A 230,686-nucleotide genomic window follows, 5' to 3' on the forward strand; every position below is an offset into this window, starting at 1 on the left:
AACATAGAAGCACTTCTATTTGCGCCAGAAGGCCTGATTAATCAAAAAATTCAATCACTGCGTATTGAAGGGCGCACCCGAGGTAGAGATAATTTAGTTAGAAATTTGATTGCTGACGCTTCCAGTAACTTGCAATATCAAGCGTATGTAGTCAACAAAACGAGTATTGAGGACGCACGAAAATCTACACTATTAACCCAAGAATATTCAATGCTTACTATTGCAGCTGGCGTTCTCGCAGTGTTGCTCGCATTGGGCATCATTTACTTTTTATATAAGCGCATTATCACACGCTTATTGGCTCTATCTAGCCAAGTTAGGAAGGCAGCTAATTCTCCCGATGCAAAAATCACGGTGGATGGTAATGATGAAATCGCAGCGCTTGCCAAGATGTTTTCGATTTATCAAGAGCGCGTAAAGGAGCAAGAAAGTAGATTGTTGAATATGACATTGACAGATCCCCTTACTGGCATTCCAAATCGACGGGCGTTTGAAAGTAAACTCATCGAAACCATCGATTTAGCACTGCGAAGTAAAAGCGATGTCAGTTTGCTTATGATCGATATTGATTACTTTAAACCCTACAATGACCATTATGGGCATACTGCCGGTGATGCATGCTTACGCCTAGTGGCAAACGAATTGAACAAAACTTTATCAAGGCAAACTGATTTTTGTGGGCGGTTTGGCGGAGAAGAGTTTGCCTGTATCTTAACAAACACTGACCTATCTGGTGCTAAAGCAGTGGCAGAGTCTTTACGAAAAGCAATTGAGGGTCTTGAAATACCGCATGAAAAAGCAAGCAATAATTCATTCGTAACAGTAAGTATTGGTGCTGCCACATCAGTCTTCAATAAAAACACTCACTTGACCAAAGAACTTTTGGTTATACAAGCCGACAAAGCACTGTATAAAGCGAAAGAGAAAGGTCGAAATACTTGTTGCTTCTTTGAATAGACTTAATTGATTTTGACCGGTATATACCCATCAGCCTTTTGAACCGACACAACTTAGAAAAAATCAAATAGCATCATCTGGGGATTTGTTACTCTTTAACTGAGCAATAAACGATTCGGGTTCTCCTGGTTTGCCCAGTAAAAAACCCTGTCCGTAAACACACTGCTTTTCGAGCAGAAAGTCAATCTGTTCCTTCTTTTCAATGCCCTCTGCAACAACACTTTTATTTAATGCCTGTGATACTGCAAGTATTGCTGTCGTTATTTCAACATCGCCTAAATCATCCGGTATATCTTGAATAAAGCTACGATCGATTTTTATGCTATTAATCGGTAATTGCTTTAGGTAACTTAGAGAAGAATAGCCCGTTCCAAAGTCATCGAGAGAAACATGAGTGCCCATTTTTAACTTTAGTTTCTCGATGACTTTACGAGTCATGGTGATATCTTTTAACAAAGTGCTTTCAGTAATCTCAAGCCGAAGTGCATGCGATGGTAGGCCGGTCTCCATAAGTACATTTGAAATCATATCTACAAGCCCTGAATCCTGCACTTGGCTGGCAGAAAGATTGAAAGCGACATAGTAGTCTCTGTTGAGTGCCTTGCGTAACTTCATTATTTCTTTTGCTGTCTGAAGTAATAATGATTTACCCAAAGCAACAATGATCCCGCAATTCTCGGCCAATGGAATAAACTGGTCTGGAGAAATAAAGCCTTTTTCAGGATGCTGCCATCTAGCCAGCGCTTCAAAACCAACAACCTGCATATCTATTAGGCGAAATATAGGCTGGAAATGCGGTTTGAGTTGATTTTGTTTAAGAGCCTGATGTAATTCAACTTCCATACTGAGTCGTGCTGAGGCGTCTATATTCATCTGCCCCTCAAAGTACTCATACTTATTTCGACCCTTAGCCTTGGCTCGATACATGGCAAGATCGGCATTACGCAATAATGTTCCAGCATGCATGGAATCCAGCGGGGCAGACGTGATACCTATACTCCCGGTAATTATCAGTTCACGTCCGTCTAAATAAATAGGTTTATTTATATTATTTAATATCATGGCCGCTACCTTACCGGCATTGATATCGTTATTTATCGACTGCAATAATATAACAAACTCATCTCCACCCAACCTAGCAACAGTATCCTCTTCTCGCACAGAGTGTAGTAAGCGCTGGCCAATTTCTATCAGTAGTTTATCGCCAACATCATGCCCCAGTGAGTCATTGATTTTTTTAAAATCATCAAGGTCTAGATACAACACGGCAAGCTCATTCGAATGGCGTTTAAGCATAGAAAGAGAATGGGTCAAGCGCTCGCGCAGCAATCGACGATTTGGAAGGTTGGTAAGAGAGTCGTAGGAGGCCAGGTGTTCAAGTTCATTATGCGTATTCCTCAATAACGTAATATCCATACCTGAACCTATTGCATACAGTAATTTCCCTTCACTATTCCGTATAGTGGTGTTGGACCAAGAGATAAGAACTTTATCACCCGATTTGCTTAACCAGAAATTCTCGAAACTACTTACAGTATCGTTATTGTTGAGCTTCAGGTTTTCAAATACCTGCTCAACACTGTGCCGATCTTCGGGCAACAAAAGTTTATCCCAAATATGAGACCCAATGATTTCATCTGCCGTATAACCGGTTACTTGCTCACATGCGGAATTGAAACGGACTACATGGCCAGAGTCGTCAAGCACCACAACCAGTGCACCAACGGTATCCATTATTGCGGTAGCAAAGTCTCGCTCTGTCTGCAGGGCCTGTGATGCTGCTACCATGTCTGATACATCTAGTAGAAACCCATTAAAATGCGTTATTTTTCCGTTATTATCTCTCACCGGGTTTGAGACAGCTCTTATTGATCGCCAGTCATCCAGTTGTGGATGAAACATCCGTATCACCAGATCGAGGGTTGAACCTTGCTTAGCTGCAAGAACATTCTGGCGCTCAAGTTCAGGTAAATCGTCTGGATGAACGTGAACAAACCAGTTGTTAAATTCTGTATCAGGGTCAACTCCGACAATTTTACTAAGGGAATCACTGACAAACTCTACATGCGCTAGGTGCTCAACTTTAGGGTCCAGAACAAGGCGGTAAAACACGAAGTGCTCGGCACTTCGCATGATGGAGTCTAATTGATGCGCATTACGCTTTAACTTGTCCTTATCTTTTTGCCGTTGTGTCGCCAAACCTATTTGTTCAGCCACAATTTCAAGCAGATTTTGTTTGTTTTTCCCCCAAGGTTCTGCCGCCTCCACATTGTCAAAGCCTATAAATCCCAGCAAGCCATCGCTTGAAGACACAGGAACCATAATCACCGATTTTATACCTTGAGCGGAAAAAATAGTTTTTTCATTTCTGGCTTTTTCGGGTAGTGCCGTAATATCAGATATTGATAACGTCTGTCCATGTTTAATCTGTGACATAGACCATTCGAAAGTCTCAATTTGCAAATTTTGCAATAGCTGGATCTGTGGTTCAACACTTGAAGCACACCATTCATGGGTATTATCCATGGTGTTATTGTCAGAATTAATTTGAAAGACATAAGCACGGCTGGCTTTGCTGAACTCGCCTATTTTCTGTAAAGTAAAATCGATTGAACGGTCCAGTGATCCACTATTTGCGAGTTCACGGACGATATCCGCAAGTAATCTTTCAAACTGCAATAACTCCCGAATTTCAGTATCAAGGTCAACACGGGCTGTAACGTCATACGCAATTACCAGTTCAGCGGGTTTACTTAAAAACGTCACAGGGTGGGAAGTGATTTCTACAAATATAAGCGAACCATCTTTTTTTATGTGGCGCCAGATACCTGCTCGATCGAGTTGATCTTGTACTTGTTCGATATTTTTCAACAACGAAGGCAAATCTTCTGCTGGTCGAATATCGGCTAAGGTCATGGCCTGAAAATCATCCAGAGAATAACCGTAGTGCTGAATAGCTGAATCATTAACCGCTAGGAACTGCAGGGAATGTAGATCATAAATCCACATTGGTAATGGATTATTATTGAACAACGCGTTTATCAGAGAGTCTTCGCTTTGCTGTAATGAAAGCATACTTGAACTAGTTTTATTTAATGTATTCATATAAGCGATAACTCTAAACCTTGGAGAATAACTTAGTCGACAATATTAGTTAATATTCAATGCTTTATAACCAGATATAGAATTAACATTACTTCTTATATGGATAATAACTAATCGAAAAAAATGGATGTTTGATAAATAACTCGGTAAACGCTTGCATTTACGCTACGTTGTCTACAACACCGTAATTGATAAGGAAGTCGTTGATGACTAAAGTAAATAAAGTAGTCGAACTGTTACTTAAGCATTTTTTCAAACCACTGGAAAAATCAAAAATTCAGCATCAGTAATTGATTTTGATGATAGCTTGTATCAATCTCAAATTATTACACCAACATTAATTACCTTCACTGGAGTATAAGTGGAATTAAAGCTATTTGCTACTCTTCGTCACGGCCGGTTTTGATACAAACCTTGCGGTTGCGATTTGCTATCCCTACGACTCAAAGATTTAGCGCTTTGAGCTTTGAATCTCTACTTTAGGAGCCCCTAGGTGTTGCCCTAAAAAGGCATCAAGCTCTTGGAAAAATTGTATGCGATTTTGCTGAATCGACAAGTAGTGATCACCATATTCAAACTCAATATATGTAAACTGTTTATTTTCGTCTTCTAATTCATCTACTAAATCGCGTGATTGCTCAACATGTACTGAACGGTCTTCTTCACCATGCATAATCAATAATGGCGTTTTGATTTTTTCCACAAAAGAAATGGGTGAACGGGCGCGGAGATCTTTAGTTTCGTCACCAATTTGCTTATCGGCGATTAAATCACCGCCTGCAAAGCGAGACTTCTTATCAGATAGCAACTTTAAGTCGCTTATCCCCGCAAAGCTGACTGCGCAAGAGTACAAGTCTGGTGTTTTTACTGTCGCCATTTGAGCCGCATAGCCACCATAGGAAGCACCAAATATGCATACTCTGTCTTTGTCAGTAATGCCTTCATCAATTAGAAATTGCGTAGCGTCAGCTATATCATCTTGCATCTCTAGCCCCCAGCTACTCATTTGGGCTTGGGCAAATTCATAACCATAGCCTGTTGACCCTCTAAAGTTAGGACGAACAACCGCATAGCCTCGGCTAGACATATATGATACCCAAGGATCGAAACCGTCGTAGTCTCTAGCACCGGGGCCGCCGTGGGGGTGCACAACCGTTGGGTAAGGCTTTTGTCCAAACAAAGGTAGAGTAAGCAAGGCTTCAATTTTTAAACCGTCGCGCGTGGTATAGCTTATTTTTTCATGCTTTGGAAAAATCGACTTGTCGAGTTTAGGATAGGTAGAGAATAAAAAATCTAGACTACCTTTTTGTCGATTACCATAAAAATATTGCCCCGGTTTATTGTCTGACTCTCTATATAAAATATAGATATTTTGGTCTTCACTAAAGCTTCGAATCCAGTTTTGAGTGTCGGGAAATACCTTACTGAGCATTTTATGAAAGGCATAGTGCTTATCATCAAAATAATACCGCCCAAAAGGTGAATGCACATCATAAACACCAATGGCTTCTTTATTGACTGAAGAATATATAATTCCACCGTCTACATCATAATCTTCATGAGCAAGAATTAACTCACTTTCTTGTGTTTTGAGATCCATTTTATATAGGGCTTTTTTATCGCCTTTATATTTGCTGTAGAACAAAATATTAGGCTCCAAACCAAAACCTCTGATTGAAATAGGTTTGTTTTCAAAGGTCGTGTAGTTAAATAAAACTTCAAATGAATCGTCTTCATCTTTGCGATGCCAAAATTTCACTTCACCGGAATCAAAGTCGTAACTACGCCCTATTCTCACCACACTTTGCTGATCAGTATACCAATCCCTGATTAACAATTTCTCGCGTTGCACGCGCTTTAGGCGCCCCGTGTAAATATTGACTTTGTATACACTAGGTTGGAGAGCTTTGTCTAAATCAACGGCCACCAATATATGATCTGGGTCTGTGGGTAGAAGGTCTATAACGTTGTCTTGAAATTGGCTTGCGCGAGAATTAGAAGACCGTGAATTGAAATTTGGACGAATGAGCTGCGTTGGTTTAGCGTTTTCTTTTGTAAGATCTAGACTATACAAGCGAGTCTCGTAGTAAAGTGAGCCACGACCTCTTGATTCATAGGCCGCGCTTACAATTAAGACATCTTCATTTACCCATCTAAACCAATTGATTTTTACTTTCTTGTTGTCGGAGCTTATAAGCACTTTACGTTCAAGTTTTGCGAGGTCCAGGCTTACGAGCATGGCTAGATTATCTGGCACAGGCGCATTTTCGACATAGGCTATTTTTGTCCCTGATGGCGATAAATCGAGTCCTTTGTAAGAAGGCAATTGACCAAACGCCTCAACAGCTGGCTTATAATTTATAGCGTTGAAAGGTGGTTTTTGCTTGGCTTGATCTGCGACATTTAGGGCAAAATTGAAGGTGCTAAACCCACTTAGAAAAAGTAAAATTAATAGTCTTTGTAACTGCATCAAATAATCCCTTTTTAGCAATTCATTTTTTAGCGTGTAATACATTCCTTAAGTGCAGTCTACCAACTGTTTCATTAGAGTTAAATAGACTAATCGCAAAAAGCTAGGTAACTCATCACTATCCCATAAGGTGATTTATAGCCGTGTTAGCTATTGCTCAACTCTCTCATCTCTTTCAAAATTCCCGTCGTAAAGTAATTTCCCTGCGCCATCATACTCTTTTCCCGGACCGTGTTTTTCTCCAGAATCATACTGCCCAATATACTTATATCCATCAGGCATAATTAAGGTCCCAAATCCGTGCCGTTCGCCGTCGCGAAAACCGCCTTGATAACTCGTACCGTTCGCTAACTTAATAACACCGTCACCATGCCAATCGTTATCTTGTAGCTGGCCCACATAAGACATCCCATTTTCAATCATTGTGATGTAGCCATAGCCTGCGCGCTTGCCGTCAACCCACATGCCTTCATATTTTTCAGCATATAGCGCATCTGGATTCATTATGTTGTCGTAATTATTTTTCTCCTTTATCAGAATACCAAAACCGTTTACACAGTTTCCAAATATACAAGCTTCTCGTTCGTGTAATTTTACTGGCGACGATCCATTAATGTACGCAGCGTCCTTAAAAGTTCCCTCTGCAGCAAGTTGTCCGTCGCCACTATAAAAGCGACCATAGCCATTTGGGTTGCCTTTTGCGAAAAAGCCGACGTATTTACTCTTGTCGCTCCAGGTGTTCTTACCTTCCCCTTGTTGTAGACCATTTTCAAACTCACCAACAAATTCATTGCCATTTTCCCATTTGTAATGCCCAAAACCATTTTCGCAATCACCTAATACACAGCCAAGCTCGGCTCCATTTTTGTTCATTAGAGATTTTTCGTTCACTGCATCTCCTGAATAAACGAGTTCGGTGTCGCTATATTTGCGAGTAGGCCCACTTTTCTTACCGTTTGACCAAGTATCCAGAGAGTATGTTTTGGCATCTATACTATAGGTAATCCCTTGGCCATTTTTTTGTCTATCTTGGAATTGGCCAATGTAAGTACTGCCGCTTGAATTAATATAAACGCCGTAACCTGTTTCGCAATTGCCAGTCACGCAGCCTTGAGTATAATGCCGGATATTGTCTTTAAATTCACCTTCATATAGCAGAGTGTTTGACGCGCTATACTCCTTGCCTTTGCCATTCTTTTTACCCTTCCGCCATTGGCCATCGTACTTGTATACCATCTTTTGGTTTTTATATTGTATAAGGACACCCTGTCCGTGCCTGCGGTTGTCTTGCCAATCGCCTTCATATTTTTCTGTATCTGAAGACAAAGCACTTTTTATAAATTCTGTACCTTTGCCGCTTCGTTGATTATTTTTGAACGAACCTGTATAGGTCGTCTGGCTAGCAAGACCAGTAGTGACTAACTCGCCCTTGCCATTAGAGCAATTTCCAGCCACACAGTTGTCTAGCTTGTTTGTGTTTTGTGAGAGGACTGTTGTCGAATACAATAGAAAGAAAAAAAGGGCAAAAGTTCTAAACATAATATTCATCAGATTCCTTTCAATATTGTTAGTTAAAAAAGTGTGGTAATAGGCATTAATTCTGTGTAGATGTTGCCTAAAGCTAGATACTTATATGTCAATATAAGATAGGTAATGAAAGCTTAGTTGTCAATTCACAGGTACTTGACAGCGACCTCAGCTGTTTTATTTGGGTAGGCGTAATGCTTTTTGGTTAACATAAAATCCAAACATATCCGTCATTCTCGCGGAGGCGGGAATCTACCAATATATCCTCTAACCATGTGATTTTACTGCGTTCCAAGGAGGTTCCCGCCTCCGCGGGAACGACGTTATGATGTTTTTTTGCTTAACCAATTGGGGGAAACTCTTAAAGTTCGTTCAAGCCATTGATAAAGGCATCACAAGTTTTGTTTAGTGCTTCTTCGCCGGCTTTTGATTCAACTTTACATGTTGCTAAATAGCCAACACCTTCCTTACCTTTTACAAGCCCTAGCGGCGTTTTTCCAAGCTCGCCAAGGTTAACCTTTTTAGACAGTAGTTCGCCCTCGTTAACAACCGAAAAGTCATAAGGGGATGTTTTGGTGGTAAACTTAGTCCAAAAATCGGTGTAGTTGTCAGAGCCATCTTCTTTTAAATCATAGAACTTAGATACCGAGTAGAAAGTATCGTCGTTTAATTTCGGTGTTAAACTAAAATAGGTGACTACCAGTTTCTCAATGTTGTCAGGGTCAATTTGTACAGAAGCATACACAGAACTATCTTTACTTAGTTCCATATCGTCAAAACTACCGCTAAATTCGCCCAGTTTTAAACTTACTTTGCTATCTTCAATACTGACCTTAGCATCATGTAAAAACGAGGGGATTATCGCCTCGGGTAAGCTTAAAAATTGCATCCATTCATCTATATCAGCGCTATACGACAGCATGATTCGGTGCAAATTATCGGTGTATGAGCCTTTTTGAACATGAATCCATGCCGACGGTGTTACCATCAAGTCACACACTACTCCGCGTGGGTTTGGTAGGCAGTAGGTCATTAGGCTTTGGTCGCCATAAGTGTCGTTCCATAGGGCTGTTTGCCATACACGACCATAAATATCAGTGTGTTGTTCTGTAAATACAGGTTCGCCGTATGAGGCAATATTTACCTGCGTATCTGCAATCGTTAAATTCCATTTCACAGAGACTAAAAATGTATCTAAAACCTCCTTTGGATTTTTGACAAAATCACCTAAAGGCATTGATTCTGGTTTTTCTAAGAAAAACTGATAATTCCCTGGCATTTTTTCATTACTTGAAAACCACAAAGACTGATTATTGGTTATTTTTACACGCCGGCTATTGCTGGCTTTATAAAGCTCCCAATTGTCATTGCCATTTGCATCAATTATCGACAAAGAACTACTGCTACCTTGGTTCTTTAAATACTTAGGCACATTTTCGTGTTTCGGAAAAATATCATTGCCATATTTTGCCTCAAACTCTTTTCGACCTGTACGAAAACGCTTATAAAACTCAGTCTCAGCCTCTGCACGCAAGGCTAAAATAGCCTTAGGTAAAGGCGTCTTAAAATCCCATGTGTAAAGCAAGCGCTTGTTGGATTCAAATTCGCCCATTTGTTTGTCATAAAATTCGGCTTCTTTGTCACTAAAAGTCATAAACTCTTTAATAGGAAATGCGTAGTTTAGATTTTCATTGTCTGACTTTTTAGTCACAATACCAACAACTTCACCCTGTAGGTTAAGTAGTGGACCACCACTGTTGCCTGGCGACGCGGCAGCTGAAAAACGGATATCTTTCCAAGCACCATTTAAGGGTTCATAGGTAAATGAAGTCAAAGTTCCTTTTCTAAAGATAACCCCTTCACCAAGTGCATTGCCAGCAGCATAAATGGTGTCACCGGCCTCATATTCACTTGCAATATCGAAGGTGAAATAATCGCTAGTACTTTGTTTAACTGAAAATTGGATAAAGTCGCGATAGTTAGAATACTTTTGCACTTGTTCTATGTCAAAAATATTGCCGTCACTGTCACGCAACGCATAGTTATTCGCCGTTAAAGATTTAAGCCCAATATCAAATACATGGGCGGCCGAAACAAAGGTTCTATCATCAACAAGAAATGCCGTGCCTACACTGTAGTATTTGTCGTTTCTTATATGAAAAGGAATGAGATCATGAGGAAAGTCATCTTTGTATACGGTGTTATCTTCAAGTTTGAGTGTAATAACCTCAAATATCCCATTTTTAAATTCTTTGATTTGAGTAGAGCTAAACTCTTCTTGCGCAAATAATTGACTTGAAAAGAAGAAGAGGCAGGCGGCAAGACTAAACAGTTTAAGAGACTTAGTTTCCATACGATTAATATTATTTCCAAAGTTATTTGCGTTTGAGTGTAACCAAGCAGTCTTGCTTATTCAACAATAATAGCCGCTATGTTCATTTTGACGTGGCCACACAAATGTACAGAATTTAGCTAGGGCTAGGCCAACATGACAAACTAAAGGAAAAGTGATAGTTTCACGCATGCGAAATTCACCCAAGCGATGGAAAAATACAACACCTTTATGGATATAAACGCTCGCCCTAGTTGGCCAACTTTCACCTTGGGGATTATCTTTCCTCTTGTCGTAATTATGCTAGAACTAGTATTTAGCATTAGTTCAGATTTTTACTTCATTCCTATGCCGAGCATTTTTCATGTGCTACTCGTGGCCGGCGTGCCCCTGAGTAACTTCTTGATTTGGCGAGCTTTGGGCAATCCAAATAATTTAGCGAAGCCTGTAATTCTATCTTGGCTCAGCACCTTAAGCATTGCCGTTGCCTTGTATTACACCTTGGTCTATTTACCTGTGTTACCAATGGCGATCATTGGTATTATTATATTTGGAATGGGGCTGCTTCCCTACGGGCCGCTATCTGCATTGTATGGGGCTTGGTCATATAGAAAGGTTTTAATTACCCACAAAGCTATGCCTGCCTTACCTCGATACCAACTGCTCAAAAGTATCGCAATCATATTTATACTATTAACGATCATAGATATCCCCAAAAGTGCAACACTCATTGGTATGAAATTGGCGGCAAGTGAGCATGCCCAAACTCAAGAACAAGGCATTACACTTATTTCCAGTATTGGTAGTTTAGGCCCCTTGATTGATTTGAGTTATGAACAAAACATCGTTCCTAGTGCTGCGCTAGGATTTATTATCGGTGAGTTTATGAACGCTAATGAGCGTAATAGCAATCATGCCCGCACCGTATTATTTAAGGTCACCGGTAAAAGCTATTTAGACTTTCAAGACCGAAAGACCGAACCAAGCGGATTTGACTTTAATTTTAGAGACACCAATCAGGCCAGTGACAATGTAGGGCAAATATTGCCTTATCTTCAACTAGTCTCTTCTAATATTGACGGTGATATTAATGTTGAAGATGGCTATAGCTACGTTGAATGGACGATGGAAGTCAAAAACGATGACGTACAGCAACGAGAAGCACGTTTCGCGTTGCAATTACCGCCTGAAGCTGTGGTCTCAAGAGTCACATTATGGGTAAACGGCGAGCCACAAGAGGCCGCGTTTGCAAAAACGTCGCAGGTCAAACAAGCCTACACGAGTATCGTACGAAGGCGCTTAGATCCATTTTTGGTCACCAGTAATGGCCCTCAGCGTATAATGCTGCAAGCGTTTCCGGTACCGCGTAAGGGTGGTAAAATGAAGTTTAAGATAGGCATTACTAGCGCTTTTGATTTTGCCACTCAAAAACAAGCTAGTGTGAATCTGCCGCGCTTAATTCAGCGAAATTTCACCCTCGCACCGCAGCTTAATCATTCACTTTGGCTAGAAAGTAAAACGCCCTTTACTATGGGAGAAGGTGGCAAAGCAAAACCTATCGACGATGGTAGCTACAGGCTCACGCAACAGCTTGATTATTCATTAGTTGAATCTGGCTTTATCAATATGCAAGCGAAGCGAGCAAAAGGCGCTAAAAATAAGGCTTTCAGCACGATTGATGGCATGGAAGTAAACCAAGAGTTAAGGCTTGTATCCAACAAACCCAAAGACAGGATATTACTGGTACTAGATGCTTCAGCAAGCATGGCATCGCACTTACCAAGTATCAATAAAGCTTTAAATTACATTCCAGATGGTATGCGAGTCGACATTATTAGAGCGGATGAAAACACGACGAGCATGACTATTGAGCAGTGGTCTAATAGTGACGCTGAACAAGTCAAAGCGTTTATTCTTGCGGCAAATCGTGACAGAGGCTTTGACAATATGCCCGCACTGATAAAAGCCCTTAAGCAGCTAGAAGGTACCAATAATGCACAACTCCTTTGGATTCACGGACCACAGCCAATCGTGTTTAGCGCAACCTCCAACATGCTTGAACAAACCCTAACGCGAATCAAGAGTATCCCGCCGGTTGCTGTATATAGCATCGATGCCAGTGTAAATAAGGCCTTCAATAATTTAAATTGGTTGTCTACTGCGCAGCAGGTTAATCAATCAAATGAAGTAGAAAAAGAGTTGGGAGACTTTTTTAAAAACCGCTTACATCCTCAAAAACAATGGAAAATGCATAGAACGCTACAACAAACATTGACCACGCAAAAGCAACAGAACAGTCATGTGGCTCGCTTGTGGGCATTTGATGAAATAAGGCGTTTAATTGATGCAAAAGACTATGAACAAGCGGGGTTGCTAGGTGAAAAATACCAACTAGTCACGCCGGTAACCGGCGCAGTTGTGCTTGAAACGAAAGCCCAATATGATGAAAACGACCTACAACAAGTTGACCAAGAAATTGTTCCGCAAGTACCCACGCCTGCGCCAATATATCTGCTTTTACCAAGTATTTTTGCCATGCTCTGGTTTACGCGAAAGAAACATTCTAAGTGACTTCAAAATTATTACATAAAATAAGTCGTTTAAGATAAAGGACAGGCGGCCGTTAACTCTTTACAGAATAAGTTAACTAGTTGACTTTGCTCTAATGGCGAAGTTAGCAGCTTGAGGTGTGCGTTTAACAATGAAATTTACGATAAAAACTAAAATCTACTTTGTCGTTGTCGCCTTTTTGATCATCCTTTTTACACAAGGATATTCTCAGTATCATCACAATAACAACATACTTAAACAAGCTATCTATTTATCAGAGACTCAACGTCAAATCACCCAAAATCTGCATAAAGTAAAAGTTTCGGTAATTCAAATTCAACAATGGTTAAATGATATCAGCGCGACAAGAGCGCTAGATGGTCTAAATGATGGGTTCGTTGAAGCAGCTAAAAGCGCTAATAGTTTTAGGGAGTCTATTAAAGCCCTTCAACAATTAGATACAAAGTCAGATTATGACTATAGAGCTTTACTACCGATTATGGAAAACTACTATATCAGTGGCCAAAAAATGGCGGAAGCATATATTGCTGATGGACCTTCTGCAGCTAATAAACTAATTGCAGAGTTTGATGGAACTGCCAGCGCAATATATGACGAAATTGAAGCCTTAACAATAAAGTTACAGCAAATAGAAGCAGAACAATTACAGCTTGAAATTGAAGCAACTAAATCCTCACAGCTAATTAATTTTTCGTTTTCTGCTTTATTAATCATTTTTTTAATAGTCTCTTTGTATGGCGTACACCGCTATATACTGAATCCTATCCATAAAATAATTGCAATGGCCGAAAATTTGGCTAGTGGCGAAGGAGATTTAACTCAAAGAATTGAATTAGTTGGTAATGATGAACTTACTCGCCTTAGTAAGGCGTTTAACCAGTTCATTGAACAAACTGATGTATTAGTATCACAAGTGACAAAGTCAGTTATGCGACTTGTACCCATGGCCAATGAACTTGCTGATACCAATACAAACATTGAAGCAGCCGCTAACCAACAACGCAGTCGCAGCCAGGAGGTTGCCGAGTCAATGGGGCATACAACTTGCTCAGTTGAAGAAGTAAATAATCGTATTTTGCAGATATCAAATTCTGTAAAGGAAAGTTTAGAAGCTCTCGAGCATGGTCAGCAGGTCGCACTAAAAACGACCGAAGAGATGGACCATTTGACGCAAGAGATAGCTTCGATGTCTGCAGCTATCGATCAGTTACACAATGATAGTGCACAGATTGAAACAATCATTGATGTGATAAATAGTATATCTGAACAAACAAACCTATTAGCGCTTAACGCTGCAATTGAAGCAGCAAGGGCGGGAGATGCCGGACGAGGTTTTGCCGTTGTTGCTAGTGAAGTTCGCACTTTAGCGACCCGTACCAAAGATTCAACTGTAGAAGTTCAAAAAATGATTCAGTCAATTCAACTTGGCACTCAAAAAGCATCTGACACCATGAATAAAGGGGTACACAGCACGCAAGTAAGCGTAGAGCAAGTTAATAAGAGTAGCCAAGTATTAAGTGGTTTAGCGCGCGTTTTTACCCATATTGACCAGCAAGCGCACGAAATTAATCAAGAAACAGAGCATCAAAACAAACTGTTTAAAAATGTATCCTCCAACATCACAGAGATGGATCTAGAATTTAAGAAAACCCTTGAACACTTAAATCATAGCTTAGTGTTTGGTGATGATTTGAACAAGCTAAGCAGCAAAGTTCGAAAAATGATAGGAATGCTTAAAGTAACTGACACTAATTATAGTGAAGCGCCAAGAGCAATAAAACGTGCAGAAAAATAATACTATTTTTTTCTAGCACGTTTTTGCATTTCGCGCTTGTTCGTACGTATTTCTTTGCGGTCCTTTTTATCAGGGGTAAGCGAACCATCTTTAAATTTTTGTTTGCGTTTTGCTTTGTCTGCTATTTTCTTTTCAGCAGCGGCAAGCATTTCAAGTTCTTCTTGGGCAAGCATTTGTGGCGTTTCTAAGGTTATCCGGCCTAGTTTTCCTGAGCGGTATTCACCAATTAGCAGTTCACAAATTTTATGTAGATTTACCCGGCCGCCTGCCATCAGAGCGCCACGTTTAGAGGCCGCTAGTTCTAAAAACTCGATTTCGGTAGATGGAACTTCTTCTATTTTAAATCGGCTTTTTAAATGCTCAGGATAGGCTTTGATCAAATAGTCAGCTGCGTAAAAACCAATGTCGTCATATTCAATCGCGGTATCTTTCACTGCCCCTGAAATCGCCAAGCGATAACCGGTATTTGGATTTTCGAGTTTTGGCCATAAAACCCCTGGGGTATCGAGTAAAACAATGCCATTGCCTAAATTAATCCGCTGCTGATTTTTTGTCACCGCAGGCTCATTACCGGTTTTCGCGATAATGCGTTCAGCCAATATATTAATAAGAGTAGATTTGCCGACATTTGGAATGCCAATAATCATGGCATTGATGGTTTTGACTGAGGCATCTTTTTGCGCACAGGTTTTGCGAACAAGCTCTAAGATTTGTTTTGTTTTAGCAAGGTTGTCGATAGACGTAGTAAAGGTTTTTACCGCTCTATCTGTTTCTAAATGCTCTTGCCACGCAGCAGTAGTTTCAGGATCGGCTAAATCTGACTTATTCAGTATTTTGATACAAGGCTTGTCACCTCTGATTTTGGCTATTTCGGGGTTTTCACTTGAATAGGGAATACGCGCATCAAGGACCTCTATTAAAATGTCTACCTGACTCAAAGCATCTTTCATTTCAGTAAGTGCTTTGTGCATATGTCCTGGGAACCAATGAACGGCCAAATTAACTTCCTTTAAAATCTATTGTAGAAACTAGTAATCACTTAAACGCATAGGGTAATCAAATGTGTAGTATCCTGCTATTCAATTAGCTCATAGCGCAAACGTTTCGCCAGTTCATCATCTATCGTTATTTGATGATTAGCTAAGGCTTCTTTTTTTAATATCTCGATGTAGGCACTGAACTCACGTTCAACAGGCCCTTCTTTTAGCGCAGTTAACAAATGATTAGACGATGCAAAGCCCATGGCACTAGCGTGGCGCTCTTTGGCCCGCGTAAATTTTATATTTAGCAAAGACTTTATAGTATGCGCTGCTACGCTAAGGTCGCTTATATCGCTGTGCGTTATCATTGTTGTGCTTTCCTCTTGTATATAGCCTTAGTTTAGCACTTCATTGCGCTGGGAACAGCCTATATTGGCCACAAATAGCTTGCAAATTAAGGCCAGCCCCAATACTTTAGCTTATAAACCTGCACAATAAAGCGACGGTAAAATGTCATCTCAAAGTAAATTAGCAAAGCAACACAAGCAAGGCCTAGCACAACATAGGCACGACGCTGAATTTATCGCCGACATATTTCGCAATGGTAAGTATCCATATAAAAGCAAAATGCCACAAAAAGCCTATGAATCTCGCAAAGAAGAGTTTCAAATAGAATTATTGAAGTTGCAAAAGTGGGTCAAAGATAGCGGTCAGAAAATTGTGATTATTTTTGAGGGACGTGATGCTGCTGGCAAAGGTGGCGCGATAAGACGCTTTATGGAACACTTAAACCCACGAGGTTGTAGAGTCGTTGCACTTGAAAAACCCAACGAAACCGAACGTGGGCAATGGTATTATCAGCGCTATATTAGCCACCTTCCTACCACCGGCGAAATCGTGCTGTTTGATAGGTCATGGTACAACCGAGCAGGCGTAGAAAAAGTGATGGGTTTTTGTGAGCCACACGAATATCAAGAGTTTATGCGCCAAACACCCGACTTTGAAAGGTTATTGGTTCGCAGTGGTATTCGTTTGTTTAAGTACTGGTTTTCGGTCACCGCTAAAGAGCAAAAAGCGCGCTTCGAAAAGCGTAAAAAAGATCCATTAAAACAATGGAAGCTAAGTCCAATCGACAAACTCGCTATGCAAAAATGGGATGACTACACCCAAGCAAAAGAAGCCATGTTCTTTAACACCAACACCGCAGATGCTCCTTGGGTAGTGATTAAATCTGACGACAAAAAACGAGCGAGGCTAAACTGCATGCATCACCTATTAGCAAGCCTCCCCTATCCAGATAAAAATCATAAAGTCGAAAAAGAAGCTGACCCACTTATCGTAGCAAACGCATCGGCGGTAATTGAGGGTAAACCTTAAGTGACTTATGTCAGTTAACCCCCCGAAGTTTTTCTTGCCCGCAAACGTCATTCTTGCCCGCCCCACGTCATTCTTGCCCGCCCCACGTCATTCTTGCGAAGGCAAGAATCTTCTAAATCATCCGCATAAATCGCAACTTTTTATGGGGTTTACTATGCTTCTTGGGAGATCTTCGCCTTCGCGAAGATGACGATTGAGGTAAAACGGCGGGCTGTGTTGCGATTGCAAAAACAAACGTCAACTGCTAGTGTCGCTTTGCACTTGGAACGACAAATCCGCGATACGAACACAAAACAAATAATACTAGAGAAACCACAAGCATGAATTATATTTGCAAGTCTTTTGCCGAACTTAGTCCTAATGAAGTTTATGCGATTTTGCGGCTTCGCAGTGAAGTGTTTGTGGTTGAACAACAATGTATTTATCAAGACATAGATGATAAAGATACAAAAGAGGGTGTACAGCATCTAATGCTTGCAGATGAGCACAATATTCTTGCCTACGCGCGTTTATTGCCGAAAGGCTTGAGTTACAAGACGCCTAGCATTGGTCGAATTTTGGTTGCCGAAAACGCTAGAAAACAAGGGCTAGGTCGTCAAATCATCCGCGAGTCAATAAAACGCAGCCTAATGCTTTGGCCGAATATAGGCATCACTATTGGTGCGCAAAGTCATTTGAGCGAGCTATATCAAAGTTTTGGATTTCAGGAAGTGTCAGAGCACTATTTAGAGGACGGCATTTTGCATGTAGATATGCATTTGCCTGATACGAAAAAATAAAACAGGCGATGGCTATCTAGGGTAATAACAATCGCCTGCAACACACACAAAATAGTAAGTGCTAACTATCCAAATAATACTCTATTTACTTTATTTTCAAGCAACTCTTGCTGACCACTTACATGTTTAGGACTTAAGTTGTTATCAGCAGTCATCGCGGCTAACGACTCAAGGCTATGCTTACCTGCAAGGATGTCTTTACCTAAGGGTGTAGACCAGCTCGCATAGCGTTTATTTGTGTTTTGACTTATAAAATCATCTTCAATCATTGCAGCAGCTTTTTTAAGCGCGAGCGCCATATGATCCATGCCACCAATATGACCATGGAAAAGGTCGGCCGCATCTGAGCTTTGACGGCGCAATTTACAGTCAAAGTTTAAGCCACCTGTTGTAAATCCACCCGATTTCAAGATTTCATACATCACTAGCGTCAGCTCAGCCACATCATTTGGAAATTGGTCTGTATCCCAGCCATTTTGCGCATCACCGCGGTTAGCGTCGATGCTCCCAAAGATGCCCATAGAAACCGCCGTGGCAATTTCATGGTGGAATGAATGACCCGCCAAGGTTGCATGGTTGGCTTCAATATTTACTTTAAATTCATCCTCTAAGCCAAACTGTTTTAAGAAGCCATAAACCGTTGCAGTGTCATAATCATATTGATGTTTCGTTGGCTCTTGCGGTTTTGGCTCAATCAACAAGGTGCCGCTAAAGCCGATTTTAGCTTTGTGTTCAGCAACCATCGTGAAGAAGCGACCTAGCTGCTCACGTTCTTGGCGAAGGTTGGTATTTAGCAAGCTTTCATAGCCTTCACGTCCGCCCCATAACACATAGTTTTCACCACCTAAGCGCTTGGTTGCATTCATAGCGTGAAAAACCTGCGTTGCACCATAGCTAAAGACTTCTGAATTAGGGTTTGACGCACCACCGGCAGCAAAGCGTGGGTTACTGAATAAATTTGCCGTCCCCCAAAGTAACTTCAAACCTGTATCGGCTTGCTTTTGCTCCAATACATCAACCATTTCAGAAAAGTTACGAATGTAATCTTTTACGCTATCGCCTTCTGGCGCAACATCAATGTCGTGAAAACAGTAGTAAGGGATATTAAGTTTAGTGAAAAAATCAAACGCGGCGTCTGCTTTTTGCTTTGCAGCCTGCATTGCATCCATTGGTTTTAACCAAGGTCTATTGAAGGTGCCTTGTCCAAATACATCAGCCCCATCCCAGCAGAAGTTATGCCAATAACATGCGGCAAAACGTAAATGTTCTTTCATGGTTTTACCCAAAATAACTTGTTCTGCATCGTAGTGATGAAAGGCCAATGGGTTAGTCGAATCTGTGCCTTCAAATTTGATGGCTGGAATGTGGTCAAAGTAACTAGACATAATGAATATCCTTGGTAAGTATTGCTATTTTTGGTTCTTTAAATGATAAATAAAGCATAACAAGGGCCTACATCAAGCCCTTCGTCGCGGTATAAAGTTTTTGAAATGTTTGGCGTCGCGCGTTGAAAAAAGCATGTTTGCTCTGTTCTGGCAAATAGGTTTTCACTAAACGCGGCTGAGTACATATGTCCTCTAAACTACGGCCCTTCTCGATGGCGATTTGGGCAAGACGAGCTGCGCCAAGGGCCGGGCCAACATCCCCGCCTTCACGGTAGTCTAATTTTACGTTTAAAACATCAGCCAACATTTGGCGCCAGTACTCACTCTTAGTGCCACCGCCGATCAGGCTAATATCGCTTGCTTTTGTGCCTGAACAATGAAGTGCATCCATACCGTCAGCAAAAGCGAAACTCACGCCCTCAAGTACTGCATGTAACATTGTCAGTTTGTTAGTGCTGTGGGTTAAACCAAAAAATGCGCCTTTGGCATGTGGGTTATTGTGTGGTGTACGTTCACCGCTTAAATAAGGCAAAAAGTATGGACTATCGCTTGGCACTTCATAGTTAGCAAGATCAGCCATTAACCGGCTTAAGTCCTGCTCTACAATAGTACTAGCGAACCATTCTAAACAACTTGCCGCACTTAACATTACTGACATCAAATGCCACTTGTTAGGCAGTGCATGGCAAAAACTGTGCACGGCTTTGTCTGCTTGCGCCGAATAGGCGTCTGACACCACAAAATAGACTCCCGACGTGCCTAGAGACAACATCCCTTGCCCAGCGTTGATAAGGCCTACGCCTACCGCTCCAGCTGCATTGTCACCCCCACCGGCAATAACAGGGACGGTCGGGTTTAGGCCCCATTTGTGGGTCAATTCAGCTAATACGTATCCGGTAATTTCACTGCCTTCAAACAAGGTGGGCATATGCGTTAAATCTAAACCGCAAGCTTTCAACAGGCTCTCATCCCAGGTTCTAGATGAAGTATTTAGCCACAATGTACCTGCAGAATCCGACATGTCAGAAGCGTAGTCACCCGTTAGTAGCAATCGTAAGTAGTCTTTAGGTAACAGTACTTTTTTGACTTTGGCGAAAACATCGGCTTTGTGCTGAGCAAGCCATTTTAACTTAGGCGCAGTGAAACCTGGCATCATAATATTTCCGGTAATATCACGGCTATTTTCTACCAGCGCTTCAAGCTCTTCGCATTGTGCTTGACTGCGGCCATCATTCCATAATATTGCAGGGTGCAAAACGTCGTCGTTTTCACCTAACAAGACAGCACCGTGCATTTGACCAGATAAACCAATAGCAGCTACCTTTGATAAATCAAATTGCGCTTTTAACTCATCCATCGCAATGGAAAATGCTTGCCACCACTGCGCTGGGTCTTGTTCTGAAAAAAGGTGCTGGGGGCGCTCGACGGTCAAAGATGATGTTGCTGAGCCTGCAAGTGAGCCGTCAGCATTCATAAGAATAACTTTTATACCAGATGTGCCTAAATCGATACCTAGATACATTTTGTATCCCTTAAAATTTACTCGCGCTTAAAAATGAAACTACGTTGAGATGAAAGAATATTCACGCCACAACACCAATATGTACATAGTGGCTGAAGGCTCTTATTCAAGCAATTACGAAATTCCATAAATAAATTCCGTAATTTTGTTATTTTTATGTTATTTTGTTTGACGTATAGTGTTAGCTGAAGATTGAAAGCAGTCAGTATTAACCAAGAGTGTATGCAATGCCGTTACAAAACCAACATCACATTAGTCTGTTGTTTAATGCCAACAAAGTATACGACCGTCAAGTTATCGAGGGTATTGGTCACTATTTACAATCCTCTAAAGTAAGTTGGGATGTATATTTAGAGGAGGATTGTTTAGCCCGTTTAAATGACCTCGAAAGCTGGGAAACAGACGGTATTATTGCTGACTTTGATGATCCTGACATTCAATCGGCCCTTGAACACATGGACATACCTATTGTAGGCGTAGGGGGCTCTTATCAAGACGAATCACTCTATCCAAATGTGCCTTATGTTGCCACCGACAACATGGCTGTTGTGCGCACCGCCTTTGACCATCTAAAACAAAAAGGGCTTGAAAACTTCGCCTTTTATGGCCTGCCATTTGACGAAGCCAAAAAACGCAATTTATGGGCAAAAGAACGCCAACAAGCAATCATCGATGTGTGCCAAAAAGAAGGCTTTGACTGCGCTGTATACACAGGGTTGCCCACTAGTGCCCATGCTTGGCAAGAGAATATGAGCCAACTAGCCAAATGGATTGAAACACTCCCAACCCCAGTCGGGATTGTTGCGGTGACCGACGCACGTGCACGTCACCTAGTGCAAGTATGCGATCACATTGGCCGCATCGTACCCGATCAAATCTCAATTATTGGCATAGATGACGATGATATCGCGCGTAATTTAAGTAGGGTGAGTCTAAGTTCGGTAAGCCAAGGCTGTTTTGAAATGGGTTTTCAAGCAGCAAAATTACTGCATCGGCGCTTGCTCCGTTTACAGACTAATAACCTAAAACCCGTAAATCCGAAACCAACCCGCGTGCTTGTGCCGCCAATTGGCGTTATTCAGCGCCAGTCTACTGATTTTCAAGCACTACAAGACCCCTACGTTATACAAGCAATGCATTACATTCGCCAGCATGCTTGCCGCGGTATAAAAGTGGAGCAGGTGCTCGATTTTGTAGGGATTTCACGTTCTAATCTAGAGCATCGCTTTATTGAAGAATGCGGCCATAGCGTGCATACACAAATACATAACGAGAAACTGGAAACCGCATGTAAAAAACTCAAAGAAAGCAATGACAGTCTAGCCGCCGTAGCTAGTATTTGCGGCTACCCTTCTTTGCAATATATGTATGCTATCTTCAAAAAACACTTTGGCATAACCCCTAACCAGTACCGACAACAAAGTTGATTCAAGCCCTCACAGGACTATTTAAAAACAACGCTTTATTGTTAAAAAAGCCGCTTTACTTATGCGAACTTTCTGGGCCATAGCATTCTAAAATAGTCATGCCTTTAGCAGATTCATAGGCAAAATCTTCAAGCCCAGCTGGACAAAAGAAACGGTCCCATTGTTTTAGCTCAGTACTTTTATCGCCCGCTTTAAACACGCCTTCGCCTTGTATCACCACACCATAGAAAAAAGCCGATTCGCTGCGGCTATAGCGCCCATTGGTAAATGCTCGTTTTACAACAAAACAGGATGTTTTATCTGCGCCGATGAGTTCTTCAAGATAGTTGCCTTGCTCATCACTACTTAGCACTTTTGGCTGGCAACGAAGTGTTTCGCTAACCTGCTTAGGAGGAATGGGTGTAAAGTCAAATACGTCTAATGCCGTTTCGATATTGGTCCCCATGAATCTAGCCTGCTCGGGGATGACATAGCCACAACGTTCAAATTCAAATCTTACCGCTAAATCAGAAGGCTCCATAATTTCTAGCATTAATATACCCTCGCCTAAGGCATGAGGGATGCCGCCGGGTATCAAAAATACGTCGCCCGGTTTAACGGCTATGCGGTCAAAGCAACTTTCAATCGCAGCAATATTTTGGCTTTCTATCCATTCTTTTAATGAATCACGACTTGGAGGCCTTTGAAAGCCTGCGTATATATAAGCATCATCAACGCTTTCACGAGTTTCAAGGATGACGTAAGCTTCGGTTTTACCGCGTGGCATACCCAAACGCTCTTGAGCGAAGGCTCTTGTCGGATGCGCCTGAAAATGCAATCGAGTTGCACTGTCTAGATATTTCACTAATGGAATGTCATCAAAAGACGGATTCTCAGTATCTTGGCCTAAGTAATAAGCAGGGTCTTGCTTAAGCAAGTCACGAAATGCGACTTCCTCGCCATTAGCATTTGTCGCCATCGCTAAGCCTTCAGAGATATGCTCACGCCCAACATTCCGTGCTTCAACAGTAGAGCCTATCCAATCTTCAGGAAAGCTTGAATCTTCGGGGCTTCGCTTCCCTTCAATCGTATCGAGCAGCTTACCTCCCTGATAGGTTCGCCATACTCGGTTGGATGAGAACTTGATTATTTGTGTCATCGTTATTTTCCTATTATTTAGCCGTTCTCTTCTACAATGATTGTAAGGTTGACACTATGCCGTTATAGCTCATGTAACTCATAATTAATGCAAATACGAGGATCAAAGTTAAGAGTATATTCGTTAGGGCTGAAAACTTGTGCTCACCCATTAATTTGCTTTTGTTACCAACATAAAATATGCAAGCAACGGTGGCTGGCAATAACAATGCGCCAAAAGCCTGAGAACTGACCATGATAGCAATAGGCTTAGCATTAAAAATAGGCACAATAAGACCCAACAATGAAATTACCAAAGCAATAACACGGTAACTCGGGCGCTTTAAATTTGGCTTGCGTTCGTTGTAGTCATCAAGCAACCACGGTAATAGCGCAACGTTTGGGAACTGAGATGACACACCCGCAGCTATAAGACCAATAGTAAATATTGTCACGGCTGCTGCGCCCGCCAAAGGCTCAAGTAAACCAATCATTTGCGTAACATGGGTAAGCGTAATGCCTTGTACAAATAACGAGCCTGCCGCTGCCGCCATAATCGATGTACTAACAATAAACATTAAAAACGCCGAGAAAAGTGCATCTCTATTTTGTGTTTTTAGATCTTTCATTGTCCAACCGGCCTCTTTTACCAGTATGGTTCGTAAAATGAATAAGCCAGAAAAAACCGTTGTTCCGACCATAGACGCAATCACTAAAAATGAATTTTTGCCAGGGCCGGTATCAGGCACATTTGGCACCATACCTTTAAGGATCTCGATAGCAGGCGGCATTAAAATTATAAAATTAATAAGGAAACACACCGACATTATTGCAACAAATATCGCGAGTACTTTTTCGAACACCTCGGTTTTACCAATCAAAAAGATAATATACACAAATGCGATAAAGAAAATAGCAAAGTAGATGGGGGAAATACCACCCTCTATAAAGTTTTTAGACCATTCAAAACATACATCTGCGATTATCCCCATCACCCCAATTACGCTGCCACTGACTTGGGTAGTTAGCGATACAATAAAAAATAGGCTGACCAAAGGATGAACGTGTTTGCGAAATGCTTGCAGGGCAGTAAGTCCGGTTACCAAGGTAAATTTGCCAAACAAATGAATAAGAAAGTAGGTAATAGCGCATGAAATGAATATTGTCCATAACAACGACATACCATAATCGGCACCTGCTTTGGCCATAGAGGTAACGCTGCCGGTACCCACCGTAAAGCCAAATAAAAATATGCCTGGCAGTAAGGACTTAAAAAATGTTTTTATATTATTTATTGTAAACGCGCAGTAAAAATTAGAAGTCTATGTATCCTAAGCTAAGTTGCTGATTAAGCCAACGAGCAAATTCCTCTAAGTTATTTATTCATGCAAAGTTAATGGGTGGCCGATAACACGGACTAGCATCCAATATTTTCCTAGCGTTTGATTACATAAGACTAAAGATACATGACAAACATTCTGAACTTTTTAAGCGACAAAATGAATGTCGGCGACGCCAGCCCACAAGTTGTATTTGCTCAATTTAACGAATTACTAAAAAAAATCCCGCTTTTGTATTTTATCTTAATGGTGAATTCTATTGCTCTGGCATATACGCATTACGGCGTTGCGCCAGATTATTTGACGATTTATACCGTGCTCATATTATGCATTGGTTGTATAAGCCGAGTCTCAATATGGTACCACTTTAGATTTAAAACTTTTTCGTACAAAGAAGCGAAAAAGCAAATAACCCTGACGATTATAACTGCTGCTTTAATGAGTGTCGGTTTTTCGCTTTGGTGCTTTTTATTATATAGCTACGGCGATTTCTCATTGCGTGCTCATATTATTTACTATATGTCGATAACCGTCATCGGCATTATTGTGTGCCTGATTCATCTTCCTGGCGCTGCTTGGGCAATATCCTTGGTAGTTGGGCTACCCTTTGTTGTCTTTTTCCTGTTTTCTGGAGAGGCAATATTTGTAGCGATTGCAACTAATTTTGTGCTCGTCATGATTGCGGTAGTTATGGTGACCTTAAGCCATTACCGCGCTTTTTCAGAAGTAGTGAATGCAAAAGTAGAACTCGAACTACAGCACAGAAAAACCCAAAAACTCAACATTCAAAACGAAATACTTGCGAATCAAGATGGCTTAACAAAACTGGCTAATCGGCGTAGTTTTGCCAATCACTTGGATGAAAAATTATCTAAGGGCTGCGTGACCAAGCCCTTCCTAGTCGCCTTAATTGACTTAGATGGTTTTAAACCTGTCAATGATATCCATGGCCATGCAGCTGGTGATCGCGTATTGGCAGATGTTAGCGTACGATTGCAGAGTATGTTAGGAAAAAACGTCTTTTTAGCGCGAGTGGGCGGCGATGAATTCGCCTTGGTAAAAGACTGCGAGGGTTGCCAAGATGAAATCACAACACTTGGGCAGCGCATTACCAAAGAATTAGAAAAACCATTCACAATGCGTTCGGGTATTGTCCACATATCAGGCTCATGTGGTTTTGCACTTTACCCTGAATCAGGCACTGAAGCACAAGCCTTAATGGATAGAGCCGACTTTGCTTTGTACGAAGCAAAAGCGCAATCACGAGGTTCATCTATTATTTTCTCTAAAAAGCACGAATCACTACTTAGAGAAAAGTCGAAAGTTGAATTAGCGCTAACCAATAATTTACTTGAAAATGGCATGACCCTGTATTATCAGCCTATCGTCGATGGTGAAAGCGAAGAAATACTAGGGTTTGAAGCTCTCGCAAGATGGTTTCATGACGAGCTTGGTGAAGTACCGCCAGATAAATTTATTGTTATTGCTGAAAAAATTGGCGCTATCACCAACATCACACTAACCCTATTTGAAAAAGCGATACAAGATCTTAAAGATTGGCCTGAACAGCTTTTCCTTTCGTTTAATTTGTCGGTACATGACATAAATAATCCCGAAGCAGTAAAGGCGCTGACCGAGATTGTGCATCGCCATGGTATCGAAACTAGTCGCATACAATTGGAGATTACCGAAACAAGTATGATGAACGACTTTAATCAGTCTTCAGCAACAATAAGGCAACTTCAGGACCAAGGCTTTAAGATTGCCCTTGACGACTTTGGTTCAGGCTATTCTAGTTTGAGCTACATCCATAACTTAGCCTTTGATACGCTAAAGATTGACCGTAGTTTTGTACACAACCTTAAACAAAATAAACGCAGCCAAGGGATTATTAAAACCATATTGGCTTTGTGTAGCGGCTTTAATGTTGGAAGCACCGTTGAAGGGGTCGAAAGTAAAGAGCAAAAGGATCAGTTGTTGTCGATGGGTTGTAGGAAAATGCAAGGCTATTACTTTGCTCGGCCAGCACCTATTGAAAGTTTTACCTTGCCAAGCGCCAAAAAATCTTCAACTTGATATAAGCAAACTAATATCTACCGCACTGTAAACGGCTTAAGTACTTTTACTTATTAGCTTTATTGCTGCTAATGTAAGTTATTTGTTAAAAACACTACAAAGTAACTGTCTTGTTAGTGTATTCTTTTGCATCTTTGCTTCCCCGCCCCTTTGGCAAGCATATAGAATAGATAAACAAGGAACTTGAAACCATGCGTAATCTTTTTACATTTTCTGTGCTAAGCACATTAGTCTGCGCCGGGTTTAGCGCGAACGCAACAGACCTTCAAAATATAAACGACTACCCCAAGTGGTTTAAAGATGCAATGGCAAACGAAGCCAAACTAGACACAACAAGCTCAATAGAAATAAAAGCGCTTGGTGTGAAGGGCGAGGTCGCAGGCAAGTTTACGCTGGCTGAACAAGACGGTACATTTTGGTATTACACCGTTGATATTGGTAGCACTACACCAATCGAGTGCTACGCATTTACAAGTTTTGATGGCCCGGCTAATAGTTTGCACAACATAATGGGACTTAGTATAGATAACACGGCTGCTGCCCACGAAATGAAACTTAGCTCTACCGTAAATTACGCAGTTGATGCGGGCGTGATAGACGATACCCCTTATATTTCTGCCGATACGCTTTACAATATTAGTGATTCTGAGGCATCTTTGTCGGGCATAGTAAAAGGCAAATCAGCAAGAACGAGCCAAAGTCTACAGCTGTGTGTGCATAACGAAATAGGTTATAGAGACTCATTTAGCAAGGTATTTACCTCCTTTGTGGAAGCATTTACCAAATCAGAAGCTGACCCTGAATTTTTTGAAGTGGTTTATCAAATGTCACTCAATGGTATAAATATTGGTTTTGTTGAGGAAAGATATACGTTTGACGCTGAAGGTGATGTAAGCATTGCCAACAACTCAGCAATGTTAATGCCGGTAGACGCAAGTAATTTTGCACGCATTGATAGTGTATCTGATTCTTGGAGCGCCAGTGATGGTTCAATAATTAACGCCAATGAATACGCCGTGCAAAATGGCGTATTAGCGTCAAACTTTACATTGTCATATGCAGATGATGCATGGCAAGTTGCAGGCGAAATGCAAGGTAAAGAAGTCAACAAAACCCTTGAGCACGATGGCTGGTTTTTGTCGGGCTATGGCAGTTATTTAGAGCTTGAGAAATTAAGAAAGTCTGACGCTAGTGTTGGTGAATATTCGATGTGGTCATCGAGCGTTGATCCAAGTTCAGCTTTGACAGTCAAGCTTAAGCAATTAAGCGACAACCCCGACGCTAACTTTGAGGTAGACATGGGGCCATTGGTGATGCAATTTCTGGCTGATGAAGAAGGTATTTTCCAGCGTGGAACAATAAACCAAGGGCCTATAAAAATAGGAATGACGCTTATGCATTCTCGTGGATTACCAACGGCAAAACCGACGACAGTTGAGTCAGAGTGAAAGCGCAATTAGTCTTAATATTGCTCGCATTCTCATGCTGTGCGAGCGCCCAGGTAGCCCCTTCTATTGCCGAATTTTCGGCATCCTTAGCGCCATCGCAAACACTCCCCTTGTCAGAAAGGATAGGTTTAAAATTAAGCTCTAGCCATGCAGAAACGCTCTATAAAACACTTAGCCAATATCACCATATAGAGGCTGAAATTATAGATAGCAATACCCTTGAAGTAAGCATGGGAAAACGTCCGCAGTATGCCGCAAAGATTGGTAATAATAATCGTAAGTACCTGCAAGACAGTTTTGTTATCGACTTTTCTGAGCCCAGTAGTAAGGATTTTATTGCTGCCTTTAGGGCTTCTGCGCTTTCGTATTCCCCTTCTAATGCATCAAGTATCAAGCTCGGTGAACTTGAGGCCTTTGTTGCAGAATATATTGATAAGCCTAGCTATGTGAACGGTTTCAATATTGCTTCGGTGGTGGCGACACAACGCAGTGGCGATTGTACCGAATACGCTGTATTGCTGGCCGCTTTAGTGCGCGCCCATGATGTACCGGCTAGAGTCATGCTTGGAACCGTTTTAATTGACGACAGCACTTCGCTTCGAGCCGTTGGTCATGCTTGGGTTGAAGCGTACAAAGACCAGCAATGGCATATTCTTGATTCAGCGCTTTATCGTTTAATTGGTGCTAGTCGTTACTATTTACCAGCGCAAGCACTAAACAACGAAGGTTTAGGTTTTGCAATGTCGGTGGCCCAATCAGTAAACTTAATTCCCCAAAAAATTGAAAATGTGAGAAGCCTAAAAGAGTAGCGTTTTAGGTCGCTTCATAGCCAGCCGTTGTATTTATGATGTTAGTTTGAAAATAAATTTCGCTAAGCCCTTTTTTTGCTTTGTGTTTAGCGCAATTAAACGATAGGCTAAGAAAAAACGTAAACCGCTGCTCGCAGTTGTGAAAACAATAATACAAAAAGAGAAAAGTATGCCATTTACCCAAGAGCTCACTGACGAGCTAAACCTCATTTTAAAGTTCCCACACAAAAGCCTTATGCAAGGTCTAAAGATTCATCATGATGCTGATCCTGCACTGGTTTCTGCTGCACAACGTTTATTCGACAAAGGTGTGGTAGACCAACCTGACGGCGGCTATCTAACCAACCTAGGCCATGATTTGGCTGAACACGCGTTAGTGATACAAACTGCGCTCACTAGTAAGTAGATACCGAAGTTAGCATTATGACACAAGAAACCAGAGGCCGAATCACTACTCGTACTATTGCTATGCCCGGTGACACCAATCCTTCAGGAGATATTTTTGGAGGATGGGTTTTATCACAAATGGATATTGCGGCAGGTATTTGTGCAGGGCAACGCGCTCAAAGCCGTGTAGTAACGGTATCGGTAGATAGGATGAGTTTTATCCAACCTGTCAGAGTAGGTGATATCTTAGGCATATATACTGAAGTAGACCGCGTAGGACGAACGTCGATAGATGTACATATTGAAGCGTGGGTGCGCCGTGACCGTATTGGCCTACGTGAAAAAGTTACCGAAGCCACTTTTAAATTTGTGGCGATAGGCGACGATGGCAGGCCAAAAGCCGTTCCTGCAAAGGAAGATTTACCTGCTTACGTGCTCAACCTTGACCAAGGCAACATCGATCATTTTAGGTAAAAAGCCACTATATAGATGTTAATGCCAAGCGCAGCAGGCAAATACTGTCTGCCCCGCTGCTAGTCTTGCCGATGATATAAGTAAGTACTAACCCTGCGTTTCTTCTGAATTACCCTTGATTGCAGACGTTGTCATATCTAAATAAGCGACAAACATTTTCGCCCAATCATTAGTCAATCTGCTGAACCAAGAAAAGTTTAACTAGCGCACCTTGAATATTACGTTTTTTTGCTGACATCTTGCAACTTTGTCTCACAATAGCCCTAAGGCATTTATTTAATAGGCCGTTAACGCTTTATTGTTATAGATAAAAACTATAAATCGTTAAAGGGTGCGCTTTTGAGTCGGTATTTTTTAAAAGTCTTTGTATGTCTGCTCATACTGTCATGTGGTGGTGGCAACCGCAATACAACTAACACAGTCATTGCACCTCCTGCATCTGATTATCCTGTAGATGTAGCACCTGAGGCTTCACCTACAGCATCTAAAATTCCACGTATAGCCTCAACTTGGCATATTCAATTAAACACAGGCAGCAATGCTCTGAATGAAAGCTACAACGTGACAATGTATGAGATTGATTTATTTGATTCAACTGTAGAATTGATCGCACGACTAAAAGCAAATGGTGCAATTGTCATTTGTTATATGAACGGTGGTGCGTACGAAAATTGGCGAGAAGATGCCTTGCTATTCCCCGCAGCTGTTCTTGGAAACGATTTAGCCGGTTGGGAAGGAGAAAAGTGGCTTGATATCAGAAGTGCAGAACTCAAACCAATAATTCAAGCAAGGCTAGACTTGGCCGTATCTAAAGGTTGTGATGGCGTGGATGCCGACAACGTAGATGGATATAGCAATGACACGGGCTTTGATATTAGCTTTGATGATCAACTAGCTTACAATAGATATATTGCTAACGAAGCTCGGAAAAAAGACTTAAGCGTTGGTCTAAAAAATGATGTTGGCCAAATCGCTGATTTAGTCAATTATTTTGACTTTACGGTGAATGAACAATGCTATCAATACAACGAATGTAATACCTTAACCCCTTTTATAAATGCAGGGAAGGCCGTATTTAATATCGAATACGATGATAGATACATAAATAACACGTCAAACGCGCGCGATGACCTATGCGCAGACTCAAATGCAAAAGCATTCTCAACCTTGGTTTTGTCAATTCAATTAAACGGCGATTTCAGAATCGCGTGCAGGTAAGCTTTAGCCACAATCCCTCGCCCCTTACAGCTATATATGCACCTAGTAAATAATGCAGAAACCTTGGGGTTTAAAAGCTCGGGCTGTTGCATAATAGGGGCTTATAGTTTATTTTCATTCACATATAGTTTATTTTAATTCACATATAGTTTAGTTTAATTCACTTGAAGCTTAATTTAATTCTTACACGTCAATCGTCAGAGTCAGCTTACTATTTTGCAGTAGGACAGTCGGCAGGCAGGTAGCAATGGCACAACTAAGATAAACGTATCGCCTAAAATAGTGATAGTCATTATCTGGTCGCTCTCGCAGAGTAGCCAACACTAAGGATTCAAACACAGTATTTTCCTATGAAAATCAAGAATTTGAAACAAAGGGCAAAGCATGATTGCTACGCTTTAAAAATAATAGAAGCATCAACATAAAAGCCTCGTAAAGGACACGTATACATGAAAATGAAGAACTTGAGATGGTGGGTTATATCCCTCGTAGCACTCGCCACTATTATTAACTATATAGATAGACAAACTCTTAGTGTGCTTTGGCCTTTTATGGGTAAAGAAATCTACCCTGAAAAATCAGATGCTGAACTTAAAGAAGTATATGGCATTATCAGTATCGTATTTTTGTTTTCATATGCCTTTGGGCAAGCCTTATTTGGTAAGATATTTGACTGGGTAGGTACACGCTTAGGTTTCGTTTTGTCTATCGGTATTTGGTCGATAGCAACGGTTTTACATGCCTTCGCTCAAGGCATTTTGACTTTTAGTATTTTCCGCTCAATTTTAGGTGTGTCTGAAGCGGGCAACTGGCCGGGCGCTGCTAAAGCAAATGCCGAATGGTTTCCCACAAGAGAGCGGGCGCTAGCTCAAGGTATATTTAACTCAGGTGCAGCAATTGGTGGCATTATCTCTATCCCGTTAATTGCATACCTAGCGCTTTTCTTTAGCTGGAAAGCTATCTTCGTTATTGTTGGTATAACCGGTTTATTATGGCTTATCCCTTGGTTGATTGTTGTTAAGTCACCACCAGGTACTCACCCGTGGATCACTGAAGAAGAGCGCGAATATATTCTTACCGGTCAGAAAAACGAAAGTTTAGATGAAGAAGGTAATATCGCCGTAGAGTATGCCCCTAATACTGGACAGCTTTTATCTCATAAACAAAGCTGGGGCGTGATTATCGCGACGGCGGCTATTGACCCTATTTGGTGGTTATTCATCGTTTGGATCCCCACTTACTTAGTTGAAGTTTATCAAATGGATGTTAAGGGATTAGCAATATACGGCTGGGTTCCTTACTTAGGCGCGATGTTTGGTGCATGGTTTGGTGGTTTACTAGCCCAAAATAGACTGAAAGCTGGCTGGACAGTAAACAAAACTAGAAAGTTAGTTATCTGCCTTGGCTGCCTTATTATGCTACCAGCATTGTTAATGCTTTCTAATCCTGGCGGTGAAGTAGCAGCAGTGTTAATTATGGCGACCATACTGTTTGGCTTCCAAACCTCAATCGGTAATGTACAAACTTTACCTAGTGATTTATTTGGTGGCAAGACCGTAGGTACTTTATCCGGTTTTGCAGGCATGTGCGCAAAACTGGCTGCTGGCGCATTGATATACGCGGTTCCAGCCCTAACTGCTGATGGAAACTATACCATTGTATTTGGTATAGGGGCCGCGTTAGCATTACTTGCTATGCTAAGTATATTAGTGCTTTGTCCTAAGATTGAGCCTATTAAAGCTAAAAGCTAAATCTTCCTAAAAGAAAGCCGCTACACTACCAAATGTAGCGGCTTTTTTACTTTTTTAACACTGACTTAAACAAATCAACACCTAATGCTAGTTCGATCGCTATTGAACAATCCACCCGTTAGTTAAGCATATTTCAATTTGGCCGATTACTAAATATTGCCCGTTATAAATTGAATTTGTATGCCATATTTTTCCTTAGTTTTTATACTCATCTTTTGTGTTTCCAACCTCTTTGTATCAAATAGTAATGCCAGTGTTGTCTATCCCGCGCTCAAAAAAGCTTCTCCGATAATAGCGAAACGTCTTGCGTCGAAAGAAATTAGCGAGATTATTGAAATCGTGTTGAAGCTACAGGTGGAATGTCAGCAAGAAGGCAGTGAAGATGTATGTGATGGAGTGCTTGATGTCATTGCTGTTTTGCAAGAACGTGTCACCAGTATTGAAGACAATATTGATACCGAAACGCTTGCTTTTATAGATGGACTAATTAGTGGTATTTATGAGGACAATCAGACTAGCACAATGTCTCAATCCAAATAGCATTGTCACCTCAGTGGCATAAAAAGGGGTTGAGCTAAACGCCCAACCCCTTTTCGATTATTCCATTAAGCTAATCTAAAATAACTTAACAGCAGCGTCGTTTATGACGTTTTCTTTTTCATTACTTTGATCTTGTCGTTCACTGATTTAACATCGGTGGCGTTTTTAGCAATCGATATCGCTAGATCACGTTCTGCGTCAGTTTCAACTTGGCCCTCTAAAGTAACCACACCGTCAGAAACATCCACATTGATGTCTGTGCCAGACACTTCTGAGTTAAACAAGAATCTGCTCTTCACGACCGTGCTAATTTTTGCATCTGTGAGTGCAGAATATTTTTCGTCAGAATCCATTTCATCCATTTCGTCCATTTCGCCTGACTTTGCGTATTCTTTTTCGTTGTAAATAGATAAACGGTTATCAACAGACTTAACACCTTCAATACCCATGATTAACTCTTCAGCTAACTCTTTGTCGATTTCATTGTCTACTTTACCAGTTAAGGTTACTTTACCATTTACAACATCGGTGTCGATATCGAACGAATCCAAATTACCGTTAAATAATAATGTGGCTTCGGCTTTACCATCTAACCAAGCGTCCATGGCCTCTTTTTCCCATTTGTTATCAGCAGCGAGTACTGGTGAAGAAAGGGCAGCGATTAAAGCAACAGATAATAGAGTGCGTTTCATAATAATTCTCCTTAGGTTTATTTTAAACTACGATAATACTGAAGCCATTATCATGCCACCATGTAAATCATTGTTTTTAAAGGAATGTTTAATAAGTGGGAAAATGTCTTTGTAATTTCTACAAGATGTTTAACTAATTATTTCACGCACGCCATAATAAAAGTTATGGACAACAATCATTTAAATTTCAAACCCACAACAAAATCTGGGTAAAGAGATTAAATAATATTCATAGCCGAAATCAGTGACTCGACTAAGGAGCCTGCGGCCCATGACAAGGGTATACTTGCTCCTAACAATATCCCTTTGAGCCCTTGCGGCAAATCAATGGGCCACTCTGAAGCAGCATGAATTTCTTTTTTTGTACTAATAAGTGAAGCCATTTCACGTAATACCTCGGAGTCATTTAAAATGGCTTCGTGGGAGCCCATATTATTTTTCTTCATCAAAGCATTAATGCTTTGATTAAGACGAGCAATAGCGAGGGTTTTCTTGTTTGATACTATTCTTTGTACTTTAAACACTGGCAAGAAAAGATATAAACCAAGGCTGATAAATACGCAAAATACAATGACAATATCAAGTACAGGCACAGACTTATTTAACCAAAACACGGGGATAATCGCTATTGAGCTTGCACATAAGGCAGTGTTATAAACCACGAGATCTGAAATAGGTTTGAGTTCTTTTAAACTAAACAGGTCTAAACTCTCACTATCCAAAAAGTTAGCGGTGACATACTTAGTGCTATATAAACAGGTAAGAATAAAATAGATAGCCGCCGCCCAAAACGGGATCGCCGATACATTCATAAATAGCTCTAGCTGACTCCATTCTTCTGCTAACAAATCCTCAACATATAAGTAGACAAAAGTTATACAACTCCCCAAGATTATACTCAGCCATTTAAGCTTTTTCACTTTTAAGAAAAAAGCCATGAGCAATAAATGTGTGTATTTCTGCGCAAGCGAATTTTTGACAGCTTGCTCCAAGGCCTTAAAGCAACAATGCATAAGAAAACGGGTACTGATAAAGGTAAAGACCGTGATAAGCGGCATGCCTAGTGCTGCATTTCGTATTCGAATAGCTGAATCAGAATCAAGCTCATCAAAGGCACCAAGCATACTAGCAAGGGCATATAATACGAATAGGTAAACGAGTCCAAAAATAAATTCTTTTTTAAAGTTAAATCCACTAATACGATTAATATTCATAGCTCACATTAGTACCTTGAGTAATTGACTTACTACACCCGCACCAACCCATGAGAAAAAGGGAATCATTAGTATAAACAAGAGTTTCATCATAGTGGGAACAGTAACGGGTAAAGTAGAAATCGTTTTTATTTCTTGGCGAACAAGTAATAAATCAGAGGTGTGCTCTAAACGATTGCTGTCATCTACTAAACGTCTATGAGGGGCATTATCGTTTATGCTTTGATCCCTCTGTTGTTGTGTTAATTGTTCGCTCAACAATTTATTTATAGCATTGATTGTGCATTCTTTTTGGACCCTGATTGTTGTTTGCATCATATTAAGGGGCGCTATTTGCACCAAAAATGTAATGCCCGAGATAATCCCAAGAATAACGATATCGAGCCATAATAAATCAACAAACAAGGTAACCAATAAGTACAAAAGCATATGAAAACAATAAGCAAAAAATGACGCAAACAAAAAATCGCTGATTGGCTTTAGTTTCTCAGATTCAAACAAGGATATACGGGCAAACTTTGCCAACAATAAACGCAAACTTAATTGCACTTTGTAGATGGTTAGCACCAACATAACGAGCATAATCCAAAACGGAAATATTTGCGCAAGCAATACCCATCTATATTCTTGTTCCGGATTTGCAATCCAAAAGCCCGAAAAATGCAAATATAGCGCAGCAATACAAAACGAAATGAAAAGCGTTAGCCCGAAACTGAGCAATTGGAAGCGAAGTAAAAACTGAGTAAAGCGGCGTTGCGCTTTAATGTAATCACGTTCAGTATTAATAATTGAAATAAGCGCTAGTGATTGGCTTCCCAAGCGGATAAAGAGCACATTGCTATAAATTAATGCGGCGCTTATTAAAGGACAGACTAAGGCTGCACTCGCGTCTCTTAACACATAGTCAGGTTGTGTTCTATCAAGTGTAAAAAAGCCTAACTGATAATTGAGCATCCAAAAGCACACTAAGTAGAGCAAGGCTACAATCATAACAATGTTGATGTGTTTGCTTTTTATCATAGCCTTGCGCATTATTTGGTTGATATGCTGTTAATTTACCCATCGCTACTTGTGCCAATAGCTTAGTTAGCGCCCATCCATGTGTTTCATTAATTCGTCATAATTTGCTTTTACGATTGCTATGTCGGCAGCGGGTACCTTCTCAACGGCTTTAAGCATACGCATAGCACCTTCCATTTGTTTGCGCATCGATTCTGGTACCATTGCCATCATCTCAGGTGTAATATCAGTCATATCAACAGGCTCTTTTTCCATCTCTATCGCCATCATTGCGGCTGAGACCTTGTCACCGATTGCGGCCCATTCTTTTACCGAATCAAAGCCTGCATCGTCTGCTAGTTCGGTCAATGCATCAACTTGTGATGCGTCTAATTGTCCGAGCATTTGGGTCATTATGCTAATATTGCCATTGGCGTCTGTATCAAAATTAATGCCTTGAGTGTTATTGAAAGAGTCTTCTATGGCTTTAATCTCTGGGTTATCAGTATTCATTAGCATATCGATAGATTTGATGTACTTGTCAATTGATGATTGAGTTAAGCTTTGGCTTTGGGCGCTAGCAGCACCTAAGAGCAAGAACAGAGCGATAAATATAGCGCTAATTGCTGTGTGTTTCATGTTAAATCCTTTTTGTTGAGGTCGTTAAAATACTACCCATTTTTATATTTTTGTTCAAATAATATCCATAATACAGAGTAGACTGTTGGCTAAGTTTTCACACCCAGCCAAGAGTTTATTTTCAGTGTTCACAAACCGTAAAAATCAGTGCCTATCAACCCCCAATGAAAAAGTAGAAAAACGGCGAATATAGTAAAACCAGCATAAAGCGTAAAATGCATTCGCTGCCAAGTAGTCCAACCTGACTTAGTCCAAGCCGGCCACACACAGACCAAATGAATTATGCTTTGAATGCACAGCACAATCGTAAGGGTTAAGGCTATCTTCAAGGAGATGGGTGGAAAAGGTGATTCGTCAATAGTAGAGATATCGAGATCCATAATTGATAGCATCCCAATTCCCAGCGTGACAAAAAATGCAAGCCACAATAAAACTGAAAAAACGTTTACCCACCGCAGTATTTGTCCAGCAAGACTAGCATCAGATTCTCGCCTAAAGCGATAATACATTCCCAAGATAGCGCTAAGCGTGAATAATGCCGTCCCACCAAAGCCTACCAACAAAGCGTTGGAACTAGAAAGAAAACCTATTTTCTCTAATGTACTAGAGCCAAAGCCACTCTGTAGACGCACAACATCGCCGTTTCTATCTTTTATGAGGCCCAGTCTTACACCGTTTTGATTGACCCAAAGATTTTCAGCCATAGGAGCATAGCGCGTAGGAGTAGAACCAAATACAAGATAGCCGTCTTCGGTTGCGGATATCTGTGTATCAGAGCCTAGGTTAAACAAATTTGCTCCGCCTCTAAACGGTCTACGATTGTTTAAATAAGTCCCAGCAATGGCATTGGCTTCTTCAACATTCCCTTTTAAGGCAAGGAAGTCTGCCAAGGTGCCAGAGCCAGTAACTTGCCTTACAATCGACCATGCTAGTTTTTCTCCCCTCGATCCGGCGGTATCCATATTGGATGATACAAACACGCCCATGTCGAGTGCTGGAACAATAAACATCCAACTTAAAAATCGTGTGGCCCCGCCATGACCAATAGTGGCTAGGCCATCAACCTCGTTGAGCATAAAGCCCCAGCCCATGTCATCACCAATGGCATTCTCGAATGCAGGTCTTTGTATTTTTTGCCAAGTCTGGGCCGTTAATAGTCTACCGCCATCATATTGGGTTTGATTTAACAGCATGCGCATAAAGGTTGCCGCATCTACTGCGTCCATTGCTACAGCGCCTACCGGCTCTTGAGGGCGAATAGCCATGAACTTAATCACTTTCGCCACGCCAGATTCCATTTTATGTGGTTGCGCCATTCTAGCTTCAAGCTCCTCAGGATTGCGTTCTAGACCCGGGTCTTGCAGGGTAGTGGATACCAAGCCCACCGGCTCTAAAATACGAGATTGAACAAAGTCGTAATAACCCATTCCACTGACTTGCTCTATCACGTAGGCGGCTATATTGGAGCCAGTATTAGAATAACTAGTACGCTCACCTGGGGGAGCGATACGGGCCGGTTTGCGTGTTGTCACGGCTTCTTCTAAAGAAATATTTCGATTTGGGTCAACAAAGTCTTGCAGATGATCCTCAAAGCCTGGCCGGTGTGACATCAAATCACGCATAGTGATTTGTCTATCGAATGCTTCTTCTATTTTAAGTGCAGGCGCAATTTCATTCAACGGCTGGTCTAAATCTAGCTTACCTTCTTCTGCGAGCATATGGGCCGACAACCAAACAAATAGCTTAGAGATAGACCCAATTCTAAACAGCGTATTCTTATCATTGGGGATGCTCTTATCTGCATTGGCTAAACCGTAGCCTTTGGTGATGCTTTCATCGCCCAACACAACGGCAACTGTCATTCCGGGTGGCTCAAAATCATTTATTTTGCTGGTGACATAGCCATCGATAAAACTTTCAAGTTTTATCATTTCTTGTGTTTTAGCGCTGTTGACATCAGGCTGAATTGAGTCGGGTAATTGCGCAACAAGGTCCTTAGTTAACGATTGTTCATCTGAATCTTGCGCGACCGATACCTTAGCAAAAATAAAGCATAAAAATAGACTGCTAAGGCAAATCCATCTTGTACGACATAGTAAAGTGTCCATAACCTTCCTTAGAAAAGTGCGAGTAAGCGTCGTAATAAGTTATCATGGGATCAACTTTTTTAGAACAATATTTGAGCAATGAAGTTTCTACGCAATAATCTGGGCTAAAGCTTTTTGTGTATCGTATTTTAAAGTTGTATTAAAAAAAGATAGAAAGACAAGACGTAGGTGCTTGTATTTTTGCCTCTCCATACCAAGTACATAAACAATAATGTTCGTTAACGATGACTAGGACTACGCAATTTATGCAGACAAACAATCAAGCCTTAGGTTTTCAACAAGAATTTTATAGCACCCTACCTGACTGTTATGTCGAGGCCGAGTCCGCCTTGTTTGCCTCCCCATCGTTGATATTCTTTAATCAAGATTTAGCAGATACACTTAAAGCCAGTTTTCCAAAAACTGATGAAGCGCTTGCAGAGCTGTTGAGCGGACAAGTGTTAAGCAGTGATGCCAAGCCCATTGCTCAAGCCTATGCTGGCCACCAATTTGGTCACTTTAACCCACAGTTAGGTGACGGGCGCGCCATGATATTAGGTGAATTGCTTGATGAAAACGGGGCAATTCATGAACTCGATTTGAAAGGTTCTGGGGCTACGCCATTTTCACGTGGGGGAGATGGTAAAGCAGCGCTTGGTCCAATGTTACGTGAGGTTCTTATTAGCGAGGCCATGCATGCTTTAGGCGTAGCAACTACCCGCTCTTTGGCAGTGGTTGCTACCGGTGAGCAAGTATATCGAAGTCCACCGCAACCTGGGGCGGTATTATGCAGAACTGCGAGCAGCCATATTCGAATTGGTACCTTTCAATTTTTCGCCGCGCGCGACCAATATGACGTGGTCGAAAAACTCGTGCAGTTTTGCATTAAACGACATTATCCTGAATTGAGCAGCAGCCAAAACCCAGCTCTCTCTTTGCTTAAAGCCACCATAAAAACCCAAGCAGAGCTAATTGCAAAATGGATGGGATTAGGTTTTATTCATGGCGTTATGAACACCGACAACATGCTTATAGGCGGAGAAACGATTGACTATGGCCCCTGTGCATTTATGGATATTTATGACGAGAATACGGTGTTTAGTTCAATCGACCAAAAAAGTCGTTATGCGTATATCAATCAAGCGCCTGTTGCGCAATGGAATTTATCTCGCTTTGCTGAAACTTTATTGCCACTGATAGATGACGACAAAGAAAGCGCCATTGAACTAGCGACCGAGGCGGTTAGAGCCTTCAATCCTCAATACAGCCAAGCCTACCGGGCTCTTATGTGTAAGAAACTCGCATTATTGCTTAAACCCGATGCCGAAGAGGGTGAACAAAAAGAAGCGCATCTCGACACACTTGATAGCATTATTTACGAATGGACTAGTTTATTAAAAAGCATCAAGCTAGATTGGACCCAATCCCATTACTTTTTGACGCAATATTTACTCTCTCATCAAGCTGATAAAACATTATTATGCATGAGTGGAAATTCACCTGAGTTACTAACATGGCTAAATAAACGCAGCTTGCATAGTGTCCCTAACGAAGAGCTCGAGCATGTATTGAATAAGCAAAACCCTGCGGTTATTCCTCGTAATCACTTAGTTGAAGAGGCGCTTGATGCGGCTAGTTACGACAATGACTTTGGCCCCTTTCAAGCATTGCTGGGTCAAATATTAAAGCCTTATGACTACCCTAGCGATGAACGTTACGCCAAGGAAGCCCCTATCGCATTTACTGAGGGATTTGCTACCTATTGTGGCACTTAAAACCAATGCATCGTTTAACATAGCTACCTGACAGTCTAAACAGGTAGCTTTATGCTATTTACCGGTATAGAGCCAACATGAGAAAACGGCTTGTGCTTGCAATAACTCCCCATGTCTCCTAATCTAGGCTCACAACATTGGCGACTGTATTTAACTATGCTAAAAATAATCATCATCATTCTAACGTCAGTATTGATTACTAGTTGCAGTCAAGAAAGGTCAGACCAATCATTTAGCATTACTTTGCGCCTAAGCCATGTGTTTAATCAAAACGAAGAGCTAGCTAAGTCGATAGAAACCGTCGCGAATCAAATCAATAGCAAAAGCAAAGGCGCAATCAAAATACTCACCTACCCCAATGCCCAAATAGCCGCATATAAAGATGGGGTCGAAATGGTTGTGCGCGGCGCTTATTTTATTTCGGTAGAAGACCCATCTTACATTGGTGACTACGTGCCTGAATTTACCGCACTTGTTGGGCCTATGTTGTACAACAACTACGACGAGTATATGGAAATCATCAAAACGCCAATGGTGCAAGGCTGGAAAAACGAGCTAGAAGAAAAAGGCATTAAAGTACTTTCGCTGCAATACATTTTTGGCTTTCGTAACTTAATTACCAATAAAGTGATTACAACCCCAAGCGACTTAGAAGGTGTAAAACTTAGAACGCCCGGCAGCAAACTATTTATTGAAACTCTAAATGCGATGGGTGCAAACGCGACCCCTTTGCCTTGGGGAGAAACCTTTAGTGCGCTACAGCAAGGTGTGGTCGACGGCCTTGAAGGCTCAGAATTTACCAATTTAGGGGCAAAAGTATATGAAACCGGCAAAAAGAATGTGGCATTTACAAATCACTTTTTAGGTACCTGCGGGGTCTATATATCCACTGAAGTTTGGGCCAGTATTCCAGTAAAGTATCAGCAGCTCATAGAGCAAGAATTTACGAACGAAGCCCAGCAAATGATTGCAAGACTCAAAGCACAACACGCGCAAGTTATCGCTGAGTTAGAATCTCATGGTGTTGAATTCAACCAAATCGACAGAGCAGCCTTTGAAGCCAAAACCATTGCTTTGTACGACGGGAAATTACCAGGGGTAACGGTTGAAATGTATGAGCAAATTCAGTCTGAGTTAGTCAAAATTAGAGCTAAGGCAGCGCAGAAATGAAGAAGATAAAATATTTTCTCAAACATTTTGAAGAAATACTGTGTGGCGCTTTGTTAGTCATAATGATCACCCTTGTGATTATTAATGTGCTACTGCGTTACGTATTCAATATCTCTATTTCGTGGTCAGAAGAAGTTGCCACTATTTGCTTTGTTTGGTGCGTGTTTGTGGGCGCTAGCGCTACTTACAAACACAAATTAGATATGGGAATCGACCTGCTTGTTAGCAAAACACCCGAGCATATTGCGTGTTGGTTGCGCCTGTTTACTAACCTCATTTTATTGAGCATTAATGCTTACGTTTTTTACATGGCCATTGTGTTTACCAACATTGCATGGGCAAAGCCAACCGCTGTGCTTGGCATCAGTTCGGCTATTTTCAACTTAGCACTAGTATTTGGGTTTGGCTTAATTACTTTGTACACCTTAAGGTTTTTGTACAAAGATGTGAGCAATATAAAACACAAGGTCACCCAAGCATGATTTATTTACCCATCGTAGTCTTGTTCGTTTTATATTTTTTAGGTGTGCCGGTCGCCTATGCTCTAATTGGTTCAGCGGTGTTTTACTTCACCTTTTTTGATGCCGGTATGCCACCTGACTTAGTGCTACAAAAATTTATAACGTCAGCGGCGTCCTTCCCATTATTAGCTATCCCATTTTTTGTAATGGCTGGCTCGATTATGAATTATTCAGGCATTAGTAAAAGGCTAATGCAAATGGCTGAAGCCCTCACCGGACATTTAGTCGGCGGTTTAGCACAAGTGAACGTGGTGCTTAGTACCTTCATGGGCGGTATATCTGGTTCGGCGAATGCCGATGCTGCAATGCAAAGTAAAATTTTAGTCCCGCAAATGGAAAAAAACGGCTACAGCCGCGCGTTTTCTGCCGCGATTACGGCGTCATCATCTGCCATATCACCGGTTATCCCCCCGGGCATTGTTATGATTATTTATGCCTTAATTGCGCAAGTATCGGTAGCCGATTTATTTCTCGCAGGCTATGTACCTGGCTTGTTAATGGCCGCTGCACTTATGATCACAGTGTCGTTGATTGCACGCAAACGTAAATACGCCCCCTCAAGAGAAAAGCGCGCGGGATGGCGTGAAATTGCTAGGCAGTTTAGGCTGTCAATTTGGTCACTATTGCTCCCCTTAGGCATTATTTTAGGCCTACGATTTGGCTTATTTACGCCCACAGAAGCAGGCGCTATGGCGGTGTTAGCGACCATTATTCTTGGCGCTTTTGTGTATAAAGAACTCAAGCTTAGCCATATAAAGGCCATTTTATTAGATACTATTTATGGAACAGGCACCGTTGTTCTTATCATTGTGGCCGCCTCGGTCTTTGGCTACTACCTCACTTGGGAGCGTATTCCCCAAGACTTAACCGCCTTACTCCTCGAATTCACCTCTGACAAATACCTCATGCTTGGGCTAATTAACATATTTTTGCTCCTTATTGGCATGGTACTCGAAGGCGGCGCAGCGCTTATTATAGTGGCTCCATTACTCGTACCCGTCGCCGTCGCACTGGGGGTTGATCCTATTCATTTTGGTATGATCATGATTGTCAATATTATGATTGGTGGCATTACCCCACCTTTCGGCTCCCTCATGTTCACGACCTGTTCAGTGACTCGCGTGCCTGTTACACATTTTATAAAAGAGATTTGGCCATTTATTATTGCACTGCTAGTAACGCTTATTGTGGTGACTTATGTCCCTGCCCTCATCATGTTTTTGCCCAACCTTTAAGCTCAATTGATAATGTAAGCCCCAACGCAAAATCTTGCTTTGGGCAATTGTGCCCTTACTTAGCTTCTCTAACAATGTTTTACATATCGAATTAGTAACACTATAATGTTACTTATAACGCAAAAACATGAATAAGTAACACAAATATGTCAATTATTTCAGCTGCAAAAGCTCAACAGAAACTAGCCCAAAATGCAAAAGAGAAGCGTCTGCAACTGAATCTTACGCAAGAAGGCCTAGCCAATCGCTCTGGCGTAGCAGTTCGTACCTTGCGTAAATTTGAGCAAGAAGGAGTGATATCGCTAGCATCATTCCTTAAACTTTACATGGTCCTTGGGGGTCTAGATGATATCGTTAAAGCGAGTGCGCCCAAAAAAACCGCGTTTACATCGATTGACGAAGTACTTGATACAACAAATACCAAGACACGCAAGCGAGGGACACGCACATGAGCGCAATACAAACAGTAAATGAAATAAAAGTAGGTTTAGATTTTGGCACAAAACCAATCCCGCTGGGCCGTCTTGCTTATAGAGAGCGAAAAATCTACTTTGAATATGAACGGAGTTTTATAGAACAAAACCTAGAAATATCCCCAATCAGACTTCCATTGCAGCCAGGCTTGCAGAGTTTTGAAAACACCCTATTTGAAGGCTTACCTGGCGTATTTAATGACAACTTGCCTGACGGTTGGGGCCGATTATTATTTGACCGCTACGCACGTACTCAGGGCGTCCACCCTTCTAGCCTAACGCCCTTAGATAGATTAGCACATATTGGCAAAAACGGACTTGGCGCACTTATTTATAAGCCTGATTATGGCCTAGTGGAAGGTAATGAAAACATAAATTTAGATAGTTTATCTGCACAAACACAAGAAATTCTCGAAGGGGAAAGCAGTGACGTGCTAAAAAGCCTCATCGGGCTAAATGGCTCTTCTGCTGGTGCGCGACCTAAAGCCCTAATTGCGGTAAATGAACAGTTCAATAACATCATTCATGGCGTAAACAAACTTCCAGAGAATTATGAGCCATGGATGGTAAAGTTTTCTAACACACAAGACGGCCTTGACGCTGGCGCAATAGAATATGTTTATGCTTTATTAGCAAAAGATGCAGGTATCGAAATGCCAAACGTTCACCTATTTGAGGCTGAAAAAGGGCCAGGATACTTCGCTATAAAACGCTTTGACCGTGCAGGTTCTAAACGCTATCACATGCATACTGCTTGTGGCTTGCTGCACTCCGATTTCAGGACGCCTTCTTTAGACTACGAAGACCTCTTAAACCTAACAGCCATGTTAACCCGCGATATACGCGAAGTCGAAAAGGCTTTTAGATTGGCAGTGTATAACGTGCTCACACATAACCGCGATGATCACTCTAAAAACTTTAGTTTCTTGATGGATGAAGACGGGCACTGGAAGATTTCTCCAGCCTACGATTTGACATTCTCTTTTGGGCCAGGAGGAGAGCAAAGTACTACCGTTATGGGTGAAGGCAAAAACCCTAACATTGAACACCTACTAAAGCTGGCTAAAGACACAAATATTAAAAAGCAACAGGCAGAAGACATCATTGAACAAGTTCGACTTTGCTTGGCGCAATGGCCAGCGCTGGCGAACGAATACGGTGTAAGCAAAGCCAACATTAAGCTGATCCAATCGAAACTTAAAAATTAGTAGAAAGACCTATTTTTTAAGGACGCTATCACTAAGATATTTATGAATCACTTAGCAGGAAATTGCCTTTTTTCTGGTTCAAGGCTGTGTCGTTTTCGGTTTGTGTAGATAAATCTTTTAGTGCTACGCCAGAAAGCTTTTTAGTAAAGGATTGTTTTAACAACCACATTAATTTTTCACACGCAGCATCAATGCTTAAGCCGTCGGGGCGAATATTCGAGATACAGTTGCGCCGGTCATCTTTTAAACCAAGCTTAGGGGCGAAGGTGTAGTAAATACCTAGACTATCCGGGCTGCTAAGGCCTGGTCTTTCTCCAATGATAACAATAACGGCTCGCGCGCTCAGGATGTCACCAATTTCATCACCAATGGCAACCCTTCCTTGTTCAACCAGCATAAATGACGTTGTACTCAAGCCTTCTGCTTGGATTGTCGTATTTAGACTTTCTAGTAAATCTGCACCATGGTGTTGCACTGCAATCGATGATAAGCCATCTACTAAGGCAATCGCCACATCGCATTTAGATGCATTTTTCTGCGCTAGCTCGTTAAGTGTTTGCCTGCTGTTGTCATTTAATTGTCTTCCAAAGTCTGGCCGCTGCAGGTATTCTTCGCGGGTTTGGGCTTGGGAATGCAAGGCTTGGCACATGTGCCCTTTATTGCCAATATCGCGCATAAGCTTTTTCATGTCGATAGGGGTTTTAACCGCATCTCGCGCTAGGGCATGATCCAAATTAAATTTTAGCTGTGCATGACTTGGCAAGCTTGAACCCGCGCGCCCTAAACCTATTCTCGCTTGCGTAAAACCAGAAAGTACAGACCAGGCGTCTTTACTTAGTGTTTGTTTTTTGTTTATGGATTTTTTCATATTAAGGCTACCTAAATAAGCTTTTGCAACTGCTTTGCAAAAGGCCCTAAATTACTGCTTTGGTTTAAACGTCCATTGGCATCAAAAATTTGATGTTTTACGAGCCACTTTTCAAACTCGGGTGCCGCTCTTTTGCCGAGTACCTCGCGCACATACAATGCATCATGAAAGGACGTGGTTTGATAGTTAAGCATAATGTCATCTGAACCAGGGATGCCCATAATAAAATTAACCCCAGCCACACCTAATTGCGTGAGCAACATATCCATATCATCTTGGTCAGCTTCGGCGTGATTGGTATAGCAAACATCAACGCCCATGGGCAAGCCAAGTAATTTTCCGCAAAAATGGTCTTCTAGCCCAGCGCGGCAAATTTGTTTGCCATCAAACAAGTACTCGGGGCCAATAAAACCTACCACGCTATTGACCAATAGTGGTTTGTAGCCTCTGGCCAGCGCATACGCTCTTGCCTCACAAGTTTGCTGATCAACTCCATGATGCGCATCAGCCGACAAGGCGCTGCCTTGACCCGTTTCAAAATACATTACATTGTTGCCTATCGTCCCGCGTTTTAGCGATAGCGCCGCTTCATATGCTTCATCTAATATTGCTAGCGTGACCCCAAAACTGTCGTTAGTTTTTTGGGTGCCTCCAATTGATTGAAAGACAATATCAACAGGTACACCATTGTTCATCGCATCTATTTGTGTCGTAACGTGAGTGAGCACGCAGGCTTGAGTAGGAATGTCATAGTGCTGAATAACATCATCCAACATTTTCATCAATGTCGTCACTGATTGATAGTTGTCAGTCGCAGGATTAATGCCAATAAGCGCATCACCGTTACCATATAGTAAACCGTCAACGATACTTGCGGCTATCCCAGCTTGATCATCGGTAGGATGATTAGGTTGTAAGCGCGTAGACAACTGACCTGCTAAGCCCAAGGTATTGCGAAATTTTGTCACCACTTCACACTTTTTTGCTACCAGTATAAGGTCTTGCACGCGCATGATTTTGCTTACCGCCGCGACCATTTCGGGCGTTAAGCCTTGGCTAATTGCAGCTAAACTAGTTAAATTCGCTTCATCCGATAACAACCAATTTCGAAAATCCCCTACCGTTAAATGCGACACCGCAGAAAACGCGTTGGCGCAATGCTTATCTATAATTAGCCGGCTGATGTCATCTTCTTCATAAGGAACGACAAGTTCATTTAGAAAATGTTTTAAAGGAAGCTCTGCCAAACACATTTGTGCAGCGCTGCGCTCTATCATACTTGACGCTGCTACACCGGCCAAACAATCACCCGAACGAAGTGGCGTGGCTTTTGCCATCAAGCTTTTCAAATCTTGAAAGGTAAAACGTTGATTGGCCAAATCAATGTGAAACGACATTGCTGATTCCTTTTATAGCTATTGAGCGCCTTGCAAAGTATGGCACAAGCGTTACATTCTTGCTTGTTTAACTCTTTATAGGCTTTGCTATAGGCTTGAGTGTTTGGTGAGGATTAAATGACATAAGCTTTTTGTAGAAATAGTTACTTTTGCGCTTTAAAGGCTAAGGCCTTTCCTAGCAGGAGAAAATACTCGCTCAAAGCTTGGCTTAAATTGCGTAAAGCGCTACCACTAGGATAGAGTCCAATTTGCGCCTCTTTACTTTGCATCGTACCGGCCGCTAAAAAACTATTTTTGATGCTGCTTTCTTGCACCATGCGCTCAAACGCTCGAGCGCCTACTTCTTGTGGGCGAGCGTAGTAGAATATTTTATGTTGACTGTCTACGGCGATGCTTTTACTCATTAGTTCACTGGGCGATACGCCATCATTACTCAAGAACATAGCACTGAATGCCTTTGACATAAGCGTATTTAGTGGATGATCTACAAGTGCGGTGCTTTCATTCAACCAAATTTCGGTAGCAAAGGTATGCGCTTTATCAAGCTGGTACATTTTACGACAAATATAATGATCAAAAGCATGAAACCACTCATGTGCTAAGGCTCCACCACCGGCATTTTTAGCAAGCGCCAAGGTCCGTGTCGCACTATTATAATGTGCAAATGCCCCCTTTCTCCCACCTTTACCAAAGTTAATTGCTAAACTGCCATTTAGGGAAATAACTTGATTTGGTACGGCTAAAATATCGGACAAATCACACAAGGCATCAAAGAATAGGTTAGCGGCAATTTGTTGTTCTTCTTTTGTTACCCAGCGGCCTATTTCAACCCCTCTAAAGCCGAATATCTTCACAATATCACCAAAGCTAACATCAGCGCCGCCGCGATGATTCTCACCGTTTCGGTAGTAGCCTTTGTGTAAGCGTCCTTTATTTTCTTCGGTCAATTTATCTTGAGTATATTGCTTTGCTGAAGTCATATGGCTTTTTGAATGAGATTATACTATTGTTTGGTCTGGCATATCGTTGAGGCACAAATGTTAAGTCCTATTGCCCAACTATGCTAGCTACTTCTGCGCTGCGCAGGGATTATAAAAAGTGACACCCATTTAAGCTTTCAGCGCATCATTCATATCAATGATTTGATCAAAATATTCCTCGCGTTCAACCGATTCTTCAACACCATTTGCGTGAATGAGTACCGGGCAGATCGTCAGCCCAGCGCCTACTTTTAGGCGTGCAGTTTTGCTCTTAACCTCAGAGATAATACTCTTTGATACCAAATCGCTTAGCAGTTTGCATTCGCAAACATAAACGCGATGTTTGGTTTGGATAAGAATGTCGATCTGACATCCTTCTTGTCTAGTCGTTTTAGTTTGGAAAAAACCACCTACGTAAATAGGGTTCTTTACGCCAAGTTCTTCAAGAATAAATTTAGCGTTGTGTTCAACCAAGTTCTCAAACTGTAACCCAAGGATACTTGCCAAGTTATTTGGCAATGATTCAATATTTGTTTGCGAGCGCTTTTGATTTTGTTTATTGATAGAACGAAAGAAAAACGCAGTATAGTTGTCAGCAATCTTGTATTGGTGCTTCTCAATTGATTTACCGTCTTTTATGCTCCATGCAGTCTGCTTTTTGATGAAACCAACTTCCGTCAAATCTTTCAAGGCGTTATTTAGGCGGCCCGTGTAATGCCCCGCAATTTTTTCGGCAATGTCTTTTACTGCTAGTGCCTTTGGACTCAACCCAATTTGCTCTAGAATATTGCGGTATAGTTTATTGTCGTCAGAAAACAACTCACTGAACATCTGATTGAATTCGTCGTTTAGTGGTCCAGTTTCTTTGAATGCTAAGTTCATGAGGTTGTCTTCTGCAGGAAGCGTTGGATTAATATATTCCAAATATAAAGGTACACCGCCAAAGGCACAAAGCAACTTCATCAAATCGCGATTTGGAATTTTATCAATCTTTGCACCAAAAAACTCACGAATTGTGCTCAACTCTAGCTCTTTCAGGAGAATATTGTGTTTAATACGACCTACAAAACCTTCGCTGGCAATAATGTGCTTTTGCATCCATGATGCCAGCGAACCTGCCAGTATCATTATGAAGTTCTGCTTATCGACACAATTACGTTCCCAGACCTCCCATAGAATTTGCTCCAGAGGAATGTCAGACTTCCGTGCAAGCCAGTTAACTTCATCTATAGCCAAAATAATATGTGGGTCACGGCATAGGTCCACAATAAAGTAGACTAAGTCTTGCCATGTTTGACTAGGCGGCGCATAAGGTAAATCGAATTCTCGTTTTACTTGGGCAGCGTAAGCTTTCCTTTCTGCCTCATCTGTTACCTCTGGCTTTGGGGGCGCTGATGTTAAATACCTTAGTGTAATTTTCTTGTCTCGGTTCTTTAGCTCTTTGATTAAAGTGCTTTTGCCAATTCGTCGACGGCCTTTAAGCGTAATTAGCGTTCCCTTTTTATCATTGAAAGAACTTAAAATGGTCTTTATCTCTTCTTTTCGCCCAACAAATTTGCTCATATCACGCCTCAACAATGCCGATAATGTTCGTAAATATAACACAATGTATTTTCTACGAACATAGAAATCCTAAATATTATGTTCGCAATAAATACAAGATGTAGATTTCACGAACAAATAATAGCATCGACTTATGTTCGTAAAAACGACATAATACAGAATCCACGAGCAATAGCGGCAATTAGCACCGCAGATTAGTCACTTGTGACATTTCACTGCAACCAAAACAAAGCAGCCAAAACCAATACGGACTACCATTTTTCGTTTAGCTATTGGGCTTAAATCCCTAATTGTTCATCTTTCAGGCAATCATAGGTTTAATGACTATGCCTTTTAGGGTATAGTGCGCGCGCAATTTCTGCTACAACCCTTCATGCCTGCTTTATTGTATTTGCGCATGCTATATCGTCAAAGGAAACACCAGTTTGATCACTACCGCTAACATCACTATGCAATTTGGCGCCAAGCCATTATTTGAGAACATTTCAGCCAAGTTCGGCAATGGCAACCGTTACGGCTTAATTGGTGCAAACGGCTGTGGTAAATCTACCTTGATGAAAATTTTGAGTGGGGAGCTTGCGCCTACCTCAGGCAATGTTTCGGTTACTCCTGGCGAACGCATAGGTACACTAAATCAAAACCAGTTTGCTTTTGAAGAGCACTCAGTCGTCGATGCCGTTATTATGGGTGACGCCCAGCTTTGGGAAATAAAGCAAGAACGTGATCGCATATACTCTTTGGCAGAAATGTCAGAAGAAGACGGCATGAAAGTGGCTGATTTAGAATCTGAATTTGCAGAGCTTGATGGCTATACCGCAGAAACACGTGCAATTGAGCTTTTGATAGAAGCGGGCATTGATGAATCCTACCATTTTGGCTTGATGTCAGAAGTTGCGCCTGGTCTTAAGCTGCGCGTATTGATTGCCCAAGCCTTATTTTCACAGCCTGATATTTTGCTACTCGATGAGCCTACCAACAACCTTGATATTTTTACCATCAAATGGCTTGAAGATGTACTCAATCAGCGAAAATGCACCATGATCATCGTATCGCACGACCGTCATTTCTTAAATGCGGTATGTACGCACATGGCCGATATTGACTACGGTGAGTTACGTATTTACGTAGGTAACTACGAATCGTACATGGCAGCTGCGAGCTTGGTTCAAGAGCAACTGCATAGTGAAAATGCGAAAAAATCTACTGAAATAGCTGAATTACAAAGCTTTGTGGCACGCTTTTCAGCAAACGCGTCTAAAGCCAAACAAGCGACTTCGCGCGCTAAACGACTCGATAAAATTCAACTTGAAGAAGTCGTCGCTTCTAGTCGCCAATCCCCATACATTACCTATAAACAACACAAAAAACTGCACCGCCTAGCGCTTGAGTTACACGACCTATCTCATGGTTTTGATGGTGAAACCTTATTTACAGGTAAAGATATTCTTCTTGAAGCCGGCGCAAAGCTTGCCGTAATAGGTGAAAATGGCGCGGGTAAAACTACCTTCTTGCGCTGCTTGGTGAATGAGTTAAAGGCCAATAAAGGCATTGTTAAATGGTCAGAGAATGCGTCAATTGGTTATTTAGCACAAGACGTTTCAAACGACTTTAACAAACCCATGAATTTGTTTGATTGGATGTCGCAGTGGCGCACGCCAAAACACGACGACCTAGCGGTTCGTGCTATTTTGGGCCGTTTGTTATTTACCGCTGACGATATCGAAAAAGACACACGCGTATGTTCTGGTGGTGAGAAAAACCGTTTGTTGTTTGGTAAATTAATGATGCAAGAAATAAACGTCATTATTATGGATGAACCTACCAACCACATGGATATGGAAGCGATTGAAGCCCTTAACACGGCGCTGCAAAAGTTTGACGGCACGCTTATTTTTGTAAGCCATGACCGTGAGTTTGTTTCAACTCTAGCAAGTTCTATTATTGAAATAAAAGATCAAAAACTACATTACTTCCAAGGCACTTACGACGAATACGTGAGTAATCGCGACTAGTTAAAACAAAGCAGTCTCTCTTAGATTGACTGCTTTGCTTGATGCTCAGTCAAATACCTTATTGCGCATTTCGTTGCCAGTGACCCGTTTTTCCACCTTGTTTCTCAAGCACGCGTATTGAATGAATGGTCATAGCGGGGTCTACGGCTTTACACATATCAAACAGAGTTAGCGCAGCGACCGACACGCCAGTCAAGGCTTCCATTTCTACGCCAGTATTCCCATTTAGCTTGCACATGCACAGCACCCTAATTTGCCTGTTTGGCTCATCAATCTCAAAATCAATTTGGATTTTGCTCAACATTAAGGGGTGACACAAAGGGATTAAGTTTGCACAGTTTTTACTTGCTTGAATTCCGGCGACGCGAGCGACGCTAAACACATCCCCTTTTGCAATTTGGTTTTCTTTTATTTTCTCAATCACTTGCGCCTGCATTGAGATAAAACCTTCTGCCCATGCGGTGCGCTGAGTAATTTGCTTATCCGAGACATCAACCATATTTGCTTGGCCATTTTCATCCACATGGCTAAATTTGTCGGGCGTTTCTGCTTGTTGAGTTTGCTTATTAGTTGGCTTCATTTTTGACTGCTTATTGATTACTTAAAAAGGATTAACGGTATAACCTTGCTGTTGCAATAGGGCATGAGCCGTCATCGCTGATAGTTCGATATGGCTGCCTTTGACGAGTTGTGGCTGTGTTAGTTGATATACCGCTGCAGTTTGACCACACAATATCACCTTTACATTATTCGCGAGTAAGGCCTCAATTAATGGTGCATTGGCATTGTTGGCATTATTAATTTTTTGATAAGCGTCATTATTAAGCAAATCAAAACTGGCTTTTCCATGCACTACCAAGGCAAGTTCGATATTAGCGATGGGCACACCCGACGCAACATGCATGTTGATGAAACGCGCTAAGCTATCGAATTTGCGGTTTACTTCACCCACTTCAGCGGGCGCTGCCACATCAAAGGCTACTTTAAGTACGGTGTCAGCATTTACTGTATGGCTGCTAATCGGCATATATTTACCGAAACCAACAATGGCTGTGCCGTCTTTAAAAGCTGACATTTGCGCAGCAAGTGAGAAGCTAAAAACATTGAGAATGATAAAGAGCGATATTGTCGATTTCATGTATTGGATCCATTAAAAAAATGATTAAGCATATTGCTTAAGTATACACGTATAATTTGTAGAAATTAGCTCGCTTAATGGTGCTGCATTAAAATAAACTCTCGTTTACGTGAACTTTCTTGACTAGGAAAGTCTTCTGGTATCGCTTGGGTTACCTGCCCCGTGGCTGCCCACTGAGCCCCGCGTAGAAAGGTCGTAATAAATCCAACACTTTCTACAGAGTAATCCTCATGCCCCAATATAGTATGAAAAACCCGCCCTTTCCCATATTCAATCGTCATTAATGCGGGTTCATGCTTACCCGTCCCATTTTGATCTTTTGGACAAAAAGCAGTCGCAAGTACGGTGAGATTTTTGGCTGGGCCACGCAGTTTACCATAGCACTCATCTTTGGTATGCATCCAAACTTCTGGCAAACCGTCTAAGATTGGATGCTCACTTCTTTGTGTAATTTGCAATTCGTGGATTTTGCCGTGAGTGCCAGCTTTGCCTGGCGAAGTATCTTTAATCAACTTCCCATCTTCATCATAGTAAATAAAAGGACCATCTTTTTCACTGCGACCACCCCAGCCACCAAGGCCAATCATTTCATTAAACGCAGGCCACTCACCAAAGGCATTATTTGCAGCATGAACAGTGACAAAGCCACCTCCATTTTGCATATATTCTTCAAATGCTAATTGCGTATCACGAGGCCATAAAGCTGCTTTCCATCCAAAGTTTGAAACAATAAGTTGATAGTCAGTAAAGTTTGGGGAAAAGTCAGGGTCTTGTACTGGCCTTCTGACACTGAAATTTTGTTTATCTGCAAATAAGGCATAATAATCAGGATGCTGCTCTGCTTTCCAAGTTGGCTTGGTTCGATAAACGTCAACCTCAAACAAGCCACTTTGTTCTAGGTATTGTTTCAACATTACAGTGCTTTTTGGCCAGACTTTATGGTTGTTTTGACCATCAACAATCAATACTTTTAGCTTCCTTTCGTTAAGTTCATTTGTCCCTTGAACTCCTTGATCATCAACTAACGTAGACTCAATTGCCGTGCAAGATACACATAATATTGTCAGCGCGAATAAAACATAATTTTTCATAACTTTTCCATTAGTGGAAGACGTATCACTATCTAAGAAAATACCTAACAAGATAGCTATCAATTAAACAACACAGGCTAAAGGTAGCTACCCAATAAATTTATCTCGTGTATGCGCCATGGCCGGCGAGTAGTTCCAAGTTTATTGGTGATACGAATATACTTGGCTTTATGACCTAAGGTCTCATCTATATTAACCTCTACCGCAACAGGGTTATTAATGATGGTGCGCCAATTACTTCCATCATCAGAAAATTCTATAGTGTAGTGCCTAGAATAATCCTTAGATAATAGTGAAGAATTAATCACTACTTGCGAAATTGCCGCTACCCCCGGTAATTCTATGGTAATCGCTTGGCCTGCCTCTCGCTTTGCTGCCGCACTAAAAAACGGACGTTCAATTTTATTGTCAGTTAACTTTTCGATTGTAAATACACGATGTACAGGGAAATTTGTGGTGATTTTCCATTGTTTCTTTTTGCCCAACTCTTTGTTGAACTTATTATCTAAAGCGGCTTGAGTCCACATCTTATCTGAGGCGTAGTTCATTGCTTTAATTGCCGCGACATCTTGTGGGCTTATCATACTAGCTTGATTGCCAAAGTCGTTTCTAATGTAGGTAAGTACGTTGGCGACATACTCGTCACCATTAGACGCGATAGAAGGCATCATGCCACCTACATAGCTCTGCCCATCAATTTCGCCTTCCATTCCGTGTAAGACCAAGTTGACTAATGATGCAACATTACCAACCACCCTTGGATTATTGTGCAAAGAAGGCGCAATTAAACCGTCGCCAGCAGGCGTCCCTCGCCCATCGCTACCGTGACAGGTATAACATAAGCCTTTATAAGATTTTTCACCGGCTATAGCGGCAGCCGCTAACACCTCGCCTGCTTGTGCTAGCTTGCGTCTTTTTTCAGCATGCAGGGCCAATGTTTGCATTGATTTTTCAATGGCTAACAAGCCTTTTTTATTTGGATGAGTCTGTTTTGCTGTGCTCAGTACAAGCTCATGATTTTGGCTTCCCACATAATAAGCCGACAAAACAGCCTGTTGGCTTACTTCAATATCTTTATCACTCGCTAATGTTAACCACATATCAGCAATACTTTTATCACCTGCACTAGCTAAATGTTCTGAAATGCGTATAGCGCTTACACGTACATCACTATTTGGGCTATTAAACAGACGAGTCAACAAGGCCTTGTCAACAACGCCTAAGCCTTCGAGTGTCCATAACGCGTGTATTTGCGCTAAAGGCTGGCTTTTATTCAAAGCCACTTGTTTAAGCGCAGGCACTAAGCTTTGATCAGCACTTAACACCATTAATTTTTGTGCTTCAAGACGCCACCAATGGTTTTCATGACTTAAATATTTAATCAACTGCTGCGGCGAATCAGCAAACATCTTTGGCGCTTTAATTAATGGGACATCAGGTTTTTTGACACGATATAAACGCCCTCGACCTATTATTTTGTCGAAACCATACTCGTTGATAACACCCCGCAAATAGGAGCCTTCTTTTGTCCAGTTCGATTCTTGAATGATCCCGCGGTACATGTCCAATATCATTAACGAGCCATCAGGGGCCGATGTTGTCCATACCGGCCGAAAGTTAGGATCGGTAGAAGCAATAAACTCTTTTTGTTGTGCTTGATAGGGGTGACTTAACACCGTGTAACCATCTTCACGCGTTATTTTAGCACGCCTAATTAAGTTGCCGACCGGCTCGGCAATAATGTAATCACCTTGCATGTCATCGTAAATCCCGCCCATGTAGACCGATTGCCCACCACCACCAGTAAAATGATTAAGGGTTTTGTCTTTTCGCAGACGCTTTAGACCACCTTGCACATCGGGCGTAGTGTCTAAGGGGAATACTTCTCTAAAACCGTCGGCCTGCTCGCCTTCCACCGAAATCTGGCTGTAAACACTCGGCGCTTGGAAAGTAAAAACGGGATTTTCACCGCCCGCCGTTGAATAATATAAACGCCCAAGGTGATCTTGGGTTAGTCCCCATTGACCGCCACCATACGGAATGGTTTGTGCAATAATGTTGCCATCAACAAATTTGTAACGTTTATCTGTATAGGTCACGTATAGCCAGTTGTCTAATCCATAAATTAGGCCACTGGGCTGGTGTTCTAAATTCCCGCCGCGGTCACCGCCCTCGTAAACAGTTTCTCGCAAATCAGCAACACCATCGCCGTTTGTGTCAGTTAGCAGCAACAAATCAAGAGTATTGGTTTCACGGACAATAATACGGCCATCATCAAGAGGTAAAATCATCCTAGGAATGAGCAAGTTGTCAGCAAAGATACTAAAACTCTCAAAAATACCATCACCGTCTTTATCTTCTAAGCGTTTGATTCGGCTAATTGGATTAAAGGTACCGCTACCGTCAGCATCAAGCATGTAGGTAAGCATTTCGGCAACGTAAATTCGCCCGTTACCATCAAAGGCCATGGTTGCAGGTTCTTCTATCAATGGCTCAGCGGCGACAATTTCCATGCTGTAACCGTCTTGCAAAACCATCGTTCGCAAGCTTTCTTCAGGCGAGAGGGCTTGTATTTTATCAATTGACGTCACTTTGCCTTCGCTGGCTGAAACGGAGAAACATTGTAAGGTAGTAGACAATAACAATGTGCAGAAAAGCGCCGAGGCACGGCATATATCATTGCGTCGAAGTGTTAACATAAGGTAGTATCTCATCACAAACATTTAAATGTATTTTTACATATAATGTTCACTGCAACAAGTAGGGGAATAGTCCGATTTTTTGTTTTGCCTTAACTATTTTTAGTCGTCATGCTTTGACCAAGGTAAATTACGTTAATATTCGCGTCTCAATTAGCACCCGCTTTATTTTTATTTAGTAGTAAACGCATTAAAGGAACACAAATGAAGTTGAAGTCATCGTTAATAACTTTCAGTATCATCTTAACATTGTCGACAACGACAGCAAATGCAGCATTATCGACGGCAACTAGCTCAGCACAATCCCCCTCAATCGAAATTATTCAAATTAGCGGCTCACGCTTAGGTGATAGCCCAATCGGCTCACTCAGCGTAATGTCCCGTGATCAAATTGAGCAAATCAATCCCGCTTCGACTATCGACCTAGTGGCTAGATTGCCTCACGTTGATGTGGCTCAAAATGGTAGCGCAGGCGGTTTTTCTTACATTAGCATCCGTGGCGGGGAGGCTAACTTTACCTTAGTCACTATTGACTCAATTCCGGTAAACGATAGTACCAACAGTCGTGGAGGTGGCTTCGATTTTAATCAAATAAATCCGGCAGCGATTGAACGCATAGAAGTATATCGAGGGGGCATTAATACTATTTATGGTGGCGACGCGATTAGCGGCGTCATTAACATCGTTACAAGAGACATTAGTGCACCGGTTGCGACGATAGAAGTGGGTACAAATAAGCAGTTCAATACCAGCTTAACGACAAGTCATAAATTTAATGAAGAGATTGCCATTTTAGGAACAATTTCTTCTCAAAATAAGAAAATATCATCCTTTGAGGAAGTTCAATCCACGCAATTTTTAGCTAAAGGACATTACCAACAAACTCGGGTAGATTTAGCTGGCATGCTAAGCTACAACCAAACCGATGCCAAGGGCTTTACTGAAGACTCTGGTGGACAATTATATGCCTCACCACGCGTTGCCGAGCAACGACAAAGTGAGCAAAGCCTAATGGCGATTAGCGCTGACTATGCACTTGCTGATAACACCAATATCAAAACACATATTTCATGGTTAAAGCGCCAAGAAGACATTGATAATCCGGGCATTGAAGAAGGCGTACTATCTGGTATTCCTGCCAGTTTAATTAGCTCAGATTATGAACGATTAGAATTTGATTTTTACTCTACAATTGCACTTAATGACAACAGCCAACTCATTGTGGGCGGTAATTATCGCAAGCAAGACGGAAGTAACCGTGGAACCTTAGATTTTGGTTTTGCTGTGCCGGTTGACTACGACTTTTCACAACGCATTAGTTCGGCCTACATTGAAGCCCAGCATGAACTGAATGATTGGACATTAGAGGCCAGTGCAAGGTATGACGTACCAAAAGCTTTTGATAATGAGACTAGCATTCGAATTGGGGCTGGCTTTCAATTAAGCGAAAGCGCTTCGCTTTTTGCAGTGTTCAACCAAGGTTATAAACTGCCTAGTTTTTTTGCCTTAGCCCATCCGCTGGTAGGTAATCGTGAGCTACAACCTGAGCGAAGTGATAACCTTGAGTTAGGCTTTACAAATAAAATGAGTCAAGATCTAGAATATAGTATTGTCTATTTTGAAAACAAATTTGAAGATCTCATCGACTTTGATGCCGCTTTATTTACCAATGTAAACCGCAACAGTGTAAACACATCGGGTGTAGAGTTTGATGTAAACGCGAAAATTAATGATCAAATAAATATCGTCGCTAATCTGCGTTATTTAGATATAAAAGCGGAAGAAAACGTACGCTTACGTAAACGCCCTAACGTGAGTGGTAAGCTCTACCTTAATATCAGCTACAAAAACACGATAAATTCAGTATTTATAGACTTCAGAGATGATTTTTTGGACAGTTCTATCGCCACAGGGTTTAGGCGCCTACCAGGCTATGCAGTGCTTGGTGCAAGCACTACCTTAACACTAAATCAGCAGCTAAAAATGAGCTTTTCTATCGAAAACGCGTTAAGTAAAAACATCGAGGACTCAGTCGGCTTTGTTCACGACGACCGAGAAATAAGAGTGGGTCTTATCTACACATTTTAACGCTACCCTATATTTGAGCAATTATTGGCGCGATAGATGATGTCTGTTCTCTAAAACTCACAAATAATAGAGGCTAAGGCTAAACAAGACAGCAGCAACAAAGAGTAGTGTATGGTGTTAATCCGTCTTATACTCCCCAAACCGAGCTAAGGCTGTTAAACTTTAGTATAACTTTATGTCATTCATGACTTTAGAAAAGTGAGTCTTACGTGTTCCTTATTGACCAAATTATTCTCGTTGCTGCGGTATTGATCTTATTCGGTATTGTGTCGAGTAAGCTCTCGGCCCGTTTAGGATTGCCGGTGCTGGTCCTATTTTTGATGGTAGGTATGCTAGCCGGCGAGGATGGCCCAGGCGGAATATTTTTCGACAATGCCGAAGCCGCGCACTCTTTGGGCACCTTAGCACTTGCTATGATTTTGTTTGATGGCGGCCTACAAACGCCCTTTAAAGCAATAAAACTAGTCTGGAAACCAGCGGCCACTTTAGCGAGTTTTGGCGTATTAATCACAGGTGTCGTAACGGGTTACGCAGCAGCATATATTTTGCAAATCCCTCTCCTGCAAGGCATGTTACTTGGTGCGATTGTTGGGTCTACCGATGCTGCTGCGGTATTTGCACTGCTACGAAATGCTGGCATCCATCTTAATCAAAAGCTCAAAGCCACTTTAGAAATTGAAAGTGCCTCTAACGACCCTATGGCTATTTTTCTAACGGTAGGCCTACTCGAAATATTGATGAATGACATCGAGCCGGGGCGAGACCTACTCATGTTGTTCTTCTCACAAATGGGTTTAGGTACCGCCGTTGGTTTAGCCGTTGGCTGGCTATCGGTACGACTTATTAACAAAATTCAATTAACGACTGCAGGGCTGTATCCGGTGCTAGTAGCAGCATGCGGACTATTGTCATTTGGCGTGACCGCCAATATTGGTGGTAGTGGCTTTTTAGCTGTATTTATCACAGGCGTTGTAATAGGAAACAGCAATTTCGTATTTCAGCGTTCCACCTTTTGTTTCACGATGGATTGGCGTGGCTAAGTCAAATAACCATGTTTGTCGTTTTAGGACTACTTGTTACGCCCACCTCACTTTTGGATGTGTGGTTTGAAGGGCTGCTGATTGCTTTGGTGCTAATTTTTATAGCAAGACCGTTAGCTGTGGCACCATTTTTAGCACTTTTTGGTTTTAATATTCGTGAAATCTCATTGATATCTTGGGTCGGACTAAGAGGCTCTGTGCCGATTATTTTAGCCATATTTCCTTTGATATTTGGCTTGCCCGGTGCTCCACTGATTTTTAACGTCGTCTTTTTCGTCGTGTTAATTTCAGCAACCGTTCAGGGTTCTACCCTCGCTTGGATGGCAAAAAAGCTAAAGCTAACGCTACCGCCGCCAGCCAGCCCAGCTGCAACTTTAGAAATCACCTCATTGAGCAATGTTGAAGCTGATCTTGTTGAATTTACTTTGAGTGAAGATTCGCGGGCGATAGGTAGAAGGTTGTCGCAGTTGGCTTTACCTGAAAATACCGTGATTGCGATGATTACGCGCAACAATTCGGTGCTGGCCCCAAGAGGGTCCACGTTGTTAATGAGCAATGACCATTTATTTATCGTATTAAAGCCGTTAAATCGTAGCTACGTAAATTGTGTGTTTTCACAAGTAGAAAAGAATCGTAAAACGGAACTACCAAAGCAAGAACTGCGCGTAAAAGGCATCACGCGACATGACGATTTAAAGGCATCATACGGAATATCCCTAAGAATGAATGCTAATGACACCTTAGAACAGATAATCAAAACCCAGTTGAGCGGTGAGCCTGAAGTCGGCAGTGTGCTTGTCTTGGGCAAAGCTCGTCTCATCATAAGAGAAATGATGGACGAGCGAATTATTACAGTGGGCATCTTAATCAACGTGTAATACAAGACAAACAGGCCCTGATTGAAAGAAAGCTTTGTCTGTTAGCCGCCTAACAAGTCTTTAAGCTTATCACCCACTTTTTCTTTGAGTTTGTCTTTTTCTTTGTCGACTTTCTCTTTTAACTTTCTTTTAGCCTCTTCCTCTAGGCGTTTTTTTGCTTCTGCTTTTGCTTGAGCAATAATGTTATCAAGCATCGCATTTGCGATGGCAACGCCTACTTGGTCTGCAGGAATGCCGTTGGGCTTGCCGATAGCACCCGCACTAAATGTGGGCAGGGTAAGGTCATAGACCTTTTTCTCAATATTTAAGTCGCCGGTAGGTAACTGTTCAAAATTAAGCGTGAGGCGCACTTTACTTACTGTTACATCTTCAACAATTACAAGCGGGTTAAGACCTTCTTCGTCGGTTTCAGGCGGTGTTTCGCCTTGGGGTAAATTAGCCATCAAGTTGTTTTTTAATACAATCAAATTCCCCTGCCCGTTTGCATCGACTTCATAAAGTACTTCGGGGGCATTCAAAGTAATAGTTTGTACAGTGTAGGGCTCGTTTAATACTTCACCTAAATCAAGTGTGATGGAGTCGAGGCTAAAAGCGTCTGACTTACTAAAGCCTTCTGGATTTTCAACGTCCAAGTCGCTAATCGTCATACGACCTTCGGAGAAAGCGATGTCAACGGCAAATACTGATACTGGAGTACCTAAAAACTTGCTTCCCTGCTTCTCAATTTGCGCTTTTATTAAACCGCCTGCATTACCTAAAAAATAGGTAGCCGCGCCGGCAATAACTAAGACAACTACTATGATTACAATTAAGAACTTCTTCATAAACTACTCCTTTGATGAGATAAGCCAGCGTTGTTTTGCGTGATAAAAGGCTTATATTGGTTTGTTTTCTTAAACGTTTGCGTAAAAGAATGTTTTTAAGCGCTTAGCTAAGAATGAATTAGCTCTAGAATACATCATCATTATAAGACTTGCCATGAAGAATATCGTTCAGTTTCAGTCTTTCTTTTCAGATACTTATGTTCAACTAAACAAGCTATCCCACTTTTTATCAAGCGCTGTTTGTGCCTCTGCTATAGGGATTGCGGAATAAATATTATCTGAGTATTTAACCATAGAGAAACGCATTAATTTGGCTAGGGCATCTTCAATTTCAAAATCGATCTCAAAATCAAAATTTTGTACAAACCAGTTTTCAATAGTGCTATCAAGTTGCGCTTTACTAAGTCCAGCAGGATTGGCCAGTAAAAAGTAGTAGGCCAAAATGACTTCTTTACATTCTTCTTCCTCAGCGGCATCTATTAAATGGTGAAAAACACCGGCGTTATTATCAAGGTTTTTAAAGTACAAGTTATCAGCAAGTGCCTTCATAAATTTTAACTTTCTATTTTTAAATTTACTCCACTCCTTAAAAATAAAACCGCCTAGCACACCTGCACCAACGCCTAAGGCAATAAGTTCTTGCGAGCCTATGGTCACTTCTTTTTCAGATAACCCTAGCCAGTATGAGAATAATCCGCCCAAAAGTAATAATGAAGCACCAAGCTTAGTCACCAATACGATTGTACCTCCTACAACGGCCGAGCCACCAATAATCGCTTTATCTAGGGTACGCATGCGCACTTCACTGTTTGGGAATAGCATTTCAAGATCTGCTTTAGGTACGTTCTGAAATAATTTTATAATTGTTGCGCCTGGTTCAAAATGCGCTGTATTGCGATTTTTGTGCTTAAAATACGCGGCGTCTTTAAATTTGATGTATACGGCAACTTTATCGTAATTGGTAAATACAATACTTTGCTTTTTAAGCCCCCAAAATTTGGCAAGGGTTTCTGTTTTTTGATGCTCACCGCGGCGATAAAATACCACTTGCTCAAAATCTTCAAACTCTACAGCTAATCTGACCTTAAACAGCGATTCCTCTTCTAGCGCATCTTGTAAATCCTCTTCGGTGACTTTTTCAAAATTAGCAGCGTTTAAGACTTGAGAAAAAGCCTCAGAAAACGCTTTTTGTTTGCTAGCAAGTGCTGACTCGCTTACGTCACCCAGCACTAAAGTGTCGGTATTAGGATCAAAGGGCGCGTAATTATCTTTTAGGCGTTCTAATGTTTGATGATATTCGAAATGCAGTGTTGCCATGACTAAATCACAAAGCGTACGAAACGCCTCTTTGTTTTGTGGATATAAAGCCGCTTGGGTGTTGTCCTCCCACGCACTTTCTTGCAAACAAAGCTCAATGACATCGGCTTTTCGAAGTGGGATAAACCTTTCTTTGTTACTACTTTGGCGCATGAATATTCTTATTCCTAGCTTTTTTCAACCAAACCTATTTGGCACTATTAACAGAGCATAAGCCATCTACCTTCGTCAGTCTAATTTCCTTGATTCAAAGTCTGTAATGCAAAAAAAAGGTAAGCCCCCTATTAAGCTTACTCTTTTTGCTTGTGTGTGACCTATGCTAAAGCATAGGCTTTTCCCTGTCGTTTTGCTTTAATATGAAAGCAGGTCTCTTAAATTACTTACGAGAACTGATTCATAGTATTGTCTTTGCCTGAAGCCTTAAGTGCCTGGCTACCAGAGAAGTATTCTTTATGGTCATCACCAATATTTGAACCAGACATATCTTGATGCTTAACACAGGCAAGACCCTGTCTAATTTCTTTACGCTGTACTTCTTGTACATAAGCCAACATGCCTTGCTCGCCAAAGTACTCTTTGGCTAAGTTGTCGGTAGACAGCGCCGCAGTATGGTAGGTTGGCAAGGTAATAAGGTGGTGGAATATCCCTGCTTGAGCAGCCGCTTCTTTTTGGAAGCAACGTATTTTTTCGTCTGCAACCAAGGCTAACTCAGAAGTGTCATAGTTTGCGCCCATTAGGTGCTCACGCTGATACCCGGTCATATCACGGCCTTCTTCTTGCCATATATCAAAAACTTGCTGGCGGAAGTTAAGTGTCCAGTTAAACGATGGGCTGTTGTTATAAACCAACTTCGCATTTGGGATCACTTCACGTATACGATTTACCATACCTGCAATTTGACCAATATGCGGTTTTTCGGTTTCTATCCACAATAAATCAGCACCGTTTTGCAATGAAGTAATGCAATCTAATACGCAGCGGTCTTCACCCGTATTTGGCTTAAACTTAACTAAACCATTAGCAAGACGCGTAGGCTTAAGTATTTTGTCGCCTTGCTTGATAACCATATCGCCACTTACTAACTCATCTATAGAAGTGATCTCTTGGCCATCAATGTAAGCATTGTATTGCTCTGCTAGGTCACCTTCACTTTGTGACACTGGTATTTTTTGAGTCAACCCAGCACCCAATGAATCGGTGCGTGCAACTATAACGCCCTCTTCTATGCCAAGTTCTAAAAAGGCGTAACGTACAGCGTTGATTTTCGCTAAAAAGTCTTCATGAGGTACGGTAACTTTGCCGTCTTGGTGGCCGCACTGTTTGGCATCCGACACCTGGTTTTCTATTTGAATACAACAAGCGCCTGCTTCAATCATCTTTTTAGCTAATAAATAGGTCGCTTCTTCATTTCCAAAACCAGCATCAATATCAGCAACAATAGGCACAACGTGGGTTTCAAAGTTTTCTATTTGTTTTTCAATGTTGCGTATTTTGATGTCATCGCCGCTTTCACGTGCGCTGTCTAAATCTTTGAAAAGGTGGTTAAGTTCGCGCGCATCAGCCTGCTTAAGGAAAGTATAAAGCTCTTCAATTAGCATAGGTACTGAGGTTTTTTCATGCATTGATTGATCAGGTAGTGGACCAAACTCTGAACGCATAGCGGCAACCATCCAGCCCGACAAATATAAGTAGCGACCTTTAGTTGTGCCAAAGTGCTTCTTTAATTGAAATCATTTTTTGTTGACCAATAAAGCCATGCCAGCAGCCTAGTGATTGAGTATATGCACTTGGGTCATTGTCGTACGCTTCCATGTCGGCGCGCATAATTTTAGCAGTGTGCTTAGCGATATCTAAGCCAGTTTTAAAGCGATTTTGTAAACGCATGCGCGTTACGCTTTCTGGATTAATCGCATTCCAAGGTGTGCCTTGTTGCTCAATGGTGTTGGTTGTTTCAATGGTTTGCTCTATGTATGTTTTCATGATGTTTCCTTAACAATAACTAAAATATAAAATGATTAAAATTGGGTTGTTTGTTTTAGTGCGCTTGCTTTTTAGCTAAGCGACGATAATGATGCAATAAGGGTTCGGTATAGCCGTTTGGCTGTTCTCTGCCATCAAAAATAAGCCTACGGGCAGCGTTAAAGGCCAAGTCAATGGTCAGATTTTGCGTCATTGGCACATAACCAGGTGTGCTTTGGTTTTGCTCGTCTACCACTTTTGCCATACGCTCAAGAATGCGGTCTACTTGCGACTCACTGCATATTTGATGGTGCAACCAATTGGCAATGTGTTGACTTGAGATACGCAAGGTCGCGCGGTCTTCCATCATGCCTATGTTGTTGATGTCTGGCACCGTTGAGCAACCAATACCCAACTGAACCCAACGACTTACGTAGCCCAAAATACCTTGTATGTTGTTTTCTAGCTCTTGCTCAATTTCAACATCGCTCAAACGTGTCTGTGCAGGTAATAGTGGGATAGTTAACAGGTCGTTTATGAGATTGCGATCTTGCTCTTGCGCCTCTTGCTGATGCGCAAGTTGGCTGAGCATTTTCGCTTGAATCATTGACACCTTGTTTTGATGATAATGCATAGCATGCAAGGTGGCCGCCGTTGGTGAAGGTACCCAAGCTGTTGAAGCGCCTGATTGAGCATGTTCTGTCTTTTGCTCCATCATCTGCTTCATTTCATTGGGCATTGCCCACATGCCTTTGCCAATTTGCGCTTTGTTTAACAAGCCGCATTTAAGGCCGGTATTGACGTTGCCACGCTCATAGGCTTTTATCCAAGGCTGCTGCTTAATTTGTCCTTTGGGTAAAAAAGCCCCCGCATTCATGCTGGTATGAATTTCATCACCTGTGCGGTCTAAAAAGCCGGTATTGATAAATACCAAACGCTCTTTGGCTTCGCTAATACAGGCAGCTAAGTTTGCACTGGTGCGGCGCTCTTCATCCATAATGCCAATTTTGATTGTATTGCTTGGTAAGCCCAGCAACGATTCAACCGCTGCGAATAAATCTCGTGTGAAAGCAACTTCTTCAGGCCCATGCATCTTAGGCTTAACAATATAAATACTGCCTTTGCGAGAGTTTTGAATGCCACTGGTTTTTTGTAAATCGAGCATGCCTATCATAGATGTAACAACGGCGTCTATAATGCCCTCGGGCGAGCAATTACCTTGTGCATCTAGCATTAACTCGGTATCCATCAAGTGGCCAACATTGCGCACCAACATGAGTGAACGCCCTGGTAAGATATAGTCCTCGCCGTTTTTGTCGGTAAAGTCTAGGTCTGCGTTTAAGCTACGCGTTTGTTCAACACCATCTTTGTTGAATGTGGCTTGTAGGGTACCTTGCATTAATCCGAGCCAGTTGCGATACGCGTTAATTTTGTCTTGCGCGTCTACGGTGGCTACTGAATCTTCGAAATCGATAATGCTGGTTAAGGCTGATTCAAGGCGGATATCTTGAATTGACGCTTTATCCTTTGAGCCTATCGAGCCATTTGAATCAATCACCAACTCAACATGCAAACGGTTGTGTTTAAACAAAATCGAATCTGGTTGGCTTTTGGCTCCGCAGATAGCAACAAATTGACTAGGCACTTCTAGGCCTGTTTGGCGACCGTCTTCAAGAAAAGCGAGCAAATGACGGTAGTAAACAATGTAACTTGTTACATCTTTGTGTGAGCCCTCAGCTAAAGGGAAATGTTCATCCAAGAAGCTTTTTGCATGCGCAATGACCTTATCGCCACGAGCATCATCATATCCGCCGCTTTTTTCAGATTCATTTTTTTCAATGACGTCAGTACCATATAGGGCATCATATAAACTTCCCCAGCGAGCGTTTGCTGCGTTGAGGGCAAAGCGAGCGTTAGTCACAGGAACCACCAATTGAGGACCTGCCATATTGGCAATCTCGTTATCTACATTTGTAGTTTCAATCTGTGTTGGCGTATCTGATTGCGGTACCAAGTAACCAATATCACTCAAAAATGCTTTGTACTTATCTGCATCGACTACATCGTTTGTTTCATGCCACTTATCGATTTGCGTCTGTAATTGATGACGTTTAGCCAGTAAAGCTTGATTGCGCGGCGTAAATTCACTAACGAGGTTTTCAAACTGATCCCAAAAAGTGTCTTTATTCAGAGACTTATTAAACACGGTACTTGCTGCACCACTGTTGTTGATAAGAGGCAATACTTCTTCGTTGATGAAGTTATAGAATGCCTGATGTATTTGGCTGGTTTTCAATGCTGGCATATTCATCTTTTAATCCTCTATGCTTGTTGACGAATGAGTGAGACAAAACGAATAAAATACCTTTTTTGCTCGCAAGCTTTTTTATTTGGCTTGTAGCAATGTTCGCTTTGCTTGATTAAAAGCATAGTGTAAATTAAACTATAATTTCACTAATTAAAATTTCACAGTGTAAATTTTACAAAATTCACACTTGTGAAAAAGGTGAAGAACACACCGCTTTGTTTAAAAATGACAACGTGAGTTAATCGCTTTTATGGCGCAAAAAACGCAGGAATCGGCTATGAAAAACAACAAAAGTTTAGGCAGAAAATCGCATTTACTTGGTACAAAAATTAGGGGATTGCGTAAACGAAATAATCTCACGATGGAAGACCTATCGGCCCGCTGCGTTAGAGTAGATGCTGAATTAGCGCCCTCTGTAAGCTATTTATCAATGATTGAACGAGGCAAGCGAGTACCCAGTTTTGACATGCTGAGCGTCATTGCAGCGGTATTTCAAAAAGAAGTCGATTGGTTTTTAGATGACGTACCTGAAGAGCAAGCCATTACCCCGGTTAAAGGAAGTCGCGGTGGCATAAATGGCATGGCACTTGAGCCTAGTTTTTTATTTTCAAATGAAATTTTACAAATTGCGATCCCAGAAATGTTGTCACAAACAGGAATAAGCGGACGTCAATTTGCACACCTTTTGATACGAGCGCACCAAGAGCATCATCAAAATCACTTCCCTGATTTAGAAAGAGCAGCCGAAGAAGTGGGTCTAAAACGCATGCCTTTGAGTGTAGAAGACCTAGTTGAAATTGCCAAAAAACTTGGGTTGAGGATTAAATGGTTTAACCGCATGCCTGAATCTATGAAAGATGAATTAGGTGTGAGTACCCGTAGCGTGGTGACCTCATTTTACGATCCACCCAATGCGATTCACCTAAATACCCTACTCAAAAACTTTCCTAAACGCTTAAAATATGATTTAGCGGTGCATATTGGTCATACCGTTTTGCACAACCGCGATGGTATTAAAAGCGTATTGGTAACCGGCACAACAGCAAACCAAAATGTCGCCAATGGTGGAGTGCTTGGTCAAGCCCAAGAAAGCTCTACAGTGAATGCGCAAGATATTTTACACGCATGGCGAGACTTCGAATCAAGCTTTTTTGCCGGCGCACTGCTTTGTCCTAAAGTGCCATTTAGGCAATTACTCGACCGCCAAGGCTACGAGATTAGCGTGCATGAGCCGCTTGGTGTTTCAGCCTCTGTTGCTATGCGCCGAATGACAGCGGTGTCTCCCTATCGTCACTGGCATTATTTTGATGCTTACGCTCCAGGTAAACTTAAAGCCGTTTATCGCGGCAATGGTATCCCACTGCCTTGGGGCAACATGCGTTTGGTTGAAGACCCTTGCCAACATTGGGCGGTATTTAGAATGATCAACGTCCCATCTACCGGTACATCAGCACAAATATCGATTTTGAATGTAGAAGACAAGCCGCGCATTTATTGTTGTGAATCCACTAATGTAAAAGACTTGGCTGATAATAATCATGTTCTTTGCACGGGTATTGATTTAAATCCCGCCATTGAGGCGCAAGGTGGCGATGCTTCACAAATGGCCGCTGATCTGAAAAAGCTTGCACCGGAAACGGCGGACAAAGTGCAATTCCAAAGGCAATCAAAGATCAACTCTCTAGCGTATCGCGCATTCTAAATATCAATTGGGTAGAACGAGGCATAGAAACAGACGCCAGACTGATATGTTCTCGTGGAGCAGTGTGTCCGCGTCAGCCTAGTTGTTATGGCAAAAAGGACTGCGCATAATAGATAATCACAACACAATCAGAAATAGCCGTGGCTCGATTGTTAGCCGCCATGGCGAAGGCTCAGATATTAGTAATAACTTCATTTCTTATTTGCTACTCTTCTAATAAAAACTCGGTTTTTGGTGTGGAGAGTAGCCTATTTACCAGAGTCGTTGCTGATTCTTTTGCATAGTGCTTAATTAACGTTCTATCTGTATTGTCACCTACTTCATAAGTTACCGCATGAACGCCATATTCATCGGCAACAAATTGTTTGAAAACGCCTCTCCCAGGGCTGCTACCTGGGCGTTCTCTAACGGTGAACGATCTAACGGTGTTCATTTTTAAGTCATTTAGCCATTGCTCAGCAAACAAGGATGGCACTACTCCTTTTTCTATATTTTGTCGTTTATTGACCATTGGAATATAGTCCGTAGGTATAGTGTAGAAAATATCTTGTTGAGTTGAATGGAAGTCTAAAGCAAATATTAAATGGTGATCCTCATTCATGAGCTCACCAAATTTTTTATGCACTGCAAGGGTTTCAGGCTGAGTGAATTTCCCCCAGTCTCGGTTGAGATCTACGCCATTTGTATTGTGTCGCCAATTCCCTTTAGCAACACCATCAGGGTTAACTAATGGAACCAATAAAATATTAAAGCGCTCAAATAGACGCTGATTAGTTTCTAAATCATCTATTAGTGCTTCCACAAAGCTGACAAGCGCCAGAGCCCCAGTAATTTCCGGAGGATGTTGTCTTCCTATGATTAGCAACCATTCTTTGTTACTTTTCCGTTTATGGATAAGTGCTTCAATGGATCTCCCTTCAACAGACTTGCCTATAGTTTCAAGCTCAAATTTAGAGCTCTGTGCTATTTTTCGATTCCAGTTACTGTAATACGACACATCTATAATTTCTTGTCCACTCACGTATTGCAAAGGTATATCCGAGCCAACCTCAAGACTAAGAACAAGATCATCATTAACCACATTAAACGCCAGAGGCGTCCAACTCATTTTGTCTTGGCTTATTTTAGGCAAATAGCGTGGGCGGCTTTTTTCTGCTCGCACAATGACTTCAATAGCTTGGATATTCTCAAATGAGGACTCTATAGAAAACCCATACCATGGACTAGGGTTAATAGGTCGATTTTCGGCTAAAGTTAAGATTAAAAATTTAGCAGGACCTAGCTGCTCACATGCAGAAATTCGTCCGGTATCATAATCACTGTTAAAAACGACATTATCATATTCACAACTCAACTTATGCTGCTTGTTGACGTCGAAATTAACCTTAGGGTGTTGTGAGTTGGCATGGGAACTAACGCTAATTAAAACGACTATTAGCCCAAAAAATCGTATAAATTTTTTCATTGTGGCTCTTATTTTGTATTTATCTATAAATGTAATATTAAGTTGCTCAAAGACTAAATTAGCCAAATCTTATTTAAATGCTTGAACAACTTCCCAACTTAGTTTTTGTAACGAAAGCGCGTCTTGTTTAGATAAGTTACTCGTAAATAAATTTCCCTCAGGGCTCTTATCGAATAATAGAGAATAAAATACGCAAGCGGCTAAATAGGTGCCCGCAACACTAGGGTGTTTTAAGTCCTTTCTGTAAGTTATCTCAGTTCCATCTTTACCTAGCACATCTGGCACATAAAGTTTGATATGTGGAAGTGTTTGACTAGCTTGTTGAAAAGCTAGACCTACAGGTGCCACTCGTACACCTAATTGTTTGCCTTGTTCTGAATATGCATTGGCGATATCCATTGCCATTTTATCATCGCCTGCATATCCCCAAGTCATAAACAAAATAGGCTCCAACTCTTGTTGGCGAATAAGTTCAACCGCTCTTGCTAATGCCTTTTCGAAGTTTTGCTTTTTCTTTGGAGCAATTGATTCAGTGCTATGACCTTGCAGTATCACAGCTTCAAACCCTCTATTATCGACTTTCAATATGCCTGCGATACTAATGATTTGTTCAAAAATATGACCGCCAGAATAGGTCAGTAACTTATGCCTATTTTCAGTTCTTTCCCATTCGCCATTTGCACGAATGAGGCTACCTAAATGATTGTGAATACCATTGTTGTAAAAACTAAAGCTATTGCCAACAAATAACAACTTCTTGGGGACGCTTTGTACTTTTTTATTTTTGTCATGTGACTCAACTGCATAGGCATTAGGCAAAAATATAGAGAGTCTTCCTATCATTAACAAGCACAGACTGATTTTGAGAAAATTCATAATATAGCTCATAAATTTGTGATTAGCGTAAATCGCATCTCACCCTATTGTTACCAACAAAAATCATAGGAAGCATCATTGCAACTAAGTGACCTTTCTTTAGTTCTCACGTCTTGTGCTTTATGCGTTAAAGCAAAACCCAAGGTGCTAACCAGACTGAAACTATTGACAGCAACACCATGCCTATAATATTTAAGATCATGCCCGCTTTAACCATTTGCGGAATTTTGAGTACGCCCGATGCAAAAACTATAGCATTTGGGGGTGTCGCCACTGGAAGCATAAAAGCACAACTGGCAGCTAATGTGATAGGAACGCAAAGTAGTACTGGTGAAACACCTAATTCGATAGCCACAGCAGCTAAAACTGGCAAAAATGTCGCTGCTGTGGCAACGTTACTTGTCAATTCAGTTAAAAATATCACTAGGCCAGTGGCGGCTATAATAAGTACGAAAATTCCTAAACCGCCAAGTGGTGTTAAACTTTGACCTAAAAAGGCGGCTAATCCAGTTGAAGACACAGCAGAAGCTAGACTTAAGCCCCCACCAAACAAAATGAGTACCCCCAAGGAAGTCTACTTACATTTTCCCAAACCATTAATTGTGACTGTTCTTTATTGCCGCTTGGTAAAAGGAATAAAAGAAGCGCGGCTGCCATAGCGATACCAGCATCGCTGATTCCTGTACCGCCAAACCATACGTTTATTGGACGCCGTAATATCCATAGAATAATGACCCCTATAAACACTATGGCCACACGCTTTTCAGCAACTGAAATTTCACCTAATTCTTCTCGTAGATATGTCAAATAATCATGTACTTTATCATTGGCTGGGATATCTATTTTAAAACTCCAATGCGTAAGAGAGTACCAAGCTAAAGGCAACATAATAAGAGTGACAGGTACACCAACCATCATCCAACTAGCGAAGGTAATTTTGATACCATAGTTTTCAGTTAGAAACGCGGCAAGCAAGGCGTTGGGAGGCGTCCCTACAAGTGTAGCTAAGCCTCCAATAGTGGCTGCATAGGCTAAACCAAGTAACATAGCTGCTTGAAACGCACTATTTTGTTTTGGCGTAAGGTAGTCGTTGTTGTTAGCAATGACGCTCGCTACTGACAAAGCGATTGGCATTAACATCATAGTGGTAGATGTGTTTGTCATCCACATGGAAAGCAATGCCGCCACTAGCATGAAACCACCAATTAGCCGTTTTCCGTCTGTACCTGTTAAGGTTAAAATAAAAAGCGCAATGCGTTTATGCAGCATCCACCGCTCTACCGCAAGCGCAAGTATAAACGCACCTAAGAATAAATAAATAATTGGATTGGCATAGGCGCTTGTTGCATCAGCTATGCTGGCAATACCCAAGAACGGAAACGTCACTATAGGTAAAAAAGCAGTGACGGGAACGGGGATTGCTTCGGTTGCCCACCAAGTTGCCATCCATAATCCGACGCCCGCTACTCGCCATGCTTCTTTAAGCATAACCGTTTGTGATGAATCAAACATCATCATGAACACAAAAATGACAGGGCCCAAAACTAAGCCAATATTTTGATAGCGTGCTCGTTGATTGATTTCAGATGCAACTACATTCATGCATTTACCTCAGTGTAGAAGTGGTATTTAGCTATGATACTCCCAACGGAGCACTAGCCTAGAAAAGAGGTGAAGTGCTCTGCTAAATTCATACAAGCAGAGCACTATGCTTGAGCCTTATCTAGAAACTCGCTCTTACATCTAGATAATAGCTGCGTCCGTAGTCACGATGTGCGTCAGCGAAAAAGCCAAAGTAACGGTCCGCGAGTGGCGCTCGCTCATTTGTTAGGTTTCTCACACCTAATCGAAGACGCGTATCGACATCTTTGACATCAAACTTATAATCAAACGTAGCATTATAAGTTGCCATTGAAGGGATCTCGTAAATTGTGCCATCATCTAGTGTTAAGGAGCTTTGATAAAAATCGCCAATATAGTTGCCACTTAGCGATGCTCCGTAGGCATCTTTACGCCACGATAATCTCACGGTTTGACGCACTTCTTGGTTACCATCTCTACCAATTAAATCTGCAAATCCGTCAACCGGAAAACTTGCTGGTATGAGCCCTGCGTTAGCCGCTGCCACTAAACGCGCCGCATCTCCCCCTGCAACTTGCTCAAATTCATCTATAAACGAGCCGTTATAGCTAAATCTGAAACGCCCAAAGTCGGTTGTCACGTTGTAGTACACACCAAGATCGTAACCTGCGAGGTTACGCTGATCTAAGTTTGCATAGTTATCTGTAATTTGGTCTATATCGCCTGCCGGGCATATACCTGCAGCTAAATACACCGCCGATTGGTCATCACTAGGCGTATCTCGCGTCACAGCAGGGTTAAACGACGAACTTGCACAGTTAGATACACCTGCTTCTAGGCGCAATAGTAGATCAAGGAGCGTATGGTTTTCTTCACCAAACAAACCAATAGTATTTTCTTTTTCTATTGACCAGTAATCTAAAGTGACAGTTAGCTCATCAGTAGGTGTGAATACTAGCCCTAAATTAGTATTGGTAGATTCTTCAGGGAATAAATCTTCACTACCCTGTGCGACACGCTGTATCGAGTTTCTACAATCGATGATATCTTGGTCTGGATCGCCTCCATTTTCTGCCGCATATATACAAGCATAATCATTACGCGTGTTGTTTCTTGCGACTATTTCTTCATTTATGGTAATGAGGTTCGGTGCTCTAAATGCTTCTGACCATGAGCCTCTTAATAACAAAGATTCTATTGGTCTATAGCCAAAGGCAAGCTTACCAACAGTGGTATTGCCCACATCGCTAAAATCTTCATAACGAATAGCGGCTTGAACATCTAAGTTTTCCAAAATAGGTAATTGTAATTCGGCAAAAATTGAAAGCACATCACGCTCACCTGAACTATCTGGGGTTGGACTTGAGTTAACAACATCAGATACAAATGGATAGGTATCGCCATCGTAGTCAGTAAATGTAATAGTGCCGTCTAAGCGGTCGTCTCTATCATCAACAAATGATTCTTCACGATATTCAAAACCCGCTACAAATCCAACAGGACCGCCGGGAAGTTCAAATATCTCTGGAGTGAAGGCCTTAAAGTCGATTGACTTAAGCTCAGTTTCATTGTCACGTCTTACATCTATTAGCGCCCGCTCTATATTGCTATCTACGCCACCACTAAATGGATTGTAGGCTGCGGCGGTATCGTCAAATAACGCTTCTGCTATTAAATTATTCGATACTCGGTTGTGTGTAATATCTGTTTTCTCAGCTTTAGACCAGATTAATGCACCTTCCCAATCCCAGTCGCCCATTACCCCTCTAAAACCTTGAACAAAGCGGAAAGTATCTCCGTCATTATCAATGATTCTAGGTAGTTCGGCAAATCGATAGTTGTCAATAAATAGCTCAGCACCGGAACATGGTACATCTGGTATGCGCTCAGCTGACAATCGATTTGGAGAGCCACAAGGACCAAATGGGTTATAATAATTTTGGGCACCAACTCTCAGTTTAACTGCGGTAAAAGGCGCAGATGGGTGGCGACGTAAGTTTGTTTTTGATTGATACATAGAAAACTCAGTGAAGCTTTCAAGATTGTCATTTATTTCATGATTAACAAATACAAACAAGTTGGCACGTTCTAGTTCAGAACTTACATCTCTATCAGCATTTAAGTTATATCTAAACGTACCTTGCCCATCTTTTCCACCACAAATAAATTCGTTTATCGCATATTGACAACGCTCATCGCCAATGGGGTATGTTTCAAATTCACCAGAACTGTCCGTAAACTCATCTCGTACACCAAGCCCCGATGCACTGCTAACAAAATCAAACTGACCATACAACGAATTAGCGGAATTATTTCTAAAGCGGGTATCTCCTTCCCATAATGAACCTTCTGGGACCCGGTCTCTAAAATCAGAATTTGCCCAACGGGGATCGTCTTGTGAATTAACGCGGTCGCGCTGATAATAATTAGCAAAAACACTGACGTTAGTTTTGCCATTGTTAAAATCTTGACCCCACTTGACAGTCAGGTTTTGTGTATCTCGCGGTATTTCATCGTATTGTGAGTGCCTGGCTGATATCGTAAAACCAACAAAATCCGTTTCTAATACATGGTTAACAACACCCGCTACGGCATCGGCACCGTAAATTGCAGAAGCACCGTCTCGCAGTACTTCCACTCGGTCTAAGCCATGCACGGGGATTGTATTTACGTTTACAGAGTTTACGGGCACAAAGCTACCGCCTACTTCCTCGGTCTGGTACGATGCTGAATTGACCATGCGTCTACCATTTAATAGAACAAGCGTATTACCGGTCCCAAGGTTTCTTAAATTGTAAGTACCCACATCGCCTCGAGCGGCATTCACACCACCCCCAATATTTTCAGCCTCACTAAAGAAATTTTGACCATTTTCGGGAATGAGTTGCAAAAGGTCATCTAATGATTCAAGGCCTAAGTTGCCTATATCTTCGCTATTGATCACCGATACGGCCAACGATTCTGCAACGGCCCCACCTTTGATGTTTGAACCAACAACCGTTATTTTTTCTACCTCTTCTTCGCCGTCGTCTTGAGTTTGAGCATTGGCCAAAGGTATGTGCGTGCCAAGCGCAATGCTGACAGCTAGAAAAACTGCCTTATATGAATTCCTATCTTTGTTGGAACGGTTGAGTTTCATAAGAGTTACCCTTTTTTATAATTTTAAATGTGTGTTATTGCCTACTGTTTATTATCAAGTTATGAAAATTGCGTTAGTCCCCAAAGAGACGTATTTAAAATTCATGAAAATTTTGCTGCATAATAAGTTAACGAGGGAAGCGCTAATTTCCCCTATTCGTAATTAGGATATTTTTGAACTTCTTGTTTGGAACATTACTTATGTAAGTATTTTAAAGAGACGTTTGAGAGAATATTGGAGTTGAATTTTTACACAGGCGCTGCCCGAAGGGTTCGTTCTATGCTTCCACCGCGCTTTATTATAGCAAGTTGCTAATACTCGGCAGGCTCAGCCCAACTAAAATTAAGCCTATCACTAGGTTATAAGCCCAAACGGGGGCATGTTGCGCAGTCGTATATGACTCGCCCATTAAATAGGAATTGTGAAAGACTGTCGTTTTTTGATTTCTAACTGGCAGAAACAGAACATTTGATTTGTTCAATGACGATTTTAAAGAATTCAAACATGATGTTTTTGCCCACATCTCACAACAGTCTGCAAAAATATACTGATGTGTTGGGTCGCTTCCTAACCATTCATAAAATTCGAGGCGTTTACTGTAGTTAAGTTTATGCACGCTTTGTTCTAGAATTTCAGAGGTAGAGTCTTCGCCCTTAAGGGACTTGGTATCCACAAAACTATCCAAGTAGCCAAGCCAACTAACTGCTTGCTCGACTATTTCTGCTGGATATTCTGTACCTGTCCATTCGTTGACGTTCATACTATGCGCTCTTCTTGCTCGTCGTGTTATTAGCCTTAGTATTTTCAATACTTTTGCGATTTTTGCCTTGAATAAATTCGCGGCAAAGCCTTAATCCCTTAGTTATATGGTTCTCAACAGTTTTTTTCGAAATACCATACTGGTGTGCTATTTCTAGATGACTTTTGCCTTGAATTTTACGCTCGATAAACACTTTTTGACAAATTGGGGGTAAACTCTCAATGGCGCACTTTAATAATGCTTGGTCTTGCTCTTTGGCAACTTCAATTTCTAAAGATTCAATTGTTTTGTCTGCATTATTCAATTCTTCTCGGTGTAAATACTTCTCTCTAACTTGCTTATGTCTTACTCTACTTATGGCTAAATTTTTAGCTATCGTAAATAATAAAGGCTCGAATTTTTGCAGTTTAGTAGAAATTGAACATTCTGTGGGATCTTGTTTAGCTAATAAGTACACCTTTAATAATGCTTCTTGGAATACTTCTTGTGATTCTGCTTCACCTAATATATTACCAAGCATATTCATTAGTGTAGACTTACATCTGTATTGTAACTGTTGTAATACCAACTCTTGCTCTACTGGAGTTTGATTAATGTTGACCGTTTTTTTTAAATTTTGTTTTTTAGAAAATTGCAATATTACGTTCCCCTAATATTGCTCACTTTGTTTTAGTTTATTAAAGCGTGAGCGTCTAAGTGGCCATTTATTATATTGTTTCGCTGTTTAGACTACCTTAGCATCTCGATAATTACAAAATATTTACAAATTTGCATCACAAAAACAACAAACCGCTATGTCATACTCACTAGCTTACGCAAACTCTTTAACAGCATTTACATGCATCCACCACAACTACCGCAACGCCAATCACTTTTGTTAACCGCTTCGTAAAACCATTGCACATTTTGCTCATCAACAGGAATGTCATGTTGCTCAAATAGGGTGATTAGCCACTGGGCATTCTCGTCAAGCCAATCGGCTAGCTCGAGGCCTTCAGCATAGTCTTCGTCGTCAGGAAAAAGCCAACTGAAAATACCAAAGGTATCCATGTGGTTTTCTGCTTTTGTTGGAGGCAGCACAAGCAAGCTATTGTTATAGCGAATAATCCAATGACCTAAACATAAGGTATGGCCTTTAGCAGACCAGCTAGCATGAAATGGATTGCTATTAGTGTCGCTTGAGTTTGTGTGCATAGAGGAGACACTCAAATATTGGCGTGCGGGCGATTTCCCCTGCTGGTTTGATGCAAATGATAAATTTCATCAACATTAGCGCGGCTTGAAGCGGTCACGTTTAAATCTTTAATGAGACCATCGTGGATGCTATATACCCAGCCGTGGATGCCTAGGACTTGTCCACGATCCCAGGCATACTGAACCGCTTTTGTACGAGCAAGATTTTGTACTTGGCTAAGCACATTTAATTCACACAGCCTATCTACCTTTTGCTGCTCGGATAACTTGGCAAGCTCTTCTTTGTGCGCAAAACTAATGTCTTTAATATGTCGAAGCCAATTGTCGACAACGCCATATTCATCGTGACCGAGCGAGGCATTTATGCCGCCACAGCCATAATGACCACATACAATAATATGTTTTACGCGCAAAACCTCAACCGCATACTGCACTACAGCTAAGCAATTAAAATCAGTATGTACAACTTGATTAGCAATATTGCGGTGAACGAAAAGTTCGCCCGGTGCAAGATCAACAATTTGATTGGCTGGCACCCGGCTGTCAGAACAGCCAATCCATAAATAGTCAGGTTTTTGAATCGCCTCTAAACGCGCAAAAAACTGCGGATCGTCTTCTTTGACCCTAGCAGCCCATTGTTTGTTCTTCGTGAGTAAAGGACTTAAATCTGGCATAAACTTCTCTTATATCAATCAATACTTTAAATAGAGCGTTCTGATAATGCGAACGCTGATTGCGCTATCTTTACTGCATTATGGTTGATTCATCGGTATTGAACGCAAACCCTTTGATGTCAGCTTCATTTACTAGTCGATGCAAGTATTGCGAAATTGCCTTTCTGTGAACCCGATCATTCAAATATTTTTGAATTTTCTCTTCCACCAAATCGTAGCTAAGGGGCTTGCCTTCGATTTTACGAACAACTTCAACAATGTGATAACCAAAACGGGATTCCACAGGTGTACTCATTAAACCAATATCTGCCGCAAACACTTGACGTTCAAACTCGCTGACAGTTTGCCCATTCGATAGTTGACCTAAATTACCGCCTTGCTCTTTTGAAGGACACACTGAATATTTTCGAGCGGCGTCAGCAAATTTAATTTCGTTATTGTTCAGTTGAGACAAAATAAGTTCAGCAGCAGCCAGCATTTCAGCTCTATGCTCTAGATCTTTAGGATCTGCGGCCAATAAAATATGATTCGTTTCTACCAACGGAGAAGACGTAAAGTGATCTGGATTGGCTTCAAAATAACGTTTACATTCTTCGCTACTTGCCTCAGGAATGTCCACTTCACTGGCAAATAACGCGTCTATAAGTGTCGGATCTTTTTCAAGCGCTTCTCTATCTATCTTGTCAGTTAAGCCTTTTTCATGCGCTTTTTGCGCGATAAGCTCAGCAATGATAAGTGATTGCGCAGCTTCAACCATGGCTTGTCTTCTAGATTCTGCCGGATGGTATTGTACTTCTGTGTCAATGGCCGACGCGGGTATTGCTGTACCGTTGACCAAAATGTCGGGGGTATTGGTAAGTGCCATGATAATTCCTATTCTAAATTAGCTAAGATGTAAATGCGGCTTCCCTGCCGTGCAAGTAAACTATGTCTTTTAATGTGTACGTAAGGCCCTAACCTTTATGACGCACAACTTGGTAGCTTCTGCGCACATATTGTACTGGTACGCTCCAAATATGAACCAAGCGACTAAAGGGAAACAATACAAATAAGGTAATGCCTAGGGTTACATGCATTTTGTACAACCAATGAACGCTAGATATATATTCGACAGCTTCGGTTGGACGAAAAGTCAAAATATAACGTGACCAGCTCATCAAGTTGTACATTACCGACCCATCCATATGGCCTGAGGAGATAAAGATAGTGCCCATACCAATGATTAGTTGAAGGTAAATAAGCAACAAAATCCCAGTATCCATTAGGCTACTATTCGCCTTAATTCTTGGGTCGAATAAACGTCTGCGTACAAGCATTGTTAAGCCTATAAAACACAACACGCCAAAGAAACCACCAACGCCCATAGCAATCACTTGCTTAACAGCCATGGTAATGCCCAGCGCATGCCATATTTCCCAAGGTAGCACCAAACCAGCAAAGTGACCCAACAGGATCATAATGATGCCAACATGAAATAAAATACTGGCGATTCTAAAGTTTTTACTGCTCAGCATTTGGCTTGAGCCCGTTTTCCATGAGTATTGCTCACGGTCATATCTGACTAAACTACCCAGTACGAAAACGCCGGTGGCGACATAAGGATAAATGCCAAAAAATAATGTATTTAAGAAGTCCATAACTAGCTCCTTGCACTTTCGTTGTTCAGCTTGTTGGCTGCATCTATAAATTGAATGGGCACATCTTGGTCTCGACGTTGAGATTCAGATGGCTTGCCTGTATCACTGCTTGGACAGCCGCCGTTAATGGCATCACCACCAAAGGTCACAGCTTCTTCTTCCCATACTTTGTCGAGGGCTTTTTTGGTGTCGTCGCGTTTTTCATCTTTGACTTGCTCGCGCAGCGCGTCCAAATCGATGTCCATTTCACTTAAGGTCACCAAGGCCTGAAACAAGGCGCTGTAGTTGCACTGGCGCTTCTCTAACCTAACTGTTAACAAGGCCAAAATAGGTGCGATGTCTTGCAGCCAACCTTTGGCGTTCTCATCACCTTGGGTACTTACAAACTCTAAGAAAAGCGGGATATAGTCAGGTAATTCTCTTACCCCAATATCAAGTCCTGCTGCTTTGTACTGCTTAAGTAAGTCGACCATGGCTTGGCCGCGGTCACGCGACTCACCATGAATGTGTTCATAAATCAGCAATGAAAGTGAACGCCCGCGCTCAAATAAACCATCGTAGTCTGACTGCCAATCAAGCAAACTATCGCCAAAGCGCTGCTCAACAAAGTCCATCAAAGCACTTTTATCTGTCTCGCTTAAATGTTCGTTCGCGCGGATATAGTCAGCAACGTCTTCACCATGCTGGTAAAGCTCCTCACTGGGATAATCTATAAGGCGCGATATAAGGCTTAGTATTTTCATTAGTCTTGTACCTCAACTGGAATGATTTGGCGAACCACTTGCTTTTTGCTGCCAAATAAATCGGCGTCACTATCACCGCCGCTACAGCCATTGCCAAAGGTGAAACCACAACCTGATTTCATGTCATAAGCATCTTCTGCGTAAGCGGTATGGCTTGTTGGAATAACGAATCGGTCTTCGTAGTTTGCTAGCGCCATATAGCGGTACATTTCTTCTACTTGCTCAACACTTAAACCTGCTTGCTCTAACGCTTCAAGATTCTCTATGCCTTCAACTTGCTGTGAACGTTTGAATATGCGCATCGCCATCATGCGTTCAAGCGCGCGTTCAACAGGGGCTTCGTCACCTGCGGTAAGCATATTGGCAAGATACTTCATTGGAATACGTAATGATTTCAAATCAGGAAATACGCCGTGCATAGGTACTTTATTAGCTTCAACTGCGGTTTGAATCGGGCTCAAAGGCGGCACATACCAGACCATTGGCAAGGTTCTATATTCAGGATGCAGCGGCAAGGCTACCTGCCAATCCATGACCATTTTATACACCGGTGACTGCTGCGCAGATTTAATCCACGCATCAGGAATACCTTCTTTGCGAGCCGCTTCTTGGACTTTTTCGTCAAAGGGGTCTAAAAAGATATCGCACTGTGCTTGATATAAATCTTTATCATTTGCAACGGATGCCGCTTCTTCAATGCGATCAGCATCGTAAAACATAACGCCTAAATAGCGAATGCGTCCAACGCAGGTTTCAGAGCATACTGTTGGTTGACCCGCTTCAATACGCGGATAACAGAAGATACATTTTTCTGACTTGCCTGTTTTCCAGTTGTAGTAAATCTTTTTGTAAGGGCAACCACTTACGCACATTCTCCAGCCCCGGCATTTGTCTTGGTCAATCAACACAATACCGTCTTCTTCACGCTTATAAATTGCGCCTGAAGGACACGAGGCCACGCACGCTGGATTAATACAGTGTTCGCACAACCGTGGTAAATACATCATGAAGGTTTTCTCAAACTCTCCGTACATATCCGCTTGCATTTGGTTGAAATTGGCATCTTTACGGCGTTTAGAAAACTCCGTACCCAAGATTTCCTCCCAGTTTGGACCCCATTCGATTTTTTCCATACGTTGACCCGTTATGAGTGAACGTGGTCTGGCGACGGGTTGATGCTTACTTTCACCGGCTTTGTGTAAATGCTGGTAGTCAAAATCAAAGGGCTCATAGTAATCATCAATACCAGGCAGGTCTGGGTTGGCAAAAATATTCGCCAAAATACGCAACTTGCCACCTTGTTTTGGGGTTAATTTGCCGTTTTGATGACGCTTCCATCCACCATTCCACTTTTCTTGATTTTCCCATTCTTTTGGATAACCAATACCAGGTTTTGTTTCTACGTTATTGAACCACGCGTATTCAACCCCCTCACGAGAGGTCCATACATTTTTGCAGGTCACTGAACATGTGTGGCAACCGATACATTTATCGAGGTTTAGCACCATGCCTATTTGCGCTCTTACTTTCATGATTGACTCCCCGCGGTATTTTTACTCTCATTGAGTGAGCTGTTAAATTCTTCATTGCTTTGATCAACACTATCGTCATCAAGCCAGTCGACTTTCGCCATTTTGCGTACCACCACAAATTCATCGCGGTTACAGCCTACTGTGCCGTAGTAGTTAAACCCGTACGATTGCTGCGCATAACCGCCTATCATGTGGGTTGGCTTCATTACGCAGCGAGTCACTGAATTATGTATGCCGCCACGTGTTTTGGTCATTTGCGAACCCGGTACATTGACGATGCGCTCTTGAGCGTGATACATCATGCTTACCCCTTCTGGGACACGTTGCGAGACAATGGCACGCGCTGCAATAGCACCATTGACATTGAATACTTCTATCCAATCATTATCTTCAATACCTGCTCGCTCAGCGTCTACTTCCGACATCCATACCACCGGACCACCGCGCGAAAGCGTTAGCATTAATAGGTTGTCAGAATACGTGCTGTGAATACCCCATTTTTGGTGTGGTGTTAAAAAGTTAAGGGCAATCTCTTTATTCCCATTAGGTTCTTTGTTCATAATGGGCTGAACCGTTTTTAAGTTAATCGGTGGTTTATACACACACATGGTTTCGCCAAAGTCGCGCATCCATTCGTGATCTTGATAAAACTGTTGACGCCCGGTCACGGTTCTCCAAGGAATCATTTCGTGGACGTTGGTATAGCCTGCATTGTAGGACACATGCTCATCTTCAAGTCCCGACCAAGTTGGTGAGCTGATGATTTTTCGTGGCTGCGCCTGCACATCTCTAAAGCGTATTTTTTCCTCTTCTTTGGGTTTTGCTAAATGAGTATGGTCTAAACCGGTAAACTCACCCAACGCCGCCCATGCTTTTACAGCCACTTGACCATTGGTTTCAGGCGCAAGTGATAAAATCATCTCACATGCATCAATAGCCGATTCAAGCTTAGGTCTGCCTTGGTTAGCACCTTCTTTCACATGTTTGCGGTTAAGTTCACCTAAAAAGGCCACTTCTTTGTCAGTATTCCAACTGATGCCTTTACCGCCATTTCCTAATTTCTCAAGGAGTGGTCCTATGGATGAAAAGCGAGCATAGGTATTTGGATAGTCACGAATCACTTCCACCATATTTGGCGCGGTTTGTCCTGGTATGAGGTCGCACTCTCCTTTCCACCATGCTTTTACACCAAAGGGCTGGGCAATTTCGGCAGGTGTGTCATGTAAAATAGGCACGGTCACTAAATCTTTTTCAATGCCTAAATGACCCTCCGTCATTTTCGAGAATGCTTTAGCTATCCCAGCAAAAATTTCCCAGTCAGAACGCGATTCCCAAACTGGGTCTACAGCGGCACTTAAAGGGTGAATAAAAGGATGCATATCCGAAGTATTCAAATCGTCTTTTTCATACCATGTTGCTGTAGGTAACACGATGTCAGAATACAAACAGGTCGTTGACATTCTAAAATCGAGGGTGACGAGTAAATCGACTTTGCCTTCGGCGGCGTCGTCAACCCACTTAACATCTTCAGGCATTTTACCGCCCTGCTCTCCAAGATCTTTACCCAGTAAGCCATGCTTGGTGCCTAGCAAGTGACGAAGCATGTATTCGTGCCCCTTACCAGATGAACCAAGTAAATTGGAGCGCCAAATAAACATATTGCGAGGGAAGTTTTGTGGATTTTCAGGCTCTAAACAAGCAAAGTTTAGGTCTCCTGATGTGAGCTTCTCGACCGCATAATCTTTTGGACTTTGCCCCGCCGCTTCAGCATCTCTACAAAGTTGTAGCGGATTTACGCTAAATGCAGGAGCTGAAGGTAACCAACCCATACGTTCTGCGCGGGTGTTAAAGTCAATAATCGAACCCGACCATTTGTTCGGATCAGCTAAAGGAGATATCACTTCTGTCATTTCTAATTTTTCATAGCGCCACTGGCTAGAGTGGTTGTAGAAAAATGAAGTGCCGTTCATATGACGAGGCGGGCGCTGCCAATCTAGGCCAAAGGCTAATGGCTGCCAACCAGTTTGCGGACGCAATTTTTCTTGTCCAACATAATGCGCCCAACCGCCGCCGCTTTGCCCAACGCAACCACACATCATCAACATATTGATAAGGCCACGATAATTCATGTCCATGTGATACCAGTGGTTCATACCGGCACCAACAATAATCATTGAACGGCCGCGGGTTTTGTTTGCGTTGTCGGCGAATTCGCGTGCAATCTTGACCACATCATCGCGTTTCACACCAGTTATTTGTTCTTGCCATGCTGGCGTATAAGGGATGTCTTGATCGTAGCTAGAAGCAACGTTTGGATCATCATACCCGTTGTCAACACCGTAGTTAGCAATGGTTAAGTCAAAGACGGTACAAACGTAAGCAGTGCTGCCGTCGGCTAGGGTAATTTTCTTAGCCGGCACTTTGCGTGGCAATACATCATCGTGTTCAGTATTTTGGAAGTAGCCAAATTCGTGTTCAGCGCCACCAAAATAGGGGAAGCTAACATCAACGAGTTCATCGTGTTCTGCTTTTAAGCTCAAACGTAAGTCTAGTTTATCGCCTGTTTTACCGTTAGTTTGGGTAATATTCCACTTGCCTTTTTCACCCCAGCGATAACCAACTGAACCGGTGGGTGAAACAAGTTGCCCGTTTGGATCATCAATCGCGATGGTTTTCCATTCTGGGTTATTGTCTTGGCCAAGATTTTCTTGTAGGTCAGAAGCACGCAAAAAACGTCCTTGATACAAACTACCATCGGGGGCTTTGTCTAGTAGAACCAAGTTGGGGAAGTCAGTATAGCGCTTCACATAATCAGTGAAATATTCAGATGGGTTCTCAAGATGAAACTCTTTGAGAATGACATGACCAAATGCCATCGCTAGCGCAGCATCGGTGCCTTGCTTAGGCGCAAGCCATTGGTCCGTTAGTTTGGCAACTTCAGAATAGTCTGGCGTAATACCAATGACTTTGGTGCCCTTGTAACGAACTTCAGTTAAAAAGTGAGCATCTGGCGTTCTTGTTTGCGGAACATTAGAGCCCCAGCAAATAATATAGTTTGAGTTATACCAATCAGCTGATTCTGGTACGTCAGTTTGTTCACCCCATACCTGCGGAGATGCGGGAGGTAAGTCACAATACCAATCGTAAAAGCTTAGACAATTACCACCAATTAGGGACAAATACCGAGCGCCTGCAGCGTAGCTTACCATCGACATAGCCGGAATAGGACTAAAGCCAGTGATACGATCTGGCCCATAGGTTTTTGCCGTATATACGTTTGCCGCAGCAATAATCTCGTTAACTTCCTTCCAGTTAGCGCGAACAAAGCCGCCTAAACCACGCTGCTGTTTGTACTCTTTGGCCTTAGCTGGGTCTTCAACTATCGATTCCCAGGCAAGAACCGGGTCTTTATGTTGCATTTTAGCCGCACGCCAAAGCTTGACTAAGCGTTTGCGAATTTTAGGATGCTTTAGACGGTTAGCGCTGTAGATATACCAAGAATAGCTAGCGCCACGAGGACAGCCTCTTGGCTCATGATTTGGGAGATCTGGGCGCGTGCGTGGGTAATCAGTTTGCTGGGTTTCCCAGGTGACTAATCCATCTTTTACATAAATCTTCCAACTGCACGAACCTGTGCAATTTACGCCATGGGTTGAACGCACAATTTTGTCGTGCTGCCACCGGCGACGGTAACCATCTTCCCAATCTCTATTTTCTTCGGTCGTTACACCGTGACCATCCGAAAATGATTCTTCTTTGCGTTTAAAAAACTGCAATCTGTCTAAAAAGTGACTCATGCCAGACTCCTTGGTTAATAAGAATGCAACAATGTTTTAATGAGTAAATTGTTGCAAATTCAAGCTATAAGCTGATTAAAGGCGATATTAGGAGAGTAAACAAGAGGGCAAAAAGTCGATTAAAAACAGTGGCTACCACCTAATAGGTAGGTCCAAATTTTGGCTTTTCCTTTGGTTTAAAGGTGTATAGACTGGTGTTCAGTAAATAATTGTCGTAAAACGAAAGCTATTATTCTTTGTAGGTATCACCTTAGAGTCAGGCATATCTGTATAAATCTCAGAAAATAGCACTATGGTGCAAGTAATGATAACTAACTTCATTCATTCAACGGTCTTTAAAATTGCAGGGCTAATGTTCTTAATTAGCTTCTTGGCAATTGCCAGCATGTTTAGTTCGGTGTTTATAAGTGACGGGGCCCAAACCGATGCGGCCTCGGTAAATGTAGCAGGCTCGCTTAGAATGCAAAGCTATCGCTTAGCCAGTTACGCTCAAATATCCGATAAGTCTCCACAGCAGCAGCAAGAATTTGAACGTTTCCTAGCGGACTTTGAAAAAAAACTTACTACCGGCGTACTTATCAATAAACAAACGCTGATTGAAACCGATAATGCCGACGAATTGCTAAGGCAAATTACAAGACAGTGGTTTGAAGATATCAAACCATACTTTCTACTTACCCAAGAAGAACGTTTTGACGCATACAAACTCAACCAATCCGTACAAGTATTTGTTGATAGCATAGACACATTAGTAGCCAGTTATCAGCGCCACGCCGAATCTAATATCGCGACCATACGACTAATTCAAAGCGTTGCGCTATTTGGCACCTTGCTACTCATTGCATTTGCAATGCTGATTGTTAATAGACACATAGAAAAGCCTTTATCGCAACTTACCCAAGTAGCCAAGCAAATTGGCCGGGGGGATTTTACTGCACGTGCAGATGAGAGCGGTAAGGGTGAGCTAGCGCTTCTCGCAAAAACGCTAAATAAAATGAGTGATTCTATATATCGCTCGCAAAGCCAACTAGAAGGCCAAGTGAAACGCAAAACCCTTAAACTATCGCGGTCTAACGAATCACTTGATTTGCTTTATAAGATGTCACGCAAACTAAACAATGTAGACCCAAACTCCGTCGATTTTCAGCCTTTGCTAAAACAACTCGCTACCATTACGGGCATTGCAGACCTCGACCTGTGTATTATGACAGCACAAGGTAGTGGCCCGTATGAGCACTTGGTAAGTTCAAACAAAGACTTGCCCGAAAAGTGTATTAAACATCAATGTGGCGACTGTACCGAGCACAATGATATTTTTCCTAGCAGTAAAAATAAAATTCGCTACCAGTTGACTCAGGGTGACGAAAATTATGGCGTATTTAGTGTCAACCCGCAGCAAGGTTCGCAACTTGCTGATTGGCAGCATCAATTATTTGAATCGGTGGCAGAACAAATATCTAACGGCCTAAGTATGAAGCATAAACACGAGCAAGGCCGGCGTATGGCGCTGATGAATGAAAGAACCGTTATTGCCCGTGAACTGCATGATTCATTGGCCCAAGCTTTGTCGTATTTACGCATACAAGTTACCCGCTTACAAAGGCTGCAACAGCAACAAGACGCACAAGAACAAATAGACCAAGTTATTGCAGAATTAAAGGGTGGCCTAAGTGCTGCTTATAGTGAGTTAAGAGAATTACTTACCACCTTCAGATTGAAGTTAGATGGTCGTGGTATCAAAGCGGCGCTAGAACAAACCATATCGCAACTTAAAACTCGTTCAGAGGCCTTTGAATTTAGTTTGCATTATGATGTGTCAAATATCCCTTTTTCTCCTCAGGAAGAGATTCACTTGCTACAAATTGCACGTGAGGCAACACAAAATGCATTTTACCATTCTCAAGGTAGTCAGATTTCTATTGAGCTTACCAGTAACAATCGCTCTGAAGTAAGTTTATCGATAAAAGATAACGGCGTTGGCATTCCAACCGATCCGAGTAAATTAAATCACTATGGCTTGGCAATTATGAAAGAAAGAAGTCGTAATTTGCACGGTACGCTCGCAATTACGCAAATAGAAAGTGGTGGAACCCAAGTCATTTTTCGTTTTGTGCCTGAATACGCCAAGCAAATTGATTTGAAAATGCAGCGGGCATAATAGAGAAAAGCACCTGTTTCAGGTGCTTTCTTACTATTGCTTTTGCAAGCTTAGGGATTATAAAACTCACCGTCTTTACGAAGGTAGAACCAATAGTTGATAAATACACACACTCCGTAGAATACTGCAAATCCGATAAGTGCAACTTCAGGTGTGGTTGCTTTAATTTGCTCACCCAATACCTTAGGGATGTAAAACGCGCCATAGGCTGCTACCGCTGATGTCCAACCTAATACAGGACCCGCTTGCTCTTTAGGAAACACCATAGCAACTGTTCTAAAGGTCGAGCCATTGCCAATGCCAGTCGCCGCAAACAATAACAAGAATAAGACAAAGAAGGCGATGAAGTACTCTTCAGGTGTTGCCGATTGATATGCTTGTTTCATGTAATAAGCAACACCAAGGGCACTTGCAATCATTACAAAGGAGCATATTTGCGTAACAAAAGCGCCGCCTAGCTTGTCGGCCAACCAACCACCAACAGGTCTAATTAGTGCGCCAATAAAAGGCCCCATCCACGCATACATAAGCGCACTTGGGCCGTTCTCGTTTATTGTATTATGGGTCATGGTGCCATCAACCATGATATGGCTATAGCCAAAAATCACCTTTATCGCCAGTGGAAAGGACGCCGCAAACCCAATGAATGAACCAAAAGTCATGGTGTAGATGATACTCATCGCCCAAGTGTGTTTGTTGTTGAAAATTTGATATTGGCGAGAAAGGCTAGTGCCTATTGCGCCTGGCAACATCTTCAGTATCACAACGGTAGCAACTACCACTAACACGAGCACAACTTCTTTCGGTACGCCAAAACCTGAGCCATTTGCAGATTCGGGCAACATCAGCCACAAACCAAAAGCTGCGATAATTAAACCAATAAATAACATCACGGTAATAAGTGCAAAAGAAGTCAATGGATTGCCAATATTAGGCGATACTTCTGGCGTTCGAATATTGTTCATACCAAACCAAGTGAGGAAGAAAAGCGGCACCAATAAAATCAACCAAACAAAGCCTGCGTTTGGAATATAGCTTTCGGTCCCTGCTGGAATTTTGCCAATCAAAGTACCCGAGGCATTTACCAGCACCATCGGATCTCCACTTAGCACACCAAAAGCAGCAAAAGTCATAAACAATGGCACTACAATTTGCATCGTGGTGACGCCAAAATTACCAAGCCCAGCATTCAAGCCTAAAGCCAAGCCTTGTTGCTTTTTAGGAAAAAAGAAGCTTATGTTTGACATAGATGACGCGAAATTACCGCCGCCAAAACCTGAAAGAAGCGCTAGCAACTGGAATTGCCATAAGGGGGTTTCGGGGTTTTGCAAGGCAAAGCCCGCACCAACAGCAGGTATCATAAGAAGCGCTGTGGTAAAGAATATCGTATTTCTTCCGCCACACAAGCGAATAAAGAAACTACTCGGTATACGCAGCGTTGCACCTGTTAGACCCGAAATAGCCATTAAGGTAAACAATTCCGCTTTTTCAAATGGGAAGCCCAAATTAAGCATTTGAACCGTAATAATTCCCCAATATAACCAAACCGCGAAACCGGCAAGCAAACTAGGAATCGAAATCCATAAATTCCGATTGGCTATTTTTTTGCCTTCTTTATCCCAAAAGTTTTTGTCCTCGGGGTCCCACTTATGTAAGTCAGACATATGCCTTCTCCAATTATTGTAATTTGTCTACACTGGAGTCACTATGGGCTAGAAACGAAACGCTAACAATCTGCATCAGTGGGTATAAAGTAAAAACATTGTAGGCACCTGTTGGCAACAAAAATACGCAAATTTACTCTACTTTATATATACATATATCCGTGTACACTATACGAATAGCGGTTTATTAACCTTTACAGCAACTACTCCTAAAGAGGTAATTTGCTTACCCCTAAGTAACTTATTTTTCTGCAAGCTCATGCTGTATAGTAAGATTTATAGAGTGAGAAGCATTAACTAGGCTTCTAACAGTACTAATGGAGAATTTCTGATGTTTAAAGACCAAGCGGCTACCATTATGATGGTAGATGATCATCCTTTGCTAAGAAAAGGCTTGAATCAATTGCTGGCGTACGAAGATGATTTAACTGTCGTTGGAGAAGCGAGTTCAGGCGCAGAGGGTATTGAACTTGCATTAAAACTCGAACCCGATCTGATCACTCTTGACTTGAATATGCAAGGTATGGATGGGCTAGAAACCTTAAAGAATATGCGTGATAAAGGTATTGATGCTCGCATTATCATGCTTACCGTTTCGGACAACGACGAGGATGTTGTTGAAGCTATCCGCTCTGGCGCTGATGGCTACTTGCTAAAAGATATGGACCCTGAAGACATTATCGAGAAACTTCGTGAAGCTGCGCTAGGAAAAATGGTAATGAGCGCCAAACTAACCGAAATATTAGCCACCGCTTTAAGAAAACCTGAACGCGCAGGCAGCAGAGCTTTGGCTAGTCTAACCAGCCGAGAACTTGAAATTCTCAAGCTCATTGCCAAAGGCATGAGCAATAAATTAATCGCTCGTGAACTCGATATTTCCGATGGTACAGTCAAAGTCCATGTAAAACATTTTCTTAAAAAACTAAACCTACGCTCACGCGTTGAAGCGGCAGTGTGGATGGTTAATCATCAAAACGGAGCATAATATGGGATGTTGTGATACGCCTGGCTTAATGCCCATCGAACAAGCCATGCAACTGATAATGGCATCAATAACACCTATTTGTGAAATACAAAACTGTGCACTAAGTGAGGCCCTAGATAGGGTCATTGCCAAGGATATTGTTTCGCCCATAAATGTACCTGCCTACGACAATTCGGCTATGGACGGATATGCGTTTAATTTCGACGATTATGAAGAATCAAATAAGCTTACTCAAATTGGCAAAAGCTTTGCCGGAAACGCGTTTAAAGGCGAAATAAAAAAAGGACAGTGCGTACGCATAATGACCGGAGCTGAAATTCCCGAAGGTGCAAATACCGTTGTCATGCAAGAAAATACAAGCGCAGATGACAATATCATTACTATTCATAAAGCCACAAAGGGAGATGCTATTCGCCCCGCTGGTGACGATATTAAAAGCGGTAGCGTTGTTCTTCAAGCTGGCGCGCGTATTAGTCCTATCGATGTTGGTCTGCTGGCCTCTTTAGGCTTTGCTGATGTCCCGGTGATTCGCCGCTTAAAAGTAGCCGTATTTTCAACTGGTGACGAACTCCTTGCTGTAGGTAGCCAAGCCCGTAGTGACCGAATATTTGATACCAACAGACCAATGCTTGTGGCGATGCTATCTAGACTCGGCGCAGATGTGTTTGATATGGGTATTATTGCCGATAGCAAAGATAAAATTCGCCGCGCTTTTGAGCAAGCCAATGAAGTGGCTGATTGCGTAATTACCAGCGGCGGTGTTTCGGTAGGTGAAGCCGATTATACGCGCGAAATTCTAGACGAATATGGCACTATCGACTTTTGGAAACTGGCCATCAAACCCGGTAAACCTCTTGCGTTCGGTCGCCTAAGCGACAGTATATTCTTTGGCTTACCGGGCAATCCCGTGTCAGCCGCGGTCACCTTTGATCAAATAGCAGTGCCCGCGCTAGCCTATCTAGCCGGTTGTACAAGCTCAAAAACCACGCTACTTCCCGCAACCGCTAACAGCACATTTAAAAAGCGCCCCGGCAGAACAGACTATCAACGAGCCCATTACTTTGTTAACGAACACGGTGAATTATGCGTAGAGAGCACTGGCTCACAAAGCTCGGGGGTGCTTTCTTGCTTTAGACAGTCTAATTGCTACGCGGTGCTTGAAAACCCCAGAGGCAAGGTCGAAAGTGGAGAAAAGGTCAACATATTGCCTTTTGCCAACACCATCGCCTAATAAACGTATCGTCTTTCCTGCGAAGCGCATCGTCTTTCCTGCGAAGGCAGGAATCTGCTTGATACTACCTCTTTCGTCCCATAAATAGAGGATGCTTTTAGGAGATTTCAGCCTTCGCTGAAATGACGGGCGGGGGGCAACAATGACGGGCGGGGGGCAACAATGACGGGCGGGGGGCGTCAATGACGGACGGGCGACAGCGCTAAGTGGGTTTATCTGCTAGGATGCTTATCGCTCGGTTGCGCCCTTCAGCTTTGGCTTGATATAGGGCGTCGTCTGCTCTTCTTAGCAAGGTATCTGCGGTATCAAAACTTGCCCATGTAGTGAGGCCGATACTGATTGTAATTTGTCGATTTTGAAAACGCTCACGGCTAAAAAGCTCACACACATTTTGTGCGAATGTTAGCGCCTTTGCAGAGTCAGGTTCAGACATAATAATAACAAATTCTTCACCGCCCCATCTTGCAACAACATCGTGTTGTTGAATATGGGACTTTAAGTAAGTAGCGATCCTCTTCAGTATCTCATCACCCATTAAATGCCCAAGCTCATCATTAATCAGTTTGAAGTGGTCCACATCAACAATGAGTAGGGTAAAAGGTCGATTGTGGGTTTTGGCATCTTTTAGCATTCGAGTAAGACTGAAATCTAGTTTTGTCCTGTTATACAAGCCTGTTAATTTATCGGTCTCGGCTAACATTTGTGTCTTTTGATGGCTAATACTCAATTCTTCGTAGGCATCGGACCGTGTGCTCTCATAAAATCTGAACAATAGAATATGAGCTAGACTGACTTCTACCATGTTAAGCACCGAACCAAAACTATAGGTCGCCACTAGCTGGTTATGATATTGCTCGTAGGCAATGAAACAACAAAAAAGAAACATAAGCGCGGTGATGATACTACCCCAGCGTTTGCCCAATAAGAAAAATGCAATAGGCGGCGTGAGTGTTGCCCAAATAAATGAATTTGCCATGCCGTCAACAGAATAGATAAAAAACATTATCAAGGTGCTTAGCATCACTGTTATTAACCAAGCAGCAAGGTTAACGTTACCCGTTGTTCGAAACCAGAAGTGAATACTCACCACCAGTACAGCACCAACAACATCGATTGTAGTAAGGAATAAATCTTGGAATACGAAAAAGTTTAGAGCGGCAATAACAGTAAAGAAAACTGTCATAATGAGGGTCATATGACAAATAAGGCGGACGCGCCAAAATTCTATATGGCTTTTAGGATATTGAGGAAATGCGTCATACCAAAAGGCTAACATTGGACACTACTTAACTGCGAAATACCAAGCCCCTATTAAATTAAGGATGATTCGTATTTAAATGTAATCGAATTGATAAAAAGAGGCAAATGCTTATTTAACAATCAACCCACTAACAAACCTAACCTGCTTGATTCTTTGTAAACCAGCGTTCTGTCGCTTTTTCATCAGACTCTTTTGATTTGACCCACTTCATGCCAGCAGCGGTGCCCTCTTGTTTCCATAAAGGTGCGCTGGTTTTTAAATAATCCATAATGAACTCAGTGGCCTCAAAAGCATTCTTTCGATGCTTTGAAGTTACGCCAACAAACACAATTTGTTCTGACGATTCTATTACGCCGACTCTATGAATAATGCGAACATAACCCAATTCCCAGCGTTTTCTTGCTTGACTACAAATATCCATCAAGGATTTTTCAGTCATGCCTGGGTAGTGCTCAATCAATATGTTAGACACCGAACCATCGCTGTTAAAATCTCTGACTAAGCCAGTAAAAGTAACGATCGCACCGTCACTTTCTGCATGTTCACGCAGGCGATTGTACTCTGTCGCGTGATCGAAATCCTCAGTTTGTACGCTAATCATACTACCCCCTGTTACTGGCGGGAAAAACGCAACTTCGTCGCCATCATTAATGCGCGCACCTTTAGCACACAGCGTTTGATTGACTGCAATTAACACATCTTGGTCTTTCAGTATCTGCCACTTATCGCTTTTTTTGTACAATTTTGCCATTAGATCACTCACGGTTTGTTCACCGGAGTATTCAAAGTTAATCGAAGAAAAACCCAGTTGCTCTCGTATACTTGCAAAAAATCTTATGTTTATCATATGCGTACTCCAAGCTACTTATTAATTTCCACAACTATCACAAAGACTTTGCGAAGACATTTTTAAATGAGGAACAAAATTACACGGCCCTTGCGCCCCGTCTAACTGAGGTTTTATGATCCCTTGCCATGCGGTTTTGCATGCGCCTGTTGAACCCGGCACACAAAAGATAACGGTATTGTTGGCGAGGCCAGCAATGGCGCGTGATTGAATTGTGGATGTACCAATCTCTTGAAAACTTAAATGTCTAAATAACTCACCAAAGCCCTCAACTTCTTTATCAAATAGTGGCGCTACGGCTTCGGGCGTTGAATCTCGACTGGTAAACCCTGTACCACCAGTAATGAGTATCGCTTGTATTTGTGGATCCGCTATATAGTTAGAAACCTTTGCCCGAATTAAATAAATATCATCAATAACGATGTCGCGTTGAGCAACAACATGTCCTTGGTCGCTTGCACTTACCGCCAAGTACTCACCCGACGTATCACTTGCGCGGTCTCGCGTGTCAGATACCGTCAAAACAGCGATATTTAAGGGAACAAATTTTTTATTTGAATGGCTCATGTACGTCTCCACATGGGTTTGATGATGTTGTGTTATCAAAATGCTGTAATGCGAAGCGCCACTGCTGAGGTGTATTGGCATTAAACATCGTTGAACGAATAGGATTATTTAGCTTCGCCAGCGAAAAGTGAGAACATAAGCCTCCTACAGAAAAGTTATTGGTTAAGCGCAAGGTATAGTCTAAAACTTGCCGAAAAGATGCACTATTAACAATGAAAAGGGGTAAATTATCATTTGCAAAGCAAGTGTTTTTTGCCTCTTCTTGGCCACAACTAATAAGCGTTTGCAAGCATTCACTAGTAAGTAGCGGCAAGTCCACGGGTACCACCATAAGGTTGTAGTGAGGGAAGCGAGTGGCAATACTGTGAATACCCGACAGTGGCCCTTTATCAGGAATAATATCACTGAAGTGTTTATGCTTGTCATCATTACGGCTCACTACCACCTTTTCAACAGAGGTTTTAGCTAGCAGCGCTGATGTTCTATCGATCATAGATTGAGCTTCAATACAAAGGAGTGCTTTATCTTCGCCCATGCGAGATGAGCGGCCTCCTGCAAGTACTACACCCAGTGTTTTCTTGTGCATAATTTTCAGTTTCCTTTTACAAGCTCATGGTGCAATATCACTGCGTAAATAATACATCCCTTGCAGACTAACCGCCTAACATTGCAAGCTGTTTTGTCGCACCGGTAAAGCCTTGTTGCAGACTATGCGTTGCTTTTTTACCCTTTACATGGCAAATAACCGCTTCCATTGTTGCGTTTACATCGCCGCTGTCAAGGTAAGATAATATATCTTGCCCTTCTTCGGCGAACAAACACAAATGTAACTTACCTTGTGAAGAAACGCGTAAGCGATTACATGTATCACAAAAATCCTTGCTATAAGGCATGATCAAGCCAATGTTGCCTGTATAATCCCTATGTGTAAACTCTTGTGCAGGACCCGCATCTTTGCTGCGAATAATACGTTCCCAGCCTTTTTCCAACAATAGCTTTTTGATGTGATCACCGGCAACATGATTTTGTGCAAAAAACTGTTTGTTATCACCCGTTTGCATAAGCTCTATAAAACGCCAAGTAACTGGGTGTTGCTTCAAATAATCAAAAAAACTATTAAGCTCTTTGTAATTAAATTGCTTAAGCATAACCGTATTAAACTTAACTGTCTTAATACCTGCGGTGATTGCGGCATCTACGCCGGCCAAAATATCATCCAATTTTTGCTTTCCAGTAATGGCAGCAAACATTCTAGGGTCAAGACTATCAGCACTAACATTTAATGCATCTAAACCAGCATCTTTATAGCGCTGTGCATCTTTGTTCAAACGAAAAGCATTGGTGGTCATGGCTACCGTTTCGATTCCGTCGGTCTGCTTGCAAAGCGCAATAATATCGTTTAAGTCTTTGCGCAAGGCAGGTTCGCCACCCGTAATGCGCACCTTAGTTGTGCCTAAGCGCGCAAATGCCTGCACCAAGGTATCAATTTGTTTGATGCTCATGCCTGTGGTGGGCGTATCGCAACTATTGCCATCAGGTAAACAATAATTACATCTAAAATTACATATTTCAGTAATTGATAAACGCAAATACTTAAATCTGCGGCCAAAATTATCTTGTAGTTCCATGTAAACACCTTTCCAAGTTTCGAGATTACACTCGTCGGGAGGCCAATTGATTTATCGTGTTGACCCGGCAATTAAGTCGCTATGTCGCGATTCATTAACATAGTGCTTATTGCGGCTCATCTTCCATAGCACCATTGCCTTAGGAAGCTAAGCTCGGAGTTTTGCTATGAGTCAAGTGTGAACTAAAATTTAGCTTTATGTAATAGCGCTGAAGAGATACTCCCTAAGGGGTACACGCTAAGTAGTTGAAAATAACAAACGAAAAATCTCAACTGACGCACAATGTCGCTCAGTCGAGATTATGTCAATTGCGTATTGTTTTAGAATGTAAAGGTGAGCATTCCCCAGAGTTTACTGGTATCGACTGAATAGTCATCAGCACTATATTTAGCGTATTTGACGAGCAAACCTACTTTGTCGGCAAGCGGATATTTAGCGACTAGGTTTACTTCATTTCCGTAGTCTAAAGACCCTGCGTCAGAAGACAGTTTGTGATAAATCGCGGTTAAGGCAAGCTTGCCTAGTTTACCAGAGGCTTTCACGTAGAGATCATTTACGCCGGCATCAGGAGTAGCCAAAAATTTATCGGTAAAACCTTGAAACTTGTGCAAAGTAGCTAATGGCGTGCTAAAGCCTTTTCCATTGTCGCTGCCTAACGATTCATAACCAAGTCCAAGATTGAGTTTTGCTATATTGCCTGAAAGGTCAAGTGCAAAATATTTTGCGTCAAAGCTAGTCGGGTTATTGCCCGCATCTGATTGAGACGCTAATGCACCATGAATTTTTATACCCGCAAGTGTCGCGTCATAACTAAAACCTAAAGTACGAGTAGAGATTGCATGAGCAGTATCAAAATCTAACTCGTAAGCATAGGCCGCTAATGTTTGTCCTTTGTCGATTTTATAGTTGAGGTTTAGCAAATGGATATTGCCTTTTAAATCTCCATTTGAACTGTCAGGCCCAAAAATACGATTTACATTGTAGACGTAGCTATAGTCAATATTTAAGCCCTCTTGTGAGCCGTATTGCAAACGATATGCATCAAAAGTCTGTTCATTTTGACGCCACGCAACACCGCCTACGAAGCGCTGATTATTGTGATTGATACGCTGGCGACCAAATGTCAGGTTCAATTCGCCACTTTTGTAGCCGAGGTAAGCTTGGTTTACTTCTGTTAAACTAGGATCAGCAACCACGGGATAATGGCTATTACCATTCACGGTGCTGTTGTAATTTTCATTGCCCAAAGCCGTTATATTGTCGACCTCAAGCACGGTATAAAATCCGCCTGCGCTAGCGCTTTTATAACTTAAGCGCGTGAGCAAAGTAGAGGCATTGGCTTTTTTATCAATGTTGTCTTGTTCAACTCTTTCGAGTCGATATCGCATACTTATGTCAGTACTTCCGTTGCTGATTGCATCTTGCACAGTCTTGATGCCATTTTCTTGAGCCAGAGCTGCAGTGGGTGCCAGTGTTACTGCGCCTAGTGCGCCAAGAACAAATAGTGCTATAGGTGTTTTCATATCATTTTCCCTGCTGTAATTAGATTGCTAGATTATAGCGCTGAAAATAAATTTATTCGTTATAAAACAACAGGATACCAACATTAACCCAATACCAACCAAGGGAGTTATAAATTTCTACTCACTTAGAGGCATTGTTATCATAAGGCCCAAGTGGTACAAAGATTATGAGCCTAGCCTTATAGAGCTTGTCACCCCACAAAAACAACGAAAAAAACAAAGATATGAAGAATAAAAAAACCTTAGCACGCCCCAAGCAATGCGCTATTCTCGCCAGATATTACTGTCGGGCTTTGACTTAGAGAAGCAAGAGATTCTGCTAAATAGCAGTGTACTTATTATAGGTGTAGGTGGCTTAGGTTGTGCAGCGTCGCAATACATAGTGGCCAGCGGCGTAGGCAAAGTCACCATAGTAGATGACGACACGGTCGAAAGTACGAATTTACAGCGCCAAGTGCTGCATTTTGAAAGTAGTATTGGCGAGAAAAAGGTTGATTCGGCTGCGCGCACACTAGGCAATATAAATCACTTCGTTGATATTCATAGCGTTGATAAACGGCTCGATGAAGCCGAACTAACGCAGATAATAGATGAACATGATTTAGTACTCGATTGCAGTGACAACTTGGCTAGCAGAAACCTATTAAATAAAGTGTGTTATGGGCAAGGCAAACCCTTAGTGTCGGGGGCTGCCATACGCATGGAAGGCCAAGTTTTTTGCGTCATCCCCAAGCAAAAAAGCGCATGCTACGAATGCATTAGCCAGTTCTTTGGTGAACAAAACTTAAGTTGCGTTGAATCGGGAGTAATGTCGCCGGTAGTGGGCATTGTAGGTGCAAGTCAGGCAAACGAAGCAATTAAAATACTCTGTGATTATGGCAGCCCAGCAGTGAACACCTTGCAACTATTTGATGCAATGAAATCGCGCTGGGAATACTTCAGCGTAAAACCGCTTAGCAGTTGTAAAACCTGTTCTTAATTAGCTCATACTAACCTGGCCGGCCATCAAGCCTTGGCGTACTTAATATGGGTAAATAAACCCAAACAAAACATGCGAAAGCGAGCGTCCAACATGCTCCCGACACTATCCACAATAACACTGCGGATTGGGGTATAAACGCCATCAGCAGACTACGTAGCAAAGCACTCACAATAATTAATATGAAGGCAAGCACCATAGGCCATGAAACGGCTAAGGTTCTGCCAGTATGGCCTAATGAGACTCTCGACATCATTGCTAATATCATACCGCCAATCACCCCAACAGTAAGGCTATGTAGCGCCGTGCTAACGGTGATAAGCGCAAACAAAAAGTGGATAGACAGCAGCATTAATCCGAGCGGCATAAAAATAATCGTGAAATGCAATACCCATACTAGCGGCACACTCAAGGTCACCCAAAAACGCCATCGCAATATTCTAACTAGGTGCAAAGCCGCACTCAACAAACAAGCAAGTCCTAAAATCGTTCTAAATAATTCGTTTTGAGAACTACTCACCCCGCCTAAAAACAAACCAACGACAAAAATTAAGCTACCAAGCGCTGTGGTTTCTAACCATGGCAATGGCGAAACCTTTTGGGTTTTCGTTCCATTGGCGCTAAACATTGGAATAACGCGACCACCAAGCACTGCAACCAATAAAGTAGTCAGCAGGATCATAGAATGTAAGCCACGTGTGTTGAGCTCGGGCGCAAACCCCAAAGAAGGCAAGTAGGTAAAAATGTTGGCGGCTGTCATAAGCGCAATCACCGGCAAAAATATCATATTGCGATGTTGTTTTACGCGTATTAGTGGCTGAGCTAAGAAAAAGGCAACCAGTGGTAAAAAAGAAATATCAACTAGCATTACAAACACAATATTTACATTGGGATTAATAAAAATAAGTAGTCGAGCGCTCAGCCAAAGCAAAAATAAGACCAAGAGTTTTACACCTTTTACGCTTGGCACGCCCGTCCATGTCTGTACTGCAGTCAACAAAAAACCTGCAATAATTGCGGGTACAAAGCCAAAGAGCATTTCATGGCCATGCCACCAAAGCGCGCCATTTAGAGGTGAAAAACTAATATGGCCACCCAGGGAAAGGGTCCAAGCAGCAATCGCTAGCAATGAAAAAATGCCACCAAATAAAAAGAAAGGTCGAAATGCTAGTCTGAGCAATGGTGTTCTTTTTTGCTCTTCTTTTAAATCGCTAATGTTAGTCATGGTAATACACTCTAATACTTAATCCATATTCAAAAAATTATGTTGTTGGGCTTGCATGACTCTTTTCATGTATCGTTCACGCTTAATCGCAAAATGCATTAGCAACATGCATACCGCTAACACCCCGTATAAAATCATAAAGCAAGCGCTGTATACGCCTGCAAAATCGACCGCTAAACCAAAAACAATAGGTAGCGTGCAGCCGCCTAGCGCACCTAACATGGCAACTAAACCACCCACGCTGCCCATTTGTTCGGGATAATAATCATTGATAAGTTTGTAAACACTGGCGCGGCCAAAACCTTGTGCCAAACCAATGACAAGCAGTAAAAAAGTAAATATCCATACATTTAATTCAATCGCTATTTCTACATCTTTACTGACGCCGTGTATGGTCATGGTGGTTGGCGGATAACTTAAGAAAAACAAACACACCAAGCAAATCCAAAACACACTCCAATTCACGCTTCGCGCACCAAACCTATCAGAAAACCAACCTCCAGCAGCTCTTGCCATACTTGAGCTGATCACAAAGAGTAAGGTTAAGATCATGGCCTGATTAAAGCCGAGTTCATAAGCGTTTACATAGTATTGTGGCAACCACAAAATGAGGGCTAAAAAGCTGCCAAAAACAAAATAATAGTACAAGCCAAATCGCCACACTTTAGCGTGCTTAAACGGCTTAAGATAAAACGAAAGTGACTTCGCTTCTTTGTTTTTTAAATACACCGGTGTATCAGGTGCCAGTAACCAAAAAGCAATCGTGGCAATAAGTATCATCAGGCTGTAAAACAAACCTATGAGCTCCCAGCCCCACACATCTCTTATGTAAGGAACCAATATTAGGCTTAAAGCTGCGCCTGCGTTACCAGCCCCAAAAACCCCCATAGCCGAGCCTTGTTCACTAGAGTCAAACCAGTCGCTTAAATAACGAATACCAATGGTGAAGGACACGCCCGAAATACCAATTAAAAAACCGATCACAAGGTAGCCAGTAAAACTAGTAATCGACGACAAAAAATAAAGCGGAGGGATGAGCACTAACATCTGTAAGATAAATATTAATTTAGGTGAATACTTCTCGCACAGTAGACCCACCGGCACTCTGAGTATCGCACCACTGAGAATTGGTGCAGACAACAACACGCCTAACTGAGTGCTTGACAATGACAGCACCGATTTTAATTCAATGCCCAAAACAGAATACAAAGTCCACACCGAAAAATTAATAGCAAACACGATTGTGGCTAATATTAGTGCGATTGTTGACTTGTTCTGTTGTTGAGATGTGTCCAAATTGAATCGCCATCATTGCTTGACATAGCACTACTATAAAGGCATCACTAAATTTTCGCTATAACACCAACTAGTCACAATATCGATTAGTGCTTAGAGGGCCTACCTAATAAGTGGTAGTTGGTCTATATAGCACGCCATTTGTAGCCTAAAAGGTGCATACCACCAAAGAGCTATGCATTTTTTTAGGCTATTCAAAACACGATCTAGATCACTAAAATTAAGCTAAAAAGCGTGCCATTATGCTTGCATTAATAAAACATATGAGTGTAGTGACACACTTTAGGAGCATGAAATGTCAACTGACAGCCACCTCAATCTTTTTAGGCTTAGCGACCCTAAAATTAAAACCTTGCACATTACTTGGTTTGCTTTTTTCTTAACCTTTGTAGTGTGGTTTAGCCACGCACCTTTAATGGTATTTATCAAAGAAGCCTTTGATTTGACAACACCACAGGTAAAGGCGCTGTTAATTTTAAACGTAGCCTTAACCATACCCGCGCGCATCGCCATCGGTATATTGGTAGACCGCTTTGGACCTAGGCATGTGTTTAGTGGCTTGCTGATTAGTTCATCCTTTATCTGTTTTGGTTTCGCCATGGCTGATAGTTATGCTCAACTGGCTTTGTTTAGATTTCTACTCGGGTTTGTGGGAGCTGGTTTCGTTATAGGCATTCGTATGGTAGGTGAATGGTTTCCCGCTAAACATGTTGGCATTGCAGAAGGTATTTACGGCGGTTGGGGTAACTTTGGTTCGGCTGCCGGTGCAATGGTATTGCCTTCGCTCGCGCTCTTTTATGGCGGTGATGACGGCTGGCGCTATGCAATTGCCACCACCGGTGTATTAACCCTACTTTACGGTGTATTTTATTACTTCCAAGCCCGCAACACACCAAAAGGCTCTACTTACTTTAAGCCTAAAAAATCGGGTGGCCTTGAAGTCACCAGTAAAAAAGACTTCTATTTTTACCTAGTTACCAACCTACCTATGTATGGTGCCCTTGGAGTATTGGCGTGGAAACTCTCTCCTGCTGGCGTGAATTTATTTGGTGACACCACGATGTATAGTTTGTGGGCGGCGCTTGCGCTACTGTTTGCTTTCCAAACCCAGCAAATACACAAAGTGAACAAAGAAAACCTAGCAGGTCACGTGCCCGAATTGGAAAAATATAAATTTAAGCAAGTCGCGATATTGAGCGTTGCCTATTTCGTTACCTTTGGCTCAGAGCTTGCTGTTGTATCTATGCTTCCACTATTCTTTTTAGATACTTTTGAAGGCTTAAGTGCGGTCTCAGCTGGTTTGTTGGCCTCGGGCTTCGCCTTTATGAACTTGGTCGCAAGACCATCAGGCGGATGGTTTTCAGACAAGTTTGGGCGCCGTAAAAGCTTGATGATATTGATTGGCGGCTTGTCTATTGGCTACTTTACCTTGGGCCAGATAGACGGAACATGGATGATTGCAGTAGCGGTGATTTCGACCATGTGCTGTTCTTTCTTTGTACAAGCGGGTGAAGGCGCAGTATTTGCAATAGTACCACTGGTTAAACGCAGAATGACCGGGCAAATAGCCGGTATGGCCGGCGCCTATGGCAACGTAGGTGCTGTGACCTACTTAACCGTATTATCATTTGTAGATTACAGCACCTTCTTTTTAGTTATTGCCGCCTCTGCTCTGCTTATATTTTGCGCATGTTGGTTCTTAGACGAACCTAAAGGTCAAATCGCAGAAATAGCTGCTGATGGAAGCGTTCATATGATTGATGTGAGTTAGGTCACAGTAGCGATACCTCATTGATGTAGCGTAGCAATGTAGTATGCTACATCAATTACTGGCTTGTTGTCCTTCATTTACTCATAAGGACAATAAGCCATTTTTGCATTAAACCTGGGTGTTTAGATAAGGAGCTACAGGTGCCTAATGATTTAGAGACGCCAACAACGACTGCGTCGACTCCGCTGGTAATGAGTATTGCCAAGCAATCTATCGCAGGCGTAAAAGCGGTCAACGAAGACGCAGTCAACACCCACGTACCAAGCCACTCACACGCTTTGGTCAACAAAGGCATTGGCTTAGTAATTGCCGATGGCGTTAGCAGCGCAGAGGCCGGAAAAGAAGCCAGTGAATACGCCGTAAGCAAATTTTTAGAAGAGTATTTTAATACTCCCGACACTTGGTCAGTAAAACAAGCCGGACAAAAAACGCTCTCTACAATCAATCTCAATTTGTTTAAAAAAAGTCATGAATTTTTACAACAAGAAAAAGGTTACTTATGTACCTTCAGCGGCCTAATTGTAAAATCACGTACAGCCTATTTCTTTCATGCTGGCGACTCACGTATTTATCATATTAGCCAAACTGAAGATGAAAATCAGCACATTATCCGGCACATCAAGCAAGTCACTCGCGACCATTGTGTGAATATTGGGGGCGGTAAAAATATATTATCCAGAGCTGCTGGTATGGATAATGTATTGCAAATAGATTACGGAAAAATCGATTTAGCCAACGGCGATATGTTGATATTAAGTACCGATGGTATTCACGATTTCATGGGCCAAGACGACATTTTTGAATTAGCCACAAAGGACGAACCCGTACAAAGTATTTGTGATAACTTGGTGGCCTTAGCGCAACAAAATAAAAGTGACGACAATATAAGCTGTATTGTCGCCAAAATAGACAGCCTCCCCTCACAAAGCCTTGATGACTTCAATAATAAACTCACGCGTTTACCATTTCCGCCAGAATTAGACATTGGCATGAAAGTAGATGGTTATGAAGTTATAAAGCAGATGTTTGCTAGTAGTCGCAGCCAAGTCTACTTGGTGGTAGATACTGAAACCGGCAAACAAATGGTGATGAAAACACCTTCGCTTACCTTTCAAGATGACACCCACTACATAGACCGTTTTGTACAAGAAGAGTGGATTGGAAAACGCATTAAAAGCCCGCGTACCGTTAGTATTATCGACCAAAACAGGCCACGCACATTTTTATATTATTTAATGGAATTTGTACCCGGTATTTCGCTAGACAAATGGATGCTGGCCAATCCATTACCTTCCCCTAAAAAAGCCATAGGTATAGTCAAACAAATCGCCCAAGCCCTAGAAGCATTTCATGCCACCGAGACTATCCATCAGGATTTAAAGCCCGCAAATATCATGATTGATGATGAGCTAAATATTACGGTCATTGACTTCGGTTCAGTCTTTGTGGCCGGCATAGCCGAAATTTTCATCCCCATAGAGCATATTGGCGCACTAGGCACAGCAACTTACTCTGACCCTTATTACCTGCAGGGTAAAAATACCGGTATTCAGGGCGATATTTATGCACTGGCAACCATAACCTACGAACTGTTTACGGGTGAACTCCCCTATTCTGAAAAAATAGAGGAATGCTTTAGCGCGAGCGATTTTGATAAACTACGTTACATCAAAGCAAATACCTACAATCCGGTAATTCCAATTTGGTTTGATCGCGCACTCGAAAAAGGTGTTTCGTTGCAAGAGTCTGTGCGTTATCAATCATTGGCCGCTTTCGTGCAAGATATATCGGCGCCAAACCCACTATTTTTACAAGACGACCCGAGCTTTCAAAACAGTAAGGGTTTAATGTTCTGGCAAGTGATGTCTGCTTTTTGGGTGTTTATGTTGCTACTTGTGGTGGTATTATTTTCGAGTACTACGTAAACTCAAGAGAAGCACCTTGTTCGCTTTTTTCTCGCCTCCCTAGATCTATGCTAGTATTAAAATACTAAGCATTAATGGAATAGGTTGGCTTATTGAAATGTTGAAAAAAAGCCTTATTTTTTTTGTAGTGGCTATTCTTTGCTATGCAATATACTCGATTTATTATTCAAACATAAATGAACTAGCATCTTCTGCTAAGCAAAGTTCTCATAACACCTCTCTCGTTATAGACAACACCCTTGTTGACAACGTCGCGATAGCGGATAAATCAAAAAGCTACGAGGGATTAACGTGTGATTCCTTGCAATCTGTACTGCAAGTACATTTTAAGAATAGCGAGTATTTTCTACAATCACATCAGGCTATTTTCAATCAATTATTATTCAATAATACGGCCTTGGATGATGCCGTCAGAGACAAAATAGCCACAACTGTTGGCCTTCAATATAGCTATCAAAAGCAAGTGTTTGATAAACATCTACGCAAAGCGGTAGATATTTATTATCACGAGAACTTACCTGCGCTCACCCCCAAATTAGAAGCATTCATAGCCCCCTCTCTAGCCTTGGAAAAAGATGATTATAAAACCTTTACAGAATTATTGAGCCCATTAATTGCGAGCAGTATAGACAATAGAATAGGCTTAAAAATCCCAAATAGCATAGCAACTGGGAGAACGCTTTTTGGTTTGATTGCTTTTGAGGAAGACAAGCAAAAACAAAAACGAATTATCGATGCCATTTTAGAAACAGGGTATCAATTAGCACCTAGCGATATTATAGATGTTATGAATGGGCGTGTGCATAGCGAAAATACCCAATACGTGATTGATGCTTTTAATGGCGATTTGAATTTTGTATTTTCCTATTCACGCTCGAGTAATCCTAGTAATTTAGTGTTAGCTAGTGTGCAAGCAGGAAAGTTTCAAGTTGCAGAATACCTAATAGCCCAAGGCGTAGATACGCTTGTCGATATTGAAGAGCAATGGCTTCTTGCAGATAATAGGTTTTGGTTTATTGACAGAGACAACTCTAGGAAAAAACTTGAACCTTTGTTCGATGAGGGTGTGTTTTTGTTCCCTCCTGATTTTATAGCATTGACGACGGCTCAAACTGAAATGAGCAAAGCCTTTGACCCGCTAACTATGACAATACCTGCGGGAGTTGCTAGATCGATATATAGGAGCGTGCTTGGGCTTTTTGGTGAACGCAAGACCCAACTCCTCATAGAGTCGCATACGCGCGCCGATTTACTTTTATCATCACAGCGCGAAATTTTCACGCTACAACTAGCCAAGCTCGTTACTGCCAGCAAACAAATACTTCCTTTGTCACTTCAAGACGCAATTAAAAACTGTGATACCAACTATGCATCAGCATTGTCTAGCTTACAAGCTCATTATGTAAGCAGTAAGGTGACCCTACTTTACAAGCCTCTTGAAGAAAATAACCCTACCGTATCTGAAATTAATAATAAACAAAATGGCTCTTATTTAAACCAAGAACAAATAGACGAACTGAAAACCATGACGAGTTTTGCAGCTAAAGCAATGTTAGACCGCGACGTATTTTTAAAGCTTCAAAAGCACTCGTACAAAAGTGCGATACGAGGAGGTGATGAACGCCCGTATAACCAATTCCACCAAGGCATGTTAGATACCTTAGTAAATGATGGCGTTGATCAGATTACCCTATATGCCTACAACTCAGATTTGCTCAGCGCAGCTATTCGCCAAGAACTCCTTTTTGATTTATTGATCAAGATTGACGCAGAAGCATCTTTGTTTACAAGTCTTGTCTCGAATAACCCCGAGACAAATTACGACAGAATGCGCCAATTCACATCACAAAACAGGGTCGAATTATTAGAAGAGTTTGTGAATAACAACGCCGATATTAATTTTGAAGACAAAGCCGGAAGAAGATTATTGTGGTATGCAATAAACTATTCATCCAAAGAAAGCTTTGATTATTTACTAAGTAAATCAGCACAAATTCAATCACCAAACATCATCGGTTTTGATGCGCTTGACCTTGCCCTTAATAACGTCAGAATAAATAATAATGACTTTTATTTCGTTCATAAACTACTTGCTCAGGGCCACACTATTAAACCCAGTCACGTAGAATTATTAAGAGACTTAGCTAAAGAACATTACGATACTGTTGTTGCCATCATTGAGCAATATGACGTAGTAATAGACTAAACATACTTATCGCACTTGTCGAAACTTTCCGAGAAAACCGATTAATCGACACGCAGCGGCGTCGATGGGGAGTTCACTTATGCATGATGCTTGTTTTGTAATTCGCTAAACAAATATATATCGCTAAGTATTTCAATCTTTTCTTTTTTGGTCATCCACGCCATGCCCTCAATCGAGGTGACAGCCTGTTTGATTTTATAAGAGGCTGTTAACTTGTCGGTAGGCGCTTGTCCTCTTTGTGGTGGGCGCACAGCTTGCACAAAGTTAAAGTGTGCCCTTGCGACTTTGTCATCGGCAAACAAAGACGCAATATTGCTTTGCTCAACCACCTCGCGAAGCTCTGCAGCAAAATGGTCTCGCTCTTCAATCACATCTTGTTTAACGACTTCTTCTGGTATATTCAAAATACCTAGCTTACGCAATATTCGGGCTAATGTTTTGCTGCCGCTTAATGCTGACAAAGGAATGGCTAGCACCAAACCCACTACGGTAGGTGATAACCAAATCAACAAACTAGGAGAATAATAATATAGGAGCACCGTCATCCCAACACCAATCAAGGTATGCCAAATATGCTGCTTGCATAAGGACCACCATGGAATCCCGCTGATTTGACGCTGCTGAGTCGCCCAGCCTGAGTCACGCCCACGAAAAATATCAATTATGTGTTTGCTATGAATTAGCATAAAGATTGGTGCATAAAGCACCGAAAAGAAAATTTCGACCAACGCGCCCAAAGTCATTCGAATAATCCCCAAAGACTGACGTAAAGGCTTGTTAAAGAAGGCCCTAATTAATCCCAGCACCTTGGGCACAAGCAATATGCCCATGGTGAAAACAAACAAAGCTATCATGCGCTCAGAGTCAAACACCGGCCAGTTAGGTAATAAGGAGATTTCATCTGAAAAGTAATCAATGTCAATATAATGGGTTTGTATCGCCATAACGATACCAATTAGTATCAATGCAAACCAAAATGGTGATGCCATATAGCCCATTACACCGGTAAGCATATGAAAGCGATTTGGCCAACGTAAGCCACGTGCTTTAAGCACCGCTAAATGCTGAATATTTCCTTGTGCCCAGCGCCGGTCTCGCACAGCCACATCAGACAAACTTGGCGGGCTTTCTTCCCATGAGCCCTTAAGCTCAGGCAACATATACACTTTCCATCCATCACGCCTCATTAATGCTGCTTCAACAAAATCGTGAGAAAGGATGTCACCTTTAAAGGGTTTTACACCCTCTATTTTAGGTAGTCCAGCTGATTGGGCAAAAGCAGATACCCTAATAATGGCATTGTGTCCCCAATAATTACCGTCAAAGCCCTGCCACGCAGTGATGCCGCGCGCTACAATTGGACCATAAATACTGCCCGCAAACTGCTGCATTCGGGCAAATAAAGTATCGCCTCTATATAGACATGGTAAGGTTTGAATAATGCCACTTTGCTCGTCGCTGGCCATCTCCAGCATAAGCTGTTTGAGGGTAGCAGATGTTAACAGGCTGTCGGCATCAAGCACTAACATATAGTCGTAGCGCGCTCCCCAGCGGCTCACGAAGTCATGCACATTGCCGGCCTTTTTAGCCGAATTGAAATAGCGCCGGCGATACCATACATTAATGTTATGAGGCTCTAAGCTTTCTTTGAGTTTATTGACTGCGGCTGTTTCTTTCACCCATACATCGGGGTCATTAGAATCTGAAATAATAAATATCTCAAATTGCTCACTTAAGCAGTCATTGGCAAGTGCCTTGCCCATGCTATAAAGAGCTGCGCAGGTTTCACTGGGGTCTTCGTTATATACAGGCATTAATAGAGCGGTTTTTTTATTGCTAATATCCCCAGCCTCTTTTAATCGTGACTTGCCTGAAAACAAAAAACCGGCAACCGCAGCACAAGCAGCTATAGCAATCCAAACAAAGGTCATACAAAACAATACAACCATTGCCCATTGCAGTGCAGTAACGTCGGCTTGCGAAACAATTAATACCATTTGATAGGTAGCGTAAACGGTAAGTGCTAGCGCACCGCCAAAGGTGATCAGACGTGCTACAAATGCTCGCCAGCTAATCCATTGATGCTTGGCCTTAGGTTTTCTCGAAAAATCTTGAGGCGGCATATGCAGCGGCGTTTCTGGCGGCAATGCTTGCTCACCATAATTTACTGCATCCAGCGATAAAGCCATGTTTCACCCCATTGTTTATCATTTTTTGAAAGTGAAACTCTTAGCTCTGACATAACCGCATTGCCGGGCTCGAATTTTACCACTACGCGTAAGTTACCCGTTTGCTCAATATACTTTGTGAGCGTCCCCACGATTTTCCCTTTACTAGCGCTCGCGTTTACGCTTAAGTTTTCAGGTATTTGATCCGCTTCATAATCAAGTACAAATTCGCGCACAGAATTCGAGCCTAATGCTTGTCCTGAGGCGCTTTTGACTATACGGCCTTGTTTATAGTCGATTGGTGCATTTTTGCCAAAGAATAAGCTGTAATTGAAACTTGCCTCTTGACCGGTTTTTAGAGCGTTTTTGGGCTGCCAAAACGCGACGATGTTATCGTGAATTTCTGCGTCAGTAGGAATTTCAACCAGCTCAACATGACCTTCACCCCAGTCATTATTGGGCTTTACCCAAGCTGAGGGACGCTGATGATAACGCGCTTCCATATCTTCAAATTGAGAGAATTTACGCGCACGTTGCATTAAACCAAAGCCTTGCAGCTTGTTGTCTCCAAACACAGACACTTGCAAACGTTCTGGGTTAGCAAGCGACCGCCATATATGTTCGTCGTTGCCTTTGAGCATCAGTAAACCGTCTGAGTCATGTACTGCTGGCCTGAAATCGTCGAAGCCAGTTCGGTCCATGGCGTTAAATAAAAACATGGAAGTAAGCGGCGCTATGCCAAAATGCGCAATGTCTTCACGTGGATATAAGGTGCTTTTAACCTCAATCTTAGTATGTTCTCCAGGCGTTGCGATAAAAGTAAAGGCGCCAGTTATTGAAGGGCTATCCATTAATGCATGCACCACTAGGCTATTAGCACTGCTTGACGGACGTTCTATCCAAAACTCTTTAAATACAGGAAATTCTTCACCACTGGGTTTTGCAGTATTTATGGCAAGGCCTCTGGCCGATAAGCCATACCAGTTATCTTGGCCAACTGCACGAAAATAAGTCCCCCCTGAAACACCATTAACTCATCCCATTTATCGTCTCGATTGATGGGGTTTGTTACGCTAAAACCAGAATAACCTTGAGCTTGAGAAGCTTTAAGCTTTTCTTGTTCTTTGTCGTAGTTAAAAATCTCGCTAGTATAAAAGATGCGTCGTGACACACCGCCCACGACTAAATTTAGCTTTACAGGAATTTTGAAGAGAAAGCCTGGATGTAAGGGATTCATCCTAAAATTGCGCTCCTCTTTCGACCAGATTGTCGCACCACGTTGAAACTGTATCTTTTTGTAGTCATCGTAGCTTAGTTGGTTTAAGGGATCATCTTCAGGAATGAGATCAGGCACGTAGGCCTGTTCAGAGAGCGACTTTGCTTTTGCCTCAAGCCATGTTCGATCAAAGCGGTGTGTAGGCCGCTCTTGCTCCTCATTGCGCTGTTGATTTTGCTGTGTCGTTTTGCTGTCTACGCTTTGCGATTTTAATGCCTTCGGTTGCTGAACTGCGTTAGCAACAAGCAAAACCGATATGCTTAGTGTGAAGGAAAGTATGGCGAAATAGGTAAATCGTCTCAAAGTATGTTCCTTTTGTACTGTAGAGATTTGAATCTTTAGCTGAGTCCGCTATCGCTTTGTCCAAATGATATAAACAATTGATAACGTGGCATCATCTAAAGGCTTACTGAGTTACAGAAGGCATAGCACATTTAGTGCCATTTAGTAGCTAACTAAAAGGTGGCGCATGAAAAATGCGGAATCTAAGCGAATTTAAGCTAAATAAATGATTTTAATAACTAAATTAACAAGGCTGGCAGATGTTTTAGTGCAGATTGGTGTCGCAAAAAGCAGACAGCAAAAGCTAAAAATAAATGTTTGCTCGGCAAAATATACAGTTTGATGGAAATTATTACAGGATTATGGTTAGCAAAGTATTGAATGTCCTGCTTCTACCCGCTTTACTTTAACACTGATACCTTGAAGGGTACCTTAATAGCTTTGAAGCGCGCATTTTAACTCTGCATATCTAGCTTACATTGGTGCTACTTTTTCTTTTTCGTCTTATCATTCTTTTCAATTAAGATTTGTTGCTTGTTTGCCCAACTCGCATGACGAGAAAACAGTTGCCCATATTCAGCATATCCGTTGTATTGAACACTTTCCTTTACCCAGTGTTCAACCTGCTTGTCGTATAAATTCCGCATTTTTTGTAAAGTCTTAGCAAATTGAATATCACCTGCAATATTTTTCATTTCGTAGGGGTCGTTCACCAAATCATAAAGCTCTTCGGTGGGTACTAAATTTTGCTGTTCGTCTTGGTAGTACCAATAAATATATTTAAATTGCTCATCTAACACCGTTAGGTTGCGAGTTTCTTCAGGTCCCCAAACTTGAATGTGCGCCATGCTGGTTCTAACTTGGCGATTTTTATCCTGTAAAATCGGCAATAAACTTACACCGTCCCATGACGATGGAATATTGACTTTCGCCAAATCTAAAATAGTCGCGCTTATATCTACTCCAGCGGTCAAAGATTGTGTTCTCTGCATTTGACTGCTTTTTAGATTGCCACTTTTAAGATTGCGAGGGTCATAAATGATGAGTGGCACTCTTGCGCCCTCTTCATACGGTAATACTTTACTACCCAGGCCATGAGAACCATTAAAATAGCCATTGTCAGACGCAAAAATAATGACCGTGTTATCTGCAATGCCTTGTTTTTCTAGCTCTTCTAAAATCATACCAATGGATTGGTCAACACCATAAATAAGTTGATTGTATTTTCTGAGCGCTTCTTGGTAACTCTCATCTTCTGAATAGCCCCATTGCTTAAATCTGGGGTACTGTCGCCCAAGCTGCGAATGTTTTGAAAAGTGTTTACCTGCTTCACGACCATAGTTGGGAAGTTTTCGAAATGATGTGTCTTTATAAATGTGATCAAACTTTGGATCTGGATCGACAGGCCTATGCGGCGCTTTATAAAAAACACTCATCATAAAAGCTTGCTCGCTTTTTACAGAATCACGGATGAAATCGATGCTTGCAGCACCATACGCTAAAGTACTATGAGGATATTCTTTAGCATACTTTTTCATCGATTTGTTTTTGCTTGTAGTATAAGAGGTTTGTCCTGGACTCCCTGCCCAAAAATCGAAATCATGCTGAGCTATTTTGCCTTCTACGTCGTTTGGATTTTTCGCATCAGATACCGCAAAGCCAAATTTGCCAGCAAACCCAACCCTATAACCCGATTGTTTTAATAATACCGGATAGGATTGCTGCCAAATTGATTCATCCATTGGACCATGGCTAAAGTTCGTCCCGTTTTTATATTCGTACATACCAGACATAACGCTAGCTCGGCTTGCCATGCAAATCGAGGTGGTGTTGTAGTGGCGGTCAAATACCAAACCCTTGCTAGCTAACTTGTCTATGTTAGGGGTCAAGACATCAGGGTTACCATACGCACCTATGGTGTCGTAGGACTGATCGTCAGTAAAAAGGAAAACAATATTGGGCTTAGTTTGACCCTCTTGTTCATGAGCAAGCAGCTTTAATGCATTGCTTTGATCAGCCGCATTGCTAGCTAGCACTATGCTACTAGACATATATAACACGGTGCATAACAAGGTTTTTAATAACTGTATGGGTCGATTAAATATTTGCTGCATTATTTATTCCTATATGCACGCAGTGCTTCGGACATTTGCTTGACAACTTCAGGGTACTGCTTATAAAGGTTTGTAGTTTGATTTACATCTGCCTCTAAGTCATATAATTGAGCTGGAGATGCATCATCCTTAATTTTCCCGTTTTCAATATCACTGTTAGGTGTATTAACTAATGGCGTAACAGCAGCTCCTCCCCATGCATGATGATTAGGTTTTGAGCCTCGAAACCCACCATCGCTTTGTGCAGGAATGAACATCCATTTACCTTTACGTAATGACATATGTGATGGTTTATGTGGGCTAATAATCATTTCTGTACGTAAGGGTGAATCAGCATCTCCCAGCAATGCGGGCAGCATATTAATACTGTCTTTTTGCTCTTCTATACTTAGCTCTTGTTTAGTGAGTGCTGCAAACGTTGCTAACATATCTACATTATTGAGTAATTGATTCGATACGCTACCTGCTTTTATTTTTTCTGGCCACCAAGCAATGAATGGTACACGGTGCCCGCCTTCCCAAGCGCCAAATTTTGATCCTAAAAGGTCACCATTAATTTTATGCCCTTTTTCAGCTGCCACACGCCCACCAAGGTTAAACATACCACCGTTATCACTGGTGAATATCACTAAGGTATTGTCAGCAACTCCTGCTGACTCTAAACTTTCCATAACTTGAGCAACAATCCAATCTAGCTCTTGGACAAAATCACCATAGACTCCGCTTTCGCTTTTACCTTGAAATTGTTCAGCTGGCGTAAATGGATGATGAACGTTAGTTGTGGCTAAATATAAAAAGAAAGGGGTTTCATCTCTACTCTTAATCCAGTCAGTTGCTTTGTTCGTTATGGTTGTGCCAACACTGTAGTCATCATACAACTTATGTGCTGCAACACCGCCTTTAAACTGATTCGATGTACGTTGTGAAACTTCAGGGGAAGAGGATTGATAGGTGTCACGTCTTTAGCATTTCTCCCCATATAAATCATCGGGTCGGTCGAATCCCAACCTACAATAGTGTCATTCTCAACATAAACATAGGGCGGTGCGCTATTCACTAAAGGAACCCCAAAATAATAATCAAAGCCCAGCTCTTGTGGACCGGGGCTTAAAGGGGGTTGCCAATCATTTTTTCCTTCACCAAATCCTAAGTGCCATTTACCTATTGCAGCAGTATCGTAACCACTTTGCTTAAATACATCAGCGATAGTCAATGCTTTCGTGTCAACAGCTAAAGGAGCTTGCGCGAATAACGGCCCCCATAATCCTTTTCCTTTCATTGCGCGAAAAGGATATTCTCCTGTTAATAGGCCGTAGCGAGAGGGCGAGCATACCGCTGAGGCTGAATGCGCATCAGTAAATTTAATCCCTTCAAAAGCGAGTTTATCAATATTAGGTGTTTTGAGTTTTGTTGCACCATAACTACTTAAATCACCATATCCTAGGTCATCAGCAAATATGAGCACGACATTAGGTTGCTTAAGATGAGTCGTGTTTACTTTTGCAGTAACATTGCTGTTCAGTGCATGTTCACTTATCTCATTTGGTGATTGTTGGCTACAGCCTAACAAAGAACTCATCGCGGTGAGGATGAGTAGATAAAGACTGGGGATTGTTCGAATTACCAACATATTAGCTGTCTCTCTTATTTAGATTTAGTTTGTTTTTCCTAGCCATTCAACGTCAACAAAGTAAGCGCCGCCAACTTTGCCGTCTTTGGTATGAAGATAGGTGAGCAGTTTAGTGGGGCCAGCGGGTAAATCTACATTGAACTCAACGCCTAGGCTTCCAGCTTTAACAGGGCTCGATTTTTCCTGTCCCGCGATTTTCAAAATAGCACGCTCTGCTTTAATAGCTTTACCCGCTTCAAGCGGCCATTGGCGCAACGTCAGTTTATATTTGCCAGCTTGTTTTACGTCAACATACCAAGGTCCGGTTACTTTTGGTAATCTCTTAATTGTCCCAAAGTTCCATGGTGGGTTTCCGGTTTCCATATACCAATCTTGCGAGCTCAGCACAGTTTTCAACTCATCAGGATTCCCTAGGTCGATACGAACAGGGTCAGCCATTCGGGGTGAAACCCTTTCCCAAAAAGGTTTGTAAAGAGCGCTTAGTTCCTTTACTACTTCAGGGTGTTTTGCCAACACGTTGTTGCGTTGTGCTGGGTCCTTTTGAATATCATATAGCTCCTCTTCTTTGGCATTAACCCAGCGCCAACGCTCAGTAAGCACCACTGAGTTTTCTAGCGGCTGTGGTGGAAGTGCTGTAGCGCGAGCGCCTCCATGAAACTGGACAACGAGATGGTCGCGAGGCCAAGGCTTGTCACTTTGTTCCAATAAGGGGCGAAGCGATAGTCCATCAACGTCAAACGAGTCGGGAACATCGATACCGGCAAGCTCAGCCAAAGTCGGAAGCACATCAATATGCGCCGCCAAGGTGTCTATATCGCGCCCGCCTTGTAAGCCTCCTTTTGGCCAGTGGATGAAAAATGGCACTCTATGCCCGCCATCGTATATCGACGACTTTTTCCCGCGCATCCCAGCGTTATGTCCAATGACCGCTTCAGAGTCTAAGCCCTTAAATTTGCCGCCACCCGCTGTGCCATTGTCAGTCATGAATATCAAAATAGTATTTTCGGCCAGAGCAAGCTTTGTTAAGTGCTCACGCAAGATAGCCATATTGTGATCGATATTGGCGATCATCCCAAAGAAATTTGCATTAGATACAGCCGGGTTATCGCGGTAGGGTTCTGCCCATTCGTCGGGGACAAAGTAAGGGCCGTGCGGAGCATTAAGTGCTAGGTAAAGAAAGAAGGGTTTATCCTTATTTTGCTCAATAAATCGAATGCTTTCGCGAAACCAAATGTCGGTTACATAGCCTTCAAACTTCTCATATTCGCCGTTGCGCTCGTATACATCGTCAAAATAATCGTTTCCCCAGTAATCGGGAGCCTGCCCCACGGCACCTGCGCGATGCCAAACAACATCCTGAAAGCCTCGGTCTTGTGGCCTGTGCGGGGCATTGTCACCTAAGTGCCATTTGCCAACCATTCCCGTTGTGTAACCTGAATCAGCAAACAAGTTGGCTATGGTTTTCTCATCAGGATGCATCATTGTGCGCCCCGAGGATGTTCTATATGCGCCTGTATAACCCGGATAATTTCCAGTCATGAGTGCGGCTCGTGTTGGCGTACAAAATGGGCTAACGTGAAAGTCGCTAAAACGCACTGATTCTGAAGCCAGTTGATCCAAGTTTGGCGTTTTAAGGATGGGGTTGCCGTGCGCCGAAAGATCGCCATAACCTTGATCGTCAGTCATTATAATAATAACGTTAGGGCGCTTATTGTCACCTGATTCCACGGCGGGCTTTGCCCAAGCACAGAGCATTGTTAGACTTAGGCTCAATATAATAAGCTTAAATGTGCATTGTAATTTCAATTGATTGTCCTTAAGTTGACGCAAAATTTAACTATACCCTTGGCAGCTAAACGACCGAAGTATGGTGTTTTCACCTCGTTGTTTAAACGTCTGAGCAGACAATAAATGTATTGCTGGCTGACGAATGCCCTCTGAAATCAAGCTTGTTAATTATTTTATTTACAATACCCTAACAAAATATTGATGTTTAGTTTAATATAAATATACACCATTCGCCATGTAAATCTCAAAACGCTTATTGACAACTGGAGCATTGCTCATCAATTTGGGGTTTTAAAGGTCGGCATCATTGTGTTGAAGAAGTGCGCTGGTCACTAAGTTTAATAATTATCAGCTTTAATTAAACTAAGGCCCATATCGAAAGGATTTTTGTAAAGTCTGAAGCGCTAATTAGCAGTTCTTATGAGCGGAAAAAGAGCAAACGGTGAGGATTTTCAACAGCCTTACTATGCATTTATGGCCGTGTTAACCTAAATTTAAAGAAATTTTTATATATAGAAGAATCTAATGAAAATTAACATATCGGTAATTACTGCGGCTTTAGCCATGATTGCTTTCAACGCTGTCGCACTAAGCCAAGAAACAGAATATTGGATAATCGATAGTCAAGACGACTGGCAATCATCTGAATCTGTCCAAACTAATCTCAAATTTGAAAATGGCCTAGCGGTGCCGATTGCAAAAACCGCTTCTTTTCGAAGTAATCTTAAATCATTTTCAAAGAAACGAAGTGCCAAGTCCATCACATTAAGCCAATCTCCTGTATGGCATAATTGGCAGCCAGTCGACAACATTGGTCCAGCGAATTTAAGAGACGCTCCTGTTTTTTTGAGCATGGGGCCAAACAATCATTGGATATTTGGACGTTACGGTGTTTCAAAAAATAAAAACTTTGTTGCTACCCCTACAAAACTAGAAGGGTTTGACGCTGAGCTTATGACAACCCAGTTTCCAAATCAATATAACGCTCCTGGTGGCTTGCAAAAAAGCGCTGGTGGCTACCATGCGTGGCAAAGCCGAGATATGGTAAATTGGGTACATCATGGTTCTGTTACAGAAAGTTTTTCAACCTGGGTAACATCGGCCGAATACGCCGACGGAAAAGTCTATATCTACTATGATTTTCCAAATGATCAAGACCCTCATCTTTATATAGATGAAGATCTTATGGACGGGCTCCCAGGTAAAAATATGGGGATGGTGTTCAAGGACCCATCTCATGGCTCAGATACAGCCCTCATTCGTGATCTCTCTGGGAATTTCCATATTATTTATGAGGACTGGAGTCCAATCGATGCCAGCACTCACGCTTGGGATTCACCGCTTGCTGGGCATGCTGTTAGCAAAGACGGCATCGAAAACTTCACAATATTAGAACCTGCCGTAGATGAAAGAACAAATCCTACGGGGGAGTTTGCTGAATATGTACATCCTCATTGGAATAGGGATGACCCTACAAACTACCCGGGAAAACCTGCACCCGTTGATGTGCCAGAGCACAGGGTAAAAGCGGGAGATATCCGGGCATTTGCCAAATACGAAATACACGAACCAGAGCAAAATGCCTATGGCGACTGGGCATCCATTGCAATTGGCGGGCAGTACTACCTTTTTGGTGATTTCGACCCAGCTGGGAAACATGGAAAGCAAAACATGAAAGTGGCTTGGTTCACGTCAGCTAGTATCGACGAGCCCTTTACTTTCAGCGGCAGTATTGGGCAAGGGCATCCTGATCCGGATATTATGTTTGCACAGGGGCAATTTTATTTAGTCACTCAAATGGCCACCGACTACGTAAGCCCTGGCCCTTGGGTTGATGGCGTTGATGTACGAGTTGGTGTAGATACAGACAACGATGGTGAAGTCGACAATTGGACCAAGTGGGAAACAGTTACAGAAAGTTACGATTATATACCTGGCTTTTCCAAGCAAATCGCAAAAACACCGGCTCAGCTTGATCTTAGTCATTTGCCAGAGGGGTACGGATTCCAGTTCGAAGTACGCCTGACAGACACTACAGAAAATGACGCCAAACCAATATTAGATAAAATAGCCTTGCACTTTAGTTTATAGGACATTGATAATGTTTAAGAAAATAATAATAGTGATTACAGTATCAGCATTGCTTTTTGTCTGCACTTATATTGAGGCGGTCGATAAACCCTATGACGGTAGTTGGGAATCGTTACAGAAAGTGCCGGTGCCCCAAGACGCGATGCCAGAGTAAGTTGGGAAATGACCTCTAAAGGTTTGCGCATAACACCGCCCACAGATTATGGGCAAAGCAAGTACGCATGGTCATTTGAGATTCAAACGAACACCGAACAACATCATCCCAATGTAATAGTGACTGACGCTGAGCACGCTTTAAAGGGCACCAAAAAGGTTGATTTAGACGGAGAGTATTAATTCAAATAGTGAATAATGAAACAGGCTTATTTAAGCCCGTTCCAACTAGAAACTATAGGCAACCGACAACCTAACGCTGCGCGGTTCTAATACATGGTAATGCAAATCTTCTATCTCTGCACCGGCAGGATCGTTGGCTAAACGACTGGCATAAAAGTAGTCAATATCATGGTCGTCACTATCAAGTGCATTCAAAATATCGAGTTTAAGAATGATACCTGAATCAAATCGATAGCCTGCATTTGCGTTCACTATATTGGTACTGTCAGATGTTACGCTTGAGTCTTCAACCAAAGGTCTTTCACCAAAAAAGCGATAGCGTACAGAGCCAAACCAACCTTCTTGTTGCCATGTTAGACCGGTTTGAATAACATGTTCGACTGCGCCTGGAATAGCGTTCTCGTCGCTAGCTACACCATTAAATTTCGCATCGGTGTATGCATATTCAAGATCAAAGGTTAATTCGTCTGTAAAACGATAGTAGGCTGTTACTTCAAAGCCCTTTCGCTCAGACTCAAAACTTGGTTCAGTATTACCAGCATCGCCTACAAACAGTAATTCACTGTCGAGAGTTAAGGCCCATAAGGAAAAGGACGCATTGAGTTTATCGCCAAGTGTTGTGCGCAGCCCAAGCTCATATCCCAAAGAATCAACCAATGGGTCTACAGGCGCTATGAGCTCACCTGAATTAGGATCTATTTGAGAAATTGTGCCTCGGGCATCGTTCGAATGAAAACCTTGCCCAACTGACACATAGCCTTCCAGTTCGTTGCTAAAGGTATAAATGACGCTGCCTTTTAAACTAATATTATCTTCGTTTTCGCTTCCTTTGTTGCCGCTTAGGTCAACGTCATTAACGTTAACAGATACTAGGCTATCAACATCAAATGTATAATAGTCATATCTTAGGCCAAAGCTGGTACGCAATTTTTCAGTCCATGCAATCTTGTTTTCCCAAAACAAGCCAACGCTTCCTTCTTCTACCACATCGCTTCGAATAGCCCCAAGGCGCTGCCTAGCTTGCGTTCGAAACAAAGCAACGTTATCAATATCGTCTATCCTAAATTCAAGCCCGACGGTATTGGCAACATCTAAATCTGCCCATTTTGAAAGTTGAAGGTGCTCAATATGACCGCCGAAAATTTGTCTCTCATCGACTTGTTCAAACTGATCACCGCTAACAGGATTATCTAAAAAATAAGTGAAGTTTGACCATAGGTTTAGGTCATAATCAATCGCATATACGGCCGCTGAAATTGCATCATTTTGCCACTGTGCATTCACACTATAGCGACTACTTTGACCACCGAGTGTGGTGTCAAGTGAACCAAGCTCATCAATAATACCTTGAGTGACAGCACGTTGCGGTATTTGGTCAGCACTATTCCATTCGTTGTCATATGCCATAAAGCTTAAGCTGAATTGACCATCAAATAGCTTGCGATTATATTTTGCAAATATATTTAATTTGCGTAAATCCTCTTTAATATCAGACCATGGACCGTCGTAGCGATTGACTTCTACGGCATAATTGAATGACCCATCCTCTATCGCAACACCATTCATCACTAAGTAACGCTGATAATCATAACTGCCAAGTGTGGCACTAAGTTGAGCTGGCTGATGGCCTTTCAAGGTATTAAATTCGGCACTACCGGCACCACTGAAATCACCGACATCAGCGTAATATGCCCCTTTTTTGTATTTAATCGTTTGTATCGTTTCTGGAATGATAAAATTTAAATCGGTATAGCCTTGGCCATGGCCATGCGTGCGCATATTAATAGGCATACCATCAATGGAGGTGGCAAAATCAGTACCGTGGTCGAGATTAAAGCCCCTCAGAAAGTACTGGTTCGCCTTACCCGTGCCACTGTGCTGGGTAACCACCATTCCGGGCACTAGTTCAAGTACCTCGCCGGTACGCAGCATTGGCCGATTGGCGAGTTCAGATTGTCCCACTACTCCTTCTGAGGCCGATATCGCTTCACCAATTAAATTTTGTGAACGTCCTTCAACTTCAATATTTTCAATTTCAGTTGATGTCGCTTCACTGTCTTGTTGTAGTTGATTCGACATGGCTACAACGGGGAAGGTCATGAGTAAAACAAGACTTATCTTCGACAATTTACCGGCAAATTTTTGCTTTGATTCAGTTAAATGGTACATTCTGTAAACCTTTTTTAGTAAACTTGCATCTAGTTTGTGCGTTAGTGCGTTTATTAAATAACACTTAACTAAAACCGATAAGACATCGGTGCAAAATAAAAATAAACAAGGACGCTGCTTATGAAGAACAGCAAACATGCACAAAAGTTAGAAGCGCCTATGCTTGGGAAACGCGAAATTCAGACCTTGGATTTTTTCTGGCGCAACGAAGAGTCAAGTTTAAGCGCCGTCGATATTTTAAATTTGTTAGAAGAAGAACACAGCAGTCAAGCAAAAGTAATTAGTCTTCATACCATCCAAAGCACAATAGAAAGGCTATGGCGCAAGAAATTACTTGAACGTAAAAAAGTGGGAAAGGCATATATTTATTCCGTTCTCTACTCTAAACAAGAAGTCATTGGAAGCTTGCTCGGCGAAATAAAAGAGGAAATGGGCCAAGGCGATGATTGGGTCATGCTCACAGGGATTATGGCCTATTTGCAATCTTGGGATTCTGATTTAAGTAAGCAAATATTAAAGGTATGTAATCGCCACATTGACCAGACCCAGCAGGAAGCATTGTGATACACATCAACTCCACATTATCTATCACGATAATGTTGATGCTGATGGTCATTGTTTTTTTTGTGATAGTGTCTTACCTGTATTCTGGCCTCTACCTACTGATGCGGCCTTTGCTAAAAAAGTCATCAGCTAATCTTAGATCTATTGTACTTTTATTGACGGCATTAGGTGCCCCCTTAATTAGCTTAGTAAGCGTGTTTGCATTTGTTTTACCTAGCTCACTTCCTAGTCTTTACAAGCATTGTCATGTGAGTCTCTGTGAGCCTCATGTCCCTGCGTTTTTTCAATCCACACATTATTTATTGTCTTTGGCGCTGGTGCTCATCGTACTAACACTACTGATCATTTTTCTAAACCTTAAACAGCAAAAAAGTTTGAATATTAAAATTCAGAACTTGTTTGAACTCGTCTCAGACAGTGAGAATATCGTTCAAAAAAATTACCTCACTATTGTGGATTCATCCGTCCCATTAATCATGAATATTGGTTTGTTAAAGCCAAAAATTGTCATCTCTAGCCACACGAGTTCAAGTCTAACTAAAAGTAGTTTAAAGCTAGTTTTGATGTATGAACTTATGCGCTGCAAGCACTATGACAATTTGCGTGCAAGGCTTGCAAAAATAAGCACATGGCTTTGGCCAAAGAGTATAAAAAATGGCTTACTAGCTGATTTAAACAACGCTAGCCATGAAGCCATTTGCTCGCAAATCAAAGAGGCGCAGCCTAATCAAGATGTTGAAGACCAAGAACATATTCGCCATTTACCTAAATACATTCAACAACTTTTTGGCAACTTAGCTAAGAGAGATAAGGGTCAAGCAATTAGCGCGGCGTCAGAGTCAACGATTGCTAATCCCATTAGCCTTGCGCTAGTAGCGTTGCAGTATTTTTTCGTAATGGTCAGTTTAACGAGCCTAACGCACTACCTGTCTGATCAATTTTTATAAATACTCTGCCTAACAGTTTAGCTTGCCAGCAGTTCGATAGGGTTTTCTTCTCGGTCAAACACAACGTAACGATTAATGTTTTTGCCAGTCTCAACATCGCTAGTCATTTGGTCAAGGTAAGGCTGTGCTTCTTCGCTACTTGGCGGCATCTTTTTGTTGCCACTTAAGCTCGCTATAAAAACAAAGTCCCAAGATTTATTTATACCATCAGCTTCGCTAACAAGTTCGCTAAAGGTCGACAGCTCTTCTGGCAGTTTATCGACAACCATAGTGGGTTCGATTGTGCCTTTTTTCTCATCACGCTTAGCACTCTTGTTGGTCGCATCGGTGGCTGCAAATAAAAAAAGGAGTCGCTGTGGGTCAGGCTGTTCGTTAGCCAGTTCGAGTAAATCGCTGAACATTGAAATCATAGTAAGTTAACTTATATACAAAGTAGAATGGCACATAAGGTACGGTATGTAGGCAGCGTTGTGAATATCAAAGAGTAGGTAATTAACTACTCAATTATAGGTATAGACGAATAAAGCCCTAAGCCCAGCTAGGGCTACTGGCCTTGAAAAACGATACCTTCAGTACCCTCTTCCCAAATATCGTTTGGCGCCATCACTTTGTTAAACATGGCACTTTGTAGATAAGCATTAAGCCACCGTTTGAGGTTTTTATAAGGTGATTGAACGTACCACTGCCTTTCTACCTTAGCAAACTGGCGTATAAAAGGAAAAATGGCAATATCAGCTAGGCTTTCTTGCTTGCCAAACACAAACTCATGCTTGGCTAGGCGCGTTTCTAAGTCTTGAATATAGACTTCACACGCTTCTCGTAACTCAATTAAGTTACTCTCGTGGTAACGCTTGGCGCATTTGTAGCGCTCTATACAGCCTTTAAATTCACTGTCATACACTTTGATAAAAGCAAGTATTTCGCTAAGGCGCTGTTGTGCAGTTAAGCCATGCAAAGGCGTGTCATTGTTGTCGCTTTTTTGCTGCAGAAGTAAATCGTGGGGGTCGCTTTGGCCTAAACTCCACAACATCACATCTAGGCTTTCGTCAATAATTAAATCCGCTGATACCACTAAAATAGGTACGGTGCCTTTTGGCGACGCACGCAACATTGATGCAGGCTTATTAGTGAGCACCACATCACGAAGCTCAATGGCTTGGCCTGACCTAAAAATAGCAAGGCGCGCACGCATGGCAAAAGGACAATGTCGTAGCGAATATAAAATAGGTAAGGCCATTAAAAGAAAAGTCCACGGTTGATTATTTTTAGTCTACATCAGACATTTACCCGTTTATTCTAGCATTAAGTCACTTTAACGCTATAAACACCTGCAATATACAGGTAAAATCCGCGCTAATTTGATTTGCCCAATGTAAATAGAAGTGACAACCATGTCTTCAAAAATAGAACTCCTTGCCCCAGGTGGCGATATAGACGCAATTAAAGCGGCGATAATAGCAGGCGCTGATGCTGTTTATTGTGGTCTTGACAGCTTTAATGCCCGCAATCGAGCCTCTAACATATCGTTTGAAGAATTAGTTGGCGTGATTCGTTTGGCCCATCAATACGAATGCGAAATCTTTTTAACCTTAAATATCGTTATTTTAGAGCGTGAATTTAAGGCCATGGCAAAACTCCTGAGTAAGCTTGTAAATACCACCCTAGATGGTGTCATTGTGCAAGACATCGGCATGTTTTACTTAATCAAAAAGTACTTCCCTACTTTGGATATCCATGCTTCAACCCAAATGACCACGCACAATGTTGGCCAAATTCCTTTCCTTAAGAAACTAGGGGCATCGCGACTTAATTTGTCGCGCGAATTAAACCTGCGCGAAATTACCCAAATGGCGGCTGTTGGCAAACAACACGACATACTTACTGAAGTCTTTGTGCATGGCTCATTGTGTGTCGCGTTCTCAGGGCTGTGTTATTCAAGCTCGGCAAGTGTCGGCAACTCAGGGAACCGTGGTCGCTGCAGCCAAGCTTGCCGAGAAGAATATGAAACCACAGCATCAGGTAACAATTTTCCTTTAAACATTAAAGACAATTCTGCCTTTTTTGATCTCCCGGCCTTAATTGAGGCGGGCGTACATTCATTTAAAATAGAAGGCCGAATAAAAGGTGCAAGCTACGTGCACACAGTGGTTGACAGTTTTCGTAAACAAATAGATGGCTATTTAGCCACCGGCGAGCTTAGCGAAGACGGTGAACGCCTTTATAAAGTATTTAACCGTGATTTAACCAACGCCTTTTTGCGCGGAGATTTAAATCAGTCGATGTTTATTGAAAATCCGCGCGATAATTCGACCAAGCGCGCACTAGCTGCCAACAACGCTATTTCGGTAGTGCAAATTCAAGAGGTTAAACAGTCGCTTCAGTCAGAGCGCGACCAAACTAACGCTTTGGTGTTTGATAAAGTTAAGCACCTAAGTATCGAAAAAATTGATCTAAGCTTGGTAATAAAAGGCGAACAAGGAAGCTTCTTAACGATTGAGGCAACTTTAGAAGAAGCCCAAGGCTTACCGGGTCAAAAAAAGCAAAGTCGTTGCATCAAGCTTCAGTCCAATACGCCTTTGATTGCAAGTGAGCAATCAAACCTTACGCCTGATTTAGTAGACAAGCGTTTTCGTACCTTCAATAATGCGCAATATCAACTTCTCAGCATTGATACACAAAATCTTGCACCAGGTTTAAGCTTGCCCTTTAAATCCCTTAGTGCGCTTAAAAATGAGTTGGCCACTGTTTTAAATAATGGTAAAGCCGTATTGCCCGAAGTGCTATTACCTAAATTAGAAAGCCATGCGAAAAACGATACTAGCCCTCCTGCACTTTCAATCTTAATATGTGATGAAAATGATGTGCACTTAGCTGATATTACCAGCGCCGATGTTTATTTTAAATTACCCGACGCTTACAAACGTGGCTGCACCAAGTACATCGAGTTTTTGCGTGCGCACCCGCGCTTAATACCTTGGTTCCCACCGGTATTAATTGGTAAAGACTACGATGTTGCGCTTAATATATTAGAACAAGTCAAACCAAAAATTATCGTCACGAATAATACTGGCATTGCTAACCGCGCGTGTGAACTATCTATTGAGTGGATTGCCGGGCCTTTTTTGAATACCACAAACTCATACGCCTTGTTGGCTCTGCAGGAAGGATTTAATTGTAGTGGTGCCTTTATTTCAAATGAAATAAACCGTCAGCAAATGCAAAACATCGCTCGGCCTAAAAACTTCAAATTGATGTATAGTATTTATCATCCTATTTTGTTGATGACTAGCCGTCAGTGCTTTTTCCAGCAAAGTGTGGGCTGCGAAAAACCCCGTATCGATAACGGTTGTATGCTCTCTTGTGACAAATCTACCAGCATCACTAATCTGAAAGGTGAATCTTTCGCTATCGATAAACAAAAAGCAGGCTATCCCAGTATTTTCAATCAAGATCAGTTTATGAATATGGAAATTATAGAAGATTTAAGTACTTTGTTTGACGGCTTTATGATTGATTTAACCAACATCGGTGCAGGCGACAAACCCTCGCCCGATAAAGCCCAACTGATATATGAGTTTGAGAAACTGCTCAAGGGCGATAAACAAATAGCCTCAAATCTAAACGAACTTGTTCCCCAAGCAACCAACGTGCAATATCACAATGGATTGTGATATTGCCAATCAACACTTTAGGCACTTAACCCAAAATGGCTAATGTTGGGCGGGTGCGCCTGGTATATTGGCGTTGATGTTTTTCTTTTGGAATGATGATTCCGCCTTCAGGGATTGTCTTTTTAGATAAAAGAATATCCGTTGCGGCGTCTTTGTTCAATGGTTTCGCCATATAATAGCCTTGCGCATAGTCACAACCACATTCTATTAAAGCATTGAGCTGCGTACGTGTTTCGATACCTTCAGCCACGGTGCGCTTGCGCAAACTCTTACTCAATGAAATGATGCCTTTTACTATTTCCAAAGCATCTGCATTAATGTCTGCATCTTTATTTTGGTCAATAGCTTCAACAAAACACTTGTCAATCTTCAAATACTCAACAGGTATTTCGTTTAAATAGGCTAAAGATGAATATCCAGTACCAAAATCATCAATTGCTAAATCAATATTTCTGTCGCCTAGAGCCTCATATAAGCTATTCATCGCATGATTATTTTCGATTAACACCGATTCTGTGAGTTCGAGCTTAATATATGAAGGGTCGATACCAGTGGCAGCAATTATGTCGTCTACCATATCTAAAAAGCAATTATTGCGAATTTGATTGGTGGACAAATTAACCGAAATTGTAGGCTTGAGATGAAGGCCCATGTCATGCCATGCCTTCGCCTGTTTACAGGCTTCATGCAACACCCACTTCCCAATGTCCCAAATAAGCCCAGTTTCTTCAGCAATAGGAATAAAAGTTAATGGTGATATAAATCCTCGTTTTGGGTGATTCCACCGAATGAGCGCTTCAAAGCCGGCAATACACCCCGTTTCTATATCAACAATCGGTTGATAAACCAAGTTAAATTGCTCGTCTTCAACAGCTATGCGCAAGCCAACTTCTAGGGCTGCCGTTTCAAGAGTCTTACGCTGCATCTGTTCATCAAATAGCTGATAAGTGCCCCTTCCCATTTCTTTGGCACTGTACATAGCAATATCTGCATTACGCAATACTTCAGGGACTTGCGAATAGTGTCGATCGCACTTAACAATGCCAATACTGACATTAAAATACAAGATATGCTCTTCGATTTTAAAAGGCTGTTTAAACGCATCAATAATAACTTGAGCAAGTTCGATAAGTTGCTTTTCAGAATACGATTCTGCAATCACAGTAAACTCATCGCCCCCGAGCCGACCAACATTCAGGCCATCACTGAGTATGCTATTTAATCGTTGTGATGACAGCTTCAATAGTTCATCACCGGTTATGTGACCCAAGGTATCATTTATGTGTTTAAAGCGGTCGCCATCTAAAAACATGATACCAAAGCTAAACGCTGCTTCATTTTGACAACGTACTAATAGCTTTTCTATTTGTTGAGTGATCCACACACGATTAGGCAAATTAGTGAGAGAATCGTGGAATGCCATGTGAAATAGCTTCTGCTCAACTAGCTTTCTTTCATTTATTTCTTCTTGAAGCTCAATGGTTCTTTGTTCTACACGATTTTCTAATTCACTATTGAGCTCAGACAGAGAATCACTACTTTGTTTTAACCTAGCTGCATAGGTCGCCAGTTGCTTAGTCTTTTCTTTCACCCTGCCCTGTAAAATTTTTTCACGGTTAGCTTTCAGTGCAAAGCGCCATTTATCAATAACCTGTATGCTGAGAATAATACCAATGATGAAAAGCAAATAGGCCCACCAAGCCTGCCACCAGGGAGGTAGAATGGTAAATGAAAAGCTAGCGCCTTGCTCATCCCACATGCCGTTATTATTAGTGCTATAGACTTCAAACTTATAGTCGCCTGCAGGTAAATTATTGTACTTAGCACTGCGTTCATTTGGGTTGACTTGCACAAACTCTTTTTGCCAACCTGTTAACCTATATTTGAATAAATTGTTCTCGGGGAAAATAAACCCCATAGAACTAAAGTTAAATTCTAAGCTATTTGCATCTTTTGGAAGATAAGTAGACTCAAGAGTATTCTGCTTTAGCAGATACGGTGTATCGTTTATAACGCTAATACTGCTTAAAACCGTTGGGGGACGATAGTGGTTTTGTGGCAAATCATTTGGATCGATAATCGTGATACCCGACTTACTTGGCGCATACAATAGGTCATCTACCTCCACGAATAAGCCATGTGAACTCATTCTTTTGCCTACGATTCCATCTTGCTCGGTGTATTTCACAAAACCTTCTTCGTTAGGTTTTAGCAAAGATACACCGTCGCCTGTTGCTACCCACAAGCTGTTCGCATTGTCTTTTGTGATATAAGAAATATTATTGTCAGACAAGCCATCTTCGGTAGTATAAATTTGTTTGTCACCTGTTAAAGGGTTAAAGCGAATTAAACCGTTGTGTGAGCCTATCCAAACTTCTGAGTCACTTTCAACTAACACATAGGTAAATCCGTATTCATCAGCCTCCAGCAACAAGCGAGAAGTCGCAGTATTAGTATCCATCACTTCAAGGCCCGCATAGCCCGTCATCCACAAACTTTCATCGATGATTTGCATGCTGGTAATGTCCGAATTAGCAACGCTTTTATGACCTCCCCTTAAGGTCTGAGGGAACGTGCTGAACACTTCATTTTTAATATCAAAATACTGTAGGCCGACTCCCCAAACAGCCAGCCAAAGCCCGCCTTTCATATCTGCTCTTACGACAAAAACATTGTTAGCGGCAATCGTACTTGAAGGAGAGTCGTTTGGTACATTGATATACTGTGTCGCAATACCATTATTTGGATTAATTTTAGAGATACCACCGGCCCAAGTGCCCGCCCATATAAAGCCATTTTCATCTTCGCTAAGCGATATAACCGAGTTTGAAGAAAGTGATTTGGGGTTTTGTGGGTCGTTGGTCAAAGTGCTTAACACACCGGTTTTATGATTAAAGATATTGATGCCGCCGCCGTCAGTTGCCATCCAAATATCGTTGTTTTTCCTAACAAGCCCGCCAAAAGTATTCGGGAAATAAGCCTTGTCATCATTTGTGATTTTGTCACGCAAGTTAACGAACTTTTCAAGATCTGGAGTGATCCTGAACAAGCCATATTGATTCATCGACAACCATAGCGAACCGGCATTGTCTTCACTTATATCTTCGACAGTAGCGGCAGGCAATTTGTATTGCCCCTCTACCGACGAACGCAGGCATATAAAGGTTTGCGTACTGTGTTTAAAAGCACACAAACCTTCCTTTTCCAAACCAAGCCAAGTATTTCCAGCGGAATCGACAAAGGTAACACTGACATCAGAAATAGGTAAGCTACCGTCTTTCCCATCGGCGCTAAAAAGACGGCTTTGTTGAGTGTCTGTTTTTATTTGCAGCAGGCCTTTTGGAGTGCCTACCCACAATAGATTACGCTTTGCATCCAGTGCAATATCTCTAACGAAAAAACCGCCAAAATAGGTATCTATAGCGGTCTTTATTTTGAATAAAGTTTGTGTCTCAATTTCAAAACCAAACACGCCTTTATTGGATGCAAACCAGATTGTATTTAAAGAAGGATCATAAATACTGCTATGCACAACGTCGGGGGCTGGCACGTATTCATTGTTTGCGATATGCGCTTTACTTTTATATATTTTGCTTACTTGTTGCGTCTTTGTATCAAATCTGAAGAAGCCGGGCTCTGAACCTAACATCCATAAATGACCTTCACTGTCTTCAACAATCGATGTAATGCGCTGTGAATTGCCTAATTTAAAATGGCTAAATGTTTGGGTCTTTTGATGATATCGATGCAAGCCAGTGCTTGCTGCCCATAAACGCTCTTGACTATCCTTAAATAAGTACGGGTCAGTTTTAACTGTCGATGCCAGCGTAGAGGGCAAGTCAAAGTGTTCTGCTTGATAACTGTCATGACGAGTTAAACCAATTCCAGAAGACCAAATATAACCTTGGCTATCTTGCACCGAATGCCGTGTTTGCGCACTTGTAGTATCGTTAACCTGTATAGGGATTGCTCGAAAATGAGCAATCGAGGAAGCCTCTTCGGCTTGAAACTGAATGTTTGAGGATGCCGAAAAAGAGCAAAGTATGTTTGACCCTAACAACAATATCAGTGCTGTGGGCATTTTCAGTTTTACTTGTTTACAGAACCAAGTCTGTATCCTTTTTATTGAATTAATTTTTCATAGTCCAGTTTAGAAAAAAAGTAACACTAAGGTATCGGCTGTGATTGCTAATTAGTTACAACACGGAATGACTTATACGAAACATGCTCTATTGTTTGTCTACAGATACTAGGAGCAATGACCAAACCGCGTGAGAAGTTAAACATTTGTGTCGACTGGAAAGGTATCGCTATAAATACGGAAGAAGTGAATTCAATAATCTTTCCTCAGCTAAAAAGGCTATAAATAGAAATCGTTTGAGGAATTGAAGGAATCGAAACTTGTTAGCTAATTTTGCTTTTGTAGTGTTGCTCACCATTTTAGCGCTATGTGTCATAGTGTGGGTGCGTAGCGACAATGCGGAAAAAGTAGCAACGAACAGCCTAATAAAGCATAGGGAAAAAAGAGAAGTGCATGGCGAACTTTTTCATGATTTGCCGGACGCATCAAGTGCCCATGCCCATGAAAAAAAGCTCAAGCTAACAGAAGTGCCAAAAGCATCACCAGATTTTCTGAAGTTTAGCTTAATTACGTCAATCGAAGCCGACCATCCATATCATCATCTGCCCGCAAACGAAAGCATGCGCAAACCTCATCCTTTATTAAGCGCGTTAACCGGCAAGATTAGCGATGCAAAATTCCTTTACGACACCGTAAAAACCGATCCGGAGTTGGTAGCTAAAATACTTAATGTATCAAATTCGCCCTTATTTGGTTTATCTAGGCCCATCGTTAACGTGCATCATGCGATTGTGTATTTAGGCGTGATACAAGTAAAAAACATTGCCACCCATTTTGCACTTCAAAAAAGCGTAAGCTTTAGTGATCCCAGACAAAAAGAAACCTACCAAAAAATTTGGGCAGCAAGTTTCTTAGCAAGCTCTATTGCTTTAATCATTACAAAGGCGATGCACTTAGAAAATGCTGCTGAGTTATCGACGCGCTGTCAGTTATCGTACTTAGGAGATATCTCTACCCTGTTTTCTTGCCCTGAGACCGCCCAATTGTATTCAAAAAGCAGCTCCTATTTCGAACGACTTGAATACACGCAAGAATTAACGAAAGCGAATAGTGCTATTTTAACGGGCATTTTAGTAAAAAAATGGAATTTACCTGCAGAGATTTTTGATTCACTTCATAACAGCGCACTCCCATTTAGCAACCAGCTCAGCGATTCAAGTTTAAATAACACACTGATTCAAGAGATTTTGGTTTGTTACTGTTGTTGCCGTATTGCAGAGTCGATAATTTACGAAGACAGTAATGATATTATCTCTGCACCGGCTTTGACATTTGAAGCAACCAATAAGGAAGAATTTTATTATTTACCAAAGCTTTTAGTGCAATATGAGCTTGGATTATTCAATCGCGTATTTGCAGATGCGAGCATAAAAATTAAACTGCTAGAAGCAGCAAATTTAACCACACAAAAAATAGCATTCTAAGCGCTCATTGCAGGCGCTAATAGGCATTTGGATTAAAAGTAAGTCTTGAAACCAAGTTCTACAATATTTTCTTCAACAATACCAAAGGGTAAACGCCCCGACGAATATGATACGACTAAACCGTTAGGAGCGTTTAAACTATATGTGCGTAATCGGTAATCTGCTAAATTCGCATTTTTGACAGTTTCAGAAGCACCTAGCTCTTTAAAGGCACGATAGTTAAACCCGAGGGTATAAGGGGTATCAAAAAGCTTCAGAAGCGGTAGGGTTAGCGAAAATTCTCCTGAAAGTCGTTCATAACTTGCATCATCACCGGCTAAGCTACGTGGAGTGTCACTGCTAGGCTCTACCGTATCTAGAGACAATAACAAAGCTGGTTTTATCGCATATTTCCCCATAAAACTGGTGCGGTCAAAATCTTCATAGGCGGCAAATATAAAGGCACTTATGGTTCTGTTAGTCGCTTCAAACCGTTGATCCGTTTCATAGGTAAAATCGACTCCGTAATCGGTGAACAACGTGCCTGCATAATCGCTAAATGCATTTACATAATTACTTCTGTCAAGCTGGGCACAATATACATCATCAATCATTTCAGCACTGTTACAAGTTTCATTAACCACAACATCACGTAATTCTTTTGCAGAAAAAGAAGGTTTAATTGACCATCGCGCAGAAACGCTAAGCTCAATAAAATTACGCGGATTTTCTTCTGCGTTTTTGGTAAGTGTGCCACCTAAATCAAAATCAACGCTAAAATCTGTAAGATTGTCGCCATCGTGATTTACATTCCAACGCTTTATTTGCTTTGAGTAAATAAATTCAAGCCCTATTACAGACTCTGCTATTTCAGAATCAATAAATTTAAATGTCATGGTGAGCGGAATAGTGTCGAGTCTGCTTTTAATGGATTCTGAATCTAGCAAGCTATTGAGAAACTCAGGTTGCTTGGCAATATTCTTAAATGACTGATTAAAACGCTCAGCAAAGGCTTGATCGTCTAAGGTGTCAAACGCTTCATCAGCGACACTTTCAAAAATAGCTTTTTTTAAGGCTTTGCAGACTTTCTCGGTCATATCACTGGAGCAAATCGCTTGATTTGGCGTTATTTGTGCTGCACTAGGAAAGCAAAGTACCAATAGCAAAGCCGCTATATAGCACTTCATAAATCTTCTCCAATACAATCATAAATCTTATCAACCGCATCAGCACAAGATGCCAATCTAGATTGTGGCGACGCAAACAAAGGCGCTAATTCAGAGATGGCTTTTGATAAATCGTAGCCAGGCTCGTAAGAATTTTGATGAACATCAATCATTAAGCGATTAAGGATAAGGATGAATTTTTCTGCCTTCAGCCTTATCATTTCTGGGCTATCGCCTGGCATTGCATCAATAATGAAAGCGTTTTGCCACTGACCGCCTTCTTCAAAGCTGGTCATGCTCCCACCAGAGGTAGCAAAATCCCATTTATGACTTCGTACGCTGCGCCATAAAAAGCGATGAGCTGGCTCGTTTACATTCCAAGACATGGTAAGTTCCTTCAAATGATCAATGCTTGTTGGCGTTTCTTGCTTTTTGTTCAATTACATATTGGCGTAATCCAATGCCCAATTTACATACAACTCAGTGCCTGTTTTCAAGGCTTTTTCATCAGCATAGAAAAATGGAGAGTGATTACTGGGTGCGCTTATAGGGTCTTGGCCTTCGGGTGTAACGCCTAAAAAAACAAACAATCCGGGGACTTCTAAGGCGTAGAACGAAAAGTCTTCAGCCCCTGTAACGAGGTCGCTTATGTGAACATTTTCTGCACCCGCAACGCGTTCAATCGTTGGCAGCATTTGCTGAGTTAATTTAGGGTTATTAATCGTTACCGGATAGCCTTCATCGATATGTACATGAGCTTCGGCACCCGTTGCCTTAGCTGTCATTTCAGCTGTCGTTTTCAAGTTTTCAAAAATTTGCGCACGGTTATCCATATCAAAGTTTCGAATTGTTCCTTCAAGGTAGACTTCATCCGGAATAATGTTGTTCCTGACGCCACCTTCTACAATCCCAAAACTCACCACCGCAGGTGCTTTAGTGATATTCACCTGACGGCTTACAATTGTTTGCGTATTCCCTATAATTTGCCCTGCAGCAACAATAGGATCTACGCCACCCCAAGGTCGTGAGCCATGGGTTTGTCTACCCTTTACCGTTATTTCAAAACGATCTGATGACGCCATAAGGGGGCCTTCACGGTAGGCAATATGACCTGTATTACCCGCTGACCACACATGTATACCAAACACCACTTCTGGATTGTATTTTTCGAACATGCCTTGCTTTAACATCAACTCTGCTCCGCCTTCCTCATCACCAGGAGCACCTTCTTCAGCGGGTTGAAAAATAAAGACGACCGTGCCTTGAATATCATCTTTCATTGAAGCAAGCTTTTCAGCGGCTCCCATAAGCATGGCCATGTGGAGGTCGTGTCCGCATGCATGCATCACCCCAACTTCTTTGCCCCTGTATTGAGAGGTTGCCGTTGATTTAAAAGCTATATCTGTTTTCTCGACTACTGGAAGCGCATCCATATCAGCGCGCATTGCAATAACAGGGCCGGGTTTACCACCTTTAAGTACGCCTACCACACCTGTAAATGCGATACCGCTCTCTACTTCTAAGCCTAAGTCCTCTAAATGTTTCGCCACCACTTTTGCGGTGCGAAATTCACGATTACTTAGTTCGGGGTTTTGATGTAGGTCGCGGCGCCATTCAATCACCTTTTGTTCCAGTTGATCAGAAATAAGCACTTTGGATTGTTGCGCGTGAGTGTTAACAGAGGAAAAGGCAGACAGGCCAACTAAAACAGCGAGAGTGGATAGACGTAGTTTCATAATTATCTTTATAGTTATTTTATACTTAGGTTTAATGTAAGCTTATTTTCTTAAATTTTCAATTATTGTGGATCGTCGCAAACAATCGGAATCGTCCTTGCGACGGCATAATACTATTCGTTTAAACGAATCGTCTTTCCTGCGAAGGCAGGAACCCGCTTGAGACTGCCTCGGTCATCCCATAAATAAAGGATGTATTTTGGAGATCTCAGCCTTCGCTTAATGCTGTTTGGTTAACATAAAATTCAAGCATATCCGTCATTCTCGCGGAGGCGGGAATCTGCCAATACATCCTTTAACTATCTGATTTTGCCGTGTTCCAAGGAGGTTCCCGCCTCCGCGAGAATGACGTTTCTAATGTTTTTTGCTTAACCGAACGACATTAAGCCTTCGCTGAGATGACGGCTAGTCGGGTTCTTTTACAAAATAAAACAGGCAGTCGGAACTGGCAATATCAGCGCGAGTAGTCACCATAATCAGGGTTAAAGTGCACGTAGTTTTGAACTCATAAACTCCCGAGTTTACTAGCTCTGCAGTAAAGTAGTCGTTTACATCAAAGGCCGTTTTATCTAATTGAAATGCGTCAAGACTTGGGCTAGGTAGCCATCCAAGATGCTCGCCTTTTCCGACTTTCATAAAATTGAGTCTTTCAATGTCTTGGCGCATGGTTACGCTCATGCCTGCGATAGGAGATTGGTCATAGGCAATAGTAGAATTCGTCTTTAGTTCGAGGCGGCGCGGATTAATTAACTGCTGAATATACTGCTGGCGTTCAAATACATTGCTTGCATTCAAAAATGATTTAATCCCATTAAGCGCCGTAACGTCGGCTTCATCGTCTTGCGCTCCCCCTGCTTCAACGGTAATGATAGGTGCATTGAAATCCTGTTCCATTATCGAACCTAAGCGAAGATTGGTAGATACCACCCTGTGGGTAAAATGAGATGCTATTGCTAGATGTTGGTCCGAATTGTCAATTGATACGCAAAATGCGGGGCCACTGCCTGAGGTATTGTGCACATCGATAATGGCCTCAGCGTGAAATTCAGCGACGGTTTCTTTAATTGCACTCGCTAAAAGACTTTGCAAGTCCAAACTATCACTGTTAAAACAACGGTTTAAATCATGCTGACCAGGCAGCATACGATAATGAAAAACAGGCTCGGTGCGCGCAGCAACAACAGATGCGATAACAAACTTGGTGTTTACTGAAGGAACAAACTGGGTTAGCAACAGTTGATGAATGGCTTTTAAGCCCGATGGTTCATTACCGTGCAGTAATGTTACAACAACGCGGCATCTACTCGTATCTTTTCCTTTTACATGTATAACCGTGGGCCCGCTCAAACCATTTAGAAACTGGTATAACGTAGCCCCTACTTCAGCAGGATTTGGGGAATACAAATGGCTCAGCTTTAAACGACTCATCAATTACTCCACTTATTCAGTATTGCCAAATATAAACCTTACACTGGCCATTGCGACACCGGCACGCCCGATTCACTTAACACCATATAATCTTTAACTAATTGTTGCAAAGCGGCCGGTTTATCTAAGCTTGCTTCTAGCTTATCTAAATGTGCTAACTGCCATACTGAGCCCGTTTGCTTCGTTGATAAACGATCTTCAATTACTTGCATAAGCCTTGCGATTTCGGATGCATCAACGCCTAGCTCTTGCAAACCAGCACCAGCCATTGGTAGCACTTTTTCAATGACATCTTCAATGTGATAGTGCTTCAAAGAATGCTGGCCCTCGGTAGGCCACAATATTTTGGCGTTTAAACCTTCTTGAGCAGCGCGATAAAAATTATAGTGGGCGTATTCAAAAGGTATTTTTGGCAAAAGCGTTGACATTTGATGCGAAAATGCTTGAGTCAAACCAATACTAAGTGCAGCGTTTGCCATCATATCGATCATTGTAGGCCCAGCGGGCATTGAACGATACTCAATACGCAAGTGTCCACCATGCTTAGGTTCAAATACAGCCCTATTCCATGACCATATAGTGCCATGGTGCAAATTTAACTCATCATAGCTATTTTCATTAGTCGACAAGTAGGGTGTAATCGGCCGGTAAAGAGCCACATTTTCTGCGAATAGCTCCCATGCGCCCTTCCTCACCCAGCCATGTCCAAAACACACTCTTGCCGGTTGCCGCCAACTTGTTAACCCTTGAATACGACTATCAATCGACTGTTTGAATAAAGCGACACGGGTTTCATGCCACAATCTATGCCCTAAAAATGTGGGCGAGTTCCCTGCTAAGGCTAATACTAGTGGCGTAGTTAATTGGGTCGCATTATATAAGTCGGCAAAACGGTTGGCCGGCACTTTAAGGTGAACTTGAAATGAGGTGTTTGCACCTTCTAATGTAAGCTCGTCACTTTTCATCTTAAGGGCATCTTTGCCATTAATATCGACCACGAACGCATCACCTTTTAGTGCGCTGAGTTCTTTGGTAAGTGCCCGGTAGCGCGGCAAATCGGTCATAAAGCGTCTATGTAAATGCGCTTCTTTCAAGGTTGGCAATATACCTATAATAGCGATTTGGGAGTCGATACCGCTCGCCGCCACCCTCAACTCATCTAGAAAAGGCGACAGCTCATTGCTCATCTTTGTAAAAGGTGTGCCTTTCGCTGCCACCGGCGACAAGTTAAATTCGAGGTTATATTTGTTTAGTTCGGGCGTAAGCAAAGGATGCGACATTTTACTCAGAAGTTCGGTATTACATGGCGCAGGAAGAAAATTATTGTCGACTAAATAAATTTCGGCTTCAGCCCCTATTGAAGGCTCTCCTTGGGAAAATTCTGATCGTTCGAGCAAGGGTTTTAAACGCTCGATTTGCTCGTTTAGGCGAATTCGAAACTGATCATGATCGCTAGTAGAAAAGCTATCTTTGTCAAAAAATTGTCCCATGTTTCACGCCTTTTAAGTACCTTAAACGGTTACAGAATAAGAATTAGTATAGGGGTTTTAGTGTGCCTGAAACTTGCGATAGGTCAAGTTCTGTGCGATTGCTGTTGCTTTGTAAAGCTGCTATGAGGTCAGGTGCGACACTGCGGCTTCGCGCTGGCCCTCCTTATCAACTAAAAGCCTCGCTTTTTCCAGAATCTGCGCTGGGCAGCGAGTTCTTCACAATCAATACTCACGTCAAAGGTTTTGGATGCTATCACTTGATTGTTATGCTCAATGTACATATGCCATTCACCGACTTTATCTTCTTCGGGTAACCAAATACTGTCACCCAAATAGAATTGCCAGTTATTGTTTCTTATGTATTCATCGCCGCAAAATGGCGGCATCACTTGGCCTTTGTTATTGCATATGTTGGGATGTTCAATAGTCCATTTAATCTTTTCGCCTTTTCCTTTTTGTACGCGAATGATTAGACCAAATTCAGTATCAACTTGTGCAGGTATAAAACATGTACAAGTTTTTAGTTGAGGTAAGGTCTTACCATTGTCTTGCCAACCTTTATAGATACCGAAATTTTCGATTGTAAATTGGATGCTTGCCTTTGCCATGTGTTTAAGACTCGCCAGTTTTTTCGTTAGTTTGCTTTGCTAGCATGCATTAGCTTCCTCTAATCGAATTCATTAAGGCCAAAAGTGTGGATACTTTGGATTCGTCGAGATTGCTTAGCAGCTTTTTGCAACGCTCATTTACCGTGGTAGCCGCGTCGTTTACAACTTGTTTGCCAGCCTTCGTGATTTTAACCAAACTCACTCTGGCATCTCTTTCGCTACTTGCTTTTTCTACCAATCCTATCTTTTCCATTGGGATCAACAAGCGTGTTATTCCTGAGGCCGTCCTTCCTAGCTCATCAGCAATATCCACTCTGCGCATCATTTGATTAGGTGATTTTGTTAAGTTAGCCAACACCATATACTCACTAAATCCAATACCGTGGATAGACCCCAAACTTTTATCTAACTCGTTTGTGAACGCGATGGAATTGACCAACAACTTTTGTATTACATTTGCATAATTGTTATCTGGCATAATTTTAACCTTGATATATACTTGATTAGTCAAGTATATATCAAGCAAATAAAATAGCCACTTTTTTTATGGAAAATTATGTTCTACCGCTACTTCACTCGCAGAAAAGTCATTCTTGCGAAGGCAAGAACCTGTTCGGTTAACATAAAATCCAAACATATCCGACTTTCCCGCGGAGGAGGGAATCTGCCAATACATCCTTTAACTATCTGATTTTACTGTGTTCCAAGAAGGTTCCCGCCTCCGCAGGAATGACATTTTGATGTTTTTTGCTTGTCCGAACAGGATTACGCACTCGCAAGAAAAACCTGAGACTAACGTGAAGTTTCATAATTTATCAACTAGACTTTATTCCTGAGATTCACAGCTATTAGCTATTAAAAGAAATACACGAATCCAACAACCTTTAGTAACTTGATTGGTACGTAGAAAATTATGAAACCTAGTATTTTAGGCAGTAAGTATGACAATATCGCCCAGTGGTGGCACGAGCAGCATAAACAATCTGAATATGGCCTTGCTCAAATGCAAAGGGCACTGCAGTTTGTACACTCTGGAGGTCAAGCGCTTGACATAGGCTGCGGTTCAGGCGGTCGCTTTGTACGTTTACTTGATAGCCATGGCTTCTCGGTTACAGGTATTGATGTGTCTGGCGAAATGATTGGCATCGCAAAAGTAAATCACCTTGATCATATTTTTACTCAAGCTGATATTTGTGAATTTGAGGTGTCGCATAATTATGAGTTCATCTTAGCTTGGGATAGTATTTTCCATTTGCCCTTAACCCAACAACAACCGGTTCTCGAGAAAATATGCAATATGTTAGCGCCCAATGGCGTACTAATTTATACCTTCGGTGATGCTAAAGGTGAACACGAGTCAAGTTGGCGCGAAGATATTTTTTACTATAGCTCTATTGGTATTGAGGCCAATTTACAAATTTTACTGCAAAACGGTGTAAAACCCCTGCACCTAGAGCTCGACCAATATCCTGAGCGTCACGTTTGCATAATTGCCCAGCGACAAGCTGATTTGTAAATTTAGGCTGTTGACGGGCATGCTGGCATAGTAAAGAATGAAGCAAGATGGGGCTGCGGAGTTGAGGGCTCATAGCGCTATTGGGACAAGCGCTAATATTTCGGTTTACATAAGTATTTGCTAATCACGCAAAATACTCATAATACGAGAATAAACAATCTGCGTAAGTAGTACCCTATCATCACCCGTTGTATTGGTGAATTGAATAACTACGGTATCAATATCTTTGTGATAACGCGCAATACTAGAGTAACCTAAAACCCATCCAGTGTGATTGTACTCGTAAATACTACGATAAATTTGCTCTTCATGCGGCGTGAATAAAGACCCGTCGTTTAACGCACGCAAAAATACCCCTACGTTTTGAGCACTGGCAACATAGCCTTGGTCAAGATGTTTGAAGTCATGTTCATTCCCAACATAGTAGCCACTCATAATTTCATCCATTGGCGCTTCGTTCACAGAAAAATAAGTATCATGCAAGCCCAGTGGTAACAAAATTTCATTTCTGATGTAGTCTGTGTAGTCGTAGCCTAATGCCTTGCTCATGATTTTTTGGAGCAAGAGGTAATTTGTATTTGAATATGCGTAGTCTTCACCAGGCAGAAAATCAGCGGGTTTATCTAAGGCTAAACTAAGCACATCCAATGAATTTGATCCCCAATCAAAACCTTCTTGATCGGTAAAGTTTACAATGCCGCTTCGATGCTCTACTAGCATCCGCAAAGTTATTTTATCTGCATGGGCTATACGTGACTCCAGTTCAGGTAAATAGCTTACAAGCGTATTGTCCAAGTTAAGAACTTTCGCCGCTGCAAGCTTAGCAACCGCGCTTGCCTCATATAGCTTGGCAATACTGGCTATTTTGAATAATGCGCTTGGGTATGCGGGTAGTTTTCGCTTCTTATCATGCCAGCCACTTGCATACAATTGCGCCTCCTTGTTACCAGCATCAACATACACAATGATGCCATCGATACCGTGCTTACTGACCTGCTGTACTTCTTTTTCTATGGTGTTAGGAATAGGCTTTAAATAATAAAGCCCATACTCCCACGGTGCAAAAAGGTAAATACTAGCAGTCGTCAGAGACAAGCCTACAAAGACTTTGAGCGCAATTTTTTTCCATTTTGACATAGGGTTTCATCTACCTATTTTATGAATCATTATAGTAAATCTAATATTTATAAGAATTGCTATGATAGCACTCGATTGCTCGAGTGCTTGGTGTGGTGCAAAGTAAATATGTCTTAATAAATATAGTTCACTATAAGGAAAATCCACAATAAAGGTAAAAGGTTTTATGCTTAACTTTACTATAACTTCAATTAAAGTGATTTTTTACTAAAATACCAATCAACGTAGTTATAACCCATCCCCTCACGGCTAGCTGCATCTTCTACAGTGTGCGGAGGAGGCACGATAACCTCTTCACCTTCTTTCCAATTTTCTGGCGTTGCAACAGAGTTAGCATCACTTGTTTGTAAAGCTTTCACCAAACGCACAAACTCATCTACCGAACGGCCATTACTCATTGGGTAGTATACCATCGCTCTGAGGATACCCTCTGGATCAATAATAAAAGTTGCTCTTACCGCAGACGTATCGCTAGCGCCAGGTTGAATCATCCCGTAAGCGTGCGCTACTTCCATTGACAAATCAGCAATGATTGGGAAAGGAATTTTCACGTCAAAGTTTTCTTCAATATTACGTACCCACGCAATGTGAGAATGAATACTATCAATAGAAAGTCCAAGTAACTGCGTATTCATTTCACCAAAGGTACCGGCAGCGCGTGCAAAGGCCATAAACTCAGTAGTACAGACCGGCGTGAAATCAGCAGGATGAGAGAAAAGTACTAACCATTGTCCTTTGTAATCCGCTAGTGTCTTTTGACCATGCGTTGTTTTTGCATTGAAATCAGGCGCTGGTTTATTAAGTTGTGGTAACTGTTGTACTGGTGCTTGTGTATTTAATTCATTCATAATAATTCTCCAAAAAAGCCAATGTCCAATCGACATATGCATATTAGCTATATCTTATTCCATTTGGTAATAAATTAAACAAATCAACTTAATCGGAATAATCGATTAACACTCGATTTGGCTAAAGTTAGTAATTCAGCAAAGTGTGTTCGATTCTTGCATACGGCCATATTATCTCAGGTTTACAAAAGAATTAGGACATGAAAAATTGGCTTCAAGGCATATTTTATTCAACCGTGATTGGCGTATTCGCGACAGCGTTTTTAGACCTTTGGAATTTGTTGAAACATTATTTGTTGGATACTCCACTTACAAAATATGAATTCATTGGTAGGTGGATGCTGTATATGCTTGATGGTAAATTTTACCACGCTTCTATAAAACAAAGTCCATCTATTAATGGTGAACTTTTGGTTGGCTGGTTAGGACATTATGCGATTGGTATTGGTTTCGCAGCCATACTGCTAGCTATATGGGGCTTGAAATGGCTTCAAAAGCCAACACTAAAAGCAGCCATGCTAGTGAGCATGGCAACAGTGCTTATACCCTACTTTATTATGCAGCCTGGAATGGGATTGGGTATTGCTGGTAGTGCAAGTCCAGATCAAGTTGCAGCAATAATGAAGGTGATTATGTCCCATGTTGTATTTGGCTTTGGGCTTTATATTGGTGGCATGGTTTTTAAGCGTTTCGTAAATCGAAATACGCCTTCGCTTATCAATTAAAATAGCGACTACGACATTGCCAATAATGGCAATGTAGTGTCAAATGTGGCTGATTATATAAGTACACAGATGATTTACTGCAGCCTTGGAAGAGTTAGCTTTATGAGAATCAGGAAGCAACTTAAAAATTAGCGTAAATTGGGAGTTTTAAAAAGTAAAAAATGAATTATAAAATAGCAGCTTTAGAAAAATTATTATTACCTTTTCTCTTATCAGTTTTAATGACTAGCATTATTTCATTGGTAAGCACATTAAATGCATTGGGGATGGGTGATTTTCGCATTAATGACTGGTTAAACGCGTGGCTTTGGTCATGGCTAGTGGCATTTCCAACCTTTCTCGTTGTTTTGCCATTAGTAAAAGGATTTGTCCAATCTCTTATACGAAGAGAACAAGACCGATTGAAATCTTGATTAAGTTATATTGATAGCCCTATTAGGCGCTATCTCGTGCTGTTTACATGTCGGTATCAACTATACATTAAAAAGAAAAACATGAGAAGAAATGTGGAACGAACGCTATAGTTCACAAGAATATGCTTACGGTAAGTTACCTAACGAATTTTTTCAGCAAACCTTGCAAGAACATCGCCCAAGCGGAAAGATTTTGCTGCCTTGTGAAGGTGAAGGACGCAATGCAGTCTATGCCGCAAAAAAGGGCTTAAACGTATTCGCATCCGATATTAGCGAAGAAGGCAAAAAGAAGGCCATTGCGCTTGCAGAAAAAGAAAATGTGTCTATTCAATATGAGATCGCCAACTTTCTTGATGCAAAACTAAAGAACAATGACTACGATGTTGCCGCCTTAATATTTGCTCATTTTCCAGCAGAACTATTACATTCATTTCATCGCAAGGTTGCGCAAGCAATTAAACCTGGAGGTCTTATCATAATCGAAGGCTTTCATGCAGAGCATCAGATATTCCAGCGTAATAATCCAATGGCCGGCGGCCCTAAAGATGAGAAAATGTTATTCACTAAACATACTATAAAACGGGATTTCCCAGACTTTTCTACCGTTATGCTTAGCGAATGTGAAGTAGATTTGCGCGAGGGCAAATTTCACGATGGTCGCGCAAAAGTACTTCGTTACATAGGAATAAAAGTTTAATGGCAAGTATTCTCTACTTGAGCTGTTTATATTTTTTGTAGTGCATAAATGCCAATACAAATAAAATAAAAGAAGTTGAAAACAAGACATATTGAACAGACTCAGAAATATTCTCTAACACATGGGTTATTGCATTATTGTTCATGGCTGCCTCTGGATTGACGAGCAATAAAGGGTCTGTCATGGCTAGAATTAAACTAGCGAAAGCGAAAAGCAAAAGATCACACAAATACGCCAAAGAGCTAAGCTTGTCCCAATGTGTTTTGCTAAAGCGATATAAAGCTTGAATAAGAGACTGCGCGCACAATAGCGTAAGAATTATTCTCCAGTATTCCGCGGATGGCGCTAAAGATAACACTTGTTTGACATAGGTAGCCTCGTTCATCCACAAAGGTGTCCATAAAATCAATAACAAGAAACTGTTTGTAATAAGGTCGGTGATGGTGTCAGAGCTTTTGATTTTGAGCAATGGCCCTTTGGGCAAGGAGTTAGTGCTCCAATTACCATATTGCCATTGGTTTAAATTAAATGATTTACCTAAATAATAGAATGCCACTGTTAACGCTAAAAATAACCAAGCAAGGCCATCAATAAATATTGCAAAACTTTGGAACATTAGCCTAAATGGATTTATCGATTCTTCTTGTAGCATAATTACGGTGGTTTTTAATAAAGCATACACAAACAAAGCTGCCGCCCCATGAGATAGCACTCGTTTATACAAGGGCATATCAATACTCGACACTAATGCCGGCTCTTTATAAAAGCGCTGGGCGGTTAACTTTGGATGACCATATTTTTGTAAAACCTGTTCAACACCATGTTCGTAAGACACATCACCTTCTGAATCTTCGATAAAAGCATCAATCTCATCTTGCAGGTTTGCTTTAAGCTCGCGCCCTATTTCGGCTTGTTTATCTGTAGGTAAAGCTTGTTTTACGGCCAATATATATCTGTCTAATAGCTTCATTATACTGTCTCCAATAATGCTGTAATGCTTTTATTTAAGCGCTGCCAGTCTTGCGTTAACTGTTCTAAAACGTCTTCACCTTTTGCGCTTAATTGGTAATATCGACGTTCACGACCATCGGTGTTTTTCCATTCGCTGTCTAGTAACTCTTGCTCTGCTAGTCTTCTGATCAAAGGGTATAGTGTGCCCTCATCAATTTCGATCCCGGCGTCACTTAGTTTTTTCGCAATGAATAGCCATACTGCGGCTCTTTACTTGATGCTAAGACACTGAGAATTAAGACGCCTCGGCGCAGTTCTAGCCTTAGTTTGTTGATCCGCTGTTCACTCATAATGCCTTTCCTAATTGACTGATAATTTGCACCTTACATGCTCATTCTAGATACTGTGTCTCACATACTGTTTACCACACAGTATTTATACTATGCGATACATAGTAACAAAGTCAAGTATAAATTTTAAACAATGGAAACAAGGTGACTTGGATTTGGGGTTAGTCTGCAAGATGATGGGAAATTTGAGATTAGCTTACGCTGTTATTTGTCGCTTCGTTATTACTTAAGTTGCAACAAAAAAACGCCGGTACTTTATACCAGCGTCTTTGAGCGTTTATAAACGTATTGCAAACAAATAGTAGTAAGCGTTGGAAACTTATAAAGAAACAACTACCCGACCACGAACTTGCCCATTAAGTAAATCTTCTGCGGTCTTTATCACATCATCTAGGCTTATATTCGTTGCAATATCATCTAGCGTTTCAGGTTTGAGTATTTCACTCAAACGTTGCCAAGCTTCTAAGCGGTCTTGTAGTGGACGCATCACACTATCAATACCAGCCAAAGTGATACCGCGTAAAATAAACGGTGCTACTGAAGCAGGAAAATCCATTCCTTGGGCCAATCCGCACGCAGCAACAGTGCCGCCGTATTTAACACTTGCACAAACATTCGCAAGAGTATGGCTACCAACCGAATCAATAGCACCTGCCCACTTCTCTTTAGCAAGAGGACGACCAGGTTCTGATAAACTCTTGCGGTCAATAATCTCTGTTGCACCTAATTTTTTTAAATACTCTGCTTGCTCAGGTCGACCGGTTGACGCCGCTACTTGATATCCCAGTTTAGACAAAAGCGTAATTGCAAAACTACCTACGCCACCATTTGCACCCGTCACCAAAACAGGGCCTTTATCTGGCGTTACTCCGTTTTTTTCTAGGGCAATTACACTTAGCATTGCGGTATATCCTGCCGTACCGATTGCCATGGCTTGACTAGCTGTAAACGCACTTGGGATTGGAATTAACCAGTCACTTTTCAAACGTGCTTTTTGTGCCAAACCTCCACAATGTACCTCACCAACGCCAAATCCGTTGAGCAATACACTATCGCCAACTTTAAATTTATCGGAATCACTTTGCTCTACCGTGCCCGCTAAATCAATGCCTGGGATCATAGGGAATGTTCTTACCACTGGGCTTTTTCCAGTGATCGCCAAGCCGTCTTTGTAGTTTAAAGTGCTATGGCTGACCTTAACGGTAACATCACCTTCAGGTAAAATGCTGTCATCCAACTCTGTTAGCTCAACCTTGTATCCATTGTCGTCTTTGTTAATTAATATACCTTGAAACATATAGCCTCCTAATTTAGACCGGTCGTCTATAATGAAATAAAAAAATATTGCTAGTAAGCTTACGCTGGCAAACCTGCAATATATTGCTTTAAAAATTGACTCAAAGGTTGAGTATCTTCAACCAATCTAGCGCGACTTACAGCGCCTTCCCAACCTACCCAAAAATACATCGCCAGTTGCTTGCAATCTGCATTGGCAGCAATCATTTTGTAACTCTGTGCTTCACGCAAGCATGCTTCTAACCTGTTCTGCCAATCCACAAATATCTCTATTAGTAATGGGCGATAACTTTCAGGTAGCATATGCACTTCTTGCCCTAGGTTTCCAACTAAACAGCCACGTTTGTAATGATGCTTTTGCATGCCAGATTTAGCATCTTCAACAAAACACGTAATTCGCTGAAGGGGATCATTTTCGGTATTTAGTAAATGGCTATCTAATTTATGCGCAAAGTAACTGGCGTAACTTTCTATAACCGCTCTACCAAAGGCTTCTTTACTTGCGAAGTAATGATAAAAAGAACCTTTGGGGACGCCGATTTTCTTTAGAATTTTATCGATACCCGACGCCACAAAGCCTTGCTCAGTTAATAGCTCAACACCGCTGCGAATTAATTCACCGCGGGTGTCGTGGTTTTCACGGGCTACCTTTGGCGGTCTTCCACGTTTGGTAATTTTTGGGTTAGTGCTCATCATGAAATGATAATAGACCGATCGTCTAGTAAATGCAAATTAGTCGGTAAGTTTCCACATTTTTCCCGCTTTTCGCTTCTGATTGTGGAGGTCAGCAGCTGCTACCCTATCCCAAAATCGACCGCCAACTTTTTGTTCAGCGTCGTAGGTTACAACAAGGTAGTCCTCGAGTTTGCCCGACAATTCTTTATTTTCCATCTCAAACGTCCAAAGTTTGAGGCGACCACGATTATCTTCGGCTAATACACTTTTCACAAAAGCGTGGGGAATTGGCACATCAATGCCGTACTTATCCGTCTTATCTCCGATAGTCTCCACTTTTTGGTCAAAGTAGAACACTGGCGCTGTTAAAACATATGTCTCAAGAATATTTTTTTTGTCGTTTAATTTACGCACAGCAATTTCGAGCTCACGCCAGATGCGCCGATTAAAGTTTGGCTTTTGTGGTGACATGTTTGAAAGCAAAAAGGTTTCGCTATTTTGAATTTCTAAGGCATCTTGATTGGCGCTGCCAACGAGATGCCCGCGGTCATACCCACTTCCTTTGTAAGCTTTGAGGCCTGCGCGGAATCTTCTGGGGATCCTAATATCTGCGCGAAAATTGTTAAGTCGCTTGTCTATCTCCCATTCAAATCGAGCGTTTGGATTGACCATTTCCAAAACCCACTTAGGCTGCCTAAAATACCACGAATAACCAATAGTAAAGTATCGTCCTGCTAAAATTTCATCACAAACTGGTGCACCATAACGCATTTCACTTTGTATCTGAGATGATTCGTTCATCATATTCTCCTGAGTCGAAAACATCTTATTTTAAATAAGAGCGACCCTGCGACGTTTTTAACAAGACTAATTTATTAAAGCCAGTGCGTAAAGGTATTGCTTGGGTTTAGTCCCTGCGTAATTGCTGTTGAATATTTAGGGTTAATTCAGAAGGGATACACAATTGATTCGCCAAAGCATCTAAGTAAGCTTGCGAGTCTTGTCGCTGTAACCCAATGGTCTCTACGACCAATTGTCGACAATAATTATTGACTTTTACTTGATTATTTCATTTAAAGCATTATTATACTTTCCGAAAACATAAATTGTCGACAATAACCAAGCGCTAAATTTTTAGGTTTAAAGGTAAATGTACACTCATTATGAAAACAAATAATCCCACTCAACGTGCCGCCGTCACTACCTCCGACAAGGTGTTCGAGCAAATGCAACATGCCATTGTTGAGGGTGATATTCCGGCGGGCAGTAAAATTAGCGAGCCTGAACTTGCGAAACGTTATCAAATAAGTCGCTCTACCCTGCGCGAAGCCTTAAACCGATTAGAGAAATGCCACCTTATAGAAAGAAAAGCAAATGTAGGTTCGAGAGTCGTTCAATGCTCAATTGAGGGCTTATTAGAGCTCTACATCACGCGTGAAGCATTAGAAGGCATGGCTTGCAGACAAGCTGCAAAAAATATGTCTAACGATGAAATAGCACATATGCAAGACATGCTAAAAATTCATGCACAAACCCAAGACCTAAAAGATGGGGTTGCTTACTATCAAGAAGAGGGAAACCTTGATTTTCACTATAAAGTTATTTTAGGCAGCCACAACAAACAGTTAATTGAACTAATTTGTGGCCAGCTATACCACTTAGTGCGCATGTACCGTTGTCAGTTTGGTATGCACAGCCCCAGAGCGAGCCAAGCCTTTCAAGAGCACGCCAGTATTATACAAGCAATTGCCGACCGCGACGGTGAATTAGCAGAAATGCTAATGCGTCACCATATAGCATCATCGCGTAAAAATATTGAAAAGAAAATAGCACTTGAAAATGCTAAGAAAGAACAAGCAAACATTCAACTTATTAAGCCTTAAAAGGAAAAATATTATGACAAGTTCACTATCAGCAGGTGCCAAATTTCGCCAAGCCCTAGCCAATAATAAACCACTGCAAGTTGTGGGTACCATTAATGCCTACGCCGCGATGATGGCTGAGCAAATAGGTCACCAAGCAATTTATTTATCGGGAGGCGGTGTTGCTAATGCTTCTTATGGTCTTCCCGACCTTGGCATGACGTCGTTAAACGACGTAATAGCCGACGTACAACGTATTACTAGTGCATCTAGCCTTCCATTATTAGTGGATATTGATACAGGCTGGGGCGGCGCCTTTAACATAGCGAAAACCATTCGCGATATGGAAAAAGCAGGTGCAGCTGCTGTGCATATTGAAGACCAAGTCGCGCAAAAACGTTGCGGCCATCGCCCTAATAAAGAGATTGTTTCAACAGAAGAAATGGTTGACCGTATTCGCGCAGCGGTTGATGCTCGTATAGACCCTGACTTTTTCATCATGGCGCGCACCGACTCTTTTGCACAAGAAGGCTTAGATGCCGCCATTGAACGAGCCAAAGCTTATGTTGCTGCAGGTGCTGACGGCATTTTCGCAGAAGCCATTAAAACCGAAGAGCATTACCGCGCTTTCACACAAGCCTTAGATGTACCGGTACTAGCAAACATTACCGAATTTGGTCAAACCGAATTATGGAATAAGAAACAATTAGGTGAATGGGGCTGCGCCATGGTGCTTTACCCACTGTCGGCTTTTCGTGCCATGAACAAAGCCGCCGAGTCGGTTTATAAAACCCTCTTAAATGACGGCGACCAAAAAGCTGAAATTGAAAACATGCAAACGCGTATGGATTTGTATGACTATCTTGGTTATCACGACTATGAGCAAAAATTAGATTCATTATTTGCAGATGGCAAGAATAAATAAGTTAACGTTTAAAGTAAGGAATTAATTATGTCAGAGAAAAAAATTGGTGGTGCAGGATTACGCGGTCAAAGTGCTGGTGAAACCGCGCTTTGTACAGTAGGAAAATCAGGTAGTGGCTTAACTTACTGCGGTTACGATGTGTCAGATTTAGCTGAAAATGCCACGTTTGAAGAAGTCGCTTATTTACTATTTAACGGCGAATTACCTAACTCAGATGAGTTGGCTGAATATAAATCAGAACTATTTACCATGCGCGACATTCCACAATCGTTAAAAGATGTTCTAAAACTGATTCCAAAAGACGCACACCCCATGGATGTTATGCGTACCGGCTGTTCATTTTTAGGTAATGTTGAACCAGAAGTAGACTTTTCACAGCAAAGACAAGCAGCAAATCGCTTGTTAGCCGCCTTCCCTGCCATTATGTGCTATTGGTACAAGTATTCGCACGACGGTGTTGAAATTGAATGCACTAGTGATGAAGCTTCAATTGGCGGACACTTTTTACGCTTGCTTAACGGCGAAAGCCCTTCTGCGCAGCATGAGCGAGTCATGGATGTGTCGCTAATTTTATATGCAGAGCATGAGTTTAACGCGTCAACATTTACCGCACGCGTGTGTGCATCAACCTTGTCAGATATGTATTCGTGTATCACCGGCGCAATTGGTACTTTGCGTGGTCCATTGCATGGCGGTGCAAATGAAGCCGCAATGGATATGATTGAAAAATTCGATTCACCAGCAGATGCCAAAGAGAAAATGGCAGGCATGCTAGAGCGCAAAGAAAAAATTATGGGATTTGGCCATGCGATTTACCGTACGTCAGACCCGCGCAACGTTATTATTAAAGCGTGGTCAGAAAAACTCGCTAAACAAAACGGCGATACCTCACTTTATGATATTTCAGTAGCCTGTGAAGAATTTATGTGGGATACCAAAAAGTTATTCTGTAACGCTGATTTTTTCCATGCATCTACGTATAACTACATGGGTATTCCAACTAAGTTATTTACACCAATATTTGTATGTTCACGCGTAACAGGTTGGGCCGCACATGTAATGGAGCAACGCGATAATAACCGTATAATCCGCCCTAGTGCCGATTATGTTGGCGCAGAACCCAGAAAAGTAACACCTATCGAGCAACGATAAATCACCAAAGTAGGCTAAGGCGCAAACCTAGCCTACTTTAACGCTTTAACCTCACTTTGAGGATGACATTATGAATTATGAATATCGTAAACCCCTTCCGGGCGCTAATATCGATTTTTTCGATACACGAGCCGCCATTGAAGACATTACTCCGGGTGCGTATGCAAAACTTCCTTACACTGCAAGAGTATTAGCTGAACAGTTAGTGCGTCGTTGCGACCCTGCAGACTTAAACGAAGCTTTAAAACAAATTATTGGCAATAAAAAAGATCTCGATTTTCCTTGGTATCCTGCCAGAGTTGTTTGTCATGACATATTAGGTCAAACCGCTTTAGTCGATTTAGCCGGCCTTCGTGACGCCATTGCAGAGCAAGGCGGCGACCCAGCTAAAGTTAACCCTGTTGTCCCTACGCAACTGATTGTGGATCATTCACTTGCCGTTGAAGCGCCAGGCTTTGACCCAGACGCGTTTGAGAAAAACAGAAGCGTTGAAGATCATCGAAATGCGCAGCGTTTCCACTTTATAGAATGGACAAAGACCGCGTTTAAAAACGTTGATGTAATTCCTGCCGGCAACGGTATTATGCATCAAATCAACTTAGAGAAAATGTCACCGGTTATTCAATCACGCGACGGTGTAGCGTTTCCCGATACCTGCGTAGGCACCGACAGCCACACACCTCATATTGATGCTCTTGGTGTAATAGCGATTGGTGTAGGTGGTTTAGAAGCTGAAACCGTTATGCTAGGTCGCCCTTCTATGATGCGCCTGCCCGATATTATTGGTGTGAAGTTAACCGGCAAACGTCAACCCGGCATTACCGCAACCGATATTGTACTCGCAATTACTGAGTTTTTACGTAATCAAAAAGTCGTTTCATCGTATTTGGAGTTTTTCGGTGAAGGCGCAAAAACACTGACCATTGGTGATCGCGCAACCATCTCTAACATGACGCCTGAATATGGTGCATCGGCAGGTATGTTCTACATCGATGAGCAAACCATTGATTATTTAAAAATGACAGGCCGTGAGCCTGAGCAAGTTGCCCTAGTAGAAACCTACGCGAAACACACCGGTTTATGGGCCGACGATTTAGCTGAAGCTCAATACCCTAGAGTGCTAGAATTTGATTTATCGACGGTTACTCGTAATTTAGCAGGCCCTTCTAATCCGCATCGCCGTTTAGCCACTGCCGATTTAGCCTCAAGTCATATAGCAAAAGATTTAGCTGGCTGCAAGGACCAAGAAGCGCAAGGACAAATGCCAGATGGCGCGGTTATTATTGCTGCTATTACCTCGTGTACCAATACATCAAACCCGCGCAATGTAGTAGCTGCTGGCCTTATAGCTAAACGCGCCAACGAGTTAGGTTTAGTGCGTAAACCTTGGGTTAAAAGCTCATTTGCACCGGGTTCAAAAGTAGCAAAACTGTATTTAGAAGATGCTGGCCTATTATCTGAAATGGAAAAATTAGGCTTTGGTATTGTAGGCTATGCCTGTACCACCTGTAACGGTATGAGTGGTGCGCTTGACCCTAAAATACAACAAGAAATTATAGACCGCGATTTATACGCAACCGCCGTTTTGTCGGGTAATCGTAACTTTGATGGCCGTATTCACCCCTATGCAAAACAAGCCTTTTTGGCGTCACCTCCCTTAGTGGTAGCGTATGCTATTGCGGGTACCATTCGTTTTGATATTGAAAAAGACGTATTAGGGCAAGATTCAAACGGCAACGACATTAGCTTAAAAGACATTTGGCCGTCTGATGAAGAAATAGATGCCATAGTGTCTGCTAGCGTTAAGCCTGAGCAGTTTAAAAAGATATACACTCCAATGTTCGATTTAGGCGCGTTTGAACCGGCCGAAAGTCCTTTGTATGATTGGGACGAAACTAGCACTTATATACGCCGCCCGCCATACTGGGAAGGTGCGCTTGCCGGTGAACGCAGCATGAAAGGTATGCGTCCATTAGCGGTGCTTGGTGACAACATTACGACCGACCATTTGTCGCCTTCAAACGCTATTCAGCTAGATAGTGCCGCAGGTGCTTATTTGGCTAAAATGGGCTTGCCTGAAGAAGACTTTAACTCTTATGCAACTCACCGTGGTGATCACTTAACCGCGCAACGTGCAACTTTTGCTAACCCCAAGTTGTTCAACGAAATGTGTAAAGATGAAAATGGTGAAGTTAAGCAAGGCTCGTTAGCGCGCATTGAACCAGAAGGGAAAGAATCGCGCATGTGGGAAGCTATTGAAACCTATATGCAGCGCAAGCAACCCTTAATAATAATTGCGGGCGCTGACTATGGCCAAGGTTCCTCACGCGACTGGGCTGCAAAAGGTGTTCGCTTAGCGGGTGTTGAAGTAATCGTTGCAGAAGGCTTTGAGCGCATTCACCGCACTAATTTAGTAGGGATGGGAGTATTGCCTTTAGAGTTTGTTGAAGGTGAAACACGTCATACTTACGCTATTGACGGCACCGAAACCTTCGATGTAAATGGTGTACCTGCCGCAGGTGGCGTTATGACGGTAAGCTTAACCCGTAAAAATGGTGAAGTAGTAGACATTCCCGTTAAGTGTCGCTTAGATACCGCAGAAGAAGTATCGGTATACGCCGCAGGTGGTGTATTGCAAAAATTTGCAAACGATTTTCTTGAAGCGACGGTCGGTTAAGTTGCACTAAACCGATGATTAAAACGGTACTTAGTTTTTCGTGAGTACCGCTTTTTTTGTCAATAAATCTAACTAAAGGAGAGCGCAATGTCTCAGGTTCCTCAAATCAAAATACCCGCATGCTATATTCGTGGTGGCACATCAAAAGGTGTGTTCTTTAATTTAAGCGATTTGCCAAGTGCGTGTCAGGCACCTGGCGAAGCGCGCGATAATATGTTGCTACGGGTAATTGGCAGCCCCGATCCCTACGGTAAACAAACCGATGGCATGGGAGGCGCAACCTCTAGCACCAGTAAAACGGTAATATTAGCCAAATCAGACCGCGCTGACCACGATGTTGACTATCTTTTTGGCCAAGTTGCCATTGATAAAGCCTTTGTAGATTGGAGCGGAAATTGCGGTAACCTTACCGCTGCGGTGGGTTCATATGCGATTAGTTCAGGCTTAGTTGAGGCCAGTAAAATTCCTGAAAATGGCATTTGCGAAGTCCGTATTTGGCAACAAAACATAAGCAAAACGATTGTGGCGCATGTACCCATTACCAATGGTGAAGTGCAAGAAACTGGCGACTTTGAGCTAGACGGCGTGACCTTTCCCGCGGCAGAAGTACAGGTCGACTTTGTGGCCCCTGTTGACCCTAGCGAAGCGATGTTTCCCACCGGCAATGTTGTTGATGAATTAGCAGTACCCGATATTGGCACATTTAAAGCAACCATGATAAATGCGGGCATTCCTACCATTTTCTTAAATGCTGATGAAATTGGCTACACGGGTACCGAACTACAAGAAGCCATTAATAGTGATGAAAAGGCCTTAACACGCTTTGAAACCATTCGTGCCTACGGCGCAGTAAAAATGGGTTTAATTAACAATATTTCTGAAGCGGTATCGCGTCAACATACGCCCAAAGTGGCCTTTGTTGCACCACCTCAAGATTACACATCATCAAGTGGTAAAAAGGTACTGGCCAATGAAATTGATTTGCATGTACGCGCGCTATCTATGGGCAAGTTACACCACGCCATGATGGGCACAGCTGCAGTCGCTATTGGAACAGCCGCCGCTATTCCGGGTACTTTAGTGAATATTGCTGCGGGTGCAGGTGAAAGAAGCTCTGTAGTTTTTGGTCATCCATCAGGCACCTTAAAAGTTGGGGCCGAAGCTGAAATGATTAATAACAACTGGACGGTAAAAAAGGTCAGTATGAGCCGCAGTGCCCGTGTTTTAATGGAAGGTTGGGTAAGGGTCCCAGGCGACTGCTTTTAAGTAGATTTGCGCTTAGCAAACCAGCAGTGACTTTAATTAGGCCATATTCTGTTGTGGACGGCGACCCCGTCCCCTCTCCGCTCGGTGTATTTAAGGTAACAAAAAATACAGCCTGTTACGCACAATGAGATGATGTATCATCATGCCTATCCCTGGGATTTGAAGAATAATAGGCAAAACTTTGCAAGAGATCTATACGCAAATGTGGCAAAACGCCATGCAAAAATACCAGCAGAATCAATTCGAATTAGATGACTATTTAAATGGACGCAAAGATACAAGACGCGGTATTACTTTACTCGCCAGACCTTGCGCTAAGACCCGCGCAAAAATTATAGCGTTTCTAAATGAATTCAATGATGTAGAGCCGGGGCAGTATTGTCAGCCAGAGAGTGATTTGCATATTACGATAATGTCGATAGTCACCTGCAAAGAAGACTATACGCTAGAGAATGAGCAACTATATTGTGATGCTGTGAATAAAATATTAGCAGGTGTGAGTCAGTTTGAGCTTGAATTTTGTGGCATTACCGCTTCCCTAATTGTGTTCTACTGCAAGGTTTCCCTCGTGACGAAGGCCTAACTAATCTTCGGAGTAAAATACGCAAAGCCTTTTTGGATAACGCGCTTGAGCATTCAATGGACACGCGCTATACGATTAAAACTGCTCATAGCAGCGTTATAAGGTACCGAACTCCACCGGCAAACCCATCTAGAATGGTCCGTTTTTTAAAAAGAAATAAAGACAGGGATTTTGGGGTATGTAAAATTACCGAGTTAGAATTGGTTGTCAACGATTGGTATCAACGTAAATCAAATACGCAGTTGTTAGCTAGGTATAATCTTCACCCGGTTGAATAAACAACGTATAAATCTCTAAATGGGCATAGACGCTGTAAATCAACAAATCCACTTAAGCGTTACAACAAAGTCAAAATTATCCAAGTGAATCATTACATAAATTATGTGAGTACAGGCTTAATTGTACAATTAGCAATTTTTATTTATTGACGTGAAACAAAAGGCAATTTTTCGCTGATATTGTTGCTTAGGATGCAAAATATTACTAGGGAAATGCTTGTGGTTATCCGCATCGGTGTAATTTTGCGCTTCTAAACAAAGCCCTTGATAGGCGCTAAATTTGTCGCTTAAATAAAAGCCAGTATAAAGCTGTATTGCCGGCTGATCTGTATATACCGACAAGCTAATTTGGTTCTTAAGTGAAGCAAGCACGGCTTTGCATTGTGTAAAAGAAGTATTATCTAAAACAAAACAGTGATCATACCCGTTTTTTTCTTTAAGGGATTTGTCTTGCGTATTTTTCTGTCTAAGGCCAATAGATGCAGGTTCTCTAAAATCAAAGTCAGTGCCGGCTACCTCAGTGATATTACCCGTCGGTATATTTTGACTATTGGTTTCAAGAAAGGCTGATGACATAATTTGTAAAGACAGCGACTGACAGTCTTTTTCACCCAAGTTAAAATAAGCATGATTAGTTAAGTTAAGGGGTGTCATCAAATCGGTATTCGCGCTATAAGTGATTATCAATTGGTTATCAGCACTTAATTGATAAGTAAGCAATATTTTGAGCGTACCCGGGAAACCTTGGTCGCCATCGGGAGATACCAGAGATAAAGTCACTGAAGTATCAGATAGGGTTTGTTCATCTATTTGCCAAAAACGCATTGAGAAATTATCTACGCCGCCATGCAAACAGTTTTCACCATCATTTTGGGGTAATTGATAGCGCTTGCCATCAATTTCCAACTTACCCCCAGCAATACGATTACATACACGCCCGCAGGTTGCTCCTAAGTAAAATTCATCCCTTACGTAATCATCAGCATCGTCATAACCCAATATCATTTCAGTTGCTTTATTACTTAGCGCTAAATTATTGACCGGAAATTTAATCGATTTGATTCTGGCACCAAAATTAATAATTTCAACGGACATACCATAATCATTACGCAGAATGATTGTTTTCATTTCACTTTTCTGATTTTCTTTCATTGGTGACTCATGCGTGCGTTTTTCGTCCTAAAAAATTATGGGCCAAGCACTTGGCCTATAATTATTGGGCTAATTTAATGGAGCTTAGCTAGTACTTTATTACCACCAAGTCGCGTATAAAGCAGTAAGAATAAGTATCACTCCCACGGTCGCCACATTAAATGACTTAGTTGTAGCAAAGCTCACTTTTTCTAAGCTTACGCTGCTATCATTGGTAGTCGTAGTAGTGCCTTTATCCATAATAGAAACTAAATAACAAAGACCTAAACACATTAAAAATACGACTCCCACACGGTCCATAAATGGTAATTCTGGCCATGCGAATTTAAGTACTAATGAAAAAATTGCTGAGCCTAAAGCCGCAGATAAAGCACCGTTTGAGCTAGTACGTTTCCAGAACATACCCATCACAAAAATGACCACAATCCCTGGAGTAAAAAAGCCAGTAAATTCTTGGATATACTGGAATGCTTGGTCAAACTTACCCAGCAGTGGTTGGGCAACGATTAAGGCAATACATAGCGAGACTAACGCAGCAATTCGGCCAATATGTACATAATGACGTTGGCTTTCATTCGGTTTAAAACGGCTATAAATATCCATCGTAAAAATAGTAGAAATACTATTAGTCATTGATGCTAAAGACGACACAATAGCGGCGACTAGCGCAGCAAAAACTAAGCCTTTAATGCCTACAGGCATAAGCGCCATCATTGATGGATAAGCTTGGTCAGGTGTTGTTAACGTTGGGTACAAAATAACCGCGGCAATACCCGGCAATACAACGATTAATGGCATTAACAATTTAAGGTAAGCAGCAAAGGCAATACCCTTTTGTGCTTCTTTGATATCTTTCGCGGCAAGTGCACGTTGAATAATATATTGGTTAAAACCCCAGTAACTAAAGTTCATTACCCACATACCGCCAATTAATACTGAAATACCCGGCAGGCTCATGTAATGCTTATTTTCAGGACTTAATATCATGTCAAAATGCTCAGGCATTTTATCAGTCAAAATACCAAAACCCGCAAGCACCCCTTGACCATCAGCTACCGCATCTAACGCTAGGTAACTTAACAACAAACCGCCAAAAACTAACAGCACCACTTGTAAAATATCAGTAAAAGCAACGGCTTTTAAGCCACCATACAAAGAGTATGCAACAGAGAAGACCGCGAGGAATATCATGCCAAACATCCAATCAACACCGGCGACGGTTTCAATAGCTAAGCCTCCTAACCATAACACTGCGGTTAAGTTTACAAAGGTATAAACCGCTAACCAAAATATTGCCATGGTGGTTTTTACTTTGTTATCAAAACGCTGTTCAAGGTATTGCGGCATGGTGAATATTTTATTTTCCAAGAAAATAGGAAGCATATATTTACCCACTAAAATCAAGGTAATTGCCGCCATCCATTCATACGATGCAATCGATAAACCAATAGCATACCCAGAGCCTGACATACCAATAATTTGTTCTGCTGAAATATTGGCAGCAATTAACGATGCACCAATAGCCCACCAAGGTAGTGATTTACTGGCTAAGAAGTAATCTTCGGTATTGGCGCCCTCTTTTTTCTCATTGCGCGAAACCCAAAGAGCAAGACAAAGCAGTCCGATGACATAAACGATAAAAATAGCGCTGTCTATCGTCCCTAATTTATTTGCAAAATCCATAGTTTTTTACCATTTTGTTCTAATAATTGCCCAATAGTTTACTATTAAAATTCGGCTTTCATTTACACTTTTTACAAATATTTACTTTAATCGCTTACCTAAACGCGCCTTGTGTTGCCGTACATAAATAGATGCTAGGCTTCAAACCAAATTGGCTTTCGTACTTGTTATTCACCACGTCATTAACTTGCGTGACCAAATTTGTAGGGACTAAGGCTACAATGCAGCCACCAAAACCGCCGCCCGTCATTCTTACACCGCCCTTATCACCTAATACCTCGTCAATCATCGCAACCAAGCCATCCATTTCTTTGGTGGTGACTTCAAAGTCATCACGCAAAGAATTATGAGATGCTCGCATTGCTGCGCTAATTAACGCCATATCGTTAGCTTTTAAGGCTTTTAATGTTGCAATAGCACGTTCGTTTTCACTAATAACATGTCGAGCACGTTTAAATAACACAGGTTCAAGTTCTTCTTTGGCTGAATTTAGCATCGCTAAGCTAACATCACGCAAGGCGCTAGCACCAAAGTGCCTTGCTACTGCTTCACATTGCTCGCGCCTTAAATTGTATTCACTATCAACCAAACCACGCTTCACGTTGGAATTAACAATAAATAATGTTAAATTTTCAGGAATTGGCGCATCTTCATAAGACAAATCTTTGCAGTCAAGTAACATGGCATGTCCTTGCTGACCCATTGCCGAAATCAGTTGATCCATGATGCCACAATTACACCCTACAAAATCATTTTCGGCTTGTTGACCAAGTAATGCTGCATTAACACCATCTAGGCTTAATTGATAAAGTTGAGCGAAGGTTTTTAAAATAGCAATTTCAAAACTCGCAGACGAGCTTAAACCTGCACCTTGCGGTACATTGCCAGTAACAACTAAGTTTGCACCATTAATATCAGGGTACTTGTCTAGCAAGGCCTTTACGCTACCTTTTACATAGTTGCTCCACATCATGTGCTCATCAAACATTATCTCATTGAGCGAAAACTCGGCGATTTGTTGGTCACAATCATGGGCATATACCTTTACAATCTTATCGTCACGCGCTGATGCAGCGATGGTCGTGCCAAAATTAATTGCGGCTGGCAACACAAAGCCGTCGTTATAATCGGTATGGTCGCCAATTAAGTTTACGCGGCCAGGAGCATGGCAAACCTGTGTTGGTGAGTGCTGAAATTGTTGTTCAAATAAAGTTTGCACAAGTTCATGTTGCTCTAAAACTGACTGAGTCATTAGTTTTGCTCCTTATAGTGGATTGCTGGCAAATCACGTAATCTCTGAGCCGCTTGCTCTGGTGTTAAGTCTCGCTGCGCTTCAGCCATCATTTCATATCCCACCATAAATTTGCGCACCGTTGCCGACCTCAATAGCGGCGGGAAAAAACTCGCGTGTAATGTCCATTCATCATGGCTTTCACCATCAAAAGGGGCACCATGCCAGCCCATTGAGTATGGAAAGGAACAATTAAATAAATTGTCATACCTAATCGTAATTTGTTTGAGAATATCCGCAAGAGACAACTTTTGTGCCTCCGTTAACTCAGTGATACGAGCAACATTAAAACGTGGTAGGAGTAAAGTCTCAAAAGGCCATGCTGCCCAATACGGCACAACAACCAACCAATCATCATTAGACACAACAATACGTTCTTTGTTTTCGATTTCTCTGGCGACATAATCTTGTAATAGCTTACTACCATGCTTTGCAAAGTAAGATGATTGCGCCTTTTGTTTTTTCATTACCAAGGTTGGTAATTGCTGTTGAGCCCAAATTTGACCATGAGGATGTGGGTTAGAGCAGCCCATAACACTGCCTTTATTCTCAAAAACTTGCACCCATGAATACATTTCACCCAACTCTTCACATTGGCTTTGCCACGTATCAACAACACTGGTGATTTCTTTTACCGACAGTTGCGGTAAGGTTTTACTATGATCAGGAGAAAAACAAATAACGCGGCTTTCACCTTGCTCTGTCGCCATTTTAAAAAGCGGATCATCACTGCTAACAATAGGCGTATCTTGTTTGATGGCTGCAAAATCATTGCTAAATACAAAGGTTTCTTTGTAATCATCATTAACCTCACCATTGATACGCGTATTGCCAGCGCATAAAAAACAGCCTTCGTCATAGGTGGGTTTTTCTTGCTCATCAAGTTTTTCTACCTGGCCTTGCCAAGGTCGCTTGGCGCGATGCGGAGAAACCAAGACCCATTCATCGATTAACGGGTTATATCTTCGGTGTGGATGCTCAGTTGGGTCAAATGCCATTGTCGTCATATTTTAAGTCACAATAATTAAAACAAGCAACAAGGGTAAACGTTTACATTTAATCATGCAAGCACTTATTTAAAAGCAACCCTCACTTGATTTAGATGTAGTATTCAGTGTATATTCAAAGGATATTAGAATAATAAATAACCATGTAAACAGTTACCCTTATGGCAACAATTAAAGACGTAGCGCGTATCGCTGGTGTTTCGGTCGCATCCGTTTCTCGTGTATTAAATAACGGTCCTAAAGTCAGTAAAGCGACTATTGAAAAAGTCACTAAGGTAATGGCGGATGTAAACTATAGCCCCAATGCCAATGCTAGGGCTTTAGTGACACAAAAAAGCACTACTTTAGGTGTTGTTATACCTGATTTAGTCGACCCTTTTTTTGCCTCACTAGCACAAGGCGTTGAACAAGTCGCACGTCAAAAAAATATGCAGTTATTGTTAAGTACAGGTTTGGTAAGTGCTGAAACAGAAATGCAGGCAATTAATTTACTAATTGAAAGACGTTGCGATGTTATGGTTGTGCACAGCAAGAAACTCAGCGATCAAGCCTTGATTGAATTTGCTAATAAGGTCCCAGGCCTTGTGCTTATTGATCGTTACATTGAGCAAATAGCACCGCGCTGCGTTTGGTTAGATAACCTTGAAGGGGGTAAAATAGCTGCTCGTCATTTATTAGCGCTTGAACATCAAGACTTCGCCTGTATCTCTAGTAAGTATCAAATTGACGACCCGTTACTTAGACTAAAAGGCTTTGAAGATGAACTTAAATCGGTGGGTGTTACGATTGACGCTGAGCTCATTGAGTTTGGAGAGCCAACACTACAAGGCGGCGAAATCGCAGCACAAAAATTACTCGCCTCAGGTAAGCGCTTTTCTGCCCTATTTGTTTACAACGATGCTATGGCAATAGGCGCCATTTCAACCCTTGAAGATAACGGTTTTAAAGTGCCATCAGATATTTCTGTGTTAGGTTTTGATGACGTATTGCTGTCAAGATACTCAAGACCAAAACTGAGCACTTTAAACTACCCTATTGAAAAAATGGCCATGCAAGCAGCAAATACTGGTATTGAACTTGCCGCAAAGCAAGCAACAAATACTAACAACAGGAACTGTAAACACATTCCTAGGTTAGTAAAAAGAGAATCGACCAGTTATAAAATAAGCTAGTTATTTGGCCGCACTGATTATCCCTTGCTGTTCGATAGAGATTTAAAGGCTAAACCCTTTGTGGCTGACCTAACAAACATTGCACAAACCGATTGGTGTATTATAACCTTCTATATAATTTAGCATTACAACAGAAGTGGACATTGATGATTACTCACGAACCCAATCCAACTTATGTGGCGGCAGAAACTCGCTACGACAAAATGGCGTATCCATATTGCGGTAAAAACGGTCTTCGTTTACCTAAAATTTCGCTTGGACTTTGGCAAAATTTTGGTGAGGTTGACTCCTTAAGTAATGCAACAAATATGATCAAGAAAGCATTTGATTTGGGAATTAATCATTTTGACTTAGCGAATAATTATGGACCACCCTATGGAGCGGCTGAATCCACATTTGGAAAAATTTTTGAGAAACACTTAAGCCGATATAGAGATGAACTTATTATTTCAAGTAAAGCTGGATATGACATGTGGCCTGGACCTTATGGAATTGGCGGTTCTCGAAAATACATAATATCGAGTTGTGATCAAAGCTTAAAAAGAACCGGTTTAGACTACTTTGATATTTTTTATCATCACACGCCAGATAAAAATACGCCGATTGAAGAAAGTATGAACGCGCTTGATCAGTTGGTTCGGACGGGTAAAGCGCTATATGTAGGTATATCAAATTATCAAGCAGACGATTGTTTGCAAGCGATTAAAATATTAAAAGAACTAGGTACTCCCTTACTCATCCATCAACCTAAATATAATTTATTTGAACGTTGGATTGAACATGGATTAACCGACATATTACTCGACGAAGGAGTTGGCTCTATTGTCTTTTCGCCATTGGCTCAAGGCCTGTTAAGTGACAAATACCTTGATGGTATTCCAGCTAACTCTAGAGCCGCGCGCGACGAAATCATTCATTTTAACCAGAGCCAAATTACCGTCGAAAAGCTCAACAAAGTAAAAGAGTTGAATAAGGTCGCTGTAAGTAGAAATCAAACCTTAGCGCAAATGGCTATCGCGTGGAATTTACATAATCCTGCTGTGACCTCATGTTTAGTGGGCGCGAGCAGCCCAGACCAAATTGCGTTGTCGGTAAATGCACTTGAACAACAGCACTTTGCTAACGAAGAGCTAGCATTAATCGAGAAAATATTAGCCTCCTAGCGCACGGCTAAATATGTGCTGACTCACGGTCACGTTAATCAGCTTTGTCTGAGCGATATATCAGCCCAATTATTGTGGTATAGCTTAAAACGGATGAGCCGGGAGTTGTTACCTCAATCGCATTATTGGTGTAGAGCCCATTTACGTTAGAAAATAAGCTAGCTCCATAAGGAGTCTCTGTATCAAATTCCAAATCGATAGGTCTTGTTGCGCCTTGGTAAATGAAGCTATCGGTTGTCATTCCTAGGCACTAGATTTTCGTTGTAATCCAATGTGTTACATAATTTAACTATTTGATAAATATTTTGCATAAAAAGTATATATTTTAACTATATCAGCCGAATTGCTTGGTACATTTTTTATTACTTTATTTGTTCAATAAGGCACTGACTTCAGCATAAATGCGGTTTACATCAGAATAATTTTTGCTTACTAGGTTTTGGCATATTACATGCTTAACCCCTAAATAATACTGAGATTTGATACTAAGCAGATAATTCTTTCACGTTAAAGTGTAACGAGTAGGCCAAATTAGTATTGAACGCTTACTAAGCAGCGTAAAAATATGAATATTTTAATTGTAGGGTGTGGTGCGATTGGCGGATTTTACGCTAGCCGCTTACAAGAGTGTTGTACGTCTATTACTGTCACAGCCAGAGGACAACATCTTGAAGCAATTCAGCAAAACGGCCTCAAGGTTACGCATGACGGAGAGGAAAAGCTTAGCTTTGTGAATGCGATCAATCATCAAGAACTAACAAATGATTTTCAAAGTAAACAATTCGATTTAGTGATGATTTGCCTCAAAGCCAATCAGCTTTCAACGGTTCTGTCAGAACTTGAAACTTGGTTAAAGTTATCAGAATGCCCAATATTATCGCTGCAAAACGGTGTAGACAGCGAAGCGATGTTAGCGCATACCCTAGGTCAAGATAGAGTATGGGGCGGGATGGCCATCAAGATAGGGGAGAAGTTGTGAGGCCCGGCGAGATAGTATCGACGGGTATGGCAAAAATTACCTATGGCCCATGGCCAGTCGTCAGATCTGGTCAGCAAATGCCTTATCAACTGACAAACTTTGCCAAATATTTAGCATTAGCGAATATCCCATTTGAGCTCACTTCAGATATACGCCTAGAATTATGGAAGAAACTTATCATTAACAATGGTGTAAATCCGTTGTCGGCCATAACTGGCCTAAATACTTTCGAGCTCACTCATAATCCTTCTTATGTGGCCATGATACAAAACGCGATGCAAGAAACCGTAGTAGCCGCACGCTATGATGGAGTAGAATTAACTCAGCAAGATGTAGATACCTTGTTTGATTTAATCAAAAACTTTTCTTCAATTAAAACATCTATGCTAATAGATAAAGAGAAAGGCAGAGAGCTTGAGTTAGACGCTATTGTGGGTGCTGTTATTAAAAGATGTCAAAAACAGGGGATACCCGCTCCTCAAAATCAAGAGTTTTCACGTAATCTCACAGAATCAGTAAGGTATGAATGTTGAAGATAGTAACCTTAGGTCCAGCTGGCACATTTTCTGAACTTGCCACAAAAAAATTTATTCAACAACAGTCAGCTATTTGTGATGTTCATTTTTTGCCTACCATTAGAAAAGCCCTGCATGAAATAGGGCAATCTTGTGATATTGGCATCATACCTATTGAGAATTTTTCGGAGGGTTTCATCGCGTTAGTGCTAGATCTTTTAGTGGAGCTCGATTTATGCATCATCGATGAAGTGATGCTCCCTATCGAATTTTCATTTGTTTCAAATGCTAAACACTTAGAGGATATAGAGCAACTGTTTGTCCAATTTGTAGCACAAGGCCAATGTGTGGAGTTCATTCAAAATTTGAATAAAGTCAGCATTCATTTGACAGAAAGTAACATTGAATCCCTTGAGAAGTGTATTGACGCAGATGATAAAGCAGGTGCAATTGTTCCCTCTGGGTCGTTTAGCTCACAAGACTTCGCGTCTACGATAAACAAAGTGAATGACTACGATAATAACCAAACACGATTTTTAGTGCTAAGTAAAAAACCGGCTAACACAAATCCAAGGCTAGCAAACAAGACCAGTATTATTGTGCTAGATGATGACGATCATCCTGGCCTGTTAGGTGAAGTACTTCAGTCATTCTCTGCACGCAGAATCAATTTAACCAATATCATTTCTCGCCCTACTCGTAAGATGTTTGGCAAGTATCATTTTTTTATAGAGTTTGAAGGTAACCAGCAGGACACTAACGTAGCCGCGGCTTTAAAAGAAGTTAGCAAAAGAAACAAAGTAAAAATACTTGGCTCCTATAAAACCGCAACACTATGAGTATTAATAGTATAATGGCTTTTTAGACGTCGCTATCTTTGGCTGTTGATTTTGGGTACAACCAAAAAGCAAAGCGTTTGGTCATAAAGGGCATTAATAAATACGTCATCAACACAATCACTACTGCAGTCACCATAAATGTCCTGATCAACAGTGGAAACCCTATTAACCAAGATTCAAACAGCCAAAATATAAGGGTCACAGCGGGGTAAAGTGCCAGCCAACTAATGAGTGTCATTTTATATCGAGGAGGAGGTGTAATTGGATTTGTTGAAGGTAGCGTGAACCAAGTTATCAAGCCAGACACCTGTTCCCTTTCACTTGTTGTTATCAATAAATCTTCAATTTTTTCTAATATCTCAGATCTTTGCGAAGAGTTTTCCCACTCCTGCAAACTATTGATATCTTGAAACTTAAACATGATTCGATATTCTGGGTCAATACTAGATGAGGGTTTAAACAATGTTGTCCCCAAATAGCCCGGAAACTTGCTTGCTCGTTGGGTCATTTCTGTTGTAAGAAATTCAAACTCTCTCACCATTTCAGGCTTGACGCGGCGAGAAACGATTACCGTAATAGGTTCTTTATTTTCTGCCACTTTTCACCTCTCATTATTGTGTAAAAAAAGGGGCTGCTAATGCAAGCCCCAAATGGTTGAGACAGTTATTTAACTTCCGGTAGCACGTAAATGTTGGACACTAAACATACTTGTTGGAGACAGTTCTGGGTCCACCTGACCTTTAAATTGACCTGTTGTGCAATGATTAGCTTGTACATCTATCATGCTAAATGCATCATCGATAGATACACCCGAGCCTTTATTTGCTGGCAAATGATGATCTGGGTGAGCTTGACCAATGGTAAAAGTTTTCCACATTGTACCTTTGCGATCGTATGATACCGTTCTAGGTATAGTAAATGTTTGAGCATCCATAAAGTGTACGCGTTTTGATAAAGGATGAGATTCATTTACGGGACTCGCTTCAACCTCATATACTTTGCGTAATTGCCAGGTAATATTAGGAAAGCAACCGCCTTTACCACTAAAAGCAACGACTTGATAAGCATCATCATCTTCATGTGTTTCAGTATCTAATGTTAGCTCATTGTGATTAAAAAACGGCATAAGCATGTAACGAGTAGATTTATATTCCCAATTCATATCAGAGATACGCCCGTTATACCCTTCAAAATCCTCAATCATCAAGTCAGAACCAAGGAAGGCGTCAGTTACCTGACCGGTTGCTAAACGTCTAACTCTGCGTTGGAAACCAAGATATAACCAAGAATTATCGCGTTTTAAGTCATCAGCGGCACGATGGATCAGTAACTGTGTGTTACGCACGTCATCAGGTGCTAATACTTGAACGTAAATAGACCGAAATAAATCAGAAGGGTTTGGTGTAATTTCAGGAGTTGGCTGCTGATTTACTCGTCCTTTAAAGTTCAAAAAATGGAAGTTAAACTTGATAGTACGCTCTACTTTTGCAGACTCCATATCCCGGTATTTCCAATAAAATGGTTTTATCGCAGCGCTATCACCCCAATTGTAGCCATACTTATAGTTCCACGCGAGTTTCTCACCGGCACGAGGATCGTCTTTACTCGGTTGTTCGAGGAAGGGTCTTCCGGCTTCCCAACCGGTAATTTCACCCACTTTCTCACCTAAGCTTACCTTCCCGTAGCCTTGGGCACTGGCGTCTATATAACTCTGGTGCAGCGCTAAAGAAGTCGTATCGCCAATCACCATCTGCGTCCAGCCTTGTTCAATAAATGAATAATAGGCTGGATCAATGACATCTTTAAACTGAGCAACATTAGATTGGTCGATGACCATACCTGTAGTTAAGCCCTCAGAAACAGGTTTATTTTCTGCATATGGAAAGAAGGATTGTTTAACCACGTCGGGTGTTGCCAATGCGAGATTTGACATAATAGTAGCAACGATGCCCACCTTTATGCCTAAAGTTAATATATTCATGTTGTTGTCCTCTTTTAGAAACTATAACGAAGGGTAAATTGAAGCTCATCTTCTTCTTGAGCCATACCAATGGGGCCGGATCTAAAGCGTCCTAAAGGCTCGAAACCTCCTAGACCAAGGGTAGATCCGCTTGCGTGTTCAGGAAAAGCAGCAGTAAATGGTGCCCAGGGGTTACATGTACGGCAGTCGTCAAATGTACGAGCGCCAGTACCAAATTTAAAGTTTACGCCACCAGTGAATTTCAAGTTATCACTGACTATCCACTCAACCGACATTGCCACGGCTGTTGAGCCTGCTCTAAAATCATGTGCACTGATAATTTGTGGGCTTAATCTATCGTTCATCCACCAACCTTTAATTAATAAAGTGGCCGTCCAATTTTCGTCCCAATCAGGTATACCAGCTGGCCCGAGTAAACGTTGTTCTTGCTCATGATCCAAAATATGCTGACCAAATATTTGACCTGAAAAAAGGAACGCGCGCTTATCATTTAAGAAAGGAATAAAGATATTTTTATCTGCGCCAACCACATAACGCAGCACATCGGACTCTGAGAACAAATCACTTCTCAATGTATTGGCAAACTCCTCGCCTGAGGTATGGGCTGCCTCTATTCTAAAGACAGTATCAATACTTTGTGAGTAGTAATCCATTGAGCCGCCAACTAAAGTAACGCGCGGAAACTCAATATCAAAAGCAATTAGCGAGGGCCATACGGCAACTTCACCATTGAATCCATTTTGCGCCTGTATGCCACCACGCAGTGAAGGCATTTGTGAGCGATAACTCAAGGCATTTAGTGAAAAGCCTAAATCACCTAACACACCCTCAAATTTAAGACCTACTTGAGTATTTGAAAGACTCCAACTTGGTAAATTAGCCTGACGGATCCCTATTTGGCCTGGACCAAAATCAGTTGCAGCGACTCCCCCGGCAAAGTTTGCTACTGTTCCACCATTTTCCCATAGGTTGTTCATTCCCCTGAAAAAACAGCCAGCATCTACAATTACATTGGGCTGACCACATTGACCTAAATCATTAGGACGAAAACGGTCAAAGTTCCAAATTAATTGTAAATTCAAATCATCAAAAGTCTCGGTAGCTCCCATGCGATAGTCTGTTTTTAAAATCCACATAGGGATTCGTATATCTTCTAATTCGTCGTATATATTGTTTCGTGAATAATCCACGGGATTAATCACATCAAGTACTCTAAATAAGTCGGTTCGGCCCCAAATAACTTGCTGCTTACCTAAACGAGTACTAATGATGTGACCATTGTCTAAACTGAAATCAAAATCCAAATAGAGTTCGCGTATAAAATCTAGTCGGTCATTTAGCTCTTGGGATCTAAGCTCTTGAATGTCGCGTGAAAGGTAACCTGAAATACAACCTCGCGAATCAGTGTCGCAGGGGCGGATAGGCACACCAAATGCAACTCCACCGTTAGTTGCGTGAAGATGTTCACCAAGCACAATCATGCCTTCATTAGGGTTGTTGGCAGTATCGAAGGAAAATGGTAGGGCTAAACCTTCCCCAAAAGGCACTGTGGAACCTAGACCAGCAGCAGTGTTTTCTAGAGAAATTGCTCGACCCGCCTTGTCGCCAAAATCTTCGTCATTTAAGTCATAAACACCATCATAACTTAGACGAAACGTCCCACTTAATGAAATGTTGCTAAAAGAGCCTGATGATTTATATGTTTTTTCTGCTTCTATCTGTAGTGTGTTTCGGAATTTTGATAAACCCACATCTTTACGCAAATAGGTTGCGTTTTCGATGAATGCGTTAACTCTAACTTCCTCTGCAAAGGCACTTTGCTGAAAAGTAGCTAAAAGGGCAAAGCCCAGCGCTACTTTACGCATTGTACATTTTTCTAACTGTGTGTTTTTGAGCATGTTGTATCCTCTCTATGTGCTTAAATAAACCAATTAACTACAATCAGTTTTGATTTGGGGTAAATGCTCCGCTGTGTGCTGCCGGCAATGACAGATCAGCAGGATTTGCATCAACGGCTTTAGCGTCGGCATGCAACACACCGTCTTCATCGCTATATACATTGACAATAAATTTAGGTTTGAAAACCAGAACCCATGAAGGCACCAAAAGCATGGCAGCAAAGCCATTGATCACAATCATCACGCAAAGTAGAAGGGCGGCGTCAGATTGAAATCTCAATTCTGAGAGAATGACCCACATTACAATTCCAGCGATCAAGGTAATCGCAGTGAAGCTAATAGCCATTCCAGTGGTGGCGATTGATTGGCGGACCGAGTCGAAAAGGTTACCCGTTTTGGCCATAAACTCACGTATCCGGTCCATCATATATATGGAGTAATCGATACCCACGCCGATACCGACTGCAACCACCGGCACGGTATTGATATCAATGCTCATGCCGTAAAGTCCCATGTATGCATAAGTTAAAATTGATGCAAAAAGCATAGTTGCCAACATCATTAAACCCGCGTGCAAAGAAGCATAAAACAGCATCACAAAAGCAAAAATAAGCACAAAAACAAGTGGCAGGACAATGATATTAGTTTCGAATGCAGACTCATTCATTGCAGCTGCAACCCCTATGGTTCCGCCAGCTAGACGAATTTCTAGCCCATCAACATCATTGCCATGTTGAGCAATCCAAGTCTTCGCCATATGAATGGCGCGGCGAATAGTCTCGCCTTGCCTGTCTTTGTAATAGAAAACCAAGTTAGCAATACGGTCATCGGTATCGTTAAATTCGTTTAATGCACCTGGAATTGGACTAGACGCCATGTAAGTGAACATCAAACCACCAACATAAGATGCGTCATGTGGGACTTGATACCAACGCGGATCATTATTGTGCATGAGTCGGTTAACTTGCTGGACAAGATCAGTGAGACCTTTACTACCACCTACTTCAGGGTCAGATAACATATGTGATTGCAGTGAAATCAACGATTTCAGAACCTCAGGTCGCTTTAACCCACCGTTGGTATCGGTTTCAGCAATGATGTAAAGTTCTTCAGAGCCTGGGAAACGTTCATTTACGGTGCGTGAAGAAATGTTGTAATCATGATCTGGGTATAAAATTGGAGAACCAGGTTCCGAATCTCCAATTTGAACTTGAGACGCGGCAAACAAACCAACGATAATAAACGCTAACGCACCTAAAAGGAGTCGCACAGCGGCTTTAGGGCTAGTTACTACACGCGAACAACTCGAACCGATATAGCGCAGAAAGGTCTCTTTGATTTCTGAATTTTTTGGTGTAGGCAGCACAGAAAGTAGCAAGGGCACACCAACTAGGACCGTTAACACCACCGTAATCGCCCATAATGAAGCATAAATACCAAGGTGTGTGTTCAACGGAATAGAGCCGACCGCAATTAATAATAGGCCCACAGCATCAGAAACAACGCCTAAAGTACCGGGTCTAAACAAGCTGTCGAATGTAGCCTTTGCAGCATCACTGCCCTTTGAGTACACTTTTAATTCAGCATAATACCTTTCAACTAACTGTACGCCATGGCTCATCGCTCTTGCGGCTATTAAAAACGGTATCACTAACCCAAGCGGGTCAAGGTTATAACCCAATAGACTAATAATCCCTAGGCCCCATATGGTTGAAATAAGGACACCTCCAAGAGGCACTAGAACACCATAGGCTTTGCGAAAATGAAAGACCAATAGCGCTAACATTATTAGAATTGTAAAGATAAATATTTGGAGGATTTGCTCCATATAAGTATAGGCCCATCCGACTAATACTGGCTGACCAGTTGCGTATATGGTGACGCCTGCTTGATTTTCTTCACTGATAATTTGTTGTAATTGGGTAAAGGTTTTTTCGTAGTCTAATTGCCCTTCAATTAACTGTGCTTTTACCAGCGCCATTTTAAAATCTGGGGCAACTAGTGGACCGTATACTTGGGGGTTTGCAGCAACGTTTTCTCGCATTACTTGTAATTCAGCAGTGCTATATTCACCATAGGTTGAATCGTAGTAAGGCTGTGAATTTATACTACCCACCTCTGTCAGCCAAATATGCCGTGAATTTCGATGGGTTAAACTTGCAACGAGGTTATGGTTCACACCAGGTAGATTGTCTACCGCCAACGTGACCCTATCTAAGATAGCTAAATTTTCATTTGAAAATAAATCACCATTGGTAAATTCAACCCCTACTACCAGTACATTAGCTCCACCAAAACTATCTTTTATACTGTTATGCAGTTGTATGTATGGATGTTCTTGTGGCAATAGATTAGCAAAATCGGTATAAATTTTAAGGGCAGGAATGCGACTTAAAAAGAAAACCGTTAACAGGGCTATTGCACCTAAGACTATCAATGGATGCTTGAATATATTGGACTCTATATTATGTAATAAATGTGTAAACCGATGTTTAGATGTCATTGTCTTACTCCGTTTGATCCATAGATAGCGCTTCAGCAGCAAGGTCTACTTTCATAAACATCCCACGTCCCCCAGCAACAAATAGACTGTTATTAAAAGATAGAGCGGCGCGCAAATAAACGGGTGCAGTAGCCGGCTGTATCGTCTTCCACTGCTTACCAGTTAATTTCAGTACAGTGGCGTTATCACCTAACGCAAAAAGGTCTTCATTAACGTTCTCAAATTGATAAATTGGCGCGGCGCTATCTACGTGTTGACGCTCCCACGTGTTCCCAGAATCATTGGTGTAAAAAATGAAACCATTGAGTCCGCCCACCCAGCCTTCTGATGTGGAAATGAAATGTGCAGCATGAGGATAAAACTCGTCCGGCATAAAACCGCTGATAGCCCACGACTGTCCGCCGTCACTAGTCACTAAAAGCATCCCAAACTCTGCTGTGGCAACCGCTTGTTGTGCTGAAATAAAGGTCAAGTTAGTAATAATTGCGTCTTCTTCTAGTGTGCTAGATTGCCAAGTGAGTCCCTTGTCATTTGATCTTAAGAAGGTCGAAAAACCACCTGCTAACCACCAATCTCCATTAGGTGCGCAATCAATGGTCATTAATTGTTCTTGAGTATCAATGGGAATAGACAACCAGTTGTCACCATGTGGATCTGATACCCAAATATGATTGTCGAATGAAAGCGCGATAAAGGTTTCATCTGGACAAGTATCAATATCGAGCAATGACGGCTTTTCAGTTAAAATCTTACGCTGCCATGTTGTGGTATCACTGCTGGTCAATACGACTCCATTCGTGCCAACTAAAACGGCGGTTTTTTCATTGCTAGCGAATGCTTGGTAGAAGTCAGTTCTTTGCATAGGTTGTTCAAGTTGCGAAGATACTTTGTCCATTAACAAAGGAGCTTCACATCCTGATAAAAATATAGAGCTTATGATTAACACGACTGTAAACACATGAATTTTACAGCGCGGATTCAAACTAAATGGCGGGCTAATATAGATGACTTTTTTCGACAACATGATCATTACATTTTTTAATTAACATAAAAATCACAACAGCAAAAGGTGTGCCATTGCCAAAAATTTAAATTATTCTAGAAGTTTTATATATATTTCAGTGGCTTAACGACATTTTTAATAGAGGCAGGAGTTTGAGTTAAGAAATCCAGCTTTTAGTTGTTAATGAAATGATAAATTAAATGCGGTGTAAAAAAGACGATTTAAGGAGTTTTAATGATTTGGTGACTTTTTAAAATGAATGTAATTCTTCCATGGCTAAACTCTTACTCCCAATCATTAATATCTCTTTGAAAAGAGAGTTTAGCCAATGGATGTATTGAGATGATAAATTTATTCAATGATGCCATGTTTCTTTAAACGATAAGCTAGTGCTGGACGGGTTACCCCTAACAATCTAGCTGCCTTTGAAATATTGTCCTTAGCTTTTGCCATTGCACTTTCAGTCAGTATTTTTTCAACTTCATCAAGACTTATTTCCCTGTCGAGAATTTCATCTATCCAATTGTCCTTTTCTTTCTCACTCGTCTTAACAACTGCACCATTTGAGTAAACGTGTTCATCACTATTTGCCTGAAGTTGCTCAATAGTCGATGAAAATAAGGAATCGACGGATATGGTTTCATTACTGTCAGTTAAAATTACGCCTCTTTCAATCACGTTTTCTAACTCTCTGATGTTACCGGGCCAGGGATATTTAGAAAGATAGTCCCAAGCCTTATCAGATAAGCCAAGTGTTCGTTTAGAATAATCGTCATGAAATTTCTGTAAAAAGTGTTCAACAAGCAAAGGAATATCATCTATTCGATCGCGCAATGGGGGGATATTTACGGGGAAAACACTTAAGCGATAATATAGATCAGCCCGAAACTTCCCATTGTTTACTGCTTGCTCCAAAGATTCATTAGTTGCAGCAATCACCCTCACATTCACTTTATGAGTTTGTGAGCCGCCCACTCGCTCAAGTTCGTGTTCTTGTAAAACTCTTAGCAAAGTAGCCTGTGCTCGAGGTGTTAACTCCACGACTTCATCAAGAAAAATCGTGCCTTTATCCGCTCTTTCGAAACGTCCTGCACGAGATTGTGTAGCACCTGTAAATGCACCTTTTTCCACGCCAAACAACTCAGCTTCTATTAGTTCTTGTGGAATTGCTGCGCAGTTAACCGCTATAAAGGGTTGTTCAGCGCGTTTGCTACGTAAATGCACACTGCGAGCAATGACTTCTTTGCCTACTCCAGTTTCACCAAGTAGTAATACAGATACTTTCCCTTGAGCAGCTTTATCAATTTTCGCGCATGCTTCTTTATATGAAGCTGACTGGCCTATTCCGTAGTATTGGCCTTGTTGGCGTTCTAGATTGCTGCGAAGCGAATTGACTTGAGACTGCAAACTATATAATTGCTCAATAATTGGTTCAGCTTTAAAGTATTGTGAGAATTCTTCGTGATCTTCCCACTCTTGTGCTGGCTTTCCAACAATTAGACAACGCTCGTCACCGCAACCTCTACAGCTCACTTCACGAAAAATGATCTCACGCCCCATGAATGATGAGGTAAACGCGCATGCATACCCCAGTAAAGACCAACAAGCAGGTTCATCCATTTGACCTAGTTCTGTCTGAACCACTTCAACTTCCCAGGAATTAATCCATTCAAATTCGGCGTAAAAATGTCCAGTCTTTTGATCAATGTCTATTTTGATCGGATTCGGCTTTACCATTCCCTTGATTGAGTGCAACTGTGGTCCGGTAAGAAAGATATCTATATCTTTGGAGTTTGGCCGCAAACGTCGAGAAAGTTCTGCATCTCGTATACCAGCTTGGTAGCCTAGCCTTAGAAAGAAACCTTTTGCTCGCTCGATACCAATACTATTTAGCAACTCCTTCTAAAAGCGGCCATAGCCGACACGTGCATCAGTAGCATTCTTTGCTCACCAAACCAGACCTTACCGTCTTCATAACTAAATTTAATGAGATCGGTCAAATCTTTAATGTCCGTTTCAGCTACATCGTTTTTTAGAGCACTACTCATAAGCTTCCTCAAAAATATGGTGATTTCATTTTGCCGATGTGTGATGAAGTTAAACGGCTAATTACAAATCACTATACTACACCCTATTCGCAAGTTTTTTTAACCATTTGATAAATATAATACCTGCATTCATTAAATCATTAACATTCACTTAGGCAAAAAAACCTCTTAAAAACGGCTAAAAAACGAAATTATATTCTTATTAAACAACAAATTAACTCTCCCAAAGCAAGTAATAAAACCTCTTTGGCACAGCTGTTGCTCTACACCGTTTTAACAAATAAAAAACATTGTGAATGCAAATGAATAACATGATTTCTAATTTGAACAAAAACAAATTTAACGCATTGGCTCGTTATGTCCGAGTTCGCAGTGCTCCTGAAGACAAATTCGTCGAATTCGATTTTGCAATTGAGCATCCCGACCTGTTTGTTGAGTTGGTGCTTCCTAGAAAAGCCTTTGAGATTTTTTGTAAACACAACAACGTTATTCACATGGATGCTTCCATGGCGAAAAAGATAGATGACGACAACCAAAAGTGGCGTTTTGGCGACACCAAAAAGGTTTAGATTTAAATGATATTGATTAACCAAACAAGGTACAGAATATGAGCGTTGAGATAAAAACTAGTTCCGTTTCTACCATTCGGAATACCTACAGTCACATTAAACGTCGCTTTGGTGATAAGCCAGCTACACGTTATCAAGAGGCTAGCTATGATATTGAAGCAACTCATAACTTTCACTATAAACCGTTATGGGACCCTGAAAAATCACTAAATGATCCTAGTCGCACTGCTATTAAGATGGCTGATTGGTACGCGATTAACGACCCACGACAGTTTTACTATGGGGCTTATGTTGGCAGCCGCGCAAAAATGCAAGAAAGCGCAGAGTCGAACTTTAAGTTCTGTGAAAAGCGAAACCTAATTTCCAGCTTAGATGAAAACATTCAACATAAGATACTTAAGTATCTCGTACCTTTTCGCCATTTGAATCAGTCAGCGAACATGAACAATAGCCAGGTTGCCAGCGATTCGATTGCGACTACCGTGGCTCAACCACATATATATCAAGCAATGGATCACCTGGGCATCGGTCAATATTTATCCCGCATTGCGTTAATGATCGACGGAAATACCGGTACGGCATTAAACACGAGCAAGGCATTTTGGATGGATGATCCAATGTGGCAAGCAATGCGCAAGCTTGCTGAAGACTCGATGGTAGTTAGCGACTGGTTTGAGTTAACACTATTACAAAACCTATTAATCGACAAAGTGCTATTTTCATTCGCATATGAAGCCATGGACGAATGGTTCTGTGAAATGGGCGCGCGCGACATTGGCATGCTGACGGAGTTTATGCGTGATTGGAATAAAGACACAACACGCTGGATAGTTGCTGTTGTAAAAACAGCCGTTGCTGAGTCGGATTACAACAAAGAAAAGATACAAGCTTGGGTTAACCATTGGGAACCGCAAGTATTCACCGCGCTAGAACCTATCGCTATGGAGACAGTTGGAAAAACATCACTCTCCAAAATTCAAGCCGAACTGGCAGCCCTGCTGAAAAAAGTAGGCCTTCAATCTACAGGGGTGATGTCATGAGCCAGTATGTATTTATCGCATTTCAAGACAACGAAAACGCGCGTTATTTAGTAGAAGCGATCAGTGAAGATAATCCAGATGCTGAAATACAGTATCAGCCGGCAATGATTCGGATCCAAGCTGAAAAACGCTTAGTGATTACTCGTGAAACGATGGAAGAAAAACTAAATCGCGAGTGGGATGTGCAAGAAATGTTGCTAGATGTCATCAGCATAGGCGGAAACGTCGATGAAGATGACGATCACTTTACCCTTTCATGGAATTAATCAGGAGTCACTTATGACAGCGGCAAAAAAACTAAACCTAAAGCAAAAGTATCAATATTTAACTCGTAATATGGATTGGGAACCAAGCTACCAAAAAAAGTCTGATATTTTCCCACAAGAGGATTTTGAAGGGATCAAAATTGTAGATTGGGACGGATGGGAAGATCCCTTTCGCCTCACCATGGACTCTTACTGGAAATACCAAGCTGAAAAAGAGAAAAAACTCTACGCTATTTTTGATGCATTCGCTCAGAACAATGGTCATCAGAATATTTCAGATGCGCGTTATGTTAATTCACTCAAGCTTTTTTTAAGTGGTGTATCGCCACTTGAGTATGCAGCGTTTCAAGGCTATGCAAAAGTCGGTCGTCAGTTTAGCGGCGCAGGCGCAAGGGTAGCGTGTCAGATGCAAGCAATTGACGAGTTGCGCCATTCGCAAACTCAACAACATGCAATGAGCCATTATAACAAGCACTTTAATGGTCTGCATGATGCCCCGTTAATGCATGACCGTGTATGGTTTCTATCCGTACCAAAATCATTCTTCGATGATGCTCGCTCAGCTGGGCCTTTCGAATTCTTAACAGCGATTTCATTCTCGTTTGAATATGTACTAACTAACCTGCTTTTTGTGCCATTTATGTCAGGTGCGGCATACAACGGCGACATGGCAACGGTAACATTTGGTTTCTCAGCACAGTCAGACGAAGCACGTCACATGACGCTTGGATTAGAGATTATAAAATTCATGCTTGAGCAGCACGAAGACAATGTGCCTATCGTTCAAAAATGGATAGATAAATGGTTTTGGCGTGGTTTCCGCCTGCTTAGCCTAGTCAGCATGATGATGGATTATATGTTGCCAAATAAAGTGATGTCGTGGCAAGAAGCTTGGGAAGTCTATTATGAGCAAAGCGGTGGGGCCTTATTTAAGGAACTAGAGCGCTATGGTATCAAGCCTCCGAAGTATCAAGATGTCGCTAATGCAGCGAAAGAGCATATTAGTCATCAACTATGGGCAACTTTTTATCAGTATGGACAGGCAACTAACTTCCATACTTGGATCCCCAAAGAAGAGGAAATGCAATGGCTAGCAGAAAAGTACCCTAATACTTTTGACAAGTACTATCGCCCTCGTTTTGAACATTGGGATGAGCAACATAAAAAGGGTGAGCGCTTTTACAACAATACGCTGCCTCAGCTATGCCAAGTTTGTCAGGTACCGGTTCTATTTACCAAAACAGAAGATCCAACATCGTTTAGCCATTGTGACACAACGCATGAAGGTGAGCGTTATCACTTCTGTTCAGAAGCGTGTAGTGAAATCTTTGCAGACGAACCGGCTAAATACGTCCAAGCCTTACTCCCTGTTCATCAAATATATCAAGGCAAATCTGGCGGGCCTGAGCTACCGCAAGTGTTGACCGATTATTACCACATCAATATTGGTGAGGATAATTTTGACTATGTTGGTTCACCAGATGAGAAGCGTTGGAACGAAATTAAAGGTATTAAGCCATTAAATAAAGACACCGACGCGGCATAAACAATAACCGGGTAGCGATGCTACCCGAACAATTTACATACGAGGTTACTATCATGGCTGTAAAAGCGATTTCAGAGTACACAGCAGTACCCAACGACTTGGTCGAAAACTTTAACGGAATGCAACTGCTTTATGTGCATTGGCTTAATCACAATATGTTTTGTGCACCATTTGCGTTGTTAGTTTCTCCTGACGCGACGCTACCCGAAGTTTTCGCTTCTCATATACAACCAGCGACCGCTCCGCATCCGCAGAGCGCAAAAATTGAATACGACAAAATACAATGGGAGTTGAACGGTGAACCATTTGAGCCCAACCAAACTGACACCTTGCTTGCTCAAGGCATCGATCATAAAAGCATGCTCAAAATGACTACTCCAGGCCTTAATGGCCTCTATAACGCAAGTTTTTAGGAGGTGTAAGATGACACATACGGTAACGGTCGAACCTACAGGCGAGCAAATAGAGGTTGAAGAAGGCCAAACTATATTGCAAGCAGCACTACGTCAAGGTGTATGGATCCCTTTTGCATGCGGCCATGGCTTATGCGCAACGTGCAAAGTAACGGTGCTTGATGGCGATGTTGATGTAGGCGACGCCTCTCCATTTGCCTTAATGGATTCAGAGCGCGATGATGGTAAGGTTTTGGCATGTTGCGCAACGGTTGAAAGCGATGTCACTATTGAGGCCGATATCGATGTAGATGAAGATTTTGAAGGGTATGCGGTAGAAGACTTTAACGCAACAGTCACCAAGATTGTTGATTTGTCGCCCACTATCAAAGGCGTACATTTTTCTTTAGATAGCAGCATGACCTTTCAAGCAGGCCAATATATAAACTTACTTTTACCCGGTTGCGATGGTGTAAGAGCCTTTTCAATCGCTAACACTCCATCAAACAGTCAAGAAGTTGAATTACATATTCGCCAAGTCCCAGGCGGCGCCGCGACTACCTATATTCATGAGCAATTAAAGGTAGGTGAAACCTTGCCTATGTCTGGACCATATGGACAGTTTTTTGTTCGAGATTCACAACCAGGAGATTTGATATTCATTGCGGGGGGCTCTGGTTTATCAAGTCCTCAATCAATGATCCTAGACCTGTTAGAAAGAGGCGATCAACGACAAATCACCTTGTTTCAAGGCGCGCGTAATCAAGAAGAGCTTTATAACTCAGAACTTTTCACTGACCTTGCAGAAAAACACGACAATCTTACATATGTGCCGGCGCTCAATGATGCTGGTGACGATGAAACATGGAAGGGGTTTAAAGGCTTTGTTCACGAAGCAGCTAAAGCGCATTTTGATGGTCGTTTCGCTAATCATAAAGCTTACTTATGCGGGCCGCCACCAATGATTGATGCTGCTATAACGGCATTGATGCAGGGAAGGCTGTTTGAGAAGGACATCTTTATGGAGAAATTCTTGACGGCTGCTGATGGTGCTGACGAACACCGCTCGGCGCTATTTAAAAAGATATAAGGTGAGATACACCATGCGCCAATTCACCATAACCGACATCACTAACAAGCAAGAATTTATCTGTCGTGAGAATGAATACGTTCTCTATGCCATGCAACGAAGCGGAAGAAAATGCATTCCTGTTGGCTGCAAAGGTGGTGGTTGTGGAGTATGTCGAATCAGTATTATTTCTGGTACGCCAGATATCGGTCCCATGAGTAAATTACATGTTACCGAAGAAGAGAAAAATAGCGGGTATGCACTGGCTTGCCGTATTAAGCCAAAAAGTAATTTATCTTTTGAGTGCGCACCTAAACCAAAGGCTTCGACGAACCAAGAAGCCTGTATAAATAAGCATCTGAAAGAGGTTTCACAATGAAAAAAGGTATCATGAGACCAGGACACGTACAACTGCGTGTCTTGGATATGGAAGCAGCGCTCAAGCATTATGTTGATTTGCTTGGTTTAATTGAAACAGATAGAGATGAATCAGGCAGGGTGTATTTAAAAGCGTGGTCTGAAGTAGATAAGTTTTCAGTGGTATTGCGCGAAGCTGATGAACCTGGCTGCGACTTTATGGCATTTAAAGTCGTCGATGAAGAATCGTTGCTTCAATTAGAAAAAGACTTAGTCGCATTTGGTTGCAATATCACACATATGCAAGCGGGCGAATTAAAGGATTGCGGCCGCCGCATTCAATTTACATCTGCTTCAGGGCATTGTTTCGAACTATATACAGATAAAAAATATACCGGTAAATGGGGTTTAACACCAGTCAACCCAGAAGCATGGCCTCGCGATCTAACTGGCATGAAAGCCGTTCGTTTCGATCATTGTTTGTTTTATGGTGATGCATTAGCCGAGACATACGATCTCTTTGTCAATGTACTAGGATTCTATCTAGCAGAGCAAGTACTTGATCCAGATGGAAATCGTATCGCGCAATTCCTTTCGTTGTCCACTAAAGCGCACGACATTGCCTTTATCATGCATGAAGAAAAAGGGAAGTTCCATCACGCCTCTTTTTACTTAGAGACATGGGAAGATATTTTACGAGCCGCTGATTTAATTTCAATGGAAGATGTGCCGATTGACATTGGCCCTACCCGTCACGGCTTGACCCATGGTAAGACGATTTACTTTTTTGACCCATCTGGTAATCGGACTGAAGTGTTTGCTGGGGGGATTACAACTACCCAGACCATCAGCCCGTCACTTGGTTATCTGATGACCTTGGAAAAGCAATTTTTTACCACGACCGAGTATTAAATGAAAGATTCTTGTCGGTTCTTACTTAATTAAATTTTCGGGCGAAAGCCCGCTTATTTAAGCGTCTATCACCCTTTCAATACTAGAAAAAAGAGATAAGAATGAAAGAATACAAACACTTTATTAATGGTGATTATGTCGGTTCTCAAAGTGGTAAAACATTTGAGAATCGCTGCCCCGTTGATAACCATTTATTAGGTATCGTCCATGAAGCGAATGAGCAAGATGTAGACCTAGCCGTTAAAGCTGCAAAAACAGCGTTAAAGGGGCCGTGGGGCAACATGACCCAAAGCCAGCGCACCGAATTACTGAATAAAGTGGCGGATAGAATTAATGAGCGTTTTGAGGAGTTCTTAGAAGCGGAATGTCTTGATACGGGGAAGCCTCATAGTATTGCTCGCCATATTGATATTCCAAGAGGCGCAGCTAATTTTAAAGCGTTTGCAGAAACACTTGCCAATCATCCAACAGAAAGTTTTCGACTCGATACGCCTGATACAAAAGGCGCTGTGAATGTGGGACACCGCACACCCAAAGGGGTAATTGCTGTAATTTCGCCATGGAATTTGCCGCTTTTATTAATGACTTGGAAAGTGGGTCCTGCATTAGCCTGTGGCAATACGGTGGTCGTTAAGCCTTCAGAGGAAACACCTGCAACCACAACATTGCTTGGTGAAGTAATGAACGAATGTGGCGTGCCTGCCGGCGTATTTAACGTTGTACATGGCTTTGGAGCAGGATCTGCAGGGCAATTTTTAACATCTCATCCTTTGGTGGATGCTATTACTTTCACGGGAGAAACAGCAACAGGCGAGGCTATCGTAAAAGCTGCAGCTGTAGGTCTACGCAGTATATCCATGGAATGTGGTGGTAAAAACCCAGGGATTGTTTTCGCTGATTGTGATTTAGACAAAGCGGTTGAAGGAACTATGCGTTCTGCCTTTGTCAATTGCGGACAAGTATGTTTGGGAACCGAGCGTGTCTATGTTGAACGACCTATATTTGATGAGTTTGTAAAACGTCTTAAAGAAGGCGTAGCTAAATTAAAACTTGGTCGCCCTGAAGATGAAGAAGCAAATTTTGGTCCATTGGTAAGCCTTGAGCATCGAAATAAAGTCCATTCATATTACAAATTAGCAGTTGAAGAAGGCGCTACCGTGGAAATTGGAGGCGGTATCCCTGACATGGGTGAAGCGTTAAACGATGGCGCGTGGATAGAACCCACTATATGGACTGGCTTACCTGATAATGCTCGCGTAGTACGAGAAGAAATTTTTGGTCCCTGCTGCCATATACGCCCCTTTGACACCGAAGAAGAAGTGATCGCTTTGGCCAATGATACCGACTACGGCCTTGCCGCAACTATCTGGTCAGAAAACAGTGCTCGAAGCATATCGGTTGCTGAACAAATGGAAACGGGTTTAGTTTGGATAAATAGTTGGTTCTTACGTGACTTGAGAACAGCATTTGGTGGCGCAAAGCAATCAGGTATTGGTCGCGAAGGCGGCGTCCACGGTCTTGAATTTTACACTGAATTAAAAAACATCTGCATAAAATTATAGAAAAAATGCGCAACTTATTCACTCAAAAATTGGTAAAACGGATAAATTCATGAGCAATGTACAAAATCCAGAAATTGGAAGAACTATTGATGTAAATGGCATCAAAACCAACTTACATGATATCGGCTCGGGTCAACCTGTGATGTTAATCCATGGTTCAGGCCCCGGAGTTACAGCTTGGGCAAATTGGCGTTTGGTTATGCCTGAATTATCAAAAAACTATCGCGTGATCGCCCCAGACATGCTTGGTTTTGGCTTTACTGAACGGCCTACCAACACTCAGTGCAATGTTGACCGCTGGGTAAATCATGCCATTGGAATATTAGACGCACTAGACATAGAGCAATGCGACTTTGTTGGTAACTCATTTGGCGGCGGAATAGCGCTAGCTTTAGCTATTCGACATCCGAAAAGAGTTCGCCGGTTAATATTAATGGGTAGCGTGGGTGTAACATTTACATTAACTCCTGGGCTTGATGCTGTATGGGGCTATAGCCCTTCACTCAGCACAATGAAAGGCTTACTAGATATATTTGCCTATGATCGCAGCTTGGTGACAGACGAACTTGCTCAATTGCGATACGAAGCCAGCATTCGACCAGGCTTTCATGAAGCATTTTCGACCATGTTTCCAGCGCCTCGACAACGTTGGGTAGATGCACTTGCAAGCAAAGAGGCTGACATTCGCGCAATTCAGCACGAGACACTCATTATGCATGGACGAGAAGACCAAGTTATCCCCTTGCAGACCAGTCAAAAATTGTTTGAGTGGATACCTAAATCACAGCTTCATTTGTTCGGCCAATGCGGGCATTGGACGCAAATAGAGCATGCGGCTCGCTTTTCAAGGTTAGTAAGTGATTTTTTAGCAGAAATATAAACACATTAACAAGAAACTGGGAATTTTATGAATAAAGAACAGATACAAGCCTGCGGGGACGAGCTATACAACGCACTTACCCAAAGACATACATTAAAACCACTAACTGAGCGATTCGACGACATTAGCATAGAGGATGCTTATCATATTTCACTGCAAATGGTAGAGCGAAGAGTACAAGCAGGTGCCAAGATTATAGGTAAAAAGATAGGGGTCACATCTAAAACTGTTCAAGACATGCTAAATGTGCATCAACCAGATTTTGGATACCTAACACATGATATGGCCTACAGTCAGGGCGAGGAAATGCCCATTAGTCAAAAGTTGATTCAACCAAAAGCAGAAGGCGAGATAGCCTTTATCTTGAAAAAGGATTTAATCGGACCGGGTATAACCAATGCCGATGTGCTGGCGGCAACCGACTGTGTTATCCCCTGTTTTGAAGTTGTCGATTCGCGCATAGAAAATTGGAATATCAAAATTCAAGATACCGTCGCTGACAATGCATCCTGTGGACTGTTTGTACTAGGCGACAAAGCGGTTAGCCCAAGCAAAGTAGACTTATCTACCTGTGGCATGGTGGTGGAGAAAAACGGCAAGATAATTTCTACTGGTGCAGGTGCAGCTGCCCTTGGAAGCCCGGTTAACTGCGTGACATGGTTGGCCAATACCCTTGGGCAGTTCGGCATTCCACTCAAAGCTGGAGAGGTTATTTTATCTGGTTCTTTAGTGCCTTTAGAGCCTGTGGCAGCGGGTGATTTCATGAGCGTTAGCATCGGCGGTATTGGCAATGCGTCAGTACGTTTTGTATAGGTTAAGGAATATTATTTATGTCTAAAAAATTAAAAGCGGTCATTATCGGACCGGGTAATATCGGTACCGATTTACTTATGAAAATCAAACGTTCTGAGTGGATTGACCTTGTATGGATGGTTGGAATCGACCCTGAATCTTCCGGCCTTAAACGCGCCGTCGAAATGGGTATCAAGGTTTCCTCGACTGGTTTAGATGGCATGCTTGATAAAGTGATTGAAGATGATATTAGGATCGCCTTTGATGCCACATCAGCGTATGTGCATGCAGAAAACAGCCGTAAGCTAAATGAGCTTGGCGTAGTTATGATTGATTTAACGCCTGCAGCAATTGGTCCTTTCTGCATTCCACCGGTCAACCTAAAGCAGCACGCAGAAAAGCTCGAAATGAATGTGAATATGGTTACCTGTGGTGGTCAAGCGACTATTCCTATGGTGGCGGCGGTTTCGCAAGTTCAAGATGTAGAATATGGTGAAATCATTGCAACTGTATCGTCCCGCTCAGTCGGTCCAGGGACACGTCAAAACATTGATGAATTTACTCGCACTACATCTGGCGCGGTTGAGAAAGTTGGCGGTGCTAAGAAGGGTAAAGCGATTATCATTATAAACCCTGCTGAACCACCACTTATGATGCGTGACACCATCCATTGTTTGACTAAAGATTCCCCTGATGAAGAAAAAATAATTGAGTCAGTACACAACATGGTTAAGGAAGTTCAAAAATATGTACCGGGTTACAAGTTAGTAAATGGACCTGTTTTTGATGGCAACAAAGTATCTGTCTTCATGGAAGTAAAAGGCTTAGGCGATTTCTTACCGGAATATGCCGGAAACCTTGACATTATGACAGCAGCTGCGCTGCGTACAGCAGAAATGTTTGCTGAAGAAGCATACAACCAAACAATCACCTTACCAGCGAGAGGGTAACGCAATGGATTTAACAGGTAAAAAAGTTACATTACATGATATGAGTCTACGAGATGGTATGCATGCGAAGCAGCATCAAATATCGACTGAGCAAATGGTTGCGATTGCAACTGGCCTCGATGAAGCGGGAATCCCACTTATTGAAGTGACTCATGGCGACGGATTAGGTGGCGCCTCTTTGAACTATGGGTTTCCTGCGCATAGTGATGAAGAATACTTGCAAGCTGTTGTTCCGAAAATGAAAAATGCCAAGATATCGGCGCTGTTGATACCCGGTATCGGGACGGTTGACCATCTTAAAATGGCAAATGACTATGGTGTAAAGACTATTAGAGTGGCGACACACTGTACCGAAGCAGACGTATCTGAGCAACATATTGGTATGGCTGCAAAAATGGGCATGGATACGGTGGGCTTTTTAATGATGGCACACATGATCAGCGCAGAGAAACTACTAGAACAAGCCAAACTAATGGAAAGTTACGGAGCAAACTGTATTTATTGCACCGATTCAGCAGGCTATATGTTACCTGATGAAGTGACACATAAAATTGGCTATTTACGAGCCAAGCTTAACGCCACCACCGAACTCGGCTTTCATGGCCATCATAATATGGGCATGGCCATTGCTAACTCGTTAGCAGCAATTGAAGCTGGAGCCAATCGTATCGATGGCTCGGTTGCGGGTTTAGGTGCGGGTGCAGGCAATACTCCTTTAGAAGTATTTGTTGCGGTACTCGACAGAATGCATGCTATTCACGGCACTGACTTATATAAAGTAATGGACGTTGCCGAAGACTTAGTAGTGCCACTAATGGACCATCCAATACGTGTTGACAGAAACGCGCTAACACTCGGTTATGCAGGTGTATATAGTTCATTTTTACTATTTGCTCAGCGAGCCGAAGCCAAATATGGCATTCAAGCGCGGGACCTGTTGGTTGAACTGGGTAAGCGAGGCACCGTAGGTGGACAAGAAGATATGATTGAAGATTTGGCGTTAACCATGTCAAAAGAAAAAGGCTTAATATAATGGGTAATTTAAACAAACAACAAATAGAAAATCTTGCAGAACATCTAGAAAACGCCGAGCTTGAAGTCCATGACGTGACTAAGATAACGGATGAATTTCCTGACATGACCTATGAAGATGCATTTGATATTCAATGGGAAATTCGGCGTCGAAAAGAGGCACGTGGCACCAAAATAGTCGGTATGAAAATGGGACTAACGTCTTGGGCAAAAATGGCTCAGATGGGTGTTGAACACCCTTGCTATGGTTTTTTAGCTGACTATTTCTCTATACCCGACGGCGGTCAAATCAAGCATGATGAACTCATTCATCCAAAAGTAGAGGCTGAATTAGCCTTTGTGACTAAAGCGCCATTGCAAGGCCCAGGAATACATATTGGTGACGTATTGCGTGCGACAGATTTTGTTATGCCTGCAGTAGAAATTATTGACTCACGTTACCGAGATTTCAAATTCGATTTAAAAAGCGTGATTGCTGACAATTCATCATCTAGTCGTTTTGTTGCAGGCGGCAACATGGCAAAACCAGAAGACTTAGATTTAAAAAATCTAGGTGTAGTAATGGAAATCAATGGTGAAGTTGTGCAGCTAGGCGCAGGTGCCGCCGTACTTGGACACCCAGCCTCTTCTGTTGCTATGTTAGCAAATATGTTAGCTGAGCGTGGTGAACATATTCCAGCCGGTACTTTTATTATGATTGGTGCAATTACAGCAGCCGTTTCTGTGAATAAAGGTGACAATTTCACAGTGCGCTATCAAGGCCTGGGCACAGTATCAGGTAAATTCGTCTAAAGAGGAAAACCATCATGCCAATAGCACAACTGTATATATTAGAAGGCCGCAGCGATACGCAAAAAGAAAACTTGATCCGTGAAGTCACCGATGCAATGACTCGAGCTATTGACGCGCCGAAAGAGCGCGTCAGAGTCATAATCACAGAAATGCCAAAAGCTCATTTTGGCATTGGTGGTGAGTCGGCTAGCAAAGTGAAGAGATAGCTTAGAAAATTTGTTCATCTTTGAGCCTAACTTGATAATAACGCTAACACGACCACGTTGTGTGGTTGTGTTGTAACCCTCGTTGGTAAACCTTTGAGGCTTAAGGCGTTATCTGCTGGCCATTTTAAAATGTGTAAATAAAGGTATTGACCGTCTTTACTTGCTGAAATGTCGCCCCACTCAGGTCGTTTATCAAGCGGGTTACGATCTGTAGCTCAAATAGATTCACCCAACACGTTGTCAGCTACCATGCTACCGCAACAGATAAAGCAGCCTTAACATCATCAGTAAACCACTTGCGCTCATAATGCGGCAGAGTATGCAAGCTAGGCATAAAATCATATAAACGTGAAAACACTTTAAACCCATAGGGCTAGCACTTGTTTATTATTAAGACGCAAAGCTATACACTGAGTAAACTGTAAAGCGTTTAAAGAAAAATAACATATGGATTTATTAATTACCGGTATATACGCGAGTTGGTTGGGCCTTTTGTTTTTTATACTCACCATCCCAGTGATTAAAAGCCGACGGGCGAATGCAGTTAGCCTAGGCGACGGCCAATCAGAAGAACTGCAAATGGCCATTCGTGCACATGGTAACTTTTCTGAATATGTGCCTATTTGTCTAATATTAATGGCAGTAGCGGAAATGAATACGCCCATTGGAGCAATGTTACACATTGCTGGCGGTATTTTATTGTTGGGGCGTTTGTTACATGCCTACGGTTTGACAAAGCATAAAGGCGCTAGTAAACCACGTATATTCGGTATGCTATGCACCTTTGCAGTATTAATCGGCCTGAGTCTCTGGAATTTGTTTATTATTCTCACTCGTTGAAATCGTCCTATTCAAACACTAGAACAATCACAAAACGCCTTAATTGACTCTGCGTTCGACAAGTTCACGGAAAAAGTAATAGTGGCATTATTGAAGCCATCTTAACGACGGCAAAAGAGCAGGAGAGTAATTTAATAGTAATGGGCGCTTATGGCCAAAATGCGCCTTGGTACGTTAACGTTGGTATTGCAGTAACACCGGTTTTACAAATAGCGCGGCGGCCCTTCCAAGGGGCGGATTACAGGGCGATTTTACGATGGTTGTAATTCAAGAGGAAAGTAGCTGAATAAGCAAAAGCATGAAGGTTTAAAGTGATAACAACCTAAGACAATACTTAAACGTTGCTCACTAATAGCTGGGCGACTGATGTAGCAGCATAACCTTACTAACTTTTAATCCGGGCGTCCTGCCCTCCACCCTTCGGGTCAACCTTCGGTTGTTCAAAATCTTTCCAGAAGATTTTGTCTGGCTCATCGGCATTAGCGAACGACTTCACACCTAGTGCCTGCATGTAACGAAAAACCTGAGGTATTGGCTAACTGACCATATTCGCCGTCATTGCTTGCAGGAAGTGTCTACTGTTTTCCATATCGCGCGCAACCAAGCCGACTCTTGCTAAATATTGAGCGATGCGTTGGCTAATGATATGCACTAGCTACACTATAATTAGTTGCGATTGACGTGCATAACATTTATATTGTTCAGTATAAACTGAACATATTGAATAGTTAAAAAGCATATGAAAAATGAAACGAACGCAGAGTTTGTCGAAAAAATGGGCTTGATCTCCCAGCGTGATGGCTTGCCTAGAATTGCTGGCCGAATACTCGGCTTGCTGGTCATCGAAGGGGGAGAATTTAGCTTCAAAGACCTCAGTGAAACACTGCAAATAAGTCGAGCCAGCGTATCAACTAATACGCGATTATTAGAGAATTTATCTGTCATTGAACGCAAGGCGAAAGCCGGAGAACGACAGGATTTCTTTTCTTTAAAAAAGCAGCCTTATAAAGCCTTGATGAGGTCGATGAGAGTAAACATGCAAAACGCGCTTTGCACAGTAGAAGATACGATTCAAGAAGTAGAGGACAATGATGCAAAGGAACGCCTGTCTGAGCTCAGTCAATTTTATACGTCTTTTCTCACTGTCACTGAAAAGTTAAGCGAAGAGTAGTAATCACCAATGAAAAAATCTTATATAGTTGCAATAGCATTCTGTCTGATATTAGTGCTGTGGATGGTTTCCGGACTGTTTATTGAGCAAGAGCGGCGAGAAGAACAGCGAAGAGATTCCCAGGATATTTTTTCTGTAGAAGTAGAGCTTAGAAAGGCTGAGCCAACGCCAGTGTATTTAACTGTGCAAGGACAAACCGTACCGAATAGAGAAATTCAAATTAAAGCGCTTACACAAAGTATCATTGATGAAATTTTGGTGCAGGAAGGACGGAAGGTCGATAGTGGTACCACGATCGTTACTTTGGATAAACAAACCAGAGAAGCAGATTTGCAGCAGCAGGAGGCTCTGTTAGAAGCGCGTGTTAAAAATCTAGAAAGACTTCAACATTTGGCAAAACAGCAGTATCAAAGTGATAGCGAGATTGAACAAGCCACTGCGAATGTAAAAGCGTCACAGGCAGCAATTGAACGAATAAAGTTAGACTTACAATTTATCACGCCTAAATCGCCAATTTCTGGATATATACAAAAGCTGCATGTCGAGAAGGGTGACTTAGTTAAAGTTGGTGATGCAATAGCGACCGTTGTTGAAAGCGATCCTTTGGTAATTGAAGCACAACTCGCACAACAAGATATCCAAAAAATCGAGATAGGAAGCACCGCACAAATAAGGCTGGGCACTGGTCAAGAAACGACTGCAAAGGTGAGATTTATTGCGCCAAAGGCAGAGGCCGATTCACGTACATTTTTAGTTGAACTTGAAAGCCGAAATCCCGATGGGGAATTTAGAACCGGTACCTCCGCCAGTGTAAAGTTATTAACAAGCGAACAAACATCACACTACCTGTCTCCAGCTTTATTTTCTCTCAAAAGCAATGGTGACATTGGCGTTAAGACGGCCTCTCAAACAGGCATCGTCGAATTCCATCAAGTTAACATCATACAATCAGATGAAAATGGCGCTTGGGTGACTGGGCTGCCCGATGAAGCAAGAGTAATTGTCACAGGACAAGGCTTCGTCGAAGCTGGAAGCAAAGTAAATCCAGTTATGCGTGGTGATAAGTAAATGAACGCGATAATTGATGCGGCATTTGCCAGAACTCGAACAGTTGCCCTCACTTTTTTCATGCTTGTGGTTGCGGGACTGAGTGCTTATTTTGCTATTCCAAAAGAAGCTGAGCCAGACGTCGCCATTCCAATTATATACGTGTCAGTCAGTTATGAAGGTATCGCACCAGAAGATAGTGAAAGACTTTTAGTCCGTCCCTTGGAAAAAGAATTGCAATCCATCGAGGGCTTGAAGGAAATGCGCTCTACAGCATCCCAAGGGTTTGGTTCTGTAACACTAGAGTTTGATGCCGGATTTGATGCGGATAAAGCGCTTTTAGATGTGCGTGAAAAAGTTGATCTAGCTAAGGCTGAACTGCCGCCAGGAAGTGATGAACCGCGAGTTACAGAGGTAAACGTCTCTTTATTTCCTGTACTGACGGTGATTTTATCTGGCGATTTACCTGAACGAACGCTATTGACAATATCCCAACAGCTTAAAGACAGAATCGAAGCGTTGTCAGGCGTGCTAGAAGTGGATATCGCTGGCGACAGAGAAGAGCTCCTTGAAGTCATCATCGATCCGCTTGCACTGGAAACTTATAATTTATCGTTTTTAGAAGTGTTTAACTTCGTTAATCAAAATAATCGCTTGGTAGCCGCTGGCGCTATCGATAATGCAGCTGGTCGAATGGTATTTAAAGTACCCGGCGTAATAGAAACAATGGAAGATCTAGCGACACTACCGGTAAAAAAGTGGGTGACACAATTGTCACCTTTGAAGATGTCGCAAGTATCCGCAGGACATTTAAAGATCCAAACAGTCTAGCCCGACTGCATGGTGAAAATGCGATTGCCTTGGAAGTATCAAAGCGCACTGGGGCCAACATTATTGACACGATTGCGCAAGTGAGACAAATAGTAGAGTTTGCGCAAACACAGTGGCCATCAACGATACGGGTAGATTATCTACAGGATAAGTCAGATCAAATAAAGACGATGCTTGGCGACCTAGAAAATAATGTTATGACGGCTGTTATTTTAGTCATGGTAGTAATTGTTGCTGTTTTGGGGATCCGACCGAGCATCCTTGTTGGCCTTGCAATACCGGGTTCTTTTCTAGCTGCAATGATGATTATTTACTTTTTCGGTATGACCTTGAATATCGTCGTCTTATTTAGCCTGATTTTAGTTGTCGGAATGCTGGTGGACGGTGCAATTGTCACAATTGAATTAGCGGACCGAAAGATAAGTGAAGGAGAATCACCGAGAACCGCTTTTGCCTCTGCTTCTAAACGCATGGCATGGCCAATCATTGCATCTACCGCAACCACTTTGGCTGTTTTCTTTCCATTATTGATTTGGCCCGGCTTGGTCGGTGAGTTTATGTCATTTTTGCCATTGACTGTAATCATTACCTTAAGTGCCTCGTTATTTATGGCGCTTATATTTATTCCTGTGCTGGGGGGAATTATTACCAAGAAGGTCGACGTTGACGAAAGTTCTCAAACTGTCCAAGGCATAAAAGCGGCGGAGAGTGGCGACTTATCAACAATAAAAGGGTGGCTTAAGTATTATTTGGATCTTCTCAATTTTGTTCTCGATCATCCAAAAAAGACCGCGTTAAGTGCTATTTTAGTTATGGTTATTACCTTTTTTGCTTATACCTCGCAAGGAAAGGGACTTGAGTTTTTCCCTAGTATCGAACCGGATTTTTTGCAGGTTCAGGTGCAAGCAAGGGGAGACTTGTCAATTTATGAGCGTGATAGTCTAGTGAAAAGAGTAGAGTCTTTTCTGTTAACCCAAGACAATATTAAAACCGTTTATACAAGAACGATGGGGGAGGTACAAATCCTCAAGCTGACATGCCTGAAGATGTGGTTGGTGTCATTCAATTAGAGCTTGATGATTGGGAGATAAGACCAAAAGCCGACGAGATAATTAAAAACACGCGCGAATATATCGAGACGATTCCGGGTATTAAGGTACAAGTAAGAGAGCCTGCTTCTGGACCAACTCAGGGTAAACCAATACAATTAAGCTTGCAGGGTATGAATCAGCAACGATTGATTTCGGGCGTAGAACACCTGCTTACTATTATGGATCAGATTGGCGGATTTGTTGATATTGAAGATAGTAGACCCTTACCTAGTATTGAATGGAAGCTCATCGTTAATCGCGAATTGGCGGCAAAATATGATGTTGATGTAAGCCTTTTAGGCAATGCCGTAACGCTAATTACGAATGGTGCTCTTTTAGCTGAATATCGTCCAGATGATGTTGAAGAAGAAGTCGAAATTCGATTGCGGTTTACAGAAGATTACAGAAGCATAGAGCAGCTTTATCAGTTACGAATTCCGACAGCTAGCGGTGCTGTTCCGATTGCAAACTTTGTGACGATTCAACCAGCGGCTAAAACAGGACGAATTAGCCGTACTGATAGTATGAGAACATTGACCGTAAAAGCGGATGTTGAAGAGGGCGTTTTAGCCGATCAACTTATAAAGGACGTACGTGCTGCACTGGAAGAAAATCCTTTGCCTGATGGGGCCGAACTTATGTATAAAGGACAGGACGCAGATACGCAAGAGTCTATAACTTTTCTTACTAATGCATTTATTGGCTCGATCTTTCTAATGCTAGTCATTCTGGTCACGCAATTTAATAGTTTTTACCAAGCCTTGGTGGTGTTGAGTGCGATTGTTTTTTCTACAGCAGGCGTACTAGTAGGCTTAATTATAACTAATCAAGCATTTGTTGTGGTGATGAGCGGTATTGGCATAATCGCGCTGGCAGGCATCGTGGTTAATAACAATATCGTTTTAATAGATACTTTTAATGCGCTAAAAGCACAAGGAATGCCGATAAGAGAAGCTATACTCAGAACCGCAGCGCAAAGAGCACGACCCGTGTTGTTAACGTCAGTGACAACTATATTAGGTCTTATCCCAATGGTATTTGCGCTTACTATTGATATTTTTGGTCGCGATATTACGGTCGGAGCCCCGTCTGCTCAATGGTGGACTGTTTTAGCTAGCACAATAGCTGGCGGTTTGAGTTTTGCGACGATTCTCACATTGTTGCTCACCCCCTCATTGCTCTTGCTTGGTGAAAATTTCAAACGGAGATCAAGTAAAAATGGGTAGTTTCGATACTCGTAATGGCGATGTAATTATCACAATTCGGTTAATATGGAGGCAAATAAATGCAGCATTATTTATTCGCTCGTAAAAATTAGTTCATTGTAAGTTCTCGAACCTTTGAAATACAATCTCCATCAAAAACAAACTCAAAGTGCTTTATTTGAATTGCCGACTCAACGTAAACAGGTGACATCAAACCCCAACAAATAGAGCCTTCATTTCTAACTGACCGATACTGAAGCCCTACCTCCTTTGCCTTTTTAAGCTCAGCACCAAAAACACGAGATGCGGCATAGTCATTTATCGCATGAATTTCATCAACAGAAACGGCATTGATGAGTTCTGCTGAAAACGTTACCTTGAGGCAACGCATATCGACGGTGTCGTAATGGAGCCCTTCAATAGCGCGAAAACACTTTTCTTGATGATATCGCGTTTCAGCTATAGCGGTGTCAACCAAATCCGCTAAGTAAAGCATTCCGAATGAACCATCACTAAAGCGAGAGCCATCCGGGTTAATATGTGTAAATGGCGCAGTTACATAATTTGCGCCAATAATGCCATAGGGAATTTCCTGCTTTGAAATAAGTGTTAAGTCTCCAAGCTCGTTGAGTATTCTGGGGTTGGTTAATGATTGTAAGGCATAGGCAGTATCAAAATCCTCTTCGTCCATCACATCGTCAAACAATGTGATGGGCGGAAACTTTGAATTAATCATTCGATAAGATGTTTGGTTTAAGAGCGATATACGCTCGACATTTTCTACCATTGCCCACTTCGCATACTGTCGATACGCTTAAACACTTCGTACAAAGCACCAAAGTTGCCCGTAGCAATGATAGACAGAGGCGTTCTGCCATTAAAATAGGGATTATTATTTTTCATATTCATAAAGCCATACACATTATCAGGGTTTGAAAATACTATCCGCAGTGCCTGATGAATGTTAGCAATATAACTTAGGCGCTCAAGCTGGTCGCTGTTCAGCGATGCTTTAGTAGGGTCGCTTTGATATCGATGATAAGAGCTTCGCGGGATCCCCAAGATCGCTTGTTTTTGAGACGCGGAACATCCCCATTTACTAAGAATATTATTGCCTAGTTTAAAAGCTGCTCCATGATTAATGCTTGGAGTATGTCGGGCTTCTGCTAAAGTCGTCACTATTCAACTCCCAAAATGTAAATTTATTAAATAATAGTCCCATATGAGACATAAATCAAATGTTGATTTCAAGAACGAACTTATTTGCATTAGCGCATAGCTTTGACTAAGCGTTTTGATCTAATCTGTCGGTTAATCAAAAGTGAATTGGGAGTAATATAGAATCATGAAAGTTACAGCACAGCGACTCGTCTAACTTACTTGGGAACTTGATTTGTCAGTTATCTCCGTTGGTTCTGAAAGTATAAGCAAACATTTTACTACTGAAGTCAGTATGCTTGCTCAAGAACAAGGTATTAATGTGCACTAAATAGATTTCGCTAAATATAGCGATCCAGCCAGTGCCGTAGAAGCATTAGAAAATAAGACGTTTATCGATGCTCTGCAAACGCAGGCGAATAGTAGCTCACAGCTTCTTTTCTTTGATAACTGAGATAGCCTGGCAGCGCTCGATGTAGCGTTTACCTATTCACTTCGCACTGCAATTACTTCACCATTGCACGGCATGCTCTGATAAGCCTGTGCTTCTGAGTTTCAAACTTTAATGTCTAGTTTCAAACTTTAATGTGCGCGCACACACGTGTAAGAAAGTAATAAAGTTGTTAACTGTTCAATCTCTAACCTATTGATTTTTCGTTCATTCAAAATACGCCAAATAAAATATAGTTGTAAACTTAATCGCTAGAACCTCTCTGCTGGACTCATTATCTAGTAATAAAGTTGTTAACTAGCGCCCTTCAATGCTCGACTCTAGCACGGCCCCAAGCCATGACAGTCGAATCTCCTTAAGTGCTGCCATCGCTGCAGGAGTGTCACTACCCGCTTTTAAGCGTGATCCAGTAACTTTGGATACCCTATGTATGCTGCAATACACTGGCGGCACTACCGGAGTTTCAAAAGGAGCAGCGTTGTCACACGGCAATGTCCTCAGTAACCGCGTGCAAACCTTAGACCGCTTAGGAGAGAGCTTTCAGTCAGGTAAAGAAATCGTAGTTTGCCCATTACCGCTCTATCATATTTATGCATTTACTGTGTGCATGATGACGTTTTTCGCCAAAGGTTGCTTAACTATACTGATCCCCAACCCGCGGGATCCGGATGCATTCATCAACGCATTGAAACCGTTTAAGTTTACGGCGTTTGCGGGCATCAATACGTTGTTTGTAGGCCTTGGTCAGCATCCTGAGTTCAAAAAGCTCGATTTCTCCGCACTTAAGTTAACCATGTCGGGGGGTACAGCATTAACCTCCGCTGCCGTCGATATTTGGAAAGCAACCACAGGATGTAATATCACCGAAGGTTACGGTTTATCTGAAACTGCACCAGTAGTGACTTTCAACCAACCTGGAGCAGAACAAGTTGGCACACCATTGCTGGACACCGATGTGCAAATGCTTGATAGCAACGATAAGCTAGTTGCTGACGGTGAAGAAGGTCAAATCTCGGTTAAAGGCCCACAAGTTATGTTGGGCTACTGGCAGAGAGAAGATGCAACTGTAGATTTTCATGGCCTGCTCCAATTAATTAAAGGATAAAGTAGTTATGGATCTATGTTGGTCACATTGTCATTGGCAGATAGATTACTCTCAGCATGATGAGCTTTGCTAATCAATCTAGATCCAATATCGATGCCCCTGGCCGCAAAGCTCTTTGCCTCCAGCTAGAGGGATCACGGCCTAATTCACGACCTAGCTCAACTAACCCCCTCATTTTCTGCTTATCAAATAAATTAGTGGTTTCAGGGATCACATAGCTTTGTGGAATGGCAACGTAATTCATTTCAACATTGAAATCTGGCCGTTTATTTATAAGCTGCGAAAATGTTTCAACATCTTGTATGGTCTGCAATGTTGATCCTCGCATTAGTGAAACCAATGAACGCGTTGCAATTGCGTCCCATGTTGGGGTTGTTACATCAGGATCCATCACTAACTTGTTGTTCACCACAATCCAGATTCTTATCTGAATTGGCTTTGTATTGTCTATATTGTCCAAGCCAATATCTTCATTTTCTCCATACAACCAGCTGCGGTCATCGATTCCACTAACGACTTGCATAGAGGCGCCACCATCGACGTAAAGGCTATCGTCAATCATCACGGGGGAAATGCCCCAGGAATAGCTGATGAGGCAATAAGTCTTTCGGTGATCAGTTCTTGGGCTACTGACACTGAATTATTGGCAGCTAAGTTCGCTAAATCCCAAACGCGCATAGAACCATAATCTAAGTTTGTTGCACCTACTAAGAGTGTCTTATTATCTTTGGAGCGATTTACAATTTCGCTAATCAATTCAGGACTTATGCTTTCTTTAATTTGCTCATGCAGCTTTGTCGCATCATAAACTGCGCTGTTCGCTGACAATAAAGATACCAAAAGCTTGGCAATAACCATCTGCGGGTCGGGATTACGATACAATTCAACAATAGTCTCGTAAGCCTCATCAGTGCCAACAAATGCAAAGGGCGCGATAAGTGCGCCAGTACTTATACCACTGACACTATCAAAATTAGGTCGCTTGATTCCCTCTTGCTCTACTTCTCCCCAACCTTGTAAAAAACCGGCACCAAACGCACCTAACGCTCCGCCACCCGACAAGACTAATATGTCATAGGTTTCCGTATTTTTATTGCGCAGTGAACGCGCATATTCCGACTTTATTCTTAATTCGCTTTTGCGACCTATTTCTTTCAACTCTGCATTATAGCTATCAGAGTAGTTAGCTGCGTTTGAAACAAGCGTTTCTTTGTCAATGCTGCGAATCGGCGCAGCGCAGGAAGTAGTTAGCAGTACCAGTGCAATCACTGAGCAAACATTAAGTTTCATTTTGTAGATTCCGGTTTGAATGCGATTGAATTCCAACACGCTAGAATGACATCGTCTAGTAGTTTCCCTTCAATCCTCGTTATACCTAGGATATGTTTTCTCGCTAAATTTGCGCAGGTTTCAATGCTCAATGTAGCAAGGACGTCTATCGGTAAAGGTTTAAAAATTTCTTTTTCAACGCCCACATGTAGCATGATACCTACTTCTTTAAAAAGTTCTTTCGCTAACAACTCTTCGCGAAGCTGCACAATCGAAGGTAAATGATCAAACTGACTTTTTGCCAAAATTGCCTCCGGGTGGTTGAGGCTATACTGCCAAAAATTTCGCCAGATACATGAGTATTGCTCAAAAATACTGGATGTTGCATCAAAGCCGTCAAACATACTCTCAGCTAACGTGTGTAAATTCCTTTGATGTAAACTTTGAATTAAATCCTTTTTATCATTGAAGTATAAGTATGTTGTGCCTACGGCAATCTCCGCTGTTTGTGCCAACTCTTTCATAGAAAAGCCATGATAACCTTTTTCGGCCAGTAGTATGTTCGCTGCATCTAGCAGCTGTTCGCGCTTAACAGACATATACGATAGGCAATGGATAATTGACAATGAATGAACGTTCATTCACTATATTGATAATGAATAAAGTAGTCAATGAGTTGGCGCTTAAGTGTTAGAAATTTCAAATGCTTTAGCGCGCATTAGCGTGTGGATCAGTTGTTTAGATATCATCGATTTTTTACCAACAGGCAATTGATTTTCCAACATAATTTGGATGTTAAATGCTACTCCAATTAAGTCTTAGTAGCCTTATGATAGTAGCCACTTTGTTAATCCAAGTGGCTTTTATCGCTGTCAGCATTGCTACCTTAACTAGATTTGGTTCATGGCTTGGATCAGGTCAAGTTAGCGCTAAATTTATTTTAGCACTAAGTTTACTTATTATTTGGCTAGTAATGGGCCTGACAGTATGTTGCTGGGTATGGGCGCTGATGTTTTTGCAACTCGATGTACTAACGACTCTAGAGAGCGCACTCTATTTTTCTATCGTTACATTTACAACGCTGGGATATGGTGACCTTATTTTAACAGATAGTTGGCGAATCTTAGGTAGTTTATGTGCTGTGAACGGCTTAATTTTGGTCGGACTCAACACTGCTTTTTTAGTGGAGGCGTTGTCGCGAATAAGGCATTCTCAGGTCAACGGCGTTAGGACCACAGCCGAGCAAGGTCGCTAATATGGAAAACATCGCAGTAAACAGCTTTTTAACCTACACCATCGGTATTCTGGTTTTCTTTATAGGCGCTTGGCTAACAAAAAAATCAATTTTCTACGCGATTTTAATATTCCAGAGCCCGTTACTGGCGGCTTAATTGCAGCGATTGCAATTAGTGTGTTTTTTATTGTTACGGGCAATGAAATTGGGTTTGATTTAAGCACTAGGGACAAACTACTAGTGTATTTCTTCACCGCTATTGGCTTAAATGCTCGATTCTCAGACTTGGTATCAGGCGGTAAACCGCTGATTATTCTGCTTGTGTTGACCTTATCGTTTATTGTCATTCAAAATGTCATCGGCATTAGCAGTGCTATGCTACTCGACTTACCCAATGCTATCGGTGTACTCGCGGGCTCAGCATCTTTAATTGGTGGACACGGCACTGCGATAGCCTGGGCGCCTGACATAAAGGAAGGTGGAATTGAAAACGCATTAGAAATTGGTGTCGCCGCAGCGACTTTAGGATTAGTTGTTGCCAGTCTAGTTGGCGGGCCAATAGCTAAATTTCTATTGGCTAAACATAATTTATCAGGTTCTAGAGATACGGAACCCTCTATCGGTATCGAATATAAAAAAGCGGATGAAGAAAGTTTTAATCATCTAAATTTTATGTCTGTAATTTTGGTTTTGCATATTAGTATTATTATCGGCTATGTGTTGAACCTTGTACTCGAGCAAGCAGGGCTAAAACTGCCACTGTTTGTGAGTTGTCTGCTAACTGGGATTGTTTTGTCCAACACCGTTCCTTATTTACTCCCCAAATTACACTGGCCTGCGCGCACCCGATCACTCGCGATTGTTTCCGATTTTTCTTTGAGCTTATTTTTGACTATGTCACTGATGAGCATGCAATTATGGACAATTGCTGAACTTGCAGGGTCGCTTTTGATTATTCTGTTGTTTCAAACAATCGGCGCGGTGTTGTTTATTTTGTTTGTACTGTTTCCTTTGATGGGAAGGAACTACCAAGCCGCAGTATTGAGTGCTGGGTTTGGCGGGTTTGCCTTAGGCGCAACCCCTACAGCAATTGCCAATATGACCGCCGTGACTAAGTCTCATGGCCCCGCGCCGACAGCATTTATTATATTACCATTGGTGGCCGCATTTTTTGTTGATGTTACCAATGCGTTCATCATTCAATTTGCGCTAGCCTTATAGTGCAATAATTAAAGTTTTAAAAGGAACCTGAATATGGTCTCAAATAAAAGTGTATTGATAGTAGCATTTAGCGGATTACTACTCAGCGCATGCTCAAAAGAAGTTGAAGTCGAAACTAAAGAGATCGTTAGGCCGGCGAAATTGATAGAAATACAAGCATCAAGCAACGAGAAACTATTTAATTTCCCCGCGGTAGTCGAAGCGTTAACGTCAAAAGAGCTGACATTTCAAGTTTCCGGCCAAATTGAAACCCTGAATGTTCGCGCCGGGCAAGAGATCAAAAAAGGTGAGGTTATAGCAACACTCGTGCAAAGAAATTTTCGCAATAGTGTAGAAACAGCGCAAACACAATTTGATTCAGCAAAACTTGAATTTGATCGCGCTGAGCGCTTGATTGTTGAAAATGCCATTTCTCGTAGCGTCTATGATCAGCGCTTGACTGCGCTTAACGTTGCGAGTGCACAATTAGATTCAGCAAACAAGGCGTTAGAAGATACCGTCCTGACTTCTCCTTTTGATGGTGTGATTGCACTAAAACAAGCCGAAGAGTTGGAAACAGTTAGCCCAAGCACGGCGATAGTGACCATTCAAACTGAAGGCGCGGCCGAGGCGCTGGTGAAAATTCCCGCCAGCCTAGTATCACGCTCAAAGCAAATTGAACCTATCGAAACGATTATCACATTAGACGCAGCACCAGATGTGGCAATACCAGCTCAAATGGTGTCAGCTTCCGCTATCGCTGACGAAAAATCACAAACCTTTGATGTGCGATTTGGATTTTCACCACCCGAGTCATTAGTCATATTGCCGGGTATGTCAGGCACGATAAAATCAAGATTAGTTTTTGCGGGTGATGCTGCGAACGCTGGACAAATTTCGGTTCCTCTAAATGCAATTGTTACCGATAGCAACGGTCAATTTGTGTGGGTTGTTGACCAAGAAACTATGCGGGTTTCAAAAAGAGAAATTTCCGTCGGAGCTGGTGTGGGCGAATCACTTGTCGTCGAGTCAGGTTTAAATGCCGGTGATGTAATTGTTGGTGCGGGTGCTTCATACCTTAATGAAGGTCTTAAAATTAGACCTCTGAACCAATAACCGAATAGGGAAATAGACATGAACTTAGGCATCTTTGCGATAAAAAATCGCTTGATCACCATGATAGTCATACTTGCCTCCTTATATGGTGGCTGGTTTGCTTATGAAAACATGCCTCGTTTCGAGGACCCCGAATTCACGATTCGAACCGCAGTTGTTATTACTCAGTATCCGGGTGCTACACCCGAAGAGGTAGCAAATGAGATCACTGAACCATTAGAAACAGCTATCCAACAGTTACAAGAAGTTGACTCCATTGTATCGACCTCGTCAGCTGGGCTATCTCGTATAAATGTCGACATCAAATATGAATTTTCTCCCACCAAAGCCTCTTTACAGTCTATTTGGTCGAAACTAAGAAATAAGATTCAGGATGCCCAATCAAGCTTGCCGTCGAATGCCTATGAATCGATCGTTAATGACGACTTCGGTGACGTTTACGGTGTTTATTTTTTACTGACTGGCGATGGCTATTCTTATAAAGAGTTAGAAGAGTATGCTAAACAATTACGCACAAATGTGCTTGCGGTTGATGGCGTTGCCAAAGTGTCTTTATCTGGATTGCAGCGGGAAGCAATTTATGTCGAGATATCAAGAGAACGCGCGGCTATCTTAGGGTTATCCGTCAATAATATTGTCCAAGACTTAAGCCAACAAAATGCTGTCACCTCGGCGGGTAATTTAAAAGCGGGGAATCGGCGTCTGATCATCCAACCTTCAGGCTCAATTGACTCTGTAGAAGATATCAAGAACACGGTGGTGTCTACTGATAGTGGAACCCTTGTTTACCTGCGCGATGTTGCAACCGTTAAGCGCGAGTATGTTACGCCGTTAAGTGATGAAATTCGATACAACGGAAAACCGGCAATCGGTTTTGGTATCTCAAACGTTACAGGTGCGAATGTTGTTGCAATGGGCAATGCAATAGACCAAAAACTGCTTGAAGTAGAAAATCAAAGACCGATTGGTATCGAAATTCATGAGTATTATCATCAAGGTAAAATAACCGATGAGGCTGTTCTTAACTTTGCTCTGAATGTTGCAGCCGCTTTGGCAATCGTGCTTGTAACGCTGTTTTTCTTCATGGGGCTGAAGTCTGCACTGATTATAGGTGCAGTATTGCTCATTACTATCGCTGCCACACTTGGCACCATGTATTTAATCGACATTCCCATGCACCGGATTTCGTTAGGTGCTTTGATCATAGCATTAGGCATGCTGGTAGATAATGCAATCGTTGTGACCGAAGGAATATTGGTTGGCACGCAAAAAGGCGAAGACAAGCATGCGGTTACCAAGAAAATTATTGAACGCTCCATATGGCCTCTGCTAGGCGGCACCTTAGTTGGCATCATCGCATTCGCGCCTATCGGTTTGGCTCCGGGACAAACGGCCGAATACACAGGGCACTTATTTTGGGTGGTAATGATTTCGTTAATGTACAGCTGGATTTTTGCTATAACGGTTGTGCCTTTCCTTGGTGACTTGCTATTTAAACAAGCGCCGCCAGGATCTAAATTAGCCGCTGAAGGCAAATTAATGGCGAAATATAAGTCATTTATGCGTGTAATGCTGGCAAAACGTTGGTTGCCCATCGGTGTCACAATCGCGTTATTTTTGACAGCCGTGTGGGGTTTCCAGTTTGTGAAGTCAGGGTTTTTCCCTGCGTCAACAACACCGCAAATCGTGGTTGACTATTGGTTACCTGAAGGTACCGACATCTCTCAGACAAAATCCGATATGTTGCAAATAGAGGATACTTTGCGAGAGCTAGACGGTATTGAGGCAGTACAAACTCTTATCGGTCAGGGTGCGAATCGGTTTATGCTGGTTTACAGTCCTGAGAGTAATAACTCTTCTTATGGCCAATTCTTATTAAAGGTTGAAAGTTATGAGGCGATTGCAGGGTTAGTACCGGTTATTCAAGCTTCCCTAGACAGCAATTACCCCGATGCTCAAGCTAAAGTCTGGCAGTTCCAATTAGGCCCAGGTGGCGGTTCAAAAATAGAAGCGGAATTTAGCGGTTCGGACCCTAAAGTACTGCGCCGATTAGCGGACGAAGCAAAAGCAATAATGCGCGCGGACGGGCGAACCATTTCGATTAAAGATGATTGGCGACAACCGGTAAGCATTATTGAGCCGGTGTACTCTTCCGCTCAAGGGCGTCGCTTAGGTATTTCCCGCGAAGATTTGTCCAAAGGTTTACAACAAAATTTCTCTGGAACATCTGTCGGTGTCTATCGAGAAGGTGATTCAATGATCCCAATTATTGCACGGGCACCTGAGTCAGAGAGGGTTGATCCTAATTCAATCGGACAAGTTCAAATCATCTCACCGGCGACGGGTGCTGCAGTCCCGGTTAATCAAGTTGTTGAAAGTATCAACACTATATGGCGCGACTCACTGCTAAAACGAGAAGACCGAGTGTGGCGAATCAAAGCACAGGCAGACCCTATTGCCGGTGACTTAGCGTCTGATTTGTTTTTACGTCTCAAGCCTCAAATCGAAGCGATGGAGTTACCACCTGGGTACACACTGAGTTGGGGGGGCGAGCAAGGTGACAGCTCAGAAGCGAACGAAGATTTAGCGAGTACTTTGCCTCTAGGCTTGTTGGCAATGGTATTGACCGTGGTGATTTTATTCAACGCACTGAGGCAACCCTTGGTGATTTGGTTAGTTGTGCCACTCGCGCTTATTGGTGTGGTATTCGGTTTAGTTGTGACTGGCACACCTATGGAGTTTATGGCCATCTTAGGCTTATTGTCCCTATCAGGATTATTAATTAAAAATGCGATCGTGCTTGTTGACCAAATGGATGTAGAAATAGCGGAAGGGAAAGCACGATTCGATGCTGTAGTCGATTCAGCCGCGAGCAGAGTACGCCCTGTGATGATGGGAGCGTTGACAACTGTGTTAGGTGTCATTCCACTATTTGCAGACGCCTTCTTTAAGTCTATGGCCGTTGTACTCGTTTTTGGGTTAACTTTCGCGACCATATTGACCTTAGTAGTAGTACCTGCCCTATATGCAGTGTTCTTCAAAATCAAAAATGACGAAAGAGAGGCCTAATTATGCTGCAATTGAATAACAACAAAAAAGCCATCAGAACTGCGGTGATTTTAGGCCTAACATCGTTAGCGCTAGCCGGGTGCGGAAGCACTGGTCAAGACAACTCCGCGGCGGCTAAAACTGCTGTGACTCAGAAAGTAGGCGAACTTCCTGCTCAGTGGACTGGTATACAGCAGCGACTTGGTACAGTCGAAGCCGGTTGGTTAGCACAATTAAATGACGACTTATTGACTCGATTGGTAAATGAAGCACTACAAAATAATTTGAATTTGCAAGCCGCAGCGGCAAGCGTAAACGCCTCGAGAGCTTTGGCTGATCAAGCCGCTTCAGCGCTATCACCTCAATTAGGCTTAAGCGCCGGCGCATCTGATGGAGGGGCGTTGGAAAGTCGCTCGCGTGGCGGTTTTAATGCAGCATTACAAGCAAGCTGGGAAGTCGATTTATGGGGCAAAATTGAAGCCGGAACACTGGCTGCCCAAGAAAGTCTAGCCGCAGCAGAAGCAGAGTATGTTTTCTCTCAGTATTCTTTAGCTGCAGGCGTTGCCAGAGCTTACTTTGTTGCCATTGAGGCACAACAACAGCTAGCTATCGCGCAACAAACTTACGATGCAATCGAACAAACCACTAAAATTGTTGGTGTTCAGTTCAATAATGGCGTTGCTTCACAACAAGACGTATCACTTTCCAACGCTGAGCTAGCCAGTGCTGATGACGCATTAATAACCGCGCGGGGCGCACAACGCGATGCAACACGTGCTCTAGAACTGTTACTTGGTCGATATCCCAGCGCTGAGCTATCGGTGGCAAAATCCTTACCTAGTGCCCCGACCAGTGTACCGGTTGGTTTGCCTTCTGAGTTGCTAGAACGTAGACCAGACCTTATTGCTGCAGAGAGACAAGTCGCAGCTGCATTTAACAGCTTAGATCAAGCCAAAGCCGCAAAACTTCCCAGCTTATCATTGTCTTCAAATATAGGCGGCTCGTCGAATGACCTAAGCCGCTTGCTGAACCCTGCGAACCTTGCATGGCAAGCACTAGGCAGTATTGCTGCTCCTTTGATTGACGGCGGGCGTCTAGACGCTGCCGTGGATTCGGCAACAGCGGATCAAACAGCAGCTATAGCGAGCTATGCACAAACTGCGCTAGAGGCTTTTGCAGATGTTGAAACTGCACTCGATCAGGGGTCGATTTTGAGTCAACGTCAAGTTGCACTTAAGCGATCACTAAGCGAAGCGGAAAATGCACTTAGAATTGCAAATTTGCAATTTGATGAAGGCGAAATAGCATTGTTGGATGTTCTGCAAATTCAACAAAGAGTGTTTAGCGCTAGACGCAACGTATTATCGATCGATCGTGCTCAATTGAGTCAATTTGTTGATTTAAACCTAGCGCTTGGTGGAAGCTGGCAGTAGCCGCTTTACTGTAGTAGCTCGCACCTGATGTGGAACTAAGGTTTTATGATTGTCGAGGTACTCTAACCGAAGGCGATGAGCGAATTGCGGGCGGTCACTTTCAATCTAAATATATACGGCTCTCGGGAGTCGATTTTTAAACTGCTGGCGGCGCATCAGCTAGCTGGCTGACTCGTGAAATAATCCTCCAGATACCATCAGTCTCCTTAATCCATATGTCTGTAACCTTGTAGTGCGGGGGCAATTTACCCACACCTTCACGTTGCCAATCGAGCGACCAAGTCGCTTGAGCAGTGGCAACATTGTCAACAACCTCAGCGCGAACAGACGTAACTTCAACCGAAGTTGTACTCATGCCAGTCATCCCAAGGTAAGCCGCTTTATCGATTGGAGGAGCGTCTGAATAGGTACGGATCAGTCGAAAGTCTGAGTGCATGAGCGTATCAACCGCATTCATATTTCCAGCGACCAAAGCCTGAGCCCAAGCAGTTTCTTGTATAACGATTAAATCCTTTTCGCCATCTGAATCGACTGCGTAAGAGAGTTGAACAACTAAAACTAGAGATAACATGCAAAGATGGCGTTTCATAACGATTGTCTTCAATTGTTTAGGGTTAAATATAGCAGTAAGCATCACAATAGCCATTTAATCGGCTCATAATAACTAGTGTTCATTAAGTAAGGACTGATGCAGATTGATCATAAAGTTGAGCGGTACGCGAGCGCCCAAATAGTTAACCTATCTAGTATTCATCCAATCTAGAGAACATTGTTTAGTGATATCCCAACCCCGACTCTGGTTTGATGATGGTTGTAATCGATTAGACTCTCACCATAGCCATTGAACGCGGTTGCGTATCCTCGCAATTTTCCGTAAAGGGGAAAGCTGAGTGATAATTCAGCTGCTCCTCGACTGGTTGAGAAGTTCTGTCGGCCAAGAAAGCCAAACTCTAGATCGTTATATTTATATACCATCCCCAATTCGAAATTACCCATATAGTCTTTAATATCTGGGTTGTCGTCTCCATTGGGATCAAACTCAAACTCTTTTTCGTCTTCAGATAAGCGGTACCAAGGCCTAAACGAAAGTGCAAAATCGTTTTTTTCATAAATAAAGTTGGCGTAGACTCGATTCCAACTTCGAGATAAGTCCTGTGCTCTACCATTTGATTGATGTTCAATACCTAACATAACAGCAGTATTACCGCCAAATGGCTGCCATGAAGTTGGCGCTAAATAAAAAAGCTCTGGCTGATAATTTGTTTCTCTAAATGGTTTTGATATGCCGCTAGCGTAGATTTGCCACCATGCTTGCAATGTGAAGCCCACATACAAACCATCACCTTCTACCAGCATATCGCCAGTATTCAGTGGCACCTTTAAGCTGAGTTGGAACTTAGCTTCATTGTCTTCAAGATTATCTTCATTGCCGTCTAAAGTACGATACGCTTCTTTATTAATACCACTACTTGTAATAACGGGTAAAACATAATTGGGTCTATGTGGCGTAATAACCCAACTTGAAAACTGTGTTGATCTTTCCTCTTCCAATCGCTTAGTGACTAAACCATCGTTTGACTTCGGCTTTACCTCTACATTCTTCGTTTCAATCGCCTGCGTGCATTGCTCCCGAATCTGCTTAAGCGTTAACGTTTCAGCTCCATTGAGGGCTTTTTCGGTGACACAGGTATTAAAATTGTTCTCTGCGGCGTTAGCAGAAACAGATAAAAGCGAAAAGCATGCTATCGACAACAGTACGGTATGTTTATTCATCAGAAAATTTTCCTACTTTCTAGTAACTCAGTTCACTTTTTACCGTGAGCGATATTCAGGGCGTTTGTGAATCCAACAGCCCAATTATCAAATGCAGCTTTGACATCACTGGTCGTCGATAATGGGTTCCCATTAAACATATAACTACCTCTGCTCCCCTCAAGCACAACGGCATTAACTTGATTGCTCATGGAGTCTGAGAGTATCGCTTCTACGGTAACTTCCCCTACACTTGTGGATAATCCTGGAACCACTAACATTGAAACGTTTGTTGCTGCGGTAGGAATTTTCATATCAGTAATGATAAAGGCAATAATCATGGTTTCTTTAGACGCTTCGGTCACCAATTGATAGCCGCTTTTGTTTAATTCTGTCGCCATTACATTTTCAAAATATTGTTGCATTTCAGTTAAGTCCTCAACTGAAACCGCTTTGATATTCGGATTAGCGTCATTAATTGCGATCGGCATCATCATAAACTGCGTGTAATTTTCAAGCGTGGGGGCATCAGGTCTAACGTAGACTAAGGTTGGTAAATATTCAGGTTGCAATACCATGCCATCCACATCCACACTTAATTGCGCAGAATCAACTTGATTGCTAACTTGAGCACAACCACTAACAAATGCAAGGCTCATTGCCGCGACTGTGAAACTGCGACCTATGCTATTAAATATTTTCATTTTGCATTTCCTATAGATTGTATCGATTGAATCATATGGCTTATCGTTTAAAGCGCCTTAAGTCAGGGTAAATGAACCAACGTTCAGTTTACTGTATCAGACTTCAAATGATCATAGAATTTTTTTAAATGGGCCTTATTACCAAGAGCAAAACTAAGATAGGTGTTTTGAAGAAAATATGAAATGAGTTGTCGTCAAGATAAGTAAGTGAACTGAACTGTAGTACTGAAATTCGAAATGAGATTTGTGGAAGTTCTTGCCTCAACATATTGCATGCTCAAGCTTTCGCATGTTTTGTAACTTATGCACCAAAGTCAAAATCTCGTTGGATGGTGTAGTCGTCAATCACTGAGGTTTGTACGGGTTCGAAAACCGACGGGGCTCGACAAGTATTGGCGGTAATCAGAGAGTCTAATTTGTCTAAATGCATTATTATTTTGTAAATGGTCGCTGGGTCGGTAATACAAGCGATAATTTTGACGTTGGTCTTTTCACAAGACTCACACTCGGTAATGTCGATGTTGAACACGCGTTTAAGTCTTTGCGCCCACGACATGCTGCGGGCGTGGTAGGGTTTATCTGAATCTTTCAGATGTTCTGCTAAACGAGGGCTGTTCTTACCACGTTGTGAGGCCGTGACCTCCGCACGTAAATTGCTGTTTGGCGCAAACACCCCATAAAACCGAGTAAGGTTGAGTCTAGGCGGTGGCACCAAGGCTGCCAGTTTACTTATGAAATCAATCGGTGAAAAAAATACATGTGTAGTTCCGTCTGTATAGGGTGTCTTAAGTTCATACCTGACGTTGCCAGTGGTTGTCAGGCTTAAGCGTTTTTCACTCACCGCTGGCCTTGCGATATAGCGACAAAGCCTCTCTAGTTTGTCTGCTTGATCTGCGTCTGCGAATATTCCCTCGACACGAAGTGGCTGCATGTAGGCTAAATCCAGCTATTTTTGCTAGGTGTCCATAGTTGTCGTAATCTTTGGCTGGCAATGTTTGTAGACTGAATACTTTTTTACCAGCATCCTTGCTTACGGCAATACGGTAGTTGACCGATGATGCTTGAAGTTGCGGCAAACTATCTTCATCATCAATCGGTAAGTTTAGAAAGGTGTTGTCTATGTCGCGTTGGATCAGTCCTGCTTTTTCTAGATATTTTGCGATGCGATGACTGACGGTGTTAACTACCCGCTCCATATCACTATGGCTGGGAGCTTTGACTTGATTGAATTCGGGTTGACCTTGCGTTTGTGTGATGACGCCTTCGAGAAATAGCATATGGAAGTGGATGTTGAGATTCAGTGCACTACCAAATCGTTGAATATAAGTCACAGCCCCTGTCTTAGCTTGTTTTTTTAGATAACCTGCGCGGTTTATGATATCCGTTGAGATAGCGCGGTGAATGATTTGCATCACTTTGCTGAGTTCTTTTGGATACCTAGCGAGTAATAAACGCAGAGGGATAGGTAAACTAACAGGATAACCTTGTAAAACATCATCCACCAACAGTTTCGCACTCTCTGCCATACGTCTAGCGCCACAGCTTGGGCAGAAACCTCTCTTTTACAACTAAAAGCGACCAGTTTCTGATGCTTGCAGTCATCGCATACTACGCGCAAAAATCCGTGTTCAAGGCGACCGCACTTAAGAAATTCATCAAATTCCTTTTCAACATGATATGGCAATGATTTACCTTGATGTGACAGCATTTCTTTAAATTCTGGGTACTGTCGCTCAACAAGTTGATACAGTAATGTCTGCTCGGGACGGTGACGTCGATAGGAATGAGTGGGAGATACTAGCAATGGCGCCCGTACCAGTAATTTTTTGCATAGTTTGCAGAAATCTTGAATACTTCGCTACTGGACTTGTTGCCGAAATTTGGCTGGCTTTGAGTGCCTGGTTTAAAACAGATCTCGCCTCTTGTCTGTCGCTCGCAACTATTGCGCCAAGGTCCGCTCGTACAATGCCGACTCTTAAACTCCAGTTTCCAACCAACTGAGTCTTATTATTGCTTGGTAGAGATACTGATTACAAACTTAGAATGCAAATGGCCTTTCTGAGTAATAGGTTTTTACCAATCTACTTACCTAGACATCCAATTGACAAACCTCTGAGCCCATGGAGGTATCTCTTCTGGCTTTATGCGACCTGAGTGTTTTGATTTAGGGTGGTGGATACCGGAAAAATCGGATTGATCAAATTTTTCCATAAATATGTTAGTTGGCCAACCCAACGACTTTTTCATGATCCCCTGTAATATTCGACTCATATTATCTGACAACCATCCACTGAAACCTATTCTTAACATCATTGTCGAGAGTTTTGCTGCACCGTCGGAAGTATCTATCTCAAGTAACGTTATTGGACTACCTTTATACTCTACCTCTATTAAATTCATACATCTTGGGTTATGCGTATCTTCCAACATATGCAGGTCTTTTCTGCTGTTGTCTCGCTTTGGTAGCTTGAAAATTTCACGAGTGACGATTCTGCATTGGTGATGTGTTTCCAAACATTTTATGGCGTCTGAGAATGACTTGAACTTCGACAAATATAGATGAGTATCATCTGTCTGGTCATCTAAGTTGTTCCAAGCACCACCAGGAAGATCACCCGTTTCTTCCTTTTCGTTGGCACTTAGGTTCTTATCTAGCACTTCTTTATCGCCGTTACCGATTATATTGTTGACGGGCTTAAGCTTCTTAGGAACTCGGTTGGTAATAAATGGCGTCTTAAAACTGGTTTTAACCGAATCAGAGATTAGCGCCATAGTGGCTTTATCGGTATCCGACAGCTCATCATCATTCAACTCATATTGCTCTGGGGCCTCTCCTTTAGAACCGTTACCTTTTACTGGCTTGCCTCCTACCTTACGTTCATATTTTGGGTGCACAAAGTCGACTTCACCTTTGACCTCAGAGGGTAGCTCCTTGATTCCATGAATTTCCCACACGAAAAACGTTCCGGAATCACGGTCATCCCAACCTGTCATTTCTAGCTCTACTCCACCTAATGAAGGAGGAGTAAAGGAAAAATCCCAGTGATCGTAATTTCCCTTTCGGATTTGATTAAGCAATAAACTGGCACTGATGCTTTCAAACGACTGCCGTGCATCTGAGTCCATTAAAACCCAGCTCAGAAAGCGCCTGTTATCATCTCCGTTGAAATAATGTACTGGATACTCTGCTCCTTCACGGACATAAATGGTTTGCCTATCATTGTTTAAGTCTATAAAGAAGTCCTCGGCCAAAGCGTTATGCTGCAAACTTAATCTAGCTAAGAAGGGGTCATGAAAGAAAAGTACTCTGGCCAATTCTAGCTGAGGAATATAAATCTTCCTGTCAGCAGCATCCGCGACAAAGCAAAACTGAGCGTGGTCTCGTCCTCTGGGAGCTTTGTTATATGCAGGGCAGTCGTCGAGTTTAGCTAACTGCCAATGATGTGCATTTTCAATCGTCAGGTGACGGTGTAAACCCAACTTTTTATTACCACTCGTCGAGTTTAATATTCTCCGTCGAACAAGAATGGGCGCGGCGCTGAATTGAACACTCTTGGAAGGTTTGTTCGAAAAGTCGAGATTTATCGCCCACAACTTATTATTAACGCCTCGAAATAACGAACCAATTGCACTTATTTTCGAGTCATCTTCAATGTGCTTATATTTTGCATTGTTTGCCATCCCTGACAATCTCCCCTAAGAACTCTTTTACAACTTTTGACATGCGCACTTCACTCAAGCCTGACTTTCTAAGCAATACCCATTCTTTTATCATCGTATTGCTTTCGATAAATGAGATATAGGCTCGAGTCAGACGCCTTATCTGATACTCATCAACAGATTCAGTGTATCTTTTTAAAATGGCGGTACAGCGCGGCAAACGGCATAAATTCTTCTCTATTGTCGCGCTATTATTTAATTGATGTACCAAAAATGTCTGTGTTAACCGAGGCACAGACAAGTCATTCTCTACCCTCCGAACAAAGTCGAGTAATGCTCTGGCAGCCACACTATCACGTGCAGACCACTCGACACGGCGATTCACACTCACCGGAGGCAACTTATGTTTTTTATCTACATTGACTAACCAGTCATGGTTGTTTCTATACAGGCGAGCATATAGTGCAGGCTGTGCATTTCTTGCACTCTTTGGCCCATATTCAAGCACGAGTGACAGCCATTTATTCTGATCTACCGTCAGCGTGTTAATTTCGGCTATTATCTTTGCCTTCTTTTTTCGCACCTCTCATTTATATTTAAAGCTCTCTCGAGCGCCTGTACTGTCGACATTTGGCCTTGAGATAAGGATCGTATGGCCGTTATATGTTCTGCAAAACTAAACGCCTTACGGTGCTTTCGACAAATACTTCTTAACCACGAGGTATCACTTGTGGAGGGGAGCAGGTTCTTCTTTTTCAACCAGTCTTTACCCCAATACGAAATGAATTGGCTTCGTATGAGCTGATGATCGATTCGCTTACCGTTTCGAAAGTTATTTGCAAACGCCAAATTACGATAAAAGGATGTCCATTGTTGATAACTAGGCGAGCTTTTTACGAACGAATCAAATAACTGATAAACCAATTCACTAAAGCGCTTGCTTGATTCTGTTTCTGGATGACTACCAACAATTTTGCTTTGTAAGACCGAAACATAGGCATGTCGATGCTCACCATTTTTCCTTATATCGGTCTCAGATAGCGCCCCATGAATAGGACAACAATCGACTACGGGGACTTGCCATCGCCTATCCCAAAAGGCTTCACCATATTCTTGCTCATGCTGCTGAAGACAGCAGTGGCACATCAGCATTACCCTCTTAGCGAGAACTCTCGATGCTACGATTCCAGACGCTAAATGCGCAGCTCCTTGCGATCTATCACACATCCATTCTTCAACCGACTTCCTTCGGTCATTCGGCAGAAAAGGGGCATAGATCGGCCAAAGAGTATGCTTTTCTATTAGATCCAATGCAGATAAGCTCAACGATTTTGGATACTGATCAGCAATACGCCCGACATGGCTGGGCAAATCTACCGTGGCAATAACTTTTTTATTTGCAAACACCGAGTTTAATAGCTGTTTCGGTGATGTCTCTCCTTCATGGACCCCAGTCCTAGCAATGACGCTATACAACAGCTCATTAGGGTAAGGGGTAGGAAATCCAAGCATTAAAAACCTGCTGCCCAGTCTTCCAAGTTAAAAAACATCCCCCTTCTGTCCAAGGTTTCATGAAGATCTTTATTCTCTGTATCGCAAAGATCGAATAGATAGCGCAAGTCTTCGCTTTCCAAGTCACACCAATCTTTTCTCTTCATAGACTTCTGAGCGATAGGAGGCTCATCCTGTTCGCATTCTGAATACCATTTAATCAGAATAGGGAGCATTTCTTTAAACTGAGCGTTTGGGTACTGTTTAAATACCTTATTTACCAAAGGTACCAAGAGCTTTTCATCATAATTTTCATCGAGTTGAAGCATCAAATTATACAAATGAAGAGCTTCATTATTACCGCCAAAGAGGCCCTGTTCCTCTTTTTGACGCGAGGCGATAATCTGGTTTCCGATTTCTATAAGGCGCTTTTCGATATCCAAGCCACGCAGGTCTGAATATTTTACGATTAGCTCAGCATTTCCAGAACGAAGCGCATCAAGCATCGGCTGGACTGGCTTAAGTTCCTGCTCATAAACTGACTTCATTATCCCTTCGGTTATTCTTTCTTTTTTATTCGCAATAGCTCGAAGCTGAGAGAGTACAAACAGCTTGACGACGATATCGAGTACTCCCTGTGAAAGGTCGAACCAGCAATCTCTAATTTCGTTAGTGAGAGGATCATCCGCATGTTTCAGCCACTGGTATTTCCACAAATCATTGGTAAACCGAATCCAATTTGGATTATCAACTAGACCTTTGCCTGCCTTATCTATCTTCTGCGGAATAGTTTCCCAATAAATAGATCCTATCCCCGAACTCCGTCGACCGGATTGCATCTCAAGTTCGAGGATCGGTCGTGCTTTTGGCGTACCCACAAGCACTACTGGAATACCGACCTGATTCACCAGTTCTACAAAAAACTCCAACATGTGTCCTTTGCCACCCGACCGCACTTGACTCAAGCGTTGGATTTCATCAATAACTAAAACACCTATAGCCCGGTTGTTAGCTGTTTGACGCATCAAGGCTAACATTTTCGGCAAAGACAAACGCTGCTTCGCGTACCGCCTCTCATAATCAGACCCAAGAATGTTATCCACACCGCTGAAAAAATTAAGGCATAGGCTTTCCAGATCACCATTGCTTGGGCATTCGATTTTGAGGTATGTAGTTTGAATAAAATTGCGTGCCTCGTGAAAAATAACTTGAGGGTAAGTTTCTAGTATTCGATTTAAGGAGCTGCTTTTACCGCTTCCGGATATACCAATCAGTGACATACTCCGGGCAGTAGTTTTTTCAGTAGCAAAATTTACTGGCTGCGTTCCATCAGATTTAATTAGCTCATAACCCTCCTGCAGTTTTCTATTCAATGAGCCATCATTTAAATTTCTACCGACATATCCTCTGCGTATCATCATGCTGATACGCTCCTCTAAAAGGACATGCTGCGACAAGGGTTGAAAGTAATCATCCAGCAGAGAAACCACCATATGCATTCTAGCTTTGGCATCGGCATTTCTGTCCGAGGGCTTGTAAAGAATTCTTCCTTTTAAGTTTGTACCAGCTTGTTTGACCGAGAGTATTGGCGGTAGCGCCTCGATAAATGGATTATCGCCGTATTGCGGTACACCCGTGTCATTGTATTCAGCAACTACGTAATTTTTTGGAAGATTCACTAGTCATCCCCACCATCGAATAGTTCGTCTTCATAATCAGGATATTCATCATCGTCGGAACTCTCGCGCAGACTGATAATCTTAGCTGACGGCGTTGAAGAAGTTGTTGAAGCCCTTCTGTGGGTTCTCTCGGTTTCTAACTGGGCTGCACGAGCTTTACTTACTCCGGCCATTCTCTCCGTGTTGGTTTTGGAAGACCTTGGTGTATCTTTGACTGCCGAACTAATTATATTTTCTATTCGCTCTTCGTGGGCAGCTCTCGTTTTGTCAGCAGCTAGTCTCTGTTTGGAAAGTTCTTTTTTCTGTTCATCTTGCTTGCGCCAAACCTGCCAAAAGGAGCAGTTTCGGTACTCTCGTGACAAGTCAGTGAGTTTGCACACCCAATAATCTCGGCTATTTGGTTTATATAAAAGGTAAATTTTATCAGCAACATTAGGGTCATATGCAACTACCACTTTCTCAGGCCTGTTAGAAGATTTTGTCCGATGTAACCAGCCTGACGACAGCACTTCTGGAGAAGAGTAATACAAACCAAATAAACACACGCCCTTTTCTGAGGTTGTCGCATGCTCTCTAGGTAAGAGTGCAACTCGAAGGTTTTCCTCATCGCCTTTTCTGAGCCGACCTGTGCGGTTTTGTAAGCCCCACTTCCATAAATGAATTGGGACATTTGGTAGATCTGTAGGCATGTCTTCACTTCGATCATACTTTTCCATAGGGTCGACAAAGTTGTGCATGATAATCGAGGAAATAAGAATTTCAGTGAACTCCGAAATTGTTAGCTTTCCATCCAGCCAATAGTTTTTACCTCCGCGTTTTTTTACGGTCGTTCCTGAAACAACGCCTGGAGCATATGGTTTAAACTCTGCCTGCAAAGAACGAAAATTCCTTTCTACAATTCCCTTGGCATCTCCGCGATAAGGAGGTGTGTTTTCAATTCTCACGAAAAAAGCTTCTTCAAGCCCCTCAATCTGATGCCCTAACAGTTCACCTCGATCAGCAAGAATTGATTCAGGTAGACCTGATGAAGGCCAGTCCATTTCGCAGCACTCAATTCCTAGCGAAGAAAATAGATCGCTCTTATCTGTCATAGCAACATGAAGAGACTGAATCGCCGCTACATAGGATGGATTTTCAAAGCCTATATACCAACCAACTACAAAACGGGAAAAAACATCAATGACAATATATAAGATTGGTCTACCCGCTGGCTGTGTTCGGTCATTATCATCAACCAGGATAATATCTGCGATGGTTGCGTCTATTTCATAGCGCGCCCCTGGGCCAAAGGCTTGCATGGTCGCTGTGCTGGTTAATGGTCTGATATCTTTTTTATAGTGTTGAGTGGGCGTTTTCTTAATTATTTTTTCTTCAAAACCGTATTCCCGATCGTAGAAGTACTTCAACTGCCATTTGGTCGGCTTTTCTGATTCAGGGGTGTTTGGAAAGAGTTGGTCATATAATCGTTTTAATCGACGATGCGCAAAGGGGAGTGAAAATTCGTTCTCTTTTAACAAGTACTTATCGATTACAATGCGGAAAAGCTTTTCGGTTGCTTCATCGATGATCGCCCCCACACCTTCCATATGAACTCTTGGTCGACCCAGTTTTTTGTCTTTTGCCTGACGGCGTTTACCTTTTCCTCCTGAATTAGGATAATCAGGCAAGAGTGCATTTGGTATCTGGCCGCGCTTCCAATATTGCCTTGCAATGCGGTACAGGTAGGGTTTAGAAATGTCTTCTACTTCAAGTATCGACTTGAATACTTTCGAACGTATCTTTGGTATGTAAAAAAGTGGCTCTTCGATTAAAGGTTGCAGCATTTTGAAGTTTCTATCGCGAATTGCTGCTGCTTTTGAGCCCGGTTCGGGCGCTTCCTGTTGTAAATAAGCAAAGGGATCTCTTTCCCGTATTAGCTTTTCATCGAGAACCAACTGCTCTAAAGAATCTAGAGATTCGAGGGAAGGAAAGGCGTTTTTGTCATCCAGGGCAATCCATACAATATCTTTCCCAGCTATTTTGAGAACTCTGAATAACTCATCATCAAGGCAAAGAACTTCATTAACCTGATACATGCAATACCTCTACTACCGTATCAAAAGATTCTGACAGCAAATCACTGCAACGAAGCTTGCTGTAAGGAATGGAAATATCAAAATGGAAATACCGTCGTGCAAGCAAAAGGCGCAACTGAAACAAACTTTCCCCCAATTCAAGACGGTAAGCGATGTCTATTTTTTTGCAGATATCAATGACTGTTAGTTGAAAGTTTTCAGCAATTTGCTTTGAATAGAAATTAAAGTATTGTGATTCATCATCTAAGCTCAATTCCTGGCTTTGAAGACTATAAAGCCATTCAATGTTCTTGAAGACTACGGCTGGTATTTCTTTTTCAGTCACGAGATACCAAGGAGTGTTCTTTTTTCGCCAAAAACGGCGCTCAATTTCTAGCTTCTCTACAGTTCTCGCATCCCTAAGCGCTGAGCTGTCTTTAACCTGTACGGCAAATAACGCCTTGTCTTTTTCTTTAGAGTTAACAACAAAGTCTGTACTCATAAATTGTGGTACGCCATTAATGGCAGGGTGCAGTATTCCTGTTTCGTTACAAAGTTGCTTTGTAATCGTAATATCTAAAGGAAATTGTTCTCTGATATCGAGCGTTGACGTTCTCCATTGCAATAGCAGAAAAGTTGCTAGCTCTAAATCAGATAGAAGATGATGGGTTCGTTGGGTTAGATGGCCAAAAACACGATGAGACCGACCTTCGGATGGAACATCTCTTACACTAAGCCAGGGTTTATATTCAGAACCTACACCTTGCCCGCGCCGTTGCTTAATCCAGCGAGCATTTTTAGCTTCAGTATTCCAATATCTCTTTTTGGCCATAAAAAAACCATCTGAGCTAGTCTGAATTCAGATTAGCTCAGATGGTTTTAGTAAACAACTCTATTACTCAGTTATCTACTTTATTACTATGTAAACAACTTTATTACTCATCCACAACACGAAGGGCAGCAAGCTACCCCATCACTCCACCGTTACCGATTTCGCCAAGTTACGAGGTTGGTCAACATCAGTTCCCTTAATCAAGGCAACATAATACGATAGCAACTGCAGTGGAATCGTGTAAACGATGGGGGCCACTGATTCCATGCAATGGGGAACTTGCACCACGCGCATGGTTTCGTCGCTTTCGAATTGAGCTTCTTTGTCAGCAAAGACATACATTATGCCGCCGCGGGCGCGTACTTCTTCTACGTTCGACTTAAGCTTTTCAAGTAATTCGTTGTTAGGGGCAACTACGATTACTGGCATTTCTGCGTCAATAAGGGCTAGTGGACCGTGTTTTAGTTCGCCCGATGCGTAGGCTTCAGCGTGAATGTAGGATATTTCTTTAAGTTTAAGGGCCCCTTCCATTGCAATAGGGTATTGGTCACCGCGGCCTAAAAATAGGCTGTGCTGTTTGTCTGAAAACTCTTCGGCTAAGTCTTCAATTTCACCGGCTAGCAATAGGGTTTCTTCTAACTTTGATGGCAAACTTACCAGTGCGTCAACAATATTGGTAATGACGGTAGCGTCCATATTCTTGTGCTTTCCAATATTCACTACCAGCATTAAAAATGCCGCCAACTGCGTGGTAAAGGCTTTGGTAGACGCTACGCCAATTTCAGCGCCAGCGCGGGTCAAAAAGCTTAATGCAGATTCACGCACTAATGACGAACCATCAACATTACAAATACTCAAGCTAGACATATAACCAATTTCTTTTGCAAGCTTAAGCGCCGCTAGGGTATCAGCAGTTTCTCCCGACTGTGAAATTGTTACCAGTAAGCTGTTCGCTGGCACGTACGAATGGCGGTATCTAAATTCAGAGGCAATCTCAACATCGCACTGCACGTTGGCATATTGCTCAAGCCAGTACTTTGCGGTAACACCCGCGTGATAACTAGTGCCGCAGGCAATAATTTTTACGTATTCGGTTTTCTTGAAAATTTCATCAGCGCCTTCACCAAATATACCTGGCATTACGCCTTCGCTGCTTACTCTGCCTTTCAGGGCATTGCGCAGTACATGCGGTTGTTCATGAATTTCTTTGAGCATGTAATGGCGGTAGCCGCCTTTATCGCCTGCGTCGTGCTCAACCGTGCTTTCTACGATTTCGCGTTCAACTACATCACCGTTTTTATCAACAATGGTCACGCTGGTGCGCGTGATTTCAGCGACATCGCCTTCTTCTAAGAAGATAAATCTGCGTGTCACTGGCAATAGTGCCATTTGATCTGAAGCCAAGAAGTTCTCGCCAATACCTAATCCGATAACTAATGGGCTACCTGATCTTGCAACAACGAGCTTGTTCGGTGTGGTTTTATCCATAACCACCGTCCCGTAGGCTCCCTCAAAGGTTTTTACCGCCGCTTGCACAGCGCTGAATAAATCGTCATTGCTTTGCATATAAAGGGCAATACTGTGCGCAATTGTTTCGGTGTCGGTATCAGAAACAAAGGTATAGCCTTTGCTGCTTAGCATCTCGCGCAGGTTTTTATGATTTTCAATAATACCGTTATGAACAACGGCAAAGCGTTCTTCGCTCGCGTGTGGATGAGCATTTGCTTCGGTAACGCCGCCGTGAGTGGCCCAGCGGGTATGCGCAATACCGGTGCTTCCTAAGCCGTTGGTGTCGTTTATGGCATTGGCAAGCTCAATCACCTTGCCTGTACGGCGCACAACCGACAACTGGTTATTATTACGTGTGTCAACTAAGGCAACACCCGCTGAATCGTAACCACGATATTCAAGGCGCTTTAAACCTTCCAATAAAATTTGTACTACATTGCGCTCGGCAACTGCTCCTACTATTCCACACATAGTATTGGGATTCCTTAGTTTTGTTTAGTTGGTTTTTGCCAACCAGAAATATTCTTTTGCTTACTGCGCGCAATCGACAACTGGTCATTTTCTACATTTTTTGTAATGGTACTGCCTGCGCCTACCGTTGCCCCATTACTAATAACAACCGGAGCAACTAGTGATGAATTTGAGCCGATAAAGGCACCATCGCCGATTTGCGTTTTTGACTTATTAACGCCGTCATAGTTACAGGTAATCGTACCGGCGCCAATATTGGCATTTTCACCTATTTCAGCATCGCCTATATAACTTAAGTGATTTACTTTTGAGCCCTTGCCAATGACCGATTTTTTAATTTCAACAAAATTACCCACTTTTGCGCCTTGGTGTAAGTCAGCACCCGGACGTAAGCGAGCATAAGGCCCAATATTACAATCACTAGCAACAGAGGCATTTTCAAGTAAAGAATATGCTTCTATATTAGTGTTATCGCCCACATGACAATTTCTTAAAATACAATTTGCACCTATACGCACATTATTGCCAAGGGTCACTTCACCTTCAAAAATCGCATTTGCGTCAATAAACACGTCTTCGCCTATACTTAGCTTGCCGCGAATGTCTAAACGATTTGGGTCGGCTAATGACGCTCCTTGCAGCATTAACTCGGTGGCAGCGCGCAACTGATATGCACGTTCTAGTGATGCTAGCTGCGCACGGTTATTTACACCTTCAACTTCACGATGCCATTGCGGCTGAGCGGCGCTAATGCGCTTGCCTTCTTTAGCCGCCATTTCAATCACATCAGTCAGATAATATTCATTTTGCGCGTTGTCGCTAGAAAGGTTACCTAGCCAGCGTTTTAAATCGGCTCCTTGCATCACCATCATACCGGTATTTATTTCGGTGATGCGTAGCTGTTCTTCTGTAGCGTCTTTATGTTCAACAATGGCCGTTATATTGTCATTGTTGCTAGCGTCACGCACAATACGTCCCATGCCAGTTGGGTCAATCAAATTAACGGTCAACAGGGCAAGGTCGGCGTCTTTTTTGGCGGCAACTAAATTGGAAAGGGTTTCAGATGAAATTAGCGGCGCATCACCGACCACAATAAGTACATCGTCACTATCGTTTATGTTGTCGATAGCCTGCATCACCGCATGGCCAGTGCCTAATTGCTCAGCTTGTAGGCACCAATTGACCTTATGGTGGGCTAGTTCGCTTTTGAGTAAATCACCACCGTGACCGTATACAAGGTTAATGTTTTCACAACCTAAGGCGTAAACATTGTCGATGATATGCTCTACCATTGGTTTATGTGCAATCTTATGCAAAACTTTAGGTAGGCTAGATTTCATTCTAGTTCCCTTCCCTGCGGCTAAAATGATAACTGACAATGACATACTTAATCCTTGAAAACTGAAAGCGCGAATTGTACAAAAAGTTGCTGCTCTTGTCAGTATAAATTGCGCTACGGGTGTATAGCTATAGTTGCCCTAGCGGCTTCGGTTTGTGTATCACTTCAAAACAGCACTGCGGCGTTTACGCGAAAATCTTGCGAATATATTGGTTGCTAGCATAACGCCTAGTAGCACTAAAGCGCCGCCCACGAGCTCTTTTGATGATAAGCTTTCGTTCAAAATAATATAGCCCCACAGCACGCCAAATAGGGGAACCAAATAACCTACAGTAAGCGCGCGTGACGCGCCAATTTTCGCAATCAGGTCAAAATACAATACATAGGCCAAGCCTGTGCAAACAAACGCTAAGACTAAGGCACTCGAAATAGCCCCCATGCTTGGGGTTGCCTCGGGTAAATTCATTAACGCCAGTGGCAACAAAACAATTGCTGCAAAAAACTGGCTGCCACCGGCAATTGCAAATGACCTAACATGGCTAAGTTTTTGTTTGAGATAACTAGCCACAATGCCGTAGCAAAGTGTCGCCAATAATATTGCTATAACCGGCACTACACTGGCGTTTGCATTCGTGGTTTGTTCGTAGCTAATCAATACTACCCCGGCAAAACCAAGCAGTACCCCAACAAGGCCCCACCAACCAATAGTTTCTTTAAGGTATAAATAAGCAACCAGCATACCAAACATAGGCGCGGTGCCGTTTAAAATTGCAGCAAGTCCAGCTTCAATATGCAAAAGACTATAGTTAAACAAACAAAAAGGAATAGCAGTATTTAATAGCCCAACCACCAGCAAGGGTTGCCAGTTTTGATAAAGCTCTTGTTGTTGGCGCTTTATGTAAACCAAGGGAAGAAGTAACAAAGTAGCGCCTACTGCGCGTATTTCTACAAGTGCGAAAATACCAATCTCGGGCGCAGCCCATTTGATCAGCATAAACGAAGCGCCCCAAATAGCCCCTAAAAATAGTAGTTCAGCGAAATCTTGGATTCTCAATAGTGTATCTCAGTTATGACTGCTCTAAATCGAGCAAAAAAGTTTTACGGTTAAGCCCACCCGCATAGCCGGTTAAACTTCCGTTACTGCCAATTATACGGTGGCATGGTATCACAATGGCTATCGGGTTTTTGCCGTTTGCCGCCCCAACCGCGCGGCAAGCCTTAGGGTTTTGGATCGCGCTTGCAATATCCAAATAGCTCGCGGTTTTGCCGTAGTCGATAGCCAAAAGCTGCTGCCAAACCTTAAGCTGGAATGCTGTTCCTTGCGGCGCTAAAGGTAAGTCGAATTGCTGCAATTTACCAGCTAAATAATCCTGCATTTGGTGTTTTGCTTCGGTGGTGATTGCGTTTTCGTTTTCACTAATAGGGTTTTCAAAAAAACCGACTTTGGTCACGGCCGAAGCGTTCGCATACATGCGAATATAACCTTGTTCTGTCTTTATTTGACTTACATACTCTGGCGCATCAGCTTTTTTGCACTCAAGTAATATAGAGGCATTTGCCAATGGTTTGGATGAATTAATAGGCTTGGCGTGACTCATTTCGCTAGACTCCATAAATTTAAAGTTAAATAACTGCGCCAAGGGGCAGCGAGTTCAGGCTTTAATGGCCCCCTTAGCTGATTAAGTTTGGCAAGTTGTTGCTTTATCACCAAATCACTATCAAGCCAAATATCGGTCTCGCCCACTGCGCGAAGTCCAATGTAGTTAACTGTCCATGGGCCTATTCCTTTGATCCCAATAAGGCTGTTATGATTCTCTTCAGTGTTTGCTGCACTAGCAGTGCTTTGTAGAGTCGTTTTACGATCATAGTACTTGGCTAGCTCAATTAGCGTTTGTCGCCGAGCGGCGGGCATTTTCAAAAATAGTAAGTCACTGTTGGCAACTTCACTTGGGCATGCAAATCCACATTCTAAACTTTCATGACCCTGCGCCTTTGCAAAGTGCGCATGCAGTTGATTGACTTTGTTAACCGCGGCGGCCACCGACACCTGCTGACCTAATATTGCCCTGCAGCCCGCCTCAAACTCACTTGCCACGCCAGGTATCCGCAGTCCCGGGACTATTTGTTCATCGCGTAACCCAGCCGATTTAAGTGCGCGCTCAATACATTGGGGATTGGCATCGAGATCGAGCATGCGCCTGACAGTAGCAATAATGCCTAAGGTATGTCGAGAATGTGCTGCGTTAAAGGACAAACAAAAAGCGTTTTTATTGGCTAAGAATTCAACATCTATCTTTATATTAATTGCATCTTGCTGTTTGTTAGTGCTTACTTCGTCCGCTTCAATCCTTAGTATTTTTTGAAGTCGATTTTTACCAATGATTTCATTCCCATGGATTTGTCGCTTCGCGAAAAAGTCGCGTACTTGTGGCCAATTATACGGTGGCCTATAGGCGAGTAATAAGTGCACAGTTTCAGACAATGCATCTTTGGGTAAAATGTGTTGATCACTATCATTGCTCTTACGTAACTGCGAAGGTGTTAAACGCAGGTAGGTTTTCACGTGTTGCTGTAATTGACGAGCACTTGGAAAACCAACCGACTCGGCAACATTTTCAATAGGTAACCGCGTTTGTTGTAACAATTGCTTCGCCATAAGAACTTGTTGGTAAATGCGATATCGCTTAGCCGACATCTGCATATGATCTTGAAAGAGCTTATTCAAATAACGCGTTGTTATTCCCAAGTTCGAGGCGACAGACTCGATACTTAGGTCGAGCTTTTGAGTCAATAACTTAACTGCGCGTACAACCGTTGTATTAACACCTTGCCATGCACAAGAGTGGGGAGCGCTGTCGGGTCGACAGCGCAAACATGGGCGATAGCCTTGATTTAAAGCTTGCTGGGCACTGTCACTGTATTCGACGTTTCTCTCAAGTGGCATGCGTACTTTGCAGGTATTTCGACAAAATATTCTAGTCGTTTTAACTAAAACAAAAAATAGCCCATCAAATCGCGGATCGCGACTTAGTCTTGCTTGTTCACATACTTGTTGAGTTAACATGTTTTGCCAATAAATGATAAACTTGGGTAAATAGTACACCTACTTTTAATAAAAACACGTTGTTTTCGGAACTTATAGTCAATCCGAGAGACCAATGCAGTGGCAACAAAACTAAGTTGGAATATGACTTCATTTTTAAATAAACATGCTCAGTTCTTTAAGCCTCTGCGCCAGATGCGCACGGTATTATTGCTCATCTTAAGTTTGTGCGTGAGCAATTCGTGGGCGCAAGCTGATAACAACAAGTGGGTTAAAGAATACGTTAATACGATTGTAAAAGAAGCGCAGAAGTACAACATCCCAGGCTTTGCTGTTGTTATAGTGCAAAAGGGGCAACCCGCGCAATTTAAATATTACGGCGTAACTGAGCGTGGTGGCAATGCTATTAATGAAGACACTAAGTTTCGCTTGGCGTCAGTGTCCAAAACCTTTACCGCTACATTAGTGGCTAAGCAAAATGGCGAGAACATTCTAAACTGGCAGTCGCCTTTGTCACAACTGACCCCAGCTTATACTATTGATAACTATCAAGAAAAACCTATTTTATTACGCCATGTAATAGGCCAGTCCGCGGGCTTTATGCCCAACGCCTACGACAATCTTATTGAAGCCGACTATGAACGTCCACGCGTGTTAAATGAACTTGGCAAACTAAGCAGTATTTGTAAACCCGGCTATTGTTACACCTATCAAAACGCGCTGTTTGGAATTTTAGAAGAATATTATCAAACACAAAACTCATCTTATTCAGATGAACTAAACAAGCATTTGTTTTCGCCTTTAAAAATGTCGTCGACGGTAGGACGAGAGGCACTTGAAAAATCAGGAAACTGGGCAAAACCTCATGCTGCGCTCTCTCGTACTAAATGGCGACAAGTAAAAGTAAAAGATGACTATTATCGCTTCTCTCCTGCTGCAGGCATTAATGCTAGCATAAAGGATATGGAAATTTGGCTACGAGCCATGTTGCTTGAATATCCTGAGGTCGTAAATGCCACCATGATAAGCCAAATGACTCAGCCACGCGTACAAACCAAAAACGAATTACGTCGCCGTGAATGGCGCAAGCATCTTATTACAGCCCATTATGGTTTAGGGTGGCGAGTATATAATTTTAAAGGCATCAAACTTAACTACCATGGTGGTTGGGTGCAAGGCTATCGCGCAGACGTGGCATTTTCGCCTACGTTGGAAACCGGTATAGCAATATTGATGAATGCCGAAAGTAATATGATCAACACCATTAGCGCAAAGTTTTGGGAGCAAGCAGTTATCAACCAAAGCCCACAAAATTAACGCAACAAGCCCGCCAACAACAGTAAAATTAGTCATAAACTGTCATTAACAAAATACTTTGCGTATAAAAATTAGCGCTTAAGTGTTTTTATCGACAACAATAGCCACAAACTCACTTGTATACTCTGTCTCATGAAAACTATCGTGTTTTAAATACTGCAAATTTTTTGTGAGGATTTAGTATTGATGCAACCCAGTCCGTTTGACTTAATAAGCCCAAATAGCGCCACCCAACAAAGTGTCGCGCAAAAAACGAATCAAGCGTTACTACAGCAACTTTTCGGGCATACGTTTAAAATCGCCGTTGGCAATACCTTAGCCAGCATGTTAATTGTGTTTTGGTTGGCAGGGGTAGCTGATTTAAAAGAGCTGAGTCTTTGGTTAGGTGCAGTGTGCTTTGTATCCTGCCTTAGGCTTTTCTTGTATAGCGCCTACAAACGTTATAGCGATGATGAAAACACGCATTTGTGGTTGCACGTGTGGGTGGGTTGTTCAGCGATAATGGGGGTATTTACGCGCTGGCGTTTGTTTACTTCACCCCCTTTGACCAACCTGAATACATCGTATCAATGGGCTTATTTGCAGTTGCGTTAAGCTCAGGCTCGGTCATGGTATACGGCGCTAGCGCATATGCTGTAATAAGTTTTTTATTTCCCATCATGGCTGTCCCGGCTTATTTTCTGATTAGTTACGGCGGCGAAAGTGGCTTGTTAACCGCGCTTACCATGGGCTTGTATTCTATGACCGTTCTTGCTTTGGTCGATAATATTAGCAAGGCCTTTAATAAGTCGATATTGCTAGGCTTACAACATCAACAAGAGCGTGATAAGCGTACAATGATAGAGCAACAACTTGCCGAGTTAAATCGCCGAGATGGTTTAACCGGTGTGTTTAATCGCCGTTATTTCGAAGAAACTCTTGAGGCAGAAATTGGCAGAGCGCACCGTAATCACCAACCATTATGCATCATCATGTTTGATGTAGATTACTTTAAAGAATATAACGATTTTTATGGGCATGTGGCGGGTGACACTTGTTTGACAAACCTTGCTGAAATAGCGCACTCTTTAGCAAGTAGAAAGGGCGATTTGGTTGCGCGTTATGGGGGTGAAGAATTCGCAATTATTTTACCCAATATTGACATTAAAGGTGCTATTGCTTTTGCCACTAAGCTACAACACGAAATACAAAATAAACGCTTCCCGCACGCTGCCACTAAACTAACTACCTTGAAAAGCGTCACTATTAGCCTTGGTGTTACAAACTTAATGCCCTTTACCAGAGCTAAACCCATTGATTTAATCAAACATGCTGAAACCGCACTTTATGAAGCTAAGCGCCAAGGCCGTAACCGTGTACATTTCAATGAAAATAACGGCCTTAATCAAAGTGCGTCGCTATAACAGTAGTAATAGCAAAGTACGTGCCTTATTTGGGAGTTTGTAAATAAGTATAGCCACTTAAACAGGCTTCGTAGAAGTCTGTCCATTTAACCCCTTCACGCGGTTTAATATTTCCAGCAGCAACTTGCTTGTCGATGGTTTTTTTCACATCAATCGCCATTGCACTTGGATGATACTGCATGATAGATAAAACCTGTTCAACAGTAGAGCCTTGGATAATCTCTTCAATATAAAAATCTTCTGGGTCATCATCGTGGCTGAACACATGCACTTCATTTAAACGACCAAATAAATTATGCATATCACCCATAACATCTTGGTATGCGCCAGTTAAGAACAAACCTAAATAACATTTTTCGCCTTGCTTTAGTTCAGGCAGTGGCAATATATTGGTGATGTTATGATCAACCACAAAGCGGTCTATCTTACCGTCACTATCACAGGTAATATCAACCAATGAACAATTTTTTGCAGGCGGTTTATCAAGGCCTACCAAAGGCACTACAGGTAACAATTGTCCAATAGCCCAGCTGTCTACAGCTGACTGGAAAATAGAAAAATTACATAGGTACTGTGAGGACAAAGCATAATCGAGATCTTGCATGTCTTCAGGTACAAAGTCAGCTTTTTGATAGTAGTCGTTTACAAAGCGAAGGACCTGCCAATATAGGGTCTCTATTTTGGCTAGCTCTTCCATACTGATGACACGCAGCTTAAAGGCTTGTGACGCTTGTTCTTTCCACTGTGAAGCATCGTTAAACGCTTCTTGATAGCTGTGATGGGTCGCTAAGGAGTTATGCAAGTCTCGCATATTTCTAAGCAAAATATGTTCGTTTTCTGCTGCGCTGGTATCGATATCAACGCCCTCTGGTTTTATTTCGCCAACGACCTCGGTAATAACGCAGCTGTGATGGGCTGTTAACGCACGGCCGCTCTCAGAAACAATATGCGGATGGGGAACACCTTCAAGATCGCACATTTCACGCAAACCATACACAACATCCGCTACATATTCGCGTAGGCTATAATTTCGTGAAGAATCATTGGTAGAACGGCTGCCATCATAGTCAATACCAAGTCCGCCGCCTACATCAACATATTCGAGTTTAAAGCCAAGCTTATGAAGCTCTGCATAAATACGCGCACTTTCATTTACAGCATCTTTAATGGCGCGAATATCGGGCAACTGACTACCAATATGAAAATGTAATAGTTTCAGCGTGTGTGCCATGCCCTCTGATTCAAGATAACGAGCCGCTTTGATGATTTCAGAAATGGTTAAGCCAAACTTAGCTCTGTCACCACTTGAGCCAACCCACCGGCCTTGGCCTTTGCTGCGCATTTTGCTACGAAGACCAACAATAGGTTCAATATCTAGTTCTTTACTAATTTTAACCAACAACAGCAGCTCACTGAACTTTTCGATAACCACCACCACTTTACGGCCTAGTTTACGACCTAAAAGCGCGAGTCGAATAAACTCTTCGTCTTTATAACCATTTAGGATGGTAAGCGAATTGGCGTTAGTATTGTAAGCAAGTACAGCCAGTAATTCGGGTTTTGAACCCGCTTCTAAACCAAAATCATAAGGGGCACCTGCATCAACAATTTCTTCAACGACTTCGCGCATCTGGTTGACCTTGATTGGGTAAACGCCATTATAGTTGCCATTGTAGTTGGCTTCACCAATCACTTCTTTGAAGGTTTCATTTAGACTAACTACCTGTGAACGCAATACGTCATGGAATCTGACAACCACAGGGAACTGAATGTTTTCTTCACTTATCTCTTGCAAAACTGATGCAAAATCAATATTCATATCTAATTGATTTTGATCAGGAATGACATGTATGTTGCCATTGCTACCGATTTTAAAATATCCACCGCCCCAACTCGACACGCCGTAAGTTCGTTCAGCGTCTGTAACGGACCAGTTTTCGGCACTATTCCATTGCTTTGGCGAATGCTCTAATGATTTCTTTGGCATTAAAAATAACCTTGTAGTGTAGCGATTTGAAAGACCTTGCTTAGCGAAGGCGAAACGAGAATGAGCTAGTAAGTATATCTGCCTATGCGTATAAACGAAATACTAATTTGGCCTTTTTAAAAGGCAGTGCAGGTACGCCTCATTAACTTTGTCCAAGATATATACCTTTATCTAATTGTAATAGTTTTTCATCGTGATATAACTATAAGGATGAAAGTAGATGAAGCAGTCGTTTTACATACATTTATTGTCCAATATTGCTTGTTGTCCTACTAACTACATTTAAACTGATTGCAAGCGATGAGCGCGCAAACGTTAACATGAAGCAAGGTTGAACAACACATGGAAAGCATGGATTCATCACCAAACGCACTGGACAAGCAAGCCCCATATAGAGTGATGGTGGTCGATGACAACGAAATTGAGCTAAAGCTCTATGCCAATGGTTTAGCGCAACATTTTACAATGATGTTTGCCAAATCTTCAAAAGAAGCATGGGACTTATTAAACAGGGCTCCTCTGCCTGATGCAATCATACTCGATATAATGATGCCCAACGAAGACGGCCTCGCCTTATGCGATAGAATTAAAGAAAATCAATTCACTCGTGATATTCCGATTATATTTATCTCGGCGCTATCGGGGCCAACAATTAAGTCGCAGGCGTTTGAAATTGGCGGTGCTGACTTTGTTACCAAGCCACCAATGGTGACCGAATTAGTTGCCAGAATAAAACGCCATATTAGCGTTTACCGAAAAACAAAGCGCTTAGAATCCCTTATTTATATCGATCCACTTACCCACTTACCCAATGCGAGTAAGTTTAAAGAAGTATTGAAGCAAGAGTGGTCAAGGTGCGCCCGCTATTGGCATCATCTAGCGCTATTGTTAATCCGCATTGATAATATGCAGCAATTTAAGCAAGAATACGGCAAAGATGAATATTACAGCCTTACCGCCTCAATCGCTGATAACCTATGTTCCGTTGGGGGAAGACCTGGTGACTTATTTGCGTCTTTAGGCAACGACGTTTTCGCATTGCTACTATCTGATTGCAGTAATCGTGGCGCGAGCTTAAAGGCCGAAGAGGTCATGACCCGCTTTAACAATCCAAACTCTATTGTTAACCAACAAGTTAATGCGCGCCACATTACCTGCACGATTGGACAGGCAGTAGCAGCACCTGCTGGCGGTGGTGAACCAGAACAGCTATTTGAAATGGCTGATGACTTGCTATTTGAAGCTCAACAAAGAGGAACTGGCCAGATTTACAGGAATGAAGAGATTCTTGGCGTTGACGGCCTAAACCCTGAAGACAATTAAAATCTTAAGATGGCAAGGAATAGCTGACTAATAACTAT

The 230,686-nt window shown here is 42.0% G+C and carries 179 protein-coding genes, 10 pseudogenes and 1 riboswitch (1 of these 190 running past the window's edge); of the genes and pseudogenes, 83 read left to right on the forward strand and 106 right to left on the reverse strand.

Annotated features, from left to right (window positions below):
* Nucleotides 1-957, forward strand: the 3' portion of a protein-coding gene (locus tag AC0L6H_RS00255; protein ID WP_473391836.1) for a diguanylate cyclase. 651 nt of this gene lie to the left of the window's left edge; the window shows 957 of its 1,608 coding nt (coding positions 652-1,608); the start codon falls outside the window, past its left edge; it ends in the stop codon at nt 955-957.
* A 63-nt stretch (nt 958-1,020) separates the two neighbouring features.
* Here AC0L6H_RS00255 and AC0L6H_RS00260 read toward each other — a convergent pair whose 3' ends face one another.
* The 4 genes from AC0L6H_RS00260 to AC0L6H_RS00275 all read right to left on the reverse strand — a co-directional run bounded on the left by AC0L6H_RS00260 (nt 1,021) and on the right by AC0L6H_RS00275 (nt 10,412).
* Complete coding sequence (locus AC0L6H_RS00260) at nt 1,021-4,062, reverse strand: sensor domain-containing phosphodiesterase (RefSeq protein ID WP_473391838.1); 3,042 nt, start codon at nt 4,060-4,062, stop codon at nt 1,021-1,023.
* Between the two features lie 451 nt (nt 4,063-4,513).
* Nucleotides 4,514-6,532, reverse strand: a complete 2,019-nt coding sequence (locus AC0L6H_RS00265) for an alpha/beta hydrolase family protein (protein ID WP_473391839.1) — start codon at nt 6,530-6,532, stop codon at nt 4,514-4,516.
* A 150-nt stretch (nt 6,533-6,682) separates the two neighbouring features.
* Nucleotides 6,683-8,080 carry an MORN repeat-containing protein gene (locus AC0L6H_RS00270; RefSeq protein WP_473391841.1) on the reverse strand — a complete coding sequence of 466 codons (1,398 nt, stop codon included), beginning with the start codon at nt 8,078-8,080 and terminating at the stop codon, nt 6,683-6,685.
* Between the two features lie 340 nt (nt 8,081-8,420).
* Complete coding sequence (locus AC0L6H_RS00275; protein ID WP_473391843.1) at nt 8,421-10,412, reverse strand: S1 family peptidase; 1,992 nt, start codon at nt 10,410-10,412, stop codon at nt 8,421-8,423.
* A 189-nt stretch (nt 10,413-10,601) separates the two neighbouring features.
* On the opposite strand from AC0L6H_RS00275, the gene AC0L6H_RS00280 reads away from it, so the two are divergent.
* Both AC0L6H_RS00280 and AC0L6H_RS00285 read left to right on the forward strand, forming a co-directional pair.
* Entirely contained in the window at nt 10,602-12,962 is a 2,361-nt protein-coding gene (locus tag AC0L6H_RS00280; RefSeq protein WP_473391844.1) for a VIT domain-containing protein, read from the forward strand.
* Nucleotides 12,963-13,092: 130 nt separating this feature from the next.
* Nucleotides 13,093-14,757: a methyl-accepting chemotaxis protein gene (locus AC0L6H_RS00285; protein ID WP_473391846.1), complete on the forward strand. Its 1,665-nt coding sequence runs from the start codon at nt 13,093-13,095 to the stop codon at nt 14,755-14,757.
* Nucleotides 14,758-14,759: 2 nt separating this feature from the next.
* On the opposite strand, the gene ylqF is transcribed toward AC0L6H_RS00285, so the two are convergent.
* Nucleotides 14,760-15,755: a ribosome biogenesis GTPase YlqF gene (gene ylqF / locus AC0L6H_RS00290; RefSeq protein WP_473391848.1), complete on the reverse strand. Its 996-nt coding sequence runs from the start codon at nt 15,753-15,755 to the stop codon at nt 14,760-14,762.
* A gap of 77 nt (nt 15,756-15,832) precedes the next feature.
* Complete coding sequence (locus tag AC0L6H_RS00295) at nt 15,833-16,105, reverse strand: hypothetical protein (RefSeq protein ID WP_473391849.1); 273 nt, start codon at nt 16,103-16,105, stop codon at nt 15,833-15,835.
* Nucleotides 16,106-16,247: 142 nt separating this feature from the next.
* Between AC0L6H_RS00295 and ppk2 the strand changes: the two genes are divergently transcribed.
* Together ppk2 and AC0L6H_RS00305 are read left to right on the forward strand one after the other, a co-directional pair.
* On the forward strand, nt 16,248-17,114 hold the full coding sequence (gene ppk2 / locus AC0L6H_RS00300; protein ID WP_473391850.1) for a polyphosphate kinase 2: 867 nt from the start codon (nt 16,248-16,250) through the stop codon (nt 17,112-17,114).
* A 320-nt stretch (nt 17,115-17,434) separates the two neighbouring features.
* Nucleotides 17,435-17,893 (forward strand): GNAT family N-acetyltransferase, encoded by a 459-nt coding sequence (locus AC0L6H_RS00305; protein WP_473391852.1) that lies wholly within the window; start codon nt 17,435-17,437, stop codon nt 17,891-17,893.
* Between the two features lie 65 nt (nt 17,894-17,958).
* Here AC0L6H_RS00305 and xylA read toward each other — a convergent pair whose 3' ends face one another.
* Nucleotides 17,959-19,278: a xylose isomerase gene (gene xylA / locus AC0L6H_RS00310; RefSeq protein WP_473391853.1), complete on the reverse strand. Its 1,320-nt coding sequence runs from the start codon at nt 19,276-19,278 to the stop codon at nt 17,959-17,961.
* Between the two features lie 67 nt (nt 19,279-19,345).
* On the reverse strand, nt 19,346-20,800 hold the full coding sequence (gene xylB, locus AC0L6H_RS00315; RefSeq protein WP_473391855.1) for a xylulokinase: 1,455 nt from the start codon (nt 20,798-20,800) through the stop codon (nt 19,346-19,348).
* Between the two features lie 227 nt (nt 20,801-21,027).
* Between xylB and AC0L6H_RS00320 the strand changes: the two genes are divergently transcribed.
* Entirely contained in the window at nt 21,028-22,227 is a 1,200-nt protein-coding gene (locus AC0L6H_RS00320; protein ID WP_473391856.1) for an AraC family transcriptional regulator, read from the forward strand.
* A 55-nt stretch (nt 22,228-22,282) separates the two neighbouring features.
* On the opposite strand, the gene AC0L6H_RS00325 is transcribed toward AC0L6H_RS00320, so the two are convergent.
* Nucleotides 22,283-23,365, reverse strand: coding sequence for a class I mannose-6-phosphate isomerase (locus tag AC0L6H_RS00325; RefSeq protein WP_473391858.1), 1,083 nt, complete (start codon nt 23,363-23,365; stop codon nt 22,283-22,285).
* A 31-nt stretch (nt 23,366-23,396) separates the two neighbouring features.
* Nucleotides 23,397-24,638 carry an Nramp family divalent metal transporter gene (locus AC0L6H_RS00330; RefSeq protein WP_473394633.1) on the reverse strand — a complete coding sequence of 414 codons (1,242 nt, stop codon included), beginning with the start codon at nt 24,636-24,638 and terminating at the stop codon, nt 23,397-23,399.
* Nucleotides 24,639-24,809: 171 nt separating this feature from the next.
* On the opposite strand from AC0L6H_RS00330, the gene AC0L6H_RS00335 reads away from it, so the two are divergent.
* From AC0L6H_RS00335 to AC0L6H_RS00370, 8 genes are all read left to right on the forward strand, one after another.
* Nucleotides 24,810-26,759 (forward strand): putative bifunctional diguanylate cyclase/phosphodiesterase, encoded by a 1,950-nt coding sequence (locus tag AC0L6H_RS00335; RefSeq protein ID WP_473391859.1) that lies wholly within the window; start codon nt 24,810-24,812, stop codon nt 26,757-26,759.
* 191 nt (nt 26,760-26,950) lie between these two features.
* Nucleotides 26,951-28,207: a hypothetical protein gene (locus tag AC0L6H_RS00340; protein ID WP_473391860.1), complete on the forward strand. Its 1,257-nt coding sequence runs from the start codon at nt 26,951-26,953 to the stop codon at nt 28,205-28,207.
* Complete coding sequence (locus tag AC0L6H_RS00345) at nt 28,204-29,016, forward strand: transglutaminase-like domain-containing protein (RefSeq protein WP_473391862.1); 813 nt, start codon at nt 28,204-28,206, stop codon at nt 29,014-29,016. Before AC0L6H_RS00340 ends, AC0L6H_RS00345 begins: the two co-directional genes overlap by 4 nt.
* 169 nt (nt 29,017-29,185) lie before the next feature.
* Nucleotides 29,186-29,422, forward strand: coding sequence for a TIGR02647 family protein (locus tag AC0L6H_RS00350; protein ID WP_473391863.1), 237 nt, complete (start codon nt 29,186-29,188; stop codon nt 29,420-29,422).
* 17 nt (nt 29,423-29,439) lie between these two features.
* Nucleotides 29,440-29,877 (forward strand): acyl-CoA thioesterase, encoded by a 438-nt coding sequence (locus AC0L6H_RS00355; RefSeq protein WP_473391864.1) that lies wholly within the window; start codon nt 29,440-29,442, stop codon nt 29,875-29,877.
* A 339-nt stretch (nt 29,878-30,216) separates the two neighbouring features.
* Complete coding sequence (locus AC0L6H_RS00360; RefSeq protein ID WP_473391866.1) at nt 30,217-31,095, forward strand: endo alpha-1,4 polygalactosaminidase; 879 nt, start codon at nt 30,217-30,219, stop codon at nt 31,093-31,095.
* Nucleotides 31,096-31,544: 449 nt separating this feature from the next.
* Nucleotides 31,545-32,846, forward strand: coding sequence for an MFS transporter (locus tag AC0L6H_RS00365; protein WP_473391868.1), 1,302 nt, complete (start codon nt 31,545-31,547; stop codon nt 32,844-32,846).
* Between the two features lie 180 nt (nt 32,847-33,026).
* Nucleotides 33,027-33,386, forward strand: coding sequence for a hypothetical protein (locus AC0L6H_RS00370; protein ID WP_473391870.1), 360 nt, complete (start codon nt 33,027-33,029; stop codon nt 33,384-33,386).
* Between the two features lie 101 nt (nt 33,387-33,487).
* On the opposite strand, the gene AC0L6H_RS00375 is transcribed toward AC0L6H_RS00370, so the two are convergent.
* The 5 genes from AC0L6H_RS00375 to AC0L6H_RS00395 form a co-directional block, all read right to left on the reverse strand.
* Nucleotides 33,488-34,078, reverse strand: a complete 591-nt coding sequence (locus tag AC0L6H_RS00375) for a BON domain-containing protein (protein WP_473391871.1) — start codon at nt 34,076-34,078, stop codon at nt 33,488-33,490.
* A gap of 218 nt (nt 34,079-34,296) precedes the next feature.
* Nucleotides 34,297-35,292 carry a hypothetical protein gene (locus AC0L6H_RS00380; protein WP_473391873.1) on the reverse strand — a complete coding sequence of 332 codons (996 nt, stop codon included), beginning with the start codon at nt 35,290-35,292 and terminating at the stop codon, nt 34,297-34,299.
* Nucleotides 35,293-35,295: 3 nt separating this feature from the next.
* Nucleotides 35,296-36,312, reverse strand: a complete 1,017-nt coding sequence (locus tag AC0L6H_RS00385; RefSeq protein WP_473391874.1) for a hypothetical protein — start codon at nt 36,310-36,312, stop codon at nt 35,296-35,298.
* A gap of 66 nt (nt 36,313-36,378) precedes the next feature.
* Nucleotides 36,379-36,930 carry a hypothetical protein gene (locus tag AC0L6H_RS00390; RefSeq protein WP_473391875.1) on the reverse strand — a complete coding sequence of 184 codons (552 nt, stop codon included), beginning with the start codon at nt 36,928-36,930 and terminating at the stop codon, nt 36,379-36,381.
* A 128-nt stretch (nt 36,931-37,058) separates the two neighbouring features.
* Nucleotides 37,059-39,038, reverse strand: a complete 1,980-nt coding sequence (locus tag AC0L6H_RS00395) for a serine hydrolase domain-containing protein (protein ID WP_473391877.1) — start codon at nt 39,036-39,038, stop codon at nt 37,059-37,061.
* Between the two features lie 245 nt (nt 39,039-39,283).
* Between AC0L6H_RS00395 and AC0L6H_RS00400 the strand changes: the two genes are divergently transcribed.
* The 6 genes from AC0L6H_RS00400 (at nt 39,284) to AC0L6H_RS00425 (ending at nt 45,399) form a co-directional block, all read left to right on the forward strand.
* Nucleotides 39,284-40,792: a protein adenylyltransferase SelO gene (locus AC0L6H_RS00400; RefSeq protein WP_473391878.1), complete on the forward strand. Its 1,509-nt coding sequence runs from the start codon at nt 39,284-39,286 to the stop codon at nt 40,790-40,792.
* 111 nt (nt 40,793-40,903) lie between these two features.
* Nucleotides 40,904-41,962: a C4-dicarboxylate TRAP transporter substrate-binding protein gene (locus AC0L6H_RS00405; RefSeq protein ID WP_473391879.1), complete on the forward strand. Its 1,059-nt coding sequence runs from the start codon at nt 40,904-40,906 to the stop codon at nt 41,960-41,962.
* On the forward strand, nt 41,959-42,444 hold the full coding sequence (locus AC0L6H_RS00410; RefSeq protein ID WP_473391880.1) for a TRAP transporter small permease: 486 nt from the start codon (nt 41,959-41,961) through the stop codon (nt 42,442-42,444). The genes AC0L6H_RS00405 and AC0L6H_RS00410 overlap by 4 nt, the downstream gene beginning before the upstream one ends.
* Complete coding sequence (locus AC0L6H_RS00415) at nt 42,441-43,718, forward strand: TRAP transporter large permease (RefSeq protein WP_473391882.1); 1,278 nt, start codon at nt 42,441-42,443, stop codon at nt 43,716-43,718. Before AC0L6H_RS00410 ends, AC0L6H_RS00415 begins: the two co-directional genes overlap by 4 nt.
* Before the next feature lie 146 nt (nt 43,719-43,864).
* The gene (locus AC0L6H_RS00420) at nt 43,865-44,170 is read left to right on the forward strand and encodes a helix-turn-helix domain-containing protein (RefSeq protein ID WP_473391883.1); all 306 of its coding nucleotides are present in this window, start codon (nt 43,865-43,867) and stop codon (nt 44,168-44,170) included.
* Nucleotides 44,167-45,399, forward strand: a complete 1,233-nt coding sequence (locus AC0L6H_RS00425; RefSeq protein WP_473391884.1) for a type II toxin-antitoxin system HipA family toxin — start codon at nt 44,167-44,169, stop codon at nt 45,397-45,399. Before AC0L6H_RS00420 ends, AC0L6H_RS00425 begins: the two co-directional genes overlap by 4 nt.
* A gap of 40 nt (nt 45,400-45,439) precedes the next feature.
* Here the strand turns inward: AC0L6H_RS00425 and eutC are convergent, their stop codons facing one another.
* The 4 genes from eutC to AC0L6H_RS00445 all read right to left on the reverse strand — a co-directional run bounded on the left by eutC (nt 45,440) and on the right by AC0L6H_RS00445 (nt 50,207).
* A complete protein-coding gene (gene eutC, locus AC0L6H_RS00430; protein WP_473391885.1) occupies nt 45,440-46,267 on the reverse strand; it encodes an ethanolamine ammonia-lyase subunit EutC in 828 nt (275 codons plus the stop codon).
* Between the two features lie 11 nt (nt 46,268-46,278).
* The gene (locus AC0L6H_RS00435) at nt 46,279-47,664 is read right to left on the reverse strand and encodes an ethanolamine ammonia-lyase subunit EutB (RefSeq protein WP_473391886.1); all 1,386 of its coding nucleotides are present in this window, start codon (nt 47,662-47,664) and stop codon (nt 46,279-46,281) included.
* Nucleotides 47,665-47,807: 143 nt separating this feature from the next.
* Nucleotides 47,808-48,644 carry a CLCA_X family protein gene (locus AC0L6H_RS00440; RefSeq protein WP_473391888.1) on the reverse strand — a complete coding sequence of 279 codons (837 nt, stop codon included), beginning with the start codon at nt 48,642-48,644 and terminating at the stop codon, nt 47,808-47,810.
* A 129-nt stretch (nt 48,645-48,773) separates the two neighbouring features.
* Complete coding sequence (locus tag AC0L6H_RS00445) at nt 48,774-50,207, reverse strand: AAA family ATPase (RefSeq protein WP_473391889.1); 1,434 nt, start codon at nt 50,205-50,207, stop codon at nt 48,774-48,776.
* A gap of 425 nt (nt 50,208-50,632) precedes the next feature.
* Here AC0L6H_RS00445 and AC0L6H_RS00450 point away from each other — a divergent pair, with 425 nt between their 5' ends.
* Nucleotides 50,633-52,219, forward strand: coding sequence for an ABC-F family ATPase (locus AC0L6H_RS00450; RefSeq protein ID WP_473391891.1), 1,587 nt, complete (start codon nt 50,633-50,635; stop codon nt 52,217-52,219).
* Nucleotides 52,220-52,277: 58 nt separating this feature from the next.
* Here AC0L6H_RS00450 and moaC read toward each other — a convergent pair whose 3' ends face one another.
* The 4 genes from moaC to AC0L6H_RS00470 all read right to left on the reverse strand — a co-directional run bounded on the left by moaC (nt 52,278) and on the right by AC0L6H_RS00470 (nt 57,147).
* The gene (gene moaC / locus AC0L6H_RS00455) at nt 52,278-52,799 is read right to left on the reverse strand and encodes a cyclic pyranopterin monophosphate synthase MoaC (RefSeq protein ID WP_473391892.1); all 522 of its coding nucleotides are present in this window, start codon (nt 52,797-52,799) and stop codon (nt 52,278-52,280) included.
* Between the two features lie 21 nt (nt 52,800-52,820).
* The gene (locus AC0L6H_RS00460; RefSeq protein WP_473391893.1) at nt 52,821-53,357 is read right to left on the reverse strand and encodes a DsrE family protein; all 537 of its coding nucleotides are present in this window, start codon (nt 53,355-53,357) and stop codon (nt 52,821-52,823) included.
* Between the two features lie 74 nt (nt 53,358-53,431).
* Entirely contained in the window at nt 53,432-54,448 is a 1,017-nt protein-coding gene (locus AC0L6H_RS00465; RefSeq protein WP_473391894.1) for a ThuA domain-containing protein, read from the reverse strand.
* A 77-nt stretch (nt 54,449-54,525) separates the two neighbouring features.
* Complete coding sequence (locus tag AC0L6H_RS00470) at nt 54,526-57,147, reverse strand: DUF7133 domain-containing protein (RefSeq protein ID WP_473391895.1); 2,622 nt, start codon at nt 57,145-57,147, stop codon at nt 54,526-54,528.
* Between the two features lie 204 nt (nt 57,148-57,351).
* On the opposite strand from AC0L6H_RS00470, the gene AC0L6H_RS00475 reads away from it, so the two are divergent.
* Nucleotides 57,352-59,235, forward strand: a complete 1,884-nt coding sequence (locus AC0L6H_RS00475) for a TonB-dependent receptor plug domain-containing protein (protein WP_473391896.1) — start codon at nt 57,352-57,354, stop codon at nt 59,233-59,235.
* A gap of 209 nt (nt 59,236-59,444) precedes the next feature.
* Nucleotides 59,445-61,153, forward strand: a pseudogene (locus tag AC0L6H_RS00480) (potassium/proton antiporter).
* A 41-nt stretch (nt 61,154-61,194) separates the two neighbouring features.
* On the opposite strand, the gene AC0L6H_RS00485 reads toward AC0L6H_RS00480, so the two are convergent.
* From AC0L6H_RS00485 to AC0L6H_RS00500, 4 genes and pseudogenes are all read right to left on the reverse strand, one after another.
* Nucleotides 61,195-61,977 (reverse strand): hypothetical protein, encoded by a 783-nt coding sequence (locus tag AC0L6H_RS00485; RefSeq protein WP_473391898.1) that lies wholly within the window; start codon nt 61,975-61,977, stop codon nt 61,195-61,197.
* Nucleotides 61,978-62,178: 201 nt separating this feature from the next.
* Nucleotides 62,179-63,447, reverse strand: coding sequence for a TMEM143 family protein (locus tag AC0L6H_RS00490; RefSeq protein WP_473391899.1), 1,269 nt, complete (start codon nt 63,445-63,447; stop codon nt 62,179-62,181).
* A 227-nt stretch (nt 63,448-63,674) separates the two neighbouring features.
* Nucleotides 63,675-65,274, reverse strand: a pseudogene (locus AC0L6H_RS00495) (isocitrate lyase).
* Nucleotides 65,275-65,329: 55 nt separating this feature from the next.
* Nucleotides 65,330-67,564, reverse strand: a complete 2,235-nt coding sequence (locus tag AC0L6H_RS00500; protein WP_473391900.1) for a malate synthase G — start codon at nt 67,562-67,564, stop codon at nt 65,330-65,332.
* 274 nt (nt 67,565-67,838) lie between these two features.
* Between AC0L6H_RS00500 and AC0L6H_RS00505 the strand changes: the two are divergent.
* Nucleotides 67,839-69,373, forward strand: a pseudogene (locus AC0L6H_RS00505) (DUF3612 domain-containing protein).
* A 95-nt stretch (nt 69,374-69,468) separates the two neighbouring features.
* Here AC0L6H_RS00505 and AC0L6H_RS00510 read toward each other — a convergent pair.
* The 13 genes and pseudogenes from AC0L6H_RS00510 to AC0L6H_RS00570 all read right to left on the reverse strand — a co-directional run bounded on the left by AC0L6H_RS00510 (nt 69,469) and on the right by AC0L6H_RS00570 (nt 86,661).
* Entirely contained in the window at nt 69,469-70,728 is a 1,260-nt protein-coding gene (locus AC0L6H_RS00510; protein ID WP_473391902.1) for a M14 family metallopeptidase, read from the reverse strand.
* Nucleotides 70,729-70,797: 69 nt separating this feature from the next.
* A complete protein-coding gene (locus AC0L6H_RS00515; RefSeq protein WP_473391903.1) occupies nt 70,798-71,604 on the reverse strand; it encodes a hypothetical protein in 807 nt (268 codons plus the stop codon).
* A gap of 127 nt (nt 71,605-71,731) precedes the next feature.
* Nucleotides 71,732-73,206, reverse strand: a pseudogene (locus AC0L6H_RS00520) (SLC13 family permease).
* A gap of 121 nt (nt 73,207-73,327) precedes the next feature.
* Entirely contained in the window at nt 73,328-76,324 is a 2,997-nt protein-coding gene (locus tag AC0L6H_RS00525; RefSeq protein ID WP_473391904.1) for a TonB-dependent receptor domain-containing protein, read from the reverse strand.
* A 298-nt stretch (nt 76,325-76,622) separates the two neighbouring features.
* Nucleotides 76,623-77,084 (reverse strand): hypothetical protein, encoded by a 462-nt coding sequence (locus AC0L6H_RS00530; RefSeq protein WP_473391905.1) that lies wholly within the window; start codon nt 77,082-77,084, stop codon nt 76,623-76,625.
* 1 nt (nt 77,085) lies between these two features.
* Nucleotides 77,086-77,721, reverse strand: coding sequence for an RNA polymerase sigma factor (locus AC0L6H_RS00535; RefSeq protein ID WP_473391906.1), 636 nt, complete (start codon nt 77,719-77,721; stop codon nt 77,086-77,088).
* A 197-nt stretch (nt 77,722-77,918) separates the two neighbouring features.
* On the reverse strand, nt 77,919-78,278 hold the full coding sequence (locus tag AC0L6H_RS00540; RefSeq protein ID WP_473391907.1) for a hypothetical protein: 360 nt from the start codon (nt 78,276-78,278) through the stop codon (nt 77,919-77,921).
* Nucleotides 78,279-78,289: 11 nt separating this feature from the next.
* Nucleotides 78,290-78,952, reverse strand: coding sequence for a carbonate dehydratase (gene can / locus AC0L6H_RS00545; protein WP_473391909.1), 663 nt, complete (start codon nt 78,950-78,952; stop codon nt 78,290-78,292).
* A 70-nt stretch (nt 78,953-79,022) separates the two neighbouring features.
* On the reverse strand, nt 79,023-79,817 hold the full coding sequence (locus AC0L6H_RS00550; protein WP_473391910.1) for a peptidylprolyl isomerase: 795 nt from the start codon (nt 79,815-79,817) through the stop codon (nt 79,023-79,025).
* Nucleotides 79,818-79,905: 88 nt separating this feature from the next.
* Entirely contained in the window at nt 79,906-80,589 is a 684-nt protein-coding gene (narI, locus tag AC0L6H_RS00555; protein ID WP_473391911.1) for a respiratory nitrate reductase subunit gamma, read from the reverse strand.
* 2 nt (nt 80,590-80,591) lie between these two features.
* The gene (narJ, locus tag AC0L6H_RS00560; RefSeq protein ID WP_473391913.1) at nt 80,592-81,332 is read right to left on the reverse strand and encodes a nitrate reductase molybdenum cofactor assembly chaperone; all 741 of its coding nucleotides are present in this window, start codon (nt 81,330-81,332) and stop codon (nt 80,592-80,594) included.
* Nucleotides 81,332-82,864 (reverse strand): nitrate reductase subunit beta, encoded by a 1,533-nt coding sequence (gene narH, locus AC0L6H_RS00565; RefSeq protein ID WP_473391914.1) that lies wholly within the window; start codon nt 82,862-82,864, stop codon nt 81,332-81,334. Before narH ends, narJ begins: the two co-directional genes overlap by 1 nt.
* Nucleotides 82,861-86,661: a nitrate reductase subunit alpha gene (locus AC0L6H_RS00570; RefSeq protein WP_473391916.1), complete on the reverse strand. Its 3,801-nt coding sequence runs from the start codon at nt 86,659-86,661 to the stop codon at nt 82,861-82,863. Before AC0L6H_RS00570 ends, narH begins: the two co-directional genes overlap by 4 nt.
* A 304-nt stretch (nt 86,662-86,965) precedes the next feature.
* On the opposite strand from AC0L6H_RS00570, the gene AC0L6H_RS00575 reads away from it, so the two are divergent.
* Nucleotides 86,966-88,819, forward strand: coding sequence for a histidine kinase (locus AC0L6H_RS00575; RefSeq protein WP_473391917.1), 1,854 nt, complete (start codon nt 86,966-86,968; stop codon nt 88,817-88,819).
* A gap of 50 nt (nt 88,820-88,869) precedes the next feature.
* On the opposite strand, the gene AC0L6H_RS00580 is transcribed toward AC0L6H_RS00575, so the two are convergent.
* Nucleotides 88,870-90,483, reverse strand: a complete 1,614-nt coding sequence (locus tag AC0L6H_RS00580; protein ID WP_473391918.1) for an MFS transporter — start codon at nt 90,481-90,483, stop codon at nt 88,870-88,872.
* Nucleotides 90,484-90,814: 331 nt separating this feature from the next.
* Between AC0L6H_RS00580 and narL the strand changes: the two genes are divergently transcribed.
* Nucleotides 90,815-91,468: a two-component system response regulator NarL gene (narL, locus tag AC0L6H_RS00585; RefSeq protein WP_473391919.1), complete on the forward strand. Its 654-nt coding sequence runs from the start codon at nt 90,815-90,817 to the stop codon at nt 91,466-91,468.
* 1 nt (nt 91,469) lies between these two features.
* Nucleotides 91,470-92,699 (forward strand): molybdopterin molybdotransferase MoeA, encoded by a 1,230-nt coding sequence (gene moeA / locus AC0L6H_RS00590; RefSeq protein ID WP_473391921.1) that lies wholly within the window; start codon nt 91,470-91,472, stop codon nt 92,697-92,699.
* Nucleotides 92,700-92,901: 202 nt separating this feature from the next.
* On the opposite strand, the gene AC0L6H_RS00595 is transcribed toward moeA, so the two are convergent.
* The 6 genes from AC0L6H_RS00595 to AC0L6H_RS00620 form a co-directional block, all read right to left on the reverse strand.
* Complete coding sequence (locus tag AC0L6H_RS00595) at nt 92,902-93,975, reverse strand: GGDEF domain-containing protein (RefSeq protein ID WP_473391922.1); 1,074 nt, start codon at nt 93,973-93,975, stop codon at nt 92,902-92,904.
* A 121-nt stretch (nt 93,976-94,096) separates the two neighbouring features.
* Nucleotides 94,097-94,807, reverse strand: coding sequence for a molybdopterin synthase catalytic subunit MoaE (moaE, locus tag AC0L6H_RS00600; RefSeq protein ID WP_473391923.1), 711 nt, complete (start codon nt 94,805-94,807; stop codon nt 94,097-94,099).
* A gap of 21 nt (nt 94,808-94,828) precedes the next feature.
* Nucleotides 94,829-95,374, reverse strand: a complete 546-nt coding sequence (gene moaB, locus AC0L6H_RS00605; RefSeq protein ID WP_473391925.1) for a molybdenum cofactor biosynthesis protein B — start codon at nt 95,372-95,374, stop codon at nt 94,829-94,831.
* Nucleotides 95,358-95,960 carry a molybdenum cofactor guanylyltransferase gene (gene mobA, locus AC0L6H_RS00610; RefSeq protein ID WP_473391926.1) on the reverse strand — a complete coding sequence of 201 codons (603 nt, stop codon included), beginning with the start codon at nt 95,958-95,960 and terminating at the stop codon, nt 95,358-95,360. Before mobA ends, moaB begins: the two co-directional genes overlap by 17 nt.
* A gap of 67 nt (nt 95,961-96,027) precedes the next feature.
* A complete protein-coding gene (moaA, locus tag AC0L6H_RS00615; RefSeq protein ID WP_473391928.1) occupies nt 96,028-97,002 on the reverse strand; it encodes a GTP 3',8-cyclase MoaA in 975 nt (324 codons plus the stop codon).
* Nucleotides 96,992-97,173, reverse strand: a riboswitch (molybdenum cofactor riboswitch). It overlaps the preceding gene by 11 nt.
* A gap of 149 nt (nt 97,174-97,322) precedes the next feature.
* Nucleotides 97,323-98,525, reverse strand: a complete 1,203-nt coding sequence (locus AC0L6H_RS00620; protein ID WP_473391929.1) for an alginate export family protein — start codon at nt 98,523-98,525, stop codon at nt 97,323-97,325.
* 241 nt (nt 98,526-98,766) lie between these two features.
* On the opposite strand from AC0L6H_RS00620, the pseudogene moeB reads away from it, so the two are divergent.
* Nucleotides 98,767-99,504 (forward strand): annotated as a pseudogene (moeB, locus tag AC0L6H_RS00625) (molybdopterin-synthase adenylyltransferase MoeB); the annotation flags it as partial.
* 10 nt (nt 99,505-99,514) lie between these two features.
* Here moeB and AC0L6H_RS00630 read toward each other — a convergent pair.
* Nucleotides 99,515-100,729, reverse strand: coding sequence for an NnrS family protein (locus AC0L6H_RS00630; protein ID WP_473391930.1), 1,215 nt, complete (start codon nt 100,727-100,729; stop codon nt 99,515-99,517).
* A gap of 18 nt (nt 100,730-100,747) precedes the next feature.
* Nucleotides 100,748-102,025, reverse strand: a complete 1,278-nt coding sequence (locus tag AC0L6H_RS00635; RefSeq protein WP_473391932.1) for an MFS transporter — start codon at nt 102,023-102,025, stop codon at nt 100,748-100,750.
* A 295-nt stretch (nt 102,026-102,320) separates the two neighbouring features.
* Here AC0L6H_RS00635 and AC0L6H_RS00640 point away from each other — a divergent pair, with 295 nt between their 5' ends.
* From AC0L6H_RS00640 to AC0L6H_RS00650, 3 genes are all read left to right on the forward strand, one after another.
* The gene (locus AC0L6H_RS00640) at nt 102,321-103,796 is read left to right on the forward strand and encodes a NarK family nitrate/nitrite MFS transporter (protein WP_473391933.1); all 1,476 of its coding nucleotides are present in this window, start codon (nt 102,321-102,323) and stop codon (nt 103,794-103,796) included.
* 140 nt (nt 103,797-103,936) lie between these two features.
* Nucleotides 103,937-105,721 (forward strand): bifunctional protein-serine/threonine kinase/phosphatase, encoded by a 1,785-nt coding sequence (locus AC0L6H_RS00645; protein ID WP_473391934.1) that lies wholly within the window; start codon nt 103,937-103,939, stop codon nt 105,719-105,721.
* Between the two features lie 97 nt (nt 105,722-105,818).
* Nucleotides 105,819-107,927, forward strand: a complete 2,109-nt coding sequence (locus tag AC0L6H_RS00650; RefSeq protein WP_473391936.1) for a hypothetical protein — start codon at nt 105,819-105,821, stop codon at nt 107,925-107,927.
* Between the two features lie 77 nt (nt 107,928-108,004).
* On the opposite strand, the gene mdoH is transcribed toward AC0L6H_RS00650, so the two are convergent.
* The 6 genes and pseudogenes from mdoH to AC0L6H_RS00680 form a co-directional block, all read right to left on the reverse strand.
* Nucleotides 108,005-110,116 (reverse strand): glucans biosynthesis glucosyltransferase MdoH, encoded by a 2,112-nt coding sequence (gene mdoH / locus AC0L6H_RS00655; RefSeq protein WP_473391937.1) that lies wholly within the window; start codon nt 110,114-110,116, stop codon nt 108,005-108,007.
* Nucleotides 110,092-111,449: pseudogene (locus AC0L6H_RS00660) on the reverse strand (glucan biosynthesis protein G). Before AC0L6H_RS00660 ends, mdoH begins: the two are co-directional and overlap by 25 nt.
* 689 nt (nt 111,450-112,138) lie before the next feature.
* Nucleotides 112,139-113,767: a sulfatase family protein gene (locus AC0L6H_RS00665; RefSeq protein ID WP_473391938.1), complete on the reverse strand. Its 1,629-nt coding sequence runs from the start codon at nt 113,765-113,767 to the stop codon at nt 112,139-112,141.
* Nucleotides 113,767-114,645, reverse strand: coding sequence for a sulfatase-like hydrolase/transferase (locus AC0L6H_RS00670; protein WP_473391940.1), 879 nt, complete (start codon nt 114,643-114,645; stop codon nt 113,767-113,769). The genes AC0L6H_RS00665 and AC0L6H_RS00670 overlap by 1 nt, the downstream gene beginning before the upstream one ends.
* A complete protein-coding gene (locus AC0L6H_RS00675) occupies nt 114,612-115,397 on the reverse strand; it encodes a sulfatase-like hydrolase/transferase (protein ID WP_473391941.1) in 786 nt (261 codons plus the stop codon). The genes AC0L6H_RS00670 and AC0L6H_RS00675 overlap by 34 nt, the downstream gene beginning before the upstream one ends.
* A gap of 24 nt (nt 115,398-115,421) precedes the next feature.
* Nucleotides 115,422-117,203: an arylsulfatase gene (locus tag AC0L6H_RS00680; protein ID WP_473391943.1), complete on the reverse strand. Its 1,782-nt coding sequence runs from the start codon at nt 117,201-117,203 to the stop codon at nt 115,422-115,424.
* 507 nt (nt 117,204-117,710) lie between these two features.
* On the opposite strand from AC0L6H_RS00680, the gene AC0L6H_RS00685 reads away from it, so the two are divergent.
* The 3 genes from AC0L6H_RS00685 to AC0L6H_RS00695 are packed head-to-tail and all read left to right on the forward strand — an operon-like array spanning nt 117,711 to nt 119,612.
* Entirely contained in the window at nt 117,711-119,276 is a 1,566-nt protein-coding gene (locus AC0L6H_RS00685) for a hypothetical protein (protein ID WP_473391944.1), read from the forward strand.
* Nucleotides 119,277-119,286: 10 nt separating this feature from the next.
* Nucleotides 119,287-119,430 carry a hypothetical protein gene (locus tag AC0L6H_RS00690; RefSeq protein WP_473391945.1) on the forward strand — a complete coding sequence of 48 codons (144 nt, stop codon included), beginning with the start codon at nt 119,287-119,289 and terminating at the stop codon, nt 119,428-119,430.
* Nucleotides 119,431-119,438: 8 nt separating this feature from the next.
* Entirely contained in the window at nt 119,439-119,612 is a 174-nt protein-coding gene (locus AC0L6H_RS00695) for a hypothetical protein (protein ID WP_473391946.1), read from the forward strand.
* Between the two features lie 45 nt (nt 119,613-119,657).
* Here AC0L6H_RS00695 and AC0L6H_RS00700 read toward each other — a convergent pair whose 3' ends face one another.
* Entirely contained in the window at nt 119,658-121,781 is a 2,124-nt protein-coding gene (locus AC0L6H_RS00700; protein WP_473391947.1) for a TonB-dependent receptor, read from the reverse strand.
* Nucleotides 121,782-121,901: 120 nt separating this feature from the next.
* Between AC0L6H_RS00700 and AC0L6H_RS00705 the strand changes: the two genes are divergently transcribed.
* Both AC0L6H_RS00705 and AC0L6H_RS00710 read left to right on the forward strand, forming a co-directional pair.
* Nucleotides 121,902-122,345, forward strand: a complete 444-nt coding sequence (locus AC0L6H_RS00705) for a BlaI/MecI/CopY family transcriptional regulator (protein WP_473391948.1) — start codon at nt 121,902-121,904, stop codon at nt 122,343-122,345.
* On the forward strand, nt 122,342-123,292 hold the full coding sequence (locus tag AC0L6H_RS00710; protein ID WP_473391949.1) for a hypothetical protein: 951 nt from the start codon (nt 122,342-122,344) through the stop codon (nt 123,290-123,292). The genes AC0L6H_RS00705 and AC0L6H_RS00710 overlap by 4 nt, the downstream gene beginning before the upstream one ends.
* Nucleotides 123,293-123,309: 17 nt before the next feature.
* Here AC0L6H_RS00710 and AC0L6H_RS00715 read toward each other — a convergent pair whose 3' ends face one another.
* A complete protein-coding gene (locus AC0L6H_RS00715; protein WP_473391950.1) occupies nt 123,310-123,702 on the reverse strand; it encodes a ribonucleotide reductase subunit alpha in 393 nt (130 codons plus the stop codon).
* 134 nt (nt 123,703-123,836) lie between these two features.
* Complete coding sequence (locus AC0L6H_RS00720; protein ID WP_473391952.1) at nt 123,837-124,529, reverse strand: glutathione S-transferase; 693 nt, start codon at nt 124,527-124,529, stop codon at nt 123,837-123,839.
* A gap of 154 nt (nt 124,530-124,683) precedes the next feature.
* On the opposite strand from AC0L6H_RS00720, the gene AC0L6H_RS00725 reads away from it, so the two are divergent.
* Nucleotides 124,684-126,963 carry a peptidase U32 family protein gene (locus AC0L6H_RS00725; RefSeq protein ID WP_473391953.1) on the forward strand — a complete coding sequence of 760 codons (2,280 nt, stop codon included), beginning with the start codon at nt 124,684-124,686 and terminating at the stop codon, nt 126,961-126,963.
* Between the two features lie 25 nt (nt 126,964-126,988).
* Here the strand turns inward: AC0L6H_RS00725 and AC0L6H_RS00730 are convergent, their stop codons facing one another.
* Nucleotides 126,989-131,044, reverse strand: a complete 4,056-nt coding sequence (locus AC0L6H_RS00730) for an EAL domain-containing protein (RefSeq protein ID WP_473391955.1) — start codon at nt 131,042-131,044, stop codon at nt 126,989-126,991.
* 320 nt (nt 131,045-131,364) lie between these two features.
* Between AC0L6H_RS00730 and AC0L6H_RS00735 the strand changes: the two genes are divergently transcribed.
* On the forward strand, nt 131,365-132,528 hold the full coding sequence (locus AC0L6H_RS00735) for an HDOD domain-containing protein (protein WP_473391956.1): 1,164 nt from the start codon (nt 131,365-131,367) through the stop codon (nt 132,526-132,528).
* Between the two features lie 32 nt (nt 132,529-132,560).
* Here AC0L6H_RS00735 and AC0L6H_RS00740 read toward each other — a convergent pair whose 3' ends face one another.
* The 7 genes from AC0L6H_RS00740 to AC0L6H_RS00770 form a co-directional block, all read right to left on the reverse strand.
* Nucleotides 132,561-133,694, reverse strand: coding sequence for a hypothetical protein (locus tag AC0L6H_RS00740; protein WP_473391958.1), 1,134 nt, complete (start codon nt 133,692-133,694; stop codon nt 132,561-132,563).
* Nucleotides 133,691-134,059 (reverse strand): hypothetical protein, encoded by a 369-nt coding sequence (locus AC0L6H_RS00745; protein WP_473391959.1) that lies wholly within the window; start codon nt 134,057-134,059, stop codon nt 133,691-133,693. Before AC0L6H_RS00745 ends, AC0L6H_RS00740 begins: the two co-directional genes overlap by 4 nt.
* A gap of 54 nt (nt 134,060-134,113) precedes the next feature.
* Nucleotides 134,114-135,409, reverse strand: a complete 1,296-nt coding sequence (locus tag AC0L6H_RS00750; protein WP_473391960.1) for an amidohydrolase — start codon at nt 135,407-135,409, stop codon at nt 134,114-134,116.
* A 405-nt stretch (nt 135,410-135,814) separates the two neighbouring features.
* Complete coding sequence (locus tag AC0L6H_RS00755) at nt 135,815-136,837, reverse strand: M14 family metallopeptidase (protein WP_473391962.1); 1,023 nt, start codon at nt 136,835-136,837, stop codon at nt 135,815-135,817.
* A gap of 38 nt (nt 136,838-136,875) precedes the next feature.
* Complete coding sequence (locus AC0L6H_RS00760; protein ID WP_473391963.1) at nt 136,876-138,327, reverse strand: glutamate-cysteine ligase family protein; 1,452 nt, start codon at nt 138,325-138,327, stop codon at nt 136,876-136,878.
* 170 nt (nt 138,328-138,497) lie between these two features.
* Nucleotides 138,498-138,935 (reverse strand): DUF3859 domain-containing protein, encoded by a 438-nt coding sequence (locus AC0L6H_RS00765; protein ID WP_473391964.1) that lies wholly within the window; start codon nt 138,933-138,935, stop codon nt 138,498-138,500.
* A 49-nt stretch (nt 138,936-138,984) separates the two neighbouring features.
* On the reverse strand, nt 138,985-139,413 hold the full coding sequence (locus AC0L6H_RS00770) for a MarR family winged helix-turn-helix transcriptional regulator (RefSeq protein ID WP_473391965.1): 429 nt from the start codon (nt 139,411-139,413) through the stop codon (nt 138,985-138,987).
* 435 nt (nt 139,414-139,848) lie between these two features.
* On the opposite strand from AC0L6H_RS00770, the gene AC0L6H_RS00775 reads away from it, so the two are divergent.
* Entirely contained in the window at nt 139,849-140,451 is a 603-nt protein-coding gene (locus AC0L6H_RS00775) for a class I SAM-dependent DNA methyltransferase (protein ID WP_473391966.1), read from the forward strand.
* 120 nt (nt 140,452-140,571) lie between these two features.
* On the opposite strand, the gene AC0L6H_RS00780 is transcribed toward AC0L6H_RS00775, so the two are convergent.
* Both AC0L6H_RS00780 and AC0L6H_RS00785 read right to left on the reverse strand, forming a co-directional pair.
* The gene (locus AC0L6H_RS00780) at nt 140,572-141,588 is read right to left on the reverse strand and encodes a serine hydrolase domain-containing protein (protein ID WP_473391968.1); all 1,017 of its coding nucleotides are present in this window, start codon (nt 141,586-141,588) and stop codon (nt 140,572-140,574) included.
* A gap of 191 nt (nt 141,589-141,779) precedes the next feature.
* Complete coding sequence (locus tag AC0L6H_RS00785; protein WP_473391969.1) at nt 141,780-142,436, reverse strand: peroxiredoxin; 657 nt, start codon at nt 142,434-142,436, stop codon at nt 141,780-141,782.
* 200 nt (nt 142,437-142,636) lie between these two features.
* Between AC0L6H_RS00785 and AC0L6H_RS00790 the strand changes: the two genes are divergently transcribed.
* From AC0L6H_RS00790 to AC0L6H_RS00800, 3 genes are all read left to right on the forward strand, one after another.
* Nucleotides 142,637-143,161 (forward strand): DUF2938 family protein, encoded by a 525-nt coding sequence (locus AC0L6H_RS00790; RefSeq protein ID WP_473391970.1) that lies wholly within the window; start codon nt 142,637-142,639, stop codon nt 143,159-143,161.
* A 161-nt stretch (nt 143,162-143,322) separates the two neighbouring features.
* On the forward strand, nt 143,323-143,574 hold the full coding sequence (locus AC0L6H_RS00795) for a DUF2798 domain-containing protein (RefSeq protein WP_473391971.1): 252 nt from the start codon (nt 143,323-143,325) through the stop codon (nt 143,572-143,574).
* Nucleotides 143,575-143,665: 91 nt separating this feature from the next.
* Complete coding sequence (locus tag AC0L6H_RS00800) at nt 143,666-144,271, forward strand: class I SAM-dependent methyltransferase (RefSeq protein WP_473391972.1); 606 nt, start codon at nt 143,666-143,668, stop codon at nt 144,269-144,271.
* A gap of 13 nt (nt 144,272-144,284) precedes the next feature.
* Here the strand turns inward: AC0L6H_RS00800 and AC0L6H_RS00805 are convergent, their stop codons facing one another.
* From AC0L6H_RS00805 to AC0L6H_RS00825, 5 genes are all read right to left on the reverse strand, one after another.
* On the reverse strand, nt 144,285-145,241 hold the full coding sequence (locus AC0L6H_RS00805) for a hypothetical protein (protein WP_473391974.1): 957 nt from the start codon (nt 145,239-145,241) through the stop codon (nt 144,285-144,287).
* Complete coding sequence (locus AC0L6H_RS00810) at nt 145,241-145,414, reverse strand: PadR family transcriptional regulator (RefSeq protein ID WP_473391975.1); 174 nt, start codon at nt 145,412-145,414, stop codon at nt 145,241-145,243. The genes AC0L6H_RS00805 and AC0L6H_RS00810 overlap by 1 nt, the downstream gene beginning before the upstream one ends.
* A gap of 477 nt (nt 145,415-145,891) precedes the next feature.
* Nucleotides 145,892-146,869 (reverse strand): acrylyl-CoA reductase (NADPH), encoded by a 978-nt coding sequence (acuI, locus tag AC0L6H_RS00815; protein WP_473391977.1) that lies wholly within the window; start codon nt 146,867-146,869, stop codon nt 145,892-145,894.
* 59 nt (nt 146,870-146,928) lie between these two features.
* Entirely contained in the window at nt 146,929-147,564 is a 636-nt protein-coding gene (gene acuR / locus AC0L6H_RS00820; protein ID WP_473391978.1) for an acrylate utilization transcriptional regulator AcuR, read from the reverse strand.
* A 36-nt stretch (nt 147,565-147,600) separates the two neighbouring features.
* Nucleotides 147,601-148,347 (reverse strand): DNA/RNA non-specific endonuclease, encoded by a 747-nt coding sequence (locus AC0L6H_RS00825; protein WP_473391979.1) that lies wholly within the window; start codon nt 148,345-148,347, stop codon nt 147,601-147,603.
* A 359-nt stretch (nt 148,348-148,706) separates the two neighbouring features.
* Here AC0L6H_RS00825 and AC0L6H_RS00830 point away from each other — a divergent pair, with 359 nt between their 5' ends.
* The 6 genes from AC0L6H_RS00830 to AC0L6H_RS00855 all read left to right on the forward strand — a co-directional run bounded on the left by AC0L6H_RS00830 (nt 148,707) and on the right by AC0L6H_RS00855 (nt 156,008).
* On the forward strand, nt 148,707-149,426 hold the full coding sequence (locus tag AC0L6H_RS00830; RefSeq protein WP_473391981.1) for a GntR family transcriptional regulator: 720 nt from the start codon (nt 148,707-148,709) through the stop codon (nt 149,424-149,426).
* Between the two features lie 13 nt (nt 149,427-149,439).
* Nucleotides 149,440-150,330 (forward strand): methylisocitrate lyase, encoded by an 891-nt coding sequence (prpB, locus tag AC0L6H_RS00835; RefSeq protein WP_473391982.1) that lies wholly within the window; start codon nt 149,440-149,442, stop codon nt 150,328-150,330.
* 27 nt (nt 150,331-150,357) lie between these two features.
* A complete protein-coding gene (prpC, locus tag AC0L6H_RS00840; protein ID WP_473391983.1) occupies nt 150,358-151,482 on the forward strand; it encodes a bifunctional 2-methylcitrate synthase/citrate synthase in 1,125 nt (374 codons plus the stop codon).
* A gap of 70 nt (nt 151,483-151,552) precedes the next feature.
* Nucleotides 151,553-154,159 carry a Fe/S-dependent 2-methylisocitrate dehydratase AcnD gene (gene acnD / locus AC0L6H_RS00845; RefSeq protein WP_473391985.1) on the forward strand — a complete coding sequence of 869 codons (2,607 nt, stop codon included), beginning with the start codon at nt 151,553-151,555 and terminating at the stop codon, nt 154,157-154,159.
* 87 nt (nt 154,160-154,246) lie between these two features.
* Complete coding sequence (prpF, locus tag AC0L6H_RS00850) at nt 154,247-155,425, forward strand: 2-methylaconitate cis-trans isomerase PrpF (RefSeq protein ID WP_473391986.1); 1,179 nt, start codon at nt 154,247-154,249, stop codon at nt 155,423-155,425.
* A 181-nt stretch (nt 155,426-155,606) separates the two neighbouring features.
* Complete coding sequence (locus tag AC0L6H_RS00855; protein WP_473391988.1) at nt 155,607-156,008, forward strand: hypothetical protein; 402 nt, start codon at nt 155,607-155,609, stop codon at nt 156,006-156,008.
* Nucleotides 156,009-156,415: 407 nt separating this feature from the next.
* Here AC0L6H_RS00855 and AC0L6H_RS00860 read toward each other — a convergent pair whose 3' ends face one another.
* The 4 genes from AC0L6H_RS00860 to AC0L6H_RS00875 form a co-directional block, all read right to left on the reverse strand.
* Nucleotides 156,416-157,438, reverse strand: coding sequence for an aldose epimerase family protein (locus tag AC0L6H_RS00860; RefSeq protein ID WP_473391989.1), 1,023 nt, complete (start codon nt 157,436-157,438; stop codon nt 156,416-156,418).
* 99 nt (nt 157,439-157,537) lie between these two features.
* Complete coding sequence (locus AC0L6H_RS00865) at nt 157,538-159,121, reverse strand: sodium/sugar symporter (RefSeq protein ID WP_473391991.1); 1,584 nt, start codon at nt 159,119-159,121, stop codon at nt 157,538-157,540.
* A 94-nt stretch (nt 159,122-159,215) separates the two neighbouring features.
* Nucleotides 159,216-160,373, reverse strand: a complete 1,158-nt coding sequence (gene galK, locus AC0L6H_RS00870; RefSeq protein WP_473391992.1) for a galactokinase — start codon at nt 160,371-160,373, stop codon at nt 159,216-159,218.
* Nucleotides 160,373-161,419, reverse strand: coding sequence for a UDP-glucose--hexose-1-phosphate uridylyltransferase (locus AC0L6H_RS00875; RefSeq protein WP_473391994.1), 1,047 nt, complete (start codon nt 161,417-161,419; stop codon nt 160,373-160,375). The genes galK and AC0L6H_RS00875 overlap by 1 nt, the downstream gene beginning before the upstream one ends.
* 161 nt (nt 161,420-161,580) lie before the next feature.
* Here AC0L6H_RS00875 and AC0L6H_RS00880 point away from each other — a divergent pair, with 161 nt between their 5' ends.
* Both AC0L6H_RS00880 and AC0L6H_RS00885 read left to right on the forward strand, forming a co-directional pair.
* Nucleotides 161,581-162,591, forward strand: a complete 1,011-nt coding sequence (locus tag AC0L6H_RS00880) for a LacI family DNA-binding transcriptional regulator (protein WP_473391995.1) — start codon at nt 161,581-161,583, stop codon at nt 162,589-162,591.
* A 146-nt stretch (nt 162,592-162,737) separates the two neighbouring features.
* Nucleotides 162,738-163,754: an aldo/keto reductase gene (locus AC0L6H_RS00885; RefSeq protein WP_473391996.1), complete on the forward strand. Its 1,017-nt coding sequence runs from the start codon at nt 162,738-162,740 to the stop codon at nt 163,752-163,754.
* Between the two features lie 34 nt (nt 163,755-163,788).
* Here AC0L6H_RS00885 and AC0L6H_RS00890 read toward each other — a convergent pair whose 3' ends face one another.
* The gene (locus tag AC0L6H_RS00890; RefSeq protein ID WP_473391998.1) at nt 163,789-163,995 is read right to left on the reverse strand and encodes a hypothetical protein; all 207 of its coding nucleotides are present in this window, start codon (nt 163,993-163,995) and stop codon (nt 163,789-163,791) included.
* 324 nt (nt 163,996-164,319) lie between these two features.
* On the opposite strand from AC0L6H_RS00890, the gene AC0L6H_RS00895 reads away from it, so the two are divergent.
* From AC0L6H_RS00895 to AC0L6H_RS00905, 3 genes are read left to right on the forward strand one after another with little or no spacing between them, the layout of a single operon-like run.
* Nucleotides 164,320-164,733, forward strand: coding sequence for a ketopantoate reductase family protein (locus AC0L6H_RS00895; RefSeq protein ID WP_473391999.1), 414 nt, complete (start codon nt 164,320-164,322; stop codon nt 164,731-164,733).
* Nucleotides 164,730-165,266, forward strand: coding sequence for a ketopantoate reductase family protein (locus tag AC0L6H_RS00900; RefSeq protein ID WP_473392000.1), 537 nt, complete (start codon nt 164,730-164,732; stop codon nt 165,264-165,266). The genes AC0L6H_RS00895 and AC0L6H_RS00900 overlap by 4 nt, the downstream gene beginning before the upstream one ends.
* Nucleotides 165,260-166,087, forward strand: coding sequence for a prephenate dehydratase (locus AC0L6H_RS00905; protein ID WP_473392002.1), 828 nt, complete (start codon nt 165,260-165,262; stop codon nt 166,085-166,087). Before AC0L6H_RS00900 ends, AC0L6H_RS00905 begins: the two co-directional genes overlap by 7 nt.
* Nucleotides 166,088-166,109: 22 nt before the next feature.
* Here the strand turns inward: AC0L6H_RS00905 and AC0L6H_RS00910 are convergent, their stop codons facing one another.
* The 7 genes and pseudogenes from AC0L6H_RS00910 to AC0L6H_RS00940 all read right to left on the reverse strand — a co-directional run.
* Nucleotides 166,110-166,685, reverse strand: coding sequence for an antibiotic biosynthesis monooxygenase (locus tag AC0L6H_RS00910; protein ID WP_473392003.1), 576 nt, complete (start codon nt 166,683-166,685; stop codon nt 166,110-166,112).
* A 69-nt stretch (nt 166,686-166,754) separates the two neighbouring features.
* Nucleotides 166,755-168,068 carry a DUF1329 domain-containing protein gene (locus tag AC0L6H_RS00915; RefSeq protein WP_473392005.1) on the reverse strand — a complete coding sequence of 438 codons (1,314 nt, stop codon included), beginning with the start codon at nt 168,066-168,068 and terminating at the stop codon, nt 166,755-166,757.
* A 14-nt stretch (nt 168,069-168,082) separates the two neighbouring features.
* Nucleotides 168,083-169,966, reverse strand: a complete 1,884-nt coding sequence (locus AC0L6H_RS00920; protein WP_473392006.1) for a DUF1302 family protein — start codon at nt 169,964-169,966, stop codon at nt 168,083-168,085.
* 43 nt (nt 169,967-170,009) lie between these two features.
* A complete protein-coding gene (locus AC0L6H_RS00925) occupies nt 170,010-172,469 on the reverse strand; it encodes an efflux RND transporter permease subunit (protein WP_473392007.1) in 2,460 nt (819 codons plus the stop codon).
* 4 nt (nt 172,470-172,473) lie between these two features.
* Nucleotides 172,474-173,493 (reverse strand): WD40/YVTN/BNR-like repeat-containing protein, encoded by a 1,020-nt coding sequence (locus AC0L6H_RS00930; protein WP_473392008.1) that lies wholly within the window; start codon nt 173,491-173,493, stop codon nt 172,474-172,476.
* A 330-nt stretch (nt 173,494-173,823) separates the two neighbouring features.
* A complete protein-coding gene (locus tag AC0L6H_RS00935) occupies nt 173,824-175,209 on the reverse strand; it encodes a sigma 54-interacting transcriptional regulator (RefSeq protein ID WP_473394438.1) in 1,386 nt (461 codons plus the stop codon).
* A 24-nt stretch (nt 175,210-175,233) separates the two neighbouring features.
* Nucleotides 175,234-175,520, reverse strand: a pseudogene (locus tag AC0L6H_RS00940) (XylR N-terminal domain-containing protein); the annotation flags it as partial.
* A 302-nt stretch (nt 175,521-175,822) separates the two neighbouring features.
* On the opposite strand from AC0L6H_RS00940, the gene AC0L6H_RS00945 reads away from it, so the two are divergent.
* From AC0L6H_RS00945 to AC0L6H_RS01040, 20 genes and pseudogenes are all read left to right on the forward strand, one after another.
* Nucleotides 175,823-176,089, forward strand: coding sequence for a phenol hydroxylase subunit (locus tag AC0L6H_RS00945; protein ID WP_473392009.1), 267 nt, complete (start codon nt 175,823-175,825; stop codon nt 176,087-176,089).
* A gap of 38 nt (nt 176,090-176,127) precedes the next feature.
* Nucleotides 176,128-177,129: an aromatic/alkene monooxygenase hydroxylase subunit beta gene (locus AC0L6H_RS00950; RefSeq protein ID WP_473392011.1), complete on the forward strand. Its 1,002-nt coding sequence runs from the start codon at nt 176,128-176,130 to the stop codon at nt 177,127-177,129.
* Nucleotides 177,126-177,395: an MmoB/DmpM family protein gene (locus tag AC0L6H_RS00955; protein WP_473392012.1), complete on the forward strand. Its 270-nt coding sequence runs from the start codon at nt 177,126-177,128 to the stop codon at nt 177,393-177,395. Before AC0L6H_RS00950 ends, AC0L6H_RS00955 begins: the two co-directional genes overlap by 4 nt.
* 13 nt (nt 177,396-177,408) lie before the next feature.
* Nucleotides 177,409-178,941 (forward strand): aromatic/alkene/methane monooxygenase hydroxylase/oxygenase subunit alpha, encoded by a 1,533-nt coding sequence (locus tag AC0L6H_RS00960; RefSeq protein WP_473392013.1) that lies wholly within the window; start codon nt 177,409-177,411, stop codon nt 178,939-178,941.
* A gap of 53 nt (nt 178,942-178,994) precedes the next feature.
* Nucleotides 178,995-179,354, forward strand: a complete 360-nt coding sequence (locus AC0L6H_RS00965) for a phenol hydroxylase subunit P4 (RefSeq protein ID WP_473392015.1) — start codon at nt 178,995-178,997, stop codon at nt 179,352-179,354.
* Between the two features lie 10 nt (nt 179,355-179,364).
* On the forward strand, nt 179,365-180,423 hold the full coding sequence (locus AC0L6H_RS00970) for a 2Fe-2S iron-sulfur cluster-binding protein (RefSeq protein ID WP_473392016.1): 1,059 nt from the start codon (nt 179,365-179,367) through the stop codon (nt 180,421-180,423).
* A gap of 13 nt (nt 180,424-180,436) precedes the next feature.
* Nucleotides 180,437-180,781 (forward strand): 2Fe-2S iron-sulfur cluster-binding protein, encoded by a 345-nt coding sequence (locus tag AC0L6H_RS00975; protein ID WP_473392018.1) that lies wholly within the window; start codon nt 180,437-180,439, stop codon nt 180,779-180,781.
* 11 nt (nt 180,782-180,792) lie between these two features.
* Entirely contained in the window at nt 180,793-181,671 is an 879-nt protein-coding gene (locus tag AC0L6H_RS00980) for a catechol 2,3-dioxygenase (RefSeq protein ID WP_473392019.1), read from the forward strand.
* 101 nt (nt 181,672-181,772) lie between these two features.
* Entirely contained in the window at nt 181,773-183,233 is a 1,461-nt protein-coding gene (locus AC0L6H_RS00985) for a 2-hydroxymuconic semialdehyde dehydrogenase (protein WP_473392020.1), read from the forward strand.
* A gap of 49 nt (nt 183,234-183,282) precedes the next feature.
* Nucleotides 183,283-184,113, forward strand: coding sequence for an alpha/beta fold hydrolase (locus tag AC0L6H_RS00990; RefSeq protein WP_473392021.1), 831 nt, complete (start codon nt 183,283-183,285; stop codon nt 184,111-184,113).
* Between the two features lie 27 nt (nt 184,114-184,140).
* The gene (gene dmpE, locus AC0L6H_RS00995; RefSeq protein ID WP_473392023.1) at nt 184,141-184,926 is read left to right on the forward strand and encodes a 2-oxopent-4-enoate hydratase; all 786 of its coding nucleotides are present in this window, start codon (nt 184,141-184,143) and stop codon (nt 184,924-184,926) included.
* A gap of 17 nt (nt 184,927-184,943) precedes the next feature.
* A complete protein-coding gene (locus AC0L6H_RS01000; protein WP_473392024.1) occupies nt 184,944-185,855 on the forward strand; it encodes an acetaldehyde dehydrogenase (acetylating) in 912 nt (303 codons plus the stop codon).
* Between the two features lie 4 nt (nt 185,856-185,859).
* Nucleotides 185,860-186,888: a 4-hydroxy-2-oxovalerate aldolase gene (gene dmpG, locus AC0L6H_RS01005; RefSeq protein ID WP_473394439.1), complete on the forward strand. Its 1,029-nt coding sequence runs from the start codon at nt 185,860-185,862 to the stop codon at nt 186,886-186,888.
* Complete coding sequence (gene dmpH / locus AC0L6H_RS01010) at nt 186,888-187,679, forward strand: 2-oxo-3-hexenedioate decarboxylase (protein ID WP_473392025.1); 792 nt, start codon at nt 186,888-186,890, stop codon at nt 187,677-187,679. Before dmpG ends, dmpH begins: the two co-directional genes overlap by 1 nt.
* 11 nt (nt 187,680-187,690) lie before the next feature.
* Nucleotides 187,691-187,885 (forward strand): 2-hydroxymuconate tautomerase, encoded by a 195-nt coding sequence (locus AC0L6H_RS01015; RefSeq protein WP_473394441.1) that lies wholly within the window; start codon nt 187,691-187,693, stop codon nt 187,883-187,885.
* 447 nt (nt 187,886-188,332) lie between these two features.
* The gene (locus AC0L6H_RS01020) at nt 188,333-188,725 is read left to right on the forward strand and encodes an MAPEG family protein (RefSeq protein WP_473392026.1); all 393 of its coding nucleotides are present in this window, start codon (nt 188,333-188,335) and stop codon (nt 188,723-188,725) included.
* 739 nt (nt 188,726-189,464) lie between these two features.
* Nucleotides 189,465-189,896: a GbsR/MarR family transcriptional regulator gene (locus AC0L6H_RS01025; RefSeq protein ID WP_473392027.1), complete on the forward strand. Its 432-nt coding sequence runs from the start codon at nt 189,465-189,467 to the stop codon at nt 189,894-189,896.
* A gap of 9 nt (nt 189,897-189,905) precedes the next feature.
* Nucleotides 189,906-190,964: an efflux RND transporter periplasmic adaptor subunit gene (locus AC0L6H_RS01030; RefSeq protein ID WP_473392029.1), complete on the forward strand. Its 1,059-nt coding sequence runs from the start codon at nt 189,906-189,908 to the stop codon at nt 190,962-190,964.
* 60 nt (nt 190,965-191,024) lie between these two features.
* Nucleotides 191,025-192,844: pseudogene (locus AC0L6H_RS01035) on the forward strand (efflux RND transporter permease subunit).
* Nucleotides 192,811-194,091, forward strand: a complete 1,281-nt coding sequence (locus AC0L6H_RS01040) for an efflux RND transporter permease subunit (protein WP_473392030.1) — start codon at nt 192,811-192,813, stop codon at nt 194,089-194,091. Before AC0L6H_RS01035 ends, AC0L6H_RS01040 begins: the two are co-directional and overlap by 34 nt.
* Before the next feature lie 88 nt (nt 194,092-194,179).
* Here the strand turns inward: AC0L6H_RS01040 and AC0L6H_RS01045 are convergent, their stop codons facing one another.
* Entirely contained in the window at nt 194,180-194,857 is a 678-nt protein-coding gene (locus tag AC0L6H_RS01045; protein WP_473392032.1) for an RES family NAD+ phosphorylase, read from the reverse strand.
* Nucleotides 194,851-195,249, reverse strand: coding sequence for an antitoxin Xre-like helix-turn-helix domain-containing protein (locus tag AC0L6H_RS01050; protein WP_473392033.1), 399 nt, complete (start codon nt 195,247-195,249; stop codon nt 194,851-194,853). The genes AC0L6H_RS01045 and AC0L6H_RS01050 overlap by 7 nt, the downstream gene beginning before the upstream one ends.
* 740 nt (nt 195,250-195,989) lie before the next feature.
* On the opposite strand from AC0L6H_RS01050, the pseudogene AC0L6H_RS01055 reads away from it, so the two are divergent.
* A pseudogene (locus AC0L6H_RS01055) lies at nt 195,990-196,745 on the forward strand (AMP-binding protein); the annotation flags it as partial.
* Nucleotides 196,746-196,857: 112 nt separating this feature from the next.
* Here the strand turns inward: AC0L6H_RS01055 and AC0L6H_RS01060 are convergent.
* Genes AC0L6H_RS01060 through AC0L6H_RS01070 form a run of 3 tightly spaced genes read right to left on the reverse strand, consistent with a single transcriptional unit; the run spans nt 196,858 to nt 198,652 of the window.
* Nucleotides 196,858-197,349, reverse strand: a complete 492-nt coding sequence (locus AC0L6H_RS01060) for a hypothetical protein (RefSeq protein WP_473392035.1) — start codon at nt 197,347-197,349, stop codon at nt 196,858-196,860.
* Entirely contained in the window at nt 197,346-198,074 is a 729-nt protein-coding gene (locus tag AC0L6H_RS01065; RefSeq protein WP_473392036.1) for a patatin-like phospholipase family protein, read from the reverse strand. Before AC0L6H_RS01065 ends, AC0L6H_RS01060 begins: the two co-directional genes overlap by 4 nt.
* Nucleotides 198,071-198,652 (reverse strand): TetR/AcrR family transcriptional regulator, encoded by a 582-nt coding sequence (locus AC0L6H_RS01070; protein ID WP_311362146.1) that lies wholly within the window; start codon nt 198,650-198,652, stop codon nt 198,071-198,073. The genes AC0L6H_RS01065 and AC0L6H_RS01070 overlap by 4 nt, the downstream gene beginning before the upstream one ends.
* A 230-nt stretch (nt 198,653-198,882) precedes the next feature.
* Here AC0L6H_RS01070 and AC0L6H_RS01075 point away from each other — a divergent pair, with 230 nt between their 5' ends.
* The 5 genes from AC0L6H_RS01075 (at nt 198,883) to AC0L6H_RS01095 (ending at nt 206,084) form a co-directional block, all read left to right on the forward strand.
* Nucleotides 198,883-199,308: an ion channel gene (locus tag AC0L6H_RS01075; protein WP_311362145.1), complete on the forward strand. Its 426-nt coding sequence runs from the start codon at nt 198,883-198,885 to the stop codon at nt 199,306-199,308.
* A gap of 69 nt (nt 199,309-199,377) precedes the next feature.
* Nucleotides 199,378-200,508, forward strand: a complete 1,131-nt coding sequence (gene gltS / locus AC0L6H_RS01080) for a sodium/glutamate symporter (RefSeq protein ID WP_473392038.1) — start codon at nt 199,378-199,380, stop codon at nt 200,506-200,508.
* 33 nt (nt 200,509-200,541) lie between these two features.
* Entirely contained in the window at nt 200,542-201,603 is a 1,062-nt protein-coding gene (locus tag AC0L6H_RS01085) for an efflux RND transporter periplasmic adaptor subunit (protein ID WP_473392039.1), read from the forward strand.
* A gap of 18 nt (nt 201,604-201,621) precedes the next feature.
* On the forward strand, nt 201,622-204,672 hold the full coding sequence (locus AC0L6H_RS01090; protein WP_473392041.1) for an efflux RND transporter permease subunit: 3,051 nt from the start codon (nt 201,622-201,624) through the stop codon (nt 204,670-204,672).
* A 2-nt stretch (nt 204,673-204,674) separates the two neighbouring features.
* Nucleotides 204,675-206,084, forward strand: a complete 1,410-nt coding sequence (locus tag AC0L6H_RS01095; RefSeq protein ID WP_311362141.1) for an efflux transporter outer membrane subunit — start codon at nt 204,675-204,677, stop codon at nt 206,082-206,084.
* 136 nt (nt 206,085-206,220) lie between these two features.
* On the opposite strand, the gene AC0L6H_RS01100 is transcribed toward AC0L6H_RS01095, so the two are convergent.
* The 15 genes and pseudogenes from AC0L6H_RS01100 to AC0L6H_RS01170 all read right to left on the reverse strand — a co-directional run bounded on the left by AC0L6H_RS01100 (nt 206,221) and on the right by AC0L6H_RS01170 (nt 224,639).
* Nucleotides 206,221-206,655 carry a nuclear transport factor 2 family protein gene (locus tag AC0L6H_RS01100; RefSeq protein WP_473392042.1) on the reverse strand — a complete coding sequence of 145 codons (435 nt, stop codon included), beginning with the start codon at nt 206,653-206,655 and terminating at the stop codon, nt 206,221-206,223.
* Between the two features lie 188 nt (nt 206,656-206,843).
* On the reverse strand, nt 206,844-207,857 hold the full coding sequence (locus tag AC0L6H_RS01105) for a phospholipase A (RefSeq protein WP_311362139.1): 1,014 nt from the start codon (nt 207,855-207,857) through the stop codon (nt 206,844-206,846).
* Nucleotides 207,858-207,889: 32 nt separating this feature from the next.
* Entirely contained in the window at nt 207,890-208,540 is a 651-nt protein-coding gene (locus AC0L6H_RS01110) for a DUF3313 family protein (RefSeq protein WP_311362138.1), read from the reverse strand.
* Nucleotides 208,541-208,841: 301 nt separating this feature from the next.
* Nucleotides 208,842-210,359 (reverse strand): annotated as a pseudogene (locus tag AC0L6H_RS01115) (transposase).
* A 266-nt stretch (nt 210,360-210,625) separates the two neighbouring features.
* Nucleotides 210,626-212,221, reverse strand: coding sequence for a Tn7-like element transposition protein TnsE (locus tag AC0L6H_RS01120; protein WP_311362134.1), 1,596 nt, complete (start codon nt 212,219-212,221; stop codon nt 210,626-210,628).
* On the reverse strand, nt 212,199-212,783 hold the full coding sequence (locus AC0L6H_RS01125) for a TnsD family Tn7-like transposition protein (RefSeq protein ID WP_473392043.1): 585 nt from the start codon (nt 212,781-212,783) through the stop codon (nt 212,199-212,201). Before AC0L6H_RS01125 ends, AC0L6H_RS01120 begins: the two co-directional genes overlap by 23 nt.
* Nucleotides 212,759-213,712 carry a TniQ family protein gene (locus tag AC0L6H_RS01130; RefSeq protein ID WP_473392044.1) on the reverse strand — a complete coding sequence of 318 codons (954 nt, stop codon included), beginning with the start codon at nt 213,710-213,712 and terminating at the stop codon, nt 212,759-212,761. Before AC0L6H_RS01130 ends, AC0L6H_RS01125 begins: the two co-directional genes overlap by 25 nt.
* Nucleotides 213,712-215,370, reverse strand: a complete 1,659-nt coding sequence (locus AC0L6H_RS01135) for an AAA family ATPase (protein ID WP_473392046.1) — start codon at nt 215,368-215,370, stop codon at nt 213,712-213,714. The genes AC0L6H_RS01130 and AC0L6H_RS01135 overlap by 1 nt, the downstream gene beginning before the upstream one ends.
* Nucleotides 215,370-217,445: a Mu transposase C-terminal domain-containing protein gene (locus AC0L6H_RS01140; protein WP_311362131.1), complete on the reverse strand. Its 2,076-nt coding sequence runs from the start codon at nt 217,443-217,445 to the stop codon at nt 215,370-215,372. The genes AC0L6H_RS01135 and AC0L6H_RS01140 overlap by 1 nt, the downstream gene beginning before the upstream one ends.
* Complete coding sequence (locus AC0L6H_RS01145) at nt 217,432-218,256, reverse strand: TnsA endonuclease C-terminal domain-containing protein (protein WP_311362130.1); 825 nt, start codon at nt 218,254-218,256, stop codon at nt 217,432-217,434. Before AC0L6H_RS01145 ends, AC0L6H_RS01140 begins: the two co-directional genes overlap by 14 nt.
* A 141-nt stretch (nt 218,257-218,397) precedes the next feature.
* Nucleotides 218,398-220,236, reverse strand: coding sequence for a glutamine--fructose-6-phosphate transaminase (isomerizing) (gene glmS / locus AC0L6H_RS01150; protein WP_473392048.1), 1,839 nt, complete (start codon nt 220,234-220,236; stop codon nt 218,398-218,400).
* Nucleotides 220,237-220,250: 14 nt separating this feature from the next.
* Nucleotides 220,251-221,621: a bifunctional UDP-N-acetylglucosamine diphosphorylase/glucosamine-1-phosphate N-acetyltransferase GlmU gene (glmU, locus tag AC0L6H_RS01155; RefSeq protein WP_473392049.1), complete on the reverse strand. Its 1,371-nt coding sequence runs from the start codon at nt 221,619-221,621 to the stop codon at nt 220,251-220,253.
* 114 nt (nt 221,622-221,735) lie between these two features.
* Complete coding sequence (locus tag AC0L6H_RS01160) at nt 221,736-222,629, reverse strand: DMT family transporter (protein WP_473392051.1); 894 nt, start codon at nt 222,627-222,629, stop codon at nt 221,736-221,738.
* 13 nt (nt 222,630-222,642) lie between these two features.
* A complete protein-coding gene (locus tag AC0L6H_RS01165; protein WP_473394442.1) occupies nt 222,643-223,047 on the reverse strand; it encodes a methylated-DNA--[protein]-cysteine S-methyltransferase in 405 nt (134 codons plus the stop codon).
* Between the two features lie 122 nt (nt 223,048-223,169).
* Entirely contained in the window at nt 223,170-224,639 is a 1,470-nt protein-coding gene (locus tag AC0L6H_RS01170; protein ID WP_473392052.1) for a DNA-3-methyladenine glycosylase 2 family protein, read from the reverse strand.
* Nucleotides 224,640-224,813: 174 nt separating this feature from the next.
* Between AC0L6H_RS01170 and AC0L6H_RS01175 the strand changes: the two genes are divergently transcribed.
* From AC0L6H_RS01175 to AC0L6H_RS01185, 3 genes are all read left to right on the forward strand, one after another.
* Entirely contained in the window at nt 224,814-225,935 is a 1,122-nt protein-coding gene (locus AC0L6H_RS01175) for a serine hydrolase domain-containing protein (RefSeq protein WP_473394443.1), read from the forward strand.
* Nucleotides 225,936-226,121: 186 nt separating this feature from the next.
* The gene (locus AC0L6H_RS01180; protein ID WP_473392053.1) at nt 226,122-226,529 is read left to right on the forward strand and encodes a hypothetical protein; all 408 of its coding nucleotides are present in this window, start codon (nt 226,122-226,124) and stop codon (nt 226,527-226,529) included.
* Nucleotides 226,505-227,338: a GGDEF domain-containing protein gene (locus AC0L6H_RS01185; RefSeq protein WP_473392055.1), complete on the forward strand. Its 834-nt coding sequence runs from the start codon at nt 226,505-226,507 to the stop codon at nt 227,336-227,338. The genes AC0L6H_RS01180 and AC0L6H_RS01185 overlap by 25 nt, the downstream gene beginning before the upstream one ends.
* A gap of 25 nt (nt 227,339-227,363) precedes the next feature.
* Here the strand turns inward: AC0L6H_RS01185 and speA are convergent, their stop codons facing one another.
* Complete coding sequence (gene speA / locus AC0L6H_RS01190; protein ID WP_473392056.1) at nt 227,364-229,325, reverse strand: biosynthetic arginine decarboxylase; 1,962 nt, start codon at nt 229,323-229,325, stop codon at nt 227,364-227,366.
* Nucleotides 229,326-229,667: 342 nt separating this feature from the next.
* On the opposite strand from speA, the gene AC0L6H_RS01195 reads away from it, so the two are divergent.
* Entirely contained in the window at nt 229,668-230,648 is a 981-nt protein-coding gene (locus AC0L6H_RS01195; protein ID WP_473392058.1) for a GGDEF domain-containing response regulator, read from the forward strand.
* Nucleotides 230,649-230,686: the final 38 nt, after the last annotated feature.

The sequence above is a fragment of the Glaciecola sp. G7-5 genome (assembly GCF_055808975.1).

Bases quoted from the DNA above. Each gene is read 5' to 3' on its own strand.
- AC0L6H_RS00420 (WP_473391883.1), top strand. From the start codon at position 43,865: ATGTCAATTATTTCAGCTGCAAAAGCTCAACAGAAACTAGCCCAAAAT.
- AC0L6H_RS01180 (WP_473392053.1), top strand. From the start codon at position 226,122: ATGCAACCCAGTCCGTTTGACTTAATAAGCCCAAATAGCGCCACCCAA.
- AC0L6H_RS00960 (WP_473392013.1), top strand. From the start codon at position 177,409: ATGACAGCGGCAAAAAAACTAAACCTAAAGCAAAAGTATCAATATTTA.
- AC0L6H_RS00915 (WP_473392005.1), bottom strand. From the start codon at position 168,068: ATGAATATATTAACTTTAGGCATAAAGGTGGGCATCGTTGCTACTATT.
- AC0L6H_RS01175 (WP_473394443.1), top strand. From the start codon at position 224,814: ATGCGCACGGTATTATTGCTCATCTTAAGTTTGTGCGTGAGCAATTCG.
- moaB (WP_473391925.1), bottom strand. From the start codon at position 95,374: ATGAGCCATTCAAATAAAAAATTTGTTCCCTTAAATATCGCTGTTTTG.
- galK (WP_473391992.1), bottom strand. From the start codon at position 160,373: ATGACTCAGTCAGTTTTAGAGCAACATGAACTTGTGCAAACTTTATTT.
- acuI (WP_473391977.1), bottom strand. From the start codon at position 146,869: ATGTTTCAAGGTATATTAATTAACAAAGACGACAATGGATACAAGGTT.
- AC0L6H_RS00525 (WP_473391904.1), bottom strand. From the start codon at position 76,324: ATGAAACTCAACCGTTCCAACAAAGATAGGAATTCATATAAGGCAGTT.
- xylB (WP_473391855.1), bottom strand. From the start codon at position 20,800: ATGTATCTAGGTATCGATTTAGGCACATCTGGTATAAAAGTTATTCTT.
- AC0L6H_RS00580 (WP_473391918.1), bottom strand. From the start codon at position 90,483: ATGTCTGACTTACATAAGTGGGACCCCGAGGACAAAAACTTTTGGGAT.
- AC0L6H_RS00385 (WP_473391874.1), bottom strand. From the start codon at position 36,312: ATGATAAAAAGCAAACACATCAACATTGTTATGATTGTAGCCTTGCTC.
- AC0L6H_RS00980 (WP_473392019.1), top strand. From the start codon at position 180,793: ATGAGACCAGGACACGTACAACTGCGTGTCTTGGATATGGAAGCAGCG.
- AC0L6H_RS00920 (WP_473392006.1), bottom strand. From the start codon at position 169,966: ATGCTCAAAAACACACAGTTAGAAAAATGTACAATGCGTAAAGTAGCG.
- AC0L6H_RS00975 (WP_473392018.1), top strand. From the start codon at position 180,437: ATGCGCCAATTCACCATAACCGACATCACTAACAAGCAAGAATTTATC.
- glmU (WP_473392049.1), bottom strand. From the start codon at position 221,621: ATGTCATTGTCAGTTATCATTTTAGCCGCAGGGAAGGGAACTAGAATG.
- AC0L6H_RS00690 (WP_473391945.1), top strand. From the start codon at position 119,287: ATGTTTAAGAAAATAATAATAGTGATTACAGTATCAGCATTGCTTTTT.
- moaE (WP_473391923.1), bottom strand. From the start codon at position 94,807: ATGATAAACATAAGATTTTTTGCAAGTATACGAGAGCAACTGGGTTTT.
- AC0L6H_RS01025 (WP_473392027.1), top strand. From the start codon at position 189,465: ATGAAAAATGAAACGAACGCAGAGTTTGTCGAAAAAATGGGCTTGATC.
- AC0L6H_RS00895 (WP_473391999.1), top strand. From the start codon at position 164,320: ATGAATATTTTAATTGTAGGGTGTGGTGCGATTGGCGGATTTTACGCT.
- AC0L6H_RS00350 (WP_473391863.1), top strand. From the start codon at position 29,186: ATGCCATTTACCCAAGAGCTCACTGACGAGCTAAACCTCATTTTAAAG.
- AC0L6H_RS00470 (WP_473391895.1), bottom strand. From the start codon at position 57,147: ATGTTAACACTTCGACGCAATGATATATGCCGTGCCTCGGCGCTTTTC.
- AC0L6H_RS00475 (WP_473391896.1), top strand. From the start codon at position 57,352: ATGAAGTTGAAGTCATCGTTAATAACTTTCAGTATCATCTTAACATTG.
- AC0L6H_RS00685 (WP_473391944.1), top strand. From the start codon at position 117,711: ATGAAAATTAACATATCGGTAATTACTGCGGCTTTAGCCATGATTGCT.
- AC0L6H_RS00955 (WP_473392012.1), top strand. From the start codon at position 177,126: ATGAGCCAGTATGTATTTATCGCATTTCAAGACAACGAAAACGCGCGT.
- AC0L6H_RS00825 (WP_473391979.1), bottom strand. From the start codon at position 148,347: ATGATGAACGAATCATCTCAGATACAAAGTGAAATGCGTTATGGTGCA.
- AC0L6H_RS00875 (WP_473391994.1), bottom strand. From the start codon at position 161,419: ATGACGACAATGGCATTTGACCCAACTGAGCATCCACACCGAAGATAT.
- xylA (WP_473391853.1), bottom strand. From the start codon at position 19,278: ATGTCTAGTTACTTTGACCACATTCCAGCCATCAAATTTGAAGGCACA.
- AC0L6H_RS00805 (WP_473391974.1), bottom strand. From the start codon at position 145,241: ATGAAGCTATTAGACAGATATATATTGGCCGTAAAACAAGCTTTACCT.
- moeA (WP_473391921.1), top strand. From the start codon at position 91,470: ATGGGATGTTGTGATACGCCTGGCTTAATGCCCATCGAACAAGCCATG.
- AC0L6H_RS00775 (WP_473391966.1), top strand. From the start codon at position 139,849: ATGAAACCTAGTATTTTAGGCAGTAAGTATGACAATATCGCCCAGTGG.
- AC0L6H_RS00285 (WP_473391846.1), top strand. From the start codon at position 13,093: ATGAAATTTACGATAAAAACTAAAATCTACTTTGTCGTTGTCGCCTTT.
- AC0L6H_RS00755 (WP_473391962.1), bottom strand. From the start codon at position 136,837: ATGAGTCGTTTAAAGCTGAGCCATTTGTATTCCCCAAATCCTGCTGAA.
- AC0L6H_RS00745 (WP_473391959.1), bottom strand. From the start codon at position 134,059: ATGTCTTGGAATGTAAACGAGCCAGCTCATCGCTTTTTATGGCGCAGC.
- AC0L6H_RS00380 (WP_473391873.1), bottom strand. From the start codon at position 35,292: ATGAATATTAATCGTATTAGTGGATTTAACTTTAAAAAAGAATTTATT.
- AC0L6H_RS00830 (WP_473391981.1), top strand. From the start codon at position 148,707: ATGAAAACAAATAATCCCACTCAACGTGCCGCCGTCACTACCTCCGAC.
- AC0L6H_RS00540 (WP_473391907.1), bottom strand. From the start codon at position 78,278: ATGCACACAAACTCAAGCGACACTAATAGCAATCCATTTCATGCTAGC.
- AC0L6H_RS00485 (WP_473391898.1), bottom strand. From the start codon at position 61,977: ATGAAGAAGTTCTTAATTGTAATCATAGTAGTTGTCTTAGTTATTGCC.
- speA (WP_473392056.1), bottom strand. From the start codon at position 229,325: ATGCCAAAGAAATCATTAGAGCATTCGCCAAAGCAATGGAATAGTGCC.
- AC0L6H_RS00985 (WP_473392020.1), top strand. From the start codon at position 181,773: ATGAAAGAATACAAACACTTTATTAATGGTGATTATGTCGGTTCTCAA.
- AC0L6H_RS00950 (WP_473392011.1), top strand. From the start codon at position 176,128: ATGAGCGTTGAGATAAAAACTAGTTCCGTTTCTACCATTCGGAATACC.
- AC0L6H_RS00280 (WP_473391844.1), top strand. From the start codon at position 10,602: ATGGAAAAATACAACACCTTTATGGATATAAACGCTCGCCCTAGTTGG.
- AC0L6H_RS00725 (WP_473391953.1), top strand. From the start codon at position 124,684: ATGTCTTCAAAAATAGAACTCCTTGCCCCAGGTGGCGATATAGACGCA.
- dmpE (WP_473392023.1), top strand. From the start codon at position 184,141: ATGAATAAAGAACAGATACAAGCCTGCGGGGACGAGCTATACAACGCA.
- AC0L6H_RS00355 (WP_473391864.1), top strand. From the start codon at position 29,440: ATGACACAAGAAACCAGAGGCCGAATCACTACTCGTACTATTGCTATG.
- AC0L6H_RS01030 (WP_473392029.1), top strand. From the start codon at position 189,906: ATGAAAAAATCTTATATAGTTGCAATAGCATTCTGTCTGATATTAGTG.
- AC0L6H_RS00405 (WP_473391879.1), top strand. From the start codon at position 40,904: ATGTCTCCTAATCTAGGCTCACAACATTGGCGACTGTATTTAACTATG.
- AC0L6H_RS00970 (WP_473392016.1), top strand. From the start codon at position 179,365: ATGACACATACGGTAACGGTCGAACCTACAGGCGAGCAAATAGAGGTT.
- AC0L6H_RS00265 (WP_473391839.1), bottom strand. From the start codon at position 6,532: ATGCAGTTACAAAGACTATTAATTTTACTTTTTCTAAGTGGGTTTAGC.
- AC0L6H_RS00575 (WP_473391917.1), top strand. From the start codon at position 86,966: ATGATAACTAACTTCATTCATTCAACGGTCTTTAAAATTGCAGGGCTA.
- AC0L6H_RS01045 (WP_473392032.1), bottom strand. From the start codon at position 194,857: ATGGTAGAAAATGTCGAGCGTATATCGCTCTTAAACCAAACATCTTAT.
- AC0L6H_RS00620 (WP_473391929.1), bottom strand. From the start codon at position 98,525: ATGAAAACACCTATAGCACTATTTGTTCTTGGCGCACTAGGCGCAGTA.
- AC0L6H_RS00570 (WP_473391916.1), bottom strand. From the start codon at position 86,661: ATGAGTCACTTTTTAGACAGATTGCAGTTTTTTAAACGCAAAGAAGAA.
- glmS (WP_473392048.1), bottom strand. From the start codon at position 220,236: ATGTGTGGAATAGTAGGAGCAGTTGCCGAGCGCAATGTAGTACAAATT.
- AC0L6H_RS00990 (WP_473392021.1), top strand. From the start codon at position 183,283: ATGAGCAATGTACAAAATCCAGAAATTGGAAGAACTATTGATGTAAAT.
- AC0L6H_RS00410 (WP_473391880.1), top strand. From the start codon at position 41,959: ATGAAGAAGATAAAATATTTTCTCAAACATTTTGAAGAAATACTGTGT.
- AC0L6H_RS00365 (WP_473391868.1), top strand. From the start codon at position 31,545: ATGAAAATGAAGAACTTGAGATGGTGGGTTATATCCCTCGTAGCACTC.
- AC0L6H_RS00695 (WP_473391946.1), top strand. From the start codon at position 119,439: ATGACCTCTAAAGGTTTGCGCATAACACCGCCCACAGATTATGGGCAA.
- AC0L6H_RS00795 (WP_473391971.1), top strand. From the start codon at position 143,323: ATGAATTATAAAATAGCAGCTTTAGAAAAATTATTATTACCTTTTCTC.
- AC0L6H_RS00270 (WP_473391841.1), bottom strand. From the start codon at position 8,080: ATGAATATTATGTTTAGAACTTTTGCCCTTTTTTTCTTTCTATTGTAT.
- AC0L6H_RS01100 (WP_473392042.1), bottom strand. From the start codon at position 206,655: ATGTTATCTCTAGTTTTAGTTGTTCAACTCTCTTACGCAGTCGATTCA.
- narH (WP_473391914.1), bottom strand. From the start codon at position 82,864: ATGAAAGTAAGAGCGCAAATAGGCATGGTGCTAAACCTCGATAAATGT.
- narL (WP_473391919.1), top strand. From the start codon at position 90,815: ATGTTTAAAGACCAAGCGGCTACCATTATGATGGTAGATGATCATCCT.
- acnD (WP_473391985.1), top strand. From the start codon at position 151,553: ATGAATTATGAATATCGTAAACCCCTTCCGGGCGCTAATATCGATTTT.
- AC0L6H_RS01185 (WP_473392055.1), top strand. From the start codon at position 226,505: ATGGGCTTATTTGCAGTTGCGTTAAGCTCAGGCTCGGTCATGGTATAC.
- AC0L6H_RS00715 (WP_473391950.1), bottom strand. From the start codon at position 123,702: ATGATTTCAATGTTCAGCGATTTACTCGAACTGGCTAACGAACAGCCT.
- AC0L6H_RS00375 (WP_473391871.1), bottom strand. From the start codon at position 34,078: ATGAAACGCACTCTATTATCTGTTGCTTTAATCGCTGCCCTTTCTTCA.
- AC0L6H_RS00780 (WP_473391968.1), bottom strand. From the start codon at position 141,588: ATGTCAAAATGGAAAAAAATTGCGCTCAAAGTCTTTGTAGGCTTGTCT.
- AC0L6H_RS00340 (WP_473391860.1), top strand. From the start codon at position 26,951: ATGCGTAATCTTTTTACATTTTCTGTGCTAAGCACATTAGTCTGCGCC.
- AC0L6H_RS00295 (WP_473391849.1), bottom strand. From the start codon at position 16,105: ATGATAACGCACAGCGATATAAGCGACCTTAGCGTAGCAGCGCATACT.
- AC0L6H_RS00650 (WP_473391936.1), top strand. From the start codon at position 105,819: ATGTTGAAAAAAAGCCTTATTTTTTTTGTAGTGGCTATTCTTTGCTAT.
- AC0L6H_RS00395 (WP_473391877.1), bottom strand. From the start codon at position 39,038: ATGGACACTTTACTATGTCGTACAAGATGGATTTGCCTTAGCAGTCTA.
- AC0L6H_RS01020 (WP_473392026.1), top strand. From the start codon at position 188,333: ATGGATTTATTAATTACCGGTATATACGCGAGTTGGTTGGGCCTTTTG.
- AC0L6H_RS00720 (WP_473391952.1), bottom strand. From the start codon at position 124,529: ATGGCCTTACCTATTTTATATTCGCTACGACATTGTCCTTTTGCCATG.
- AC0L6H_RS00675 (WP_473391941.1), bottom strand. From the start codon at position 115,397: ATGTTGGTAATTCGAACAATCCCCAGTCTTTATCTACTCATCCTCACC.
- dmpH (WP_473392025.1), top strand. From the start codon at position 186,888: ATGGGTAATTTAAACAAACAACAAATAGAAAATCTTGCAGAACATCTA.
- AC0L6H_RS01105 (WP_311362139.1), bottom strand. From the start codon at position 207,857: ATGAATAAACATACCGTACTGTTGTCGATAGCATGCTTTTCGCTTTTA.
- eutC (WP_473391885.1), bottom strand. From the start codon at position 46,267: ATGAAAAAATCCATAAACAAAAAACAAACACTAAGTAAAGACGCCTGG.
- AC0L6H_RS01090 (WP_473392041.1), top strand. From the start codon at position 201,622: ATGAACTTAGGCATCTTTGCGATAAAAAATCGCTTGATCACCATGATA.
- AC0L6H_RS00800 (WP_473391972.1), top strand. From the start codon at position 143,666: ATGTGGAACGAACGCTATAGTTCACAAGAATATGCTTACGGTAAGTTA.
- AC0L6H_RS00530 (WP_473391905.1), bottom strand. From the start codon at position 77,084: ATGAACGTCAACGAATGGACAGGTACAGAATATCCAGCAGAAATAGTC.
- AC0L6H_RS00785 (WP_473391969.1), bottom strand. From the start codon at position 142,436: ATGAATGAATTAAATACACAAGCACCAGTACAACAGTTACCACAACTT.
- AC0L6H_RS01065 (WP_473392036.1), bottom strand. From the start codon at position 198,074: ATGAAACTTAATGTTTGCTCAGTGATTGCACTGGTACTGCTAACTACT.
- ppk2 (WP_473391850.1), top strand. From the start codon at position 16,248: ATGTCATCTCAAAGTAAATTAGCAAAGCAACACAAGCAAGGCCTAGCA.
- AC0L6H_RS01140 (WP_311362131.1), bottom strand. From the start codon at position 217,445: ATGTATCAGGTTAATGAAGTTCTTTGCCTTGATGATGAGTTATTCAGA.
- AC0L6H_RS00595 (WP_473391922.1), bottom strand. From the start codon at position 93,975: ATGTTAGCCTTTTGGTATGACGCATTTCCTCAATATCCTAAAAGCCAT.
- AC0L6H_RS00935 (WP_473394438.1), bottom strand. From the start codon at position 175,209: ATGGTAAAGCCGAATCCGATCAAAATAGACATTGATCAAAAGACTGGA.
- AC0L6H_RS00275 (WP_473391843.1), bottom strand. From the start codon at position 10,412: ATGGAAACTAAGTCTCTTAAACTGTTTAGTCTTGCCGCCTGCCTCTTC.
- AC0L6H_RS00445 (WP_473391889.1), bottom strand. From the start codon at position 50,207: ATGAGCAAATTTGTTGGGCGAAAAGAAGAGATAAAGACCATTTTAAGT.
- dmpG (WP_473394439.1), top strand. From the start codon at position 185,860: ATGGATTTAACAGGTAAAAAAGTTACATTACATGATATGAGTCTACGA.
- AC0L6H_RS00700 (WP_473391947.1), bottom strand. From the start codon at position 121,781: ATGTACCATTTAACTGAATCAAAGCAAAAATTTGCCGGTAAATTGTCG.
- AC0L6H_RS01110 (WP_311362138.1), bottom strand. From the start codon at position 208,540: ATGAAAATATTTAATAGCATAGGTCGCAGTTTCACAGTCGCGGCAATG.
- AC0L6H_RS00465 (WP_473391894.1), bottom strand. From the start codon at position 54,448: ATGAAAAATTATGTTTTATTCGCGCTGACAATATTATGTGTATCTTGC.
- AC0L6H_RS00760 (WP_473391963.1), bottom strand. From the start codon at position 138,327: ATGGGACAATTTTTTGACAAAGATAGCTTTTCTACTAGCGATCATGAT.
- moaC (WP_473391892.1), bottom strand. From the start codon at position 52,799: ATGAAGCCAACTAATAAGCAAACTCAACAAGCAGAAACGCCCGACAAA.
- AC0L6H_RS01145 (WP_311362130.1), bottom strand. From the start codon at position 218,256: ATGGCCAAAAAGAGATATTGGAATACTGAAGCTAAAAATGCTCGCTGG.
- AC0L6H_RS00515 (WP_473391903.1), bottom strand. From the start codon at position 71,604: ATGAATTTTCTCAAAATCAGTCTGTGCTTGTTAATGATAGGAAGACTC.
- narJ (WP_473391913.1), bottom strand. From the start codon at position 81,332: ATGAAAATACTAAGCCTTATATCGCGCCTTATAGATTATCCCAGTGAG.
- AC0L6H_RS01130 (WP_473392044.1), bottom strand. From the start codon at position 213,712: ATGCTTGGATTTCCTACCCCTTACCCTAATGAGCTGTTGTATAGCGTC.
- AC0L6H_RS00640 (WP_473391933.1), top strand. From the start codon at position 102,321: ATGTCAACTGACAGCCACCTCAATCTTTTTAGGCTTAGCGACCCTAAA.
- acuR (WP_473391978.1), bottom strand. From the start codon at position 147,564: ATGATGAGCACTAACCCAAAAATTACCAAACGTGGAAGACCGCCAAAG.
- AC0L6H_RS00320 (WP_473391856.1), top strand. From the start codon at position 21,028: ATGCCGTTACAAAACCAACATCACATTAGTCTGTTGTTTAATGCCAAC.
- prpC (WP_473391983.1), top strand. From the start codon at position 150,358: ATGTCAGAGAAAAAAATTGGTGGTGCAGGATTACGCGGTCAAAGTGCT.
- mdoH (WP_473391937.1), bottom strand. From the start codon at position 110,116: ATGGCTTTATCGCTGGATGCAGTAAATTATGGTGAGCAAGCATTGCCG.
- AC0L6H_RS00890 (WP_473391998.1), bottom strand. From the start codon at position 163,995: ATGACAACCGATAGCTTCATTTACCAAGGCGCAACAAGACCTATCGAT.
- AC0L6H_RS00325 (WP_473391858.1), bottom strand. From the start codon at position 23,365: ATGACACAAATAATCAAGTTCTCATCCAACCGAGTATGGCGAACCTAT.
- AC0L6H_RS01000 (WP_473392024.1), top strand. From the start codon at position 184,944: ATGTCTAAAAAATTAAAAGCGGTCATTATCGGACCGGGTAATATCGGT.
- AC0L6H_RS00770 (WP_473391965.1), bottom strand. From the start codon at position 139,413: ATGCCAGATAACAATTATGCAAATGTAATACAAAAGTTGTTGGTCAAT.
- AC0L6H_RS00510 (WP_473391902.1), bottom strand. From the start codon at position 70,728: ATGAAAAAATTTATACGATTTTTTGGGCTAATAGTCGTTTTAATTAGC.
- AC0L6H_RS00390 (WP_473391875.1), bottom strand. From the start codon at position 36,930: ATGAAACACACAGCAATTAGCGCTATATTTATCGCTCTGTTCTTGCTC.
- AC0L6H_RS00305 (WP_473391852.1), top strand. From the start codon at position 17,435: ATGAATTATATTTGCAAGTCTTTTGCCGAACTTAGTCCTAATGAAGTT.
- AC0L6H_RS01075 (WP_311362145.1), top strand. From the start codon at position 198,883: ATGATAGTAGCCACTTTGTTAATCCAAGTGGCTTTTATCGCTGTCAGC.
- AC0L6H_RS00750 (WP_473391960.1), bottom strand. From the start codon at position 135,409: ATGAAACTACGTCTATCCACTCTCGCTGTTTTAGTTGGCCTGTCTGCC.
- AC0L6H_RS00925 (WP_473392007.1), bottom strand. From the start codon at position 172,469: ATGACATCTAAACATCGGTTTACACATTTATTACATAATATAGAGTCC.
- AC0L6H_RS00335 (WP_473391859.1), top strand. From the start codon at position 24,810: ATGACAAACATTCTGAACTTTTTAAGCGACAAAATGAATGTCGGCGAC.
- prpB (WP_473391982.1), top strand. From the start codon at position 149,440: ATGACAAGTTCACTATCAGCAGGTGCCAAATTTCGCCAAGCCCTAGCC.
- AC0L6H_RS00790 (WP_473391970.1), top strand. From the start codon at position 142,637: ATGAAAAATTGGCTTCAAGGCATATTTTATTCAACCGTGATTGGCGTA.
- AC0L6H_RS00500 (WP_473391900.1), bottom strand. From the start codon at position 67,564: ATGAATATGCCAGCATTGAAAACCAGCCAAATACATCAGGCATTCTAT.
- AC0L6H_RS00440 (WP_473391888.1), bottom strand. From the start codon at position 48,644: ATGACTTCAGCAAAGCAATATACTCAAGATAAATTGACCGAAGAAAAT.
- AC0L6H_RS00765 (WP_473391964.1), bottom strand. From the start codon at position 138,935: ATGGCAAAGGCAAGCATCCAATTTACAATCGAAAATTTCGGTATCTAT.
- AC0L6H_RS00965 (WP_473392015.1), top strand. From the start codon at position 178,995: ATGGCTGTAAAAGCGATTTCAGAGTACACAGCAGTACCCAACGACTTG.
- AC0L6H_RS01095 (WP_311362141.1), top strand. From the start codon at position 204,675: ATGCTGCAATTGAATAACAACAAAAAAGCCATCAGAACTGCGGTGATT.
- AC0L6H_RS00860 (WP_473391989.1), bottom strand. From the start codon at position 157,438: ATGAAAGAAAATCAGAAAAGTGAAATGAAAACAATCATTCTGCGTAAT.
- AC0L6H_RS00885 (WP_473391996.1), top strand. From the start codon at position 162,738: ATGATTACTCACGAACCCAATCCAACTTATGTGGCGGCAGAAACTCGC.
- moaA (WP_473391928.1), bottom strand. From the start codon at position 97,002: ATGGAACTACAAGATAATTTTGGCCGCAGATTTAAGTATTTGCGTTTA.
- AC0L6H_RS01040 (WP_473392030.1), top strand. From the start codon at position 192,811: ATGCCTGAAGATGTGGTTGGTGTCATTCAATTAGAGCTTGATGATTGG.
- AC0L6H_RS01070 (WP_311362146.1), bottom strand. From the start codon at position 198,652: ATGTCTGTTAAGCGCGAACAGCTGCTAGATGCAGCGAACATACTACTG.
- mobA (WP_473391926.1), bottom strand. From the start codon at position 95,960: ATGCACAAGAAAACACTGGGTGTAGTACTTGCAGGAGGCCGCTCATCT.
- AC0L6H_RS00415 (WP_473391882.1), top strand. From the start codon at position 42,441: ATGATTTATTTACCCATCGTAGTCTTGTTCGTTTTATATTTTTTAGGT.
- can (WP_473391909.1), bottom strand. From the start codon at position 78,952: ATGCCAGATTTAAGTCCTTTACTCACGAAGAACAAACAATGGGCTGCT.
- AC0L6H_RS00370 (WP_473391870.1), top strand. From the start codon at position 33,027: ATGCCATATTTTTCCTTAGTTTTTATACTCATCTTTTGTGTTTCCAAC.
- AC0L6H_RS00400 (WP_473391878.1), top strand. From the start codon at position 39,284: ATGCAGACAAACAATCAAGCCTTAGGTTTTCAACAAGAATTTTATAGC.
- AC0L6H_RS00945 (WP_473392009.1), top strand. From the start codon at position 175,823: ATGAATAACATGATTTCTAATTTGAACAAAAACAAATTTAACGCATTG.
- prpF (WP_473391986.1), top strand. From the start codon at position 154,247: ATGTCTCAGGTTCCTCAAATCAAAATACCCGCATGCTATATTCGTGGT.
- AC0L6H_RS01165 (WP_473394442.1), bottom strand. From the start codon at position 223,047: ATGTATGCGAACGCTTCGGCCGTGACCAAAGTCGGTTTTTTTGAAAAC.
- AC0L6H_RS00260 (WP_473391838.1), bottom strand. From the start codon at position 4,062: ATGAATACATTAAATAAAACTAGTTCAAGTATGCTTTCATTACAGCAA.
- AC0L6H_RS00905 (WP_473392002.1), top strand. From the start codon at position 165,260: ATGTTGAAGATAGTAACCTTAGGTCCAGCTGGCACATTTTCTGAACTT.
- AC0L6H_RS00435 (WP_473391886.1), bottom strand. From the start codon at position 47,664: ATGTCGTTTCACATTGATTTGGCCAATCAACGTTTTACCTTTCAAGAT.
- AC0L6H_RS01085 (WP_473392039.1), top strand. From the start codon at position 200,542: ATGGTCTCAAATAAAAGTGTATTGATAGTAGCATTTAGCGGATTACTA.
- AC0L6H_RS00460 (WP_473391893.1), bottom strand. From the start codon at position 53,357: ATGAAATCGACAATATCGCTCTTTATCATTCTCAATGTTTTTAGCTTC.
- narI (WP_473391911.1), bottom strand. From the start codon at position 80,589: ATGGACTTCTTAAATACATTATTTTTTGGCATTTATCCTTATGTCGCC.
- AC0L6H_RS00880 (WP_473391995.1), top strand. From the start codon at position 161,581: ATGGCAACAATTAAAGACGTAGCGCGTATCGCTGGTGTTTCGGTCGCA.
- AC0L6H_RS00630 (WP_473391930.1), bottom strand. From the start codon at position 100,729: ATGACTAACATTAGCGATTTAAAAGAAGAGCAAAAAAGAACACCATTG.
- AC0L6H_RS01170 (WP_473392052.1), bottom strand. From the start codon at position 224,639: ATGTTAACTCAACAAGTATGTGAACAAGCAAGACTAAGTCGCGATCCG.
- AC0L6H_RS00705 (WP_473391948.1), top strand. From the start codon at position 121,902: ATGAAGAACAGCAAACATGCACAAAAGTTAGAAGCGCCTATGCTTGGG.
- AC0L6H_RS00425 (WP_473391884.1), top strand. From the start codon at position 44,167: ATGAGCGCAATACAAACAGTAAATGAAATAAAAGTAGGTTTAGATTTT.
- AC0L6H_RS00550 (WP_473391910.1), bottom strand. From the start codon at position 79,817: ATGGCACTTACCAATACCCCCGACATTTTGGTCAACGGTACAGCAATA.
- AC0L6H_RS00865 (WP_473391991.1), bottom strand. From the start codon at position 159,121: ATGGATTTTGCAAATAAATTAGGGACGATAGACAGCGCTATTTTTATC.
- AC0L6H_RS00665 (WP_473391938.1), bottom strand. From the start codon at position 113,767: ATGCAGCAAATATTTAATCGACCCATACAGTTATTAAAAACCTTGTTA.
- AC0L6H_RS01195 (WP_473392058.1), top strand. From the start codon at position 229,668: ATGGAAAGCATGGATTCATCACCAAACGCACTGGACAAGCAAGCCCCA.
- AC0L6H_RS00740 (WP_473391958.1), bottom strand. From the start codon at position 133,694: ATGAAGTGCTATATAGCGGCTTTGCTATTGGTACTTTGCTTTCCTAGT.
- AC0L6H_RS00490 (WP_473391899.1), bottom strand. From the start codon at position 63,447: ATGCGCCAAAGTAGTAACAAAGAAAGGTTTATCCCACTTCGAAAAGCC.
- AC0L6H_RS00930 (WP_473392008.1), bottom strand. From the start codon at position 173,493: ATGTTGTCGAAAAAAGTCATCTATATTAGCCCGCCATTTAGTTTGAAT.
- AC0L6H_RS01120 (WP_311362134.1), bottom strand. From the start codon at position 212,221: ATGGCAAACAATGCAAAATATAAGCACATTGAAGATGACTCGAAAATA.
- AC0L6H_RS00730 (WP_473391955.1), bottom strand. From the start codon at position 131,044: ATGCCCACAGCACTGATATTGTTGTTAGGGTCAAACATACTTTGCTCT.